This window comes from Ideonella paludis (assembly GCF_018069865.1).
In the GTDB taxonomy this organism is placed as follows: domain Bacteria; phylum Pseudomonadota; class Gammaproteobacteria; order Burkholderiales; family Burkholderiaceae_C; genus Ideonella; species Ideonella paludis.
In genome coordinates, this window is the sequence record NZ_JAGQDG010000004.1 from 340653 (window position 1) to 567174 (window position 226522).

Genomic DNA, 226522 nt, shown 5'->3' on the forward strand with positions numbered 1-226522 from the left:
CGGCTCACACCCAACTCAGCGCCCGCGAGTTCGATGTGATGCGGCTTTTGGTGGAAGGCGAGAGCCTGGATGAGATTGGCCAACGCCTGTGCATCTCCCCCAAGACGGTGGCCAACTTGCAGACCCTGCTGCGCCGCAAGCTGGGCGTGAACAACAACGTGGAGTTGTTGCGCTACGCCCAGATGCACCGGCTGTTTGGCGCCTGACTCACAGCACAAAGTCAGTGGCGACCAAGCTGATGTTGCCGTTGACCTTGATCAGGAAGTCCGCCACGCCATCGCCATTGAGGTCGCCATAAATGGTGGTGCCTGTCGCTGTGGCCACTGAGCGCAGCTCGCCCGCGTGCCGCGTGAAGGCCCCGGCGCCCAGGTAGTTGAAGGCTTGGTCACCGGCCAGCAGGCTGTTGGCATCCAAGGCAGACAGGTCGATGCGGTCGCCTTGGGCCTGCGAGAAGTCGGCAATGGTGTCGGTGGTGGTGCGGGTGTTGCCCAGGTCGCTGAAGAGGTCGAACAAAAAGGTGTCGGCGCCCAAGCCGCCGGTGAGGCTGTCCACACCCGCGCCGCCATGCAGCACATCGGCCCCGGCACCGCCCAGCAAGGTGTCCTTGCCGTCGAGGCCGTGCAGCACATCGTTGCCCCCCGCGCCCGTCAGCACATTGCCCAAGCTGTTGCCACTGCCGTTTAGGCCGCCCAAGCCCGTGGCGGTCAGGTTCTCCACGTTTTGGGTCAGGGTGTAGAGGGCCAAATCCGTCAGCACGACATCCGCACCTTCGCCCAACACCTCAAAGACCAGATCGCCGAGGTTGTCCACCACATACTGGTCATTGCCCGCGCCACCAAGCAAGGCGTCCGCCCCACCCGCACCATTCAGGGTGTCGTTGCCCAGCCCGCCCAGCAGGCGGTCTGCGCCGCCCGCCCCCGTCAGTTGGTCATTGCCCGCTTGGCCTTGCAGGTCAGCCGCCGTGAAGCTGGGCGCAGCGCTCACCACGTTGGCGTTCTTGTTGGTGGTCACCGCACTCAGGTTGACATGGCCCGTGGCCGTCGTGCCGTCGCTGGCGGTGACTTGATAGTCAAAGCCTCCGGTGGCCTTGCTGGCCGTCACCACCAGTTGCCCATCCACCAGGCTGACCGTGGCGTTCACGGCGTTGGAGACGCCGGTCACCGCCAAGGTCTGCGCGTTGGTCACGCTGTCGTTGCCCAGCAATTGCGCAGCCCCCAAGCTGCTGGCCAGGCCCATCGTCAAGAACAGGCTGTCGGCTTGCGGCGTGATGACGGTGGGCAGTGGGTCGGTGGTGCCTTGAATCTCAAAGCTCAGCTCGGAGAGCGACTCCGCACCATGCGCATCCACCACCCGAATGCTGAAGACCTCTTGCACGAGGTCGCCATCATTCAAGGCCTGGGTCGCGGCCAAGGTGTTGTCCAGGCTGTAGGTGTAGCGGCCGTCAGCCTGCACCGTCACGCTGCCATAGCGGCCTTGCACCGAGCCGCCGACGGCCAGCCAAGCTCCAGTGGCCCCCAGGCCGCCGCTGCGCAGGCTGGCGACTTGCAAGGTCTCGCCCAAGCCCACGGTGGCGAGGTTGGCATCGCTGTCATTGGCCAGCACATCGCCTTGGGCGGTGGGCACACCGGGTGCGGTGCTGCTGGCTTCGACCAAGGTGCTGCCGACATCGCTCAAGGCCTCTGGCCCGACGTTCAAGACGCTGGCCAGCGCGAAGCTGCCGTTGTTGAAGGTGATGGTCTCGACCGTGTCGACCTGATCGCTGCCCTGGCCGTCCGCGCGGCGGTCGGTCAGCGTCAGCACATCGGCCGTCATGCTGGCATCAAAGTCGCGCCAATGGCCAGCGAAGACCGCTGTGTCTTGGCCCACACCGCCACTCAAGGTGTCGTTACCGCGCCCGCCTTCCAGCTTGTCGTTGCCCAACATGCCCAACAGCACATCGTTGCCATCGTGGCCCCAGAGATGGTTGTCATCACTGCCACCGCGCAAGGTGTCGTTGCCGTGGCCGCCTTCGGCATCCTCAATGTGGGTGGTGGTGGCTTCCTCCAAGCCCTTGAGGATGGCGTCCACGATATTGCTGCTGTCGGCCGTGAGGGTCACGACTTCGCCACGCCCAAGGTCGGTGGCCAGGTTTCGGTAGATGCCTTCGTAGTTGTTGGCGATGGCAAAGATCGGGATGATGTTGGCCGCCTCCAAGGCCGCTTTGACCTGCTGGATGACAGGGTAGTCTTCCAGGGCCCCATCGCCGGGCGTGAACGCGTCGCCGTTGTTGGGCGTGAAGATCCCCGCCGCCGCACCGTCACCCGCTTGGTGGAAGGGCGCGTCGGTGAACAGCACCACAAAGCGGCCCGCATCCGTTCTGAAGCCCACGTCTTGTGCATGCAAGGCCAGTTGCATCAAGGACTCGATCTGCGCCTCGGGCTCATCGTTGCCATTGCCAATCACCATGGCGTTGTAAGCGGCCGTCAGCAGGTTCTCATTGCTGGTCAGGCCTTGAGGCATGCGGTAGACCCATTCGCCGCCGATGCCAAAGGGAGAGACGGGTTTGTCGATGAAGGTCGATGCACCAAACACGCTGTCCTGCTGCACCGCGCGCAGTGCCGTCACGATGCTGGGCACCAGGCCGCGCACGGTGGCGATGTCGTCCCCAAAAGAGCCCGAAAGGTCTTGCAGGAACTGCACGTCCAGAGGCAGCTCGGTGCCGCCATGGCCGGGGTCGCAGTCGTGGTCGTCGATGTGGCTGAGGTCCACCCCTGAGAGGTCGATGTAGTTATCGTCCCAAGACTCGCTGGCGTCCAGGGTGTCGTGGCCTAAAAAATCTTCCAGGTGCACGGAGCCACCGGAGATGACGTAACGGTCGTCACCCGCGCCCCCGGCCAAGGTGTCAAAACCCGCACGCGACACCAAACGGTCGTTGCCATCGCCGCCCAGCAAGGTGTCGTCGCCAGCGCCGCCGTCCATGTCGTCGTCACCCGTGCCGCCCGCCAAACGGTTGTTGCCGGCGTTGCCGCCCACCTGGTGGGCATCGCCCGTGAGGCGCACCACCTCCACGCCATCGGGCGTGGTGGCCAGGTCCACGCTGGCATAGAGGGTATCCACCCCTTCATCAGCGGCTTCGATCACCACATCGCCGACGTTATCCACAAAGTAGGTGTCATCGCCCAGGCCACCGGCCAGCGTGTCTGCGCCCGCGCCGCCATCCAATGTGTCATGACCCTCGGCCCCATTCAAGCGCTGGCCGCCGGCCGCACCGGTCATGAGGTTGTTCAGGGCATTGCCTGTGCCCACCGTGCCTTCTCCCCAGACTTCCAAGGCTTCGACCTCGGCGCCCAGGGTGTAGTCGCCCAGGGCGCGCACGGTGTCGGTGCCGCCAGCGGCCAGCTCGGTCACCACGTCGCTGGCCACATCCACCACATAGAGGTCATCTCCGGCCCCGCCGATCAAGGTGTCCGCACCCGCCGCGCCATCCAGCGTGTCCTTGCTGGCCGTGCCGGTGATTTCATTGCCCAGGCTGTTACCCGTGCCCAGATGGGCCGTGCCTTGCAGGACCAGCTTTTCGACCTCGGTGGCACTGAGGGTGTAGTCGACGCTGGCCCAGACGGTGTCTACGCCTTCGCCGGCCAGCTCTTCGATTTGATCGGCGGCGTTGTCCACCTTGTAGAGGTCATCGCCCGCACCGCCACGCAGGGAGTCAGCACCCGTCGCACCATCCAAGGTGTCGTTGCTGATATTGCCGATAATCAGATTGGCCAGTGCATTCCCCATGCCGCTGCTGGCTGCCCCCGCCAGGGTCAGGTTCTCGATATTGGCCCCTAGCACGGTGTTGATGTGGGCCACCACGGTGTCGGTGCCGCCACCCACGGCTTCGATGGCCACGTCGCCGATTTGGCTGATCACATAGCGGTCGTCGCCCAGGCCACCGGTCAGGGTGTCGACGCCGCCGGCGCCGTCCAGCACGTCATTGCCGTCCGTGCCAAGCAAGGCGTTGGCCGCCTCATTGCCCGTGCCGCGCCGCGCCCCGCCCCTCAGCACCAGGGTCTCCACATTAGCGCTGAGGGTGTAGTCGATATGGCTTTCAACGGTGTCTTGGCCTGCAGCAAGGCCTTCTGTGACCACATCACCCGTGTCATCGACGATGTAGGTGTCATTGCCAGTACCACCCACCAAGGTGTCAGCGCCTGCCGCACCGTCAAGAAAGTCGTTACCCGTGCCGCCCGTCAGCACATTGGCCAGTGCATTGCCTGTGCCTCGCCAAGCCAAGCCGGTCAGCACCAGGTTCTCTACGTTGGCGGACAAGACGACATTGGTCGATGCCCGCACCGTGTCGGTGCCACCGCCCACGGCTTCATTCACCACATCGCTGAGGCTGTCGACCACATAAACGTCGTCGCCCGCTTCACCATTCAGGGTGTCTGTGCCGGCGCCACCGTCCAGGGTGTCATTGCCCACACCGCCCATCAAGGTGTCGTCGCCACTGCCGCCGTCCACGCTGTCGTGGCCGGCATCTGCCGCCACCACATCATTGCCGCCAAAGGCATAGATCACATCATCGCCCACGCCGACTTTGAAGCGATCCCCGTAGCCTGGGATCATCCAGTCATTGCCGTTGGTGCCGTAGATGTTGGTGTCAGGCTGCCAACTGGCCGGCGTGTACAGCAGGTAGGCGCTCTCGCCGGTGCCCGGTGCACCCATGAGCAAGTCGGCCGTGCCGTCTCCGTTCTTGTCCGAGGTGATGCTGACGGTTGAGCCCAGGGCGCTGCCCGCTGCGCCAACCACCTTGGCCCCGCCCACACCTTGGGCCACCAGGGACAGGTCGATGTTGCGGCTGCCGCCGCCCCACACCACATACACCGCCCCCGCGTTGGCGCCGCCCTCGTTGTCGGCGGGTGTGCCGATGACCCAGTCGGCCACCCCATCGCGGTTCAGGTCGGCGCCGCCGGTGACGCTCATGCGGCTCAAGGCGCCCAGGCTCGCGCCGGTGATGTAGAGACCGCCCACCCCCAAGCGCACATCGGCCAAGTTGACATTGCTGGTGTTGGACTTGCCCCAAACCAGATAGGCGCTGTTGGAGCCCGTTGCACCAATGAGGATGTCCGCCAGGCCATCGCCGTTCACATCACCCACGCTGCTGACCGCGCCGCCCACGGCGTCTCCCGACACACCCGTGATGCGATAGCCGCCGTTGCCCGCTGCGACGGAGGTCAGGTCCAAGGTCGAGGTGGTGGACTTGCCAAAGGCCACATACACCGCCCCGGCGTTCGGTCCGCCGATTTGGCTGCTGGCAGCGCCAATCAACAGTTCTGCCTTGCCATCACCGTTTTGGTCGCTGATGGTGCTGATGATGCTGCCGACGGCGTCACCCGCGTTGTCACCCACGATCTTGTAGCCGCCCGTGCCCGCAGCCACCGCGCTGAGGTTGACCACCGCATTGCTGCTCTTGCCCCACACCACATAGGCGGCGCCGGCGTTGTTGCCCCCGGCATCTTGGCCCGGCGCGCCCACAACGATGTCGACCTTGCCGTCGCCGTTCAGGTCCGCCACCGACAAGATGGCGGTGCCTGCCACATCGCCAGCAGCCTCGCCCTTGATCGCGTAGCCTTTGCCGCCGCCGGTGAACGGATCCTTCAGGTCAATGCCACCGGCCGTGGCTTGGCCCCACAGCACAAAAGCGGCTCCTGCATCCGTGTTGACACCCACTTCCATGCCGGGCGCACCCACCAGGATCTCCGCCCGGCCATCTCCATTCAGGTCGGCAGCACTGCCCACGGCCGCGCCGGCGCGGTCCCCAGCCTTGACGCCGTCGATGATGATTTCGTTCAGGGTGTCGCCCATTTGCACCGCACTGCCGCCGGTGGCTGGGGCCAACTGCACAAACACGCGGCCAGCGTCCACGGCTTTATCGTCATCGCCGGGCGCGCCAAAGATCAGGTCATCAACACCGTCGCCGTTCAAATCCAAGATGCCACTCAACCAAGGGGCACCGGTATAGGCGCTGGCGTTGAGCCCGAAGTCGCCCGCCGCGTTGGGCAAAAAGCGCACGGCCCCGCCTGTGGCATAGGCGTTGCTCAAGTAAATCTTGGTGGGGGGCAGAGCCATGACGTCGTCCTCGTTGATGCTTGTGCGAGGAGGATAGTCTTTAACTGTGCATTATTCACATATCCAACAAGCCTGCTCGACCTTTGGCTGGGTGCCGGATCAGTCGCTCCATCGGACCGCTCTCCTGGGAAAAAGGGGCGTCAGAGCCCCTGGCCCGAACGCCAAAGTTTTTCACCTTGATACCCGCTTAAGCTCCCTTAAGAAAAAAGCCCCCCGGGGTGAGCGGGGGGCTTTTCCACGTCGAACGCTGTGGGCTTACTGCGGTGCGACCGGCGGCAAGCCGGGGATGGGCATGGGCTTGCCATTCAGGGTGGCGGCGCCATTCTTGAAGCTGGCCTTGGCGACGAGGAAGTCCCCTTCACGCACCACAAAACCTTGAGCAATGGCCGGCTCAATCATGGCGTTAATGGCTTCATCGGTCGGCGCCTCGCCGTCGCCCTTGGAGGCATCGGCAATGGCGCGCAGCCACGCAGTGGGCACCTTCACGTGCGCGTTGGCCACCACTTTCTTGATCAGCGCCATCGGGTTCGTCGCACCAGGTTTGACCTCCTCGGCGGTGACACCTTCGGTGCCCAGCGAGTAGCCGAATTCACCTTCCTTGCCTTGGTAGGTGGCCGCCACCTTATCAATGCCGTACTGCGGGTTGTGCGGCAGCAGGGCCATGAGCTTCATGGGCAACTCGGCTGAGACTTGCTGGATCTTTTGCTCCAGCGCAGCTTTGCCGGCATCGCCTTGGCAGATCAGGCCCATGTTCTCTTTGTTGATGAAGGAGAGCGCGATCTCTTCAATGGTGGGCAGGTGAATGCGCTTGGCCGACTCTTGCCACAGGACTTTGTCGACCTTGTAGCCATTGACCTCTATGGAGGTGCTGCCCTCGGCAGCGGTGCTCAGCAAGTCGCCATCCACAGTGACCTTGGAGCTGAATTTCGCGCCTTTCATCAGCAGCTTGACCGCCTCGCCGTCCTCGGGCTTGCCAGCCACCTCAATGCTGGCGATCTCGCCGGTCGCCGTGCCCGGGGAAGCCCACCAGTACTTGCCACTGGTGGCGTCGCCAGTGGACTTGAAGCCCACCATCTTCACCACGGCGCCACTGTCGGCATCCACCATCTCCAGGCTGGGCATGGCCATGTCGTAATGGGTGGCAGCGCCTTTCTGCACGCTGCGTGCCGTCAGACCTTGCCAGGTCAGTTGCGTGCCGTCTGGCAACTTAGCCTTGACGCTGGGCATGGCCATGTCGCTGGTGATGTCGCCGCCGAGGCTCACGACGCTGTGCACCGTCAGCGGTGCGGCATCCAGGCCGATGGCTTCTTTGAGCTTGGCCTTCACCTCGTCACTCAGCACAAACTCCGAGTCAATGACCGCGCCGCCGACCGTGCTGAAGCCCGGCAGCGGGCCGTGCTGGATGCGGTCGCGCCATGTCAGGGGGAAGGAGGTGTCGCCACAGCCCATCTTGAGCGTCAGCGTCCGGGTCGCACTGGTGAAGGTCTTCTCGTACTTCAACTCTTGCACCGTCACCAAGGGAGCGAGCTTGTCCAGCATCTGCCGGGTCTCGGTCGTCATCTTGGCTTCGATCTTGTTGCCGGACATCACGGTGCCCGCCGCGCCCGCAGCCACCACGGCCACAGCGCCACCAGCGACCCATAAACCCACTTTGCTCATGCCAACACTCCCTCTATCGATGCAATGAAGAACCAGGCCCGGGCCCGGCGAATCCGACAGTCTAGCGTTCTCTGCCCCCAGTCTTTGATCTCACGGTTCCGGAGGCCAAATCCTGCACAAGGCTTGCGGGGGCAGCCCAAAGCCTGGCGGAGCTCTAGTGGAAACCCCCAGGTGAATCTGCAGTGCTTTTGTCTTGCGTCAAACTGGGGGGCTCCCTATGATTAACCGACCGGTCGGACTATTAATAAAGGACTCTCCATGTCGGATGCTTTGGTGCTGGTCAGCGACACAGGCGCGGTGCGCACGCTGACGCTGAACCGCCCGCAAGCCTTGAACAGCTTCACGGCCGAGATGCATGCCCAACTGCGCCATGCCTTGGACGAGGCCGCCGCCAGCGCCAGCGTGCGGGCCGTGGTGTTGACGGGTGCAGGCCGCGGCTTTTGCGCCGGGCAAGATTTGAATGACCCGGCCATGGTGCCCGATGTCCAAGGCCAGGTCGACATTGGCGCGGTGATTGAGGCCAACTACCGCCCGCTGGCCCTGCGCATCCAAGCCATGCCGGTGCCGGTGATTGCCATGGTCAATGGCGTGGCCGCCGGCGCAGGCGCCAACTTGGCCCTGGGCTGCGACATCGCCATTGCCGCTCGTTCGGCCAGCTTCATTCAAGCCTTCTCCAAGATCGGCCTGATCCCCGACTGCGGCGGCACCTGGCTGCTGCCTCGCGTGGTGGGCCGTGCTCGCGCGCTGGGCCTGGCCATGACGGGTGACAAGCTCAGCGCCGAGGCTGCAGAGCGGATGGGCATGATCTGGCAATGCGTGGACGATGATCAGCTCAGCGCCACCGTCCAAGCCCTGGCCGCGCGGCTTGCCGCCATGCCCTCTCGGGCCCTGGCCGCCACGCGCCGCACACTCGATGAAGCCTCGCAGATGACCCTGGAGCAGGCCTTGAGCCTGGAAGCGCATTGGCAGCGCGAGCTGGGCCATGCGCATGACTTCCGCGAAGGCGTCGAGGCCTTCCAGCAAAAGCGCGCGCCGCAGTTCAAGGACCGTTGAGATGAGCCAGAGCAAGGACGCACAACGCGTGGCCGAGGCCTGCCGCGATGCCATGTGGGCCAATGACCGCGCCTCCAAAGCCCTGGGCATGCAAATCCAGGCCGTGAGCCCGGGCGGTGCCGTGATGAGCATGACCGTGCGCGAAGACATGCTCAACGGCCATGACACCTGCCACGGCGGGCTGATCACCACCTTGGCGGACTCGGCCTTTGCCTTTGCCTGCAATGCCTATAACGAGATCACCGTGGCCTCGGGCTTCGACGTGAACATCATGGCCCCCGCCCGCTTGGGCGATGTGCTGACGGCCACCGCCGTGGAGCAAAGCAAGTCCGGTCGCACGGGGGTGTACGACATCACCGTGAGCAACCAGGCTGGGGTGCGCGTGGCCATCTTCCGTGGCCGCTCCTACACACTCAAGGGCAAGCCGCTGCTGCCTGCCGCTTAACGCTGAATCTGAGAGAAATCATGACGGTCAAGCACCCTGCCCCCGGCGACCTGGAGCCCATCGAACGCGCCAGCCGCGACGAGATCCAAGCCCTGCAACTCAAGCGCCTGAAGGCCACGCTGCAGCATGTGTATGCCAATGTGCCGCATTACCGGCAGGCCTTTGACGCCAAAGGCGTGCACCCCGATGATTTGAAGACCTTGGCAGACATTGCCAAGTTTCCCTTCACCACCAAGCACGACCTGCGCGCCAACTACCCCTTTGGCATGTTTGCCGTGCCGCGCGAGCGCGTGGTGCGCGTGCATGCCTCGTCGGGCACCACGGGCAAGCCCACGGTGGTCGGCTACACGCAAAACGACATCGACCGATGGGCCGGCTTGGTGGCCCGCTCCATCCGGGCGGCCGGTGGCCGCGCGGGCGACATCATCCACATCGCCTATGGCTACGGCCTGTTCACAGGCGGCTTGGGCGCGCATTACGGCGCCGAGAAGCTGGGCTGTACGGTCATTCCCATGTCGGGGGGGCAAACCGAGAAGCAGGTGCAGCTGATCACCGACTTCCAGCCCGACATCATCATGGTCACGCCCAGCTATATGCAGGTGATCATTGAAGAGTTCCGCCGCCAAGGGCGCGACCCGCGCGAGATGTCCATCAAGGTCGGCATCTTTGGGGCCGAGCCCTGGACAGACGAGATGCGCCGCCAGATCCAGGCCGATGCCGACATCGACGCGGTGGACATTTATGGCCTCTCCGAAGTGATGGGGCCTGGTGTGGCCAGCGAGTGCGTGGAGAGCAAAGACGGCCCGGTGATCTGGGAAGACCATTTCTACCCCGAAATCATCAACCCTGAAACCGGTGAGCCGGTGGCCGACGGCGAAGAAGGCGAGTTGGTCTTCACCACACTCACCAAAGAAGCCTTCCCGGTCATTCGCTACCGCACGCGCGACCTGACCCGGCTCTTGCCCCCCACTTCGCGCAGCATGCGCCGCATCGGCAAGATCGTGGGCCGCTCGGATGACATGCTGATCATCCGCGGCGTCAATATGTTCCCCACCCAGGTCGAAGAGCTGGTGCTGCAAACCGAAGGCTTGAGTGGCCAGTACCAAATCGTGGTGAGCCGCGAAGGGCTGCTCGATGAAGTCGAGGTGCGCTGCGAGGTGCTGCCCACCCATGCCCAGGCCGACCGCAACGCCATCGCCAAAGAATTGCAGCACCGCATCAAGACGCTGGTGGGCGTGTCCACCCGCATCAAGATCGGCGACCCGGAATCGGTGGAGCGCACGCTGGTGGGCAAGGCCCGGCGGGTGATCGACCAGCGGCCCAAGTGAGCCGGGTGATACTCGCGGCTCACTGACTGCCCTGCCCTTTATGGCCCGACCTCGCTCCGCCGGTTACGACGACCAACGCGACCACATCTTGCGGCAAGCCGCCGCCTTGTTCGCCGCCCAGGGCTATGCCGCGACCTCCATGAACCAAGTGGCGGCGGCCTGCGGGGTCTCCAAGGCCGCGCTTTATCACTATGTCCGCGACAAAAACGAGCTGCTGGCCGATGTGGCCGAGGCCCATGTCTTGCGCTTGGAGGCCGTGGTCAGCGACATCAGTGCGCAGGGGCTGGAGCCCGGCGCCCACCTGCGCGCCTTGATCTCGGCTTTTGTGCACGAATATGCCAACGCGCAAAACGAACATCGTGTGCTGACTGAAGACGTCGCCTTATTGGCCGAAGAAGAGCGCGCCCGCGTGCTGGGGGTTCAGCGGCGTGTCGTCGCCGCTTTCTCCTCAGCCGTTGCACGCTACAGGCCGTCCCTTCAAGGGGCTGACTTGCACAAGCCGCTGACGATGTTGCTGTTCGGCATGATCAATTGGATGTTCACCTGGTTCCGCCCTGATGGGCCGCTTTCACACGAACAGATGGCGCCGCTGGTGGCCGACCTGTTCATGGGTGGGTTGCAGGCATTGCAGCCCGAGTCCTTTTCCCCTTCCCCTCACGTCAAGGAGACAACGCAGTGAAGAAGATGATCAAGACCTTGGTGGCCACGGCCACCCTGATGGCCGCTGGCGCCACATTCGCAGACATCAACGTGGGGGTCACCGTGTCCTCCACCGGCCCGGCCGCTTCGCTGGGCATCCCCGAGAAGAACACCATCTCGCTGCTGCCCACCAGCATCGCGGGCCAGAAGATCAACTACATCGTGCTGGATGACGCCTCGGACACCACCAAGGCCGTGGCCAATACCCGCCGCCTGATCACCGACGACAAGGTCGACATCGTGCTGGGCAGCACCACCACGCCCAACTCCCTGGCCATGATCGACGTGGTCGCTGAAGCCCAGGTGCCGATGATCTCCATGGCCGCCTCGGCCCGTATCGTCGAGCCCCAAGACGCCAAGCGCCGCTGGGTCTTCAAGACGCCGCAAAACGACATCATGATGTCGCTGGCCATTGCCACCCACATGGCTGACCAGAAGGTCAAGACCGTGGGCTTCATTGGCTTTGCGGATGCCTATGGTGAAGGCTGGTTCCAAGAGTTCGGCAAGGCCGCAGGCCTGAAAGGCCTGCAAGTGGTGGGCTCGGAGCGCTACAACCGCACCGACGCCTCGGTCACCGCGCAAATCCTGAAGCTGGTCGCCGCCAACCCCGACGCCATCCTCATCGCCGGCTCTGGCACACCGGCCGCGCTGCCCCAAGTCGCCTTGGTGGAACGTGGCTACAAGGGCAAGGTCTACCAGACCCACGGCGTGGCCAATAACGACTTCCTGCGCGTCGGTGGCAAGAACGTGGAAGGCACCTTCCTGCCCTCCGGCCCGGTGCTGGTGGCGGCTCAGTTGCCCGCCAACCACCCGGTGAAGAAGAGCGCCACGGAGTACGTCACCAAGTACGAAGCCGCCTACGGCAAGGGCAGCATCTCCACCTTTGGCGCACATGCCTGGGATGCGGGCCAGTTGATGGCTGCTGCCGTGCCTGTGGCGCTGAAGAAGGCCCAGCCTGGCACCCCGGCCTTCCGCGCCGCCATGCGTGACGCCCTGGAGCAAATCAAGGAAATGCCCGGCGCCCACGGCATCTTCAACATGAGCCCTGGTGACCACCTGGGCCTGGACCAACGCGCCCGCGTGATGGTCAAGATTGAAGGCGGCACCTGGAAGCTGCAGAACTAAAGCTTCTGAGCCGCCCTGAAAAGGCCGCCTCCTGGGCGGCCTTTTTCATGCCCGCATCATGGTGCGCTGATCTGCGCACGCACCCACGCGCCCAAGGTGCCCAAGCGCGCGTAAACGCCTGGGTAGTTGGCCTTGCCGCAGCCATTGCCCCAGCTCACCACACCCACTTGGGTGTCGAAGGCACCGGTGCTGCCCTTGGCAAACAAGGGGCCACCGGAGTCGCCCTGGCAAGTGTCTTTGCCACCCACCCCCATCAGCCCGGCGCAGATCTCCTGCTTGCCGATGTCGCCATCGTAAGAGTCAGGGCCGTTGCACACAGCACGGTCCACGATGGGCATCTCAACCTCCAGCACCACCTTGGACGACTTGCCCAAGAACTTGGTGGTGCCGTAGCCCATGGCCATGGTGGGCGCGCCCGATGGCGCCACCTTCTTCTCAGCCTTGGGCGAATCCACAAACTTGGCTGGGGTGATGTCGTTGACGGCTTCCGCCAGCTCAATCACCGCCACGTCAAAGTCTTGGCTGGTGTACTTGGGGTGAATGGTGATGGCCGATGTGTTGACGCGTCGCCCCCCCTCCAGCAGGCTGAGCGTGCCCACCAGGATCTGGATCTCGCTGGGGCTTGTGCCCTCTACGCAGTGGGCCGCTGTCAGCACATGGCGGGGGCTGATGAGCGAGCCACCGCAGAACTGGGCCTTGGAATTCGTCGCGATGCTGCTGTCCATCAGGGCGACAAAAAACGGCCAACTGCCAGGTGCCGCCGGTGTCCCGCCGACGACTAAGGGCGCAATATCAGCGTTAGGCTTCAAATCCACGCCCAGCTGCTGGGCCCGCTCCTTTTGATGCGCGGCCACTTTGGCACGCAGGGGTGTGACGCCCTGGGCCAAGGCCGAGCTAACGACACAAATGCTGGCCATCGCAAGGCCGAGGGTCTTCCAGTGTGCTGACAGAAACATAGTTCTCTCCAACGTGAGTGAATAGGCGTCGCCTGCAGCGGGCCGCTGCAGGGCTTCGTCATTGAGCAACAGCGCCGCGGCGCTGTCACGCTTCACACAAGGGGGAGCCCCTAGTTTCCGGGGGCGTTCAGCGGCCTGTCTTCTTGCGCGCCGGGCCTGATGAGCGGCCCGCCGGTGCAGCACCCGCGCGCTGCGGCTTGGCCAAGCCGGTACGCCCCGTCGTATTGCGTGGCGGCAGGCCCGTGTGCTGGGTCAACACCTGACCCTTGACCGGCTGCCCACCCGCCTTGAGCGCAGCAGGCGCCGGCGCTGGCGTGGAGTTGGCCCGCCGAGGGCTGACATAAGCGCCATCGGTGGCCGGCTGCCAGGTCGGGATCAGGTGATGCTTGCCGTTACCGATCAGGTCGGCGCGGCCCATCGCTTGCAAGGCCTCGCGCAGCAGGGGCCAGTTGTTGGGGTCGTGGTAGCGCAAAAAGGCCTTGTGCAAGCGGCGGCGCTTGTCGCCCTTGACGATGTCCACCTTCTCGCCCTTGCGCACATCGCGGCTGATGCCCTTGAGCGGGTTCAACCCCGAGTGGTACATGGCCGTGGCGGTGGCCATGGGGCTGGGGTAGAAGGTCTGCACCTGGTCGGCGCGGAAGTTGTTGTGCTTCAACCAAACCGCCAAGTTCATCATGTCTTCATCGCTGGTGCCAGGGTGGGCGGCGATGAAATAAGGAATGAGGAACTGCTTTTTGCCCGCCTCGGCACTGAACTGCTCGAACAGGGCCTTGAAGCGGTCATAAGTGCCAATGCCCGGCTTCATCATCTTGGACAGCGGGCCGCCTTCGGTGTGCTCAGGCGCGATCTTCAGGTAGCCGCCCACATGGTGGGTGACCAGCTCCTTCACGTACTCGGGGGATTCGACCGCCAGGTCGTAACGTAAGCCTGAGCCAATCAAGATCTTCTTGATGCCGGGCAAAGCGCGGGCACGGCGGTACATCTTGATCAGCGGCGCATGGTCGGTCTTGAGGTTGGGGCAAATGCCCGGGTACACGCAAGAGGGCTTGCGGCAGGCGGCCTCGATCTCCGGGGTCTTGCAGCCCAGGCGATACATATTGGCGGTGGGGCCGCCCAGGTCACTGACCACGCCGGTGAAGCCCTTGACCTTGTCACGGATCTCTTCGACCTCGCGGATCACCGAATCCTCGCTGCGGCTCTGGATGATGCGGCCCTCGTGCTCGGTGATGGAGCAGAAGGTGCAGCCGCCAAAGCAGCCGCGCATGATGTTGACGCTGAAGCGGATCATCTCCCAGGCAGGGATCTTGGTCTCGGCGTCATGGCGGCCCGAGGCGTCGGCATAAGCCGGGTGCGGCGAGCGCGCATAGGGCAGGTCAAACACATGGTCCATCTCGGCCATGCTCAGCGGGATGGGCGGCGGGTTGACCCACAGATCACGCTGGGCATGGCCTTCGCCGTGGCTTTGCACCAGGGCGCGGGCATTGCCGGGGTTGGTCTCCAGGTGCAGCACGCGGCTGGCATGGGCGTAGAGCACCGGATCGCTCTTGACCTGCTCATAGGCGGGCAGGCGGATCACCGTGCGCTCGCGCGGCGTCACCAGGGCGCGGCTGTCGCTCTTTTGCAGCGGGCTGCGCACCAGCATCACGGGCTTGGTGGCAGGCTCGGCCTGAGGTGTGGCGGCGGCCTTGGTGCTGGCGCAATCCACGCCTTGCTCGGCCGCGGCTTCTTCGGTGGTTTGATAGGGGCTCAGCAGCGCATCGATGTGGCCCGGGGTGTCGACCTCGGTGGAGTCCACCTCAAACCAGCCGGCCAAGTTCGGGTCGTCTGAGCGGCGCATGAAGGCCGTGCCGCGCACATTGGTGATGGACTCGATCGGCTCTTTGCGCGCCAGCCGGTGGGCCACCTCCACGATGGCGCGCTCGGCATTGCCATAGAGCAGCAGGTCGGCCTTGCTGTCCACCAGCACCGAGCGGCGCACCTTGTCTTGCCAGTAGTCATAGTGCGCAATCCGGCGCAGCGAAGCCTCGATGCCGCCAATGATGACGGGCACGTCTTTGAAGGCCTCGCGGCAGCGCTGGGTGTAGACCAGGGTCGCGCGGTCGGGCCGCTTGCCGGCCACGCCGCCGGGCGTGTAGGCATCGTCCGAGCGGATTTTTCGGTCGGCCGTGTAGTGGTTGATCATCGAATCCATGTTCCCGGCGGCCACGCCAAAGAACAGATTGGGCGCGCCCAGGGCCTTGAAGGCCTCGGCGCTGCTCCAGTCGGGCTGGGCAATGATGCCCACACGAAAGCCTTGCGCCTCCAGCACCCGGCCAATCACGGCCATGCCAAAGCTCGGGTGGTCGACATAAGCGTCGCCGCTGACGATGATGATGTCGCAGCTGTCCCAGCCCAGCTGATCCATCTCTTGGCGGCTCATGGGCAAAAAAGGCGCCGTGCCAAAGCGCTTGGCCCAGTAGGGCCGATAGGCCGTCAGGGCTTTGGGCTTTTCAGGCAAGGTCGCAGCGGGACGGGCCGCAGCAAGAGTGGGGGAAGACATGAGCAAAAAACACCAGCGTTCAGGGGCGGCAGCGGGGCAAACACCCGCGCATCGCAAGGCCGGATTGTCCCTTGTTGGCCGTCTGCGGCCAAACCCTGGGCAGAATGCCCCTCCTCATGGCCCCTGCCTTCAGCCCTCCGCAGCCCCCGCTGGCTGCCCCATGGCCCCCCTTGATCGGGGTGGACTTCTCCAGCAGCCCCACGGCGCGCAAGCCCATTGTGGTGGCGCAGGGCGAGCGTATCGGCGCCGTGGTGCGGCTGGGCGCGCTCTCGGCCCTGCCCACGTTGAGCGACTTTGGCGCTTGGCTGAAGCGGCCGGAGCCCTGGGTCGGCGGCTTTGACCTGCCCTTTGGCCTGCCCCGCGAACTGGTGGCGCACTTGGGCTGGCCGACCGACTGGCCAGCCCTGATGGACCACTACGCCCAGCTCAGCCGGGCGCAGATCCGCGACACCTTTGCCGCTTTTTGTGCCGCCCGCCCGGTGGGGCACAAGTTTGCCCACCGCGCCTGCGACAAGCCCGCGGGCTCGTCCCCCTCGATGAAGTGGGTCAACCCGCCGGTGGCCTACATGCTGCACGCCGGGGTGCCGCTGCTGCGCGAGGCGGGGGTGAGCTTGCCCGGCTTGGCCGCCGGTGACCCGCAGCGCGTGGCCCTGGAAGCCTACCCCGGCCTCTTGGCCCGTGACGTGCTGGGCCAACGCTCCTACAAGGCCGACGACGTGGCCCGCCAGACGCCCGAGCGCCTGATTGCCCGCAAAGACTTGGTCGACGCGTTGGAGCAAGGCCGCACCCGGCTGGGCTTAAGGCTCAAGCTCAGCCATGCCCAGCGCGAAGCCCTGGTGGACGACCCCCAGGGCGACAAGCTCGACGCCGTGCTCTGCCTGATGCAAGCCGCCTGGGCCTGCACCCAGCCCCGCTGGGGCTGGCCCGAAGGGGTGGACCCGTTAGAGGGTTGGATCTTGGCGGCGTGAGTGGCGCCAGAGCTTATTTGACGGAAGCCAGCATGTAGTCCAGCCCAGCCGCCAACTCTTCGTCGGTCAGCTTGGGGTTGCCGGAGCGCGGGGGCATGGCGCCTTTGCCTTTGATGGCGGACTCCAGCAAGGCAGCGCGGCCGGTGGCCACGCGGGGCGCCCAGGCGGCTTTGTCACCCAGCTTGGGGGAGTTGGCCAGGCCAGGGGTGTGGCACATGGCGCAGTTCTGGTTGTAGACGGTCAGGCCATCGGGGGCGGCTTGGGCGCCAACGCTGAGCACCGTCATGGCGGCCACGGTGAACAGGGTGCGAAGGGTCAAAGTCATGAGGGCTCCAGAAAGCGAGTGGGGAAATGGCGAGGGTCTAAAGCCCTGCCAGCCCGCATACGCAAAGCCTGTGCCCGGTGGCCCGCAGACCGCAAAACGGGGTCAAGCCGCGCAAATTGCTTGGGTTAACCCGAGTCCTTCGACACAGTCAGTGCTCCGCACTGCGACACTTGCACCCGCAATTCCGTGTCTAGATCATTCGGGTCTAGGCGCGAAGCCGAAGACAGTGCTACAGCACGGCGAGGCAAAGCAACAACGACACGGATGATTTAGACACGGAATGAGCCGAACACGACGCATCCTCCGATTAGCCAGAAGCGCCCGCCTGACCACGTACTTGATCGCGCTGTGGCGCCTGGCCAAAGACCCCCGAACACCCTGGGCCGCGCGCGCCCTGACCGTGTTTGTGCTGGCCTATGCGCTGAGCCCCATCGACCTGATCCCCGACTTCATTCCGGTGTTGGGCCAACTGGATGACTTGGTGCTGATCCCGCTGGGCATCACCCTGATCGTGCGTTGGGTGCCGGAGGGTTTGTGGCAGGACTGCATGCGGGCTGCCAAAGAACAGGCATTGACTTTGCCCCGCTTGTGGTGGGGTGCGGTGCTGATCGTCGCGCTGTGGCTGGCCTTGCTGGGCTTGTTCGTGTGGTGGCTGGTGGGCACTTTGGCGGAGGGCGCATGACCTGCTGGCTGACACTGGCCCTGAGCGGCGCCTTGGCCGCCGTCACCGGTGGCGCCTGGGCCGCCCCTTACAAACCCACGGCTGAAGCGGCTGTGCGGGTCCAGGTGCTGCGCATCAGCGATGGCGACACCTTGTGGGTCACACCCCTGGACGACAAAGCCCGTCGCACCAAGGTACGCATTCAAGGCATTGATGCGCCGGAGCTGTGCCAAGCGGGCGGCCCGGCCGCGCAAGCCGCGCTGCAGCGTTGGGCACAGGCCGCGCCCTTGAGCATGACGGTGACGGGCCGCGACCAACACGGCCGCGTGCTCGCCCGGCTGCACAGCGGCACAACCGACGTGGGTGAAGCCTTGGTGCGTGAGGGCCAGGCGTGGAGCTACCGCTTCCGCGACGACCCTGGGCCTTACGCAGCTCAGGAGCGGCAGGCGCGGCAAGCCAAGCGCGGCCTTCATGCCGACGTCAGCGCCCTGCATCCACGCGACTTCAGGCGCCGCCACGGGCCGTGTGACGACGACGGCCGCGCAGAGCGCCGCTGATCAGCGCAGCGCCGCCAAGCGCAGCTTGGGCCAGAGGAAGGTTTGGACCGTGGGCCACCAAGCGCCACCGAGGTCGAGGTCCACCGTGTGACCCGTGCCGTGATCGACCACCACGCAACTGTTGCCGCTGGCGTTGATGCGCTGCTGGGTCACCAGCACATTGCCCGTCCAGGTGGCGCCTGTCGTGGGGTCGGTGGGGTTGGCGTGGAAAAGCTGGACCGGCGTGTCCGTGGCGTCATAGCGCAGGATGGGGGTCGTGTCGACCAAGCTGTCGATCAGCGTGGCGCCGGTAGACACCGCAGCCGCCACCTTGGCCGAGACATTGGGATAGTCGGACACGGTGCCGGCCAATTCATCCCCCGAGATCGCATTGGTCAGCGAGAGCGCACCGCCTGCCGAGCCGCCAAAGGTGGCCATGCGAGTGGTGTCGATGAAGTAAGTGGCAGCATTGGCCTTGAGGTAACGCACCGCATTGGCCGTGTCTTCCGCGGCCTGCGTCATGGCGCGCAGGCGGGTGGCCGCATCGACTTCGTTGTTCGGTGTGAGGCGGTAGTTGATGGTGGCCGCCACATAGCCCGCTTGAGCGTAGCTCAGGGCCTTGCCTCGGTTGTCCTCTTTGGAGCCCGCCACAAAGCCGCCACCGTGAATGAAGATCACCATGGGCTGCAGCTTGTTCGCCTTGGCATTGGGGGGCACCCAGATGTCCATCAACAGCGTCAGCGTGGGGTCGTTCTTCTCGCTGGCTTTGGTGCGGTCGGAGGTGTATTGCCCACCGCCGTTGGGCCGGGTGGAGTACTTCACGTCTTTGTACTCGGTGAGCTGAGCCACCGTGTACTGCGTGCTGGCATACAGGCCCGTGCTGGGAATGTCGCCGTTAGGAGGCGGTGTGGGCCCTGGGCTTTCTGTGCCGCCACCGCCACCGCAGGCCGCCAACACGGCCAAGGTCGATGCCGCAGTGAGTGCGTGAATGAATTTCATGGTGATCCTCCATCCCAGATCGAAGTGCGCGAGTGTGCCCGCATTCGGCGCGCAGGGCAGCGAGTTTTACGCCTGCCCCACACACAGCAACACTGAGCAATAAAGCCCGTGCAGGCTGGGCTTAACGACGCATCAAGGTGCTCTTGCCGAACAGGCTCTCGATCAAATCGACGGCCACCATGGCCGTCTTGTTGCGCACATCCAGCGCCGGGTTCAGCTCCACCACGTCCAGGCTGGCCATGCGGCCGGTGTCGGCAATCATCTCCATGCAAAGCTGGGCTTCGCGGTAGGTGGGGCCGCCGGGCACGGTGGTGCCCACACCCGGCGCAATGTCGGGGTCGAGAAAGTCCACGTCAAAGCTCACGTGCAAATGGGTGTTGGCGTCCAAGGTGGCCAGCGCCAGCTCCATGGCCTGGCGCATGCCCATCTCGTCGATGTAGCGCATGTCAAAGACCTCCAGGCCCTGCTCATGCACAAAGCGCTTTTCGCCCGGGTCCACGCTGCGAATGCCGATCTGCCGCACCCACTTGGGGCTGATGGCCGGCACCTTGCCACCGATCTCGATCAGCTCTTGGGGGCCATGCCCGCACAGGCAGGCCACCGGCATGCCGTGCACATTGCCGCTGGGCGTCAAGGCGCTGGTGTTGAAGTCGGCATGGGCGTCCAGCCACAGCACGCGCAGCTTCTTGCCCACATCGCGGCAGTGGCGCGCCACCGCGCTGATGGAGCCCAGGCCCAGGCAGTGGTCACCGCCCAGCAAAATAGGCAAATGGCCTTGGCTCAGCTCGGCGTACACCGCCTCGTGCACCAGGCGGTTCCAGGTGACCACCTCGGGCAGGTGGCGGTAGCCCTCGACGGGCGGCTGCCAAGGGTTGGCGGGGCCAGAGAGATTGCCTCGGTCCAAGACGGTGAGGCCGTGGCTCTCCAAAATGGGGCCGATATTGGCCACGCGCAGGGCTTCTGGCCCCATGCTGGCCCCCCGCGCACCGGCACCGATGTCGGTGGGTGCGCCAATGAGTGAAACGGTTTTCAGCATGGGGTGACATTGTGCGGCCTGCCCCAGGGCTTTGGAGAGGGGCAAAACGCTAAGCCCCTAAGAACGGAGGCGTTCGGCCTACATGTCCTCGGCGTGCTGGCCCTCAGAAGTTTCCGCCTCCAGGCCATAGTCCGTGGCCAAAATCTGCCAGGCCTCTTCGGCGCTCTCGACAAATCGGAACAGATGCACGTCGTCGGGGCTGATCATGCCGGTCTCGACCAGCCAGTCAAAGTTGATGAGCTTGGTCCAGAACTCGCGCCCAAACAGCAAGATGGGCCGGCGGCGGCACTTGCCGGTTTGAATGAGCGTCATGGTCTCGAACAGCTCGTCGAGCGTGCCAAACCCGCCAGGGAAGCACACCAGCGCCACCGAGCGCATCAAGAAGTGCATCTTGCGCAACGCAAAGTAGTGGAACTGAAAGCACAGCTCGGGCGTGATGTAGGGGTTGGGCGCTTGCTCGTGAGGCAGCACGATGTTGAGCCCCAGGCTCTTGCCGCCCTGCTCAAACGCACCGCGGTTGCCCGCCTCCATGATGCCGGGCCCGCCGCCCGTGCACACCACAATGGGCGTGGCCAGCGCGCGAGAGCGCTCGGTAACGATGGCCGCAAAGCGCCGCGCTTCGTCGTAATAGCGGCTCATGGCCAAGCGCTGCTCGGCCTGAGCCACGGCCTGTGCCCTGCCCGCTGCTTGAGCCTGGGCCAAATGCTCGCGCGCGTCTTCAGGGGCCGGAATACGGGCACTGCCAAAGATGACGATGGTGTGCTCAATGCCCTGCTCTTGCTGCACCAGCTCAGGTTTGAGCAGCTCAAGCTGCATGCGCACGGGGCGCAGCTCGGGCCGCAGCAAAAACTCGCTGTCGGTGAAGGCCAGTTGGTAGCTGCTTTCAGGGCCGTCGTAGCGCGGCGGCGCTTTGACAGCCGCAGCCTCTTGGCCAGCGGGGGTGAAGTTGGGGGCGGTCAGCGCAGATTTTTTGCTCATGCGCGTTTATAGCCTGCCGCAGGCCACCCTGTGCCGCGCGGGGGCAGGCAGATCGTCAGTGGGTGTTGCCGCACACCGGGCACTGGGGCTGAGCCGGCAGGCGGATGTCATCCCAGCGCATGTGGCGGCCATCCAGCATTTGCAGCCGCCCGGCCAGTGAGCTGCCCAGGCCGATCAGGAGCTTCAGGGCTTCGGCCGCCTGCATGGTGCCAATGATGCCCACGAGTGGCGCAAACACGCCCATGGTGGCGCAGCGCACTTCTTCAAAGGTGCTCTCGGGCGGGAACACACAGGCATAGCAAGGCTGGCCGGGCGTGCGGGTGTCGTAGACCGAAATCTGGCCGTCAAAGCCAATCGCCGCGCCCGAGACCAAGGGCTTGCGGTGCTTCACACAGGCTGCGTTCACCGCATGGCGGGTTTGGAAGTTGTCGCTGCAGTCCAGCACCACATCAGCCTGCGCCACAGCCCCCTCCAAAAAGGCCGCGTCGGCGCGCTGGCGCACCACCTCGACCTTGGCACCCGGGTTGATGGCCAACATGCTCTCGCGGGCCGAGTCGGCCTTGGGCTGGCCCACGCGCGATTGGGTGTGGGCGATCTGGCGCTGCAGGTTGGTGAGGTCCACCGTGTCGTGGTCCACCAGGGTGATCTGGCCCACCCCGGCCGTGGCCAGGTACAGGGCCACCGGAGAGCCCAAGCCTCCCGCGCCAATGACCAAGGCACGCGCGTCCAGCAAGCGCTGCTGGCCTTCAACGCCAATCTCGTCCAGCAGGATATGGCGCGAATAGCGCAGCAGTTCGTCGTCCGTCACAGCGGGGCGCTTACTCGGTCTTGGCTTCAGCCTTGCGCTCGGTGACGGACTTGCTGACCATCACCGGTTTGCCGCGCAGCTTGTTCAGGGCCTGGGCCAGTTGGAAGTCTTCCGCGCTGCCAAATTCCGGCAGCGGCTTGATCGAGTCTTTGGACTTGGCCAATTGCTCTTCCAGCTTCTTGCGGGCTTCTTCGCGGGCCTTTTCGCGGGCTTCATCCTTCTCTTCGGCACCGTTGTTCAGGTGCTTTTCCAAGTCGGCCTCGCGGGTGCGCAGCGCGGCAAACACATTGCCTTCAGCGGTTTCGTCCAACCAAATGTCGGGCACGATGCCCTTGGCTTGGATGGAGCGGCCGCTGGGCGTGTAGTAGCGCGCAGTGGTGATCTTCAGCGCCGTCTCGGGCGAGAGCGGACGCACGGTTTGCACCGAGCCCTTGCCAAAGGTTTGCGCGCCCATGATGACGGCCCGCTTGTGGTCTTGCAGGGCACCCGCCACGATCTCGCTGGCCGACGCCGAGCCTTCATTGACCAGCACCACCAGAGGCACACTCTTGAGTGCTGCGGGCAGCTTGCGCAGCGGGTCTTGGCCGCCCCGGCGCAGGTAGTCTTCCGGTAAAGCCTTGTACGTGGCCTTGGAGTCAGCCAACTGGCCGTTGGTGCTGACCACCTCCACCCCGGCCGGCAAGAAGGCCGCAGACAAAGCCACAGCGCCCTCCAATAAGCCACCCGGGTCATTGCGCAAATCCAGCACCAAACCCTTCAGGTTGGGCTCTTGCTTGTAGATCTCGTCGAGCTTGCGCACAAAGTCGTTGACCGTCTGGTCTTGGAACTGGCTCACGCGCAGCCAGGCATAGCCGGGCTCCAGCACCTTGGCCCGCACGCTCTGGACCTTGATCTCTTCACGCACGATGGTGACGGGGAAGCTGCGGCTCTCCGACTTGCGGAACACCGTCAGCACCACCTTGGTGGCCGGGTCGCCGCGCATGCGCTTGACGGCCTGGTCCATGCTCAGGCCTTTGACGGCCGTGTCGTCAATCTTGGTGATCAAGTCGCCGCTCTTGAGCCCGGCGCGGAAAGCCGGCGAGCCCTCGATGGGCGAGACGACCTTGACCAGCCCGTCTTCCATGCCGATCTCGATGCCCACGCCCACAAACTTGCCCGAGGTGCCTTCGCGGAATTCTTTGAAGCTCTTTTTGTCAAAGAACTGCGAGTGCGGGTCCAGGCCGGACACCATGCCGCTGATGGCGTCATTGATCAGCTTTTTCTCGTCGACCGGCTCGACATAGTCGTTCTTGACCATGCCAAACACCGCCGCCAACTGCTGCATTTCTTCCAGCGGCAGCGCCGTCTGGGAGCCTCTTGCAATGGCTTGAAACTGGATGGTGGTCAACGCACCGGCCACTGCCCCTAAGGTCAGCAAGCCCGCAACTTTCAGTTTGGCACCCATGTTTTTCCTGCCTTCTCGCCATGTGAACGCGGGCAGATCAACCCGCCACGCGAGTATAGGACTGCGCCGAAGCCCCCACCATCCCGCTAAACCCAAAGCAAGCCCCGAAACACGGGCTTTTGCCGCGAGCGGCCACTTACTGCGGGGGCGCTTTGCGCATCTTTACGGCCTTTGCTCTGGCCACATCACCATTGACGGTGCCCAAGGCCGCCAGAAGACGCAGAACTTTTCAGCTGCGTCCCGACTTCTTTGATGCGTCGCCGCGCTACTTCAGGCTGATCCAACACACTTCGCACTACTACTTGCATCCTGCGGTCATGGCTCAGGTAGTTCAAAGGGGAGCAATGTTGCTCACGCAGCGGCGGCATCCAGCTGCAAGGCTTGGAGTGGTAGGCAACAACCAAGCTATCGTCCCAGTGATAAGCCACACCAAATTCTCTAAGGTAGAGAGGTCGGCTGCCGTTGCTAGTGATGAGAAACGCCTTCCCCGTCGGTGTTTTATAGAAGTCCAGGTCAAACCTTAAACTCACCCATGGATCGACCCCGTCAGGCGACCTATGTTCGATCAATTGCATCGTTTTCTCGGTACTGCACCAAGTCCAATGCGGACCACGTTTGCAACTTGACTCGTGGGGCAAAAAGTCATCACGTAGCTGCCTAAACTCTGGATGCGTGCCATCTGCCAAATACAAGTGAGCAAAGTTCTGCTCGGTATATGGGGATTGACTAAATATCTCCAGCCTTAATAGCCGTAATGGCGCTGCTCGACAAGCTTTTACAGGCAACGTGTCAGCGGCAGTGTTTTCGGTAGTTCTAGGGTCTCTCATCCGCCATAGCTTTGGGTCCACCCGAACGCGATGATTACCGATTTGAAAGTAGCGCGCACCGTCACTCTCGCAGCTCCCGATGTTTTCTGCGCCTGGCCCTGCTGCGATGGCCCTCTGGGCGGTTAGACGCGGCAAAGGTGATGGTTCGGCAGGCGATGGCGCTCGCAACTTCCACCACGCTGCCGCCGCCAGCAAGGCGATCAGCCCAACAGCAATGGAGGCTGTGTTTCTGCGCCGTGTGCGGTTATTAGTTTGCTCAGGTGTCATTTAGTGTTCAGCTTGCCTTGCATAAGAGGAACGAAGACTAGGGCCTTTGCCCCCCCCCCAAAGACACGGACTCTGCCCACCTTTGTAGACCGGACGAGCAGGTTGTTTCAGTCGCGCATTGCCCTGCAGCACGCCAGGGCGACTGGGATCAAGTCGAGGCGAGTTCCCGTCATCGCTCCCTACCCGCCGTCTCGATCTCCTGCCTCAGTGGGCTGATCAGAAAGTCAATCACCCGCCGTTTCCCCTTATGAGTCTCCGCCGTCAGGTTCAGCCCCGGCGCCAGCTTAATCGGCGTGGTGGGGCTGTGGCCTGCTGCAGCCTTATCTGGTGAGTTGATGCGCAGCGTGGCGGGGAAGCGCGCCCGCGTCTTCTCGTCTACCACCGCATCAGCCGCCAGGTGCTGCAGTTGGGCTTGCAGCGTGCCGAATCGGGTGTAGGGGTAGGCTTCGCGCTTGATGGTCGCAGGCTGGCTGGGCTGCCCACAGTCTGTTTGGAGGGTGGCCAAGCGGTCTCTGGCTCGCCAATGCCGCGATGCGGCTCGCTGGTTCTTGACAGGCCGTAGCGGGCGGATTCCAGTGCTTGGCTGCGGCGCTGTGGTGAACCAGAACATGCGGCCTACTGTAGCCGCCAGCGCCTTCTACTGCCGCGCGAACGTCACCACATGGTCCACCTGGGGCCGAATGCCAATCCACTCGCCGACCTGGTGGTCGTGGTGGGAGGGCACATGGGCCAGCACTTGCTCGCCGCTGGCCAGGCGCAGGGTGTAGAGGAACTCAGAGCCTCGGAAGGCTTTGCGCTCGATCTGGGCTTTGACGGTGGAGTCGTCGTCGTGGACGATGTCATCAGCCCGCAGCAGCACGTCGCACTGCCCGCCGGGGTAGGCGCTGGGCAAGGGGCACTCGTCGGCGTCGGTCAGGGGGCCCAGCGGGGTTTCCACATGCGGGGGGGTGCCGGTGATCTGGGCCGGGGTGAAGACGCCGTGGCCGATGAACTGGGCCACAAAGCGGGTGGCCGGGCGGTGGTAGAGCGCATAGGCGTCGCCCCATTGCTCCAGGCGGCCTTGGTGCATCACGCCGATGGCGTCGCCAATGGCAAAGGCTTCGAGCTGGTCGTGGGTGACGAACAAGGCGGTGGCGCCGATCTGCTTCAAGATGGCCCGCACGTCTTGGGCCAGGCGCTCGCGCAGGTCCACGTCCAGGCTGGAAAACGGCTCGTCCAGCAGCAAGAGCTTGGGCTGGCGGGCCAAAGCCCGGGCCAGGGCAATGCGCTGCTGCTGGCCGCCAGAGAGCTGGTGCGGCAGACGCTTAGCGTTGTGGGCCAGGCCCACCAGGTCCAGCATCTCGGCCACACGGGCCGTGCGCTCGGCTTTGGGCAGGTGCTTGATGCCAAAGGCAATGTTGTCGGCCACGCTCATGTGGGGGAACAGCGCGTAGTCTTGAAACACCATGCCAATGCCCCGGTCCTCCGGCGCCACTTGGCGGCCCGAGGCGCCGTCGCTCAGCACATTGCGCTCCATGCGCACTTGGCCGTGGCTGATGGGCTCCAGGCCCGCCACCGCCCGCAGCAGCGAGGTCTTGCCGCAGCCCGAGGGGCCGATCAACACCCCGATTTGCCCCACACTCAGCCCCAAGGAAACGCCGTCGACTGCCAATTTGGCACTCTTGCCCTGCCCGTAGCTGATGCTGACTCGATCCAATTGCAAAAACATCGGCCTATGATAGCGACCCAATGGAAATGAGGATTATTCGTATCTGCGGCAAGAGGGGCCGCGCGTGAGGCTGTTGCTGCTGATCATCACCGCCCTGCTGGCCTTGCCGGTGCTGGGCGTGCTGGGCGCCTGGGGCCTGATGGACGCCCAAGCCTTCAGCCTGCTGGCCCACCAGTGGGAAACCGTGCTGCCCACCTACACCCTTCAGTCGCTGCAATTGGTGGTGGGCGTGGGCCTGGGCGTGGCCCTCTTGGGCGGCGCGGCGGCGGCGGCTGTCACCTTGTTTGAGTTCCCGGGTCGGCGCTTTTTTGAGTGGGCGCTGCTGCTGCCCCTGGCCCTGCCTGCTTATGTGCTGGCCTATGCCTACACCGACGCCCTGCAGTTCTCGGGCCCGATTCAAGCCGGCTTGCGCAGCGCCCTGGGCGCCCAAGGCGCGCTGTGGCCCGATGTGCGCAGCCTGGGCGGCGCCACGCTGCTGTTCATCATCAGCCTCTACCCTTATGTTTACCTGCTCACCCGCACCGCGCTGGCCGACCATGCCGGCCCGGTGATGGAAGCCGCCCGGCTGCTGGGCGCACCGCTGCGCCGCCGCGTGCTGGAAGTGGCCCTGCCCATGGCCCGCCCAGCCCTGGCGGCCAGTGTGGCCCTGGCCCTGATGGAGACCTTGGCCGACTACGGCGTGGGCTCTTACTTTGGGCTCTCCACCTTCACCACCGGCATTTACCGCGCCTGGCTGGTGATGGACGACCGCATTGCAGCGGCGCAGTTGGCCAGCCTGCTGCTCATCGTGGTGGGCGTGCTCTTGGTGCTGGAGCAGCGCGCGCAATCTCGCCTGCGCTTTGCCAGCACCCGCGCCGGTGTGCCCGGCGGCCTGACGGCCCAGCCCACGCCCTTGAGCCTGATGGGCAAGCTGATGGCCTGGGCGGTGTGCGGCCTGCCGGTGCTGCTGGGCTTTGTGGCCCCGGTGCTGTGGCTGCTGCGCCTGCTGTGGCTGGAGGCCCAAGCCAGCGAAACCCCGGTGTTTGTGCCCGACTATTTGGCCCGCTTTGGCGACTGGGCTTGGGCCAGCTTCCGCCTGGCCGGGGGCGCGGCCGTGCTGGCCGTGGTGTTTGCGCTGGCCCTGGCCTTCACCCTGCGCCGCCATGCGGCCAAGCGCGGCGCACCGCTGCTGCGCGGCGCGGCGCGCTTGGTCTCGTTGGGCTATGCCATCCCCGGCGCGGTGGTGGCCGTGGGCATTTTGATGATCACCGGCGTCATCCAGCAATGGGCGCCGCAATGGGGCGTGCCGGTGCTGGTGACGGGCACGGTCTTTGGCCTGATGTACGCCTACTTAGTGCGCTTCTCCGCCGTGGCCTTGCAGTCGGTGCAGGCCGGTTACGCCAAGCTGCCGCCGTCCATGGACGAATCGGCCCTGCTGCTGGGCGCCGATGCCCAGCGCACCTTCATGGAGATTCACCTGCCGCTGCTGGCCCGCTCTGGCCTGGCCGCTGCGCTGCTGGTGTTTGTGGACGCGATGAAAGAGCTGCCCGCCACCCTGGTGCTGCGCCCCTTTGGCAGCGACACATTGGCCGTGGTGGCCTACCAATTCGCCCGCGACGAGCGCCTGGCCGAAGCCGCCCTGCCCTCGCTGGCCATCGTGGCAGTGGGGCTGATTCCGGTGCTGATGCTCTCAAGAGCCTTGCGCAAGGCTTGAGCCCGCGCTTTGGCAGCGCGATGGCTGGCTGGCGTGGTGCCCCCGGCAGGAATCGAACCTGCATCTGAGACTTAGGAGGTCCCCGTTCTATCCATTGAACTACGGCGGCTGAGGGGGCGGATTCTAGTGTGGATTGCCCCCTCCCTCCTGCAGCCAAGAGCACATCGGGCTGTTTTGACTCACCCCACACGCCGACCATGAACATCGTGATAACACCCCTGGCTGCCGCTGACGCCCTGGGCGTCAAGCAACTCCTCATGGCTGGCCTCACAGAGCGCTGGGGCCACTATGTGCCGAGTTTCAACCCAGACATTGAAGCATTCCCTGAAGCGCCACTGGGCGCATTGACGCTGGTGGCCAAAAGGGAGGGGGCACTGGTCGGTACAGGGACTCTGCGGCTCTTGGAAGGGCCTCGCGGCGAGATCGTCCGGATGTCAACAGCTACAGGGAGCAGGCGCATGGGCATCGCTGCGTTGGTCTTGAAGCGGCTGATCGCCCACGCTCAGGCCAGTGGAGTGAAAGAAATCATGCTCGAAACGACGTCATCGTGGGACTCTGCGATAGCCCTTTACACCCAACACGGCTTCGTCAAGACCCATGAGCACGATGGCGACAGCCATTTCGCTCTTCGGCTTGACTGACCGGCCTCTAGCCTTGAGCGAGCGTGTAGAGAGCCTCAGCACGTACCATTGCAGTCTCGTGTCGCCGCCTAGCGCCAAGGCGCTTCTCCTGAAACAACAAGCACCATGACCACCGTCCGCAAATTCATCCCCCAAGGCCAGGGCCTGGCCGCCGTGTTGTTGCGCCGCGCACCTGCGCTGGCGCTGAGCTTTGCGCAGCGCCAGCACCTGCCTGCTGAAGCCACCGATGCCAACGGCCGCACCCTCACACTGGCGCTGCCTGCCGGCAGCACGCTGCAAGCGGGCGACGCCTTGCTGGCAGAGGATGGCTCGCTGGCCGTGGTACAGGCGGCACCGGAGCCACTGTGGCGCGTCAGCCCTTGCCCAGAGCATGGCAGCGCGGCCGACCTGCTGCGCACGGCTTATCGCTTGGGCCAGCAAGGCGTGGCGGTGGCCGTGGAAGCCGACCATTTGCTGGTGCAGCCTGATGCAGCCTTGGGACACACCTTGGGCCATTGGGACATGGTGATGGCGGAGGTGACACAAGGCTTTGCGCCGGATGTGACGCCGGCCGCTTGCGGGCACGACCATGGTCATGACCACGGCCATGTTCATGGGCCGGGCTGTGGGCACGACCATCATGGACACGCGCATCACGGCCACGACCACGGCCATGTTCATGGCCCCGGCTGCGGGCATGACCACAGCCATGCGGACCATGCCCACGCGCCAGCGGCCCCAGCCCCGGCAGCAGTGCCCGTGCAGTTTGTGCGTCAGCGGCCGGCGGCTGCGGCCACACCGCATGTGCATGGGCCAGGTTGCGGCCATGACCATGGGCATGACCATGGCCACGACCACAAACACGAATGAGTGACGCCCCCACGCCCGCCCAGCCGCGCAACCCTTTGCATGGCGTGACGCTGGAGGCCATCGTCACGGCCCTGGCCGGGCATTACGGTTGGGCCGAGCTGGGCCAGCGCATTCCGATTCGTTGCTTTCAAAGCGAGCCCAGCGTGGGCTCCAGCTTGAAGTTCCTGCGCAAGACGCCCTGGGCGCGCGAGAAGGTTGAAGGGCTTTATCTCTTCATGCTGAGAGACCAGAAGCGCCAGCAACCCAAGGGCTGAAAGGGGCGCGAGCCCCTCGCGGCTCAGCGCCGCTCTTGCACCTGCAGGTCTTTGGGCACGCTGATCAAGTACTCCGCCTTGAAGCGCTGCACCTCACCCGGCTTGAGCGTGGTTTGCCACTGGGCAATGCCGGGCTGGGACTGCCAGGCTTGCGCGTCCACCGCAGGCTCGAACTTGGTTTGGACGGTGATCTGCTCGTCGGTGCTGACGGGGAAGGCCTCGATCACCCGCAAGGCGATGGGTGTTTTACGGCGGCTCTCGACCTCGTAATGGCGGGCCTCGCGGCGCACTTGGCGGCTGCTGATGAAGCCGGTGGTGGAGGTGCGCTCATCGGCCGGCAAAGAGCGCACGCTGACCAGTTCATCGCGGCCAAAGGGCAGGCTCAGGCGCTCGGCATTGCCCTGGCGCCATACGCTTTGGCCCACGGCTTGGGTGCCGCGCATCAGGCTCATCGGCCCGTCGGGCCACACCCCAGCCGGGCGCGCCACCTCGGCCACCAACCATGCGCTGGCTTCTTGAACCGGCACGGCTTGCACCACGACGGTGGCGGGCCAGCGGGCTGTCTCTAGGCTGAAGGAGACGCGCTGCTTGCCGCTGGCCACGTCCACTTTGCCGGGCACGGCAAACTCGGTGGCAAATTCGCTTTGGCTGACTTGTACGGCAAAGCTCATGTCTGCCTCAGCCTCGGCCGAGCGGCCAAAGTTGCTGAGCGGCGCTGCTTTGGGGGCCACGGGGGCGGGGGCCGGAGAGGGCATGCCATAGGCGCTTGCCCTCTCTACAAGGGGGGGCCGGGGCGAAATCTGCCAAGGCCGAGGCTGAGGCCCTTGCGTCGCAGCTTGAGGTGAGCCGGTGGACAGGCGCATGGCCACGCCCACCCAGTCTTCGCCGCTGCGCTGGCTGACCTGGGCCATGCGCTCCACATCCACCTGCGCTGCTGCAAGGTCCAGGGTGGCGCGGTAGGCCGGGGCCCAGGTGGCGCCAGGCACTTGGTAGCTCAGGCGCAATTCACCCTCTTGCCCAGCCGCCACTTGCACCGTCAACTGGCGCACATCGCCCGGCGGCTGTTGGCGGGCACGTTGGGCCTTCAGGGGCTTGAGCTCCAGCTCCAGTTTGTCGCGTTCGCGCTGCAGGCGCTGCTGTTGCTGCCCGGCCTCCAAGCCGCTGCGCTGCACCTGGGCCAAGGTGGGGCCCAGCGGGCCGCTCAAGGCAGGCTTGGCGCCTTCGGCCTGGCCCAGGCTCTTCAGCACATTGAGCACCAGCTCATGCGAGGCCTGCTCGTTCTGCAGGGCTTGAATGCGCTCTTCCAGGCTGGTGATGCGGGCCTCCAGCGGGCCGTTCTGGCAGGCCGGTGCTTCATCGCGAGGCAGGGTCAGGGCGCTGACCGCCCCCACCCGGAGGCCCGGCGTGGCTTCTACGCGCAGCGCCGCCATGTCGAACTGCGTGCTTAAGCAGCCCAGCACCACTTCTTTGGCACCGACGGGCACCTTCGCCACCCGCTCGACCACCGCCACGCCAGGGTAGACCGTGACGCTGTGAATCCGCGAGGCCACTTCGGCCGCCTGCGCCAAGGGCGCAAGCGCCAGCACGCCCCACACACTGACGGCCCAAGGCCTGACCACACCCTTTGACATGCGCATGCTCCCCACTGAGTTGATCTATGCCGACGATTGTGACGCTGCTGGGTGTCTGTTCCGTAAAGTGACACACTTGGCGTCACAGCCCGTGTCTCCCCCAGGGCGCAAACGCGGGCTTAACGACTAGGATCAAGCGGAGGCTGGCGCTGTGCCCGCCCTTTTTCATCCTCAGGAGAGCACCGTGGCCGACACCATCAAATACCTGCTCAGTGAAGAGCAGATGCCCAAGGACTGGTACAACTTGGCGGCAGACCTGCCGGTGCCGCTGCCTGCGGTGCTGCACCCCGGCACGATGCAGCCGGTGGGGCCGGATGACTTGGCGCCGCTGTTCCCCATGTCGCTGATCGCGCAAGAGGTGTCGACTGAGCGCTACATCGAGATCCCTGAGCCGGTGCAAGAGGTGTTTCGCCAGTGGCGGCCTTCACCCTTGTTCCGCGCACGGCGGCTGGAGAAGGCCTTGGGCACGCCGGCCCGCATTTATTACAAATATGAGGGGGTGAGCCCCGCCGGCTCGCACAAGCCCAACACCGCGATACCGCAGGCCTTCTACAACCGCGAGGCGGGCATTCGCAAGCTGACCACTGAAACGGGTGCGGGCCAATGGGGCACCTCGCTGTCGTTTGCGGGCTCGCTGTTTGGCATTGAGGTGCAGGTGTTTCAGGTGCGGGTGTCCTACAACCAAAAGCCCTATCGCCGCGCCGTGATGGAAACCTATGGCGCGCAGTGCGTGGCCTCGCCGTCCGAGCTCACTCAGTCTGGCCGCGCCATCTTGGCGCAGAACCCCAACCACCCCGGCAGCCTGGGCATTGCCATCTCCGAAGCGGTGGAGTTGGCAGCACAGCGCGAGGACACCAAGTACGCCTTGGGCTCGGTGCTCAACCATGTGCTGCTGCACCAAACCATCATCGGCCAAGAGGCGATTGCGCAGTTGGCCATGGCAGGCGACGACCCGGATGTGATCGTGGGCTGCACGGGCGGCGGCTCCAACTTTGCGGGCATTGCCTTCCCCTTCCTGGGCCTGCAATTGAGGGGCGGGCGCAAGCGCCGCGTGGTGGCGGTGGAGCCTGCGGCCTGCCCATCCTTGACGCGGGGCAAGTACGCCTATGACTTTGGCGACACGGCCCACCTGACCCCGCTGACCAAGATGCACACGCTGGGCTCCACCTTCACGCCGCCGGGCTTTCATGCGGGAGGCTTGCGCTACCACGGCATGGCGCCCATGGTGTCGCACCTCAAAGAGCTGGGCTTGATCGAGGCCACGGCCTATCACCAGACGGCTTGTTTTGAGGCTGGCGTTGCCTTTGCGCGGGCCGAGGGCATCGTGCCCGCACCCGAGGCCAACCATGCGGTGAAGGGCGCGATTGAAGAGGCGCTGCGCTGCAAGCGCGAGGGCAAGAGCGAGGTGATTTTGTTCAACCTCTGCGGCCACGGCCACTTCGACATGCAGGCCTACACCGACTACTTTGCCGGCAAGCTGCAAGACCTGAACTACGACGAGGCCGAGCTGGCGATGGCGCTGTCCGGCCTGCCCTCCGTGCCGGCCTGAAAGCCACTCAGGGGCGCGCTAGGGCCTGTTAACACTACGGCAAGGGGACGCGTTGTGAGTCAAAAAGGGCGCAGGCAAGGCGCAAACCGCAGCCGGGCTGCCTGCCCGGCGAGGATTTGCAACGCCGCATGCGCCCTTTTTGGCCAAAACCCGAAGGGAAGCGGCGGATTGGGCTGCCCCTCGTCGTTGCAAAGCTTGCCCGCACACGAGTGCGGGCGGCGCAATTCGCCTAGATGGGCAGCCCAATACGCCGCTTCGCGCCCCTTGACGTAGTGTTAACAGGCCCTAGAAGCTGACCGGCGCCATCATGACGCCATAGTTGGCCAAGCGCGCCGCGAGCGCCTCGGCCTCGGCCTGGCTGGGCAGGGGCATCAGCGCCAGCACCTCGCCCTCGGGCAGGCGCAAAATTTCCGCGCGCATGCCGTTGAGGTGGCGGCCCAAGATCTTGGCCAGCTCGCGCTGGGTGGCTTCAATCTCCGCCCGGCGCCAAGTGGGCACGGTCACCAGGGCATGGATGGAGGTGGCGACGGGGTCGGGCTTGGCGTCTTTGGGCGCGGCCGCGGCAGCTTTGGGCTCTGCGGCGGCTGGGCTGGCGTCGGCAGCAGCCGCTTTGGCGGGGGCGTGCTCTGTTGCATGGCCAGCGTCTGCAGCTTTGGCTGGGGCCTCACCGTGCCCGGCCTCGGCCTTATGTTCAGCGTCGTGGCCGGCTGCGGCAGAGGCGGCGTCCGCATGCGCCCCCGATGCGGCGCCAGAGGCGGCCGGGCCGGCCTCGGCGGCAGCATGAGCCGCTGCGGGCTTGGCATGGTCCTCACCGTGGGCAGCGTGCTCATCGCCATGGGCCGCCGCAGAGGCGGCTGATGCAGCCCCCGCCTTGGCTTTGGCCTTGGCCGGCGGGTGGGCCGCTGGTGCGGTCAAGGCCTTGTAGGCCCAAATGCCGCCAAAGGTCAGGGCCACGGCCAAGCTCACGCCACCGGCCAAGATACCGATGCGCTTCAGGCTGAACTGGCGGCGGCCCAGGGCCTGCTTCAGGGCACCCGGTGCCAGCAGCACACGGCGCACCTCGCCCTTGGGCGTCTTGAAGGCCGCGGTCAGCAGATACAGCGGCTGGGGGCTGGCAGCGCCCGCGCGGGTCAGCAGCACGCGGGTGGGCCAACTCGGCTCACCCGTGCGCTGCAAGGCACCGTGGCGCTGCGCGAACTTCACGATGCGCGTGTGCGCCAGGCGGTCGATCAACTGCTCGTCAAAAAAAGCTGGCTTGGGGCCGGTGGGGCCACGGCTGAACCAGCGCTTCCAGCCGGTCGGCTCTTCGGCGCGCACCATCAAGGGCGCTTCAAAGGGGAGTTGCACAAAGCCCAGCCCGCCCACGTCGGCCGCCGTGATGCGGGCAGCCAAGGGGTGGCGGTTGTGCCACTCGACCACGGCCTGGATAAGGCCTTGGGGGCTGACGCCAGCCGCGGCACCCGGTGCATGCACGGCAAAGAAGCCCTCATCTTGGATGACGGCACTGGCGTGCGCGGCAGAGGCGGTAGGCGCTGCGGCGTGCGCTGCCGCGCTGGGGGGGTCGATTCGCTCGGTCAGCTCCGGCGCATCGGCGTGGGCTTCACTCATGGGGCGCGCCTTTGAGCGGCGCGCCGCTCATCAATGAATGGAAGAGGGTTGACGCAGCGCCTTGACCGCGCCCTGACCCACGGCTGCGCCAAAGCGCTTGGCCAGTCGTTCAGCGACGTTGTCTTGGGGCGTGTAGTCAATCACATCCTCCGCTTTCACGACCTCGCGTGCGACGAAGTCGAGGTTGCCGAAATGGTCGGCCAAGCCCAGCTTGACCGCCTCTTCACCATTCCAAAACAGGCCAGAGAAGGTGTCGGGCTGCTCTTTGAGCCGCTCGCCTCGGCCTTCTTTGACCACGGCAATGAACTGGCGGTGGATTTGATCCAGCATGGCTTTGGCATAAGCGTCTTGCTTGGCATTGGGCGGCGAGAACGGGTCCAACATGGCCTTGTTCTCACCCGCCGTCAGCAGCCTGCGCTCGACCCCCAGCTTGCTCATCAAGCCCGAGAAGCCAAAGCCGTCCATCAGCACCCCAATGGAGCCGACGATGCTGGCCTTATCCACGTAGATCTCATCGGCACTTGCGGCGATGTAATAAGCCCCAGAAGCGCAGATTTCCTCAACCACTGCGAAAACTTTCTTGTTATGCAGGGCTTTGAGGCGGCGAATCTCGTCATAGACGATGCCCGCTTGCACGGGGCTGCCGCCCGGTGAGTTGATGCGCAAAACCACCGCCTGCGCGCCTTCGTCTTCAAAGGCCTGGCGCAGCGCACCCACTAAGAGATCGGCACTGGCCTCGCTGTCGGGAGCGATCTCGCCGCGCACTTCGACCAAGGCGGTGTGCGGGGTGCTGGGGGCCGTGCCATGCACCAGGCCTGGGCTGTTCAAGACCCAGAAGCTGGCCAGCACCAGGCCCAAGAGCGCAAAACGCCAGCCGTAGCGCCAGCGCCGCTCGCGCCGCCGCTCGGCCAGCAGCTCCACGCCCAACTCGCGCACCAAGCCCTCCAAGCCGGCCAAGCGTTGAGCTTCAGGGCTGGGCTGGGCTGCAGGCGTTGGCGCGGTGGCCGCCACCCCGGCTGCAAGCGGGCTGGCGGGCGGCGCATCCGGTGCCACCGCAGGCGTTGCGGGTGCCAAGGGCGACTCAGAAGGATCGTTGGAGGACTGCATGGTCGCGACCAGTCTCAAAAAACGACGGGTTGCACGTCGGGGTTGGGTATCCAAAACACTTGGCCGTCGCGCTCGAAGACGTCGACCACCTGCAGGCCATCACCCCGGCAAGGGCCGCCCGTGCAGCGGCCGTTCGAGGGCTCATACACCGCACCGTGGATGGAGCAAATGATCCAGCGCTTGTCCTCATCCAAGAACTTGCCGGGCTGCCAGTCCATCTCAGTGGGCACATGGGCGCAGCGGTTGAGGTAGCACACCACCTTGCCGTCAAAGCGCAGGGCAAAGGCGCGGGCGGGCTCACGCCACAGCATCACGTCAAAGACCACGGCGTCGCCCCGCTCCAGCAGCTCAGCGCTGGCGCACAAGGCTTGGGGCTCGGACATCTTGGGCTCAAGCATGGGTCAGCAGCCATTGGCTGAGTTCTGCCGTGGAGTGCGCCACGAACAGTGGGTTCAGGGGCGCAAACTCGGCTGGGTCGTGCGCGCCATAGCTCACACCGACCGAGGCCACGCCGGCATTGACCGCCATCTGCAAGTCGTGGGTGGTGTCGCCAATCATCAGCACGCGGTGCGGCGGCAAGCCATGGGCGTCCATCAGCTCGTGCAACATGCGCGGGTGGGGCTTGGAGAAGGTCTCATCCGCCGTGCGGCTGTCGTCAAACAGGCCTTGCAGCTCGGTGTGGGCCAGCGCTTCATCCAGGCCACGGCGGCTCTTGCCGGTGGCCACGGTCAGCAGATGGCCGCGCGCTTTGAGCGCATGCAGCATCTCCAGCGTGCCCTTGAACAAGGTGATTTCATGCTGGCGCGCCATGTAGTGATGGCGGTAGCGCTGGCCCAGCTCGGGGTAGCGTTCGGGGGCCAGGCCCGGGGCCGCATGGCGCAAGGCATCTTGCAGGCCTAAGCCAATGACATAGGCGGCTTGCTCGTCGCTGGGCACGGCCACACCCAGGTCAGCACAGGCGCCCTGAATGGCGAGCACGATCAGCGCGGTGGAATCGAACAGGGTGCCGTCCCAATCAAAGGCGATCAGGTCATAGCGTAAATCGGGGGAGGTCGTGCGGTCGGGCATGCAAGGAGCAGCAAAGGATTTCAATGGGGGTCAGACAGCCGGCTCAGCAGTGTCGCGCATTCAGGCGGCAAAGGAGCCTTCAGCTCAATGCGCTCCCCGCTGGCAGGGTGGTCAAAGGCCAGGCGGCGGGCATGCAGGAACATGCGCTCAAAGCGCAAGCCCGCCAGTCCATCGCCACGCGCCAGGGCCTTGTTCAATAAGAAGTCGCCGTATTTATCGTCACCCACGATGACATGGCCGCTGTGGGCTAGGTGGACACGGATCTGGTGGGTGCGGCCGGTCTTGATGGTCACATCCAGCAAGGTGTAGCCCTCAAAAGCCCGCGCCACCCGCACCAGCGAAATGGAGCGCTGGCCGTTGTCGTCCTCCGGCGTGGTGGCGCGCACGCGGCGCTCACCTTCCGGCGTCAAGAACTTGTGCAGCGGCACGTCAATGACCTTGAGCTTGGCCGGCCAGGTGCCCACCACCAGGGCGGCGTAGGTCTTGCCCGTCTCTCGCTGGCGGAACTGGTCTTGCAGCTTGGTCAAGGCGCTGCGCTTTTTGGCGACCAGCAGCAGGCCCGAGGTTTCGCGGTCCAGGCGGTGCACCAACTCCAAGAACTTGGCCTCGGGCCGGGCGCTGCGCAATTGCTCGATCACGCCAAAGCTCACCCCGCTGCCGCCATGCACGGCCACGCCAGAGGGTTTGTCGATCACCAGCAGGTGGTCGTCCTCATAAAGAATGGGGAACTGGCGGGCCGGGGCTGGCGGCGCTGCGGCCTCGCCGCCGGGTGCGGTGGCCGAGACGCGAACCGGTGGCACGCGCACCACATCGTCCAGCGCCAGCCGGGTGTCGGCCTGAGCACGGCCCTTGTTCACCCGTACTTCGCCCGCGCGGATGATGCGATAGACATGGGTTTTGGGCACGCCTTTGAGCTCGCGCAGCAAAAAATTGTCCAGGCGCTGCCCGGCGCTGCCTTCATCAATCGTGACCATGCGCACTTGTGCCGCTGCGGGCGTTGCCGCCACCGCAAGGGCCTTAGGCCTAGGGATTGCCCCTGATTTGGCGCCCTTGTTATCGACGGCAGGACGCCGGGATTTCGCATTTATAATGGGCTGCGCCACGATTGAGCTGTAAGTGCTTGATTATTCTGAGTTTACCCGGGCTCTTACAGGGATATCGTGCGCCGATGCGCCGTAAAGCGCATTGAAAAGGTGATGCAACACCTTTTGGAGAGGCGGAATGGCGGGTCCCGATGTGACCGTCGGCTGCAAATTCAAGGGTGGCAGAAGAACAATGGATGTGCCGTCCCCGGCGCGTGGGCCTTGTGCCATGCCGGGAGACCCAAAGGTTTTTGACGAGCACGATGCGCCCCAGCACTTCGCAAAGTGTCAGGGCACGCCGGGCTCGCGCGCAAAGAAGTTTCGTTTTCATCGCTCCTGCATGAACTCCCTCCACCACCCCCACCCGCCCATGGCAGGCCCCGGCATTGCGCCGACGAGGCCCGAGCCCGAGCGCTGCGGTGGGCCAAGCCGGGCGCTCTACCAGCCCTGCTTGGAGCGAGAGAGCCTGCCAGAGCCTTGGGGCAAACCTTCCGCGCATGCGCCAACGCTGCTTTGCTGAGCTGCCTGCTTTTTAGGCAACCCCGCAATCCAAAAGCAGTCCAGGGCGATTCCTTCCACCGGCCAACGCTTGTTTTTCGTGCATCGGTTGGGGCTTCGCCCGGCAACCCCCGTTGCCGTGTGGGGCCTTCACGTGAGTCGTGCTGACCTGTGAACACTCAGGCCAGCACGCGTGGAAGGAGTGCACATGAAGCGCATGCTGATCAATGCGACGCAACCTGAAGAGCGTCGCCTGGCCATCGTCGATGGCCAGAAGCTGCTGGATTTCGAGACCGAAATCGAAGGCCGCGAACAACGTAAAGGCAATATCTACAAGGCGGTGGTGACCCGCGTCGAGCCCTCGCTCGAAGCCTGCTTTGTCGATTACGGTGAAGACCGCCACGGCTTTTTGCCGTTCAAGGAAATCTCCAAGTCCTATTTCAAAGAAGGCGTCAGTGTCCGCGACGCCAAGATTTCAGACGTCATCAGCAACGGCCAAGAGCTGTTGGTGCAGGTCGAAAAAGAAGAGCGCGGCAACAAGGGCGCAGCCCTGACCACCTTTGTCAGCCTGGCCGGTCGTTATTTGGTGCTGATGCCCAATAACCCGCGCGGCGGTGGCGTCAGCCGCCGTATTGAAGGCGAGCAGCGCGAAGAGCTGAAAGAAAACCTCGACCAGCTCGAATATCCCAAGGGCATGAGCCTGATTGCCCGCACCGCTGGCATCGGCCGCACGGCTGCCGAGCTGCAGTGGGACCTGAACTACCTGCTCAAGCTCTGGGACGCCATTGACGGCGCGGCCAAAGCCGGCAAGGGAGCCTACCTGATCTACCAAGAGTCGTCGCTGGTCATCCGCGCCATCCGCGACTACTTCACCGCCGACATCGGCGAGATCTTGATCGACACCGACGACATCTTCGATCAAGCGCATCAGTTCATGAACCACGTGATGCCGGAGTCGGCCGCACGTGTGAAGCGCTACCGCGACGACGCGCCGCTGTTCAGCCGCTTCCAGATCGAACACCAGATTGAAACGGCCTTCAGCCGCACGGTGAACCTGCCTTCGGGCGGCGCCATCGTGATCGACCACACCGAGGCCTTGGTGGCCGTGGACGTCAACTCGGCCCGTGCCACCCGTGGCAGCGACATCGAAGAGACCGCCACCCGAACCAACCTTGAAGCCGCCGATGAAATCGCCCGCCAGTGCCGCCTGCGCGACCTGGGCGGCCTGATCGTCGTCGACTTCATCGACATGGAAGAGAGCAAGAACCGCCGTGAGGTCGAGCAGCGCCTGAAAGACGCGCTGCGCTTTGACCGCGCCCGCGTGCAGTTCAGCTCCATCTCCAAGTTCGGCCTGTTGGAGCTGAGCCGCCAGCGCCTGCGCCCGGCGCTCTCCGAAGGCAGCCACATCACCTGCCCGCGCTGCAATGGCACCGGCCACATCCGCGACACCGAGTCCTCGGCGCTGCAGATCCTGCGCATCATCCAAGAAGAGGCGCTGAAGGAAAACACCGCCGCCGTGCACGTGCAAGTGCCGGTGGAAGTGACCTCCTTCTTGCTGAACGAGAAGCGCACCGAAATCACCAAGATCGAACTCAAGCAGCGCACCACCGTGCTGCTGGTGCCCAACAAGCACCTGGAGACCCCGAACTACAAGCTGGAGCGCCTGCGCCACGACGACCCGCGTCTGGAAAACCTGCAAGCCAGCTACACCATGATCGAGGAGCCGGACGACGAAGTCGCCATCTCCCGCCGCGAGAAGGCCAAGCCCAAGCAAGAGCCGGTCATCAAGGGCGTGTTGCCCGACCAGCCGGCTCCCATCGTGCCGCCGCCCGCCCCCGTGGCCGCTCCGGCACCCGTGGCTGTGGCCGCCCCAGCAGCGCCCGTGGCGGCCCCCGCCAGCAGCGGTGGCTTCTTCGGCTGGCTCAAGAGCTTGTTCGGTGGCGCGAGCCCCGCACCCGCCCCTGCCCCTGTGGCCGCCCCCAAAGCGCCGGAGGCCGCACCGGCCGCAGGTGGCCGTGACGGCCAGCGCGACAGCAAGTCCCGCAATGGCCGCCGTGACCGCAACGACCGCGGCGGTGAACGCAGCGAGCGTGGCGACCGCAACGAGCGCGGTGACCGCAACAGCAAGCCCAGCCAAGGCCGTGTCGAGAACAAGCCCGAAGGCAGCCGTGACGAGCAACGCAACAGCAGTGGCAACAGCCGCCGCGACAGCGGCCGCCGTGACCAACGTGGCGACCGCCGCCCCGAGCAGCAACGCGGCACGGAAGAGGCAGATGCAGCCCGCCTGAATGCCCCCGCCGCCGAACGCAGCGAAGGCCAAAACCAGCGCCGCAGCCGCCCCACTGAAGCGGACGCCGCACCGGCAGACGCCAACGCCTTGGCCTTGGTGCCCCAGGCTGATGGCAGCACGCCTGAAGCCGGCAGCGACGCTGAGCGCAGCCGCCGCCGCCGCCGCCGTGGCCGTGGTGGCCGCGAAGAAGGCCGCGACGACAACGCCGCACGCGCAGAAGGCGAAGACTTCAACGACACCCAGCCCCAAGCTGAGTTGAGCGTGGCCGACGCCCAGAGCGTGGATGCGGGCAGCCGCCCGGATGCCGCCCCTGCGGCCGAAGCCGGTGAAGACGGTGGCCGCCGCAGCCGTGGCCGTGACCGGGGTGACCGCCCGCGCCGCGAACGCCGCGACGAAGCCGCCCCGGCGCAAGACGCCGCAGTGGCTGCGGATGCTGCGGCCGACGACGCCACGGCTGTGCGCCCCTGGTGGGAAAGCGCGGACGGTGCTGCTGCACCGGCCCCGGCCCCTGCAGCGGCTGCGCCTGCACCCGCCCCGGTGGCGAGCCCTGCGCCCGCCCCTGTCGCTGCAGCACCAGCGCCCGCCCCTGCAGCTCGTCGCGAGCCCGTGCGTGTCGAGCCCTATGTGCTGGCCATGGACGAGTTGCAGCGCATTGCAGAAGGTGCTGGCCTGAGCTGGGTGAACTCGGATGCCGACAAGATCCGCGAGGCCCAAGCCGCCATCGCCGCAGAGCCCAAGCCCGTGCATGTGCCACGCGAGCGGCCCCCTGTGGTGGTGGTCGACGAAGGCCCGCTGGTGTTGGTCGAGACCCGCAAGGACCTCAGCCAGTTGGTGTTGCCGTTTGACCAGCAAGCGCAACAGCAGCAACAACAACAGCAGTAAGCCGTGCGACGGGGCCGATCACCGGCCCTGCCCACTACCCCAACAAAAAGGCCGCTCTGAGAGCGGCCTTTTTCTCTGGGAGAACACATCACCCGCAAAGCTGGTGATCAGCCCTCCATACGCTCCAGAGCTTGCTGATAAGGCACATGGCGCATCAGCTCATCCCAGGGCAGGGGCGCAGTCTGCGGCAACAAGGCGCGACGGCGCACTTCGCTGTGCGGGTTGGTGGCCCATTGGCCGCGCGCAGCGCCCTTGGCCAAGCCTTCCAGCAGTTCATCGACCGCACGCCCGCCGTTGACCTGGCTTTGGTTGCACAGCAGCACCATGTCGCAGCCCGCATTCAGCGCCGCCACACCGGCCTCGACATAGCTGACAGGCTTGCCGTCCAGCATGCGGGCGCCTTCCATGCTCAGGTCGTCGCTGAACACCGCGCCGGTAAAGCCCAGGTCCACGCGCAAGATGTCTTGCAGCCAGGTGCCGGAGAATCCCGCCGGGCGGCTGTCCACCTTGGGGTAGATCACATGGGCGGGCATCACGCTCTTGAGCGAGCTGGACAACCATTCATAAGGCTTGGCATCGTCGCCCAGCACCGCCTTCTTGGCGCGCCTGTCCACCGGGATCTCGGTGTGGCTGTCGGCCTTCACAAAACCATGGCCAGGGAAGTGCTTGCCGCAGTTGGCCATGCCGGCCTGCAACAAGCCCATCATCAGGCTCTTGGCGAGCATCGTCACCACGCGGGCGTCGGCGTGGAAGGCGCGATCACCAATCACCCCGCTGCTGCCCCAGTCCAAGTCCAGCACCGGCGTGAAGCTCAGATCCACCCCGCAGGCACGCAGCTCACTGGCCAGCACAAAGCCGGCAGCCGTCGCCGCATCGGTGGCGGTCAGCGCGTCCTTCATCCACATCTCGCCATAGTGGCGCATGGGTGGAATGTGCGTGAAGCCATCGGTGCGGAAGCGCTGCACGCGGCCGCCCTCGTGGTCCACACACACCAGCAAGTCTTCGCGGATGGCCTTCATCTCGGCCACCAAGTTGGTCAGCTGATGCCGGTCTTGCCAGTGGCGAGCAAACAAAATAACGCCCCCGGTAAAGGGGTGCGCAAGGCGGCGGCGGTCGTCGGCACTGAGTGACGGGCCGGCAATGTCAAGAATGACAGGGGCGTGGCGTGAAGTCATGACGGCATGCTACCAAGGGATGACAGCCGCTTTGTTTACAGTCGCTGCAATCTATGCATTCCCACCCGAGATCGCCATGGTTTTAGCCGCTGAATCCAAACGCCTGATCACCGCCGAGCAATTGTGCTGGTGGCCCGGTGGCCCGGCCCACAGCTTCACCCTGGGGCCCGGCCTGAACTGGGTGTGTGGCGGCGAGCAGCGCGGCAAGAGCAGCCTGCTGCAGGTGCTGGCAGGGCAACGCACGCCGCTGAGTGGGCGCTTGAACAAGCCGCCCATGAGTTGCTGGGCCGAACACACTGTGGACCCGTCCCTGGACCACACCACTGGCCAAGCCTGGCTCGCCGCCCAACAAGCACGATACCCGTCTTGGCAGCGTCCGCTTGCCGCCGCTTTGAGCGAGGCCCTCCATCTGGAAGAACACCTGCCCAAACCCTTTTACATGCTCTCCGCAGGCAGCCGCCGCAAAGTGGGGCTGCTGGCTGCGGCGGCCAGCGGCGCCGATCTCGTCTTGCTGGACACGCCCTACGCCGCCCTGGACCTGCGCTCTTGCCGTTTGCTGGATGAACTGCTGAGTGACGCGGCGGACAGCCGCACCCAAATCTGGGTCATCGCCGATTACGCACTGCCCGCGGGGCTGGCGGGTGTGACCCTGGCAGGGGTGGTGGATCTGGGTGAGTGAGACCGCGATCGCCTCACACCCACCCCATCGCGCCCGCCAAGGCCCCCGCGCCCAGCAGCCACAGCAAGTGGACTTGCGTGCGCCAGACCAGCAAGAGGCTGACGGCGGCCAAGGCCGCCAGTCGGGGCTCGGCCCAGATGCCCGCACTTTGCCCCACCAACCAAGCCGTTGAGAGCATGACGCCCACCACGATGGGCGCCATGCCTTTTTGGAAGGCTTGGACCCCCAGGCGCTGACGGTGACGCTGAACCCACCGGCTGGCGCCATAGGTCAACGCCGCGCTGGGGGCCAAGACGCCGCCCAGCGCCACCAGCACGCCCATGGCCGCCAGACTGGATTGCCAGAGCGGGCCGGCGGCTGCCGGCACCGATGCCCAGCCCACTTGCCAGCCCAAGATGGCAATGAACATCACATTGGGCCCGGGGGCCGCCTGGGCCAAGGTGATGGCCGCACCAAACTGCACCTCACTGATCCAGCCATGCTCGGCCACCAAATAACGATGCAGTTCAGGGGCCAGTGTCATCGCGCCACCCACGGCCAACACCGAGAGCGAGAGCTGAAAGCCCAACCACTGCAGCCAGTCTGCCGGGCTCATGCGGCCCCCTGCTTCAGGCGCCAGCCCGTCCAAACGCACGCCAAGCCGCCCAGGCCAAAGACGCAGGCCACCAGCGGCACGCGCCACCAGGCGATGGCCAACAAGGCCGCGCCCGCCACAGCGGCGCACCACAGCGGGCCCATCGGGTGCTTCAGCAGCGGCCGGGCCAGCTTGAGGCAAGCGCCGGCAATGAGGCCCACCACCACCGCCATCATCCCGCGCAGCGCACCCGCCACCGGCGCCAGGCTGGCCCACTGCTGATAGGCCAGCAGCAGCACCAAAAGCAAGAGCAGCGGCAAAGTCAACAAGCCCAGCAGCGCCGCAGCGGCGCCGCGCCAGCCACAGCAGCGACCACCGAACACCACCGCCAAATTGCAGACATTGGGGCCCGGCAGCACCTGCGCCAGGGCCCAGTCTTCCAAAAACTCTTCATGAGTGAACCAGCCGCGCCGCTCGACCAACTCGCGCTGAGCCACCGTCAACACACCGCCAAAGCCCTGCAAAGCCATCCAAGAAAAAGCCCAAAACAAGGGTGCGGGGTGACGCGGCAAGGCAGGCCGCTCGGGTTGGTTGGTCAGCGTGCTCATGGCAAGGCAGTGGGGCTGGGCATGTCCGTAGTCTCCCTGATTTCTGCATCAGACGAAACGCAGATACTCTAGTCCTCTAGAGGTCTATAGATGTCCACCATTTTGCCATTTCAAGCCGTCACCCACGAGCCTGGGCAAAGCCGTTATGCCGCCCTGGCGGCTGCGCTGAAGGCCCGCATCGTCCGCGGCGAATGGCCGCCGGGCAGCGCCATCCCAGCTGAGCAAAGCCTGGCCGATCAGCATGGTGTGGCCTTGGGCACGATGCGGCGCGCTTTAGAGCTGCTGAGTGAACAAGGCTTTTTGGACCGCCAGCATGGCCGTGGCACGTTTGTGAAGCCAGGCCTCAGCGGCGCGCCCATGTTCCGCTTCTTCCGCTTTGGGGAGGGCGGCGACACCCCACCCCAGTCCAGCATCCTGGCCCGCCAGACTCAGGCCGCCAAGGCCGAGGTGGCTGCCGCACTGGGCCTGGGGCCGGGCGAGCCGGTCTTGCACCTGAAGCGCTTGCGCAGTGTGGCCGGGCAAGCTTGTTTGCTGGAAGACATTTGGCTGCCCCTGCCCTTGTTTGAGCCCTTGCTCTCGCCCGAGCACCCCACCGCCGACTGGGGAGACCTGCTCTATCCGCTGTTTGGGCAGCGCTGCGGCGTGCATGTGCACCGCGCGGTAGACAGCATCAGCTTCGGGCAGCTCAGCGCCAGTGCGGCGCGGGCCCTGAAGCTCCCAGCAGGACACCCCTGCGCCCGTGTCAGCCGCCAAGCCTTTGACATGAGTGGCCGCTGCATTGAATGGCGCCACACCGTGGGCGACGCTCACGCGTTTCACTACACCGTCTCAATTGTTTGAAGGAGCACCCCATGAATGACAAGGCTTGGATGCAACGTCGCCACTGGCTGGCCTTGGCCGCATGGGGCATCGCGCCCATGGTGCGGGCCGCCGACATTGCAGGCGGCAAACCCATCACCTTGCTGGTGAGCTATCCGCCGGGCGGTGGTGCGGATGTGATGGCACGCCTGGTGGCACCGCGCCTGGCCGAAGCGCTGGGCCAGCCTGTCGTGGTCGACAACAAGCCCGGCGCCAGCGGCACCTTGGCCGCCGGGCAAGTGGCCCGCGCCACGGCGGATGGCAGCACCTTGCTGCTGGACGCCTCGTCGTTTGCGGTGAACCCCGCGCTGTTCGACAAGCTGCCCTACGACAGTGCCACGGCCTTCGCACCTTTGGCCGTTCTGGCGCAATACCCCAATGTGCTGGTGTGCACGCCAAGCTTTGAAGCCAAGACGTTGGAGGATGTGCTCAAGATGGCTCGGGCACAGCCCGGTCGGCTGGCCTATGCGTCCTCGGGCAATGGCTCGGCCCAGCACCTAGCGGGCGCTCTGTTTGAAAGCATGGCCAAAGTGGATTTGATCCACGTGCCCTACAAAGGCGGTGGGCCTGCACTGAACGATGTGATGGGCGGACAGGTGCCGCTGTTCTTTGCCAATGTGGCGTCGTCGCTGGGCCATATCCGCTCGGGCCGGCTGCGGGCGCTGGCCGTCACCTCCACGCGCCGCTGCCGGGCCTTGCCCGATGTGCCCACGCTGGACGAGCGGGGGCTGAAGGGCTATGAGGTGCTGGAGTGGAACCCCGTCTTGGCCCCCGCCGGTGTGCCCGCCCCCGTTCGCGCCAAGCTGGCGGCCGGCTTGCGCAAGGCCATGGAAGACCCGGAGGTGCTGGGCCGCGTGCGCAGCTTGGGTGGCGATGTTTTTGCGGGCAAAGAGGCCGAAGCCCAAGCCTTCTTGACGGCGCAGATGGCGCTGTGGGCCAAGGTTGTGCGTGAGCGCAAGATCAGCCGTGAGTGATGCCGCTCTGGAGCGCTGGGACTGCCATGTGCATGTCTTTGAGGCTCAGGCGCCGGTCCAAGCTGGGCACTACCAGCCGGCCGATGCGCCACTCCAAACCTTGCAAAGCACGGCCAGCGCCCTGGGCGTCAACCGCTTGGTCTTGGTGCAACCCAGCGTCTATGGCCACGATCACCAAGTGATGCTGCGCGCCCTGGCGCGAGCGCCGGGCCAGCACCGGGGCGTGGCCGTGCTGCCGCCAGACATCAGCGACACCCCGTGGGACGAGCTGCACGCGGCAGGCGTACGCGGCACACGCTTCAACCTGGTTTCGCCCGTCGGGCATGCCGGGCCGCCCTGGGCAGATTTGGCGCGCTTGGCCCCCGGTTTGCGCGCCCGCGGCTGGCATGTGCAGTGGTACGCGCGGGCCGAGGATTTGCCACGCTTGGCGCAGGCCCAAGAAGAGACCAAGCTGCGTTTTGTGCTGGACCACATGGCCGGCCTGCAGGCCCACCATCTGCATCAAGAACCACTCTGGCAAGCTTTGGCCGCGCTGGCCAGCCGCGGTGCCTGGGTCAAGCTGTCGGGCTGGTATCGCTTGGGCAGTGTGTTCCCTTATACCGATCTGTACCCCGTCGCCCTGCGTGTGCACCAGCTCTTTGGGCGACGCTGCCTCTGGGGCTCTGACTGGCCCCACACCAGCTTTGCGCCGGGCACTGCGCCGACCTATGCTGACCTTGTTCACCCCGTACAGGCCGCCCTGGGCGAGACGGCCATGAGCCCACTCTGGGGAGCCAACGCCCGCTCCCTCTACCTTGATGAAAGCAGCCCCTATGTCTAGCCCTTTGATCGATCGCCGCACCCTGTTGCAAGCCAGCGCCGCCAGTGCTGCTGGCTTGATCCTGCCCGCCGCCCAGGCCCAAGCCTGGCCCAGCAAGCCGGTGCGGCTGGTGGTGCCTTTTGCGCCAGGTGGCAGCTCCGAGATCGTGGCGCGCACCACGGCGCACGAGATGGGCAAACACCTGGGCCAAAGCGTGTTTGTCGAAAACAAGCCCGGTGCCGCGGGCAATGTGGCCATGCAGGAAGTGGCCCGCGCCACCGACGAGCACACGCTGATCCTGGGTCACATCGGCACCCTGGCGGTGAACCCCTATATGTTCGACAAGCTGCCCTATGACCCGAACAAAGACTTCCGGCCGCTGACGCTGCTGGCCAAAGTGCCCAGCCTTTACTTGGTGCACCCAGATCTGCCCGTCAAAAGCCTGAAGGAGCTGATCGCCTATGCCAAGAAGAACCCGGCCAAGCTGAACTATGGCTCGGCCGGCAATGGCAGCGCCGGGCACTTGGCGATGGAGTACCTGAAGATGGTCACCGAGACCTTCATGCTGCATGTGCCCTACCGCGGCACCGGCCCGCAACTGACCGACCTGCTGGCCGGGCGGCTGGACCTGGCCTCGGTCGGCGCGCCTGCGGTGCTGCAGTTCATCAAGACGGGCAAGCTACGTTGCATCGCCACCGGCACCCCACAGCGTATCCCACAGCTCCCTGATGTGCCCACCGTGGCCGAGCAAGGCTGGCCGGGCTTTGAGATGACGCAGTGGTATGGCTTGATGGCCCCCTCGACGCTGAAGCCTGAGATGGCCGACAAGATCGCCAACGCCGCCATCAAGGCGGTGAAGGAGCAAAGCTCGCAAGACAAGCTCACCGCCGATGCGGCCCAGGCCGTGGGCAGCAGCCCCGCAGACTTCGCGGCCTTCATCACCAAGGAGCAGCAGCGCTGGAAGGCCGTGGTGCAACGCGCCAAGATCAAGCCGGACTGAGCGCGTGTCCGCTGAACCATCGGCTGCCTGTCTATTTGCGCACCGGTGCTGAGGCGCACCCTATCGCGTTCATCCCGTCTGCCTGCTGTTCATCCCGCCGTCCTTGCGGCTCATCGCAAGCGCATGGCGGCGGGTGGATGGGCTCTCTACAGTTCAAGCCATCGACAACGTGAACACCGCTTGAAAGGAGCCGATCATGAACGCTCAAGCCCTCGTCCTCAGCAGCGTCTCTGCCCGCATCACCGCCTTCCTCGGCGCCAGCCTGCTGTCGCTGTGTGTGCTGACCGGCATCGACACCCTGGCTGCCCGTGACTACGCCGCTGCCGTGGCCGCCCACAGCGGCAGCAGCAGTACCTGGCAAGTGGCGGAGACTCAGACGGTGGTCGTCACCGCCAAGCGCCTGTCCTCGATCTGATCTGACATCTGGCCCTCTGGGGCAGGTCGTCCCGCAGGGCATTGTGGCGGGGGCTGCGGGCCTTGGGGCCAGTCGGTATGATCGTTGGGATACAGACTGCCCGACCGCCATCATGCCGCACACCATCACCCTGCACCGCGTCCTCAAAGCGCCCGCCGAACGCGTCTATCGTGCCTTTTTGGATGCCGACGCGCTGGCCAAATGGATGTCACCGAATGGCTTTACCGCCAAGGTGCATCACCTCGACGCCAAGGTCGGCGGCGGCTTTCGCATCAGCTTCACCAACTTCAGCAATGGCCAAAGCCATGCTTTTGGGGGCACCTACTTAGAGCTGCTGCCGAACGAGCGTCTGCGCTACACCGACCAGTTCGAAGACCCCAGCTTGCCCGGCACCATCGAGGTCACGATCTCGATCAAGCCCGTCTCACTGGGCACCGATCTGCGGATTGAGCAGGCGGGCATCCCGGATGTGATTCCGGCCGAGGCTTGTTATGTGGGCTGGCAAGAGTCTTTGCTGCTGCTGGGCAAGCTGGTCGAGACCCAAGTCGAGTAAGCCCATCATGAGTGACGCCAACACCTACACGCCACCCGCTGTCTGGACCTGGAACCAAGCCAACGGCGGCACCTTTGCCAGCATCAACCGGCCGATCAGCGGGGCCACGCATGAGCAGCCCTTGCCCGTCGGGCGCCACCCCTTGCAGCTCTATTCGCTGGGCACCCCCAACGGCGTGAAGGTCACCATCATGCTGGAGGAGCTGCTGGCCCTGGGGCACGGCGGGGCCGAATACGACGCCTGGCTGATCCGTATCCATGAGGGCCAACAGTTTGGCAGCGGCTTTGTCGAGGCCAACCCCAACTCCAAGATCCCGGCCCTGGTGGACCACAGCGGCGCCAAGCCGCAGCGGGTGTTTGAGTCGGGTGCCATCCTGATGTACTTGGCCGAGAAGTTTGGCGCCTTCCTGCCCACCGAGCCTGCAGCACGCACCGCGTGTTTGTCGTGGTTGTTCTGGCAGATGGGCAGCGCGCCATTTCTGGGCGGCGGCTTTGGGCATTTCTATGCCTATGCGCCGGTCAAAATCGAGTACGCCATCGACCGCTATGCCATGGAGGTCAAGCGCCAACTCGACGTCTTGGACAAGCACCTGGCCCAACACACCTATCTGGCGGGCGAGGACTACAGCATTGCCGACATGGCCACCTGGCCTTGGTACGGCGCGCTCGTCAAAGGCGTGCTCTACAACGCGGGCGAGTTCTTGCAGGTCCACGACTACACCCATGTCCGGCGCTGGGCTGATCTCATCGCCCAACGCCCGGCGGTGCAGCGGGGCCGCATGGTCAACCGCACCTTTGGCGAGCTCAGCAGCCAACTGCATGAGCGCCACGACGCCAGCGACTTCGACACCCGAACCCAAGACAAGCTGCAGGCCGCGCGGCCATGATCACGCTCTACGACTGCGCCACCGCGCCCAGCCCCCGGCGGGCGCGGATGCTGCTGGCCGAGAAGGGCGTGGCCCATGAGACGGTCCAAATTGACTTGAGGCAGGGGGAGCAGATGGGCGAGGCCTATCGCGCCATCAACCCCCAGTGCACGGTGCCTGCGCTGCGCACCGAAGAAGGCGTGGTGCTGACCGACAACGCCGCGATTGCGGCCTATCTGGAAGCCCGCTTTCCCGAGCCGCCGCTGATGGGCCAAAGCCCCACCGACAAGGCCGAGATTGCCAGTTGGCACTGGCGGGCCGAGTTTGAAGGCCTGATGGCGATTGCCGAGGCGCTGCGCAACAGCAGCCCGGCCATGGCGCGCCGCGCGCTGCCCGGCCCGGTGAACTATGAGCAAATCCCCGCCTTGGCAGAGCGCGGCCTGCACCGCTTGCAGCAGTTCTTCAGTGAGCTGAACGCCCACCTCGAAGGGCGCCGCTTTGTGGCCGCTGAGCAGTTCAGCATCGCTGACATCACCGCCGTGGTGGCAGTGGACTTTGCACGGGTGGTCAAGGTCAAGCCAGATGCCGAGCAACACCCGCATCTGCTGCGCTGGCGCGCCGACATGGCGCAGCGGCCTGCCATGGCACTTTAGCTATCATCTGCGCCCACCAAGATCGAGGAGGAGCGCATGAAAACATTGGCCATTGCCAAGGGAGAGTTGTGGCTGCACGAGGGAACGAACAGCCCACGCCAGATCGTGTCCGCCTTTGCGCGCGAAGTGATCGAGCGCGACGAGCGCAGCCGCCGCACCACCTCGTGGAAGCATGCGCCCCGCGAGCAGCAAAGCGGCGTCATTCCCAGCAGCTCCCTGTGGGGCACCCAGCAAAGCGCCGCGATGGCGCCGCCCAAGTTCTTGCAGGCCTGCTTCGGGGCCAATGATCAGACCATCTACTACGTGCTCAAAGTCGGCGAGGCCACGGGCCTGTTCCGCCAGCATTTGGATGAAGACCGCGAAGTCCGTTTGTTCCATCGCACGGGCTTCAGCATCGACGGTTTGGCCTACAACCCGCAGGACCAGCGCTTGGTGCTGGGGGTCCGCATGCACGACGGCACAGCGCAGCTGGAGGTCTATGACGAAGACGGCAACCTCAAAGGAGCCATCACCGGCGGAGACAGCCAGGACGGCCACCCCGCGCTGGTGCCTGGCAGCGCCAGCACCATCGTGTTCCAAAGCACCGGGGTAGCCCGCCACCCTGAGCATGGCTATGTGGTGGCGGCCAGCCACGCCACCGTCTGCAAGCTGGACTACCGCAGTGGCCAGCTAGAAACCCTGCTGGACGACAAACACTTTGACTTCATCGCGCCAAAGGTGGGTTCGGACGGCACGCTCTATGCCATCCGCCGCCCCATTGAAAAGCCGCCCACCGAGCGCGCGAGCAACGCCCTGCTGGACACGGTGATGATGCCCATCCGGCTCATCAAGGCTGTGTTTGGCTTCCTCAATATCTTCTCGATGCTGTACGGCAAAGAGCCGCTGCGATCGGCCGGTGGCCCACGCACGCCCGAGCTCGATCAAGACCTGGGCCGGCTCTGGCTGCATGGCCGCATGATTGAGCTCAGCAAGGTCCGCAACGACCCTGGGCATGCGGGCCACCTCGTGCCAGCGAGCTGGGAGCTGGTGCGCCAACCGCCGGGGCGTCAGTTGCAGATCGTCGCCAACCATGTGGCGGGCTTTGATGTGTTGAGCAATGGCCAACTGCTCTACACCAACGGCTATGAATTGACCCATTGGCAGGATGGCCGCAAGACCAGCCTGGGGCGCCACGAGCTGATCGAAACGGTGGCGGTGCGCTGAGCGCACCCCGCTGCTGCAGCCGCCACACGATGCACGCCCTGCTTGCCACCATCGCCAGCCTGCCCTTGCCCGCCGAGGCTTGCCGCGTCTTTCATGGGCGCGGCGGCCTGCACCCAGGCTGCGAGCAATGGTCACTCGATTTCTATCCACCCGTTTGGCTGCTGACCAGCTTTGCCCCGGTCACTGACGATGAGTTAGCCCAGATCGGCCAGGCACTGGCCACCCGCTGGGCCGAGCTGGCGCCAGGCCAGCCTTTGAATTGGGTGTTTCAGCATCGGGATGAGTTCCGCGTTCAGAACCGTTTGATGGCCGGCAGCGTGCCCTCGCCACACCTCGTGAGTGAGCACGGTGCACGCTACGAGGTGCACCTGCTGCGCGGCCAGAACCACGGCCTGTTTTTGGACATGGCCGCTGGCCGCCAATGGGTACAGCGCTGGGCGCAAGCCCACCCGCGCGGCCGCGTGCTGAACCTGTTTGCCTACACCTGCGCTTTCTCGGTGGTGGCGCGGCTGGCGGGTGCGGGCTCGGTGTTGAACTTTGACATGGCCAAAGGGCCGCTGGCCCAAGGGCAGCGCAACCATGAGCTCAACGGCGTGCAAGAGGGCACCGCCTTCATGCCGCATGACATCTTCAGCTCTTGGGGCAAGATCACCCGGCGCGGGCCCTATGACCTGGTGATTGCCGACCCGCCCAGCTACCAAAAAGGCAGCTTTGTCGCCACCAAGGACTACGCTCGCCTGGTGCGCCGCCTGCCCGACCTGATCGCCCCCGGCGGCCATGCGCTGCTGGCTTTGAATGCCCCCGAGCTGGGCCCGGCGTTCTTGCTGGACTTGGTCCAGCAGGAGGCCCCGATGTTCAACTTGGTGGAGCGGGTGGCCAATCCCGCATCCTTCGCAGATGCCGATGAGGACCGCGCGCTCAAAGTCTTGGTCTTTGAGCGCGCGACCTCGTCACGCTGACACGAGGCGCTGAGACGAATCGGTGCGGAACTCGCTCACCACGGTCGCCAGTCGAGTCGCTTGTTCGTTCAAGCTGGCCGCAGCGGCGGCGGACTGCTCGACCAAGGCAGCGTTTTGCTGGGTCATTTGATCCAAACGGTTGACGGCCTGGTTCACCTCGGTCAGGCCATCACGCTGCTCACGAGCGCCGGCTGCAATGTCGCCAATCAGGTCGGCCACGCGGCGAACGCCACCCACGATGTCATTCATCACCTCACCGGTTCGCTGGACCTGCGCAGCGCCCGTGTTCACATGCTCCACCGACGTGTCGATCAGGGTCTTGATCTCCCGAGCCGCCACCGCTGAGCGCTGCGCCAAGCTGCGCACCTCGCTGGCCACCACAGCAAAGCCGCGGCCCTGCTCTCCGGCACGGGCAGCTTCAACCGCAGCGTTCAGCGCCAAGATATTGGTTTGAAACGCGATGCCGTCGATCACGCCGATGATTTCAGAGATGCGATTCGAGCTCTCCGTCATCTGATCCATGCTGTCGACCACCTTGCCCACCACCTCACCACCACGGTGGGCGGCCTCTGCCGCCGAGCGGGCCAGCAAGTTGGCCTGATCGGCCACTTCCGCAGAGTGAATCACGCGGTCCGCCATGATGGCCATGGAGCTCGCCGTGTTCTGCAGGCTCGACGCAGTGGTCTCGGTGCGGTTGGAGAGGTCCAGATTGCCTTGCGCGATTTCGGACGCCGCCAATCGCACGGACTCGCTGCTGGATCGAATGTCATTGAGGGTGCTGCAGATCTTGCCCACAAACTGGTTGAAGTCTTGGGCGATCTCCGAGAGCTCATCGCGGCCCGAGTGGCTCAGGCGTCGCGTCAGGTCGCCATCGCCTTGAGCGGCTTCTCGCATCGCATCACGCAAGCGGGACAGGCCCCGCAGTTGCACCGACACCAGGCCGCCGAGCAGCACCACACACAGCACCGACAGCGCCAAGCCCACGATGACGGACTCCCACATCAGCGCTGTGAACTCGGATAAGGATTCATCACGGTGCATGGCCACCACCAGGGTCCAACCCGAGTCACCCACGGTTCTCGCTGACAGCAACATGTCTTGGTCGCCGATCCGAGCCTGCAAGAGTGAACCGTCCGCCGTGCTGAGCCATTCAGGGGTGATCAAGGGACTCAGCTCCAAGGCGGGCTTCATGCGCCGCTCGGCTTCAGGGTGCACCAACACCTGACCGGCCTTAGACACCACAAAGCCATAACTCAAGGGCGTCGGCTTGACCAGCAACACGCTCTTGGCCACCCCCTCCAGCGACATGTCCGCCCCCGCCACGGCGGAGAGCGTTCCAGCGGCGTAAACGGCCTTGGAGAAAGTCACCACCAGCTTGCCCGTCTTGGCGTCCAGCACAGGCTCGGTCAATTCCACGTTCTCGGACTCCAGCGCTTGCTTGTACCAAGCTTTGACCGTGGGATCGACCTTGCTGCCCAGATCCTGCAGCGAAGACGAGGTGAAGCGCTTGTCCACATAGCCAAAGTAGGTGCGTTCAAACCCGCCCGACTGTGCGGCCTGCAGCAGCTTGCCGGTGGGGTCAGGGTGGTCGGCCGCTGGGACCAGAGACTCCAGCACGGCCGCATGGGCTTCAATCCAATCCTCGGTGCCCGCCACCACCGCCTGGCTCAGAGAGCGTGCCTCGTCCCCCAAAGAGTGAAGTGCCGCATCCCGCGCCGCATAGGCGTTGTACGCCGCGAGACTGAGCATGCTCAGCAACATCATGACACCGGTGGCGGCCACCAAGCGACCGCGCAATGTGTGAAGAGCAGAGATCATCGGGACCTACTTCCGTGCTGCAGTTCTGATGTCGGCCCGACTGACATAGTGAGCTACTACGACCCCAAACGCTGGCAGCAAGTGTGTAGAAGTTCCGACCCTAGTAGCGGGCAGAAATCCGTCCTCAATACTTGTCTAATCAAGTGGATTCCGACATATGTCTGGTCAAAGCTGTCAAACGGCTGTCGCTCAAAATCAATGTAGTTAACCTCCATCATCATGGGGCTGGGTGCCCATGCTCTGCATCACCTGCGCCGCGATGCCTAGGGCCCGCCAACGCAGCGCCGGCTCATAGACATCACACACCAGCATCAGCTCGTCCGCCCCAGTGGCTTGCAGCAGCCGGGCAAAGCCCTCGCGCACGGTTTGGGGGCTGCCAATGACGGCGGCGCCCAGAAAGTCGGCAATGCCGGCACGTTCAGCCGGGTTCAACTGGGCCACGTAGTCGGGCACCGGCGGCCCGAGGCGGCGCCGGTCACCCCGCAAGATGCCCAACACCCGCTGATAGATGCTGCTGGCCAGGAACTGCGCTTCGTCGTCTGTGGGCGCGGCCACCAGCGGCACCCCGATCACCACATAAGGCTTGGCCAGCGTGGCCGAGGGCTTGAACGCGCTGCGGTAGACCTCCAAGGCCTGCATCAGCATGCGCGGTGCGAAGTGCGACGCAAAAGCGTAGGGCAAGCCCCGCTCGGCGGCCAACTGTGCGGAGAACAAGCTGGAGCCCAAAAGCCAGATTGGCACCTGCGTGCCCGCGCCCGGCATGGCCACCACGCGCTGGCCCGGCTGCGCGGGGGCGAGAAACTGCTGCAAGGCTTGGACCTCGCGCGGAAAGTCTTCTTCAGTCTCGGGCCTGTCGCGGCGCAGCGCCCGCATGGTTTCGCGGTCGGTGCCGGGGGCGCGGCCCAGGCCCAGATCGATCCGGCCCGGGTAGAGCTCGGCCAAGGTGCCAAAGGCTTCGGCCACCACCAGCGGCGCATGGTTGGGCAACATGACGCCGCCCGAGCCCACGCGAATGCGCTGGGTGGCACCCGCAATATGGCCCACCAACACCGCCGTGGCCGAGCTGGCAATGCCCGCCATATTGTGGTGCTCGGCCAGCCAATAGCGGGTGAAGCCCAGACCCTCCACATGCTGGGCGGTGCGCCGCGCCACGGCCAGCGCATCGGCCACACTGCTGCCCTCTCGAACAGCGACCAGATCCAACATCGAGAGGGGCACAGGGCGAAGGGTGTTCATGGCGTGATGATGCCTGCAATCCGCTGGCCCTGCGGGCAGCGCGAAGAGCAAACCCAAGCGCTATGCGGCCATGCTGGTGTGGTGCTGCGCCGCCAAGGCCGCGCCCAGCACGGCCAAGCCATGCTCGATCTCCTCGGCCGTGCTGTTGAGCCTGGGCATGAAGCGCAGGCAATGCGGGCGCGCCGCGTTGACCAGCAGGCCGCGCGCTCGGCAAGCGCGCACCAAGGCGGGGGCATGGTCCTGGCCCAACTCCAGCGCCCACAGCAGGCCGGCGCCGCGCACTTCACCCAAGCCATGCTCTTCCGAGAGGGCTTGCAAACCGCGTTGCAACTGCAGCCCGATGCGGCGCACCTGGGCCAAGAAAGCGGGCTGGCTGATCTCGGCCAACACGCCCAAAGCGACCGCGCACATCAAGGGGTTGCCCGCATAGGTGCCGCCTTGGTCGCCATGCTCGAACACGCTGCAGTGAGCCTGCGCCAGCACCGCCGAGATGGGCACGCCGCCGCCCAAGCCCTTGCCCAAAGTCAGGATGTCCGGCCGCACGCCAAAGTGGTGAAAGCCGAACAGCTCGCCCAAGCGGCCGCAGCCGGTTTGCACCTCGTCAAAGATCAGCAGCAAGCCTTGCTCATCGCACAGCGCACGCAGCGCCTGCAAGAAGGCTGGCGAGGCCGGCCGCACCCCCGCCTCGCCCTGCACCGGCTCCAGCATGATGGCCACGGTGCGCTGGCTCAAGCGCGCCTTCACACTGTCCAGGTCATTGAGCCGCGCTTTGGCAAAGCCTTCCATGCGCGGCGCAAACATCTCGTCCCAGCCGGGTTTTCCGCTCGCGGCCATGGTCGCCAAGTTGCGCCCGTGAAAGCCGTTCTCAAAGGTGATGATCTCGTGCGCCCCCGCTCGATGCAGCCGCCCCCACTTGCGCGCCAGCTTGATTGCCCCTTCATTGGCCTCTGCCCCCGTGCTGCCAAAGAAGACTTGATCCATGCCGCTGAGCCCACACAAGGCTTGCGCCAATTGCAGGGCAGGCAGGTTGTAGAGCGCGGGGCTGGGCGTCAGCAGCAAGCTACTTTGCGCCTGCAGCGCCTGGCTGATGACCGGCGGGCAGTGGCCCAGCGCATTCACGGCCCAGCCTTGCAGCCAGTCCAGGTAGCGCTGGCCGGCGGCGTCCCACAGCCAGGCGCCCTCGCCGCGCACAAAGACCTGCTCGGGGCGCTCGGTCACGGGCATCAAGGTGTGGACGTTCAAGGAAGGCAGGGGCTGTGGGCAGGTCATGATGGGCCTTTCAATCAAAAGTGGCGAGACAAAGAAAAAGGCCACGGGGTGAACCGTGGCCTTGGGGGGAGAAATGGGAGTCTGGGGCTTAGATCGACTTCGGCTTTCTCTCACGCGCAGCGCACGGCAGCGAGCGACGGGCTCGTGCAGCTCGTGCGGCTCGCGCTTGGGCAGCGCTGGTGAAAGAAAGGGCGATCAAGAACATGAGGGACATCTTAGGCCAACACCGTGTCAACCCGCATCCGCACCGTTGCAAGATGTGGACAATGCACTGGCCCCGACCTCCAACGAGTGCACTGCCCATGTCCCCTGACACCGCTTCGCATCGCCTTGGCCCCTCTGCCGCCCGATGGGCCATCACGGCCTGGTGCACGCTGACCCTGGCCGCAGCCGCCACAGCGAGTGAGCCGCCAGTGGGCAGCGCCAGCGCTGCACCCAGCACCGTCCGGGTGGCCTTCCATGGCCACGAGAATGGCTTCGACCCGGCCCAAATCTCAGACGTGGTCTCGGCGGCCCTGGTGGGCAGCTTGTTTGATGCGCTGCTGACCTACGACCACCTGGCCCGCCCCGCCAAGCTCAAGCCCAACACCGCCGTCAGCTTGCCTGAAGTCAGCGACAACTACACCCGCTTCGTCTTTCGCATCAAGCCGGGCATCACCTTTAGCGAGCACCCGGCCTTCAAGGACAAAGCGGGCCGGCCCACACAGCGCGAGCTGGTGGCGGCCGACTATGTCTACAGCATCAAGCGCTATTACGACCCCGCCGTGCGCAGCCCCACGCTCTTCCATTACCAAGGCGCAGGCCTGTTGGGCCTGGATGAGCTGCGTCAAAAGGCTTTAGACACCAAGACACCCTTCCCCTATGACACGGAGGTCGAAGGCCTCAAGGCGCTGGACCGCTACACCCTGCAGATCCGGGTGGCCAAGCCCGCGCCGCGCCTGCCCTATGTGCTGGCCACACCGGCCTTGAGTGGTGCTGTGGCCCGCGAGGTGATCGAGAGCCTGCCCGACACCAAGGCCGCCATGGCGCACCCGGTGGGCACCGGCCCCTTCAAGCTCGGAGCCTGGCGGCGCGGCTCACGCATCGTGCTGGAGCGCAACCCGGCGCACCAGCACAGCGTGCACGATGAACAGCCCGCGGCTGACGACGCCGAGGGCCAAGCCATCGCCCAGCGCTTCCGGGGCCGCAAGCTGCCCATGGTGGACCGCGTAGAAGTCTCCATCATTGAGGAAGCGCAGCCGCGCTGGCTGGCCTTTTTGAACGGCGAGTTGGACATGGTTTGGGTGCCCGACGAGTTTGTGGGCAGCGCAGCGCCCCAGGGGCAGGTCGCTCCCTATTTGGCCAAGCGCGGCGTGCGCATGACCCGCGTGGTGGCCCCTACCACCCGGCATGTCTACTTCAACTTGGAGAACCCCATTGTGGGCGGCTACACGCCCGAGCGCGTGGCCCTGCGCCGCGCCTTGGCCCTGGCCTATAACGCACCGCGCGAGAGGGCCTTGATGCGGCGCGGCCAGATGAAGCCGGCGCAGAGCGTGATCCCGCCCCAGGTCAGCGGCTACGACCCGGATCTAAAGTCAGAGATGAGTGATTACGACCCGCAGCGCGCCAAAGCGCTGCTGGACTTGGCCGGCTATGTGGACAAAGACGGCGATGGCTGGCGCGACCAGCCCAATGGCCAGCCCTTGCAGCTTGAGCTGCACACCGAACCCACCCAATTGGCCCGCCAATGGCAGGGCCACTGGAAGAGCTCGATGGATGCCATTGGCGTGAAGATGAGCTTCCGCATGGGCGCCTGGCAAGAGAACATCAAGGCCGCCCGGGCGGGCAAGCTGATGATGTGGACCACCGGCTGGAGCGCTGCCATCCCGGACGGCAGCTACTTCTTGGACCTGATGTACGGCCCCAACAAGGGCCAAAGCAACTATGCGCGCTTTGACCTGCCGGCCTTCAACACCCTCAACGAGCAGCAACGCGTGCTACCCGACGGCCCCGAGCGCCAAGCGGTGATCGCCCAAGCCGTGAAGCTGAGCCTGGCCTATATGCCCTATAAGGCCAGCGGGCATGACGTCAACACCTGGTTGTATCAGCCACGTGTGCAGGGCTTCCGCCCGCATCCCTTCATGCGCGACTTTTGGCGTTTTGTGGCGCTTGAGCCCTGAGGGCTAGCGGCGCAGCGGCTTGAGCAGGTCACTCAAGCCGTTGTGGTCGATCTCCTGCATCAGCGCCAGCAAGCGGCCGATCTCGCCCTTGGGAAAGCCCTCGCGCGCAAACCAGTTCAGGTAGTTGCCGGGCAGGTCGGCCAACAGCACGCCCTTGTGCTTGCCAAAGGGCATGGGGGTGCTCACCAGTTTTTGCAGGTCTTCCGGGTGCATGGGTCAATGAGGAGCCAAGGGGGGCCATGGTAGCCGCTAGGAGCGTGGGCGGCAGAAGTTCAGGCTCGCGCCGTGGGGAGTTGCGGTGCATGGCAAGGCGCGCACGAGGCGCATGGCCGACCCCTGCAACGAGTGCGCAACGCCGACAGGCACCGCAAATCGCTACGGCCCTTCGGGTTGGGGCGGCTTGGGGGTCCATTCGTCGTTGCAACGCTTGCTCGAACAGCACGTGCGAGCGGCGCGCTGCGCCTAGACTGCTCCCCCCAAGCCGCCCCAACGCGGGCCTGAATTTCTGCCGCCCACGCTCCTAGGCCCCACTATGATGTGCTGCTCACGGCCCCCCAGCGATAGAAAGCCCCGCTCATGACCTCCCTCTATCAACAGCACCTGGACCGCAACCCCGCCAACCATGCACCGATCACGCCGCTGCTGTTCATTGAGCGCACGGCCGAGGTCTATCCGCAGCGCACGGCCATCATCCACGGCGCACTGCGTCAAACCTGGGGCGAGACCTATGCGCGCTGCCGCCGACTGGCCAGTGCCTTGAGCCAAGCGGGCATCGGCGTGGGCGACACCGTGGCGGTGATGCTGCCCAACACACCGCCCATGGTGGAGGCCCACTTTGGCATTCCCATGGCGGGCGCGGTCTTGAACGCGCTCAACACCCGGCTGGATGCGGAGAGCATTGCCTTCATGCTGGACCACGGCGAGGCCAAAGCCGTGATCGTGGATGTAGAGTTTGCCGCCACCCTGCAGCGCGCGGTGGCCCTGCGCAAAAGCGCGCAGCCGCTGTTGGTGATTGATGCTGAAGATGCGCTTTACACCGGCCAAGCCCAGCGCGTGGGCAGCACCACCTATGAGGCCTTTTTGGCCCAGGGCGACCCCGCCTTTGACTGGGCCTTGCCGGCCGACGAGTGGGACGCTATTGCACTGAACTACACCAGTGGCACCACCGGCAACCCCAAGGGCGTGGTCTATCACCACCGGGGCGCGGCCACCAACGCCACCTCCAATATCTTGGAGTGGGATCTGCCCAAACATGCGGTCTATTTGTGGACCTTGCCCATGTTCCACTGCAATGGCTGGTGCTTCCCTTGGACGCTGGCGGCGCGCGCTGCCGTCAATGTCTGCCTGCGCAAAGTCGAGGCCGCCGCGATGGCGCAGGCCATGGCCGAGCATGGCGTGACCCACTATTGCGGCGCGCCCATCGTGCACAGCCTGCTGGTCAATGCCCCGGCCGAGTTGAAGGCCAAGCTGCCCCGTGGTGTGAAGGCCATGGTGGCCGGTGCGGCACCACCGGCCTCGCTGATCGAAGGCATGGAAGCCCTGGGTTTTGACCTCACCCATGTCTATGGGCTCACCGAGGTTTACGGCCCGGCCACGGCCTGCGCCAAGCATGCCGAGTGGGAGCAGTTGGACATCGGCGAGCGCGCCCGCTTGAACGCCCGCCAGGGCGTGCGCTATCACCTGCAACGTGGTGCCGCCGTGCTGGACCCGGCCACGCTGCAGCCCGTGCCCTGGGACGGTGAGACCATGGGCGAGATCATGTTCCGCGGCAATATCGTGATGAAGGGCTACCTGAAGAACCCCGGCGCCACCGCCGAGGCCTTTGCCGGCGGCTGGTATCACACCGGCGACTTGGCCGTGCAGTACCCAGACGGCTACATCAAGATCAAAGACCGCAGCAAAGACATCATCATCTCGGGCGGCGAGAACGTCTCCTCCATCGAGGTTGAAGACGTGCTCTACCGCCACCCCGACGTGCTGGCCGCCGCCGTCGTCGCCAAGCCGGACCCGAAGTGGGGCGAAACGCCCTGCGCCTTCATCGAGCTCAAGGCCGGCTCACAGCTCAGCGCTGAGGCGGTGATTGCCCACTGCAAACAGCATCTCGCCGGCTTCAAGGTGCCGCGCGCGGTGGTCTTTGGCGAACTGCCCAAGACGTCCACCGGCAAGATCCAAAAGTTTGAGCTGCGCAAGCAGGCCGGGTCCGCGTCCGCCATTGATGTCTAAACCTTGACCCGAGAGTTCCACGCCTCACCATGACCACCGCTGCCGCCCATTTCAACGTCGCCTTGCTGGCCTTTGACAACATGGAGGCGCTGGACTTTGCCGGGCCTTTTGAAGTATTCACCACCGCCGCGCGCGTGGCCCGCAAGCGCTTCTCTGCCCCGGCAATCCAACCCGGTTCGGGCACCGACCCGAAAGACCTTTTCAGTGTGTGTTGCGTGGCCCGCAGCCTCGGCCCGGTCAAAGCCCGTGCGGGCCTGCGCGTGCTGCCGGATGCAGACTTTGCGCAATGCCAGCAGGCCGACCTGCTACTCGTGCCCGGTGGCGTGGTGGACGCCGCGCAAGCCTGCCCGCAGACCTTGGCTTGGGTGCGCCATCTGCACGCCCACAGCCCTTGGACGGCCTCCGTCTGCACCGGCGCCTTCATCTTGGCGGCTGCGGGTGTGCTGACCGATGAGCCCTGCACCACGCATTGGGAAGACCTGGTCGACCTGCGCGCGCAGTTCCCAGCGCTGCAGGTGCAAGCGGGTGTGCGCTGGGTCGAAGCCCAGCAAGGCCGCTTGGTCACCTCCGCCGGCATCAGCGCCGGCATTGACATGAGCCTGCACCTCGTAGCGCGCATGGCGGCTTCAGTGGGCTGGGACGGCACCGCCCTGGCCGAGGCCACGGCGCGGCAGATGGACTATCCCTGGGTGCGGACTTGAGCGCGTTGACAACAAACGTTCAGGATCAACGCCCCCAGTTCATGGCCATGACGACTGCACCTTGCCCCCATCATTCACGCCAAAGCAACTCATGGACTACAACGCACCCCCACCTAGCGATGACCAATTGCCAGCGCTGCTCAGAGCACTCTGCATTCGCGCGGCCGACGCGGATTCTGAGATTCGTACCGCCGCAGTCGAGGACATTTACGAGATAGCCTTCAAAGTCGGAGCCAAGGCATCCAGTGCTATTCCTGTGCTGGTAGAAAGGCTGGCAGACACCGTTCCGAAAGTCAGTGAAAGTGCATCTTGGGCGCTGAAGTACTGTGCGCCGAAAAGTGTTGCAGCGTTGACGGAGTCCTTGGCCCATCAGTTCAGTCAGGTTCGGGAGAAGGCCGCCCAAGCGCTGGGCAACATCGGGCGGGACGCGCGAGATTCGGCACATGCTCTGCGTCCGCTGCTTCAAGACTCAGCGCCGCTTGTCCGTCAAAAAGCTGCTTGGGCTTTAGGCCTGATGCACGACGACCACCCCGACACACTGGAGCAATTGCATCGCCTGACCCGCACCGAACAGCCCGCCGACCTCTCGGCTGCGCTGCATGCCTTGGGTAACCTGGGCAAGAACTCCGAGAACACAGAATTGCTGTTGCCCTTCAAAGAGGTCATCATGGCTGCGACCAGCCACAGCAGCTCAGCGGTGGTGAGGTCCGCGCTCTATGCGTCCAAGTCTTTGGGGTTGACCTCTCAAGAGCAGGCCGACTTGTATGTATCGACGCTATGCGCAGAGTCAACACTCTCGGACACACAGCTGACGTTTCACGCACTGGCTGATCTGGCACCCTCCGTGGATCTGTCAAGGGCACTCCCTGTCTTCATGGCGATCCTGAACACCCGACAGGACACGGCGATCAGCGTGTGCAAGGTGCTTGCAGTGATGAAGCCAAGGCCTTCAAGCGCCATCGAGCAGTTGGTGGCACTGTTGGATGAAGACAGATTCGTACTCCCGGCGGCAGTGGCTCTGTGGGCGATTGAGGGGCGAACCGAATCCTTCATGGCCGCCATTGAACGATCCCACCCCATAGCCGACGAAAGCCTGTGCGACTTCATCTGCGCAATGGGGCCGGCAGCGATTCCCTTGATACCCAATGTCCTGGCTGCACTGGCGGAAGAGGACTGGGACCAGCAGTGGGCCGCTGCAGACGCCTTGTGTGCCATTGCGTGCCCTGATCCGGCAGTGGTGCAGGCCTTGATGGATGCGCTTGGCCACCCCAGCCCTGTCGTGAGGTCCGCTTCAGCGCGAGCCTTGGCATCACTTGGGGCCAGCAGTGTCGAAGCCCTGACGGCTGTTTTGAGCAACAAGGAAGATGCACGTTCGGCATGGGCTGCGCTTTCGCTTGGAAGAATTGGCCTACAGGCCAGCTCGGCTGTTGAGGTTCTGCGCTCCAGAATGCTGGAGGGCACCGAACCGCTGCACAGCAGTTGCGCTATTGCCTTGGCTTACATTGCGCAAGACGAGTCTTCCATCCCCGCGCTCATCGACACCTTGCAGAGCGAAGAGCCATCAGCACCGCGCAAAGCCGCTGCAGAAGCTCTGGGCGCTTTGGGGCCTGCTGCAAAATGTGCCATTCCAGCGCTGAGATCTGCGGCCGAGGATGTGGATTTCGACCTTGCAGATGCAGCCATGGGGGCCCTATCCGTGATCGAAGGATCGCGCCACTGAAGGGCGCAGCATGCTCAAAGCGAACCTTCATGCTCTAGCATCGGCAAACGTCACTCAAGGTCGCGGCGCATACGCCTCATCAAAGGTGGCGCATGGCCGCGTCTGTGGGCTGGGACGGCACTGCCCTGGCCGAGGCCACGGCGCGGCAGATGGACTATGTGTGGACGCAGGTTTGAGCGCTGTGCCACCTTCAGCACAGCCGCTGCGCCCTGTGAGCTAGCTGACCCACTCACGGTCTGATTCAATAGGCACTCCAACACGGAGTGTCCTCATGCGCTTTCCATCTTTCCCAAAGTTCTCTTCAACCCTTCTGGCCGCCTTGCTGATCGGCGCCCCAGCCGCCCAGGCCCAGAGCACCGCACCCATGACGCTGAGCAGCCCGGACTTGGCCAGTGGCCAGTTCAGCCTGCCCTTGGTGGCCAACGGCTTTGGCTGCACCGGCCAGAACGTGTCTCCGGCCTTGAGCTGGAACAACGTGCCTGCGGGCACGCAATCTTTGGCCCTGTTGATGCACGACCCCGACGCGCCGACCGGCAGTGGCTTTTGGCACTGGGTGGTGCTCAACCTGCCCGCCAACACCACCGGCCTGGCCCGTGGCGCTGGCACAGGCGCGGGCCAACTGCCGGCAGGCAGCGTGGCCGGCAACACCGACTTCATGAACACCGGTGTCACCGGCGCCGGCGGCTATGGTGGCCCGTGCCCCCCCGTGGGCCACGGCCCTCACCGCTACAACTTCACGCTCTACGCGCTGGCGGTGCCTGATGTGTTTGCAGCCGCAGGCATCCCACGCAATGGCACGGCCACGCTGGCGGGCTTCGCGCTCAACCATGGCCTGGGCAAGGCGGTTCTAGCCAAGGCCAGCTTCACCGCGACTTACCAGCGCTGATCCGGCGCCGGCTAAGGACAGGTCATGGGCGCGCCCTCAACTGGCTGGGCGGCGCGCCAAAGCGCTGCGCAAAGGCCGCGCTGAAGCGCCCATGCGACGCATAGCCGCAGGCCAAGGCCACTTGGCTGACTGGCCAATCGGTGGTTTGCAACAAGCCCAGGGCCGCATCCATGCGGCCTTGGCGCACGCAGGCTTGCAGCGTGCTGCCCTCTTCCCGCAGACGGCGCTGCAAGCTGCTCGGCCCCACGGCCAAGCGGGCCGCCACCTCAGCCAAAGTCCAAGGCCCATCCGGCTGATGCGCGACCAGCGCCTGCACACGGGCCACCCAGCGCTGCGCCTGCGGTGGGGCAAAAGCCCAGCCCGCTTCGGCCAGCAAGAGCAAAAGCTCCAAGGCTCGGTGCAGGCGCAAGGCCTCGGAGGCCTTGCTAGCGGCCACGGCAGCCACCCGTTCAAACGCATCGGCCAAGTCGCCTATCAACGCTAGCCCCACCGCACCCTTGGGCGCCCGGGCGGCGGCACATTGCGGCGCAAACTGCTGGCCGAAGCGGCTCAGCACCTCGGGTGAGAGCACCAACACCTCTGCCACATACCAGCCGTTATCGCCGGGCGTGTTGGCGATCTCCCAGCGCAAGCCGCCGGGCATCAGCACCAACGTGCCCGCTGTAAAACGCTGCACGCGCCCACCCGCAAACACTTGCTTGACGCCATGCACCACCGCCACTAAGGCCGCATGGTGCGTGGCCACCTCGTGCAGGTGGTGAGGAGTGGCGACGCGCAGGGTGTGGTGGGTCAGCATGGGGCTTAGTTTCTCAAGCATCGGCCCAACACCCCCTCGTCGCCACGTTCAACGCCCTCGAATCATGGCCATGACTTGGCCGGCGTCCAGCGTGGCGGCTTTGTTTTGGATTTGGGGCAGGTATTGGCTCTGCAGTTGCTTGGCCGGCCCCAAAAGGCTTTGGAAGGTCTCGCGCAGCACCTCGGTGCTCATGACCCGGCCGCCGGCGTAATAGCGCTTGGCGACCTGGCCCAGCGCGTAGGTGGTGGCGAATGAGAAGGCCATGCCGGTGGCTGCGCTGCCGATGCTCCCGAGGGTCTTGCCGGCGACCTTGCCCAACAGGCCGCCCAGCAGCTTGCGGCCCATCTGCTCTACATACTGCGAGGTGATGCCCACGCCAGCCGCGGCGATGAACTCTTTGATGTGACCTTGGTCCATCGACACACCATGCGCCTGCCCGATGCTGTAGACCATCTTGACCTGCAAAGGCACGATGGCCATCGAGGCCCAAGATTGCGGCAGCAATTCCAAGGCGCCGTTAAGCAAAGCGTAGTTGAGGATGGAGCGATCCAGCTCTGCCTCGTTGGCGCGCGCAGGCACAGCGCTGGCAGGCGAAGGGGCTGCGGCGGCCACTGCCACCGGCGCCGCCGCCACAGCCGACTCCGCCACGGGGATGAAGGGCTCCACCTCGCGTTGAATGGCTTGTGCTTGCGCCTCGGCCACGCCGAGCTTGGCTTTGAGCTGCTGCAAGAAGCCGCGCTCGATCTCGGTGATCTGGCCGTCGGCCTCGCACACGCACAGCGCCACCTCATAGGCATAGTGGCGCAGGCCCTCATCGGCCAAGCTGGCCACCGCCTGCTCCAGCGTGAAGCGCTTGAGCAGCACGTCTTGATAGAGCGTTCGCAGGTCCGGCGCGTGCGCCTCAGACCCCAAAGACTCTGCGATGCGGCGAATCTCCTCGCGCTCTCGGTCGTGCTTGGCGCCATCCGCAAAGGCGGCATACAGGGCAATAGCGAGCAGGGCTTTTTGATCTTGCGAGGTCATGGCGGGGCTTTCCAAGGGTAAGGACAGAGCCTCTGACTCGGTGCAGGGCCTAGAGTTCCCACCCCCCTCAGACGCGCTCGTCGCGTCAAGGCCGCCGTGCATACGCTGCATCAAAGGCGGCCCGCAGCGCGGGGCTCACCGCCGGCAAGCCTTGCACCACCTGCAGGGCCCAATCGAAGTAATCGCGGCGGCGCTGCAGTGGCCAATCGGCCGGCGGCGAGGTGGCAATGTCCCGCAGATTGCAGGTCTTGTCGGCCAGCTTGACCAGCGCAGCCTGGGGCGACTTGTGCGGCGCATGCTCCACCTGCAAGGCCTTGCGCTGGGCTTTGGGCAGGGCCTTGTCGTCGGTCAACTCGGCCACCACGGCGGCCACTTGCGGGCCGAAGTGCGTGGTCAATTCCTCCAAGCTGGTGTCGGTGTCTTCCACCGTGTCGTGCAGCACCGCCGCCTGCAGCACCACAGGGTCCGTCACGCCGCCTGTGTTGGCCAGCAATTGGGCCAGCGCAATGGGGTGGTTGATGTAGGGCGAGGCCTCGGCATCTTTGCGGCGCTGGTCGCGGTGCTTGGTGGCGGCAAAGGCCAGGGCGTTGAGCAGTTGGGCTTCAGGCGACATGAGCAGACTCCTTCGGGCTGCGCTCATTATCCAAGGGCCTGCCTTCGACTGCGGCAGGGCGCCCCCCTAAGCCGCTGCGTGTGCAAGGCCGCGCCCCCCAAACATCGGCACCCTGCCCCCCTCTGGGCAGTGGATTAGCCCGGCACGGAAGCCCCGCTAACGTGCAGTGCATGCCCACCATGTTGGCGGGCAGCCCACCTTACGGAGATTGCCATGAACACCGAATTCTTCTCGCAACTGCAGGCCATGCAGACCGTCACTCAGAACCGCCTCGACAGCTTGGTACAAGAGCTGAGCAAGCGCGCCCAGGTCGTCAATGAAGCCTCGATCAGCCATTTGATCGAGCGCGGCGTCATTGCCAACATGGCTAAAGACGGCTGCTGCAAGCCCGACGCCGGCACCTGCTGCCCTAACGCCAAGCGCCACCTCGTGGCCAACCCGATCAAGACCCTCTAAGCCTGAAGCACCATGCCTGTACCGCAGATGTTGAGCCCCCAGCTCTTGGACGCACCGATGCTGAACTATCTGCGGTGCAAGTTTCCCCATCTCTCAGCCGATGAGCTGGCCGTGCAAATCGAAGAGACCTTGCGCTTCTTGTTCATTTCGGACGAGTGCAAAGGATCGATCCCGGTGTCGCGCGAGATCGATGAGATCTGGCACGCCTGGATCTTGCAAACCCAGGAGTACATGGCGCTGTGCGAGCGCCTTCCCACTGGGCGCTACATCCATCACAGCTCGAACCAATATCTACGCTACTTCGACGCCTTAGTGGGTGAAGGCGAGGACCTGAGCGAGAGCGTGAGGATGCTGGCCCTCTACGTCGCCAACTTCGGCCCGTTTGAGCCGCAGCGCGCCCAGCATTGGCTGCTGGTGCGCCACATGATGACCCAATGGCATTGGACGCTAGAGGCCGTCAATGAGTGGCTCGACGCCGATCAGGCGCTGGAGGCGCCCCATGGCGGGGCTGAGCGCTACGACCTCCCCCAAACCCCACTGACCGCTGAGGGCGCCAACGACAGGCTACCGCGCGCTGCTGCGCCACACTCATCTCGCTGATTGCTGTATATTTATACAGCTTGCGTACACCACGTCTGCCAATCAGCCGTGTGGCAACGCAGCCCCACCAAGCCCACACCGACCCCAAGCCTTCCGGCCGGCCATGAGCAGCAGCAGTCACCTCCCTCCATCCCCCACACGCGCCCACCTCACGCGGCTGATGAAGATCTGGCGCTCGGCCGGCTGGCCCAGCCGAGACCCGATTGATGTGGACCTGCTGGCTGCCGGCTGGGTGAGCCTGGTGGGCGACCACCCCGCCCAAGAGTGCTTGAAGCTCACCGACGCCGGCTTGGCCCTGCTGGCGCAGCATCGCCAAGGCCAGCGCCGCGCGGCCAGCACCCACGACAAACTGGCCCTGCGCATGGCCGACCAGTTGATGGAATCCGGCCGGCTGGTGTGGCATGAGCTGTCGCTGCGGGCGCAAGTGGCCTGCGATGTGCCAGCCGCCACAAACCCCTCATCCAGCGCGTTAGGCGGCAGCAGCAGCACGCCAGCCCAGTCCTTCATGGGCACACTGCCCAGCTTGTGGGGCGATGAGGATGCAGGCACGCTGCCTACACCAGCCAAGCCGGCTACCCAGTGGCGCTTGGCCAGGCCTGACTTGTTCTCGCTGCGGCGCACCAGCAACCCGGCCTATCTGCAGCCCATGGTGCACGAGATCAAGGTCAGCCGGGCTGATCTGTTTTCAGACCTGCGCAACAAGGCCAAGCGGGCCTCTTACCAATGGCTGTGCAGCGAGTGCTATTACGTCTTTCCGGCCGGTATGGCCGAGCCCAAAGAGCTGCCGGAAGAGCTGGGCGTGTGGGTGATGCACAGCGACGCCGACGGCAGCCGCCTGGAGATGCTGCGCCCTGCCCGACACACGCCCTGCACCCTGCCCTTTGACGTGTGGATGGCCTTGGCACAGGCGACACCGCTGGCAGCGCCCCAGGTGGAGACGGTGCAAGCAGAGTTGTCGGAGGCCGCTGCCTGAGGCCCCGCCCCGTGGAAGCAGGCTTGTTGCTGCCTCAACTCCGCCTGTAGAACTCAGCTTGGGAAGCGCTCGATATGTGTCTCGCCGCTGCGCCCGTAGTAGCTGACATGCTTTCCGGTGATCCACACCGTGTAGCCCGCACAACCCGCGCGCTGGGTGAGCCGCTTGAACTCCGGGTACATCACCCGGCCCTGCTGGGCGCCCAAGATGGCGGCGCGCACACCCGCCGCATTAAAGGCCGGTGCGATGGGCTCTTCGGGCTTGTCAAAGCCCAGGCTCAAGGTGGCGCCATCCGGCAGGTAGTAGGTGGCCACGCCTGCACGGTAGTCCACGTGATAGGACTCCACCTGCACGCTGAGCAATTGGCCAATGACTTCGCCAAAGTGAATGCGGCCTTCATTAGAGGCCTCGAAAGTGTGTTGAATAACGCTGCGGGTGTGTTCGTTCATGGTGCGTTTGTCCTTCAAGCCACCGGCATGTCAAACACCATGCACGTGGTGGTTGCGTGGGCATAGAGCTTGCCGTCCGGCCCCACGATACGGGCCTCGGCCGTGGCCAACTGGCGGCCGCAGTGCAACACCTCACCCAGCGCGCGCAGCGGCCCGGTCTTGGGCGTGGCGCCGCGGACGATGTTCACACTCAACTCAGCCGTGGTGTAGCCCCGGCCAGGCGGCATCAGCGTGTGCACCGCGCAGCCCAGGGCCGAGTCCAGCAAGGTGGCATACCAGCCGCCATGCACCCCGCCCATGGGGTTCAAGTGCTTGAGCTGCGGCGTGCCCTGAAACACCGCCTTGCCTGGCGACACCGACACCAAGCCAAAGTCCATGGTGTCCGAGATGTGCGGGTAAGGCAGCTCGCCCGCCAGCATGGCCTGCAGCACCTCCAACCCACTCTTGCCTGCGGCTTGGGCGGGGGTGACGAAGCCTGCGTTGGGCGCGTTGGCGCGGATGCGGGCCAGCACGGCGTCGTACTCTTGCATCCATTGGGCCAGGGTGTCTGCGGGGGTCATGGTGGGTTGGGCAGGGAGTTGTGGGCTGAGCGATTTTGCATCGTCGCCCTTGAATCCCACCGGCCCACTGCGCGCGATCAGCAAAGGCCGTGCCTTCGGGCACGCTTCACAGGGGCTCGTCAGGCGAGAATCCCCCTCCTCCACCGCCGCCGACACCCCACCCATGACCGACGCCTCCCCCCTCTACACCACCCTGCCCCACTGGCCCAGCGCTTACCCGGCCAGTGGCGCCAGCGGGACGCTCAAAGTCCATAACGAAGACTTCGTCGTCACCGAGCTGCCGCTGCAATTGCCCTCGGGTGCGGGTGAGCATATTTGGGTGGATGTGGAGAAGAACGGTGCCAACACCGTCTACGTGGCCCAGCAGTTGGCCCTGGCGGCTGGGGTGAACGAGTGGGATGTGGGCTATGCGGGCCTCAAAGACCGCTACGCCATCACCCGCCAGTGGTTCAGCATCTACTTGCCCAAGGGCGACACACCCGACCTGACCCAGCTTCAGCACCCCGAATTTAAGGTGCTGAGCCAGAGCCGCCACGTCAAAAAGCTCCGCCCGGGAGACCTGCAGGGCAACCGCTTTCGCATCGTGCTGCGCGAGGTGAGCGGCGAGCGGCAAGCGCTGGAGGCCAACCTGCAGGCCGTGGCGGCGCAAGGCGTGCCCAACTACTTTGGCGCCCAGCGTTTCGGCCACGATGGTGGCAATGTCGAGCAAGGCCGCGCCATGCTGGCGCGCGAGATCCGCGTGCGCAACCCCAAGAAGAAGGGCATCTACTTGTCGGCTGTGCGCTCCTTCGTCTTCAATGAAGTGCTGGCCCAGCGCATCCAGCAAGGGCAGTGGGGACAAACGCTGCCGGGCGATGTGCTGACCGACGCCGGCCAGCCCACCGGGCCACTGTGGGGCCGGGGCCGGGTGAGCACCACCGACGATGCTCAAGCGCTGGAGATGCGTGTGGCCGAGCGCCACGCCGCCCTGTGCAGCGGCATGGAGTTTGCCGGCCTGGAGCAAGAGCGCCGCGCCCTGGTGGCCAAGCCCGCAGACATGAGCTGGGAGTGGCCGCAAGCCGACCAACTGGTGATCACCTTTGCACTGCCCGCCGGCACCTATGCCACGACGGTGCTGGGGGAGATCCTCCAAACCTCAGAGCCGGAGCGGCTGACGGAGGGTGAGCCAGGGGCGGTGGAGTAAGAGGCCCCGTGTCAGACATGCCAGGCTAGCTTGCCCTATGGACAAACTTTTGCTGCAACAGATGGTGCTGGAGCACCTTGCCCAAGACCTGCTGCACACCGAGCAGGCCGCACAGGCCGCCCATGAAACGGCGACGCACGAAGAGAACATCGCCGAAAACAAATACGACACCTTAGGCCTGGAGGCCGCCTATCTGGCCACCGGCCAAGCGCGCCGCGCCGAGGCCATCCGCCAAGCCCTGACCCACTGGCGGCAGTTCCGCCCCCGCCCATATGACGCAGGCAAAGGCATCCAACTCGGCGCGCTGGTGAGCCTCGTGGATGCCGACGGCCAGCCGCAACACGTCTTCCTCGGCCCCGAGGGCGGCAGCATGAAACTGCGCTGCGGCGACCAGCTTGTTCAGGTCATCAGCAGTGAGGCGCCTTTGGGCCGGGCCTTGCTGGGCAAGTGCGAGGGGGATGAGGTGGCGGTGCAGGTGGGGGCCAGCAGGCTTTGGTTTGAGGTGGTGGGGGTGGGGTGAAGGGCACGCCAGCCCGAACTGGCCCATGGCCCACCAAGCTCATTGGCATTCCGACACTCTTCGAGCTTTGAAGTCAATGGTCGGGAATCCACTGATGGCCTTCTCGGTTAAGCCAATCGCAGCGTCTAGGTCCTTCACCAACTTCATTGGGTCGACATCACCGGGTGCCTTGTCCTCAAATTCCTTGAATCCCAATTGGTTCACAGCAAACTTCAAGCTTTCCGACCACACGTCCATGCTCCTGCGCTGACTCGCATGCCATCGGCGATAGTCCCCGACTACCATTGCCTTGGCAACCGCCAAATCGTTCTCGGCATCGACACGCTGCGAATCGTCAGCGATCGTGAGCCGGTGGTCCAACTTCTTCAAGCAACCCAGCGCCGAGTTGACTTGGTCCACATTGAGGAGTGCTGTTTTAGCAATGGTTGCCCGAACTGCTCGTAACCGCTCTGGCCTGCCATCCAACAGGCTCACCAAAGCCTTGACCTTCTCTGCCAATGCTGGCTTGGTCGGGGTGGTCAGCTCCAGCTTCAGGCTACTCACTTGCTTATCCAAAGTGGCCGTCGCGACCTGCACCGCGGTCAATGCCGAAGTGGCCAACTCCTGCGAACTGACAGCCGCAGCTTCAGGACCATCTTGGCTAGCCTGTGCGGGCGCCGTCAGTCCTCTTACACCTCCAGAACCCAGAACAGGACGGACGGCTTGACCCTCAACGCGAAACGATGGAAGCTCCAGATCTTCTGGTTCGAGCTTACCGTCCCGTTGTTTGGCCAAGGTCTTTTGCATGGCATTGGTTTGCAAGACATTGTTGAGCGTCACCGCCATCATGCGCAACCCAGGGTTCTCTACCGTCTGAATGGCCTCCTTAGCCTGCTCCAAGCCCACTACCAAGGTGCACGCACCGTGATAGCGAGCGGCATCTGCCAATGCGGCCTGCAGTGTGTACTCGGTGCTGCTCGACCGGCGAGCTGCAATTTCACCGAGGATGGCTTTGCGGCGAAGCTCGATCCCAGGGATGATCACGTAACTCGCCAAGTTACCCATGAAGCCTTGAGCAATTTCTGCCTGCACACCGCTGCTGATGCCAGCTAGCCCACCCAGAATCTTCGCGTCCTTGATACCGCCCACAATTCCTGCCGCCCCACCCAGCAGCGTGGTGGCAGAGCCGAGCCCGGACTGCAGGTAGGCGTCAAATCGGTTGAGGTAAACCTTGTACGCACCACAGCGCTGATCAGAGGCCCCAATCAAGCGGTCTTGAATTCGGTTGCGTCGGTTCGGAAGATCAACGTAGTTGTAGAACGCCACCTCGGCCAGTGCCAACTCACGCCGCGCCGCGCCGTCCTGCTCCGCCGCCAAGCCCTCTGCTGGACTGATGACGAACAGGCTCGATGCCTGAACCGCTGAAGCCTGAAGAGCCGATCGTTTGTTTTCCGGGTCGATCAGCGTGATCAGATCAACCATCTCGTAACGCTCGTTGTCAAACTGCGGATTGGCTCCGAACGTGGTGACCCTGTCCTTTGAACGCAGCGAATCTTTAGGCCCAATGGCGCAACCCGCCGTGGCCGCACAGAGCCCGATGATGAACAGTCGGCTTAACAAGCCGCCGCAATGAGAAAGAACCGTTTGCATATCAGCACTCCTTAAGGGTGGGGCTGACAGCCCCAGAACTCAAAACTCATATCCTGACCGTTGGCATCACTTGACGCCCTTTGGTTGATCCGGACGGAGCTGCTCTGAGGACTCAGCGGTGGTTAACACCAACTCCTCCACAAAGCAATTGAACTGCGACCTCCAGATATCGCCATGATTGGCAATCAATTGGCGGTCCACCGCAACCACCCAGGCTCGCGGATAGGGCGGAGACTTGCCCAGGTGCTCGAGCCGGGAACCCGAGGCCGGGAAGCTGCGGGACCACCCCTCTGTGGCGGGCTCTTTGCCCCAATGGCTTTTGCTTGCCGCGCACTTACTGTTGCTGACTTCTCTCTCGAGCTTGAGGCGGTGGGTTTGAAAGGGCGCATACAGGCCCACAGCCGTTTTGTCCATGTCGTACTCGCCATAGCGAACGGGTAGGCCCAGGCGGTCTTGCCGCGTCAAGTCGATATGGGTTTCTAGCGGTATCGACAGTGTCCTGCTCAGCGGAAACCAGAAACCAACATCCGAGTCACCTTCAGAGGTCAAGACCACCATGCGGGGTGAGCCAGGCTGGTTGTAGAGCGCCTTCTTTCCCTTGAGCCACACCTGCTGCTGCACATCGTGCACTTCCAGAAAGTGTGTGGCCTCGATGGCAGGGTTCACCAAGACGTAAAGGCTGTCGGCGGCCTTCTCCGAAGCCCCAGCCGCACCGGGCTGGCACGCAGCGCCACAACCGGCTGCGTCCAAGTCTTGGATCACTTCTCCATAGACCTGGTTTCTTACCGCAGACATCAGCACCGACGCCCCCAGGCTATGGCCAATGGCCACCAAGCGGTCCTTGGAGTGTTTAGGGCTGGGCCGCAGGCGCTGCAGCAGCTCGAACACCGCGCCGCGCCCCACTTCCATGCTCACGTTCTTGCGGTCCCAAATGGTGGCCAAATCCAGCGCCTTCAGATTGGTCGAGGCGCCCCGCCAGCCCACGTATACCCCCACCACATGCCGAGAATGGCTGTTCTTGGCGAGGTTTGTAAGCAAAGCTTGAAACTGCTTCACATTCTCGTCTTCTGCCCTGGCGTCATGCCGCCAACCGTGGATGAACACCACCACATCTTGCGGCTTCTCCCGCAAGCCACCACGCTGCCGGATGCTTTGGAGCACGGCATCCAACTGTGCCCGGCTGTGGAAGTGGCCCTGCTCGGTGAACTCCACAAAGTGCATCAGGACATGATCGGGTGGAGGGCTGGCGCTGGCCTCGGCTGACTCAGCTTCCGCCGGAATGCTTGCCTTAATGATCGCTGCGCTGCCGCAAGCCTTGCCAGCCTCAGGCTCCTTCGCACTGTTGACCACGCACACCTCCGCTGTTTGCGGACGGATCATCTCTGTGCTGGTGCAGGCAGACAAAGCAATGGAAACTCCCAACCCAACCCACTTGAACATATCGTCTCCCTTCGCCCGGCGCACACTAGGCTGCTGGGTGTAAGTGTGCTGATGTTCTGTGCGGGCCTCATCCCCCAAATTGCTGAGGATGAGGCAAGCCCGAAGCTGGCGAAGAGTGTCTTGGGGCCCCGGCTGCGGGAATTACAGCAAAGGTCGACTGAAAGAAGACTCCGTAGGCGGTCGGAAGATTCGGTTTGGATGTTCACTGCGTTGATGAGCAAAAGGCGCTCTGGGCAAGTTCAAGCCGCTATCGCACGCTGAATCAGGTGAAATCTGCGTGGTACGCTCATCTGCACTGACCAACTACGAAGTCTGACCTAAGGATGGATGACACCGCGCGGTACTACCAGCAATTTGCTAACGAGTTCTTCGAGAGCACGGTCGGTGTCGATATGTCGCCCATACGCAATCGCTTCGCGAACATGCTTGAAGCAGGCGCAAGGGTCTTGGACGCTGGTTGCGGTTCTGGCCGAGATGCCAGGGCGTTTGCGCAGCAAGGCTTCTGCGTTTCCGCTTTTGACGCATCTTCTGAACTCGCGAAGCGTGCCTCTGACCACTGCGGATTCTCTGTAGAAGTTCGGACATTTCAGGAGGTTGACGAGGTCAACGCCTACGACGGAATCTGGTGCTGTGCCAGCCTATTGCATGTCGCCCCTGAGGAGATGCCCGGTGTGCTCTCGCGACTCTGGACTGCGCTGGCACCCGGAGGCGTCCTGTATGCCAGTTTCAAATGTGGCACGGGCACCAGACTCCACGGCGGCCGGTGCTTCACCGATGCCGACGAGTCCAAGGTAAAAGAGTGGCTTGCCGCCCTCCCCGACCTGGCGCGCTCGGAGATCTGGATCACAGACGACCAGCGGCCAGACCGGGTGGAGAAGTGGACCAATGTCTTGGCCACGAAGGCCTCTGCGTCTCGGCGACGTCTGGTGACTGGGGACAAGGATTACTTTCTCCCCCATTTGTCTGAGGCCATGTCGTCAGCCACAGAGATCGACCTGGCAGTCGCCTTCATCAAGACAACCGGCCTTCGCCTGCTGCTGCCTGATCTCCAGGCGGCGCTCGAAAGTGAATCCGGCCGCAGGGTCCGCGTCCTGACCAGCGACTACTTGGACATCACCGACCCAGAGGCGCTGCGACTGCTCTTGTTGCTTCAAGAGCAAGGTGCTGAAGTCCGCGTCTTTGTGACAGCCGGCAGCAGCTTTCACCTGAAGGCCTACATCTTCACCCGTCTCTCTGAGGGCAATCTGGTGGCGGGTACGGCGTTCGTTGGATCGAGCAATATCAGCCGGCAAGCCCTGCAAGAGGGCTTGGAGTGGAACTACCGCGTCGTTTACCCGGGTGACCGTGGATTTCTGGAGGCCAGAACTCGGTTCGAAGAAATCTTCACGCACAGCAGGACTGTGGCTTTGTCAGACGCGTGGATCGAGTCTTACGAGAATCGGCGTGTGCCGCCGCCTCGATCCGTGGCGCCTGGAAGCCATGAACAGGAAGCGCCGCCTGAGCCGACTGCGGTCCAGAAGGCAGCGCTTGCCGCTCTCACCGAAACCAGGCAGCAGGGATTCCGGCGCGGGGTTGTCGTCCTGGCCACTGGCCTTGGAAAGACCTGGCTCGCTGCATTCGATGCAGCCCAACTGAGCGCGCGTCGGGTTCTCTTCGTGGCCCACCGCGAGGAGATCCTCGCCCAAGCGGCGGCGACGTTCCTACGTATCCGCCCTGCCGCCCGCGTCGGCTACTACATGGGGCGCAGCCGCGACGCTGAAGTCGATGTGCTGTGCGCCTCCGTCCAGACACTCGGTCGCGCTGAACATCTAGAGCGGTTTTCCCCGCAGCACTTCGACTATGTGGTCATCGACGAGTTTCACCATGCGGCGGCCTCGACCTACCGCCGATTGCTCGGGCACTTCGCGCCTGCCTTCCTGCTCGGGCTGACCGCCACACCCGACCGCACAGACCAGTCCGACATCCTGTCCTTGTGTGACGACAACTTGGTCTTCACACGCAATCTCTTTGAGGGCATCCGAGCCAAACTACTGGCTCCCTTCCACTACTACGGCATCCACGATGAGTCGGTCGACTACCGTGAAGTGCCTTGGCGCAATGGGCGGTTCGACGCTGAGGAACTGTCGAACAAGCTGGCAACGCTGGCACGGGCGAGACACGCCGTCCAACAGTGGCAGCTACGTGCCCAGAAGCGAACGCTCGCCTTCTGCGTGTCGACCAAGCACGCCGAGTACATGGCCTCGCAGTTTCAAAAAGCAGGCATCTCGTCGGCTGCGGTGTACGCGGGGTCCACTCTCGGACGGGCTCAGGCGCTGGAGCAACTGCGAGACGGCCAACTCAGCGTTATCTTTTCCGTGGACTTGTTCAATGAAGGCGTCGACGTCCCTGGTATCGACACGGTAATGATGCTGCGGCCCACCGAGTCGAAGATCCTCTTCCTTCAACAGCTCGGACGCGGTCTGCGCCTGAGCGAAGAAAAGGAACACCTCGTGGTTCTGGACTTCATCGGCAACCACCAAAGCTTTTTGCAAAAGCCGCAAGCGCTGTTCGGCGTTGGCGCAACCTACAACGCGCTTGCCGCCTTCGCTCGCAAGGCCGAACAAGGCCGACTTGAGCTGCCCGAAGGCTGCTACGTCAACTACGACCTGAAGATCATTGAGTTCCTGAAGTCGCTGGACAGCGCAGGGACTCAGAAGGACTACGAAGCCTTGCGCGCCAGCCTTGGCCGGCGACCGACACTGTCTGAGTTTTATCGCTCGGGCACCAGCATCCAGGCCATGCGCCAGCAGCATGGATGCTGGTTCGAACTGGTCAACACGATGGGCGACCTCGATCACGACGAGGTAGGTGTTCTCAAGACGTTGGGAGGATTGCTGCGCGAGGTCGAGATCACGCCAATGACCAGAAGCTTCAAGATGGTGTTGCTTGAAGCTTGGCTAGAGTTGGACGGACTGGTCACGCCACCCACGGTTGCTCGACTTTCACAACGATCTTGGGAAGTGCTCCATCGTCGGCCCCGCTTGCTCAGCGATCTTTCAGAACAAGTTACCCGGCTAACCGATGGACTCGACGTACGCTGGATCAAATACTGGCGCGACAACCCAATCAACGCCTGGATCGGCGGCAATCGGGTTGCGACCACGGCTTCATTCTTCCGTGTCGAAGAAGATCGGTTCTCGCTGGCGCAACCTTTGCCACCTGAAGCAGCGGATGCGGCAGCGGCACTTCTCCAAGAACTGGCCGCATATCGCCTCGCCACCTACGAGGCACGTCTCCCAGCAGTGGCAGAGCCGTCGAACGTTATTCCCTTCCCCTCCAAGCAAAGGGCGGAGGTCGAGTTGCCGTACTTTCCGAACCTGAAGATCGCTTGTGGTCACTTTCGGGCAGGTAGAACAGACGCCGAAGAGCATCGCCGTTTGCCAGAGGCCTACGGCAAGCTGGACGCAACGCGCCACTTCATTGCGCGCGCATCGGGCAACTCCATGGATGGCGGAAAAAACCCCATACGCGATGGCGACTACCTGCTGCTGGAACTGGTGAGCTCCGGGAATGCTGGGTCAATCACGGGCACAGTGATGGCAATCGAGAAGCAGGACGAAGCCAGTGGCGACAACCAGTACCTCTTGCGCGTAGTCACCAAAGCCAAGGGCGGTGCCTACATCCTGAAGGCCAATAATCCTGCCTACGAGGATCTCCCCGCAACGGATGAGATGCGAACACTGGCACGGTTGAAGGCGGTGGTCGACCCGCTTGACTTGGCTGTGGGCCAGCCTTTCGCAAGGGAGGACATTCCTGCGCTCTTTGGGGAAACCTTCAATCCAGGCAGTTGGAACGTAGGGCACGTTGTGCTGAATGACAAGAAGGTGCACGTCCTACTGGTGACCTTGAACAAGCAAGGCAAGGCGCAGGAGCATCGTTATCACGACCACTGGATTGACGAGCACACCTTCCATTGGCAAAGCCAGAACGCTACGACGCCTGCGAGCAAGAAAGGTCAGGAAATCATCGGGCACGCGGCGAAGGGCGTTTCCATCCATCTCTTCGTGCGAGAGACTAAGCTCGGAGGCGGCAAAGCTGCGCCCTTCGTGTATCAAGGCCCTGTGACATACCAGTCACACGTCGGCAGCAATCCAATGAGTGTGACCTTTAAGCTGTAGTTGGCGTGCCTGTAGAACTGTGAGGCATCTCAAGGCATTCCTTGCCTCGACACATTGGATCTGCCTTTGTAGCCTTTGCACGGTGGATGTACTCCCACCCGGCTTGTGGCTACGGCCGCCCCTTCGGGGCTTAACTTTGCTGTCGCAAAGTTAGCCTGCGCCGCAAGCCCAGAACCCTGGCGCGCTGCGCGCGGGGCCGCTGATGCGGCCCCCAAGCCAGCCACGGTCATTCGACCGTGACTGACTTGGCCAATACAGGTTGTGCCACTCCCACCCGGCTTGTGGCTTCGGCCGCCCCTGCGGGGCTTAACTTTGCTGGCGCAAAGTGAGCCTGCGCCGCAAGCCACGCCCCCTGCGTGCGCTTGCAGCGCACGGGCGCTGCGCGCCGCCAAGGGCGCGACGGTCATTCGACCGTCACGCTCTTGGCCAGGTTGCGTGGCTTGTCCACATCCGTCCCCCGTGCACACGCCGTGTGATACGCCAGCAACTGCAGCGGCACCACGTGCAAGATGGGGGACAGGGCGCCGTAGTGTTCGGGCATGCGGATGACGTGCAGGCCGGGGCTGGATTCGATCTTGGTGTCGTCGTCTGCGAAGACGAACAGTTCGCCGCCGCGGGCACGCACTTCCTGCAGGTTGCTCTTGAGCTTTTCGAGCAGGGCGTCGTTGGGGGCGACAGTGACGACGGGCATCTCGGCCGTTACCAGGGCCAGGGGGCCGTGCTTCAGCTCACCGGCGGGGTAGGCCTCGGCGTGGATGTAGCTGATCTCTTTGAGCTTGAGCGCGCCTTCCAGGGCGATGGGGTAGTGCAGGCCGCGGCCCAGGAACAGGGCGTTTTCTTTGCGGGCAAAGGCTTCGGCCCAGGCCACCACTTGGGGCTCTAGCGCCAGCACGGCTTGCAGGGCCACGGGCAGGTGGCGCATGGCTTTGAGGTGCTGTGCTTCTTGCTCGTCCGTCAGGTGGCCGCGCACTTGGGCCAAGGCCAGGGTCAAGAGGAACAGGCCGGCCAATTGGGTGCTGAAGGCCTTGGTGCTGGCCACGCCCACTTCCACGCCGGCGCGGGTGATGTAGGCCAGCTTGCACTCGCGCACCATGGCGCTGGTGGCCACGTTGCAGATGGTCAGGGTGTGCTCCATGCCCAGGCTGCGGGCATGCTTGAGCGCAGCCAGGGTATCGGCCGTCTCACCGCTTTGGCTGATGGTGACGACCAGGGTGCGTGGGTCGGGCACGCTGTCGCGGTAGCGGTATTCGCTGGCAATCTCCACGCTGCAGGGGATCTTGGCAATGCTTTCCAGCCAGTACTTGGCCGTCATGCCGGAATAGCTGCTGGTGCCGCAGGCCAAGATGAGCACGCGGTCCACGTTTTTGAAGACGCTGTAGGCGCCGTCGCCAAACAGCTCGGGGGTGATGCCTTCCACGCCTTCCAGGGTGTCGGCCAGGGCTCGGGGCTGCTCGAAGATTTCCTTCTGCATGTAGTGGCGGTAGGGGCCTAGCTCGGCCGCGCCGCTGTGGGCTTGGACGATCTTGACCTCGCGCTCGGTGGGCTTGAAGCGCTCGCCATCTCGCGCCAGCACCCAGTGCTTGCCCAATTGCAGGTCCACCACGTCGCCCTCTTCCAGGTAGACGATGCGGTCGGTCACCCCCGCCAGGGCCATGGCATCTGACGCCAAGTAGCGGGCGGTGGGGTCTGCCTGAGTGCCCGATTCCGTGCCCACACCCAAGATCAGGGGCGAGCCCTCACGGGCGCCCACCACGCGGCCGGGCTCGTCGCGGCAGAACACGGCGATGGCATAGGCCCCGCGCAGGCGCAGCACGGCGCCTTGCACGGCCTCGAGCAGGTCGCCGGCATAGAGGTGGTGCACCAGGTGGGCAATGACCTCGGTGTCGGTTTGGCTCTCGAACACATAGCCCTTGGCCTTGAGTTCGTCGCGCAGCTCGTCGTGGTTTTCAATGATGCCGTTGTGCACCAGGGCGATCTGGCCGCGGCTGAAGTGGGGGTGGGCGTTGTGCACGGCCGGGGCGCCGTGGGTGGCCCAGCGGGTGTGGGCAATGCCGGTGCCGCTGGCCACGCCGTCGTCTTCCGTCATGGTGCGCAGCTCGGCCACGCGCGAGGTAGAGCGGCTGCGGCGCAGCTCGCCACCCTGGTGCACGGCCACGCCGCAGGAGTCATAGCCCCGGTATTCCAGGCGCTGGAGGCCCTGAACGAGGATGGGGACGATGTTGTTTGCGCTGACGGCGCCGACGATGCCACACATGGTTTGGATGCTCCCGAATGCAGCGCTGGGGCTGCGTTTTGCAATGGGCAGATCCTAGCCCTGCACCAAAGATTTAAGCTTTCAAATTGATTGCCATCGTGAACTTTTCAATCACTGAATTGATGTGCGGATGATTTATTTCATTTACGATACTTGGATGGATGAATCACTCATGCTGGACGAGCTGGATTGGCGCCTGTTGGAGCTGCTGCAGGCTGACGCCAGCCTCACCAACCACGCGCTGGCCGCCGCCGCGCTGTGCAGCCCGGCCACGGCGCTGCGGCGGGTCAAGCGGCTGCGCGAGGGCGGCGTCATCGAGCGCATCACCGCGCTGGTGGCGCCCACGGCAGGGGGCCAGGGCCTGAGCGTGATCTGTGAAGTGGCGCTAGACCGGCAAGGTGCCGAGCACCAAGCCGCGTTTGAGGCCCGGGTAGTAGCCCACCCAGCGGTGCAGCAGTGCTGGCAGGTCTCGCCGGGGCCGGACTTTGTGCTGGTGGTCTGGGCGCCCAGCATGGCGGCCTTTGCCAGCCTGACCCAGGTGCTGTTCACCCAAGACGCCAATGTGCGGAACGTCAAAAGCTACTTCGCGCTCAAGCGCTGCAAGTTCGCGCCGGCCATCCCCAAGCCCGACGGCAAGTCTTAAGGCCCTGTCGTTATCCCTAAACTGGTTTTGTTTGGGGCTTTGCCACACTGGCTTTGTGAATAGACTGGCCGCATTGGCCATGAGCAAGAACACCCCCCCTCTCTACGACACCCCGCCGGACACCCAGGCGGTAGAGCAGCAGATTCGCATTGCCCAAGCGGCCATGGTGTTTGCGCGCTCGCGCAACACCACGCTGGCAGGCCTGCCCATCGCGGCGATGTTGTGCTGGATGTTGTGGGACTTGGCCCCCACGCCCATCTTGATGGCCTGGTTCGCGGGCAAGTGTGTCAGCAGCTCCGCGCGGCTGTGGGTCAGTTGGCGCTTCAAGCACGACGACCCCGCCCGAGGCCCTTTTTGGGTGCGCCGCTTCGAGTGGGCCTTGTTTGCCGACGGCGCGATGTTTGGGCTGCTGGGCTCAGCCTTGCAGCCCGCCAACGACCCGGTGCTGGGCGCCACCTTGGTGACCACCGTGGTCGCCATCGGCGGCATCGCGCTGGTGGTCATGGCCATGAGCTTTCGGACGCTGGTGGCCATGGCCCTGCCCTTGATGGTGCCCAGCATCGCCTACCAATTGGCGCTGGGCACACCCGTGGGCCTCTACACCGGCATCGGCTTGACGGTGTTCTTGGTGATCGTGGTCGTCGAGGGCAAACGGGCGGCAGAGCACACCCGCTCCATGCTGCGCCTGCGCTTTCAGATGGACGAGTTGGCTCGCCAGCGCCAGCAAGCGCTGGACCTGGCGCACCGCAACAGCGCCGTCAAAGACCGCTTCTTGGCCACCATGAGCCACGAGCTGCGCACCCCGCTGCACGGCATGCTGGGCTTGGCCCGGCTGATTGAGGCCGACCACCAGCCCGCTGCCAACCCCGAGCAGGTGGGCCACCTGCAGATGCTGCAACGCACCTGTGAGCACCTGCTGGGCGTGATCAACGATGTGCTGGACTACTCCAAGATCGACGGCGGGCACATGCAGCTCGCGCAGCGCCAGTTTGACCTGCGCGCGCTGCTGGAAAGCGTGATGGCCGTCTCCACCGTGCAGGCCGACGACAAAGGCCTGCGGCTGAACCTGATCTGTGAGCCCGCTGGTGAGCATTGGGTGCTGGGCGACCCCACCCGCCTGCGCCAGATCTTGATCAACCTGGTGGGCAATGCGGTGAAGTTCACCGAGCAAGGCGGGGTGTCCTTGCGCAGTCGCCACCAAGCAGACGGCAGCACGGTCATTGAAGTTCAAGACACCGGCGAAGGCATTCCCGCCGACCAATTGGAAGCCGTGTTCAGCCCCTTTCATCAGGTGGACGACACCGACCGCCGCCGCCACGGTGGCACCGGCCTGGGCCTGACCATCTCGCGCGAGATTGCGCGGGCCATGAAGGGCGAGCTGGTTTGCCAGTCCGAGCCCGGCCAAGGCACCACCTTCCGGCTGACGGTGCACCTGCCGCCTTCGGCGCCGTTGGTGCAGCAAGACGCCCACAGCAACCCGTCGGTGCCACTGGACGACCTCAAGGTCTTGCTGGTCGAAGACAACCTGGTCAACGCCCTGGTGGCTGGGGCCATCTTGAAGACACTGGGCATTCAGCATGACCAAGCCGAGGATGGCAGCCAAGCTGTCACCCGCTATGCCGCTGCGCGCTATGACCTGATCTTGATGGACTGCCAAATGCCCGGCATGGACGGCTTCGAGGCCACGCGGCAGATCCGGGCGCTCGAGCAGATCACCGGCCAAACCCATGTGCCCATCGTGGCGCTCACCGCCAATGCGCTAGAGGGCGACCGCGAACGCGCCCTGGACGCCGGCATGGACGACTATCTGGCCAAGCCCTTCACCGACGGTGACTTGGCCAAGGTGATCCGCCGCAACGTGCAGCGCTGAGGCGTTGAGGCGGTGCGCCGTCACGCCAGCACGCACCGGTCTCGGCCCTGGCGCTTGGCCTGATAGAGCGCCGCATCGGCACGGCTGATCAAAGAAGCCGCAGGCTCTCCCGGCGCCGCCTGGGCCAGTCCCATGGAGACGCGGTAGCTCAGCTCGGGGTGGCTGGCCAGCGGCCGAGAGGCCCGCACCGACGCCAGCACCCGCTGCATCACCTGCTCGGCCTCGCTCAGGCTCAAGCCTTCCAGCACGGCCATGAACTCTTCACCGCCCATGCGGCCACACACATCCACCCGCCGAATGCCCTGCTGCAGCAGGCGGGCAAAGTCGCACAACACCGCGTCACCCCCGGCGTGACCCACACTGTCATTGATCTGCTTGAAGTGGTCCAGGTCCGCCATCACCACACACAGGGGCGTGTCTAGGCGCCCGGCCAGACGCTGGCTCAGTTGGGTCATCACAAAGCTGCGGTTGCCCATGCCGGTGAGAGCGTCTACCAGCGAGGCACGTTGAGCCTGGTCACGGGCCACCCGCAGCTCGCGGTGGTCGCGCGCCAAGTCAGACACATCGCTGCCCAGGCACAGCATCCAGCCGCGCTCGTCCACCGTCTCGGTCATCAAGATCCAGCGGCCATCGTGGAGGTCGGTTTCAAACTGGCGGTATGGCAGCTTGCCACGGCGAGAAGCCGCCGAGGCCAACCAGGCCTCGAAGTCGTCGGTGTTGATCACCGTGCCGCGCTGCGTGGCGTGGCAGTGGCGCATCATCTCTGCCCAAGTGGGGTGGCTGCCCGGCACCACGGCCAAGGCCTCGCAAAAGGCCGCATTGGCCCAGACCAAGCGGTCATCGGCATCGAACACACCGGCCAGAACCTGCGCTTGGCTCAACAAGCCGGGCAGCAGCTCGGCCAATGCCTGAAGAGGAAGGGACGGGTTGAGGGCCATCCCGCCATTGTCGGCACTACGGGCGCAAGCCTTGAGCAGATTGGGTGGCCCGCTGCGCATCCACGGAGGTGATACGCCTGGGCGGGTCTGCGGGCAGCGTCTCCACAAAGCTGCGGATGGCCCAAACCTCGTCCCGCGTGAGTACATCCTTCCAGGGCGGCATATGCACCACGCCCGCCCTTACCTTGCCCTCGTTGACCGAGCGCAGAAAGTAACGATCCACGTCGGCGGTGCAATCGGCTTTCAGGCTCGGCTCCTTGAGACGGCGGCAAAAGCCATCCATGCGCCGCAAGTCCGGGGCTTCAGCCTGTGGGGTGGTGGCATTGAGGCCATGGCACTCGGCGCAGTGCTGGTTGTAGAGCGTCAAGCCTGACGCCACAGCCCCAGACTGCCCGCGAAGAGTGTTGGTCTCTTGCGCCAGGAGCGGCCCGGTTGCCACGAGAAGCATCAGCGAGCCCAAGGACAAAATGCGACGCTGTTGACGGAGAAGTGGCTGCATCACCAATCCTTAGGGCAAGCTTTACAGCCTTGCAAGTTGGCATCCGGAAAGATGGTGTAGCGCAGATGTGCACCGTCCATGTCGGCGTTCAATAGATTACTGCCCACAAACTTGGCCTCTTGCAACTCGGCGTTGATGAGTTGGGTGCCCACAAACCACACCAAGTTCAAGCGTGCGGCTTCCAAGCTTGCGCCGGTCAAGTCCGCACCCGACAGGTCGGCACGGAACATCCGAGCCTGGGCCAAGTTGGCGCCCACCAGGCGGGCGTTCTTGAAAGACGCCCCCGGCGCGTTCAAGGCATAGGCCTGCACCGCCGTCAGGTCCGCGCCATCCAGCACCGCACCTGCCAAGTTGGCACTGCGCAAGTTGGCGCGGGCCAGCTTGGCCCCGCTGAAGTTGACACCGCGCAGGTCCTTGCCGACCAGGTCGGCATGCCGCAGGTCTGCACCTGGGCAGTGCGCGTAGGGCCAGAGCTTGCAGCCGTTGATGACCGTCACCTCGGGTGGGCTGGCCGGGCCTGCAGGCTGCGCCCCAGCGGGCGCAAGCCCGCCCAGCGCAGCGCACAGCGCCAACCCACGCCAGGCACCAGCCAGCCCGGTGGGGCGTGCCGGTGCGTGCATCACTTGGACGCGACCTTGGTGGCCTTGGGCAACTTGAAGACCCAGTAGCTACCGCCTTGCGTCACCTGTTTGGTCAAGTCGGCCATGTCGCCGCCCCACAGCGGCACGGCGCCGCCATAGCCCGAGGACAAGCCAATGTACTGCTCACCATCTTGCTCCCAGGTGATGGGCACCGACACCACCCCAGAGCCGGTTTGGAACTTCCACAGCTCCTTGCCGTTCTTGGCGTCAAACACCTTGACGAAGCCATCGGAGGTGCCTGTGACCAACAATCCACCGGCGGTGGTCATGGTGCCGGCCCACAGCGGGAACTTCTCCTTCTGCTCCCAAGCGATCTTGCCGGTCTTGGGGTCGATAGCGCGCAAGATACCGACATGGTCGTCATACAGGCGCTTGATGCGGAATCCTTGACCAAGGTAAGCGGAGCCCGCCTTGTAGGTCAGGTTTTCGGTCCAGTAATCCATGGCCCAGTGGTTGCCAGGGATGTAGAACAGGCCGGTGTCCGGGCTGTAGGACATGGGCATCCAGTTCGTGCCGCCCAAGAATGGCGGCGAGACAAACACTGCCTTGCCCTTGTCTTGCCCGGCTTGCGGCTGGGGTGGGCGGTTGCCGGTTTCAATAGGCCGGCCCGTCTTCAGGTCAAATCCCTTGGCCCAGGTGATGCCGTCCACAAACGGCCAGGCATTGATCAGCGAGGTGGGCTTGTTGGGGTAGCCAGCGCCGGTGGCGAGCTTGCTGCGGTCCGTCACAAAGAAGAAGCCGTTGCGGTCAGCATGGGCGCTGGCCTTGACGGTTTTGCCGTCTTTGTCCTTGTACTCAAACAGCACCACCGAGTTATTGCCGGAGAAGTCCCAAGCATCGTTGGGGGTGTGCTGGTAGAAGCCCTTCAACTCACCCGTGGTGGCGTCCACGTAAGCTTGACCTGAAGTGAACAAGCTGTCCCAGTTTTGGGGGTCGTCACCTTCCTTGGTGCGCTTCCAGGTGTTCCAGGGTGCGGGGTTGCCGGCACCAATCACGATGGTGTTGGTCTCTGCATCGAAAGCGGCAGACTGCCAAGGCGCGCCGCCGCCGTGGCTCCAAGCCTCCACCAGGTTTCCGTCTTTGTCGCGCGGCCAACTCGGCGCCCGGGCATCACCCGTGGTCGTGCCGGGCTTCCCATCCAAGCGGCCGGTGTGGCCTTCCACCAAGGGACGGGCCCAGACTTCGGCGCCAGTGTCCGGGTCGCGCGCAAAGAGCCAACCCACCACACCGAACTCATCACCCGATGAGCCGTGGATCAGCAGCACACGGCCATTCTTCTCTTTGACGATGGTGGGCGCACCGGTCATGGTGTAGCCAATCTTGTGGTCGCCAAACTTTTCGTTCCAGACGACTTTGCCCGTGGCACGGTCAAGCGCCACGATGCGTGCATCCAAAGTGCCAAAGAAGACCTTGTCACCATAAATGGCAGGGCCACGGTTCACTACGTCGCAGCAGGGGCGGATGTCATCAGGCAAGCGGTGCTCGTACATCCAGAGTTGCTTGCCAGTCTTGGCGTCCAGCGCATGGAAGCGAGAGTAGGAGCTGGTCACATAGATCACGCCGTCGTGCACCAGGGCTTGCGCCTCTTGGCCACGCTGCTTTTCGCCGCCGAAGGAGAAGCTCCACGCGGGCACGAGTTGATCCACATTCTTGGTGTTGATTTGGCGCAGCGTGCTGTGGCGTTGGGTCTTGAGGCCCAAGCCATAGTTCAGCACGTCTTTGCCAGTCTTGTCGTCGTTGGCAATGTCTTCCCAGGTGACGTTCTTAACGGCAAAAGCCGAGGTACTGGCAGCACCAAGTGCCACTAGCGCGGCTGCAGCCAAAGCATGAAGGGGGCGAGCGGATGAGGCATTGAAAGGCATGGATGTCTCCTTGTTGTGGGTGCAGGCAGTCTAGAAATTCAGGGGCTTGGCGTCTCGGGATCGAGTCCCCTGCAAGACGGGAAGCATTCCCGCCTTTTTGAGCCGCTTGGGGCGTGCTTCTTGCTTGCCTAAGGCGCGCAACCAAGACGGAGACAGCCTGTGATTCGAGTGCTACTGTTAGACGACTACGCCGTGGTGCGCGCGGGCTACCGCTTGCTCATTGAGGCTGAACCCGACATGCAAGTGGTGGCCGAGGCTGCCAACTCTGCGCAGGCCTGTGAGGCCCTTCGAGAGCAGACCGTGGATGTCGCGGTGATCGACCTTAGCCTCAAGGGCGACAGCGGCTTCGAGGCCATGCGGCGCCTGCGCGAACGCGACCCGCACATCAAGATGCTGGTCTTCACGATGCATGCGCAGGAGAGCTTTGTGCAGCAGGCCCTGCGGGCGGGCGCCACAGGCTACCTCACCAAAGACAGTGACCCCCACGAAATGGTGCATGCCATTCGGGATGTGGCCTTTGGGCGCCGGATCTGCTCTAGCGATGTGGCCGAGATCCTGCTGCACGACGCCGCCAAGCAAGGCCAAAACACGCCGCTGCAAAAGCTCACACCGCGAGAGTTCGATGTGCTTCGCCTGGCCACCGGCGGGCAGGCCACGGACGAGATCGCTAGCGCCCTGCACATCAGCGAGAAAACGGTGTTCAACACCATGTCCCTGGTGCGCCAAAAGTTGGACATGCGCAGTGACTTCAAACTGCTGCGTCTCGCGCTGGAACAGGGTTTGGTACAGATCTGAGGGTTTCCCATGAAAGGTGACTTGCCCTGGGATCTCCCGCGCCTGGTGATGCGCCGATCTTCGCTGGTGGGAGCCATCGCGCTGGCGCTGGCCTTGGCATTAGGCGTGGCACGCACCAATGAGGCCGTGGAAGAGGAAGTCGCTGCGGCCACCACCTTGGCCGAATTGGTAGCGCACTTGGCCAGCCTGGCTCAGTTGGATGAAGACGCTGCCATCAGCACCTTGAAGCGCATAGAGTCTGAGGAGCCGCTGCGCCACCTTCAGGTGAACATCACCACCGCCGAAGGACGCCAGATTTTCGCTTCCGGTGCCGAGACGCCCAAGATCTTGAGACGTCTGGCCCACTGGCATCGAGAGGTCTTCGACCCGCCCGAACACAATGCCGTGAGCTGGCCCATTGCGCGGCAGCAGGGCAGGCCGTGGACGGTGACCGTGCGAGCCAGCACCGAAGGCGAGTTGCACGAGGCCGCGCAAGACATGGCCAGCTCCTGTCTCATCATGCTGGCCTGCATTACAGGCCTTTTGGCCGTCATGCGTTGGAATCTCCTGCTCGCCTTCAAGCCACTGTCTGGCCTTCTAGACGCCATCAGGGCTATCGAGCACGAGAACCTACAGCCTGTTCAAGCCCTGCCCAAGATGCCGGTCCGGGAGCTGGAGTCCATTGCTGCCGCGCTGCGACACCTAGCGCTGGCCTTGGAGAGCGCCGAGGCGGCACGCCGCACCCTGAGCCAAAGGATTCACACCCTCCAAGAGGAAGAGCGCGCTCATCTGGCACGAGAGTTACATGACGAACTTGGGCAGCGCTTGACGACGCTGCGCTTCAACACGGCTTGGCTCAGCAAAGCACTGGTGAATCAGCCCGAAGCTCTGGCGGTGGTGTCTGGCATGGCTGACCGCTGCACAGAGATACAGCTAGATGTCAGGCACTTGTTGGACCGCCTGCGTCCCTTGGGAGAAAAGTCCCATGATGGCGCTGACGCTGCGCTGCGCAGCGAGCAGCTCATGGAGATGCTTAGCGAGCTGATCGGCAGTTGGCAGCGCACGCAGAAGGGTGTGCATTTCAAATTCGATCACATCGGCCTTTCCCCAAGCACCTTGCTGCCTCGTGAGGTGGCACTGGCCGTATACCGACTGAGCCAAGAGGCCCTGACCAACGCCGCCAAGCACGCCCACGCCGGCGAGGTGAGCTTGCGACTGAGCCTGACACCACCCCAGGATGAACGCCAGCGAGACGCGGCGACCCTGCACTGGGTGGTGGAGGACGACGGCCAAGGCCTCGATCAGCCCGATGCCGCCAAGCAGCGCGGTAACGGCTTGGTCGGCATGCAAGAGCGCGTGTGGTCGCTGGCCGGCCAGTGGCTGATGCACCCTGGTTCAAATGGCAAAGGGCTGGTGCTGGAAGCACACCTGCCATTGCCAAGCCGCAGGGACATCCTCACTTCAGGTGCTGGCCCAGAAAACCCAGCACCTTGCTGAGGTTGGCCGCACTGCCAAACTGCGGCCCGCCGTGGCCGGCGCCTTCGAGCTTTTCAACGCTGACCTTGGCCTCGCCCAGCACCGCCTTCAAGGCGGCGTGGAAGTTCAGGCTTTGGGTGTAGGGAATCAGCGGGTCGGCGCTGCCCACTTGGATGAAGAAAGGCGGGTCTTGCGCGTCGATGTAAGTGGCTGGGTTGGAGCGTTGCACCAGCGCCAAGTGGGCGGGGCTGTTGGCGTCCACCCCCAGGTAGGCCGACTCATTGTCAACGTTGTAGTGGGCCGCAAAGCCCAGGGCCCGGCCCTCGCTGACCATGGTGGCGAAGTTGATGGGGCCAAACCAATCCACCACGGCCTGCACCCGAGAGGACACCCCCAGGTGCGCGCCCTCGGTGCCCTCCAGCTCTGCCACGCCGCCTGAGGTGCCTAGCATTGCGGCCAGGTGGCCACCGGCTGACGCGCCCCAAACGCCGATCTTGCTGGGCTGGATGCGGTAGTCGCTGGCCCGGGCCCGCAGAAAGCGCACTGCGGCCTTGGCGTCGTGCACCGCTGCGGGGAAGGTGGCCTCGCCACTCAAGCGGTAGTTGATGGCCACGGCCACATAGCCTTGGGCCACCAAGGCGGCGGCATTGGCGGCGTCCATGGCTTTGTCACCCCGCTTGAAAGCGCCGCCATGGATGAGCACCACCGCCGGAAACGGCCCCGCCCCGGCCGGCATGTAGATGTCCATCTTTTGCGCGGCAGAGCGGCTGGCGTAGGCCACATCGCGCAGCGTTTGTGCTGGCGCATCTGCGGGCACCGCCCCTGCGGCCGACGCCGTGGGGGGGGCCGTGCTGGCGTTGGGGCTGGTGCAGCCTGGCAAAGCCATGCCCAGCCCAAGCACTGCGGCGCAGAGCCCGGCCCATGTAGCAGCGCTGCGCTGCATCGAAGGTGTTGTCATGTCGTGAATCCTTTCCTAGGGCCTGTTAACACTACGGCAAGGGGACGCGTTGTGAGTCAAAAAGAGCGCAGGCAAGGCGCAAACCGCAGCCGGGCTGCCCGCCCGGCGAGGATTTGCAACGCCGCATGCGCCCTTTTTGGTCACAACCCGAAGGGAAGCGGCGGATTGGGACGCCCCTCGTCGTTGCAACGCTTGCCCGCACATGAGTGCGGGCGGCGCATTGCGCCTAGATGGGCGCCCCAATTCGTCGCTTCGCGCCCCTTGCCGTAGTGTTAACAGGCCCTGCCGACATTGTCCGGCCCCCTCAGGCCAGACGCTGCACCAACCACACCAAGGCCATCAGCAAGGTGCCCACTGCCAACACTTGGCGAGCCAGCGTGGCACGCGGGTGGCTGCTGCGGCACAGCAGCAGCGCCACGGGCGCCATCAGCACCAGGGCCAGCACCTGGGCCAGCTCCAGGCCCAAATTGAAGGCCAGGGTGGCCGACAGGACCTGCTGGGTGTCGAGCTGCAATGCCGCCAGCCCTTCTGCAAAGGCGCTGCCATGAATGGCCCCGAACACGGTGACCAAGAGCAGCTCGCGGCCTGGGAACAAGGGCTTGAGGGCGTGCAGGGCACACAGCGCCACCGTGGCGGCAATCAAGGCCTCCACCAGCGGGCCGGCCGGGGGCAGCCAGTGCAGGGCCACGGCCATCAAGGCCAGGCTGTGCCCCAGCGTGAAGGCGCTCACCCGCCACAACATGGCCTGCCACACCGCGCGCTGGGTGGGCGCCGCTTGCCAGTGCCCCGCCTGCACGCTGAGCCCTGCGGTCAGCCACAGCGTGGCCAAGAACAGCAGATGGTCGGCCCCTTCCATCAAATGCCAGAAGCCCTGCTGAGCCAGGCTGATGGCGGCCGCCCAGGGCGTGGGCGGGCTGCGGTGCACGTCCAGCCACAGCGGTGTGTGGGTTAGGCTGCCCAAAAGACGCGGCGCATGCGGCAGGTCCCCGCGCTCCCAGTCTTGCGTCAGGGTGAAGACCGCCACGTGGGTCGCCACCTCGCGGGTGATGAGCTCATAGTGCAGTCGCACGGACTCCGCTGGCCCACCGCCCGCTGGGCGCAGTTGCCAACGCAGCAGCCACTCATTGGTGCCGGGCTCCGGCGGCAAGACCTCGTTGCCCACGATGGCCCAGGGTTGGCCGTCATGCCCCACCGCACGCAGGCGCCCCTCGGCATAGCCACGCACGGCCGCCACCGTCAGGGCCGCGGGCAGCTCGGCCGGGGCTTGCTGCGCGGCCTGCGCCAAGGCCAGCATCAGCCGGTCCTCGGGCACGCGGGCTTGCACCTGCCAGTGCTGCGGCAGCACCTGCACCGACACCTGCGACTGCGGCATGTCATGGGCCTGCACCCCCAGCGCGAGGCACAGCCAGAGCCACACCCCACACCACCCTCTGCGCCACGGCGAGCCCATCGTCAACACCCCGCTTTAGAACGTGAACAAGCCACCATAGTCGAGCTGCTTGTCGCGCCAGACGCTGTGGTAATGGTTTTGTGAGCGGATGACGATGCCACCTTGCACCGAGAACTCGATCCAGGCGCTGGGCCCGTCAATGCGCACATAAGAGCCGCGCGTGGCCAGGTCGGTGTATCCGGCCCAGGCAATGCGGGTGTCGGCCAGGGCGGCGTCGGTGACATAGGCTTCGGGCTGGCCGGTCTTCACATCGGCCGCATAGCTGAGGATGGCGGCCTTGACCAAGGCTTGCTGATCGGCGCTGAGCTGGCTGACCTGCAGGCCCTCACGCACGGTGGGGAACTTGCCGTCTTGCTGCGGGCGCACCAGCAGGTCGTCATAGGCTTGCGCCAGCTTGGCGCTGGCCAGTTGGGTGGCATCCAGGCCACCCAGCATGGCCAGCAGGGCATTGCGGCGGCTGGCCATGGGGGCGTGGTCCACGCCGTTGGCACTCCAGGCGGTGGGCTCCACGGCCACAAACATGGGCGTGGCGCTCAGCACCTTGCCCGACACCGTGATGTGGTGGGTGTAGTGGTGGCCGGTGAACTGCAAGATCCACGACGAGGTGGTGCTGGGCGAGCCCAGGAAGGCGATGTAGTAGAGGTCTTCGCCATAGCCGCTGGTCAAGCCGCCCAGGTAGGCGTCGGCCGCGCGCAGCTCGTCCATGGTGGTTTGGCCTTGGGCCGTCAGGGACGCGCGCAGCAGGGCCAAGGCCGCTGTCTTGGCGGTGGCGTCCAGGCTGCTCAGGGGCAGGCCGCTGCGCGCCACCATGCCCACCGGCAGGTTGGACCAGCGCTGCGTGGCATTGCTGGCCGAGAGCGCCACCACCACACTGCTTTGTTGGGTGGTCGAGAGGGTGGCCAAAAAGTTGTTGGCCAAGCAGGTGAGTTGCGCGGCTTGCTCGGTCTGCACGCTGCAATCGCTGGCCACTGGCGGCGTGGTGGGCGTGGTCGGCGTGGTGGGTGTGGTGCCCGAGGCGTCGGTGCCGCTGCTGGCGTCGCTGCCGCCGCCGCAGGCCACCAACAAGGCCAGGGTGGCGGCGGCCACCGCGCTGAGCAGGGCGGCGCGGCGTGGGATGGATGAATGAAGCATGGGGTTCTCCTTCGGGCTGATCACAAGCCCTGAATGAGGGCCACAGCCGCCATGCTGGGCCCACCCCGTGAAGCCTTGCTGTCTGAATTACATCAAGTTGGACACATGCCGCGCGGCAGCGCCATGCGCACCGTCAAGCCCCCACCCTCGCGGGCATGCAGGCTGAGGTGGCCGCCATGGGCCTGGGCCACTTGGTGCGCAATCGCCAGGCCCAAGCCCCAGCCGCCCTGGGCGGCATCGGGCGCCTGCACATAGGGCTGCAGCACCTGGTCAAGCAGCTCGGCAGCCAAGCCTGGCCCACGGTCGGAGACCTCAATCAAGACCTGGTCGCCCTCCTCTCGCAGCCCCAGCTCGCCCCCGCCGCCGTGGCGCACCGCGTTGTCCAAGAGGTTGGACAGCGCCCGCCGCACCGCCAGCGGGCGGGCCATCAGCGGCGGCACCTTGCCGTGGCAGTGCAGCGGTGCGGGCACTTGCTCATACTGCTCGTTCAAGTCGTCCACCACGCTCTCGGCCAGCGCGCACAAGTCCAGGCGCTGGGGGGCTTCGGCCTCCACGCCGCGGCTCAGCAGCGTCAGCGATTGCTCTAGCAAGGCCGCCATGTCGCGGGCGTCTTTTTGCAGCGCGGCCAGCTCGGGCGTGGCGCGCGGCGCCATCCCATCCAGGCGCAGTTGCATGCGGGTGAGCGGGCCGCGCAGGTCGTGGGCAATGCCGGCCAGCAAGGCTTGGCGCTGGCGCACTTGCTCGGTGATGCGGGTCTGCATGGCATTGAACAGCGTGGTGGCCTGCCGCGCCTCCAGCGGGCCTTCCACGGGCAGCGGCATCAGGGCTTGGTCGGCCTGCATCGCAGCGGCCGCCTGCGCCAAGCGCTGAAAGGGCCGGGCCAGCACACGGCTGCCCACCCACACCGCCAGCGCCGCCGCCAGCACCTGGGCCAGCATGGCCAAGCCCAGCCACTGTGGTGGCGGAGGCGGGCTGCTGGGCTGAGGGCCTAGGCTGATTTGAATGAGCATGAAGGTCAGGCCGTGGCTCAGCAGCAGCAGGCCCAGCATCAGCATCACCAAGCGGCCAAACACCGTTTGCCAGCGGGTCAAAAAGCTCATGGCGCATCCAGTTGATAACCCAGGCCGCGCACGGTGCGAACCACCTGCCCGTCCTCGTCTTGCAGCTTGTGGCGCAGCCGGCTGACCAGCAGGTCGATGCTGCGCTCATGGCCCACCGCACGCGGCTGGGCTTGGGCCTGCAGGTCGGCGCGGCTCAGCACCTGGCCTTTGTGCTGCAGCAGGCACATCAGCAGCCGAAACTCCGCGCCCGACAGCGGCACCACCAGGCCGTCGGCGCGCTGCAGCTCACGCTGGCTCACCTTCAAGGTCCAGCCCGCGAACTGCCAAGCCTCTTGGCGGGCTTCGCCACTCTGGCGCCGCATCAGCACCTTGACGCGGGCCACCAGCTCGGCCGCATCAAAAGGCTTGACGACATAGTCGTCCGCCCCGCCGTACAGCCCCACCACGCGGTCCAGCGGGTCGCCCATCGCGGTCAGCATCAAGATGGGCAGGCTGAAGCGCTGGCGCACCGCGCCGCAGAGGGTGAGGCCGTCGTCGCCGGGCAGCATGCGGTCCAGGACCAGCACGTCCACATCGCCGCGCGCCAGGCGCTTGAGCAAGCCCTCGCCGCTGAGCTGATGCTCTGCCTCTAAACCATGGCGGGCCAGGGCTGCACACAGCAGCGCACCGATCTCGGCATCGTCATCGACGATCAAGACCCGAACCATGGCCGTCAGCGCTTGAGCAGCACCAAGCCCTTGAGGTACTCGCCCTCAGGGAAGCAGATCGTGGTGGGGTGGTCGCTGGAGGCTTCCAAGCGCTGCAGCAAATACGCGTCCACCTCGGCGTCCATGCCGGCACCCGCCACGATCTTGTGGAAGAGCTCCGCGCCAATGCCACCCGAGCAGCTGAAGGTCAGCAACAAGCCGCCCGGTTTGAGCAGCTTCAGGCCCAGGCGGTTGATGTCTTTGTAGGCGCGGCTGGCACGGTCGGCATGCGCGGCGCTGGGCGCAAACTTGGGCGGGTCCAGGATGATGGCGTCAAAGCTGCGGCCGTCTTTGAGCATCTGGCGCAGCGTGCCGTTCACATCGGCATCCAAGGCGGTGTGGTGGGCGGGGTCAAAGCCGTTGAGCGTGACATGCGCCGAGGCGCGGGCCAGGGCCGGGGCGGACGAATCCACGCTCACCACCTCGGTGGCGCCACCGGCCAGAGCGGCCACGCTGAAGCCGCCGGTGTAGCTGTAGCAGTTGAGCACGCTCTTGCAGCCAAACTGGCGCACCATGCGGGCGAACAAGGCGCGGTTCTCGCGCTGGTCCAGGTAGTAGCCGGTCTTGTGGCCCTCTTCCACATCTACGGTCAGTTGGATGCTGTGCTCGCGCAGGGTGATGGTGGTGTCGCCCCCACCACGCAGCCAACCCTTGGCGGGCTCCAGGCCTTCGAGCTGGCGCACGCCCGAATCACTGCGCTCATAAAGCCGGGTGCAACCGGTGGCCGCCAGCAGCGCATCGGCCAGCACGTCCTTCCAGCGCTCGGTGCCCGCAGAGAGGAACTGCGCACTGAGGATGTCGTCATAGCGGTCGACGATCAGGCCCGGCAGGCCGTCGGCCTCGCCATGGATCAGGCGCACGCCATTGCTCTGAATCGCCAGCCGCTCCCGCATGGCCACGGCCGCTTGCACGCGGCGCTGGAAGAAGGCGACGTCAATGCGCTCGGCCTCGTCAAAGCTCCAGGCGCGCACCCGGATCTGCGAGCTGGGGCTGAACGACGCCCAGGCCAAAAACCGGCCGTCGTGGCTCTCCACCCGCACGGTTTCACCGGCATCGGCCTTGCCCTTTTCCACACTGCCCGCAAACACCCAAGGGTGGCGGCGCAAGAGGGAACGCTCTTTTCCTTCACGTAAACGGATCGCTTTCATGGGGCGAGATTGTCGCTGCTGTGGCGCGGGCCGCGGCGGCGGCGCTGGGCAGTGGGCTTGAGCGGCGCATCCCACGGCATCTCGCCCGCGCCAAAGCGGCTGGCGAGATGATCCAGCAAAGCCCGCAGCAGCAGGGGCTGGTGCTGGCGGCTGAGGTAGACGGCATGGATGGCCAAGGGCTCGGGCTCCCACTCGGGCAGCAGCCGCTGCAGGCGGCCCTCGGCCAGGTCCTCACCCACAAAGTAAGTGGGCAACAAGGCCACACCGGCACCCGCCAGGGCCGCCGCCCGGGTGACCGCGGCTTCGTTGCTTTGCAAGGGGCCGTGGACCGGCACCTTGACGGTCTGCCCCGCGCGGTGCAGCGTGAACTCGGTGCGGCCCACAAAGGCGTGGGTCAGGCAGCGGTGATGGCGCAGGTCCAAGGGCTCGGCGGGCGCACCGTAACGCTGCAAATAAGCCGGTGCGGCCACCACCACCGAGCGGCACACGCCCAAGCGCCTTGCCAGCAGGCCTTCATCCAACTGGTTGCCGATGCGCACTGCCAAGTCGATGCGTTCCTCCACCAGGTTGACGGTGCGCTCCACACTCAGCAGTTCGATCTGGGTCTCGGGGTAGAGGCCCAGAAACTCAGCCACCACCTGGGCCAGAAAGGCTTGGGCGAAGGAAGTGCTGGCCGTCATGCGCAACTTGCCCTGCGGCGTGCTGCGGCGCTGGCTGGCCTGGGCTTGCAGCTCGTCCATCTCGGCCAGGATCTGCTTGCAGCGCGGTAGGGCCTCCGCGCCCGCGTCGCTCAAGCTGACCCGGCGGGTCGTGCGGTGCAGCAGGCGCGCGCCCAGGGTCTGCTCCAGGCTCTCTAGGTAGCGCGAGACCATGGCGCGCGACAGGCCCAGCGCTTCGGCGGCCTGGGTCAGGCTGCCACGCTCGGACACCTCGGTGAAGACTTGCAAGGCGGTGATGCGGTCCATGTTGAGGTCGCTTTGATGAGATCGCTTGGATTAGTTCAATTTGGTAGACAAACTATCGCACAAATGGCTGTTTATCTGCAATTCAGTGATCAATACAGTCCAACCCATCGCAACACCTTGGGTTTTGAAAGGACCGCATCACCATGACCCGCTCTCTCATCGCCACCGCCGCCCTCTTGGCCACCACCCTGGGCGCCAGCGCTGCGCCGCTGCAAGTCAAGGTCTATAACGCCGACGCCAACAGCTTTAACGTCAACTCCACGCTGGTCACCGGTGAGAAGGACGCCATGGTCATCGACGCCGGCTTCACCCGTGCGGACGCCTTGCGCATTGCCGCCCAAGTGCTGGACAGCGGCAAGACCCTGAAGACCATCTATGTGAGCCAGGCCGACCCCGACTACTACTTTGGCGTGGAGACCTTGAAAGAAGTGTTCCCCAGCGCCGAGGTGGTGACCACGCCGGCCGTACTGAAGGTGATCGAGAAGAAGCTACAAGCCAAGCTGGGCTTCTGGGGACCCAAGATGGGCGCCAACGCCCCGCGCAAGCCTGTGCTGCCCACCGCGCTGGCCAGCACCACGCTGAACCTGGAAGGCCACACCATCGAGATCAAAGGCACCGAAGGCCTGCTGGCGCATCGGCCCTATGCCTGGATTCCCTCAGCCCAAGCCATCGTCGGCAACGTGGGCGTGTTTGGCCAGATGCATGTGTGGACCGCCGACACCCAAAGCCCCGCCGAGCGCCAAGCCTGGGTGGCCCAGCTCGACGACATGAACGCGCTCAAGCCCCGCATCGTGGTGCCCGGCCACATGAAGGCCGGCACGCCGCTAGACGCCAGCACCATCCGCTTCACCCGCGACTACCTGCAAACCTTTGACCAGGCCGCCGCCAGCAGCGCCAACAGCGCGGAGCTGATCGGACGTATGAAGGCTGCTTACCCCGAAGCGGCGGGTGGCCTCTCATTGGACATCGGGGCCAAGGTGCACACGGGGGAGATGAAGTGGTGAGACAGAAGCGGGCTCACCCCGCTTACAGTCAGCCCCATGCACATCGCCATCCTCACGTTCGACGGCTTCAATGAGTTGGACTCGCTCATCGCCCTGGGCGTGCTCAACCGGGTCAAGACGCCGGGCTGGCGCGTCAGCCTGGCCGGCCCCAGCCCCACAGTCACGTCCATGAACGGCGTGACGCTGCACACCCACTGCGACCTGGCCGAAGCATGCACTGCAGACGCCGTGCTGGTGGGCAGCGGCATCAAAACCCGCGAGATCGCCGCCGACCCCGCCCTGATGGCGCAACTGCACCTGGACCCGACGCGGCAGTTGGTGGGCGCGCAATGCTCCGGCACCCTGATGCTGGCCAAGCTGGGCCTGCTGGGCACCGTGCCAGCCTGCACCGACCTGATCACCAAACCCTGGGTGCAAGACGCCGGTATCAAAGTGCTGAACCAAGCCTTCTTTGCCCAAGGTAATGTGGCGACTGCGGGGGGCTGCTTGGCCTCGCCCTATCTCGCAGCCTGGGTGATCGCCCGGCTGCAAGGCTCGGATGCCGCCCGGGAGGCGCTGCACTATGTGGCACCGGTGGGGGAGAAGGAGAGTTATGTGGAGCGGGCGATGGGCCAGATCAGTCCGTATCTGTAGCGCCCTGCTTTCAAATCCATCAGCTCATCTTCAACGCTAAAAATCTGGCCTTGAACTGAAACCGCCAACCACGGCTTGACTCCCAGGGAGGTGCTTATAGCAGTTGAATACCGCTACTTCGGCTGCCCCAGTTTGTCAGCCCGAAAATAGGTGGTTCCGATGTCGTACCGGTGACGACAGGTTTTGATGAGGGCATCAATGTCTGCACCTCCTCCGTTCAAGTCTCGCAGGTGAGCGATGAACTGATGGCCCGAAGGATCATCCACCAAGTAGACCCGGTACGCATGGTGAAGATCAAGGCTGCCAAGGTAGCCAAACCTGATCTTTGTCTGTTTCTCAACTGGTCCCTTGAGCACCCTTGTCACCGTAGCCAGGTAGGTGTAGCCGCAAAGGATGTCTCCATGTCGGATCTCAGAGGTGTCAGAGACAAGCACCTCTGCGACGATGTCTGCTCGTGCGGCAGAGACCTCAGCTGATGGAGGCACGATGCTTCGGGCTGGTGAGTTCGAAAAACAGACGACCATGCACGTCGCAACAAGCAACTTAAGGGTGCGAGAAGCGGTGGTCATATGTAGGCTACCTCTTTGATTCAGTTAACTTCGTGCGATCTCCTTGGACACCGACTTCCTTGAAATGCGACGGCTGCCGATGGTCGTCAACCAGCTAGCCGTCATGGTGCTTGCGAAGTGCATCAAGCAATTGTTCTCTGTCTTCCGGTAGACCGAGCACCATTGTTTCAACCGTTGGCTTTCGCTGAGGCTCTTGCTCACGGGGAAGGCGTTTGCCTACGTACTCCGCAGCCTCAGCTAGAGCATTGCGACAGTACGAGCTTGAGATGTGCTCCCAAGCGGAGACAAGGGCCAGTGTGACAAACGCCGAGAAGTCTCCCTTCGCACCTGGATTCCCGCCAGTCCATAGCACGACGCTACCTTGCTGAAAGTGCAGCAAATCTGAAGGCATACCGTCGATAACTATGCCCGGCACCGCACCAGGGCGCGTTACCGGAACCATAGAAGAGCGTAGTTGTGCGAAAGTCGCAGCAGGAATAGTGCCTTCAGCGCGATCCGTGAGCGATGGCCTCGGTTCAAACTGGCGCCAGATCTGGAATCGGGCGCAAACCACGGAAACCTTGCCTTCGACAAAGGTAAGACACACCTCTGGATGAAACGACGGCATCAGCAGCAGACGTATCGCTTCCGGCACATTGCAGCACGCTGGATCTGCCTCGAACGAAGGTAACCCCATGCACTTGCAGATGGCTTCCGAGGTGTACTTGTCTGTTCGCATATGACGTCAACGTCAGAATTAATCGGCTGGCGCGGCTTTATTGCGCGGCGCCAGGTGTACCTCAGGTTTGGCATCTTGAGACAGTCCTGCGGCGACGAGAACGCGATGCACATCGGCTGCTACTGCCGTGCGTTCGTGAGCTGCGACTCCGAGTCCTTCAATCTCACCGGCTCGCGCGGGCAGCGCTCTCAACAGGTTCCGCAGGTCATTCATGAAGTCGCTCGCCTCGGATAGCGAGGCTCCGTACGAAATCGCTGTGCGGGCGATAGCCAGCAATGCCAGCGTTGACTCGAGCCGATCGGGTAGCTCTTCAAGCTGAATCTCTTCCATCGTGTAGCACAGCGCCTGTTCGGGACGATAGGCTTGTAGACGAATCGCCTCAGAGAAGTATGAGCTTGCGCGAGCCAAGCAATGTTCGTAGCTCCGCCGGCAATCCATTGGGTAAATCGGCCGGTAATCCATTGCGCGTCCTGGATGCCTCACGGCTTGAAGTTTGGATCATTCTTCCGTCTGGGTACCTCGCCCCCCTCTGACAGCCCTTACCGATACCGCTCCACCGTCAACCCCTCCGTCTCAATCTCCGGCTTGCGCCCCCCCATCCAATCCGCCATCAAGCGTCCCGTGCCGGCTGCCATGGTCCAGCCCAGGGTGCCGTGGCCGGTGGCCAGCCACAGGCCTTGGATGGCGGTGGGGCCGAGGATGGGGGTGCCGTCGGGGGTCATGGGGCGCAGGCCGGTCCAGAAGCTGGCTTGGGCCACGTCGCCGCCCTTGGGGAAAAGGTCAGTCACGACAAACTCAAGCGTTTTGCGGCGGCCAGCGTCGAGCCGTAAGTCAAAGCCGGAGAGTTGGGCGGTGCCGCCCACGCGGATGCGGTCGCCCAGGCGGGTGACGGCGACTTTGTGGGTTTCGTCCATGATGGTGGACTCCGGCGCTTTGGCCGCATTGCTGATGGGCACGGTGATGGAAAAGCCCTTCACCGGATAGACGGGGATGCGCACGCCCACGGCCTGCAACATGGCCGTGCTGTAGCTGCCCAGGGCCAGCAAGGTCACATCGGCCTTGACCAGGCCTTGGCTGGTTTGCACGCCTTGCAGTTGGCCGCCTTCCACCACCAAGCGCTCGATGGCGGTGTTGAAGCGAAACTGCGCGCCCATGCCTTGGGCCAGCTTGGCGATTTCGTTGGTGAAGATGAAGCAGTCGCCGGTTTCATCGCCCGGCAGGCGCAGGGCGCCGACGAATTTGTCTTGCACATCGGCCAGGGCCGGCTCATATTGCAGGTATCCCGCGCGGTCCAGCACTTGGTAGGGCACTTTGTATTGCTGCAAGATCTCGACGTCTTTGCCAATGCCGTCGAGCTGCTTTTGGGTGCGAAAGAGTTGCAGCGTGCCTTGGGTGCGCTCGTCATAGCGGATGCCGGTGTCGGCCCGCAGTTGCACCATGCAGTCGCGGCTGTATTCAGCCAGGCGCACCATGCGCGCTTTGTTCTCGCGGTAGCGGGCTTCGGTGCAGTTGCGCAGCATGGCCATGCCCCAGCGCCACATGGCTGGGTCCAGCATGGGCTTGATGACCAAGGGCGAGTGGTGCATCAGCATCCACTTGATGGCCTTGAGGGGCACGCCAGGCCCGGCCCAAGGGGCCGAGTAGCCGGGCGAGACCTCGCCCGCATTGGCAAAGCTGGTCTCCAGCGCCGGGCCGCTTTGACGCTCGATGACGGTGACCTCATGGCCGGCGCGGCTGAGGTAGTAGGCGGCGGTGGTGCCGATCACACCACTGCCCAGGATGGCGATCTTCATGGGATGCTCCTTTGCGGAGCCCCAAGTATCGCCGTCAAGTTGGACCTTAGAGCGCCAGCACCTTGATCAATCTGGCCTGGTTCAAGGCTTGGCGCAGGCGCATCTGCACCGCCTCTTGCTCGGCGGCCAGGCGGGCATTGCGCACCTGCAGCCAATCCAGCTTGGCAATGCTGCCCACCTCATAGCGCAATTGGGCCAGGCGCTCGGTGCGCTGGGCCTCGGCCAAGCGGGCGGCTTGGGCCTGGGCTTCGGCAGCCAGGGCCTGGCGCTCGGCCGCCACTTGCTCGATCTCGACCTGGGCTTTGTGCAGGGCGTCGCGCAGGCTCAGGGCAGCGGCTTCCACATCGGTGTGGGCCTGGGCTTGCTGCAGCTCCAGGCGCCGCCAGTCCACCAGCGGCACCACGAGGTTGGCGGCCAAGTTGGCCAAGGGTTTGTCAAGCCAGTCGCGCCACTCACTGCCGCCTGTAGACACACCGAGGCTGAAGCTGAGTTGGGGGTAGCGTGCGGCCTGGGCCACGCGCTGCTGGGCCAGGGCCACATCCACGCCCCAGCGGGCACGCTGCACATCGGGGCGGCGGCTCAGCACCTCGCCAGGGCTGCCCAGGGCCAGCGCCGGCAGCGTGGTGCTGGGCATCTGCAAGGTGGCAGGCAGCACCAAGCTGCTGTCGTCCAGCAGGGTCTCTAGGCTCAGTTGCTGCAGCAGGCGGTCTCGGCCCTGTTGCACCTGGCGCACTTGCAAGGCCTGCAGCGCAATCGCAGCTTTGTCGACCTCAATGGGCAAGAGCTTGCCTTCTTGTACGCGCAGGCGGGTCAACGCCAGGATCTCGGCCGCGCCTTGGCGCTGGGCTTCGATCAAAGGGGCCTCTTGCGCCAGGGCCGCCAGGGTCCAGAAAGACTCTGCCACCTGGCTGCGGATCAGGCCTTGGGCGGCCAGCACATCGGTGTGCTGCGCCTCCAACTGCGCGGCCTGGGCCTGGGTGGCGGCAGAGAGCCGGCCCCACAGGTCGGCCTCATAGCTGAGGCCCGCGCTCAAGCTCATGCTGCGGCTCAGGCGGCCTGCCTCCAGTGGGCGGCTGGCCGAGGTCTGCAGGCTCAGGCTGGGCCGGGGCTCTTGGTCTTGCTGGCTGGCTTGCCACGCGAGCTGGGCTTTTTGCACCCGCAACAGCGCTTGGCTCACATCGCGGTTACGCGCCACGGCTTGGGCCTGCAGGCTGCGCAACGCCGGGTCGGCCCACAGGGCCCAGGCGTCGGGCGCGGCGCTGGCGCCCGACGCGGCTGCGTCGGCGGGCACGGCCTTCCAAGGGGCGGGCTCTGGCGGCGCATGGGGGGGCTTGAGCGGCGCACTGCTGCAGGCCGCCAGCAGCAAGGCCAAGGTGGTCAAGGCAAAGGTCTTCATCGCATCATCCTCATTCGCGGGCCAGGGCGTCCACCGGGCTCAGCGCTGCGGCACGGCGTGCCGGCAGGGTGCCAAAGATCAGGCCCACCAGGGTGGACACCCCAAAGGCCACGGCCAAGGCGGTGCCATCCACGTGCACGGTCAGTTTGTCTTGGAAGGCGTTCAAGCCGGTGGCGGCCAGCCAGCTCAAGCCCACCCCCACCAAGCCACCCAGGCAGCACAAGACCACCGCCTCGACCATGAACTGCAGGCGCACATCGGCCTGGCGCGCGCCCACGGCCATGCGGATGCCGATCTCACGGGTGCGCTCACTCACCGACACCAGCATGATGTTCATCACCCCCACGCCCCCCACCAGCAGCGAGATGGCGCCCACACCGGCAAACAGCAGGGCCATGGCGCCGGTGACGCTTTGGATCTTTTTGAACTCTTCGTCGGCATTCCAAGAGTCAAAGTCTTCAACACCGTGAAGCGCTTTAAGGCGGAAGTGAACTTGCTTGCGCACCTCCTCAGGCGGCACGGTGAAGTCCAACAGCACATGGATCTGGTCCGCATCTACCCGCAAGTCCAGCTTGCGGCTGAAGGTACTGACAGGCACCAAAACCTGCCCCAGCCAGGCACCGAACTGCACCGCACCGCCCGTGTCAGGCTCCACCACACCGATGATGGTGACGGGCAAGGACACGCCCACAGGCAACTCCGCGCCCGCCCCCGACGCCAAGGCCTGCGCTTGGGCAGCCTGCGCCTCCATGCCGCCACCGGGCGCGAGCAGCAGGGTCTTGCCCACCGGGTTCTCGCCCGGCTTGAACAGGTTTTTGCGGGCCTTGTCGTCAATCAGCGCGACCTGGGCGCTGCTGCTCAGGTCCAGCGGGCTGAGCATCCGGCCCTCCACCAGCTTGAGCTTGCGCGCCGACAAGATGTTGGCATCGGCCCCCAGCACGCTGACCATGCTGTCGCGCGAGCCATGCCGCGCGGTGAGTTGAACCTCGCGCTCCACCGTCACCCCCTTGACGCCGGGCAAGGCGCGAATGGCTTCGATCTCATTCGGCCGGAAGGGCTGGGGCTGAGTGCCCGGTGGCAGGTTGGGGTTGCCGCGCCAGACCGGAATGCGGCCTGACAAAAAGCTGCCCACGTCTTTCTCGATGCTGCTGCGGGCTGCGGTGGTCAAGGCCATGATGCTGACCACGGCCGCAATGCCGATGCTGATGCCCAGCATGGACAGCGCCGTGCGCAGGCGATTGCCCTTGAGCGACAGGGCCGCCGATTGCAGGGCCTCGCGCCATTGACCTTGGCGCTGTTGCCACCAGCCGCCGGCTTGCAGCGCCGGGCCGTCCTCACCGGCAGCGCTGGCGGCAGGTGGGCGGTGGTCGGGCGGCGTGCCGCTGTCGCGCAGCACCTCGCCGTCGCGCAGCTCGATCACGCGCTTGGCATGGGCCGCCACATGGGCGTCGTGGGTCACCAAAATGATGGTGTGGCCCTGGGCATGCAGCTCGCCCAGCAAGGCCAGCATGTCTTTGCCTGACTGTGAGTCGAGCGCACCGGTGGGCTCGTCGGCCAAGATGATCTGCCCGCCGTTCATCAGCGAGCGCGCTATCGACACCCGCTGCTGCTGGCCGCCCGACAGCTCATTGGGCTTGTGGTGCATGCGCTCGCCCAGGCCCAGGCGCGCCAGCAGGCTCTCGGCGCGCTTGATGCGGGCAGCACCGGGCACGCCGGCATAGACGGCCGGCAGGGCCGCATTGGCCCGCGCATCCAGGTGCGGCAGCAGGTGATAGCGCTGGAAGATGAAGCCAAAGCGTTGGCGGCGCAGCGCGGCCAGCTCATCTGGCCCTAAGCCCGCAGCGTCTTCACCGTCGATCAGGAACTGGCCGCTGCTGGGGGTGTCCAGGCAGCCCAGCACGTTCATCAAGGTGCTCTTGCCCGAGCCCGACTGGCCGATGATGGCCACGTACTCGCCCGCCTCAATGCGCAGGCTGACGCCGCGCAGGGCATGGACCTCGTTGCTGCCCAGCAGATAGCGGCGCGAGACATCGCGCAGGTCGATCATGGCCATGATGTTCAGGATTTGGCCGAAGCCGCCGACGCCGCCGACGCCGCTTCAGAAGGCGGTGCCAGCAACACCTTCTCGCCGGCCTTCAGGCCGTCGAGCACCTGCACCCGCGCGCCATCTTGCAGGCCGGTGCGGATCTTGCGAGATTGGTGGGCGCCCTTGGCATCCACCACCTGCACGGTGAAGCGGCCGTCATCGGCCCGCTCACCCAGGGCCACGGTCGGGATGGTCAGCACACCCTTGGCTTCGCCGGTGGCAATGCTGACCTGCACGGTCATATCGGGCAGCAGCTTGCGAGCTTTGTTGTCCACCTCAAACAGCACGTTATAAAACACGGCATTGCCGGCGCGTTCCGGCACGGGCTGGATCACCCGCACCACGCCTTCGTAGCGCTGGGCCTCGCCCGACAGCGTGATGAAGCGCGCCTTCTGGCCCACCTGCACCGCAGAGACATCGGCCTCGGGCACACGGGTGCGCACGGTGATCTCGTCCATATTGGCCAAGGTCACCATCACCGGGGTGATTTGCACGGCGATCACGGTTTGCCCCTCTTGCACCGGCAGGTTGACGACCACGCCGTCAATGGGCGCGGTGATGGTGGCATAGCCCAGAGCCAGGCGGCGCTTGTCGAGCTGGGCCTGCAGGCTCTTCAGGCTGGCGTTCTGGCCGCGCAGGTCGGCTTGCAGCTTGAGCAGCTCGGCCTCGGCCCGCTCGGCCTCGGTGGCGGCCGTGGCCTCGCCGGCCAGCAGGCGGCGCTGGCGGCTCAGCTCGGCCTGGGCCAGCTTCAGGTCGGCTTGGCGGGCATCGATCAGTGCGGCTTGCTGGGCCAAAGCCGCTTCGGCTTGGGCCACTTCGCTGCGGGCGAGCTCAGGGTCCAGGCTGACCAGCACATCGCCCTTCTTGACCTGCTGGCCGAGCTGCACATGGATCTTGCGCACCTGGCCGCTGACCTGGGCGCCCACATCCACCTTGACCCGCGGCTGCAAGACACCGGCCGCTTGGACGGCCTGCACCACGTCGGTGAGCTTGGCCTCGCCTTGCGGTGGCGGGGCCGGTGCCGGCGGTGGGTTGAGGTGTTGGTAGCCCGCCCAAGCGGCCAAGCCCAGCAGCACCACACCACCTCGAAATGCCCATTTGCGGGTGCGCGCACTGAATGGAGGAAATGCCATGAGTTACTTTCAAACAAACAAGGAACTGCGCCCTGCCTACAGGCCAACCGGACATTGCATCATGCGGGCAGCGGCGCAGACTCAAGGCTGGCTCAACGCCCTTGCTGACGGCGGTAGAGCACGCCCCAGGCACCTGCCGCGGACAAGGCCAGGGCCAGCAGCAACCAGGGGCTGGCGAGGTCGGCCACCCGCTGCTGCAAATCGGCCATCAGCCAAGGCGCTATGCCGTCGAGCTGGCCACTCAGCACCGTCTTCTCCTCCAGATGGAAGCCCGCGTCACCCGCCGCACCGGGGAAGAGTGCGGCACCGACGTTGTCAGCCAAGGCCTTGACGCTGTCCAGCAACCACGCTTGGCCGTAATACTCCTTGAGCACCATGCCGCCCACGCCCACCACAGCCACGAGCACCGGCACACCCCAGCGCTTGAGCCAGGCCGAGGCCGCCATCATCAGCAGCACAAAGGGCAAGGCCCACAGACCCGCCAGCACCAGGCCCGCAAACACTCTCAGCGTCCCGGCCGCGATCACCACCAGCAAGGCGGCCCAGGGCATGGTGGTCAAGCCCGCCAGGCCCAGGCCTTTGATGACGGTAATCGGGCCAATCAACAAGCCGCCCAGCAGCCCGATGGCCACCACCATCATGGGGAACAGCCACACATGCATCAGCAGCATGGCGCCCAAGGTCTGGGGCTGGCCGACAGGCAAAGACAGCCAGAACTCGATCGAGCGATCTTGTTGGTCGCGCCGGGCTAGGCCCGAGGCCTGGAAGGCGGTGGCGGCCACGGCCAAGACCAACAAGATCATCGCCGTGCCGAAGGACACGATCATCATCAGGCCAGCACCCGACATCTCGCCGGGATCATCGCCATAGGCATCCACCGTGCCAAAGACCGTGGCCAGGAACATCAGCGCCACCGGGATCAAGCCCAGCGCCAGCCAGCCCTTGCGGTGCTGCAGCCACTCGCGCAGGAGCAGGGTTTGAAAGACTTTCATCGAGATCATCATGTTCTCCTTCAGGCGCGACGGTTGAGTTCCGGGGCGCGGGTCAGCGCCACGAACAAGTCCACCAAGCTGGGGCGCACGCGCTGGCCCAGGGCCACCACCGCATCGGGCGGGGCGCCGTCAAACAGCGCGGCCGATTGGCCATGCTGGCGATAGCGCAGCAAGGGGTGGGCCGCCGCCACCGCGTCGGCGGCGGCCGCGTCGTGGCTCAGGGCCACAAAGCGCTGGTCCAACTGGTCCAGGCTGATGTTGAGGACCACTTGCCCTTCGTTGAGCATCAGCACATCCGACAGCAGCGACTCCACCTCTTCCACCTGGTGCGTGGAGATGATGACGGTGCGCTCGCCGTCGCACCACTCGTCGATCAGCATCTCGTAAAAGGATTTGCGCGAGAGCACGTCCAGCCCCAGAGTGGGCTCGTCCAGGATCATGACCTTGGCGTCAATGGCCGCCACCAAGGCCAGGTGCGCCTGCACCACCATGCCTTTGGAGAGCTTGCCCACGACATCATCCAAGCCCACGCTGGTGCGTCTGAGCAGGTCTTTGGCGCGTTCGGGCGAAAAGCCCGGGTGCAGGCCGGCCATCAAGGTGATGAGTTGCCCCACCTTGGCCCAGCGCGGCAGCACGGCCACATCGGGGATGTAGCACAGGGACTTCAGCAACTCGGTGCGTTGGGTGCTGGGGTTCAGGCCCAGCACGCTCAAGCTGCCTTCGTGGCGCTGCAGGCCGACCAGGGCCTTCATTAAGGTGGTCTTGCCTGCGCCGTTGTGGCCCAGCAAGCCCACGACCCGGCCTTTGGGAATGCTCAAAGACAGGTCGGTCAGGGCCTGCTTCTTGGCAAAGCGCACGCTCAAGCCTTGGGCGCGAATCAGCGCGTCGGTGTCAGTCATGTGGGGTCTCCCAGTCCAATTGCGCAGGGCTCAAGCCCAGTTGTTTCAGGCGTTGGCGCAGTTGCGGCCATTCGCGCTGCATGAATCGTTCACGTTCGATCTGGCGCAGGCGCTCGCGGGCGCCCGGCCTCACAAACAAGCCCAGGCCACGCCGGTTCTCCAAGAGCCCGTCGTCATCCAAGGCCTGCAGCGCCCGGCCCACGGTCAGCGGGTTGAGCAAGTAGTGACTGGCCAAGGTGCGCACCGAAGGCATGGCTTGGCCTTCGGGCGGGTCGCCGTCCAGCAACTGGCTGGCCAGGCGGTCGGCCAACTGCCGGTAAATCGCTTGTCGGTTGTCCCAATCATTGACAGGGTGTCGCATCACATGTCCTGGGTGTGTTGGTGATGTAGCACACTGTAGAAGGGCGCTAGCCGCACCGCGAGCGACTTGCGACGAACTGCAGATCGGCGCGATAAGCGGGTCAATGCGCTGGGGCTGCTGCCGCAGAGGCTGCAGCCGGGCCTTGCAGCATGTGCTCGCGCCAGCGCATGGCTTGGTGGATGCGGGTGCGGGCACTCGGGTGGTCGAAGAACAGCACTTCCTCGATCGGGCCGGGGTCGGCCTTGCGGTACTCCACCAGCTTGAGCAAGGCCTCGGACATGCCCACCGGCTCGCGGGCGGTATTGAGGCCGAAGTAGTCGGCCTCGATCTCGGCGGTGCGCACGATGGTGTTGATCAAAGGCGAGATCAAGAACATATAGCTGGAAAACACCACCACGAGCAAAGGCAGGCTGGCCACATCACTCAGCCGTGTCACCCGCCACGCGGTGCCAAAGCGCGCCAGCAAGCGGCCCATGAGCCAGTTCGACACCGCAAAGCCGATGATCACCAGCAGCCCCATCTGCAACAGCATCTTGGGCACATGGTTGAGGGTGTAGTGGCCAATCTCGTGGGCCATGACGGCGCGGATCTCGGGCAGGCTGGCCCGCCGCAGGAGGTTGTCGTTGAGCCGAATGGCTGCCGTGCCGAGCAGGCCAGACACATTGGCGCTGACCCGCGTGGTCTGCCGCGAGGCATCAAACTCAAAAATATTGTCTGCAGGGACGCCATTGGCTTGTGCCATGGCCAAGACCTGGGTCTTCACCGGCCCGGCCTCCACGGGCTTGTAGGTGTTGAACAGCGGCTCAATGAACACCGGGCTGACGGCCACCATCACGGTCAACAAGCCACTGACCAGCAAGCCGCCCCACAGCCACCAGCGTGCCCCGCTGCGGCGCAGCACGGCGTACAGCAGGGCCACCAGCACAGCGCTCAGCACCATGCTGACGGCCAAGTTGAGAACATGCTCGCTCAGCCATTCCCCAAAGCTCTGGGTGGCCATGCCGTATTGGTGCTCACGCACAAAGTCTTGGTAAATGCTCAAAGGCAGGCTCAGCACCCAGCCCGCCACGGCATACATCGCTCCATAGCAGGCGTCCACGAAAAAGGTCCGCTTGAGCTTGCGCTCGGCCCACGCCCTCAAGGCGGTGGACGGGCGCGTCCACAGCAGCAGTGCGGCCAGGCCCAAGCCCCACACCCAGTTCCACAAGTCCAGCCAGTAGCCGCCTTCAAAGTAGGCGTCTGATCGCGCCTTGACCTCTGCGGGGATGCGGTCCATCCAAGCCTGTGTGGCAGCGTTGGCTTCCACCGGCAGGGCCGCCACCCAGGCGGCGTCGGCGGGCTTGAGGTAGAAGGCGGAGGAGGCCGCAGCGGCCGGCGCATCAGGGGCGGCCACGGCGGCCGACAGCATCAACACGCACAAGGCCAGCAGGGCGGTGGCCCGGTGCCAAAAGGAGAACGTCATCATGGGCAGCTTTCGGGATGCGAGGACAAGCCTTGGCGAGCAAGCGCAGGGGCGCTTTGCTTGCGCCGCAGTGTGCCAGCTTGCAGGCCCGCCCAAGGCCCGGACACCCCCCCACGAATCGCAGTGACACCGACGACCATTGCGCCCTCCCAAGGCGGGCGACAACACATCGGCAGCAGCGCGAGGTCGACGTGTCTTGGCATTCCTTCATGCGATGAGCGGGTCTCGGTTTGGGCTGCACCTCAATCCATGCAAAATCGGCGCCCAACAGCACGGTGGCTTTCCATCAGCCACTCCACAGCATTCCAACCCGGCCCCCAAGCCGGGATCGTCCGAGGGAGCCCCCTTTGAGAAAAATCGGCAGCGCCATCCTGGTGCGACAACGGACGCGTGAGCCTGCCCGAACGGTCGAGGTGATCGCCTTGGACGAGGCGGGGTCTGAGGCCAATGCCGCAGCGGAGCAGTGTTTGGTGCATGTGCGCAGCGGGCCGCAAGAGTCCACGCTGACCGTGCTGCCCTGCTCCCAGGCTGAAGCCCTGCGGCGGGCGCTGAACTACATCCAGCGGCGTCTGGCGGCTGGCGAACAACTGCTATCGCATGACGGCCTGCCGGGGCTGGAGGCACTGCAAGCGGCTGTGCCTGCGCCGGCCGCACCCGCGCCTTCGACCGCGCCACCGGCGCTGGCGCCCGCCATCGCCGCACTGGTGGCGCGCTTTCAGCCGGATGCTTGGAAGCTGCAGTCGCCGGAGCGCCGCTCGCGCAGTGCCTGGCGGGTGGGCGAGTGCAGCGACGCCACTGCCCCAGACAGCCCCACGCAGCAAGCCTTGCGTGGCCTGGCACCGCGCTTGGTCGCTCTGTTGGGCACCGGGAACGACCTGTTGGATGGGAGCTTGGCCGTGGCCCTCGGTCGCCTGGGCGACCCGGGCGCTGCCGAGGCCCTTCAGCACTTGTCTGTGCAGGCGCGCAGCCCGGCCACGCGCCGCATCGCACGGCAAGCATGGCTGATGTTGCTGAGCCCTGAGGCCCGTGCCGCTCAAGTGGCAGACACGCTGCCCGGCTGGGCCGCCCCGCTCGCGTCCGAGCGAGGCGGCCACGAGCTGGTGGCGGAGGTCCAGGCGGCGCTGCAACAGCATGGCCGCGATTGGGCCTCGCTGCTGCAAGACTGGTACGAGCGGGCCTGGGTGCAGGCTGCGCCGCGCGCTGTGCTGCTGCGGCTGCTGCAAGCGCTACCGTTAGAGGGCGCGTGCTTCCAGGGTGTGCGCTATGTCTATAAGGCGGCAGAGCTGCGGCGCGACGCCGAAGTCCTCGGCCTGCTGCACGCGCGCTTTGAGAATGCAATGGCTGCGCCGCTGCCCGAGGCGCGTTCCGGCGCACCGCGCGCGTTCGGCCCCCGCACCCGGGATTACCTGCGCTTGCGTGGCTGGCGCAGCATTCGGCGCTTGGCCGCGCTTTCGCACCCGCATGCTGCAGACTTAGCGGTGGAGATGCTGCTGGGCCTGGTCGACGATGAGCAGCCGCCACCCCGCGAAGAACAACGTTGGGTGCTTGTGGAGCAGCGCTACCAACGCAGCGTCCGCCTGCATCATCGTGGCGCGGGGTGGATGCTGGTGCCCAAGCTCTTGCTGGCCCGTTGGCCGGCGCTGCAGACGAGTGCACGCGCCAAGCGCTGGTGGACCTTGCAACCCTTGGACACCACGCAAGCCCTGCCAGAGCGCACCGAGGCCTTGCAAGACCTGTGGGACGCCCACCCCAACGCCTTGCTGCGCCTGGCCATGGAGAGCCGCAGCGCCCTGGTGCAGGCCGTGGTGGCGCGCGCCCTGCAAGACCATGTTGACGTGCTGGAGGCACAAGCCCCGGCGGTGCTGAAACGGCTGTTGCAAAGCCCTTACGCGCCCACGGCCGCCCTCGGTTTTGCAACAGCCCGCGCCAAGGTGGAGGGCAGCACGGACATCGCCCAGCAGATCCCGTGGCTCAAGCTGCTTTCAGGCAGCGCCCATGCGCCGGCCCAAGACTTTGCATTGCTGCACCTGGCGGGCAACCCTGCGGCTTTTGCGCAGCACGCCGACCTCGTGCTCGCGCTGCTGTTCTCGGCGCAAGAGCGGGCGCGCCGCCAAGGGCACGGCCTGGCCTTGCTGGCCACGCCCGACGCGCTGCTGGCAGAGCTGCAAGACACCCTGCTGGCCCTGGACCCCGCAGACCCGGGCCTCGCCGAAGGTGCCGCACTGGCTGAACAACTGCTGCAAGGCCCGCTGAAGGCTGCCGCAGCGGCGTGGCCCGGCCTGGCCTCGGTCTTCACCTTGCTGGACCACCCGGCCGTGCCGGTGCTGAACCTGGCCGTGACGTGGGTGCTCTTGCATCCCAACGGCCTGGCCTTGATGCCGCCGCTGCTGCTGACCCGCCTGATGCGGGCCGAGAGCGCTGAACGCCGCGCCTGTGGGGCTCGGCTGCTGGCCGCCCTGCCCGATGCCCTGCTCAGCCAGCAGGTCGAGCTGCTGACGGCCCTGGCCTTGAGTGAACACGCGGCCATACGCGCCGCCATCGCGCCAGCGCTGCTGCGCCTGGCCCGCAAGGACGACACGCTGGGCCGGGCTCTGGCGGCGCGCCTGCATGACAGCCTGTTCCAGACGGAGCGTGGCGACGACTTGCATGAGGACGTGCTGCGCTGGCTCACGGGCGAACTTGCGGCCTTCGCGCCCGCGCGCGAGGCCTCGGGCACCTGGCGCGCCTTGCAGGCCCGCAGCCGAGGCGCACAACGCTATGGCGCCTGGGCCTTGGCCGCTCTGGCGCCGGCCGACTTCAGCCTGCGCCAGATGGCCACGCTGGCGCGGCATGCAGACGCCGAGGTGAGGCAATGGTCTCTTCGCGCCATCGACCACACGCTGGTGGCCCCCATCAGCCCACAGCAAGCGGCCGACCTGCTGCCACTGGCCGACACCGGCTTCGACGACAGCCGCCACTATGCCCAGCAGCTCTTCGGCGAGAGACTGCCCGATGATGCGCTGGAGGTGGACTTGCTGATCGCCTGGGTGGACCACCCTCAAGCCTGGGTGCAGGCCTTGGGCCGCAGCCAGTTGGTGCGCCGCATGAGCGCTGCAGACGCCAGCCTGTGCCTGACCCGCCTGAGCCAGCACCCAAGCACCGAGGTGCAGCTCTTCGTGACGCAATGGCTGCTGGACCTGCCGAGCAGCGATGCGCCAGCCCTCGCGCGACAGTTGCGCACGTTGACGCCGTACCTGCTCACGGTGCTGAGCCAAGTGCATCGCGGCCGGGTGGCCAAGGCGCGCATCACCCGCTTTCTGCGGGCGCACATTGAGGCCCCTGAAACCGCCGTGGTGGTGGCTGAAATTTTTGCGCGTCAGGTGGTCAGCGCCAGCCTCACCGACAAGCCGCAATACATCGCCGGCTTGCGTGACATCGCGGCTCGGCACCCGAGCATCGAGCTGCCCTTCTTGAGCTGGAAGACCCCGGCCCTGCACCGCCCCTGAACCGCCATGCAATTCCGCTACAAGTATTACGGCAGCACCACGGTGGACGACTCGTCCACCGCCCAGGCCTTCAGCTTTGCGCCCGACACGCTACGCCCCCCGACCTTTTTTGAGGGCATGCTGCGGCGCGATGCGTCTTGCAGCCTGGCCCTGCGAGAAGCGCTGTCAGCCCTGCACGCCGTGGTGGTCAGCGACCAACGCTATCGGGGACGCGACCCCCAGGCTTACCAGCAATGGCTGCAGGCCAATGAAAGCAGCTTGCTGGCGCAGTTCATGGCGCAGGCGGCGTCGCTGAAGGCCCGCGCCGAAACCCTCGGTGCCGAGCTGAAAAAAGTGCGTGAGGAGAAGTCAGCGCTGCTCGCCCCCTTTGATGCCGCGCGGCAAAAGTACTTCAACTGGCTGTATGAATCGAACCGCGATGCCTGGTTTGTGCTCGACCCGGTCATCACGGTGCATCCAGAGCGCCTCCTGTTCGAGGCCTTCAGCCAAGATGAGTCCAGCTATTGCGCCGTCAGCGTGAAGCACGATGTGTTTGACCGCGTGGGCGAGATGGCCTGCGGGACCACCAATATCGACTACTCGGCCAGCTTGTTCGACGAGTTCCAAAAGATCCGCGACTACAAGGACACCCGTTTCCGAATCGACCCAACAGGGTTCAATGTCACCACCGGCACGGACCCGAGTTTTCAAGAATCCAAGATCGACCTGCCCGACAGTTGGGTGCGGGGCTTTTTGCAGGTCTCCAGCGCCATGACCTTGCCGGCCACGGTGCTGGAGCTGCACCCCATGGATTTGCACAATGTGTGCAGCCTGCTGCGCCAACGCAAAGAGCGCGCCGGGCCGCGCTCGCTGCGCTTTGAGCTGCAACCGGGCCAGCCCGCCAAGATGGTGCTGGAGCCTTGGCAGATTGAGCTGGTGGCGCGGCGCAGCGCGGTGGTGGGCGCCCCGCTGACCGAGGCCCGCAGCATTCGGCTCTGGGGCCGCCGCCGCTTGCTGACGCTGGAGCGCTTGATCGCCTTGGCCACTCGCGTGCGTGTGCACCTGCTGGGCAGCGGCCTGCCCAGCTTCTGGGTGGTGGAGATGGGGGACATCACGGTCACGCTGGGCCTGTCGGGCTGGACCGCCAACGATTGGTCTCAGGCAGGCCGCTTCGATTTGCTGCAGACCCGGCACGAGGTCAGCGACTTGGCCAAACAGCGGGTGGCGCAAGCGCTGCAGTCAGCGTGGCTGGCCACCCCCGCCGAGCTGGCGGAGCGCACCGGCCTGGCGCAGGCCGACGTGCAGGCCGCGTTGACGCTTTGGGTGCAGGCAGGCCGGGCCGTCTTTGACCTGCCTAGCGGGCGCTTTGCCTGGCGCGAGCTGTCGCGCGAGCCGCTGCCTTTGGACAGCTTGCGCTTTGCCAGCCCCGAAGAAGAACAGGCCCTCGCCCACGTTCACGCCCGCCGCGCGCGCTTGACCGAGGTCACCGAGCACGGCGAGCGCATTCGCCTGCGTGGCAGCGTCAAAGACGGCCGCCACAGCCATGAACCCACGCTCCTGCTGAACACGGATAGACAGATTCAAGAGGGCACTTGCCAGTGCAACTTCTTCACCCAGAACCGGCTGCGGCGTGGCCCCTGCAGCCACATGCTCAGCGTGTTGTTGCTGGCACAAGCCAAGCTCACGGCCGCACCGGCCAAGGAGGTCGCATGAGCGGTGGCTCGCATATACTGAAACCGAGTGCAGTGCGCTGGCTCTTGCAACCCGGGCGGTGTTTCGCCGCCCTTGTTCACCGCCGTTCTATGCGCCACGGGTGCCGTCTTCACTGTGCCGGGCTGCCACCCATCGCGCAATGCCAATCGGGCTCGCTTCGAGCACATTGGCGCGATGGGTGGCGCCCGGCGTCGAGTGGACAGCCCCCGTCCCTCAAGCCTTTCAGGCTCTTCGACGAGAAGCGCACTGCACTCACCTTTTCCCACGCGCCAAGGCGCCCTGCCAATGCCAGATCAAGGCTCAGCACAGCCTGCGGAGGTGCTGCATGACGGAGCGCACCCCCACCCGTGCGGAGTTGCTGGCCCGCATCGCCCTCAGCAGCAAAGACGCCGTCGTCTTGGCCGAGATGCAACGCCTGGGTTTTTGGCCCAAGGATGCCGCGCAACCCACACTGGAATCAGCCCTGATCCAGCGCGAGGCAGAGCTGCAGCAAGCGCTCAACGAGCTACAGGATGAATTGAGGGTCAAGGGCGACCCCCAAGCGGCCTTGCAAGCCATGCGGCAAGCGCGCATGGCGCGCGCACGCGAGCAGCGCGAAGCCCACGCCCAAGTCCGCGAGAAAGCGCGTTACGAGCGCGCCCTGCGCTGGCACCAGGCCCGCGACACCGAGGTGGGCTTTCTGGGCCTGGGAGTCTCGGGCGGGCTGCAGGCGGACGCCGACCCGGCCGGCACCACAGCACGCTTGGTGCGCAGCGGTTTGCCGGCCTTGAGCACACCGCTGGAACTGGCCCAAGCCATGGGCCTGGGTTTGCCGGAGCTGAAGTTTCTGTGCTTTCACCGCGAGGTGGCCCGCACCACGCATTACCGCCGCTTCGATCTGCCCAAGAAGACCGGCGGCGTTCGGACCATCTCGGCGCCCATGCCACGGCTCAAGCGCGCGCAGTACTGGGTGTTGGATCAGATCCTGGTCAAAGTGCCGTGCCACGATGCCGCACACGGCTTCATGCCGGGCCGCAGCATCGTCAGCAATGCGGCGCCGCATTGTGCGCAAGCAGTGGTCATCAACCTCGACCTGAAGGACTTCTTCCCCAGCATTCACTTCCCGCGCATCAAGGGCGTCTTTCAAGGCTTGGGCTATGGCGAGGCCGTGGCCAGCCTGCTGGCCCTGCTGTGCAGCGAGAACGTCTGCGACGAGTTGGAGGTGGATGGCGAGCGCTTTTTTGTGGGCGGCAAGGGCCGTGAGCGCGTGCTGCCACAGGGCGCGCCCACCAGCCCCATGTTGACCAATATCTTGTGCCGCAAGCTGGACCGGCGGCTCCAGGGCTTGGCCGACAAATTGGGCTTCACCTACACCCGCTATGCCGACGACCTGACCTTCTCGGCGTCTGAGGAGGGCGCCACGCGGGTCGGCAGCCTGCTGCGTCAGGTGCACCATGTGCTGCGCAGCGAGGGCTTCACGCCGCACCCCGACAAGCAGCGCGTGATGCGCCAAGGGGCTCGGCAAGAAGTCACGGGGGTGGTGGTCAATGCCAAGCCCTCGGTGTCGCGCACCGAACGCCGCAAGCTGCGCGCGGCCTTGCACCGCGCGAAGACGCAAGGGCTGGCGGCCGCCACCTGGCAGGGGCAAGCCGCCAGCCGGGACGTGCTGGTGGGCTATGCCCGCTTTGTGCGCATGGTCAGCGCCCCCCAAGGCCAAGCCCTGCTGCAACAAGCCCTGGCTTTGCCTGGCACGGCGCCCTCAGCGGCGGCTGCCCGTGCTGACGCCTTCCGCGTGATGGCCGCCAAGGGCCAGGCACCGCAGCGCCGGCAAGGGGCGTGGTGGCAGCCCACGCCGCCGCCGCTGCCGCAGCTCGCCTTGACGGCACAGCAGGTCAAGACGGCTCGCCAAGAGCGGCTGAATGCCGAGCGCGCAGCGCGCCAAGCGGCCAAACGGCCGGCAGCACCCGCACAAGGCCGCGACGCGAACACCCAGGCGCCAGGGATGTCTCACACCCAAGGCCACACCCCAGACGCCCCCACCACCAGCGCCCCACCCGTGTCGTGGTGGCGTTTCTTCCTGCAGTTGTTCATCCTGATCCGCGTCGCCGTGGGCCTCAAGAGTGCGCTGTTCTTGATGTTGGGGGCGCTGTGCTTGGGCCATGCGTTGATGACGCGTCGCCAGGGCTGGATCCGGTTCGCCCTGACCTTGGTGATCCTGGCCGTGTTGAGCAGCTTTACCAAGCTCTAACGAACACGATCAGCAGGGCCGCACAGGGCTGTAGGCGGGTGCCGTCAGCAGCGGTGGCTCATTTGCGCTTGGCGCGCGGATGGGCCGCGTCGTAAACCTTGGCCAGGTGCTGAAAGTCCAGCCGGGTGTAGACCTGGGTGGTGCTGATGTTGGCGTGGCCCAGCAGCTCTTGCACGGCGCGCAAATCGCCACTGGATTGCAGCACATGCGAGGCAAAGCTGTGGCGGAGCATGTGCGGGTGCACCGAGGTGGGCAGGCCGGCATCCAAGGCCAGCGCTTTGAGGCGCAGGCGGATGGCCGCGTCGCTGAGGCGCTGGCCGCGGCGCCCCACAAACAAGGCGGGCTCTTGGGCACCCGCCAGCGTGTCGCGCACGGCGAGCCAGGCTTGCAGGGCCTTCAAGGCGGGGCCGCCCACCGGCACGCTGCGGCGTTTGCTGCCCTTGCCCAGCACATGGGCGGTGGCGTCGGGCACATCGACCCAGCCTTTGGCGCCGGGGCTGGCGTGGGCATCCAATCCGACCAGCTCGCTGATGCGCAGGCCGCTGCTGTAGAGCAGCTCGACGATGGCATGGTCGCGCAGCGCCAGGCGCTCATCGCCATCTTCGCGTTCATGGCTGGCCAAGGCCACGGCCTGATCGACTGACAAGGCCTTGGGTAAAGGCTTGGCCGCTTTGGGGCCGCGCACGCCCTCGACGGGGTTGAGGCTGACGCCGCCCTCTTGGCCCCACCAGCGGTAGAAGCTGCGCCAGGCCGACAGCTCCAGCGCCAAGCTGCGCGGGCCCAGACCCTGGCCATGCAGCAGGGCGCTGAAACGCCGGACATGCGCCGGCTTGAGATTGGCGATCTCCAGCCCGTGCTGCTGCGTCAAGCCCAAGAGGCGTTGCAGTGCAGTTTGGTAGAGCACCAGCGTGCGCGGCGCCAAGCGGCGGCTGACTTGCACGTGCTCCAGGTAGCGGGCCATGGGCGCTGGCCAGGGCAGCAGCGGTGCACCGGCCGGGGCCGAGATCAGCGCGTCAGGCGGGGCTGTCACGCTGCTGTGCTCTGCGCTCAGGGCAGCAAGCGCGCCAGGGCAGCGCTGGCGATGTCGCCAATCTGCTCCAGCAGCTCGACACCCATGTCGGACTGATAACGCAGGGCATCGGGCGAGCCCAGCGCCAGCAGGCCAAAGCACTGCGCGGCGGTCTTGCCCAGGCGCAGCGGCACCAACGCCATGGACTGCACCGGCACCTCGGGCTCAAACCAAGACGCCGCTTCAAAGCCGGAGTTCAGGCCGCAATAGGGCATGGTCAAGCTGGCGGCCAAGGCCTTGGCATCATCGCTGACGGTTTGGCTCAAGTTCAGGGCAGCATGCTCAGGCGCCAAGCCCCAGACGCGCAAGGCCACTTGGGGCACCATGAACTCGTGCTTCAAGCCGTCGATCAAGGCGGCCTCAATGGCTTGGGCTTCGCGGGCCAGCAGCATGGTGCAGGTCCAGCGATGCAGCCGGCCGCTCAAGGCTTCGTTATCCTGACCGGCCCGGATCACGTCCATGAACTTGCGCTCCAGGCCCTTGATGCGGTCACGCAGCAGCTCAATCTGCCGCTCTTGCAGCGACACCGCGCGTGCGCCGTGGGGGCTGACCAACTGCACGGTGGAGAGCAGTTGGGCGTGGCGCTCAAAAAACGCGGGGTTGTTGGCCAGATAGCCCGCGATGTCGTCTTCAGTGATGCCGGACACGCCGGTGGGGGAGGTGCTCACAGCTCAATCTCTCCTTGGTAAACGGTTTGGGCTGGGCCCGTCATCATGACGGGCTGGCCAGGGCCGGCCCATTCAATGCGCAACTGGCCGCCACGGGTTTGGACTTCGACGGCCGCATCGAGCCAGCCTAAGCGGATGCCCGCCACCACCGCAGCGCAAGCACCCGTGCCGCAGGCCAGGGTTTCGCCAGCGTCGCGCTCGTAGACGCGCAGCGCGATCTGGTCGCGTGCCACCACCTGCATAAAGCCCACGTTGACGCGGCGCGGGAACTGAGCATGCGACTCGACGATGGGGCCGATCTCGGCCACCGGTGCGCGCAGCACATCATCCACCCGCATCACCGCATGGGGGTTGCCCATGGAGACCAACGCAATCTCGACTTCACGGCCATCGGGCAGCGGCAGAGACCAGACATCCACGCCATGCTTGGCGCGCGGGCTCAAGGCCTTGGGGTCGAAAGGCAGATCCGCCGGCGCAAAGGCGGGCTCGCCCATATTGACGGTGACACGGCCATCGGGCGCTTGGCGCAACTCCAGCAAGCGGTTCACCGTTTCCACACGGATCACGTCTTTGTCGGTCAGGCCTTGTTCGCGCACATAGCGCACAAAGCAGCGTGCGCCATTGCCGCAGTGCTCGACCTCTTCGCCGGTGGCACCGTTGTAGATGCGGTAGCGGAAGTCGACCTCGGGTTTGGTGGAGGGCTCCACCACCAGGATCTGGTCGGCTCCGACGCCAAAGCGGCGGTCGCCCAGGCGTTGGAGTTGTTCGCGCTGCAGCGTGAGCGGCTGACGGGTGGCGTCCAACACCACGAAGTCATTGCCCGCCCCCTGCATTTTGGTGAATCGAATGTGCATGGGCTGATTATCGACGCAGGGCCTCAGTACAAGCGGGGCTCTCCCGGCGGGCGGGTTTTGAAGCGCCGATGCACCCAGAGGTATTGAGCAGGCATTTGGCGGACTTCGTCCTCGATCCAGGCATTGATGTGGCGGGTATCGGCCAGCTCATCGCCGCTGGGGTAAGCCCTCCACGGGGGCAAGAAGCGCACGCGGTAACCCTGGCCGCCTGGCAAGAACTCCGCCACCACCGGCTGCACCGTCATCTTCAAGCTCTTGGCCATGCGGGCTGGCGCCAGCAAGGTGGCGGCGTCGACGCCAAAGAAGGGCACAAAGGCCGCGTCGCGCAGGCCGAAGTCCATGTCGGGCAGGTTGAAGAACACCGCCCCGCGCTTGATGGAGCGCACCAGGGGCAAGGCGCCTTCGCCATGGCGGGAGAAGACCTCGCCGCCGCCAAAGCGCAAGCGGCCGTGGCGCATGGCAGCGTCCAAGGTGGGGTTGCTTTGGCGCTGGTAGATCGAGGCGACCCAGCGCTTCTGAAACAACTGCGACGCCACGCCCGCCACATCCAGGGCCAGAAAGTGCGGCACCAGCCACATCACGGCGCCAGCATGGTCTTGGGCAAAACTCACTTCGCCCTCGACGTGGATCAGGCGCCTCAAACGTTCGGGTGAAGCCCACCACAGCACACCGCGCTCCAGCAGGCTGCGGCCCAAGAGCGCAAAGTGTTCACGCAGCAGCGCTTCGCGCTCGGCGGGCGGCATGTCGGGCATGCACAGTTGCAAGTTGCGCCGCCCGATGCGCCGCCGCGAGCCCCCCAGGCGGTAGAGCAGCGTGCCGAGGCCCCGCCCCACCGAGGCCAACACCGGCAGCGGCAGCCAATGCAAGCACCACAACACGGCCAGCAAGGCCTTGGCCCCCCATCGGGAGAAAGTCGCCTTCATGGGCTTTCACTCCCCGCCACGTCTTGGCCGCGGGGTTGTTTGTAGCGGTGGTAACCCCATAAGTACTGCTCGGGTTTTTGCATGATGACGCGCTCCATGGCGCGGTTGATGGCGGTGGCCGCCGTGACTTGGGCTGCGGCATCATCAGCCGCTGGCAGGGTCTCACCCAGCGGCTCAAAGTGCATCACAAAGCCTTGGCCTTTCGGCAGGCGTTCGCACCACACAACCACAGCCAGTGCATCGGTCTGAGTGACCAAGCGGGCAGCCAAGGTCACGGTGTAGGCGTCCTGTCCAAAAAATGGGGCCCACACGCCTTGCCCCTGGGGGGGGACTTGGTCTGGCAAGAGCCCCACCATCTCGCCCTTGCGCAGCGCACGCAGCATGTGGCGCACGCCGCTCAACGCCGCCGGCACCGTGGCCAGGCCAGGGCGGGCACGCGCACCCTCTTCAAGCTCACGCAGCAGGGCCGAGCGGGCTGGGCGGTACATCACCGTGAGAGGCCGCAAGTGGCCCCAGCGCTCCACCACAGCGCGGGCCGACACTTCAAAACTGCCCAAATGGGGTGTCAAGAACACCAAGCCTTGCCGAGCCCCCAGCGCTTGATCTACCCACTCAGCCCCTTGCCAGCGCACCCGCGAGCCCAGACGCTGCTCAGCGGGCATCAGCCACAACCACAGCGCCTCGGCGGCCATGCGCCCGGCCTCGGCCACCGAGGCCCGCCGCTGTGCCGGGCTCAAGCCCGCAAGCACAGCGTTTTGGCCCAAGCGGCGGCGGTAGCTGGGCGACAGCGCCCAGGTCAGCCAGCCCAGGCCCGCGCCTAAAGCCTGCAATCGCGGCAGGGGCCATCGGGCCAGCCAGCGCAGGAGTGACATCATCATCTCTATAATTCTTTAATTAATCGCCGAGTTAACAGGACAACTTGCGGGGCGATGCAGGTGGTTTTCAACCGATCCTGCCTGGGTTTTTTCTTGAAAATCCCGGTCCAAATGCCGCTAAAGCGTTCGCCGCTCAATCAGGTTGCAGAGCAGGACGACGCCCTACAGTGACCCGCAACCAGATTGAAAACACATATGGCGAACGATTATCTCTTTACCTCAGAGTCTGTCTCTGAAGGCCACCCCGACAAAGTTGCGGACCAGATCTCCGATGCGATCCTGGACGCCATCTTCCAGCAAGACCCGCGCAGCCGCGTGGCCGCCGAAACCCTGACCAACACCGGCTTGGTCGTGCTGGCCGGTGAGATCACCACCAACGCGCACGTCGACTACATCCAGGTCGCCCGCGACACCATCAAGCGCATCGGCTACGACAACACCGAGTACGGCATCGACTACAAGGGCTGCGCGGTGATGGTCTGCTACGACAAGCAGTCCAACGATATCGCCCAGGGCGTGGACCATGCCTCCGACGACCACCTCAACATCGGCGCCGGTGACCAAGGCCTGATGTTTGGTTACGCCTGCGACGAAACGCCGGAGCTGATGCCCGCGCCCATCTACTACGCCCACCGCTTGGTGGAGCGCCAGGCGCAACTGCGCAAAGACGGCCGCCTGCCCTTCCTGCGCCCCGACGCCAAGAGCCAGGTGACCATGCGCTATGTCGATGGCAAGCCCCACAGCATTGACACCGTGGTGCTGTCCACCCAGCACAGCCCGGACCAAAGCGAGACGGCCACCAAGATGAAGGCCAGCTTCACCGAAGCCATCATCGAAGAGATCATTAAGCCGGTGCTGCCCAAGGAGTGGCTGCAGGACACCAAGTACCTGATCAACCCCACTGGCCGCTTTGTGATTGGCGGCCCGCAGGGCGACTGCGGCCTGACTGGACGCAAGATCATCGTCGACACCTACGGCGGTGCCTGCCCCCACGGTGGCGGCGCATTCAGCGGCAAAGACCCCAGCAAGGTGGACCGCTCGGCCGCCTATGCCGCCCGCTATGTGGCCAAGAACATCGTCGCCGCGGGCCTCGCCAAGCAATGCCAGATCCAGGTCGCCTACGCCATCGGCGTGGCCCGCCCCATGAACGTGACGGTCTACACCGAAGGCACCGGCGTCATCCCCGACGACAAGATCGCTGCATTGGTGCAAGCCCACTTCGACCTGCGCCCCAAGGGCATCATCCAGATGCTGGACCTGCTGCGCCCCATCTACAGCAAGACGGCCGCTTACGGGCACTTTGGGCGCGAAGAGCCTGAATTCACTTGGGAGAGAACTGACAAAGCTCAGGCGCTGCGTGCAGCGGCTGGGCTGTAAAGCACGGCGTTCGCGCCCTCTCTCAATCAAAGGCCTGCTCAGCGCAGGCCTTTTTCATGGTGTTGCGCCCTCGCCCCACTGGCCAAAACCAGCCCCTTACACTTGCGGGTCGCCCTTCAGGGCCCGAATTCGCATCACTTTGGATCTTTTAACGACATGAAAGCAGCAACTCGCTTCCTCGCTCCCGGCCTGATTCTCGCCGTCGCCACCATCGTGGGCGGCTGCGCCACCGAACCCACCGCACCGCCCAAGCCCATGCCCGCCCCCGCGCCTGCACCGGCGCCGGTCGCTCCGCCCGTCGCCAAAGCGCCACCGCCCCCCACCGCGCTGCAACTGTTCGAGTCGGCCATCAGCAAGGCTGCGGCCGAAGACAACGTCTCTCTGAACAAGACCGACAGCGGTGGCTTGGTGCTGCGCGCCGGCGGTGACGGCACGTTTGCCCTGGCCAGCAGCCGCCTGAACCCCAAGTTCGCCGAGTTCTTGGACGAGTTGGCCAAGACCCTGCAAGCCCACCCCAAAGTGACCGTGCTGGTCACCGGCCACACCGACAACGTGGGCAACGCCAAGAACAACGAAACTCTGTCCGCCGCCCGCGCCAAAGCCGTGATGGCTCAGCTCGTCAAGCTGGGCGTGGCGCCTGAGCGCGTTTCAGCCATGGGCAAGGGCGCCAGCGAGCCCATCGCCAGCAATGACAGCGCCCAAGGGCGGGCCGTCAACCGCCGCGTGGATATCTTGGTGAGTGAGGGTGGGCGCTGAGATCGCCATAGCAGCGCCCTGAGCCCTGGCCTGCAAAGCAGCCCAGACTCGACTCAGGGCTGTGACGCCCGCCCGCCTGCTTGCGCTGAAGACACCATGCGTTGAATGTTTTCAGCCGCTTGCTCACCATGCCCGGTGAGCAGGCTGGCGCGCATCCGACGAACCACTTCCACGAACGCCGCAATGGACTCAGGGCTGTCCAAGTCACGGTAGGTGGATAAGAAATCTGCAGCGGGCACCAGCACAGAAGACTCACCATAAAGAGCAAGTCGCGCCGTGATGCTCTGCGAATGACGTTCAGCGCTTGGCCCAGCGACAAAGTAGGTCACAAAGTCTTCATACGCTTTGGCGCGCATCTCTGTTTTCGGGGCTTTCTTTTCAGCGCGGCGCCCCCACCAGTTGTTGAGCAGTGAAGCGACCAACGCACCGCCGGCAGAACTCGCCGCCACGGTGGTCAGCGCCGCCAAGGACAACTCCGAAAAGCTCATTTGAAACTCTCCAAGGGAAGGCTGCCGCCAGCTTCCATCGCCGCAATGGCCGCCCTGGCCTCATCGCCTTGCGGAATGGGCCGACCACTGTCGCGCCACTCCACCGCAGCTTTGAAGCCCTCGGCTTGGGCCAGGCGGCGGAACCACAGGCCTTCGGGGTTGTGGCGGGTGATGCCGTCGAACACGGTGGACAGGGTTTGGGCTTGGTCCAGGCCTTGCAGTTGCATCACTTGGTTGAGCACCAGCTTGTGCATGGCCAGCATGCCGGTGGGCACGCCGGCGATGCGCAAGGCCAGGCGCAGGACCTCGGCTTCCAACGCTTCGGCCGGGTGGGCACTGTTGGCCAGGCCCCAGTCGGCAGCGGTGCGGCCGCTGATGACGTCGCCGGTGAACATCATCTGCCGTGCGCGCACCGGACCCAGCCGGTAGGCCCACATGGCAGTGGTGGGGCAGCCCCAGACCCGAGTGGGCATGTAGCCAATGCGGGCGTCGTCGGCCATCACCAGCAGGTCGCAGCACAGGGCGATGTCGCTGCCCCCGGCCACGGCCGCGCCATGCACTTTGGCAATGGTGGGCTTGCGGCTGTGCCACAGGGTCATGAAGTCCTCGGTGAAGCCGCGCATGACGGGGTAGTCTTGCATCGGGTCCCAGGGCTCTGCTTCTTGCTGGCAGGGGTGATCGACCCGACCTTGGCCAAAGGCCTGCAAGTCGTAGCCGCCGCAAAAGCCTTTGCCCGCGCCATCGACAATGATGACGTGGATGCTGTCTTGGCCTTCCGCCCAGCGCACGGCCTGGCGGATCTCGCCGGGCATCTCGCCGTTGATGGCGTTGAGCCGCTCGGGGCGGTTGAGCCGCAGGCGGGCGATGCGCGGGTGCTGGAGGTCGGGCTCGATGGAAAGCGTGCTGTAGGCGGGCATACGTCAGACTTTAGCGGCTGATTTAGGGCCTGTTAACACTACGGCAAGAGACGCGAAGCGGTGAATTGGAGCACCCATCTAGGCGCAATGCGCCGCCCGCACTGATGTGCGGGCAAGCGTTGCAACGACGAGGGGTGCCCCAATCCGCCGCTTCCCTTCGGCTTGTGGCCAAAAAGGGCGCATGCGGCGTTGCAAATCCTCGCCGGGCGGGCAGCCCGGCTGCGGCTTGCGCCTTGCCTGCGCCCTTTTTGACTCACAACGCGTTCCCTCGCCGTAGTGCTAACAGGCCCTAGGCTCTTTCTCTTGCAGCAGGCGCCACATCACCTTGCCCGCGCCGGACTTGGGCAAGGCTTGCACAAACTGCACGAGGCGCGGGGCTTTATAAGCGGCCATGTGCTCATGGGCCCAGGTGATGATGTCTTGCTCGGTGGTCTTGCCCACAGCCTCGGCGCGCAGCACCACCACGGCTTTGACCGTCTCGCCCCGGTATTCGTCGTGGGCGGCAATGATGCAGGCCTCGGCCACCGCCGGGTGTTTGTAGAGCAGCAACTCCACCTCCGACGGCCAGACCTTGAAGCCGCTGGCATTGATCATGCGCTTCAAGCGGTCGGTGATGAAGAAGTAGCCGTCTTCGTCCATGCGGCCCAGGTCGCCGGTGCGGAAGAAGGCCTTGCCGTCGATCTGCACAAAGGCCGCTTGGGTGGCGGCGGGCTGCTGCCAATAGCCCTTGAAGACCATGGGGCCGTGGGTGACGATCTCGCCCACCTCGCCCACCGGCATTTCTTGCAGCGTGTCGGGGTCGACCACGCGCGCATCAACGCCAAAGATAGGCATGCCCAAGCACTGCAGCTTGGCCCGCTCGGGCGGGTTGGCGTGGCTGGGGGCCGCCGTCTCTGTCAGGCCATAGCCTTCGGCAAAGGTCAGGCCAAATTGATCGCGCAGGCGCTCGGCAATGGCTTGAGGCATGGCCGCGCCGCCGCCGCTCAGGTAGGTCAGCGAAGACAGATCGAACTCGGCCAGCTTGGGGCTGGCCAGCAGGTCGATGATCATGGTGGGGATGCAGGTCCAGTGCGTCACGCCGTAAGTGGCAATCAGGCGGGCGGCCAGCTCGCGGTCCCAGCGCGGCAGGATGACCACGGTGGAGGCTGTCAGCACCGGGCTGAGCACGCCATAGAGCATGCCGGTGATGTGAAACATGGGGACCACGCCCAGGCTCACGGTCTCGGCGCTGGCATGGCTCCAGAGCGCGCCGCCGATGGCGTTGGGCATCAGCGTGCGGTGGGTGTGCATGCAGCCCTTGGGCAGGCCGGTGGTGCCCGAGGTGTAGGGCAGCAAAGCCAGGTCGTCCGCCTGGGCCTGTGGCGGGCCGGCGGGGGCCAGGCCTTGGGCCAGGGCGTCGGGCCAGCGGGTCACCGGCACACCACCGGTCAAGGCGGGCGCATCGGCCCGCAGCCAGGCTTCCAAGGTGGGGCCGGGCGACAACTCAGGCGGCGTGACCTCGGGCATGGCGTCGGCATAGCGGGTCACCAGCAAGGCCTTGAGTTGGCGCTCGGGCGGCAGCGCGGCATTGGCGCCATGCACCACGGCCGCGCCATCGGCGCCGCAGATCACCACCTTGGTGGCCGGGTCGGTGATGTAGTGGCCAAACTCATCGACCTTGTTCATCGGGTTGACGGGCACCACCACGGCGTCGCAGCGCATCACCGCATAAAAGGCCACCACGTACTGCGGGCAGTTCTGCAAGAACAGCGCCACCCGGTCGCCCTGGCCCACGCCCTGGGCTTGCAGCCAGCCGGCCAGGCTTTCAGCCTGCGCCTTGAGCTGGCCAAAGCTGAGCGGCTGGCCAAAGAACACATAGGCCGCCTTGGCGGGGTAGCGCGCCGCCGAGACCTCCAGGTTGAACCACAGCGTGGTCTCGGGCAGCACCAGTTGGCGCGGCAGGCGGCGTGGCCAATGGGCCAGATGGGGGCGATCAGCAGGCACCATGAGGTCTCCCGGTCAGTAGTGGCCCTAGGCTACCCGCTGCAGCACCTGCCAGCCACCGGGGCCAGCCCGGGGGTGGGCTGTCGCCAGAGTGACGCCCACGCCGCCTTGTGTGGGTCGCTGGCCTAGAATGAAATCTTCCTCGCCATAGAGCTGTCTTGCCATGGGCTTCCCCACTCGTCGCGCCGCTTTGCTTGCCTTGTGCATGGGTCTGGCCGGGCCCGCGTCGGCGCTGGACAAACCCACCGGGCCGGTCGTGCTGAGTGTTGGCGGTGACATCGTCTACCGCAATGCAGGGGATAGGGCCGACTTCGACATGGAGATGCTGGCGGCTCTTCCGCAGCACACCTTGATCACAACCAGCCCCTGGCACCGCCAGCCCACCCGTTTCACCGGGCCGCTGCTGCGGGATGTCTTGGCCAGTGTGGGCGCGACGGGGCGCAAGGTGCAAGCCACCGCACTCAATAACTATCAAATTGAGATTCCCACTGAGGATTTCGAGAAGCACAGCGTGGTGCTGGCGCGTTGGGTCAATGGCCAACCTGTGCGTATCCGTGACAAAGGCCCCTTGCTGATCATGTACCCCTTTGATCAGACCCCCGCCTTGCGCACCCAGGTTCATTACGGCCGCGCCATCTGGCAACTGCGCCGCTTGGACGTGCTGTGAAACCCGCCAAGCCAGGCCGTTGGCGCTGGAGTCCGACGCCCTCGGGGCGGTTCACGCTGCTGATCGGCGTGGTGCTGATCGGCGCCTTTGCGGCAGTGGCCTGGGTACAGTCGCGCCAGTTTTCGCTCTTGCATGGCACGCAGCAACTGACCGACGACAACGTGGTCTGGGCCTTTCAGCAGCTGGAAACTGAGTCGCTGCTGCTGAACGAAGCCTTGCGAGATGCCACGGAAGCGCCCCCTCAGCTGAGCCAGACAGCGCTGCTGGAGCGCTACGAGATTTTCGTCAGCCGGGTCAAGATGATCGCGCCGGCCACCTCCCAGCACATCATTGCGCCAACGACGCAACACACCGCCACCTACGCGCAGCTGGAAGACTTCATCGCCACCTGGGACCCGGTGCTGGGCGAAGACACCGTGGGCATGGTGCCGGTGGCCTCTTTGAAGGCCATGAGGCGTGCGCTGCACGAGCTGCGCGAACCCCTGCATCGGCTCACGCAACTGGCCACGCGCTTGAACTCCGAACGCCACGCCCTGCGCAACGGGGCCATTCGCGAGCAGATCCATCTGGGCATTGGCCTGACCATTTTTCTGAGCTTGGCCATGCTGGCCTTTGCCATCATCGTGGTGCGCCAGTTGCGTGCTGCGGAGCAACGCGGGCGCGAGCTGGAGGCCTTGGCCCAAGGCCTGCGTGAGGCCAGCGAGGCCGCCGATGGCGCCAACCGGGCCAAGTCCGCGTTCTTGGCCAATATGAGCCACGAGCTACGCACGCCTTTCAACGGCCTGCTGGGCATGTTGGCCCTGTTGGACGACACGCCGCTGAACGGCGAGCAAAGCCGCTTTGTGCACACGGCCCGAGAGGCCGCCGAACACCTGTTGGCGGTGCTGAACGACATCCTGGACATCTCGCGCTTAGAGGCTGGGCGCATGACCTTGCAGTCCGAGGTGATGGACTTGCATCGGCTCTTGAGCGATGTAGAGACGGTGATGGCCCCTTCTGCGCAAAGCAAGGGGCTGATGCTGAACTTGAGCCTGGACCCCAAGCTGCCCAAGTGGGTGCGAGGTGATCCGACCCGCATCAAGCAGATCCTCTTCAACTTGCTCAGCAATGCCATCAAGTTCACCGACCAAGGGCAAGTCTCTCTGGAGGCCCTGCAAGAAGCCCCCGGGGACGAGCACAGCCCCGCGCGCATCAGCCTGACTGTCAAGGACTCCGGCATTGGCATGGACGAGGTGACCCAGCAGCGGCTGTTTCAGCGCTTCAGCCAAGGCGACCACAGCATCTCGCGCAAGTATGGCGGCACGGGGCTGGGGCTGGAGATCTCCCGCAGCCTGGCCCGCCTGATGCATGGCGACATCACCGTCACCAGCAGCCCCCAGGCGGGCAGCGCCTTCAGGCTGGTCCTCCCGCTGAGCCTGAGCGAGAGCAGTGCAGCCAGTGCGCCGGTCATGCCGCTGGCTTGGTCCACCTTGCCAGCGCTCGATATCTTGGTGGCCGAAGACCATGAAACCAACCGCATGTATGTCGGCACCTTGCTGACGCGCTTGGGCCACAGCGTGCGCTTTGCCTTGAATGGTGAACAGGCCTTGCGCGAGGCCGAGCGCCGCTTGCCAGACCTGATCTTGATGGACATTCACATGCCCGGCATGGATGGCCTGCAAGCCACACGGGCGCTGCGTGCAAGGCCGCAGCCGCTGGGGCGCGTGCCCATCATTGCGCTGACGGCTGACACCCACCCCGACACGCGCGAACAAGTGCGCTTGGTGGGCATGAACGACTTTTTGAGCAAACCCTTTCGCTGGCCTGAGCTGGAGGCGGCCCTACGCCGCCTGCCGGGCTTGCGCCCGCTGAGCCCGCCTGGCCAGCAGCCCTTGGCGACAACACTGCCGCCCCCTGCGCTGGCCCCTCGGCCCGACGCCGTGCCGCCGGCCCCAGCCGCGCCGTCAACGCCCGCGCCAAGCCAGCCGGCCGAGCGCCCCGCCCCGCCCCGCAGTGCTCGCCTGCCCCCCGGCGCCATGCGCCAGCATCTTCAAGCCGACACCTTGTTGGAGTTGTGCGCCTTGCTGAAGGTCGAGGGCTTGCGGCCCTTGCTGAAGTCCTTTTTTGAGGACGATAACGCCAGCTACGCCCGGCTGTGCGAGGCCGTTCGCCAGGGCCGGGTGAGCGAGGTACCCGGCCTGGCACATCAAATCAAGGGCGCGGCTCAACTGCTGGGCTTGGCCCTGGTGGCTCAGCACGCCAAAGCGCTCGAGCTGGCCGCCAAAGCCGGTGAGCCCCTGCCCGACACCCAAGCGCTGGAAGAGGCCTGGGCCACCAGCGAGCAGCTCTGCCGAGCCATGGGTTTCTTGCCATAGGGATAGCGGGGATGGGCCTGCAGCGCGGATTGGCAGACACTGCGCAGCACCTCACCACGGCCCTACCAAGGCCTTGCTGCGGCGCACAGCGCGCTGCAGCCCCCGGCAACCATCCCTGCTGAGAAAGACCTGCCATGCGCTTTACGCTCCGTCATGCCACACGCTGTGTCCTCCCTGCCCTGCTCTTGCTGGGCCTGGGCGCCGAGGTGGCGGCCAGCACCTTGAACCAGAACGTGTCCTGGACGATCAACCGTGCGGGCACCAGCACCAAGTACCGTGTCGTGGCCTACGGGGATTCCATTTATGCGGGCTACAACGGCTCCACCATCAGCGTGGCCAAGTATTCAGCGCCCACGGTGGATGCCGAGTATCTGTCCGCCACCTGGAATGCCGACATCGAAAGCGTGCGGCGCACCAAGTCGGGCGCGGTGGCCCAAGATGTCTACAAAAACAAGATCGTGGCCGAGCGCTCCTACATGCAGCACAGCAGCACTCGGGTCGTGACCTTTGAGATGTGCGGCAACGACGGCCTGCAGGCCCGTACCGCCTTCAAGAACCAAAACGGCACCTGCAACTACAAGGTGCTGACGGATGCCGAAGCCACCTGCAAGACCTATGTCGGCCAGGCCATGGACTACATCAATGCCAATGCCTACCCCGGTACCAAGCTGAAGATCATTGGCAACCTCTACTACCCCGGCTACGACGCCGACAACACGCAAAGCACCTGCAAAGACGCCAGCACCGGCGCCACAGTGAAGATGCAAGACCGCTTCTTGCCCTCCCTCGCCCGCATGAACTACTGGATGTGCGAGTTGGCCCGCACCAAGGGCTTCCAATGTGCCGATAACTTTGCCGAGTTCATGGGTGCTGACATCGACACCAATGGCGACGGCTTGGCCGATGTAGATGGCCTGCGCTACATCCCTGGCGAGACCGAGCAGAACTATGTGCTGCGCATCACCTCCACGCTACGCAGCACCATCCGTGATGCCAGCCAGCACTTCACCTCGGCCAGCAGCAGCTTTGACTACATCCAGTCGGATGACGTCCATCCCACCTACACCGGCACCACGGTGACCTCCGGCTTGCTGGGCGACACCAAGGGCTCGGGTGCTCCGCGCGCCACCAGCTTCCCGAACGGCAAAAGCCCCCTGTGGAACCAGTACGGCCACGAGCGCATGGGCTGGCGCCTGTCCACGTCCAATCCCCCTGCGCCTTGACGGGTGGTGACGCAGGTCCACTATGCCCCCGAATGAGGCTGTACAGCGGGGCTCAGGGCTGAGCCGCTTGGGGACCATGGTGGCTGTCGCTGCCGCAGGCTTGGCCGTCGCCGTGGGGTGGCAGGCTGCTGAGGACCAAGCACCGGAAGCGCAAGACCCCACCCCGTCAATCGCGGAAGCGGCCAGCGGCACTGCAGCCTCAGGCGTCCCGGCCTCTGGGCCCACCACGGGCCGGGCGGCAGTGCCGGCCTCATCCCCGCCATCGGGCAAAGGCCAGGGCCAGGGTCAGGGCGCTGCTCCAGCCGCGCAAGACCTGGCCGCCCATGTGCCCCCCGGTCAAGCGCCGGCCATGGCCGAGGTGATCCAGCGCCTGAATCAAGCCGGCGTGCACAGTGGCCTGGGCGCCTTCAACCCGCCCGGCACCCGGCCGCCCTTGATCGGCCTGGCCGTGCCCGAAGACTTTGAACTGCCCGCGGGCTTTATGCGCCACCACCAAGCCACGGACGACGGCCAACGCATTGAGGCCGTGCTGATGTTCACGCCCGACCACCCTTATGTGCTGGCCCACCCCGACCTGCGCCACCGGGTGGTGCCGCCCGAGATGGCACCCGAGGGCCTGCCCCTGCGCACCATCACGCTGCCGCCACCCCGGAGCCGCCAGCCTTGAAGCCAGCGCTGGCGTTTTGTCTGCGCAGCGGGCTCGGGCCGGTGGTGCTCAGTGGCTTGCTTTTGGCACTCTACGCCCAAGGGCCTGGCCTGTGGGCGCTGGGCTTCTTCGCGCTGCTGCCTTGGCTCATTCACTTGAACCGCAGCCGCAGCCTGCGCGGTGCGCTGCTGCAAGGCTGGCTGTTCAGCGTGCTGCTGTGTGGCGCCTGCCTGAGTTGGTTCGGTGTGGCCATCGGCCACTACACGCAATGGGGCAGCGCAGGGGGCTTGTGTGCGCTGCTGCTGGCTGCGCCACTGTTGCAGCCGCAGGTGATGGTGTTTGCGCTGGTGCGCCACAGCGTGCGCCTGCGCTATGGGGCCACGCTGGGCGCCTGGGCGGGGGCGGCCGCCTGGGTGGGCACCGAATGGGTCTGGCCCAAGCTTCTGGGCGACACCTTGGGCCACGGCCTGGCCCCCGCCCTGCTGCTGCGGCAAGCGGCCGACTTGGGCGGCGCGGCGGGGCTGACCTTGATGCTGCTGCTCTGCAATGAGGCCCTGGCTGCCGCCTGGGCTCAGCGCAAAGCCGGCGCAGCGCAGTGGCTCAAGCCCTTGGGCTGGGCAGCGCTGGGGCCAGTGGTGCTCTCAGCCTATGGTGCCGTGGTGGTGATGACCTGGGCCCCGGCCCCTGGCGCGCCGCTGCGCATGGCGCTGGTACAGACCAATATCACGGACTACGAAGCGCTGCGAGAACAGCAAGGCAGCTATGCCGTGGTGCGCCAAGTGCTGGAGACCCACTTTGCGATGAGCTATGACGCCGTCGAGCGCCAAGGCGCCCAAGCGGTGATGTGGACCGAGACCGCCTACCCCACCACCCTGGGCCAGGCCAAGAGCGAGCTGGGCGCAGAGCTGGACCAGGAAATCTTGGCCACCATTGCGGCGGCGGGCGTGCCCTTTGTGTTCGGCACGTATGAGCGCGACGAAGGCGGTGAGTACAACGCGGCTGCCTTTGTGAACCCGGGCACCGGCTTGCTGGGTTTTTATCGCAAGACACGGCTGTTCTTCTTAACGGAAACTGTGCCGGCGTGGGCCGACGGCCCGCTGCTGCAACGCTGGCTGCCCTGGGTGGGGCGTTGGCAGGCCGGCAACGGTGCGCGGGTGTTTCCGCTGCGGCTCCAAGGCGGCCGAGAGGTGCCGGTGCTGCCGATGATCTGCCTGGACGATGTGGACACGAGCTTGGCCTTGCAGGGCGCACGCCAAGGGGCGCAAGCCTTGCTGACCTTGTCCAACGACAGTTGGTTCAGGCACGCGCCGCAAGGCGCCCGGCTGCACCAGGCCGTCGCCCTCTTCCGCAGCATCGAGACACGACTGCCGCAGTTTCGTGTCACGCCCAGCGGCTACAGCGCGGTGTTCGACCCGCTGGGCCGCGTGGTGGCCAGCGCTGGCCTCGGCGAGCGCGCCTTGGTGGTGGGCGAGGTGCCTGTTGGCCCCGCACCGCCCACCTTGATGCTGGCCTGGGGCGATTGGGTGGGCGGGGTGTGCTGGGCCTTTTTGGCGCTGCTGGGGCTGAAGACTTGGGGCCGCTGGGCCTGGCCTGCGGCCAGCGCGCAGCCCCAAGCGGAGTCCATGCCCGCCCCCACCATGGCCGCGGCGCCACGGACCGTGCGCGGCTTGCAGGCACTGGCCGGCCTCAGCGCCCTGGTGCTTGCGCTGGCCTGGCTGTTGTGGCCCGCGTGGCGGCCGCAGGCCGGCTTGCAGCTCAAGCTCTTTGCGGCCCTGGTGCTGCTGCCTCAGTTGTGCGCTTGGGCCTGGGCCGCCCGGCGCAGGCTGCGGGCCGCATCCTCAGACCTGCCACCTCAGGCTCGGCCCACGCTGTGGGCCCACCCCGCCTGCAAATTCGGCCTGCTGCCTTTGGCGTTGGCGGTGGTGGCCTTCCGCCTGCATCAGCACATTGTGTTTGGCGGCACCTGGGGCGAGTGGCAGAGCCTGGGGGCCGGGGCGTTTCTCAGTGGCTTTGCACTGTGGTGGGCCATGTGGCTGATGGGCGTGGTGCTGTGTGCTGCGGTGCTGCGCGCTGCCCTTGAAGGCGTGTGCTGGCTGGTGCAGCGCGCACGGCCCGACACGGCCGCGGCGCTGCGCCCGCTGCTTGAGCGGCTGAGTTTGGCCCTGCTGTATGCAGGCCTGCCGCTGTGGCTGTGGTTCAGGACCTGGTGATCAGACGATCACACGATCACCGGTTCAGGCTCCAGCCGAATGCCAAAGCGGCCGTACACGCTTTCTTGAATGGCGCGGGCCAAGGTTTGGACCTCCGAGCCCACGGCATCGCCGCGATTGACCAGCACCAAGGCTTGCTTCTCGTAGACACCGGCATGGCCGATGGTTTTGCCCTTCCAGCCACAGGCGTCGATCATCCAGCCCGCTGCCAGCTTGAAGCTGCCGTCAGGCATGGGGTAGTGCACGATGTGAGGGTCGCGCGCGATGATGTCTTTGCACTGCTCGGGGCTGACCACCGGGTTCTTGAAGAAGCTGCCCACATTGCCAATGACGGCCGGGTCCGGCAGCTTGGCGCGGCGGATCTCGCAAACCCAATTGAAGATGGTGCGGGCATCCGGGCTGGCGTTGCCGGTCTCGGCCATCTTGCGCTCTAGGTCGAGGTAGCTGAGCATGGGCTGCCAGGGCTTGGGCAAGGTCAAGCGCACGCGGGTGATGACGCTCTTTCCTGCCAGGCCTTGCTTAAAGACGCTGTCACGGTAGCCAAAGTGGCATTGGTCCGGATAGAGCGTGACGGTGCGGCCGGTGGTCAGGTCCACCGTGTCCAGCGAGTGAAAGCGGTCTTTGAGCTCCAGGCCGTAAGCGCCAATGTTTTGCACGGGCGCTGCGCCCACGGTGCCCGGGATCAAGGCCATGTTTTCCAGGCCGCCCAAGCCTTGGTCCAGGCTCCAGGCCACCAGGTCGTGCCAGCGCTCGCCGGCACCGGCCTCTATCACCACCGCCTCGGGGCCGTCTTCCAGCACCTTCAGGCCCGGAACTTCGATCTTCAGCACCAATTCGGGCATGTCCCGGGTGAGAATCACGTTGCTGCCGCCGCCCAGAATGAATTTGGGCGCGCGGCCCATGTCCGGTGAATCGACGACGCGGCGGACATCGGCCTCTGAGGTGATGCGCACCAGGCGGCCTGCCAAGGCAGGCAGGCCAAAGGTGTTGTAGGGCTTGAGGCTGACGCCGGTTTCGATCTGCATGGCAGAATTTTCCGCTTTTTTCCCGCGCCGGCCCCGGCCCCTCCAGCAAGAGAGACATCATGCCCAGTTTTGACGTAGTGCTTGAACCCGATATGGTCGCCATCAAGAACTCGGTGGCCAACGCCGAGAAGGAAATCGGCACCCGCTTTGACTTCAAAGGCACCAGCGCCAGCGTCGAGCTCAAAGAGAAAGAAAAAGAGCTGGTGCTGATTGGCGACAGCGACTTCCAGATCGAGCAGGTCAGCACCGTGTTGATCGGCAAGCTCACCAAGCAGAACGTGACGGTGAACTACCTGGACATGAGCGCCAAGATCGAGAAGATCGGTGGCGACAAGGTCAAGCAGGTCTACAAGATCAAGGCGGGCATCGAGGCGGAGCTGGCCAAGAAGATCACCGGCGCCATCAAGAACAGCAAGCTCAAGGTGCAGGCCAGCATCCAAGGCGATGAAGTGCGCATCACCGGCAAGAATCGCGACGACCTGCAACTGGCCATTGCCCTGCTGCGCAAAGACTTTGCCGACCAGCCCCTGAAGCAGCAAAACTTCCGCGACTGATGCAAGTCACGCCCCTGCCGCTGGTGGCCCTCAGCGCCGCGCAGCCCGTGCTGCAGACGGCACGCCTGCGGCTGGTGGGCGATGACCCGCACCTGGGGCCTGCGGTGGCCGACTATGTGGTGCGCAACCGCGCCCACTTTGCGCCCTGGGACCCACCCGCGCCGCCTGAGTTTTTCAGCGCCGACGGCCAAGCCGAGCGCGTGTTGCAAGGCGTGGCCGCTTTCGCCCGCGGTGAAGCCTTTCGCTATTGGTTGCTGCCTGCCGACGCGCCCGAGCGGGTCATCGGCTCCCTCCACTTCAGCCAAATGGCACGCGGCGCTTTTCAGAATGCCATGCTGGGCTATGCGCTGGACCAGGCTGCCCAGGGCCAGGGCTTGATGCACGAGGCCCTGCAAGCTGGCTTGGCGGAGATGTTCTCGCCTCGCGTCAACCTGCACCGCATCCAAGCGGCTTGGCAGCCCAGCAACCTGCGCAGCGGCGCGGTGCTGCAGCGCCTGGGCTTTGTGCAAGAAGGCCTGTGCCGCGACTACCTCTTCATCAACGGCGCGTGGCGCGACCACTGCATCAGCGCGCTGCTGAACCCCGCCTTCCAAAAACCACCCGGCTGGTCAGCTTGAAGAGGCCGAAGAGGGGCTGTGCCAGCCCGCCTTGCCATCATGGCGGGCTTGGCGCTCTTGATCGGCTTGCATCTCGCGCTCGAACTGCTCGCGGGCCTGGCGCACGCGCACGATGAGGTCTTCTTCGTTGTGGCGCTCGGCCTGGGCTTTGCGCAAGAAGTCGAGGGAGTAGCGCCTGAAGTTGTCGGCCATTTGCTTGGCTTGGGCGCGGTCCATGCCCAAGGCTTCGAGGGTGGAGCGGCCGCTGCGCAGCGAGGACTCAAACACCTCGCGCTCCACATGGGGCACGTTCAGTTCAGCCAGCTCCATGGCGTGCAGCGCGTCCCGCGCGCGGGCCACGATCTGCACATGGGCAAACTCATGCTGCAGCACCTCTACCAAGCGGTTGCACTGGGCCGAGTCATCGACCGCGACGACCATGGCTTTGGCGTGGTGGATGCCCGCCGCATGCAGCAAGTCGGGCTGCGTGGCGTCACCAAAGTAGACCTTGAAGCCAAAGCGCCGAGCGCTGTCCACGGTATCGGCGTCGTGGTCGATCACCGTGGGCTTCACGCCTGCGGCCAGCAGCAAGCGGCACACGGTTTGCCCATAGCGGCCAAAGCCCGCCACGATGACGGGCGGGTGCTCGTCTTCGATGGCATCGGCCTCGCGCTCTTGGGTGCTTTGTCGGCACCAGCGGTCAAACACCATCAGCAGCAAGGGCGTGCTGACCATGGAGAGCGCGGCGATCAAGGTCAGCAAATTGGCTTGGGCCTCGGGCAGCGCGCCAGAGACCTTGGCGGCCGACAAGACCACGAAGGCGAACTCGCCCACTTGCGAGAGCAAGACGGCCAGCAAGGCTTTGTCCCGACCGCGCAAGCCCACCCAGGGCGCCAAGCCCCACAGGGCTACCAGCTTCAAGCCGACCACGGCCACGAGGCCCAGCACCACCTGCACGGGGCTGCTGGCCAGCAGGCCTAAGTCCATGCTCATGCCCACCGCGATGAAGAACAGGCCCAGCAGCAGGCCCTTGAAAGGCAGGATGTCGGTTTCCAAGGCGTGGCGGTATTCCGAGCTGGCCAAGAGCACGCCGGCCAAGAACGCCCCCAGGCCCATGGACAAGCCCACGTGCTCCATCAAGGCGGCGACGCCCAAGACCAGCAGCAAGGCAAAACCGGTGAACAGCTCTCGCACCTGCATGCGGGCCACAAAGCGCATCACCGGGTAGGCCACATAGCGGCCCAGCACCACCACCGCGGCCACCGCCGCCACTTGCCAGAGCGGCCCCTGGTGCGCGTGGCCTGCAGTCTCGGCAGCCGGTGCAGCGGTGCCCAACACGGCCGCCAAGGCCAAGAGCGGAATGGCCGCAATGTCTTGGTAGAGCAGCATGGAAAAGCCGCTGCGGCCCACGGGTGCCGCCATCAGGTTGCGCTCTTGCATCAGGGCCACCACGATGGCGGTGGACGACAAGGCCAAGGCCAATGCGCCGATCAAGCTGGCCTGCCAGGTCCAACCCACCAGCAAGCCCACTGGGAACAGTGCGGCCGCACAGGCCAGCATCTGCAGCGTGCCACCGCCAAACACGGCACCGCGCATCTCCCAAAGCCGCTTGGGCTCCAACTCCAGGCCGATGACAAACAGCATCAGCACCACGCCCAGCTCCGAGACATGCAGCAAGGCTTGCGGGTCATTGACCAGCCCTAAGCCGACCGGCCCAATCGCCACGCCGGCCACCAGATAGCCCAGCACCGAACCCAGCCCCAGGCGCACGGCCAGGGGCACAAAGATCAAGGCCGCGGCCAAGAACAAGATCGCTTGCATCATGGGGCAGTCCCTCCTTGCACACCCACGCTCTCGAAGGCCTCACATTGCGATTTGAGCGACGCACACCAACGGCTCAGCTCCTCCGGTGCGGTGGAGTGGCCGCCATGCACCACAAAGGGCGCAAACCACTGCATGCCGCAAAAGCGGGCCGTGTGTTCAACCGGGGCCACATAGTCGGCAAAGGGCCGCTTGTGCATGCCGTCTGGCGTATAGGCCTCTTGCGAGCCGCCTGCGCTGGCCACCCACCAGCAGGCCTTGCCCTTCAGCGCCTCACCGCCGTGGCCATAGGCCCAGCCGTGGGACAGCACTTGGTCGATCCAGTGCTTCATCAAGGCGGGCACGCTGTACCAGTACACCGGCGCCAGCCAGACAATGTGCTGGGCACGCAGCAAGGCTTGCTGCTCGGCTTCCACATCTATGTCGAAATCAGGATAGAGCTGGTAGAGCGAACGCACTTCAGCGCCGGGCCGCGATTGCAGCACCGACAAAAGGTCTTTGACCACGCGGGACTGCGAGGGCCGGGGGTGTGCATGAATAATCAGCATGGGTCTCAAAGCATCAAGAGCTGGCGTGATCAGCCATCATAGACAGGCCCACCTCGCACCCTGATCCTCGTTCACTCTTATTCACGGTTCATGTCAATTTCTCGTCGTCACTGGTGGCAAATGGCACTGGCGCCCTGTTTGGGCTGGGCACTGCCGCAAGGCTTATGGGCGCAAGCGCCCCTCGAAGCCAACCCCTTCACCCTGGGCGTGGCCAGCGGCGCCCCCAGTGAGAGCAGCGTGGTGCTGTGGACGCGGCTGATGCCCCCCAACCCCTATCGCAACCCCTGGGCCGATCTGCCGCTGGAGGTGCGCTGGGAGTTGGCCCTGGACGAAGGCTTCAAGCAGTTGGTTCAAAGCGGCTCCCATACCGCGCTGCCCGCCTTGGCCCACAGCGTGCATGTGGAGGTGACAGGCCTGGCTGCCGCGCAGCGCCTGTTCTACCGCTTCAGCGTGGCGGGCTTCACCAGCCCCACGGGGCAGACCCGCACGCTGCCGCGGCCGCAGGATGAGCTCACCAGCCTGCGCCTGGCGTTTGCCTCCTGCCAGCGCTATCACGCCGGGCACTTTGGGGCCTACCGCGCCATGCTGGCCGACCAGCCCGATCTGGTGCTGTTCTTGGGCGACTACATCTATGAATCCGGCGGTCGGCTGGGCGAGTTCCGTGGCCCGGTGTCTGCGGCCGCCACCGCGCTGAATGATTACCGCGAGCTCTACGCCTTGGCCCACAGCGACCCTGCCCTGCAAGCCATGCACGCGGCCTGCCCGTGGCTGGTGACCTGGGACGACCATGAGGTCTTCAACGACTACGCCGGCGGCCCGCTCCAGGGCGAAGGCCGCTTTGGCAGCACGGGCCGCAGGCGCTCAGCTTACCAAGCTTGGTATGAACACATGCCCGTCTCACCCCGCACCTTGATCGGTGGCTTGCAAGGCCTGCTGAGTGGCCCGGCTGCGCTGCAGGTTTATCAGCGGGTGGCCGTGGGGCGATTGGCGATGATCCACCTGCTCGACACGCGGCAATACCGCGACGACGCCGTGCGCTGCGGCATCGGCGGCCTCTTCAAGCCCGAGGACTGCGAGGAGGCCAACAACCCCGGCCGTAGCTTGCTGGGCTCGGCCCAAGAAGCCTGGCTGCAGCAAGGCCTGCAGCAGCAAAGCCCAGCGCATGCCGCCACCCGGCAGCGTTGGAACCTGATCGCCCAGCCCACCACCGTGTCACGCCGCCTGCTGCCAGCCCTGGGCGAGCGCAGCTTCAGCGACGGCTGGGACGGCTATGTCGCCACGCGCGACCGCCTGATCAAGAGCTTGCAAGACCAGCAAGTCAGCGGCCCGGTCATCCTGGGCGGCGACATCCACGAGCACTGGGCCGCCCACCTGCACGCCGGCCCCGGCGCCACGCAAGGCCCCATCGTCGCGCCGGAGTTCTGCTGCACCAGCATCACCTCCCGCGCCTTCGGCGGCCTGACCAGTGCCGAGATCATGGCCCTGAACCCCCATGTGCAGTTCAGCGCCCGCCAACAGCGCGGCTATGGCCTGGCCACCCTCAGCCCTGAGCGCCTGCAGGTGCAGATGAGGGTGATTGACGATGTGTTCAAAGAATGGCCCAGCGTGAGTACGGCAGCGCAGTTTGAGGTGGCAGCCAGCAGCCCGCGCATGAAGAGGCTTTAGCGCCCCTTAGCCCGACACCACTGCCCGGCCCCCTTCAAGGCAGAGGCCACTGCAACACCAGTTCTTCGCCCAGCATGTCGATGATCTTCAGGGCCACGGTGCTGCCCGCCGGCGGGGCGGGCAGCTCGTAGCGGCCTTGCACCAGGTCTTGCTTGCGCTCGGGCACGTCGGCCAAGGCGACGTTGAAAACTTGGCCGTCGTGCTGCGGGTCGATCAACACCGTGTCCACCACCGCGCGCCAGTCGCTGATCTGAGCGCGGAACACGCCTTGCTCCAGATTCAGGCGCTGCAAAATGGTGGGCGACACCACGTCTTGAATCTCCACCACCAGCCGCTCGCCCTGGCGCTGCACGGTGGCTGCGGCCCACAGCGGCTCGTGGCGGATGAAGCCACCAAATTTGCGGTCGGTGCGCAGCTCTATCAGGTGCAGCTTGTTGATGGGGCGGTTGCGGTTATAGGCCTCCACCCAGGCGCGGGCGTCGTGCTGTAGGCCTAAGCTCACCACCAATACATCGCGCTCTTCGCTGGGGCGGGCGGCCAGCTCGGTGCGCACGGCCTCCAGGTCCAGCGGCGTGAGCGGGTGGTTAAAGGGCACGATCTTGACCAAGCGCCCGCCCTGCGTGCCATCAAAAAAGCTGTCGGTGCGGGTGCGCGCCACGCCCAGGTGCTGGCAGGCCAGCTCTACCGCTTCGTTGTGCTGAATCTGCAGGTCATAGTCGTTGACCCGGTAGGTGGCAAAGCTGAGTTGCGCCGGGCCGGGCGCGGCCTCTGGCCCGCCATCATCAGCCGCCAACAAGCTGCTTTGGGTTTGTGCGGCCAGCGCGGCGGCTTGCTCGCGCATCAGCGCTTGCACGCGCTTGGCGGTGGTTTGCAGCGCGCCCTTGTTGATGTCGCAGCCAATCCAGCGGCGGCCCAGACGCTGGGCGACGGTGGCGGTGGTGCCCGAGCCGATGAAGCAGTCGAGGACGATGTCGCCGGGGTTGCTGGAAGAAGCGATGACGCGTTCAAGCAATGCTTCCGGCTTTTGAGTTGGGTAGCCCAATAATTCCTGCGACTGATTGTGAATTGGACGAATGTCCGTCCAGATATCCTGCGCCACGCCGCCCTGCTGTACGGCGTCCTCAAGATACCGCTTTAGGCGCGGAACGCCGTTCGACTTTGGCCAGTGAATGCGCCCTTCTTTGTCCCATTGATCGAGCGTTGAGACACCGACCTTCCAATGGTTCCCGCGCTCAGCCGGGTTGATCCCGCGCCATGGCTTGCCTGTCTCACCGTTTCGCAGCCCGGATGCCATCAAGTCGCCACGCGCATAGCGCTTACCAGTTCCGGGCTCGACTTGGTCAAAGAACTGCTCAAGGTACTTCTCCCCAAGCTCGATCTTCTGCGAGTTCCACACTCTCTCCGCTGGGCCGTAGTAGTAGATCGTGTCGTGGATGGTTCCAAATCGCGCGGAGTCGTTATGTGCGCTGACTCGCTGCCATACCAACTCATTCACAAATTGGTCGGGGCCAAAGACCTCGTCCATAAGAAGCCGGAGGTAGGAGTTTCTCGATGGGTCGCAATGCAAGTAAATCGCCCCATCCTCCGCCAACAACTCCCGCAGCATCAGCAGCCGCTCATACATGAACTGCAGGTAGTTGTCGTTGGCCCAGATGTCGCTGTACTGGATCTGCTCGCCCAGGGTGTAGTCCTCGCCGTCGATCTTGACGGTGCCCTTAGCGCCGCGCAGTTGCACCTTGCGCACATAGTCGGCGCCACTGTCAAAGGGCGGGTCGATGTAGATCAGCTTGACCTGGCCTCTAAAGCCCGTGGCCAGCAGGTGGGCCAGCACGTCTTTGTTGTCGCCGTGGTAGAGCAGCCCGGCCTGGGGCAGCCCGGCCGGCCAGCCGGCCCAGCGGGCGCTGCTGGAGCCAGGGCCAACGCCCGCTGGCGTGGGCGCGTCAAAGCGCTCGATGGCCTGGGCCGGGTAGGCCGTCAGGCGGGCCAGGGGCTTTTTGCCCACCCAGGTCAGCATGGGCCGGCCTTTGGCCTTGGCCACGGTGACGGTGCGGGGTTTGGTGGGGGTCTTGTCGCTCATGGTGGGCTGTAGTTGGGTATCCGGGCGGGGCTCAGCGGCCTTGGATGAAGTGGCGCACAGCGGCCTTGCCTTCGTCGGCCAGCTCATGGCTGGCAAACAGCACTTGGTAGCGCAGCAACTCCGGGTTCAGGGCCTCCCAGCGCTTCAGGGCCACGGCTTTGCGGCCTTCGGCGGTTTGCGGGGCTTGGCCTTGCTCAAATCGGGCGAAGTCGGCCTTGATGTCGGGGCTGAAGATGTCTTTTTTGATCTCGACCACCAAGTGCTTGCCATCGGCGCGGCGCAGCACAAAGTCGGGGGTATAGCGGTGCCAGCGGCCATCGTCGCCCAGGTACTCGGCCGAGAGGTCGGTTTTGCTGGGGTCGGTCAGGCCGCCGGTGAACCACAGGCCTTCGATCTGGTGCGGCTGGGCCTGCAACTGGGCCAACACCCAATCCAAAAACTCAATCTCCGCGCCGGAGTCGAAGTTATAGCCTTCGTAGTGGAAGCTGTGCGCCAGGGCGTGGGCGCTGTCGGCCGTGTCGGCCGCCGTTTTGTAGAGCTTTTCGCGCTCTTTGGCAAAGCTGATGCGGGCGGTGTAGACGGTGGGGCTCTGTGGGTCTTGCGGGTTGGCGGGGCGGGCGTCAAAGCCTTCGGGCTTGACCAGGGCCACGGCCACGTCGATCTCTTCGGTGTGGGCCTCGTAGTGGGCGCGTTGGGCTTCGATTTGCGCGCCCAGGGCGGGCAGGTGGTAGGCGGGCACGTCGCCCTCGGGGCCATAGGCGGTGCGCAGCGCGGCCAGCAGCTCGGGCGTGGGCAGGTGGTAGTGGGCGGCCAGCTCGGCGGCGGCGGCATAGGTGTTCAGCTCGGGCGGGGCGCTGGGCAGGGCATCGTCGCCCGCGTCCACGCGCTGCAGCAGCGTGTTGCCGCCGCCGGTGTGCACAATGTCCAAGGTCTGCATCAGCACGGCACGTGGTGGCTCCACCTGCGGCACGCTGAAGGCCAAGGGCTGTTCGCCCTGCGGGGCCGCCGCGCGGCGGTAGCGCAGCACACGCTTTTTGATGAGCAAGGGCGGCAGTTGCGGCTGGCGCAGCACGATCTCTTTTTCCACCCGCTCGACCTGCTGTTGGTTCAGGTCTTTGAGGCTGGTGCCGTAGGTTTCGGCCAGTTGCGCTTCCAGTGTCTTCTTGTTGGCGCTCGTCAAATAAACCCGCGCCGGGTGGGTGTTGCCGGGCACTTGGCGCAGGCAGCGGGTGGCGGCTTGCAGCACAAAGTTATTGCTGTTTTTGAGCTTGCGCACCAGGCCGCAGGCAAACAGGCTGGGGCAGTTCCAGCCCTCGGTGCCCATGTTCACCAAGAGCAGCACGCGGTGGGGCGCTTGGGGTTGGTGGGCCAGAGCTTCAAACTGGCGGCGCACGGCGTCGCTAGAGCCGCCGTCCACGGCCAGCACTACATGAGGCCCAATGCCGTGCAGTGCCAGCGCAGATTCGACCGCGCCGCGCAGCTCATCACGCGCTTCAATGTTCGGGAAGTACAGCGCCAAGCGGGCTGGCGCACCAGGCTGGCTGCCCTGCGGGGGCAGGCTCACGGCCCAGTAGTCGCGCACAAAGTCGTCGATGATGGCGGCGACCAGCGCATCGCCCTGGGTGTCGTCCAGCTCCAGCACTTTGATGTTGCGGGCCAGGGGTTTGAGCACGCCGTCGTTGATGCCTTCACCCAGGCCGTACCACACCACCACGTCGCGCAGGGGTTGGCGCTCAAAGTAGGGCGTGCCGGTGGCGTTGATGACGACGATGAGGTTAGTCTCTTGCGCCAAGTAGTCGATGGTGCGACGCACTTTTTTAATGCCATCGTCTTTGAACACCAGCTCACCGCTGTCTTTGTCCTTTTCCCACTTGCCCAGCAGCTTTTGGCCGTAGGTGTGGTGAGCCTCGTCGGAGAACACCGCCAAGTGCGGCAGCGAGGCGATGGCCTGCAAGCGCAGGTTGGCCAGCTCGGTGGCTTCTTCCAGCTTGTGGTGGGTGATCAGCGAGATTTGGTTGGCCGGGCCGCGCTGGCTGGGCTTTTGGATGCGGATTTTCTCGGTGTTGGTGACGATGACGTTGAAGGCGCTGCCCCAGGTGATGGGGATTTGTTTGTCGCCGTCTCGGGTGAAGGTGAGCTTGAAGCTGGCCGCAAAGGGCTTGTGCAGGCGGGCGGGCAGCAGGCGCTCGTAGGGCACGTCGGCCAGCTCGCGCAGCGCGCTCAAAATGGTTTTGCCCGGCGCAAAGATCAGCGCGTTCTGCACAAAGGGGCCGTCGGGGTGCTCCAGCGCCATGGCGAACTCGGTGGCCACGATGGAACCCATCAAGATGGTTTTGCCCGCGCCCATGGCCAGGGCCAAGATGTAGCTGGCGTAGTCCAGCGTCAAGGACTCGCGCAGGCTTTCCAACTGGTGTTGGCGCACAAAGGCGTCGTCGCTGCGCACCCGCGCAATCAGCGCGGCGTAGTCATAGCCCGCTTCTTCAAACAGCTTGGCGTTGACGCCCATTGCGCCCAGGCGCTCGGGCAGCTTGGGAAACAGGGCTTCATACAGCTCGGGTGTGGTGGGCGTGCCCAGCACCAAGCGCAGGTACCAATAGGTTTCTAGGGCGCGCAGTTGGGCACGGCGCAGGTAACGGAGCTGGCCCGTCGCCGCGTCTTCCGTGGCAAAGGCCAGGATCTCGCGAATGGTGGGGTAGGCGTCACAGGCGTAGTGACTGGCCCGCCAGGCGTCCACCCGGCTGGCCAAGGCTTGGTAGAGATAGCTCATGGGTGCGCAACTGTCGCATGAAATGGGCATGGTTCTGCGCTTTGGTGCGCGTCCACAAACAAACCGGTTTCGCGTCTATCTGCTCCTCAAAAGTCCATGTCACGGCGCCACTACGATCCCTTGGGTATGTCTAGGCTGACTCTTCACCAATGCCTCGGCTCGAGCAATTCGGACGCCTGCTCTGAGCGCCAAAAAGCCCAACGGAAAGAAGACCAAAGCAGTGAAGGCAAACGTGATGATTGCCTGGGTGGGCGATAGCGACTTGAAGACCGGAAACGCTACGGGGGCAGAGGCCGCAAGGCAGCAAATTAGATACAACACGAAAAAAAACACCTTTCGAACACGTCTTGGCCAGGGTGATTCATACCTCTGTTTGAACACGATTTGTCTGCTGGTAGCAGTTGTCAGATGCTCCAAATATGGTTTGCCCAGTACGTAATCCTTTAAGGCTCGGGCCGAATCGTGCAAAGAGAGGATGTATTCAATTTCTCCAGCTGAAAGACTTGTGTCACCTGCAATGGCTTGGTAGCCCTTCTGCTTGAGGAAAGGGTGCATCTTGGGGTTGTCATCGACTTCCTTGAGGAAATCTCGGGCGAACTTGTACTCTTCTCGAAGGTGACTGCGCCTGCCGCGCAGAAGCTCCTCCATAACCTTCCAGGTTGCTACTGGGCCACCGAACAGGGTAACGAGCTTTATCAGATCATCGAAATTCATACTTCTAGATGCTAGTGATACGTTAACGTGATGAGGATCCTTCGTGTCGGCATGATCGGCCACGACGCAACCATCTCAGCCCAACGGGTTGATGCAGCACAACCGTGCTTACCCTTTTCAGCACTCAGCCCGGTTTGGTCCCATTGACCACCTCAACACCTATTGCGAGCACTTCCTCCAGCTTGCGCCGCCACCCCGCCTTCGTCGCCTCGTCCACAAAGCTGGCCTCAAAGCTATTGAGCGCCAGCTTGCGGGCTTCGGCCAGGCCCAGCTGGGGCAAGGCCTCGAAGGTGGCGAGCCAGTTGGCGTTCATGGTGCCGCCGAAGTAGGCAGGGTCGTCAGAGTTGATGGTGCAGGCCAGGCCTGCCGCCAAGAGCGCGGGAAGCTGGTGTTGGCTCATGTGCGGGTAGACACAGAGCTTCACGTTGGACAGTGGGCAGACGGTGAGCGGCACGCGCTCTGCGGCTAAGCGCTGCATCAAGGCCGCGTCTTCAATGGCGCGCACGCCGTGGTCGATGCGCTCGACCTTGAGCACCTCTAACGCACTCCAGATGTAGGCGGGGGGGCCTTCCTCGCCGGCGTGGGCCACGACGTGCAAGCCCAGCTCGCGACAGCGGGCAAACACCTCGGCGAATTTCTCGGGGGGGTGGCCCAGCTCGGAGCTATCGAGGCCCACGCCGATGAAGTGATCGCGCCAGGGCAAGGCGGCCTCTAAGGTCTCAAAGGCGGAGGCCTGGCTGAGGTGGCGCAGGAAGCACAGGATCAAGGCGCTGCTGATTCCCCAGCGGGCTTGAGCCTCCCGGCGGGCACGGGTCAGGCCCTCAATGACCACGCCGATGGGCACGCCGCGCTCGGTGTGGGTTTGCGGGTCGAAGAACAGCTCCGCATGAACGACGTTATCCTGGGCGGCTCGCTCGAAGTAGGCCATGGCCATGTCAAAGAAATCTTGCTCTTTGAGCAGCACACTGGCCCCGGCGTAGTAGATGTCGAGAAAGCTCTGCAGGTCGGTGAAGGCATAGGCCGCCCGCAAAGCCTCGACGCTGTCATAGGGCAGCGCGACCCCATTGCGCTGGGCCAAGGCAAAGATCAGCTCGGGCTCTAATGAGCCTTCGATGTGAATGTGCAACTCGGCTTTGGGCAAGGCGCACAGCAGCGCAGGGGATACGGTGGTCATGTGACAGTCCTCGTGAACAGATGAGATGAAAAAGGCCGCCCGGGGGCGGCCTTTCTTGGCGTGGCATCTCTGGCCATGCCGCGAGGGCTTACTTGCCTTCGCCAGGCACCTTGCCTTCAACACCCTTGACGTAGAACTTCACACCCCCCAGGAACTTGTCGTCAGCGACGGCGTCCTTGGCGATCTGTTCCTTGCCGGTGTTGTCGACGATGGGGCCCTTCCAGATGGAGAAGCTGCCGTCCTTCAAGCCAGCCTTGATCTTCTCGACCTTGTCCTTGACGTCAGCGGGCACGTCTTCAGCGATACCGACCATGTCGATCGCGCCTTCCTTGACACCCCACCACACGGACTCGCCACCCTTCCAGGTGCCTTCCAGTGCGTCGCGGGTGGCCTTGACGTAGTAGGGACCCCAGTTGATGACAGCCGAGCCCAGGTGAGCCTTGGGGCCGTAGGCGGTCATGTCGCTGTCCCAGCCAAAGGCGCGCTTGCCCTTTTCTTGGGCTGTCTTCAGCACGGCGGGCGAGTCGGTGTTTTGCATCAGCACGTCAGCGCCACCATTGATCAGGGCAGTGGCCGCTTCGGTTTCTTTGGGCGGGTTGAACCACTCGTTGACCCAGACCACCTTGGTCTTGATCTTGGGGTTCACGCTTTGCGCACCCAAGGTGAAGCTGTTGATGTTGCGGATCACTTCAGGAATGGGGATGGAGCCGACCACGCCCAGGGTGTTGGACTTGGTCATCGCACCCGCGATCACACCGGCCATGTATGCACCTTCGTAGGTGCGGCTGTCGTAGGTGCGCATGTTCTCGGCGGTCTTGTAGCCGGTGGCGTGCTCGAACTTGACGTCCTTGGCATCCGGCGCGACCTTGAGCATGGGCTCCATATAGCCGAAGGTGGTGCCGAAAATCAGCTTGTTGCCTTGACCGACCAGGTCACGGAACACACGCTCAGCGTCAGCGGCTTCAGGCACTTTTTCGACGAAGGTGGTGACGACCTTGTCGCCGAATTCCTTCTCGATGGCCTTGCGGCCGTTGTCGTGGGCAAAGGTCCAGCCACCGTCGCCCACCGGGCCGACATAGGCAAAAGCAATCTTCAGCGGCTCAGCCTTGGCGGCGGCAGACGCAGGTGCCGAGGCAGCCGGTGCGGCGGCAGGTTCTGCGGCCTTGGGGGCCTCAGCGGGCTTGCCGCAACCGACCAGCGCTGCCGTGGCAGCCAGGGTCGAGAAGCCAGCGAGCTTCAACAAAGTACGCTTGGAGTGAAGTGTCATGAAGTCTCCTCAAGAGGGGGGTGGGTTGCGGCAGCCATTATCCGCCGGGTGTGAAAGGCTTGCCCAAAGAAGCGGGCATGTTCATCTTGATCCAAGTGGGGTTGCGCGAGATCAGCACCAGCACCACGATGGTGGCCACATAAGGCAGCATGGTCAGGAACTGGCTGGGGATGTCCACGCCCTCGCTTTGCAGGTGGAACTGCAGCATGGTGACACCGCCAAACAGATAGGCCCCCAACAGCACGCGCGCCGGGCGCCAAGTGGCAAAAGTGGTCAAGGCCAGTGCGATCCAGCCGCGGCCAGACACCATGCCCTCGACCCACAGCGGCGTGTAGATGACCGACAAATAGGCACCCGCCAAGCCGCAGAGCGCACCGCCCACCACCACGGCCAACAAGCGGATGCGGCGCACCGGATAACCCAGCGCATGGGCCGACTCGGGCGACTCGCCCACCGCCCGCAGCACCAAGCCTGCCCGCGTGCGGTAGAGGAACCACGCCAGCGCGACGGCCAGCAGCATGGCCCCGTACACCATGGGATGCTGCTTGAACAAGGCGGGGCCCAGCAGCGGAATGTCCACCAGGCCTGGGATTTCGAACTTGAAGCGGTCGCCCAATTTCTCTTGGGTGAAGGGGGCCCCCACAAAGGCCGAGAAGCCGGTGCCAAACAAGCTCAAGGCCAAACCCGTGGCGTATTGATTGGTGTTGAGCCAGATCACCAGCCAGCCAAACACCAGCGCCAGCACGGCGCCGGCCCCCATGCCGGCCATGAAGGCCAAGCCGTCAGAGCCCGTGCGGACCGCCACAGCAAACCCGGCGATGGCAGCCACCAGCATCATGCCCTCGGCCCCGAGGTTGACGATGCCCGCGCGCTCATTGATCAGCAGCCCCAAGCCCGCGATGGCCAAGACCGTGCCCGCACTCAGCGTGGCGGCGATCAGCAATGCAATTTCATTCATGCGCTCTGCTCCCGGCCCCAGCGAATGCGGTAGTGGATCAAGGTGTCACAGGCCAGCAGCGAGAACAGCAGCAGCCCCTGGAACACACCGGTCAAGGCTTTGGGCAGGCCTAAGCGCGATTGCGCCAACTCGCCGCCGATGTAGAACATGCTCATCAACAGCGCCGAGAACACCATGCCCACCGGATGCAAGCGCCCCACAAAGGCCACGATGATGGCGGCGAAGCCATAGCCTGCCGGCACATAGGGCGTCAACTGCCCCAGTGGCCCGGCGGCTTCTAGGCCGCCGGCCAAACCGGCCAAAGCGCCAGAGATCAACAAAGCTGTCCACAGCGCCGTGCGCGAAGAGAACCCGGCATAGCGCGCCGCCGCCGGGGCCAAGCCGCCCACCTGCATCGCAAAGCCGCGATAGGTGCGGAACATGAACACCCACAACAAGCCCACCGCCGCCAGCGCGATCAAGCTGCCTGCATTCGCCCGCAGGCCGTCAAACAGGCGCGGGATCTTGGTGACCGCATCGAAGGTGATGGTCTGTGGGAAGTTGTAGCCGTTCGGGTCTTTCCAAGGCCCATAGACCAGCCAAGACAAAAGCATGTCGGCCACATAGACCAACATCAGGCTGACCAAAATCTCGTTGGCGTTGAAGCGGTCGCGCAGCAGCGCCACGATGCCGCTCCAGACCATGCCGCCCAGCATGCCGGCCACGAGCACCGCCACCACAATCCAGCGGCCCGTGCCAGGCCCGGCCTGCATGGCCACCCAACCGGCCGCCAGCGCGCCCACCACAAACTGGCCCTCGGCGCCGATGTTCCAAACATTGGACCGGAAGCACACCGCCAAGCCCAGGGCGATCAAGATCAGCGGCGTGGCCTTGACGCTCAGCTCCGACCAGGCATAGGCGTTCTTGATGGGCTCATAGAAGAACACCTGCAAGCCCTTGACCGGGTCTTTGCCCAGGAGCGCAAACATGATGATGCCGATCACCACGGTGATGACCAAGGCAATGAGCGGTGAGGCCAGCGCAAAGGCCCGCGAGGGCTGGGGCCTCACCTCCAACTTAATGAACGACATGCTGGCCCTCCTTATTCGCTGCGGCTGCGGCAGCCGTAGCTGAGGGCGCGTCCCACAAGCCGGACATCCAAGCGCCGATGCGCTCGATCGTGGCCTCGGCGGTGGGCAGTGAGGGGCTGAGGCGCCCTTGAGCCATCACGACCATGCGGTCGGAGATTTCAAACAACTCGTCCAACTCCTCACTCACGACCAGCAAGGCGCAACCTGCATCTCGCAGGGCGAGCAACGCGCCCCGGATCTGCGCGGCCGCGCCCACATCCACCCCCCAGGTGGGTTGGGAGACGATGAGCAACTTCGGCTTGGCGTCGATCTCTCGGCCCACCAAAAATTTCTGCAGATTGCCGCCCGACAGCGAGCGCGCCGCTGCATCTGGCCCACCGGCCTTCACGTTGTAGCGGGCGATGAGATCCGCCGCCAACTGCCGCGTCTGGGCCAGGTTCAGCCAGCCCCCGGCCTTCACGGCCCCGGTGCGGGTCAACAAGGTGTTTTGCGCCAACGACAGCGTGGGCACCGCACCGCGGCCCAGGCGCTCTTCAGGCACAAAGTGCAGGCCCAGGGCGCGGCGCTTGCGCGGCGAGGCGCGGGCAATGTCGCTGCCAAACAGCTGCACGCTGCCCGGGAGCGCACGCGGGTCTTCACCCGAGAGGGCGGCCATCAGCTCTTGCTGGCCGTTGCCCGACACCCCGGCCACGCCCACGATCTCACCCGCCCGAACTTGCAAGCTGATGCCTTTGAGGGTGACCCCAAACGGATCTTGCTGGGCCAGCGACAGGTTTTGGACCTCCAGCACCGGCGCACCCGCCGCACTGCTTTGGCGGTGCAAGGTGGGCGGCTCGGCGCCAATCATCAGGCGCGAGAGGCTGGCATTGCTTTCTTGCGTGGGGTCGACCTCGCCCGTGACCTTACCGCCGCGCAGCACGGTGCAGTGGTGACACAGGGCGCGGATCTCATCCAGCTTGTGGCTGATGTAGAGGATGGAGCAGCCCTCGGCGCTGAGCTGGCGCAGGGTGATGAAGAGCTTCTCGACCGCCTGGGGTGTCAGCACCGAGGTGGGCTCGTCCAGGATCAGCAATTGCGGCTTGGTCAGCAGCGAGCGCACGATCTCCACGCGCTGGCGCTCGCCCACGCTCAGGGTGTGCACCGGGCGCAGCGGGTCCACCGGCAGGCCATAGCCTTCAGAGACCTCGCGGATGCGGGCCACCACCTCGGGCAAGGGCATGGCTTTATCCAGGCCCAGCCACACGTTCTCAGCCGCGGTCAGGGTGTCGAACAGCGAGAAATGCTGGTAGACCATGCTGATGCCCAAGGCCCGCGCCGCCGCCGGGCTGGCCACTTGCACGGCCTGGCCGTTCCAGAGGATCTGGCCTTGGTCGGGCTTGACCGCGCCGTAGATGATTTTCATCATCGTGGACTTGCCGGCCCCGTTCTCGCCCAGCACCGCGTGGATCTGGCCGGGCGCCACGCGCAGGCTGACCGCGTCATTGGCCCGCACCGCCGGGTATTGCTTGGTGATGCCGCGCAGCTCCAGCCTCAGCGGCGCGGTGGAATTCGGGGGAGCGGTCATGCAAGCATCCTCAACGTTGTTCTTGGCGGGTCAAGCCTCTGATTGTCGCCCGGGCGAAGGCGCACGCCGATAGCGCAATCCCCCAGCCACCCAGGTCGCCACCACATGGCGGTCGTCGCCCTGGGTGATCCAGGCAAATACAGCGTCATGCACATCCTGTGCCACGGCCTGGCGGCGGGCCTCCAGCGGGGTGCAGGCCTTGTCCCACACCACCACATCGGCCATCAGGCCAGGCTCCAGCGCACCGATCTCCTGCGCCAGGCCCAAGGCCTGGGCCGCGCCGCGCGTGGCGGCATGCAACAAGGCCCAAGCCGAGACATGCCGCCCTGCCATGGCCTGCACCTTGTAGCCATCGGCCAGCGTGCGCAGCATCGAGAGGCTCGTGCCCCCACCCACGTCCGAGGCCATGCTCACGGCGGTGCCCGTCGCCTCAGCCGCCGCCCAGTCGAACAAGCCGCTGCCCAAAAACAGATTGGACGAGGGGCAGAACGCCAAGGCCGCCCCACTGTGGCGCAGCAGGGCCCGGTCTTCATCGTCCAGCCAAATGCCATGGGCCAGCATGGCCCTGGGGCCCAGCAGGCCAAAGCGTTCGTAGACATCGAGGTAGCTGCGCGCCTCGGGGAACAACTCGGCCACCCAGCGCACCTCGTCGCGGTTCTCGGCCACATGGGTTTGCATATAGAGGCCGGGGTGGGCTTTCATCAAGCCGCCGGCCATGGCCAACTGCGCGGGGGTGGAGGTGGGCGCGAAGCGCGGCGTCACCGCATAGGCCAGGCGGTCTTGGCCATGCCAGCGCTCGATCAGCGCGGTGCAGTCGCGTTCGGCCTGCGCCACATCGTCGCGCAAAAAATCAGGCGCATGGCGATCCATCAGCACCTTGCCGGTGATCAGCCGCATCTGCCGCGCCTGGGCCGCTGCAAACAGCGCATCGACCGAGTGCTTGTGCACCGTGGGAAAGACCATGGCGCTGGTGGTGCCCTGGGCCAGCAGGCTGTCGAGGAACAGGGCCGACAGGGCTTGCGCATGGGCCTCGTCGGCCATGCGGGCTTCTGCGGGGAAGGTGTGGGTGTTGAGCCAATCCAGCAATTGCGTGCCCCAGGCGCCGATCACGTCGATCTGCGCGCTGTGCACATGAGTGTCGATGAAGCCCGGCAAGATCCAGCGGCCCCGATGGTCTTCTTGGGGCCAGTCCGGCCCCGGGGCTTCGGCCTGAACAGCGACGATGCGCTGTCCGTCGATCAGCAACCAATGGTCGGGCCGCACCCGCACGCCGGTGGACTGCGGGTCCTCCAAAGCGGGTTGGGCGCTGAAGTCGATCAGGTCGCCGCGCAAGGCGACACGAGAGAAAGGCTTTGAATTCATGACACTACCCGGGTCGCACCACCCAGGGCCTGCAGTTCACGTGTGACCTCGCGCACCTGCTCGCGCAGCCAGCGCTGGGCGGGCGCGCTGTGGTTGCGCTCATGCCAAAGTTGGTAATAGGCCAGCGGCGGGCAAGCCACTGGGCAGCGCACCACCCGCACCGGCAAGGTGTGGATGTGACGCTGGCAAAACAGGCGCCCGGTGGTGAGCACCAAATGGCTGCGCGCCACCATCATGGGTGCCAAGCTGAAGTGCGCCGTGCGCACCGTGATGCGGCGGCTCATGCCTTGCTCGGCCAAGAATTCATCAATCACGCCCAGTGCACCAGGGTGCAGGGGCGTGGGGGCGATGTGGTCGCTGGCGAGATAGCGCTCGGGCCCCCAGGCGCGGGGGTTCTTCACCGCCGGGTGGTCGGCCGCCACCAGGCACACCACCTCGTCGCTCAGCAGCTTGCCCAGGTGCAGCTCTCCGGGCGGCGAGAGCCAGTTGCCGATGACCAGATCGACCTCGCCCAGCGCCAGCTTGCGTTGGTAGTTGGAGTCGGCCGACAGCGGGTGCATCTCCAGCGTCACACCCGGCGCTTCGCGCTGCAGGCGCGCCACCACGCCGGGCAAGAACCAGGGGTCCAGGTAGTCGGCCGCCGCCACCTTGAAGGTGAGCTGGGCACGGGCCGGCTCAAACGCCGCCGTCTTGCGCTGGGCACCAAAAAGCTGGGCCGCTTCTTGCAAGAGGCGCTCAGCCGGGGCCAGCAGGTCCAGCGCAGCATCGGTGGGCACCAAGCCTGTGCCTGAGCGCACCAAGAGCGCATCACCCGTCAGCCCCCGCAAGCGCTTGAGCTGCGCGCTGACCTGCGGCTGGGTGCTGCCCAGGCGCAACGCGGCACGCGACACACTGCGTTCACTGATCACGGTATGCAAGACCCTCACAAGATGAAGGTCGATGTTCGCCAAATCCGGCTGTTGCGTCATATCGTTGATCGTATTCCAATCATGCTTCAAACCCTATACACAATCACCCCGACTGGGTTTACCGTCTGGGTTCTGCACCACGCTGCTCACCCCTTCCCTTCAGCCTTTTCCCCTCGACCACCATGGCCCCACACGACACCCCGCGCCCTTTGCGATTCGTCTTCCGAGGCCAGGTGGTGGAGATCCCCCGAGGAAACCCGCAGCAAACCGTGTTGCAGTGGTTGCGCGAAGACCAGCACGCCTGTGGCACCAAAGAAGGCTGCGCCGAGGGCGACTGTGGCGCTTGCACCGTGATCGTGGCGGAATTGGCCGACGATGCAGAAGGCTCTGCGGCCGTGCACGCCGATGGCCTGGCCCTGCGCACCGTGAACGCCTGCATCCGCTTTTTGCCCACCTTGGACGGCAAAGCCTTGCTGACCGTGGAAGACCTTTCCCCGCCCGATGGGCCGCTGCACCCCGCACAAGAGGCTCTGGTGCGCTGCCACGGCAGCCAATGCGGCTTTTGTACCCCCGGCTTCACCATGACCCTAGCGGCCTTGCACGAGCATCATGCCCGCGCGGGCACCCAGCCCAGCCGTGCTGCAGTGAGTGAGGCGCTCTCTGGCAACCTCTGCCGCTGCACCGGCTACAGGCCCATCGTCGACGCCGGCCTGCAGATGTTGCCGGCGGGCGGCAGCGCCCCGGCCTTGCCCTTGCAGGGCGTGCGCGAACAATTGCAGAGCCTGCACAAGCTGCACAGTGGCCACACCCTGCACTGGCCGCACAGCGACACCCCGTTTTGGGCCCCGCGCAGCGAAGACGACTTGGCCGCACTGCGCCTGGCCCACCCCGACGCCCGCCTGGTGGCCGGCGCCACCGATGTGGGCCTGTGGGTGACCAAACAGATGCGCACCCTGCCCGGCATGATCTGGCTGGGCGATGTGGCCAGCCTGCGCCAGATGCAGGAGCGCGAAGGCAGCTTGCTGATCGGCGCTGGCGTGCCCTTGGAAGACGCTTGGCAAGCCCTGGCCCGCCATTGGCCCACGCTGGCAGAGATGGGCCAGCGTTTTGCCGGGCCGCCTGTGCGGCATGCCGGCACCCTGGTGGGTAACCTGGCCAATGGCTCGCCCATTGGGGACGCTGCGCCGGTCTTGATCGCCCTGGGCGCTCGCCTGCATTTGCGGCGCGGCGAAGAGCAGCGCAGCCTGCTGCTGCAAGACTTCTACCTCGACTACATGAAGAACCAGTTGCAGCGCGGCGAGTTCATCACCGGCGTCAGCGTGCCGCTGGACACCCGCGCCAGCGCCCCGCCCGGACAGCCAGGCTGGCAGGTGCAGGCACACAAGCTCTCCAAGCGCTGGGACTGCGACATCAGCGCGGTGAGCGCGAGCTTTGCACTGCGGCTGGACGGCAGCGGCGACGAGGCCCGCATTGCCGACGTGCGCTTGGCTTTTGGCGGCATGGCCGGCGTCGTCAAGCGCGCGGCGCACACCGAGGCCGCGCTGCGCGGCCAAGCCTGGACCGAGGCCACGCTGAAGGCCGCCCAAGCCGCCCTGACCCAAGACTTCAGCCCCCTGACCGACCTGCGCGCCAGCCGCGACTACCGCCAGCAAGGCTGCGCCGCGCTGCTGCAACGCCTGTGGCTGGCAACCCGGCCGACGAACCCGCTGCCTGCGTCCGCGTGGCGCATCAACGCCGTGACAGCCCATCGCACCGAGGAGGCCCTGTGATGGGCGCGGTTCACACCACAGGCCCGGTGGGCCAGTCCCTGCCGCACGAATCGGCCCTGGGCCATGTCACCGGGCGCTCGGCCTATGTCGATGACTTGCCCGAGCTGCAAGGCACGCTGCATGCCGCCTTAGGCCTCTCGCCCGTGGCGCATGGCCGCTTGCTGGGCATTGATGTGGCCGCGCTCAAAGCCCAGCCGGGCGTGGTGGCGGTGTTCACCGCTGAGGACATCCCCGGCCCCAACGACTGTGGCCCCATCGTGCATGACGACCCCATCTTGGCCCAGGGCGAGCTGCGCTACCTGGGCCAGCCGGTGTTTGCGGTGGTGGCGCAGACGCGCGACGCTGCCCGCCGCGCGGCGGCCCTCGCCGCCAAAGTCATCCAGCACGAGCCCTTGCCTGCGCGCTTCTCACTGCGCGAGGCCCATGCATCCGGCGAGCATGTGGTGCCGCCCATGCGCTTGGCCCGCAGTGCGTCGGGCGCCGGTGTGGCCAGCGCGATGGCGCAGGCGCCGCACCGGCTCAGCGGCCAGTTCAGCCTGGGCGGGCAAGAGCAGTTTTATCTGGAAGGGCAGATCTCCTATGCCGCACCGCAAGACGACGGCGGCCTGAAGATTTGGTGCTCCACCCAGCACCCCAGCGAGATGCAGGCCCTGGTGGCCCATGCCCTGGCCTGGCCGCAGCACCAAGTGCAGGTGGAGTGCCGCCGCATGGGCGGTGGCTTTGGCGGCAAAGAGTCTCAGTCGGCCTTGTTTGCCTGCGTGGCCGGCCTGGCCGCTGCGCGGCTGCGCCGGCCGGTGAAGCTGCGCCCAGACCGCGATGACGACATGCTCATCACCGGCCGCCGCCACGGCTTTGAGTTTGATTGGGCCGTGGGCTTTGACGACGCAGGCCGCCTCTTGGCCCTGGACGTGACCCTGCTGGGCCATGCCGGGCATTCGGCCGACCTCTCGCCGCCCGTGATGACCCGCGCGCTGTGCCACATCGACAACGCGTACTGGCTGCCCGAGGTCTCGCTGCTGGGCGCCCTGCCCCGCACCCACACCCAAAGCAACACGGCCTTCCGCGGCTTTGGTGGGCCGCAAGGCGCGCTGATCACCGAAGTCATCATCGACCACATCGCCCGCCACTTGCAGATAGACCCGCTGGCCGTGCGCCAAGCCAATTGGTATGGCCAAGATGGCGACGGCGAGCGCAACACCACGCCCTATGGCCAGAAGGTGGTGGACAACGTCATGCCGGCCCTGGCGGCGGAGCTGGTGGAGCAGGCCCGCTATACCCAGCGCCGCGCTGACATCGCCACCTTCAATGCGCACAGCCCGGTGCTCAAGAAAGGCCTGGCGCTGACCCCGGTGAAGTTCGGCATCTCGTTCAACGTCAACCACTTCAACCAAGCGGGCGCGCTGGTGCATGTCTACACCGACGGCACGGTGCTGGTGAACCACGGCGGCTGCGAAATGGGCCAAGGCCTGCACACCAAGGTGGCGCAGGTGGTGGCGCATGAGCTGGGGCTGGAGCTGACCCAGGTGCGCATCACCGCCACTGACACCAGCAAAGTGGCCAACACCTCGGCCACCGCTGCCTCCACAGGGGCCGACCTGAACGGCAAGGCGGCTCAAGACGCAGCGCGCAAGATCCGTGAGCGACTGGCCGCTTTGGTGGCCACCGGCTGGGGCTGTGCGGCGGCTGATATTGCCTTTAGACAAGGCCAGCTCCACGGCCCCCGGGGCCAAAGCCTGAGCTTCAAAGACGCCGTGGGCCAGGCCTATCTGGCGCGCGTGCAGTTGTGGGCCGATGGCTTCTACGCCACGCCCGGCCTGCACTGGGACCGCCAAACCTTGAACGGCCGGCCCTTCTATTACTTTGCCTATGGCGCAGCGGTCAGCGAAGTGCTGCTCGACACCCTGACCGGCGAGTGGAAGCTGCTGCGTGCCGACCTGCTGCACGATGTGGGCCAGTCGCTCAACCCGGCTTTGGACATCGGGCAAATTGAGGGCGCCTTTGTGCAAGGCATGGGCTGGCTGACCACGGAAGAGCTGGTCTGGCACCCGCAGACGGGCAAGCTGCTGACGCATGCGCCCTCAACCTACAAAATCCCCACAGCCAATGATGTGCCCGAGGCCTTGCACACCCGCTTGTTTGCCAACCGCAATGTGGAGGACACCATCCACCGCAGCAAAGCCGTGGGTGAACCCCCGCTGCTCTTGGCCTTCAGCGTGTTCTTGGCCCTACGCGACGCCGTGGCGGCCTGTGGTGCGCCCGGCTGCCAGCCACCGCTCTCGGCCCCGGCCACGCCCGAGGCCTTGCTGCGGGCGATCCATGCCGTCCAAGCCTGAAGGGCACGTTCAACGCCATGATTGCGGCTCCTGAGCTGTCCCTGGCCACCGCCGAAGCCTGGTTAGCCCGTGGGGAGGCCGCCCTGCTGCTGCGGGTGGGCGCGACCCGAGGCTCAGTGCCGCGCGAACAAGGCACCACCATGCTGGTGAGCGCCAGCGAGGTGGCCGGGACCATTGGCGGCGGCCACCTGGAATGGCAGGCGATTGCCCGCGCCCGCGAGGCATTGGCCCAAGGGCGGGCCGAGCCCGAGGTCTGGAGCGTCAGCTTAGGGCCCAGCTTGGGCCAATGCTGTGGCGGCGCCTTGAGCCTGCACTTTGAGCCCCTCAGCACCCAGAGCCTGGCGGCCTGGGCCAGCCCACCGCCGCGCTTCAGGCTGCAGCTCTATGGCGCGGGCCATGTGGGCCGGGCCATTGTGCAGGCCTGCGCCACCCTGCCCTGCACAGTGCGCTGGCTGGATGAGCGCGACGCTGAGTTCCCAGCCGCCCCCCTGCCCGCCCACATCCACACCGTGGCCGCCCAGCCTCTAGAGGACGAAGTGGCCGATGCGCAGCCCGGCGACTTCCACCTCATCCTGACCCACAGCCATGCCTTAGATTTGGCGTTAGCCCATGCGGTGCTGCAACGCGGTGACGCCGGCTGGCTGGGCCTGATTGGCTCTGCCACCAAGCGCGCGCGCTTCGAGCACCGCCTGGCCGAGCGGGGGCACAGCCCTGAGGCACTGGCCCAGATGGTGTGCCCCATTGGCCTGCCCGGCATCAGCGGCAAAGAGCCGGGCGTGATTGCGGCCTCAGTGGTGGCGCAGATGCTCCTGCACCGCGGCACCTAAGCCCGCGCGTACAGCCCGCTCTGTATCAAAAGCCCGAGCCCGGCAGCGCCAGAAACGCCTCCTCTTCAGGCATAGAGGGCCGCCCCAAGATCGCGTTGCGGTGCGGATAGCGGCCAAAGCGGTCGACGATGGCTTTGTGGCGCAGCTCAAATTCATGGCTAGACGCGGAGGCATGCGCCTTGAACAAAGGCTCGGCCACCGCATGAACAGCGGCTGATTCGCTGTGCATATAGGGCAGCAGCAAGAAGTTGCGCTGACGCTCTTCCAGCGCTTGCAGCGCACCGGCAGCCACGGCCTCTTGGGCCAGGGCCAGCGCCATCGCATCTTGCGCAAAGGCCTGCGGGGTTTGGCGATAGACATTGCGCGAGAACTGGTCGAGCACAATGATCTCGGCCAAGCGCCCCTGCGCCGTGGCCCGCCAGGCCCACAGCTCGCCCGCCGCAGCCTGCTTCATCACGCCCTCAAAGCGCTGACGGATCAGCGCATCAAAAGCGCTGTCGGTGGCAAACCAAAGGCGGGGCTCAATCTCTTCAAACCAAAACGAAAGAACGGTGGTGTGCATGGGCTTCCCAAAAACAGGTGTGGCTGCATTTCACCTCTTTGGTGCACTGAACTGTGGCCGCGAGCCTTGAAAAGACCCCTCAAGCGTGGGGGATCCAGCCCCCTGGCGCGCGGAAAGCCCGCCTTGCCCCCGCAGTGGCAGACAGAATGCGCCCTGTTTGGCCTCTCCGGGGCTGAGTAGAGGAAGGCGAACGTGGCACTGGATTGGATGAACTCCCTGGCAGGCTTGCTGGTGGGCTTGGTGGTGGGTGTGACCGGCGTGGGCGGCGGCGCCCTGATGACGCCGATCTTGGTGCTGGTGTTTGGCGTGTCGCCGCAGACGGCTGTCGGCACTGACCTGCTTTATGCCTCGATCACCAAAATGTTTGGGGTGGGCGTGCACCACAACCATGGCACCGTGGACTGGGAGGTGGTCAAGCGCCTGGCTTGGGGCAGCCTGCCTGCGGCCGCACTGACCTTGGCCTGGATGAGCTTCTCGGGGGCCAACCGCGTCAAGAGCGGCCTCATCATCGACATGGTGGGCGTGATGCTCATCGTCACCGCCCTGGGCATTGTGTTCAAAGACCAGTTGCAGGGCCTGGGGCGCAAGATACGCGTCACCAACTCCGAGCAGTTCAAGCATGTGCAGCCGGTGCTGACGGTCTTGGGCGGTGTGGTGCTGGGCGTGCTGGTCACCCTGACCTCGATTGGGGCCGGCGCCCTGGGCACGGTGATGCTGGTCTACCTCTACCCGCTGCGCCTGACCCCCTCCAAGCTGGTGGGCACCGACCTGGCCCACGCCATCCCCCTGGCCATGATCGCGGGCCTGGGCCATCTGACCATGGGCAATGTGGACTACGCCCTCTTGCTCAGCCTGCTGGTCGGCTCCATCCCCGGCGTGCTGATCGGCGCGCTCATCAGCACCCGCGCCCCCTTGGCGCTGATCCGCTATGCGATCGCCATCGTGCTGGGGGCGGTGGCGGTGAAGATGCTGATGCTGTGAGGCTCAGGTGGAGCTGCTGCTGTCGGGCTTGACCCTTTATCTGCCCGTTCTGCTCGCAACGGGCTTGGCCTTCAGACCTGGGCATCGACTTGAGCGACCCTGGACCTTCGTGCTGGTCGCCCCTGCGATTGGCTATGGCCTGGCGGTGATGACCGTACTGGGTGTGGAGGCGCCCTTGAGCGTGCTCCACATGCTGCTGATCCCGACCTTGGAAACACAGGGACTGGACTTGGCTTGGTGGAACCACAGCGTGCGGTGGTTCAATGACCACACGGTCCTCTTGCACGTCATTGGCGGAGTGGGCTTGAGCGTGGGCTCCACCGTGCTACTCCTTCGACGCTGGCCTCAGATACTCAAGGCCGTTGGACCCTGAGCTAGGTTCATGATCCCGAATCTCAGGCACCAAGTGCGCGGCTCTATCTACCGCAGACCCGCTGCCATCATCTGCAGCTGAGCTGCGTACTCGAAGAGATGCGCAGCTCAGCGACGCGTCCACAAATCACCTTCACACCGTCAAGATGGTGCACCCCGTGGTCTTGCGGGCTTCCAGGTCGCGGTGGGCTTGGGCCACGTCTTCGAGTTTGTAGCGTTGGTCGATGCGGATCTTGACTTGGCCGCTGGTGACCATGGCGAACAAATCGTCGGCCATGGCTTGGGTGCGTTCGCGGGTGGCGATGTGGGTGAAGAGGGTTGGGCGGGTCACATAGAGCGAGCCCTTGGCGGCCAGCACGCCGATGTCCAGCGGTGGCACTTTGCCCGAGGCATTGCCGTAGGTGGCCAAGAGGCCAAAGGGCTGGAGGCAATCCAGGCTCTTCATAAAGGTGTCGGCGCCCACCGAGTCGTAAACCGCCTTCACGCCCTGGCCGCCGGTGATGGCTTTGACCCGCGCGACAAAATCTTCGCTGCGGTAGTTGATGGTGTGGCTGGCACCCAGCTCACGCGCCAGCGCGCATTTGTCGTCGCTGCCGGCCGTGCCAATCATCTGCAGGCCCATGGCTTTGGCCCATTGGCAGGCGATCAGGCCCACACCGCCCGCAGCGGCGTGGAAGAGGATGAAGTCACCCGCCTTGAGGCCGCCTTGGGGTTGGGTTTGGCGCAGCAGGTATTGGGTGGTCAGGCCCTTGAGCATCATGGCCGCGCCTTCGTCAAAGCTGATGGCGTCGGGCAGCTTGCAGACGCATTTGGCAGGCATCACGCGGCGCTCGCAATAGCTGCCGGGGGGCTGGCTGGCATAGGCGGCGCGGTCGCCCACCTGCAGGTGGCTCACGCCCTCGCCCACGGCTTCGACCACGCCTGCGCCCTCCATGCCCAGGGCCAGCGGCAGCGGGTTGCCGTAAAGGCCGGTGCGCTGATACACATCGATGTAGTTCAGGCCCACCGCGTGGTGGCGGATGCGGATCTCGCCGGGGCCGGGCTCGCCCACCTCGGTGTGCACCAGTTCAAGCTGTTCGGGGCCACCATAGGCTTGGATGCGGATGGCGCGGCTGGAGTGGGTCATGGGGATCTCCTGATGTCTGATCGGCTCACAAAACTCAGCGCAGCGGTTCTGGCTAGGCGGATCCGGCGCAGACAGTACACGGAGTACGGCAAGCCGGGCCAACGACGCCAGAAGAGTTTTGTGAGCCGATCTTATCGTGTGGGCCAGGTGCGGGTTTCGCCGAGGCGCAGGGTGGTAAAGGCATTGTCAGGCACACCAAAGGCTTGGCGGGCCTGGGCCAGGTCTTTGGGGGCTTGGTCTAGCGGCTCGTCGCACAGGCCCTCAAAGGTGCCCCAGTGCACGCCGACACTTTGCTTGGCGCCCAGGTCGAGATGGATCTGCGCCGCTTCAGCCGGGTTGATGTGCTGGTTCTTCATGAACCAGCGTGGCTCATAGCAGCCGATAGGCACCAGGGCCAGATCGAACCCTCCTTGCGCTTGCTCAGGCTTGAAGTGCGCGCGGATGTCGGCAAAGTCGGGGCTGTAGGCGGTGTCGCCGGTGTAGATCAGATGAAAGTCGGGCGCCAGGGCTGCAAAGCCGCCCCACAGCGTGGCGCGGCGGTCAAAAGGCGTGCGGCTGGACCAATGCTGGGCGGGGGTGAGGACAAACTCCACCGCGCCCACGCGGTGGCGGTCCCACCAGTCCAGCTCCACCACATTCTGAATGCCTTGGTCTTCAAACCACGCCTTCACGCCCAACGGCACGATGAACAGCGGCGCGCCACCGGCCTGGGCCGCCAGGGCCTGCACAGAGGCCACATCCAGGTGGTCATAGTGGTTGTGGGAGATCAGCACCACGTCGAGCTTGGGCAAGGCCGCCACGTCAACCGGCAGTGGCGCCACGCGACGCGGCCCGGCCCACTGCACCGGTGAGGCGCGCTCGGAGAACTGCGGGTCGGTGATGAAGCGCAGGCCGCCCATCTGCACCAGCATGGTGGAGTGGCCAAGCCAGGTGGTGCTGGGGCCGGGGGCGTTGAAGTCGGGCGTGGCGGTGGGCAGGGGCGGGTCGGGCAGCGGCGGGTTGCTGCGAGTCGCCTGCCACTTGATGACCTCCCACTGGCTCTTCATCTCATTGCCGCCGTAGCGGTTCTGAAAGCCGGTGGGGGTGTGGTGGGACTTGGCCGGGTTGTAGGCGGCGTTGTCGGCGGGTTGCGCGGCGGCCCACAAACCGCCACCGGCCAACGCCAAGACCAGCAGCGCCCAGCGCCATTGATTGAATTTCAAAGCCATGGCGGGACTGTAGCGGCTGGCCGCTATGCTTGCAGCCCATGACGAACAAGCCCCTCAGCCCTCGCATTGCCCTGCTCCTGACCCTGGCCCCGCTGATGTGGGCGGCCAACGCGGTGGTGGGCCGCATGGCGGTGGGCAGCATTCCGCCGGTGGCCATGAACTTGGCGCGCTGGGTCATTGCCTTTGTGCTGCTGCTGCCGCTGGCCGGGGCCGTGCTGCGCCAGCGCGAGGCCATTGCCCAGCGCTGGCGCTATCTCTCGATGCTGGGCCTGCTGGGCATGGGCTGCTACAACGCGCTGCAGTACATGGCCCTGCACACCAGCACGCCCTTGAACGTGACGCTGATTGCGGCCAGCTCGCCGATCTGGATGCTCTCCATTGGGGCGGTCTTTTATGGTGTGCGGCCGCGCGCGGCGGACCTGATTGGCGCGGCGCTGTCGATGTTAGGCGTGGTCCTGGTGATTGCCCGTGGCAAGCCCAGCAACCTGCTGAGCCTGCAGTTTGTGCCGGGCGACTTGCTGATGCTGCTGGCCATCTTCACCTGGTGCCTCTACAGCTGGCAATTGGCGCGGCCACCGGCGCATATGCAAGGTGAGCAGCGCCCGGCCTGGGACTGGGCCGCGTTTTTGATGGTGCAAATGGTGTTTGGCCTATGCTGGAGCGCCTTGGCCACGGGCATTGAAGCCAGCGTCAGCCCCGAGCAGTGGCGCTGGAGCTGGCAGGTCGGCGCCATCTTGCTGTTCGTGGCGGTGGGGCCCAGCCTGATCGCCTATCGCAGTTGGGGCATCGGCGTGGGTGCCGTGGGGCCAGCCATTGCGGGCTTCTTTGGCAACCTCACGCCGGTGTTTGCGGGGATTTTTTCAGCCGCGCTGCTGGGCCAGTGGCCGCAGTGGTTTCACCTGGCGGCTTTCGGCTTGATTGTGCTGGGCATTGTGGTGTCGGCCAAGCGATAAGCTCCACATGCGGGCCCCCCGCCTGCACGTTCAGCCAAGTCACTTCAAGTGGCTGCGGAAGAAGTCGGTAAAGCCCTTGTAGTCTTCAGATTTGGGGATGTTGTCGATGGCCTGGCAGAGGGAGCCGATACGGGCCTTTTGATAGGCTTCGCAGATCTTCAGGCCCGCATCGGGGTGATGTGTTTTGGCTTCGCCACGAGTCACCAAGCGCCTGAAAAATGGGGCCTCGAACTTCAGCATGATCGGTGGCGACAGGCGATGCACGCTGCTGGCGGCCGAGCCGAAGTTGGCGTATTGGGGGTGGTCCTTTCGGAAGTCCTTGATGTAGGCCTTGCGGTCTTCGGGCACCAGGAACCACTTGGCGTTCTCGGTCTCCCTGTAGGTGGCCTGCGCGTTATAGGCATACACCGCGTTGACCAGCGAACTCTGGCCCGCTGCCCCTTGGGCGCCCTCCACTTTCAGGTCGGTTTGCTGAGCCTGCCAGACATTCAGCGTGCCTTGCGAGCCCCCGATCAAAAAGATGTTGTTCGGGTCAATGCCCAACTCATCAGCCATGTTGCGCAGGCTTTGGACAGCCAGCCCGATGTCCCAGTGTGGCGGCGGGACGATGTAGTCGTTATGAACCGGGTGGCGATACTCGATGGACGCCACCGCAAAGCCCGCCGCCTTGGCGGGCAGAATGATTTTGTCGTAGAGCGTCGGGTTGTTGGGGTCGCTTTGGACGGGAATGTGTTTCACACCACCGCCCGGATGCGTCCAGATGACCAAAGGCTGCTTGGTGGCGCCGCGGCTGACCGGCCAGAAGTCGAAGTCTTGTTTAAAGGTGTCCGGATAGGTCGGGTCGAACCAAGATTCAGTGCCCCAGTCGATGCGCCGATAGCACCCGCAATCTGGGCGCCAATGATCTTCAATGTTTTGCGTTTGTTGGGCCTGTGCGGCGGGCGCTTGCAGGCACAAGGCCGCCAGAAAGCTCGTCCATAAAGTCTTCATCTTCTACCTCCCTGAGTTCCACTTGAGTGCCGCCCGGTGCTTTGCTTTGGTGAGCGGCTTGACTGAGGCTTTCGCCCTTCATGCTTTGGAGCGCAGCTCTGAGTCAATGCGCCAGCAGCTCTACAGCCCCCTGCTGGGCTGGCACATCAAGTAGACGATTTTTGCGCACGAAAGGTGACATGCGCCTCCCTCTTGCTGGGGAACTAACCAAAAATCTACACAGATTGTTGGCGTCTCAGCGCCATTTGGCCAACAGCCATACGCCAGTGAGCACCAAGCTGGTTCCCACCAGCACCAGGGGGGTGAAGGGCTCACCCAAGATCCAGACCCCCAGCAGAATCGTGGCCATGGGACCGACCATGCCAGCCTGCGAGGCCAAGGGCGCGCCCAAGCGCTCGATGGCCATCATCACCATCAGCACCGGCGCCACAGTGCACAAGGTGGCATTGAGCACCGACAGCCACACCACTGGCATGGGCACCAGGGCCGCTGACAGTGGCTTGACCCACAAAAAGTGAGCGATGCAAAACACTGAGGCTGCGCTGGACGCCAAGCCCACCAGGCGCAGCGAGCCCAAGCGCGCCACCATGGCGCCGCTGGCCACCATGTAGATGGCATAGCTGACGGCACTGCCAAACACCAAGGCCGCGCCCAACAGCACATGCGAGCCCTGCAAGTGCAGCTCTTGCCCAAACACCAGCACCGTGCCGCCATAGCTGATGGCCAGCGCTAAGCCATGACGCCAAGTGACTTTGTAGCCCTGAAACACCACGGACAAGGCCAACACGATGGTGGGACCTAAATACAAGATGAGCCGCTCAAGGGAGGCCGTGATGTAGGCCAAACCCATAAAGTCCAACAAACTGGCGAGGTAATAGCCGCTGAAGCCCAAACCCCAAATGGCCAGCTTGTCTCGCCGGGTCAGCGGCGGCTTGCCGCGCCCAGCATGCCAAGCCAGCAGCAAGAACAGCGGCAGCGCCAGCATCATGCGCCAGAGGATGAGCACCACGGCGTCCACGCCAGGGTAGCGGTAGGCCAGCTTGATGATGATGGCTTTGCCTGAAAAGCCGAGCGCACCACCAAAGGCCAGCAGCAGGCCAGGGCCTATAGCGCGAAAGGTCTTGCTGACCTGATCGACGCGCATCAGAACCCCAGGGCAGCACCGTCACGGCGCGGGTCGCTGGCGGCGATGTAGCCACCATGCGCGTCATCACGCCAAATGAATTGCCCGGCGCCAAACTGGCCGGGGTCGGTGATGTCGGTGAGCTGGTGGCCCAGCGCCGCCAAGCCTGCGCGCAAAGCCTCAGGCGCGCCCTGCTCCAGCGAGAGGCTCAGGCCTTGCTCAAAGCGCCAGCGCGGCGCGTCGCAGGCCACTTGCGGGTTTTGGCGGTGGCAGAGCATGCGCACCAAGGTTTGCACATGGCCTTGCGGCTGCATGTGCCCGCCCATCACGCCAAAGCTCATTTGCGGCTGGCCATTGCGGCTCAAAAAGCCGGGGATGATGGTGTGGAAAGGCCGCTTGCCCGGCGCCACCACATTCGGATGCGCCGCATCCAAGCTGAAACCATGGCCGCGGTTCTGCAGCGATAAGCCCCAGTCGGGCAAGACCACGCCCGAGCCAAAGCCCATGTAGTTGCTCTGGATGAAGCTCACCATCATGCCGCTGGCATCGGCCGTACTCAGATAGATGGTGCCGCCCTTGGGCGGCGTGCCGGGGCCGAAGTGCTGGGCGCGGTGGGGGTCGATGAGGCGTGCGCGCTGCGCCAAGTAGTCGCGGTCCAGCAGGCTGCTGACGGGCAGGTGCATGTGCCGGGCCTCGGCGACATGCGCATGCAGGTCGGCGAAGGCCAGCTTGATGGCCTCAATCTGCAGGTGTTGGCAGGCGGCACTGTCAATGGGCAGGGCGGCCAGGTCAAACTGCTGCAACATGCCCAGCGCCATTTGCGCCGCAATGCCTTGGCCGTTGGGCGGGATCTCATGCAGGGTATGGCCTTCAAAGCCCTGCGCCAAGGGCGTGACCCACTCCGCTTGATAGGCGGCCAGGTCGGCTTCGGTCAAGGCACCGCCTTGCTCTTTGGCCGCCCGGGCCATTGCACTGGCAATCTCGCCCCGGTAGAACGCTTCACCGCGGCTGCTGGCCACTGCCCGCAGCAAGCGGGCTGCGCCCTGGGCGCGAAAGCGCTCACCCACCTCAGGCGGCCGCCCACGGGGCAAGAACATCTCGGTGAAGCCCGGCTGGCGGGTCAGCTCAGTGACTTGCGCGGCCCGGGCCCAGGCACGCTGCACCAGCACCGGCACGGCCTCGCCGCGTTCCGCCATCTCGATGGCCGGCGCCAACACATCGGCAAAGGGCAGTCGGCCCAAGCGCTCGTGCAGTGCGACCCAGCCGCCCACCGCGCCTGGCACGGTCACGGCGTCCCAACCCCGCATCGGCGGGCTGGTGGCCTCGGCACCGTAGCGTTGCTTGAAGTACTCGGGCGTCCACGCCTGCGGTGCGGCACCCGAGGCATTCAGGCCGTGCAGGCGCTGGCCATCCCAGACGATGGCGAAGGCATCGGAGCCCAGGCCATTGGCACAGGGCTCCAGAAAGGTCATGGCCGCTGCTGTGGCAATGGCCGCATCCACCGCATTGCCGCCCTGCCCCAGGATGCGCAAACCGGCCTGCGCCGCCAGAGGGTGGGAGGTGGCCACGACATTGCGGGCCAACAGCGGCTGGCGATGACTGGGGTAGCCGGGGTGTTGGTGATCAAAGACGAGCATGGGCCCAAGTGTCGCCCATGTCGGTCAGGTCGGTGGGCACAGGCCTGCAATGGCCCGCATCCAGCCCAGCCCAAGGTGAGAGGCGCGCTCTTTTCTCAGGCCCCTCGCCAACCGCCGACCTAAGTGGCCCTTGGCGCGCTCACAGGGCCATGCGCGTGGTGCCGCCTTCAGGCGTTGTCATGTCCACCGTCGCTTGCCGAGCCTGCAGGTCCACGTGCAAGTGGACCCATTGATCCTTGTTCACCCACCGCAAGCTCAAGGCGTCCTCAGCGCTGTCCGCGCATTCAAACTGGCCGCCAAATGCAGGGTGTTGATTGCGCAGGCGAATCAGTTCGCACAGTCGCTCAACCACGGGTTGCTTCAATTGGGCGTGAACTTCGCCCTCGGTGTAGTGGTGGCGGTTGATGTCGCGCCCAACCCGGGTGCGCTCGAGCAGGCTCATGTCATTGCGCCCCGCCAACAAGCCCACATAGTAGACCTGAGGGACGCCGGGCATGAAGAACTGGATCGCGCGAGCTGCCAAGTAGGCCGAGTCATCGGCGCCCAAGGCGTCGAAGAAGGTGCAGTTGACTTGGTAGAGGTCCAGGTTGGAAGCGGCAGCACCCGTGGCTTGGCGGCTTTGACCCCCACTGTTGGCATGGATGCGCTCGACCAAAGCATCGAGCTCTTCAGGCGGCACCAGCCCCGGCGAGCCTTGGCGGTCCGCGGCGTCAGCACCAATGTCGATGATGCCAATACCGTCATGGGTGTCCAGCACCGTCAAAGCGTTGTTGGGGCGAATCGCGATCCAGCGCTTGAGCGGGCCGCTCTGCCCGAAAAACAGGGCGTGCAGCACCAGGGGCGGCAGGGCGAAGTCATACACCCAATCCACCTTGGCTGCGATCTCGATCTGCCGCTGATAGTAGGCATGCACCTCGACCAGCACTTCGATCTTTCTCGCCCGAGCCTGCTGTGCAAACTCGGCAATGAAGTCAAAGGTCTCGGGCATCATGAAGCAGTTGGCACCCGCCTTTTTGATGGCGTAGCCCACGGCGTCCAGGCGCACCATGCCAATGCCGTTGGCCGCAAAGGTGTCGAGGATGCTGTGCAGATACGCCTGCCCTTGGGGGTGGCTCACATCGATGTCCAACTGCTGTGGCGTGAAGGTCGTCCACAGCAATTCCTTCTCACCCGTGGCCAGCGTGGTCACCGTGAAAGGCAGGCCTGGGCGTGGCCTGTAGATGCTCAACAAGTCTTGCTGCGTGGCCCCCTGCGGGAACACCGAGGCATGTGTCAAGAACAGGCCCGCATAGGCCGAGGCCGCGCCCTTGGCGGCATAGTCCTTGAACTGCGGAGACTCCGAGGACACATGGTTGACGATCACGTCCCCCATGATGTCCACCGTCTCGGACAAGGCGCGCACATCAGACCAATCACCCAGGCGCGGGTCGACCTGCGTGTGATCGATCGGGTCAAAGCCGGCGTCTGAGCCGTCAATGGGATAGAAGAAAGGCAGCAGGTGCGCCCCACCAAACAAGCCCTTCAGCGGCCCTTCCAGCAAGGCCTTGAGTTCGCGCATGCCACCACCACTCAAGCGGTCGACATAGGTAATGAGTTGAACTTGGTTCTTCATCAAAGTGTCACTTGGAAGCAGCCGTTGGGACGCGCAGCACTGCCACTGCCGCACAGGCCAGCAGCACGCCGGCCAGGCGAATCACGTTGTCAGGCTGGCCACCGAGCACGCTGTGATAGATCAGCGGCAAGGTGACCATCTGGATCAGCATGGGAATCACGATGAACATATTGAAGATGCCCATGTAGACCCCGGCCCGCTCTGGGGGAATGCTGCCGGCCAGCAGCACATAGGGGTTGCCCATGATGGAAGCCCAAGCCAAACCGATGCCGATCATGGGCAAGAACAGCAAGGCTTTGTCTTGGATGGTGGGCAGCATCCACATGCCCAAGGCAGCGGCCAGCAGGCAGGTGGCGTGCACGGCCTTCGGGCCCCAGCGCCGCACAAAGGGCAGCATCGCAAAGGCCGCCAAGAAGGCCACGAAGTTGTAGAAGCCGCCGATCTGGCCGTTGAGCAAACTGGCGTCTCTGAAGCCCGCAGACTGAGCGTCTGTGGTGGCAAACATGGTCTTGGCCAAGGCCGGGACGATGTAGATCCAGTAGCACATCATGCCGTACCACTGGAACAGCTTCATCCACCACAGCTTACGCATGGTGGGCGGCATGTGCTTGATCGCATCGACGATCTCCGCCAGAGTGGCGCCAACGCCTTTCGGGGCTGCAGCAATGCGCTGTCGCTCCTCATCGGTCAGCGGCAGCTCGGGCACCTTTTTGACGGACCACCACACCGTGGTGAAGGACAGCAAGGCGCCAATCAAAAAGGCGGTCAGCGTGGCTTGGGGGATGTGGTTATCGCCGACCGCATCTTTGTTCATGCCCATCCACACCAAGAGACTGGGCGTGAGGTAGGCCAGCGTTTGCGCCAAGCCGGTGAAGGCGCTTTGGGTCAAGAAGCCGCGGGCATGCTGGTCTTGATTGAGCCGATCGGACACATAGGCCCGGTAGGGCTCCATGGTGACGTTGTTGGCGGCATCCAAGATCCATAGCAGACCTGCTGCAAACCACAGCGTCGGGCTGTAGGGCATGGCCAAGAGGCCCAGGCTGCACAGAATGGCACCAATCAAAAAGTAGGGCGTTCGACGGCCCCAGCGGCTCTGGGTTCGGTCGCTCATGGCGCCCACAATCGGCTGCACCAACAGGCCCGTGACCGGCCCCGCCAACCACAGCAGCGGCAGCTTGGATTCGTCAGCACCGAGGTACTGATAAATGGGACTCATATTGGCCTGTTGCAGACCAAAGCTGAACTGAATGCCGAAGAATCCGACATTCATATTGATGATCTGCGACAGCGAGAGGTGGGGCTTGAGTGCGCTCATGATCTGGCGATGCCTGGAGTGAAAAGGGCGCCACCGTCGGCGGCGCCCTTCTTGACCTGTGAAGAGCGAGCAGGGCAGGCCTGCTCTGGCAAGGCGCTTAGAAGCTGTACTTCAAGGACACGCGTGCGCTGCGACCGTTGATGGCGCGGGCAATGTACAGCGGGTTGTTGGTCAAGTTGCCTTGGCCTTCGGCTTCGGTGTAGCCCAAGGTGTTGAACAGGTTGTTCACACCCAGGGAAGCGGTCAGGTTGCGGGCCACCTCGTAGTTGGCGAACAGATTGACCGTGGCATAGCCAGGCAAGACCACCACGTTGTCATCCTGGGCGTAGGACTTGGTGGTGCCGATCAAGCTGCCACCGACTTCCACCGGGCCAAAGACATAGCTGGGCGAGACTTGGTAGACCAAGTTGGCTTGGCGACGCGGGGTCTTGCCGGTGTTGGCACCCGAGGTGATTTCAGCATTGGTCAGCGTGAAGCCGCCGGTCAGGCGCAGGTCGCCAAAGCTGGCTGCCAATTCAGCTTCAATGCCTTGCGACTTGTAGGCGTTTTCTTTGACGGTCTGGGTGGTCAACTCAAAGCCTGCACCTTCCTTGGTCTTGGCCAAGAAGGCCGTGACAAAGGCGCTGTAGCCCTGGGTGCGGTACTTCACACCGGCTTCAAACTGGTCAATCTTGCTGACGGGATAGGGCGCACGGCCGCTGTCCACATCGGCATCCCACACCACGCGGTCCGGTGACTTCCAGGTCACACCGTGGCTGAAGCGGGCAAAGGTGGCCATGCCCTTGTTCAGCTCATAGTTGCCGCCCAAGGAATAAGAGGTGCCGCTGGTGCTCCAGCCAATGGTGTTGGTCTTGGCGGGGTTCCAGGTGTTGCCGCTGGCCGCATCACCAAACTTCTGGGTGCCGGTGCCGCGCTGCTTGTCAAAGCGGATGCTGCCGTCCACGCTCAATGGGCCGTTGTCATAAGTCACCGCTGCATAGGGCGCCATCGCCGTCACGCGCACATCGAGGTTGCGGAAGCAGCAGCCGCCCCAGGTGGTGGTGGCATCACCCACGGGCTGGGTGGTGACCTTGCCGGTGTTGTCGTAGAGAGCCGCACCGTCGCCGGTCAGGCCAATGTTGTAGCGGTTCCAGTACCAGGTCTGGCCGATGTTCTGGATGCCCGAGAACAAGCCACCGGTAGCGGTCAGCTTGGCGTTGCCATCGAGCTTGAATTCCTTTTGCAGGCGGGCGTCATTGAAAACGTTGCCCATGTCGTCCAACGAGGTGTTGAAGATGTGGGCCGAGAACACCGGCGTTGTGCCGGTGTATTGGTTGGCGCCGTTGGCGGCATCCGTGGCCGCGCCGCCAGCCGGGAAGACACCGATGAAGCGGCCCGTGATGTCGCTCTTGCGGAAGCGGTTGCTGAAGCTCAGACCGTTGCCCAGGTTGAATTGGCCTTCGATGCCAATCGAGTTGACCTGCACTGCCAAACCATCTTGTGGGTTGGTGTTGACGGTGTTGCCGTTTTTGTCGACCACGGTGTCGTTGGCGAACCGCGAATTCACGAAGAAGGCCGTGCGCGGATCAATGCCTTGGATGGTGTTGATCTTGCTGCCCGAGGTGGTGACGGGCACTGGCAAGTAGGTGGGTGTGCGGTCATTCAGGCTCTTGAGGTTCAGGCGCAGATAGCTGCCCTGCCCCAGATCCTTGGTCAAAGCGGCGCGGAACTGACCGCCGTTCTCGACCGTCGCGTCGGTGTTGCGTGTGCCTTCGCCGATGCGATAGAAGCCACCAAACTGCAGGTTCAGGCCATCAGCCACCTTGGTGCCGTAGGCGAAATCCAAGCGCTGCTGACGATGATCCAAGCCGAGGCCGAGGCCCACAGCGCCGCCGTTGGTCTTGCCGGTCTTGCTGCGGAAGTTGACGATGGCGCCAGTGCCGTTGGTGGTCATGGTGGCCGAGGAGCCGCCACGAATGGCTTCAACGGTGTCGGTCATGTAGTCGGCGCGGACAAACTGGTCGGCCGTGGCGAAGGAGATGTCACCGAACAAGATCACGGGCAGGCCGTCTTCTTGCAACTGGACATAGCGACCGCCGCCATCGGACATGGGCAGGCCACGCACGCCCAAGTTGGCATTGCCTTCGCCGCCACTGGCCTCAGCACGCACGCCAGGGACATTACGCAGCACATCAGCGGCACTGGAGGCCACCGCGTTTTGCAACTGCTCCGCATCCAAGGTCGAGACCGACACCGACTGCTTCATCTTCGAGCGGGCGGTGGACGTACCCGTCACCACCACACGTTCAAGTTGCAAGGTGTCAGCTTTGGCCTCTGCCTTGTCATCAGCAGCGGCGGTCTGGGCATGTGCGCCCGTGGCCGCAAAGCCCATCAGGATGGCCAGGGACACTGGGGTCAAGGTTGCAAACGTCTTCATGAAATGCGTCTCCGAGGGTGGAAAAGAGTGCCGAGCGCAGCGGTCTTGGGTGTTTTTGGGGGAAATTCTTCGATGGCAACCACACGTAGCGCACGGAAGCCCTTGAAGACGTTGTGATGTTCCCAGCTTATTGCAATCGGTTGCATTAGTGCAAACCCCGAATGACTCAGCGGCGCCACAGCCCCCCGCATCGAAGCCAAAAGACCGCCGACACGGGGGTGAAGTGGGGGTGGAGCGCGTGCCACCCCGGCCAAGAAGTCAGCGGAGCAAGCGGCGCTCAGCACGCCTCCACAAACCCCGGGCCCTTGAACACCCGGATCGCATTGCCGCGTTCCACCCCGTGGTGCTGGATCCAGCGCTGCTGACGCGCGGCTCGATCTGCGGCACTGGCCCTGTCGGCCAGCTTGTGGCTCAACAAGGCGCGGGCCAAGCGTTTGTTGGCATGCTGGCTGCGCTCGGTTTGGACCTTGACGCTCAGACCCGTCGGCAGATGGGTCAGGCGCACCGCCGAATCGGTTTTGTTGACATGCTGACCGCCAGGGCCACTCGCGCGCAAGGTTTCAAAGCACAAGTCTTGTTCACGCAGCGCCTGATCCTGGCCATCGGTGGCTTCGTCCTCAAAGGCCTCAGCGCCAATGAACCAGTTCTTCCGCTTGTGCGCTGGCCGGTAAGGGCTCACGTTGATCCATTGAAGACTGCCGCTCCACTGCGCTGCCAGCGTGCGCGCCTGCGCGCCTTCCAGCGCCACGAGCACCGAGCGAAGGTTGCCCTCCATTGCGCTGGCTACTTGCTCTAGCAGCTCGGTGCGAACGCCTTGTTGATGCGCCTCTTCAAGCAAGCGAGCCAGTGCTTTGCGAACGCCCAAGCAGCATTCCTCTGGGCCTGTGTTGGCCGTCAGTTGCAGCATGATCATTCGCAGCACTCCCCGCGGGTCTTGTAGGTCAGCACGGGCTTAAGCCGTGCGAGCAGCTCAATCAGGCCCGCCCCCACCAAGGCCTGCACCACGCTGTCGATGCCTTTGTAGGCCTGCGGTGCTTCCTCATAGATGAGTTGGCGGTCGTTGCAGATCACGCGGCTGCCCAGCGCCGTCCGGCCCATTTGGCTGGGGGTCGTCAGCTTGAACAAGCGGTCTTTGCAGGCCGAGCGAATCCACTTGCGACCTGCCCCATGCGCCAACGACAACAGGGTGTCGTGGCACAGGCGACGTGGCCTGACCAAGTAGCTGTAGTCCCCGCGGGAGCCAGGGATCATCACTGGCCCTTGGTCGGAAGGCGTCGCACCTTTGCGATGCAACCAACCCTGCTGTCCGCCCACACTCGCAGCGGCCACAAAGTTGTGGTGCACATCGAGCACGCACTCGCCTTGTGCACGCACATTGTTCAGCAGCCGCTGTGCGACCAAGCCACGGTTGCAGCGCGCAAACAGTAGGGCGGCATCATGCTCTCGGAGATAGGCCACGGCCGCGTCTTCCCCGGCCTTCAGGCCCCGATGACCGAAGGCCTCGACATGCCGGCGCAGGATGCGCTCGCCCAAACCGCGCGAGCCACTGTGCACCAGCAAGAGCAGATGGCGCGGGCTCAGACCGAGATCGGACACCGCCTGTTCAACATAGACCGTGTCCACCTGCTGAAACTCAGCAAAGTGATTGCCGCCGCCGATGGTTCCCAGTGATGCCAGGTGCTCGCCAGGCGCCAGACCCTGCGCCTGCGCGGCTTGATCGCGCAGTTCAAGATCCTCCAGCGGGCCATCAATATTGCCAACGCGTTTGTCCAACTTGTCGAGGCGCACGGCGCTGGCCAACAGGTCGGTTTGCCACAGCGCCATGCCGCAGCCAATATCGTTCCCCACCAGCGTGGGGTAGATGATGTCCTTTGAGAAAAAGGCCGCACCCACAGGGTTGCCGCGACCAGGATGAAGATCCGGCATGCCCGCCACGCGTTGCATGCCCTCTAATTGCGCGGTGGTCAGCAGCTGTGCAATCGCTGCATCTTCCATCCACGTCGAGTCCGTCGCGACCACGCAGGCGCGGTCCGACAAGACCTTGACAAAATTGCCCATAAAAATCCAGATTCAAAGTGATGAAACCGGACTGGGACAGACGCGCGCAAGCCACCGCACCGCGCAAAGCGGTGCTCAGTGGGGCGCGAAAAGAAGTGCGGTGAGGCTGCTCAGTGCAACAACTCAGCCACCGTCGACCCAGCCCACAGGGAGGTCGTGTTCTTTTGCATATTGTTCTCCTTGTGAAGTCGATGGATGGGGGTGCGCCGCCCTTGCGGGGGCCGTGCAAGCCGTGGCGCGCGAAGAGGGCCGCACTGTAGGGGCAAGTGGGTGTTCAGGTCCAGCCTGGCCTGTGCGGTGCGACGTGTTTATGCGACAGCACCATGAAAAAGGGCTGACCAAAGTCAGCCCTTGCGAGGTGTCAGGCGCCAGGCGTCAATCGTCTTGGAACGCCTCTTCCCGCTTGGAGCGGATCGAGGGCAGCAGCACCACCACGATCATGGCCAGGGACGCCAGCAGCAAGCCTGCGGACAGTGGCCGGGTGGCAAAGGTACTCCAGTCACCACGCGAGAGCAGCAGAGCGCGGCGCAGGTTTTCTTCCATCATGGGGCCCAAGATGAAGCCCAGCAGCAATGGCGCAGGCTCGCAGCTCAGCTTGTAGAAGACATAGCCCACAAAGCCGAACAGCACCGCCATGTAGATGTCGAAGTTGTTGTTGTTCAGCGTGTACAGGCCGATGCAGCAGAAGGTGAGGATGGCCGGGTAGAGCACGCGGTAAGGCACGGTCAGCAGCTTGATCCAGATGCCGATCAAGGGCAGGTTCAAGATCACCAGCAGCAGGTTGCCGATCCACATCGAGGCGATCAGGCCCCAGAACAGCTCGGGGTTGGCCGTCATCACTTGAGGACCGGGCTGGATGCCCTTGATGGTCATCGCGCCCACCATCAGCGCCATCACCGGGTTGGGCGGAATGCCCAAGGTCAGCATGGGGATGAAGCTGGTTTGTGCGCCGGCATTGTTGGCCGACTCGGGGCCCGCCACGCCGCGGATATTGCCCTGGCCGAAAGGCACCTCGTTGGCACCCATGCGCATCTTCTTCTCGACCGTGTAGGCCGCGAAGGACGCCAGCAAGGCACCGCCGCCGGGCAGCACGCCCAGGATGGAGCCCAGGGCCGTGCCCCGCAGCACGGCCGGGAAGCCCTCTTTGAAGTCTTGGGCCGTGGGCCACAAGCCCTTCACGTCTTTGGTGAAGACCTCGCGGTGTTCGGCGGGACGGCCGAGGTTGGCAATGATTTCGCCAAAGCCGAACACGCCCATGGCGATGGTCACAAAGCCGATGCCGTCGGTCAGCTCAGGGATGTCAAAGCTGTAGCGTGGCACACCCGAAATAACGTCGGTGTTGATCTGCCCCAGCAGCAGGCCCAGCACAATCATGCCGATGGCCTTGACCAAGGAGCCTGAGGCCAGCACCACGGCGCCGATCAAGCCCAGGGTCATCAGGCTGAAGTATTCGGCCGGGCCGAACTTGAAGGCCAGCTCGGTCAGCGGCGGCGCGAAGGCCGCGATGATCAAAGTGCCCACGCAGCCAGCGAAGAAGGAGCCCAAACCGGCCGCCGCGAGCGCAGCACCAGCGCGGCCGCGACGGGCCATGGCATAGCCGTCGATGGCGGTGACCACCGAGCTGGATTCACCGGGGACGTTGATCAAAATGGCGGTGGTCGATCCACCATACTGAGCGCCGTAGTAAATGCCGGCCAGCATGATCAGCGCAGGCGTCGCGTCCAGGGCATAGATGGACGGCAGCAGCATGGCGATGGTGGCCACCGGCCCCAAGCCCGGCAGCACACCGATCAGGGTGCCCAGAATGGCACCGCCCAAAGCGTAGAGAAGGTTGGTGACGGTGAAGGCCGTCTGCAGGCCCAGGCCCAGATTGGATAAGAGATCCATGGTCAGCTACTCCTTAGGCACCGAACATGGTGGGCCACAACGGAATGGTGAGCTTCAAGCCCGCCACAAACACGGCATACGACAAAGCGATCAGCACGGCAGCATTGATGAGCGACGCCTTCCAAGTGAACTCGTCACTGGCCACGCTGGAGGCAATGACCAGCAGAGGCAGGCAGATCACCATGCCCAAACGCGGCAGCAAGAAACCGAACAAGGCCACCGAGGCCAAGATGATCAACAGGGGCCGCCACGCAAAGGCACCGACCGGGTCGCCATCGGCGGTCTCAATGGTCAGCGCCGTGAAGATCACCAGCGCGCCCAGGACCGCCAAGATCAGCCCCAGGCCGAAGGGGAAGTAGCCGGGGCCTGGGTTGGCCGAGCTGCCAAAGCTGTAGTTGGTGGCACCCCAGGCGAACGACAGTCCGATGGCAATGAACATCAGGCCGGACCAGAAGTTCCTTTGACTTTTAATTTTCAACGCAGTCTCCTCACGGTTGCAGTGACTGCGTGAATTCTATGAACGGCTCACCCTGCCGGCGCTGTGGAATACACGTAAGGCGATGCAGGGGCGGACTGCCGGGTAATCCCTATCAGCAGCCCCCAATAATCGACATGCAAAGCGCGGCTGCGAGCGCCGCCTGCGCGCGACCTCAGGCCTTGCCCGCTTCCCAGCGCGGTGTGCCACGCAGCACTTCATCCAGCGTGGTCACGCCTTCAGCCACCTTGGCCAGGCCGGCAATGCGCAGCGGCATCAGCCCTTCAGACACCGCATGCTTGCGCAGCGCGGCCATGTCGAGTTCGGGATGCAGTGCATCGCGGCAAGCATCGTCGATCTGCATCAGCTCATAGAGCGCCGCACGGCCACGGTAGCCAGTGTTGCGGCAGGCCTCACAGCCCACCGCCTTGTAGGCGCGCACCGCACCGCCCAAGGCCCAGGGCTTGGCCAGAGCATTCAAGGACTCTCGGGTCACCGTCGGGTCCGGCTTCTTGCACGAGGGGCACAGTGAGCGGGCCAAGCGTTGAGCCAACACGCCAATCACCGTGGCGGAAATCAGGTAAGGCGGCACGCCCAGGTCGATCAGGCGGGTGATGGCCGAAGGCGAGTCATTGGTGTGCAGGGTGCTGAACACCAGGTGGCCGGTCAGCGCGGCTTGGATGGCCATCTCCGCGGTTTCAAGGTCGCGGATTTCGCCGACCATGATGATGTCCGGATCCTGCCGCATCAGGGCGCGCAGGCCCTCGGCAAAACCCAGCTCAACGGCCGGCTGCACCTGGGTTTGGTTGAAGGCCGGCTCGATCATTTCGATCGGGTCTTCCACCGTGCAGACGTTGACCTCTTCGGTGGCCAGCTTCTTGAGCGTGGAGTAGAGCGTGGTGGTCTTGCCCGAGCCCGTGGGGCCGGTGACCAAGATGATGCCGTGGGGCCGGGTGATCAGCTCACCCCAGCGTTTGGCTTCATCGGGGGAAAAGCCCAGGGCGTCGAAGTTTTTGTCAGCCGCACCGGGGTCGAAGATCCGCATCACCAGCTTTTCGCCAAAGGCGGTGGGCAAGGAGGACAGCCGCATTTCGACCTCAGCCCCCCCATTGGGGCCGCCATCAGGGCGGCGTGTTTTGATGCGGCCGTCTTGCGGCCTGCGGCGCTCGATCACGTCCATGCGGCCCAGCAGCTTGATTCGCGCCGTCATGGCCAGCATCACGGCCTGTGGCACCTGGTGCACGGTGTGCAAGACACCATCAATGCGAAAGCGCACCGCGCCCATGTCGCGGCGAGGCTCCAGGTGGATATCGCTGGCGCGCTGGTCAAAGGCGTACTGCCACAGCCAATCCACCAGTTGCACCACACCCTGGTCGTTGGCGTCCAGGTTGTCGCGGCTTTTCAGGTCCACCAGTTGTTCAAAGCTGGCGGCCGCCGAGGCGCTCTCGTTGCTCTTGCGTGCCACGCGGACATTGGTGGCCAACTGGTAGAACTCTGCGGTGTAACGCGCAATGTCATCGGGCGCCACCACCACCAGCTTCACCGGCCGCTTGGCATGAGCCTCAATCTCGTGCACCCAGTCGGTGTCAAACGGCTCGCACGTACCGATGGTGACGTGCTTGGGCGTGAGCTGCAGAGGCAACGAGCGGCGGCTCTCGGCATAAGCCTGGGACATGACCTCGGTGACCCGGCTCGCGTCCACCCGCAGCGGGTCGATCTTCATCAGCGGCAGGTTGAAGCGGTCTGCCAACCAGGCGGTGAGGCTGGTGGTGCTCAAGGCCTGGCCGTTGCGCGCGTCGCTCAAGCCGGCGCCGCCCAGGCGCATCAGCGGATGCAGGCTGGAGCCGGTTTGGGCATAGCGCTTGGCCAAGCGCTCGGCCTCGGGGCCAGGCAGCACGCCGTCTTCCTTCATCCAGGCCAGGAGCTGACGCAGCTCCAAACGGCCTTTGGGCAGAGAGCGGGTCGGGGCAGTCTTGGTGTTCATGGCGCCAGGGTCAACAAAGAAGGTCAGGCCAGCACCGCAGGGTCCAGCGGGCGCACCATGCGCAGCCACTTGCGGGCAGGCAACTCGTAACGGGCTTCAATATGCTCAGCCCGAGCGGTCAAGGTGGCCCGGTCAGGCACCTGCACACCGCGCGCCGCCACGATGACGGTATTGCCCTCTTTGGTGGGCCGCAGGCTCCAGACTTGGTCGAGGCCAAACACCCGCGCAATGCGCCCCGCACTGCGGGCAAAGCTGGCGTCGCGGCCGAAGAGGTTGACGGTCATCAGGCCGCCTTCGTCCAGCGCGTCTCGGCAAGCCGCATAAAAGTCTTCGTCGTCCAACACCGGGCCTGCGGCCTCGTGGTCGTAGAGGTCCACATTCAAGACCTGGGCTTCATGTCGGTTGGCGGGGTCGCGCACCCAGCGCGCAGCATCGGTGTTGACGACGCTGAGCTTGGCGTCGTCATCGCCCAGGCGAAACCACAGCTTGCAGGCGCTGATGACGGTGGGATTGATCTCCACCACCGTGGTGCGCATGCGCAGCACCTTGTGGCTGAAGCGGGTGATGGCCGCCGCCCCCAAGCCCAGCTGCACACTGTGGCCGGTGGTCAGCTCCTCGGTGGGGCGCCAGAGCATCCAGGCCATCATGCGTTGGATGTATTCCAGCTCCAGCGCGTTGGGCTTGGCAATGCGCATCGCGCCTTGGATCCAGATGGAGTCCAGGTGCAGGTAGCGCACACCATTGTGTTCAGAGAGGGTGGCACCCACCAGGTCTTGGGCGGAGGACTTCATCGCGTCTGGGCAAAGCGTATGGGCAAAGGCGCACGATACCGCAGTGCGACGCTCAGGGCAGACCTTAACCCGCGTTAGACAGCAACTTGGACGCGGCTTGTTCTTGCTTTTCAGAGGTTTGCATCAGCTTCATCTGCTGTTCAAACTGACGCGCGGCGGTGATCATGGCGACCATGGTCTCCACAGGGCTGACATTCGATCCCTCCAACACCCCGTCTTGAATACGGGCGGTGGCATCGGCGTCCAAATCGCCATCGGGCCCACGGAAGAGGCCATCGTTACCCCGGGTCAATGGCTGCTCGGGCGTCACCAGCTTGAGCCGTCCAATGGTCTGAGGCCTGGCCCCCGCCACGGTCGCACTGACCGTGCCATCCGAGGCAATCTGCACTTCGGCATTCGGCGGCACGGTGATGGGCCCGCCATCGCCCACCACTTGCAGGCCGCTGCGCGTCACCAGCAGACCTTCGGCGTTCATGTCCAGGCCCCCAGCGCGGGTATAGGCCTCGGTGCCGTCCAGGGCTTGCACGGCCAGCCAGGCATTGCCCTTCATGGCCACATCGAGGTTGCGGCCTGTGTGCTGCACCGCACCGGGCTCGGGGTTGTAGCCCACCGTCGTCTCCAGGGCAAAGACACGGGTGGACGCGCCATCGCCCCGCACCGGCACCGCCCGAAAGGCCGCCATCTCTTCGCGAAAGCCGTTGGTCGACACATTGGCCAGGTTGTGCGAGAGCACCTCTTGGCGGTGCATCGCGGCCTTGGCGCCGGTCATCGACAGATAGATCATGCGGTCCATGGCAGGCTCCGGCGGGTGAACAACAACTCAGTCACGATCAGCGCAGATTGACCAAGGTTTGCATGACCTGGTCCATGGTCTTGATGGTCTGCGCATTGGCTTGGTAGTTGCGCTGGGCGGTGATCATATTGACCAACTCACCCGTCAAGTCCGTTCTGGAATCTTCCAGTGCGCCGGCTTGCAGCACGCCCATATTGCCCACACCGGGTGTGCCCACAATCGGGTCACCCGACGTGAAAGTGCGCTGCCAGCCATTGCCACCAATCGGCTGCAGGCCTTGCAAATTGCGGAAGGTGGCCAACTCCACCTGCCCCGCCGGCTTGGACTGGCCATTCGAGTAACGCGCCATCACGACGCCGGAAGACTCCACCACGATGCTGGCCAATTTGCCCGGCGCATAGCCGTTTTGAGCCAGGTTGGTGACGCCAAACTCGGCACCAAACTGGGTGCTGCCGCGGAAGCTCAGGTCCACTGCGGGGATGGCCAGGGTTTCAGCGCCAGCGGCATTGGTGGAGGACGGAATGTCCAGGGTGATGTTGACCGGTGTGGGATTGGCGCCGCCGGGCTCAAAAGCCAAGGTGGTCAATGGCTGGGGGTCCGCCGCACTGCCGCCCAAGGTGGTGCCGTTGGCCGTGATGTAGACGTTCCATTGGTCGGTCGCCGCCTTTTGGAAGTAATAGGTCAAGGCCACCGGCTGGCCTTTGGTGTCATAGACCGTCAGGGAGGTGGCTTTGTTGTAGGTGGTGGCGTCGGAGAAGTCCACCCGCGGTATCACGGCCGGACCCGGGTCGGTCACGCCCAAGCGGGAGTCCAGGTTGAACTCCATGTCAATTTCATCGGTACGCGCGGGCGCAATGCCGGCGGTCGGCAACTGCAGCGGCACAGCCAACCCCGGCTGGATCACGCCTTCCAGGTCGGCGGTATAGCCCACCAGCTTCAGGCCCCCGTTGTTGGTGATGAAGCCATCTTTGTCAACCTTGAACTGCCCATTGCGCGAGTAGGTCATGGGGTTAAAGCCATCGGTCAGCTGGAAGAAGCCCCCGCCATTGATGGCCATGTCCATGGGGTTGTCGGTCGACGTGATGTTGCCTTGCAAGAACTGCTGGGACACCGCCGCCACTGTCACGCCAATACCCACGCTTTGCCCGCCGTTGCCGCTCAAGGCATTGGCATACATGTCGGCAAACTCGGCGCGCGAGGCCTTGAAGCCGAAGGTGTTGGCATTGGCAATGTTGTTGCCAATGACTTCGAGGTTCTTGGACATGGCATTGAGTCCAGACAAACCTTGTTGAAAGCTCATGGGGTGCTCCTGACTGAAAGCGTTACTGCGGGGAAAGCGAAGAGAGGGCGGGGATCAGAGATAGGTCCAAACAGCGTCATGGGCCAGGCGCTCGCCATTGGCCAACTCAAACGCCACCGTGCCTGCAAAGTTGCTGACAGCGGTGACCCGTTGATGCTCCAGCGCCAAGGACTCCACCGGCTTGCCATTGGCGGTGGCGGTGACCTTGAAGTTCAGGGCCGTGCCCGTCCACGCGGAAGGCACCTCCCAGTTGATGTCGTGGCGGCCCGCATCCAGCGCGCTCATCTCGATGCGGTCGACGGTTGTGCCGCCTGGCGTGGTGATGTCAATCACAACCTTGTCGGCCTTGCTCTTCAGCTCAAAGCCGGCGTCGGCCTTGGTGCCCTGCACGCGCAGGGAGTTGCCTTCAAAGGCCACGTCATGCCCCACCAAAGCTGCTGCCTGCAGGGCCTGAAGCTGGCCGAACTGAGTGGACAGGCCGCCCAAGCTGGTGTTGAGGTTCTCTAGGCCACTGACGGTGCTGATCTGCGCCATCTGGCTGGTGACTTGGGCGTTGTCCAAGGGGTTGAGCGGGTCTTGGTTCTGCATTTGCGTGACCAAGAGCTTCAAGAAGCGGTCAGACTGCTCCGTCGCACTGGGGCTGCCGCCCGCGAGGGCGTTGGTCTGAGTGCTGCTGGTGCCTGTGGTGGAGGTGACGGAGGTCATGGGGAGCCCTGATGGAGAGGTGAAGCGGAGTGGCTAGGCGGCGCTGACGCGTCAGCCTTGGCCCATTTGCAAGGTCTTGAGCAACAGGCTCTTGGCCGTGTTCATGACTTCAATGTTGTTCTGGTAGGAGCGCGAGGCGGAGATCATGTTGACCATCTCCTCCACGGCGTTGACGTTGCTGAAGGTCACATAACCCTCCGCATCTGCGGCTGGGTGCGAAGGGTCGCGCACCTTGCGGCCCGGCGTGGCGTCTTCGGTGACGTTGGACACCCGCACGCCCGCCGACGCGGTGACAGGGCTCTCGGCCTGACCTTTGGCGGCTGCGCCCGAGGCGTTCATCAGCACGGTTTGGAACACGACTTGCCGCGCCTTGTAGGCTTGGCCGTCCGGACCGGCCACGGTGTCCACATTGGCCAAGTTGGAGGCCACCACATTGAGCCGCTGGCTTTGCGCACTGACGGCGCTGCCAGAGATATCAAAGACCTTGAACATGCTCATGATCGACTCCTGTCATCAGCCCTGGCTCGGGCTCTTCATGGCATCGAGCATGGTGCGCACGCTGCCGTTGATGAAGCGCAAGGTGGCTTCGTACTTCACCGAGTTCTCGGCAAAGGTGGCGCGCTCGCGGTCCATGTCCACCGAGTTGTTGTCGAGGTTGGTTTGGCTGCCTGCGGCATAGCGCAGGCCCGACTCGCTGCGCGCCCCAATCTGCAATTGCATGTGGCCGCGGCTGGTGGCTGCCAACTGGCTGGGCGGCGGCAGGCCTTGAGTGGCTTCACGCAAGGCTTGCGCAAAGTCCATGTCGCGGGCCACATAGCCGGGCGTGTCCGCATTGGCGATATTGCTGGAGATCAGGCGCTGGCGCTCCGCGCGCAATGACAGGGCCGTGGCCTGGAAGTCCAGCGCTTGGGTCAGTCGATTGAGCATGGAGGGCTCCTGCAAAAGGGCTCAAGAAAGAGATGCAAAGGGCCGACATTCGAAACAAGAGTCCCGGCCTTGCGCCGATTGTGAGAAGCCATGGCGCACGCTGTAGATCCGAAAAGCGCCCGACTCGCCATGCATTTCCCGGCTCAGCCATTCGGCGCAGCCTGTCACCATGGGGGCCTCTGAATAGCCTCTAAGCTGCCCCTATGCCGACACCCTTTGCCCTGCCCTGGACCACGCTTTGCCGAGGCCTTGCCTGCGGCATGGTGGCGGCTGGCGCGGTGGCGGTGCAAGCGCAGGCAGTGGTGCCCGCTCCAACCAGCCCCGCCCCCGCCAAGCCGGGCGATGCGCTGGTGACGCTGATGGCCCCCCAACTGGAAAAGTTGGCGCGCGAGGGCGCGGCACAAGTCTTGAGCCAGCCGGCCCGCATTGAAGTGCAAGTCGGGCAGTTGGACCCGCGCTTGAAGCTCGCGCCTTGCGACAAGATCGAGCCCTACCTGCCCGCTCATCAAGCGGCCTGGGGGCGCACGCGCATCGGCCTGCGCTGTGTTCAGGGCACTCGTCTTTGGAACGTCAGCTTGCCCATGACGGTGCAAGTCTGGATGAAAGCCGTGGTCACCACCGCAGCCCTGCCCATGGGCACCACCTTAGAGGCCAGACACCTGACCTTGGCGGAGGTGGACATCGCGGCCGAGCCCGGCGTGGCGTTGTTGAAACCCAGCCAGGCATTGGGCCGTAGCTTGGCAAGGGCCCTTCCGGCAGGGGATACTCTGCGTCAATCTGACTTCAAAGCCCGCCAGTGGTTTGCGGCGGGCGAGAACGTCAAGGTCATTGCCAGCGGCCCAGGCTGGCGCGTCGTCACAGAAGGCCAAGCGCTTTCAGCGGGCATTGAAGGGATGCCCGTGAAGGTCAAAGTCGAGAGTGGCCGTTTGTTGCAAGGCCGGGCTGTCGCCGACCGCGAGGTCGAGGTGATGTTGTGATTCTTCTGCGAAACTTTGGGGCACCCCCCATAAATGAATCTAAAGTTCCGCCCGGAGGCTCCGAAAGCCAAGACATGTCGATCGGGCCGACGCTTTCCAAGGCCCGTTGGAGCAAACCATGAAAATCGGATCTGTTGAAAACAAGGCCTCTCTCACCCCTGTGCAAACCGAGCGCAAGCCCGGTAGCGACAAAGGTGTGAGCCGAGCGGAGGGAGAGCCGAGCGCCAAGGTGGCCATCTCCTCAGCGGCCAGCCTCTTGAGCCAAGCGGCTGACGACCCCAGCTTTGACGCCGCCAAGGTCGAGCGCATTGCCCAAGCCATCAAGGACGGCAAGTTCGAGATCAACGCGGACAAGATTGCCGACAAGTTGATTGCCAACGCCCGCGAGTTGTTGGAGCGGCCGCGCAACTGAACCCCTGGGGGCTCACACCCCTGATGTGATGTCCCTGCCCGCCACCCGCCCGAGCCACTGCCATGCCTCAGCCTTCTGTGGACCCTTCCGTGCAGCACGATGCCGACCAGCTTGAAGCCAGTTTGGGCCATGTCGAGGCGCATCTGGGTGCTTTGGGCGATGCGCTCAAGCTGCAAGACGCCGTGGCCACCGAGGCCGCAGCCAGCAATCTGCACCGCGCTCTGGGCCATGCCATGGAGTGCTTTGCGCGGGCCGCACGCCGCGGCGCCGTCCCCCCTGCCCTGCGTCGCCGCTTGGCCGTGACCGGCGGTCAAGTCGCTGCCCAACGCGAGGCCGTGGCGCGTGCCACGTCGGCGCTGGACCGCGCCATCGACATCCTCATCCCCGACATGGCCGCAGCCCGCCAAGGGCCGATGTACAGCGCTCAAGGCCTGTCAATGCGGGCCAATTCCGGCGGTTTGGCCCAGGCCTGAGCCGTCTTCTCCCCTGCCGCAACGCCCACTTCGGTGGGCGTTTTTGCGTCTGGCTCAAGCCAATTCGATCAAATGGCGCAAATCCCACTCTTGACGCGGGTTGGCGGTGGCGCTGCGCTCGGCGTGTTCATGACGCTTCAAGGCCAGAAACAGCGCCCAGAGCGGGTCACCCAACAGCTCGCGCAGCGCTTGGCTGCGCGTCAAGGCGTCTAAGGCCTCGGGCAAGCTGCGCGGCAGCGCCAGGGACTCGGCCGCGCCACTCTGTGGAGGCTGGGCCTGCGTCAGACCCCGCAGCCCCAAGCTCAGCGTGGCAGCCAAGGTCAGATAGGGGTTGGCATCGCCGCCGGGCAGGCGGTTTTCAACACGGCGGCTGCTGGCGCCCGAGGCAGGAATGCGGAATGCCAAAGAGCGCGCATCGTGGCCCCAACTGGCGTGAGACGGCGAGGCGTCGCTGAGGCGAATGCGGTCAAAAGACATGTCGTAAGGCGCAAACAAGGCCATGGCCGCAGCCGCCTCGCACTGCAAGCCCCCGATGAAGTGCAGCAAGGCTGCGCTGTCCTCGCCCTCGGGCGTGGCGAACACATGCGGCCAGCCCCTGCGGTCACGCCGCTGCAGGCTCACATGCCAGTGCGTGCCCACGCCCGGCTGGTCCAAAAAGGGCTTGGCAGCAAAGCAGGCCAGAAAGCCGTGGCGCGCCGCGACCTCACGCGCCAAGCGCTTGAAGCGGAACACCGCATCGGCCTGCGACAGCGGCTCACCGGGGTGGAAGTTGACCTCGAACTGCGACAGCGCCGACTCGTGCGCATGGCCGCTCCAAGGAATCTCCAGCGCCTGGCACTGTGTGCGCAGCTCATCAAAGTAAGGCTCGAAATGGCTCAGGCGCTCCAGTGAATAGGCTTCACAGGCTCGCTCTTGCACTGGCGCGTGCGGCGAGGGGAGCGCCGCCTCAAGACCCGGCGCTTGTGCACTGCGGCTCAATAAGAACAGCTCCAACTCCGGGGCCACCAAGGCTGCCATCCCCGCGCGCTCATAGCCCGCAATCACCCGCCGCAGCGCGGCGCGCGGCGACAGCGCACTGGCATCAAACTCGCCCCCGGCATGGCGCAGCCGGCCCGTGGGCTCGCAGATGACGGTGCACTCCTGCGCTCGGCCCGGCCGCTTGGCCAACGTGGTGAGGTCGGGCACCAGATGCACATCGTCGTAGGTTTTGGGCAGCAAGGGGCCAAACACCTCGGCGGACTCACCGGCCGACACGGTCAGCCCCCAGACCACCGAGGGCAGGCGACAGCCCGCTGCCGACACAAAGTCATCCGCATGGACCTGCTTGCCGCGGGCCACTGAGCCGAGGTCTGAGGTGGCGCATTCCACCCAGGTGCTGCCGGCATGGGCCAGGGCGTGGATCAGGTCTTGGCGGGAAGGGGGGGCAAGAGGCAACAACATGAGTCTGGTGGGGAAATGGGCCATAGCCGCACCACAGCGGCGAAGTTCTTGGCACTATAGGCGCCTTCGCTCGTGACTCTCCTCGCACACCATCACCATGACCACTCTTGTCTCCAAACGCCAGCTCCTCATAGTGTGTGCAGCTCTGGCCGCCCTGCCCGGCTGCGGCGGCACCGCGCCCTCCAGCCCTGCGCCCGAGCCGCCAGCCGCCGGCTTGCGCGTGACCTCGCTGAACACCTCCTTGACCCAACCGTGGTCCTTGGCGCACCTGCCCGGTGGCGGGATGCTGGTGACGGAGAAGGCCGGCACTTTGCGCCGTCTCAGTGCCGATGGGCGCCAAGCGCTGGCCAATATCAGTGGCGTGCCCATGGTTCATGCCCAAGGTCAAGGAGGCCTGCTGGATGTGCTGCTGGCCCCCGACTTTGCCAGCTCAGGATGGCTGTACCTGAGCTACTCCGAACCCGGCGCAGGCAGCGAAGCCGGCTTGAGCGGCACGGCGATCTTCAGGGCTCGGCTGCAGGGCGACGCGCTGGTGGAGGGCCAGGTGATCTATCGCCAGAGCCCCAAGGTCTCGGGCAACGGCCACTACGGCTCGCGCATGCTGTTTGGCCCGGACGGGCAGCTGTGGGTCTCCTTGGGGGAGCGGCAAAAGGAAGCACCCGCCCAGGACTTGACGGGCACGCTGGGCAAGATCATCCGCCTGCGGCCTGACGGCCAGCCTGCCAGTGACAACCCCGCGTGGCCCAGTGGCAGCCGCCCTGAGATTTGGAGCCTGGGCCACCGCAATCCGCAGGGCTTGGCCTTCCACCCCAGCACCGGTGAGCTGTGGGCCACCGAACACGGCCCGCAAGGCGGTGATGAGCTGAACCGAATTCGCAAGGGGGCCAACTATGGCTGGCCCACGCGCAGCTATGGCTGCCCTTATGGCTCGCCCGTCGGCGAGGCCTGCCGCATCGGCGGCGGCAAGCATGCGCCCGAGTTCGTCGAGCCCATCTCCACCTGGGTGCCCACCTCCATTGCCCCCAGCGGCCTGCTGTTCTACAGCGGCGAGCGCTTTGCCGAGTGGAAGGGCCAGGCCTTTGTGCCGGGCTTGGCCGGCAGCAGCGTCTGGCGCATCGTGTTGCAGGGCGACACCGAAGTCAGCCGCGACGAGCCCTTTGGCCGCCTGGGCGAACGCATTCGCCACATCAGCCAGGGGCCAGATGGCTGGATCTACTTGTTGAGCGACAGCGGCAAGTTGCTGCGGGTGGAGCGCTAAGCGGCAGAAATCCTGGCTCCAAAGCAAAGCGCCTCCGAAGAGGCGCTTTGCAGGCTGGGCACTTAACGCTCAGCGTCAGGCCTTACGGCTGCGCTGCTCCACACGCCGCATCAAGTCGGGCATTTGGCGCTGCATGGCCTCATAGCCGGCTTGGATCATTTCCTTGCGGACATTGAAGTCGCTGCTGGCGTATTGGCCGGTGTCGGGGCGCACGATCACATCGGCACCCGCGCCTTCTTGGTCAGCCAGCGCACGGCCCATGATCTCGAAGGACTGCAGAATCACTTCGTACAGGCCCGAAAAATCGGAGCGGCGCGGCCGCGTGGCCACATCCACTGCCAGCACCAGGTCGCAGCCCATTTGGCGCGTCACCTTCACCGGCAGGGGCGAAACCAAACCGCCATCCACCAGCTCACGCCCACCCATCTCACGCGGCACAAACACACCCGGGATGCTGCAGGAGGCCCGCACCGCATCCGCCACCGGGCCTTGCCGCAGCACTTGCAGCTCGCCGGTTTTGAGGTCGGTGGTGACCGCGGCATAGCGGGTCTTGAAGCTTTCGATGCGCGCGCCCTTGAGGTAGTCGTTCACGACCCGCCACAGCGCATCGCCTGCCAACATGCCGCGCTTGCTGGCACTGGAGAAATCCGCCACATCCACTTCGCGGATGCGCAGGGCGACTTCTTCAATCTGCCAGGGCGTGAAGCCTGCGGCATAGAAAGCGCCGACCAAAGAGCCGGCACTGGTGCCGACCACGACCTCAGGCTTCAAGCCTGCTTGATCCAGTGCCTTGAGCACACCAATGTGGGCAAAGCCCCGCGCCGAGCCACCGCCCAGCGCCACGCCGATCCGCGGCTTGCTGCCATCTGCGTTGGCCGCACCAGCGGCTGCGGGCGCGGGCTTGCGGCTTTGGGCCACCGCTGCTTGTGCTGCGGCCAGCATGGCCCCACCCGCCACACTGCCTTGCAGTGCGTGGGCCAGCCATCGGCGGCGCTCCATAGGCTGGCCGCTGGACTGCTCGTCGCGGCTCATCGAGCGCCACCTTCAACCGGCTTGACCAGGCCCTTGTCGATCAGGTCCTTGAGCTTGCTCCAGGCTGCTTCGAAGGAGCCTGGATGCTCGCCCTCGGTCAGCTTCTCCACCTTTTCGTCCAGGATGATCAGCTCCACACGACGATTCAGGCGCTTGCCTTCCTCGGTGCTATTGGCCGCCGCCGGGCGGTTGAAGGAGTAACCCAGCGCGTCCATGCGCGCGGCCTCCACGCCACGAGCTGCCAGCGCATCGCTCACGGCCTTGGCGCGGGCCTTGGAAAGCGCATCATTCAGGGCTGCAGAGCCGTCCGCATCGGTGTGGCCTTCCACGGAGACACGCTTGTCGGTCTTGGTGGTCAGCAACTTGGCCACGCGGTCCAGGAAGGGACCGGCCTCAGCCGCGTTGAAGCTGGACTTGCCCACTTCGAACAAGACGGTGCTCGGCAGCACGATCTGCACACCGCGTTCAATCTGGGCGATCTGCAGCACCGGCCCCTTGTAAGGTGGCGGCGGGGGCGGTGGGGGGGGAGGCTCTGGCGTGGCACAGGCAGCCAAGAGCGCGGGGATGGCGACGCACAGCAGGCGGCGCTTCAGATCAGTCATGCTTGTCATTAGGTGTTCCTCCTCATCAGCCAAAACATCTGGCTGCAACGAGTGAAGCATATTGTCTCGCCGACAGCATGCCCATTGAAGAGCGGCGAAGCGGTGACTAAATTTGCACGCTGCACAAGTGGTGTGGTGAAAGCGATGTGGGATTGGGCACAGCGCCACACCAGAGAGGCACCTCTCTCTACAATGCTGCGGTGCACGATCTCAACGCAGACCTCCATTGCCATTCCACTTTTTCAGACGGCAGCTTGCCGCCTGAAGTGCTGGCGCAGCGCGCTGCAGAACGCGGCGTTGAATTGTGGGCACTCACTGACCATGATGAAGTCAGCGGTATTTCCGCAGCCCGGGCGGCCTGCCAAGCTCATGGTGTGAGCTTCATCACGGGGGTCGAGGTCTCGGTCACCTTCGCCGGTGAGACCGTGCATATTTTGGGTTTTGGTTTTGACGAGCACCACCCCGACCTGGTGGCGGGCCTGGCCCAAGTGCGCAGCGGCCGTCTGGCCCGCGCCCGCGCCATGGGCGACAGCCTGGCCCAAGTGGGCATCAAGGGGGCCTATGACGCGGCCTGCGCCCTGGCCCCCAACCCCGAGCTGGTGTCGCGCACCCACTTTGGCCGCTTCTTGGTAGAGCAAGGGCATTGCGCCGACATGGGCGAAGTCTTCAGGCGCTATCTCAAACCCGGCAAGCCCGGCTATGTGCCCCACCAATGGGCCGGCTTGGGCGAGGCGCTGCGCTGGCTGCATGGTGCGGGTGGCGTGACCGCCATTGCCCACCCGGCCCGCTACCCCTTCAACCCCACGGTCGAATACGCCCTGTTCTCGGAGTTCCAAGGCCACGGCGGCCAAGGCGTGGAGGTGGTGTGCGGCAGCCACACGGCAGCCGATGTAGAGCGCATCAGCGGCCTAGCTCTGGAGTTTGGCCTGCTGGCCACGCGGGGCAGTGATTTCCACTCCCCCACCGAAAGCCGGGTCGATCTCGGTGAGTTACCTCTCTTGCCGGGCCGCCTCACGCCCATCTGGACGCTTTGGCCCGCACTGGCCCAGGCCGCCGCGCGCGCACAATGACACCATGTCCCAGTACTTTGAACTCCACCCCGACAACCCGCAGGTGCGCCTGCTGAAGCAAGCCGCGCAAATCTTGCACAGCGGCGGCATTGCGGCCGTGCCCACCGACTCCAGCTACGCGCTGGTCTGCCACTTGGACGACAAAACCGCCGCCGAGCGCCTGCGCAAGATCCGCCAGGTGGACGACAAGCACCACCTGACCTTGCTGTGCCGCGATCTCTCAGAACTGGCCAACTACGCCAAGGTCGACAACCGCCAGTTCCGCCTGCTGAAGGCCGCGACGCCTGGCCCCTTCACTTTCATTCTGGAAGCCACCAAGGAAGTGCCGCGCCGGCTGTCTCACCCCTCACGCCGCACCATCGGCCTGCGGGTGCCTGAGCACAAGGTCTTGGAGGCGCTGCTGGCCGAGTTTGGCCAGCCGCTCCTGGCCACCACCTTGATTCCGCCCGGCGAAGACCTGCCCTTGAACGACGCCCAAGAGATCCGCGAACGCTTTGAAAAGCAGCTTCAGTTGGTGATCGATGCCGGGGCTTGCGCGATGGAGCCCACCACCGTCATTGACCTCAGCGGCGACGAGCCGGAGGTGGTGCGGCGCGGACAGGGAGATCCGGCGAAGCTGGGCTTGGAATGAGGGCTCGGCCCTTGGGTTTGAACTATGGTGGACCGCGCCTGAGGTAAACCCTCTCGATACCAAACTGCAGGTCCGCACTCACAAACTGATCCGCACTCAGTTTGACCAGGCGCCTGAGCTCACTCCGAATAGAAGCCTCAGTGGCGCCCGGCTTCTGGACTTGAGTCTTCATCTCCAACGCACCACCGATCACCGACCAAGTTCCTCGCTCAGGTACGTGTTCAACCGTCCCTAGCGAGGTCTGCGTCCAGCCAGTCCGCACGAAGCGGCCATCCTCAGACAGAACGAGCTGGCTGGTCTTGCGCTCGCCCATCACCGCCACGCTGTGCTCCCAATGGCCAACGAGCAGTTGGCGAGGGTCGGTGGCTTGGGGAGAGGCACATCCGGACAGCCCCGCTACAAGGGCCAAAACCATCCAGAAGAGGGCGTGGCGCACGGGTGATAGGTAGCTTAGGCCGCCGCCGTCACCACTACTTCAATCTTCCACTCGGGCCGCGCCAGGGCGGCTTGCACGGTGGCGCGCGGCGGGGTGTGGCCGGGCACGACCCACTGTTCCCACACGGCGTTCATGGCGGCGAAGTCAGCCAGGTCGACCAGGAAGATTTGCGCGCGCAGGATCTTGCTCTTGTCGCTGCCAGCGCGGGCCAGCAGGGCATCCACGGCAGCCAGCACTTGCTGGGTTTGGCCGGTGATGTCTTGCGAGCCGTCTTCGGCCACTTGGCCGGCCAGATAAACCACGCCGTTGTGGACGGCCATCTCCGACATGCGGGGGCCGACGTCGAAGCGTTGGATGGAGGCAGCAGTCATTCAGTGTTTTCCTTTGCGCTTGGCATGATGATGAGAATGGGAATGTGAAGAGGCCTGGGCCGCTGGGGCCGGTGCTGCGCCGGCCGCCTTTTGGCCGATGCGGCTTTCAGTGCCGGCCATCAGCTTGCGGATATTGGCCTCGTGGCGCCACACCAGCAGCAAGCTCATGATGGCGATGGGCAGCACCATCAAGGAAGGGCCCCAGATCAGCAGTTGATAAAACGGCGCGAACAGTGCCGCGACGATGGCCGCCAGCGACGAGTAACGGGTGAAGAAAGCCACGATCAGCCAGGTACCCAAAGTGGCTGCGCCCAGGATAGGGTTGATGGCCAGCAACACACCGGCCGCGGTGGCCACGCCTTTGCCGCCTTGGAAGCTGAAAAACACCGGCCAGAGGTGGCCCAAGAACGCGGCCAAACCGACAAAGGCCACGGTGCTCTCGCCCCAGCCAAAACGTGGCATCAGCCACAGCGCGGCCAGCACCGGCACATAGCCCTTGAGGGCATCGAACACCAGGGTCAGGATGGCGGCTTTGCGGTTGCCCGAGCGCAGCACATTGGTGGCGCCGGGGTTGCCCGAGCCATAGGAGCGCGGGTCATTCAAGCCCATGAGCCGCGAGACGATCACGGCAAAAGAGAGCGACCCGATGGCATAGCCCACCAGCACCGCGACCAAAGAATTCACAACATCCATGCTGAGCACCCAGGGGCACGTGGAGGCCCCGAAAAACGGTCGTCAGTGTAAGGGAGGTCAGTAACGCCCCGACAAGCCCGCCATGCGCAGGTACCAGTGGGCCAACCAGGCCACCAGTGCACGGCCCAACACGGCCGCCGGGCCGGGGGCATAGCTGCCGGGCAAGACCTGGCGCGAGGCGGCACGCGCTTGCGCCAGCTCAGTGCACACCTCCCGCGCAAACGCAGCGTCTTGCACCACCACATTGGCCTCCAGGTTCAGCAGCAGAGACAAGGGGTCGATGTTGGAGCTGCCCACCGTGGCCCAGTTGTCGTCCACCACTGCCACCTTGGCATGCAAGAAGGCAGGCATGTATTCGTAGATCTCCACCCCCTCGGCCAGCAGCTCGTTGTAGAGCACGCGGGCGGCCATGCCGGCGATGCGGTAGTCCACCTTGCCCTGCAAAATCAGCCGCACCTGCGCGCCGCGCCGCGCCGCTGCAATCAGCGCACGCCGAAAGTTCTGCCCGGGGTAGAAGTAGGGCGTGACCAAGTCCACCCGGCTGCGCGCGCCTTGAATCGCTTCGATGTAAGCCCGCTCAATGCTGCGGCGTTGGCGCAGGTTGTCGCGCACCACCAGGGCGGCCCGCATGGGCTGCTCAGCCTCTGCGGCCAGGGGCGCTGGGCGTTGGCGGCTGCTGCGCCGCCATTCCCGCCACAGCTCGCGCGCGGCCTTCACGGGCTCTGCCCCCCGCCACACCGCCTGCACCTCTTGCCGCCATTGTTGGCCCATGGCCGCACGTGTCCAGACACTGCGGGTGGCCTGGCTGATGTCGGCCACCAAGGGCCCGCGCACCGCCACGGCAAAGTCCAAGCGCGGCTCCTCGGTGGGGCCGTGGTTCATGTCCAGGCGGTCACCAATGACATTGATGCCGCCCACAAAGCCCAGCACGTCATCCACCACACACAGCTTTTGGTGCAGCCGGCGCAACTGCCCAGGCTGCAGCCAGTTCCACCACCGCGTCAACGGGCGAAACACCGTCAAGCTCACGCCGGCCGGCAACAACCACGTCTGCACCTGCTCCAGCGAGCGGTTGGAGCCAAAGCCATCCACCACCACCTTCACGGCCACGCCGCGCTGGGCTGCTGCGGCCAAGGCCTGCGCCAGCGCTTCCGCCTGAGGGTCATCGTGAAAGATATAGGTGGCCAGCCACACGCTGTCGCGCGCCTGGGCGATGGCCTCGATCATGGCGGGGAACAAGGCGTCTCCACCGCGCAGCAAACGCACTTGGTTGCCGCCCAGCCAGCGCAGGGGCTCACCGCTGCGCCAGGCCTTGAGCTTGGCCGCGGTGCCAGCAAACGCCAAGGGCGGCGGCGCAGCCATTCAGCTCAGCTCCAGCTCAACAATCAAGGGCAGGTGGTCCGACATGCGCGCCCAGGCGCTGCCTCGGGGCACCTGCGTGCTGAGGCAGCGAAAGCCGCGCATATAGACCCGATCCAGCGCGAATACTGGCACCAAGGACGGAAACGTCACCCGCTGATTGGGCCGCCCGGCCGGTGCCACCGCGCGGGTCAGACCCAGCGCCTCCATGGGACCGCCAAGCCGCTCACTCCAGTCGTTAAAGTCTCCCGCCACCAGCAGGGGTGCTCCGGGCGGTACCTCGCGCTGCAAGAATTCTTGCAAGCGCTGCACCTGGCGCACCCGGCTGGCATGGATCAGGCCAAAGTGAGCCACCACCACATGCACCTCGGTGCCTTGCCAGCGCACAGGCACATGCAGCAAGCCGCGCTGTTCAAAACGGTGGTCAGAGACATCGTGGTGCCCCACCTCGCCCAAAGGCCAGCGCGAGAGCAAGGCATTACCATGCTCGCCGTGCCGCGTCACCGCATTGGTGCGGTAGGCCGAGGCATAGCCCTCCGGCGCCAAGAAATCAGCCTGACCTTCTTCGGGCCAGCCAAACCAGGTGCGGTCGAAGTGCTTGGCTTCGCGGGCATGGAAGAGCCGCACTTCTTGCAGGCAAATGATGTCGGCGTCCAAGGCCTCGACGCCCAAGCCCAGGTTATGGATCTCTAAGCGCTTGCGCGGGCCAATGCCGCGCACGCCTTTGTGGATGTTGTAGGTGGCGACCCGCAAGACTTGGCTGGTGAACAGCGTGCTGGGGGCGTGGGTGGTCGAGCGAAACACACGCGGCATGATTCATCAGCCCTCGGTGGCCGCCGCCGCCCAGCGCTGCAGGTGCAGCACGGCTTCTGCATTGGAGGGCGAGAAGCAGCGGTCCGCGGCCTCGCGCCAAGGCAGCCACTGGTAGGCGGTGTGCTCGCGCGGCGCCAAGCGCACGGGCGTGCCACTCGGCACGCACAGGCCAAACACGCGTTCGGTGTTGTGCGTCACCCCCGGCGCATAGCGGTGGCGCCAACGCGGGTAGATCTCATAGACATTGGCCAGCGCCCAGTCCTGCAAGGCCGACAGCGGCACCTCGGGGCTGCCCACCACGATGCCGGTTTCTTCCTGCACCTCGCGCACGCAGGTGTCCCGCCAATCTTCGTCCAAGCGGTCTTTGGAGCCGGTGACGCTTTGCCAAAAGCCCGGCGCATCAGCCCGCTCGATGAGCAACACCTCCAAGTCAGGCGTGTGGATCACCACCAGCACGGACTCGGGGATCTTGGGTGGGCGCGGAGGCTCAGGCGGCGTTGCAGCAGGGGTCAGCATGTCGCCATGCTATCTCGGCCAGCCCGTCCCTCAACGCAATCGGGCAATGGCCACAAAGGCGGTGGTCATCAATGCGCCGTGCAGCACGGCCGCCGCCACTGTGCATTGCAAGGCCCATCGCAGCCGCTGAGGTTGACGGCGGTGGCGCCATAACTGCGCAGCCGCCCATAGAGACAGTGGCGCAGAGCCCAGCGCCCACCAAGCCGTACTGGGCAGCCAATCCACCCACCACCAAGCAGCCACCCACAGATGGGCGCTGAAGACGCCCCCCGTGTAGACCACAGCGCCCACCTCAGGCCCCCAACGCACCACCAGGGTGTGCTTGCCGACTTGGGCATCAGCTTCAGCGTCCGGGAACTCGGCCACCCACAGCACCGCCGCCACCAAGAGCCCGATGCTGACGCCCGAGATCGCCGCCAGGGCGCTGAACTGATGCCGCTGCACCAAGTCGGCCCCCCAGACCACAGCCCACCACGCCAGGGCCACGGAGAGCTCGCCCCATCCCCGGTTCATCAGGCCTACTTTGGGGCTGGAGTAGGCCCACCCCAAGGCCAAACCAGCCAAGCCCAGGAACAGGAGTGCGGGCCCCACCCGCGCCGCTAACAAGATGCCGCCCACCACCACCACACCGGCCAGCACCTTGACGGCATCTTGCACTTCAGAGAGGCTGAAAACGCCGTCTTGAATGGCCCGCGAGCCACCGGTGAACGGGCCGATACGGCCATGGTTGACGGCGTCGGAGCCGCCCAGGGCATCGCCCACATCGTTGTGCAGATTGATGGCCGCATGGGCCAGCAGCGCCAGCAGCACGGTGACCACGGCGGCGGCCGGGTCCCAGCCGCAGCCGCAGGCTTGTGACTGGGCGATGCCGGTGGTAGCGGCAAACAATGTCACCAGTAAAAAGCCGGGGCGGCTGGCGCGCCACCAAGCAAAAGCGCGTGAAGTTGAGTGAGCAGACATTCGCTGAGCATGGCCGATCTGGGCGCACTGCGCAGTGACCTGCATCACACAAGAAAAAGGGGCTCCGAAGAGCCCCTTTGACGGTCAGCCTAGTACCGCAGATCAGGCGGCGGGCTGAGCGTTGCGCAGGCGGATGTGCAGCTCGCGCAGTTGCTTCTCGTCGACCATGGACGGGGCGCCCGTCAGCAAGCACTGGGCGCGCTGGGTCTTGGGGAAGGCGATCACGTCGCGGATGGACTCGGCCTTGGTCATCAAGGTGATCAAGCGGTCCAGGCCAAAGGCCAGGCCACCGTGCGGGGGCGCGCCGTACTGCAGTGCATCCAACAGGAAGCCGAACTTGACCTTGGCGTCCTCCGGCGTGATCTTGAGCGCGCTGAAGACCTTGCTCTGTACGTCGGCACGATGGATACGGATGGAGCCGCCACCCAGCTCCCAGCCGTTCAGCACCATGTCATAGGCCTTGGCGATGCAGGCACCGGGGTCGGTGTCCATCAGGTTCTCGTGGCCGTCCTTGGGCGCGGTGAAGGGGTGGTGCACGGCCGCCCAGCGGTCGTTCTCTTCGTCGTGCTCGAACATGGGGAAGTCCACCACCCACAGCGGGGCCCACACGTCGTCGAACAAGCCCTTGGACTTGCCGAACTCGGAGTGGCCGACCTTGATGCGCAGCGCGCCAATGGCGTCGTTGACGATCTTGGCCTTGTCGGCGCCGAAGAACAGCAGGTCGCCGTCTTGCGCCCCCGTGCGCTTGAGGATCTCGGCAATCGCGGCATCGTGCAGGTTCTTGACCACCGGCGACTGCAGGCCTTCACGGCCCTTGGCCATGTCGTTGACCTTGATCCAGGCCAGGCCCTTGGCGCCGTAGATCTTGACGAACTCGGTGTAGCCGTCGATCTCGCCACGGCTCATCTCCGCACCACCGGGGATGCGCAGGGCGACCACGCGGCCACCGGGGGTGGTGGCCGGGCCGGAGAAGACCTTGAAGTCCACGTCCTTCATCACCTCGGTCAGCTCGGTGAACTCCAGCTTGACGCGCAGGTCCGGCTTGTCCGAGCCGTACTTGAACATGGCGTCGGCGTAGCTCATCACCGGGTAGGCCGGCAGGTCGACGTTGATCGCGTTCTTGAAGACGGTGCGGATCATGCCCTCGAACATCGCACGGATCTCTTCTTCGGTGAGGAAGGAGGTCTCGATATCGATCTGGGTGAATTCGGGCTGGCGGTCCGCACGCAGGTCTTCGTCGCGGAAGCACTTGGTGATTTGGTAGTAACGGTCAAAGCCCGACACCATCAGCAGCTGCTTGAACAACTGGGGCGACTGCGGCAGCGCGAAGAACTGGCCGTCGTGCACGCGGCTGGGCACCAGGTAGTCGCGCGCGCCTTCGGGCGTGCTCTTGGTGAGCATCGGGGTTTCGATGTCCACAAAGCCTTGGGCGTCCAAGAACTTGCGCACTTCCATCGCCACTCGGTAGCGCAGCATCAGGTTCTTCTGCATTTGCGGGCGGCGCAGGTCCAGCACGCGGTGCGTCAGGCGCACCGTTTCACTGAGGTTGTCGTCGTCCAACTGGAAGGGGGGCGTCACCGAGGGGTTCAGCACTTCCAGCTCGTGGCACAGCACTTCGATCTTGCCCGACACCAGGTTGGCGTTTTCAGTGCCGGCCGGCCGCGCGCGGACCTTGCCGATGACCTTCAGGCAGAACTCATTGCGCACGCCTTCGGCGGTCTTGAACATGTCGGCGCGGTCGGGGTCGCAGACGATCTGAACCAGGCCTTCGCGGTCCCGCAGGTCGATGAAGATCACACCGCCGTGGTCACGGCGGCGATGGGCCCAGCCCATCAAGGTCACGGTTTGGTCCATCAGCGCTTCGCTGACCAGGCCGCAGTAGGTTGTTCTCATGGGGGCACTCCTGTGCATTGAATTCGGTGAAGTGCGCGGCTCAAGGGCCGGGCACGAAGTGAGTCGTCGTCAGGCGGGTGGTGCGCGTGGTGTGCACTCAGGGCTGAGGGCCTGCCGGGCAGCCTTCAGCCCCGTCGATTGGGGTCGGCCTCCTCCGGCTGCGCCACCGCGCTCGCCGGGGGCGCCACCACGCCCATAGAGATGATGTACTTGAGCGCTTCATCGACGCTCATGGCCAGCGGCTTGATGCTGCTCTTGGGCATCATCAAAAAAAATCCAGAGGTGGGGTTGGGCGTGGTCGGCACATACAGGCTGACATGCTCACCCACCAAATGCGCGGCCACCTCGCCGCTCGGGCGGCCCGTGACAAAGGCAATGGTCCAGGAGCCTTCACGCGGGTACTGCACCAAGACCGCCTCGCGAAAGGCATTGCCGCTGCTGGAAAACAGCGTGTCAGAAACCTGCTTGACCGAGCTGTAAATGGACTTGACGATAGGGATGCGGTTGAGCAGCCGGTCCCACTGCTGCACCCACCATTGACCAAAGATATTGGTCACGAACACGCCGGTGAGCAGCATCAACGCCAGCGTCACCAAGACCCCCAGGCCGGGAATGTCTTTGAGCTTGACCAGGCCCGGCACCAGCGTGTCGAACAGACCGAGCACCCCGTTGAACATGCCGTCCATGAGGCCGACCACCCACAGCATCACCCAGATGGTGATGGCCAAGGGCATCCAAGTCAGCAGGCCAGCAATGAGGTACTTTTTCACAGAGGGTCAAACTCGCGGCAAGAGGGCAAGGGCATCAGGGACAGGCCAGGGAACACAGAGCGCGGCCCTGAGCCCCGCACTCAATGGCAGGCGCAGGAGCCACCGCAGGGCGTGCCACCCGAGGGCGCCGCCGCAGCAGAGGACTCCGACGCGGAGCTGGCAGCAGCGGCACCAGCGGCCGCGGTGCTCGCAGCGGCCGTGGCCGGCGCGGACGTGCCGCCACCGCCCTTGAAGTCGGTGGCATACCAGCCCGAGCCTTTGAGCTGGAAGCCCGCAGCGGTCAACTGCTTTTGGAATTGCTCAGCACCGCAATGGGGACACACGGTCAGCGGTGCATCGGACATCTTCTGCAGCACATCCTGCTGATGGCCACAGGCTCCGCACTTGTAGGCGTAAATTGGCATGGCAGTCTTGATAGTTCAAAAGGCCGAGAAAACCCTCGATTATAGAGGGTGGCCCTTTTTCAGTCAGGCGCTCAGTGTTTGGCCGCCGCCGCCTTGGCCATGTGCAGGGCCGTTTCAATGGAGTGGCCCTTGTGCTTCACCAGCTCCGGCGTCAGGCTGCCCAGCACCATACCCAGTGCCGACGCGGCCAAGCCCAACAAGTTAGAAGGGATCATGGTGGAGGCCCCCATCCAGTCCAGGCTGAGCCAGGTGCCAATGCCCAAAATCACCGACAGCAAGGCGCCCTGGGTGTTGGCGCGCTTCCAGAAGGCCCCCGCCACCAGCGGCACAAAAGCGCCGGTCAAGGTGACGTTGTAGGCGCTTTGCACCATCTCATACATGGTGCTCTGGCTGTTCAAGGCAAACAGCAGCGCAAAGGAGGTGAAGGTCACCAAGATGATGCGCAAGGTCAGCAGGAACTGGCGGTCACCCATGTTCGGCACAAAAGGCCGCAGGATGTTCTCGGTGAAAGTGGCCGTCGGTGCCAGCAATGCGCCACTGGCCGTGGACAAGATGGCCGACAGCAAAGCCCCAAAGAACATCACCTGTGCCCAAATCGGCATCTTGCCCAGCACCAGGTCGGGCAGGATGCGTTGAATCTCGCGGGCGTCTTCAGAGCCGAACAGTGCCTTCAACTCGGGGTGAGCGACCAAGGCAGCATAGGCGATATAGATGGGCACAAAGGCCATGAAGAAGTAGAAGACACCGCCCAGGATGGTGCCGCGCACAGCAGTCTTCTCGTCTTTGGCGCTGGTCATGCGCTGGAACACGTCCTGCTGCGGAATCGACCCAAAAGCAAATGCGAAGAACGCCCCCGCCATGGCCCACCACCCCGCCGCATCCATGTCCGAGGGGAACATCACGAACTTGCCATCTGCCACGGCCTGCGAGATGACTTTGTCCATCCCGCCGGCCTGGCCGCCCACCAAACCGGCCACCAAGAGCAAGCCCAAGACGATGATCACCGTCTGGAACAAGTCGGTGAAGGCCACTGACCACATGCCGCCGAACACGGTGTACACCAACACGACCACCGCGCCCAGCATGATGGCGTGATTGAGTTCAATGGCACCACTCGACAACACGTGAATGACCAAACCCAAGGCCGTCAATTGGGCCGAGGTCCAGCCCAGATAAGACAGCACGATGGCGATGCTGGTCAACACCTCCACGCTCTTGCCGTAGCGGACCTTGTAGAAGTCGCCGATGGTCAACAGATTCAGGCGGTAGAACAGGCGGGCGAACAGCAATGCCGCCAGCACCAGGCACACGGTGGCACCAAATGGATCGCCGGGAATACCGTGCAAACCATCTCTGGCAAAAGTGGCCGACACCGACAGTACGGTCTCCGCCCCAAACCAGGTGGCAAACACCGTGGCCACATTCATGTAGAGAGGCAGGCTGCGACCAGCCACCAAAAAGTCTGTACTGCCGTGCACCCGCCGAGCGGCCAACAGACCAATGCCAATGGTGACGGCGAGATAAACAGCGACAAAGGTGATCAACACAACACGACTCCTCGTCCAACGATGCTCATTGATGGTGTGAAAACAAACCCGCAGTGTAGCCAGAGGCCTGCACGGCCAAGGCTCCTGCCTGGCGCAGCAGGCTCCGTCAGTGCATCAGCGCCAACCACCAGCGCGCAGCCAAGGCACCGGCGACAAAGCCCAGCACGCCGATGATGACTCCGCGTATCAGGCGATTGGTGCGGCGCTGCTCTTGCAGCAGGTCTTGTAGCAACACGGTGTGGTCAGGCGCCCGCGCCTGGAGATTGGCATGCAGCAGCCGAGGCAATTCGGGCAGCAATTGGGCATAGCGTGGGGCTTCGGCCTGCAGTTGGCGCAGCAGTGCGCGCCAGCCCACTTGCTCGTTCATCCAGCGCTCTAGAAATGGCTTGGCCGTGGCCCAGAGATCAAGCTCGGGGTCCAACTCGCGGCCCAGGCCTTCGACGTTCAACAAGGTCTTTTGCAGCAACACCAGTTGCGGCTGGATCTCGACATTGAAGCGGCGCGAGGTTTGGAACAAGCGCATCAGCACCTGGCCCAGCGAAATCTCTTTGAGCGGCCTATCGAAATGCGGCTCACAAACGGCGCGCACGGCTTGCTCGAGCGCGTCCACCCGGGTGTCAGGCGGCACCCAGCCGCTTTCCACATGCAGCTCTGCCACGCGCTTGTAATCGCGGCGGAAGAAGGCGATGAAGTTCTGCGCCAGGTACTGCTTGTCGTTCTCGGTCAGCGTGCCGATGATGCCGAAATCCAGCGCGATGTAGCGGCCGAAGGTCTCGGGCGCCACGCTGACCTGGATGTTGCCCGGGTGCATGTCGGCATGGAAAAACCCATCGCGGAACACCTGGGTGAAAAAGATGGTGACGCCATCGCGCGCCAGCTTGGGGATGTCCACCCCGGCATCACGCAGGCGCTGCACCTGGCTGATGGGCACGCCGTGCATGCGCTGCATCACCATCACCGTCTCGGTGCACAGGTTCCAGTGCATCTCGGGCACCATGATCAGCGGCAGGTCCGCCATATTGCGGCGCAACTGGGCTGCGTTAGAGGCCTCGCGCACCAGGTCCAGCTCGTCATGCAGATAGCCATCAAACTCGGCCACCACCTCGCGCGGGCGCAGCCGCCGGCCATCGGCACTCAGGCGCTCGACCCAGCGCGCCAGGATGTGCAGCAGCGACAGGTCGTCGTCAATCACCGACAACATGCCCGGCCGCAGCACCTTAACGGCCACCTCGCGGCCATCGTGCAAGGTGGCAAAGTGAACCTGGGCGATGGAGGCACTGGCCACCGGCTCGGGCTCGATGTGGGCAAACACCTCGTCCAGTGGGCGGCCCAAGCCCTGGCGGATCAGCGCCAGCGCCTGCTCAGAGGCAATCGGCGGCACCTTGTCTTGCAGGCGCGCCAGCTCGTCGGCAATGTCCAGCGGCACCAGGTCGCGCCTCGTAGAGAGCACCTGCCCGAACTTGATGAAGATCGGCCCCAAGGCCTCCAAGGCCAGGCGCAGGCGCTCACCGCGCGGGGCCTCAAAGCGGCGGCCCCGGGTGACACACCAGCGCACGGCTTTGAGCCAAGGCTGGGGCGCATTGGCCAGGACGAGGTCGTCCACGCCGTAGCGCATCAGGGTGATGATGATGCGGCCCAGCCGCGCCCAGGATCTCATCGGGGGCTCAGGGCTTGCGGCCCAGGCCAGCCACCACGCTGGCGACACCTTGGGCCAGCGACTGCGCCACCCCACCCAGTTGCGCCGCCACGCGGCTCGCGCCTTCGGCCACCACGGGGCCGGCCACGCGCTCTAAATCGGCCGCAATGTCCCAGCGCACATTGGCCAAGACCCAGTTGATGTCCGCCGCCAAGGCCACATCGCCTTCGATGCGGACATTGGGAATCTGCCCTGATGCCAGTTGCTTGGCCGCGGCCAGCGGGTCAGATGCATCCACCGTCAAGCGCAGGTCCACGGCCTCGGGCACCGCCTCCCCAGGCTCAGGCGCCTCAAACAAACCAGCCGGGGTCAGGCGCAGGCTCAAAGGGGGCGGCGGCGGCAAGGGCAGGCGCCAACCTTCCACCTCCACCCGCAGCCAGCGGCCGCTGTGCGCCTTGAGCCGCGCCATGGCCGGCGGTGCTGCCATCAACACATGATTGGCCAGCAAAACAAAGCGTGCGGTGGCCGCGGGCGCCAGGGTGTCGATGAGCAGATTGGGCATGGTGGTGAGGAGGTGGAGCGGGCGTCAAGCCCACCCGAAAAATCTAGAACTTGGGCTTATCAACCTTGGCGCATTGCAGATCACGGTACTGAAACTTGGACCGATCATCTTTGGAGCTGATGGCGCCTGTGCCCGACAGCGTTCCAGCCACCCGATCCAGCAACCAAGACTCCGAGTTACCCGTACTGCTGCTGCCATAGGTGGCTCGAATGGTGCGATCCGACCACACGGCTTTGAACCCATCGTTGTCCGTGCAGAAGTTGCTCTCAAACTGAAAGCCGCCAGGCGTGGTGCCAGAAATCACAATGCACTGCCTGCTCGCCGAGATCGACCTCAGTTGAACCGACACGGTGGAAGACGCATTCTTGAGTGCGGATGATCGGTCGTAATCGGTGCAGACCAAGTCAATGGGATCTGTCCGGCCCTGAGCTTGAGCCAGGCCGCCCACCAACGCCCACATCACCATCAGTCCTCGCATCTTCATCTCCAAGCCCCTTTCGTACACACCGCATTGGCAGCAGACCACCGCCCCGCGACCGCGCGGTCAGTTGGACGGCAAGCCGACATCGTTGGGCTAGGCATTTTAGGAGCCGCGTAGGCCGGGCTGAGTGGATGTCGGCCCACCGCCTCAGCCCTCAAAGCCTTGCGGATTGGCCTGTTGCCAGCGCCAACTGTCGGCGCACATTTGGTCGAGGCTGCGGCTGGCCTGCCAGCCCAAGCGCTCGCGAGCCAGGGTGGCGTCGGCCCAGAAGGCGGGCAGGTCGCCGGGGCGGCGGGGGGCGATGTCGTAGGGGATGGGGCGGCCGGAAGCCCGCTCGAAGGCCTTGACCAGATCCAGCACGCTGATGCCTTGGCCGGTGCCCAGGTTGACGGTGAGCGACTGCTGCTCGCGCAGCAGGTAGGACACGGCGGCCACATGGCCTTCGGCCAGGTCCATCACGTGCAGATAGTCGCGCACGCCGGTGCCGTCATGGGTGTCGTAATCGCCGCCGAACACGCCCAGGCGCTCGCGGCGGCCCACCGCGACTTGGGTGACGTAGGGCATGAGGTTGTTGGGCACGCCGCGCGGGTCTTCGCCGATGCGGCCGCTCTCATGCGCGCCCACGGGGTTGAAGTAGCGCAGGTAGGCCACCTTCAGCGCGGGGTCGGCGGCTTCAGCGTCACGCAGAATTTGCTCGCCCATCAGCTTGGTGCGGCCATAGACGTTCATCGCGGCCAGCGGGTGGGCCTCGGTGTAGGGCAGGAACTGCGGCTCGCCATACACGGTGGCGCTGGAGCTGAACACAAAGTGCTTGACCCCAGCCCGGGCCATGGCCTGGTGCACGGTGACCAAGCCGCCAATATTGTTGGCGTAGTACTTGAGCGGCTGGGCGGTGGATTCACCCACCGCCTTGAAGGCGGCAAAGTGCACCACCGCGTCGATGGCGTGGGCCGCAAACAGCGCGTCCAGGGCCGCGCCGTCGTTGACATCGCCTTGCACAAAGACAGGGGTCTCCCCCATCAACTCGGCCAGCCGGCCCAGCACTTGGGGCGAGCTGTTGGAGAAATCGTCCAGGCCCACGACCTCAAAACCTGCGGCCTTGAGCGCCACCCAGGTGTGGGAGCCGATATAGCCAGTCGCCCCGGTCAACAACACACGCTTCACAGCTCTTTCCTCCATCTTGTCTTCGTTTGTCTTTGCGCTGTGGCGCTCTGGGCCGCAGCGCCTGTCAGGCGGCGCTCAAGCCCAGCTCAGCACTTGATACCCACGTGCAGCGCGACCACTCCGCCGGTCAGGTTGTGTACGTCCACATGGCCAAAGCCGGCTGTCTTCATCATGGCTTTGAGCGTGGCCTGGTCGGGGTGCATGCGGATGGACTCGGCCAAGTAACGGTAGCTTTCAGCATCGCCGGCCACCATCTGGCCCAAGCGCGGCAGCACCTTGAAGGAGTACCAGTCATAAGGCTTTTGCAGCGCAGGCGCCACCTTGGAGAACTCCAACACCAGCAGCCGGCCGCCTGGTTTGAGCACGCGGCACATCTCGGCCAGGGCCACGTCTTTGTGGGTCATGTTGCGCAGGCCGAAGGCCACGCTCACCAAGTCAAACGTGGCTTCTGGGTAAGGCAGCTTTTCGGCGTCGCACAGATTGGTGGGCAAGGCCAGGCCTTTGTCCAGCAGCCGGTCGCGGCCGGTGCGCAGCATGGCCTCGTTGATGTCGGTGTGCACCACCATGCCCGTGGGGCCGACCTTTTTGGCAAAAGCCATGGACAGATCCCCAGTACCGCCCGCAATGTCCAGCGCCTTTTGCCCAGGCTGCAGGTTGGCCACGGCCACGGTGTAGACCTTCCAGGCGCGGTGCATACCCATGGACATCAGGTCGTTCATCACGTCGTACTTGGACGCGACGGAGTCGAACACCCCTTTGACCTTGCTGGCCTTGACGGCCTCGTCCACGGTCTCAAAACCGAAATGCGTTTGCGACATGCGGCGCTCCTTGGTTCTCAGTGCGACGCGCAGCCGGACGCAGCCTTGGGCGCCATGGGCGCGTCGCGGTCCACGCCGGCAGCCTGCAAGCGCTCTTCGTACTGGGCCCACAGCGCCTCTTGCTGGCTGCCCAGCTTGTAAAGCGTCTCCCAGGTGAAGATGCCCGACTCATGGCCGTCGTCAAAGGTGGGCTGGATGCCGTAATTGCCGACCGGCGCTACACCGCTGATGCCGACATGGCGCTTACCCGTCTGCAGCACTTCCTGGCCGGGGCCGTGGCCTTGCACCTCGGCCGACGGGCTGTAGACGCGCATCAGCTCAAAGGGGATCTTGAACGAACGGCCATCGGAGAAAGCGATCTCCAGCACGCGGGTGGCTTGGTGCACGGTCAGCGCGGTGGGATGGGGGGCGTTGCTCATGAGGCTTGTCCTGTGGTGAAGGCGGTCAGCGCAGTGTGCACCGCCTGTTGAACCTGTGTGTCAAGGGTAGGCCAATCGCAGGCTAGGCGCTCGGCCGCCGAAGGCTCAGGCGTGCGCTGGCGCGGGCCCCAGATGGGCTGAGGAAACTGGGCGTCCCAGTCAAAGCGGGCGATCACATGCCAGTGCAGATGCGGCACCACATTGCCCAAGGCCGCGAGGTTGATCTTGGTGGGCTGCAAGGCTGCGCGCAACACCCGCTCGACGGCCACCACGGCCGCCATGCAGCGTGCGCGCTCGGCATCCGTCAGGTCACTCAGCTCGGCCACATGGTCGTTCCAGATCACGCGGTAGAAGGCGGGGAACTCGGGGGCGTCCAGCACGCGGATGACGCGCAGGTCCGCCTCGCAGTGCACCAGCACCGAGGCGGTAGATTGAATGCCCTCGCAGAGTTCGCAGCCAGGATGCTTTGCCATCAGACGAGGACTCTTTCAATACCGCCGTTATTGGCGCGTTGCACATACTCAGGCATCCACTGCTCACCCAAGATCTGCTTGGCCATCTCGACGACGATGTAGTCGGCTTCCAGCAGGCCGTTCTGCAGGTCATCGCCATAGCGCGACAGGCCTTGCAGGCAGCTCGGGCAAGAGGTGAGGATCTTCACCGGGCCTTGCGCGGGCACGGCACCGGTGGCGCGCAGCTCGGCTTCGGCCTTGCGCATCTCCTCTTCTTTGCGGAAGCGGACTTGGGTGGAGATGTCGGGGCGGCTGACGCCCAGTGTGCCGGACTCCCCGCAGCAGCGTGCGGACTGCACCACCGCCTCGCCCACCAAGGCCTTGACCGTCTTCATGGGGTCTTGCTGCTTCATGGGGCTGTGGCAGGGGTCGTGATAGAGATAGCCGCCCGCGCCCGGCTGACTGGCCTGCGGCAAGGTGATGCCCTTCTCCAGCAGGAACTCGTGGATGTCGACGATGCGGCAGCCGGGGAAGATCTCCTCAAACTTGTAGCCCTGCAGTTGGTCAAAGCAGGTGCCGCATGAGACCACCACGGTCTTGATGTCCAGGTAGTTCAGGGTGTTGGCCACGCGGTGAAAGAGCACCCGGTTGTCGGTGATCATCTTCTCGGCTACATCAAATTGGCCCGAGCCGCGTTGTGGGTAGCCGCAGCAGAGGTAGCCCGGCGGCAGCACCGTCTGCACTCCGGCATGCCAGAGCATGGCCTGCGTGGCCAAACCCACCTGGCTGAACAAGCGCTCGGAGCCGCAGCCGGGGAAGTAGAACACCGCCTCCGAATCCACCGTGGTGGCTGCGGGGTTGCGGATGATGGGCACGTAGTCTTTGTCTTCAATGTCCAACAAGGCGCGGGCAGTCTTCTTGGGCAGGCCGCCGGGCATCTTTTTGTTGATGAAGTGAATGACCTGCTCTTTGATGGGCGCGGTGCCCACCGTGGCCGGCGGCGCACTGGTTTGCTTGCGCGCGGCCAGCTTGAGCACATCGTGCGCCAAACGCTGGGCCTTCATGCCCACGCCCACCATGGCCGCGCGGGCCATCTTGATGGTCTGCGGGTTGGTGGCGTTGAGCATCAGCATGGCCGCCGCATTGCCAGGGCGGAAGCTCTTTTGCCCCATCTTGCGCAGCAGGTTGCGCATGTTCATGGAGACATCGCCAAAGTCGATCTTCACCGGGCAGGGGTTGAAGCACTTGTGGCAGACCGTGCAGTGGTCGGCCACGTCTTCAAACTCTTCCCAGTGCTTGATGGACACGCCGCGGCGGGTTTGCTCCTCGTACAAAAAGGCTTCAACCAAGAGCGAAGTGGCCAGGATCTTGTTGCGCGGGCTGTAGAGCAGGTTGGCACGCGGCACATGGGTGGCGCAGACCGGCTTGCACTTGCCGCAGCGCAGGCAGTCTTTGACGGAGTTGGCAATGTCGCCAATGTCACTCTGCTGCATGATCAGCGACTCATGCCCCATCAGCCCAAAGCTGGGCGTGTAGGCATGGCTCAAGTCGGCCGCATGCACATCCGGCCCCAGGCCGGTGAGCGCTGCACCGCGCAGCAGCTTGCCCTTGTTGAAGCGGCCTTCCGGGTCGACCTTGGCCTTGTAGGCGGTGAAGTTGGCCAACTCCTCGTCGCTCAAAAACTCCAGCTTGGTGATGCCAATGCCATGCTCGCCCGAGATCACACCGTTCAAGCTGCGGGCCAACACCATGATGCGGCCCACCGCCTCATGGGCGGTTTGCAGCATCTCGTAGTTGTCGGAGTTGACGGGGATGTTGGTGTGCACATTGCCGTCACCGGCATGCATGTGCAGCGCCACCCACACGCGGCCGCGCAACACCTCTTTGTGCAGGGCCTTGCAGGCCTCCAGCACGGGCGCAAACACCGCGCCGGCAAACACGGTTTGCAGGGGCTTCAAGATCTGGCGCTTCCAAGAGGCGCGCAGGCTTTGGTCTTGGATTTGGTCAAAGAAGCTGCGGCCGGCTTGGCCGTCCACCCCGGGCTGCACCACGTCCAGCCCGTCCATCCACTGCTGCCACTGCTGGCGGGCTTCAGCAATGAGCGCCAGAGCGCGTTGGCAGCGCTCGTCCAGCACCTCGGCGCTGGGCACATCGCTGGGGTCATCAGTATTGCCCAGGGGCAAATGGCCGCTGCCAAAGAAGGCGCTGAGCTTGTCGGCCAGCGCGATCTTGTTGCGCAAGCTCAGCTCGATATTGATCCGCTCAATGCCCAGGGTGTATTCGCCCATGCGCTCCAGCGGGATCACCACGTCCTCATTCACCTTGAAGGCGTTGGTGTGCTTGGAGATGGCCGCCGTGCGCTTGCGGTCGAGCCAGAATTTTTTGCGGGCTTCGGCCGAGACGGCCACAAAGCCCTCGCCCGAGCGGCCATTGGCCAGGCGGATCACTTCGCTGGTGGCACGGGCCACGGCGTCTTCGTCGTCGCCCACGATGTCGCCGATCAGCACCATCTTGGGCAGCCCACCGCGCTTGCTCTTGGTGGCATAGCCCACGGCCTTGAGGTAGCGGTCGTCCAGATGCTCCAGGCCGGCGAGGATGGCCCCTGCTGGCCTTTTCATCTCCTCGAACATGAAGTTCTTGATCTCGACAATGGACGGCACGCATTCCTTGGGGTTGCCAAAGAACTCTAAACAGACCGTGCGGGTTTGCTTGGGCATGCGGTGCACCACCCAACGCGCGCTGGTGATCAGGCCGTCACAGCCTTCTTTCTGAATGCCGGGCAGGCCGGCCAAAAACTTGTCGGTGACGTCCTTGCCCAGGCCTTCTTTGCGGAAGACGCGGCCCGGGATGTCCAGGCGCTCGGTGCGCTGCGGCACTTTGCCGCTGGCGTCATAGTGGCGCAGCTCAAAGCTGGCCACCGCTACATCGTGGATCTTGCCCAGGTTGTGGTCCAGGCGCACCACTTCCAGCCAAGTGGCTTGCGGGGTGACCATCTTCCACGAGGCCAGGTTGTCCAGCGCCGTGCCCCAAAGCACCGCCTTCTTGCCCCCGGCATTCATCGCGATATTGCCGCCCACGCAGGAGGCTTCGGCACTGGTCGGGTCCACCGCAAACACAAAACCGGCGCGCTCGGCGGCGTCCGACACCCGCTGGGTCACCACGCCGGCACCCGTCCAAATGGTGGGCACGGGCTGGGCCACACCGGGCAGCTCGATCAGCTCGACCTCGGTCATCTGCTCGAGCTTTTCGGTGTTGATGACCGCGCTCTTCCAGGTCAGCGGCACCGCGCCGCCGGTGTAGCCGGTGCCACCGCCGCGCGGGATGATGGTCAGGCCGAGCTCCACACAGGCCGCCACCAGATGGGCCATTTCGGCCTCGGTGTCGGGGGTCAGCACCACAAAGGGGTATTCGACGCGCCAGTCGGTGGCGTCGGTCACGTGTGACACGCGCGACAGCCCATCGAACTTGATGTTGTCTTTGGCGGTGTGCCGGCCCAAGAGCTTGCGGCAGCGGCCGCGCAGCAGCAGTACATCGACAAAGCGGTCGGCAAAGCGCTGCACCGCGCCCTGGGCGAGCGCCAGCAACTCGCCCACATAGGCGTCACGCACGGCATCGGCCTCGGGCTTGCGGCGCTTTTGCACCTCGCCCAGACGGTGTTGCAGGGCCTCGATCAGCAGGTCGCGCCGCTTGGGGTTGTCCAGCAGGTCGTCTTCCAGATACGGGTTGCGCTGCACCACCCAGATATCGCCCAAGACCTCGTAGAGCATGCGGGCCGAGCGGCCCGTGCGGCGCTCTTCGCGCAGCAGGTTCAGCAAGTCCCAGGCCCGAGAGCCCAACAGCCGCAGCACGATCTCGCGATCGGACAGCGAGGTGTAGTTGTAGGGGATCTCGCGCAGGCGTGGCGCCTCGGCGTCATGGGCGCCAGCGGCGGCTTGGAGGGCGGTGAGGGACTGCGGTGCGTTCATGGCGGGCAGGCGGCCTGGCCTCCGCCACCCAGCGGGCTTGGGAGGGAGCCAACCTGTCAGAGAGCACGGGCTAAGGTGCAAAGGAGGAAGCGGCGAGGGTGAATCCTACCGCAGTGCAGCAAACCACCCTGTGGGCAAGGACACACCGGCCCCTCTTTTGGCGCCAGTGGTGTGGCCGGGAAATCCCTGGGCGGCTGGGGCCTCAAGTCATGCGACAACACCGTTCTGTCACCAACATTGGCGACACTGCCGCGGTCAACCGTCTTGGGCGGTGCTACTTTTTACGGAGATTCCATGCAAAAACGTCTTCTCGCCCTGGCGGCCGTGGCCGCAGCCGGCTTGGCCCAGCCCGCCTTTGCCCAAGTGGAGGTGCAATGGTGGCACTCCATGGGCGGCGCCCTGGGGGAATGGGTGAACGACCTGGCCAAGGACTTCAATGCCAGCCAGAAGGACGTCAAGATCGTGCCGACCTTCAAAGGCAGCTATGACGAGTCCATGACCGCCGCGATTGCCGCTTTCCGCGCCGGCAATGCACCGCACATCCTGCAGGTGTTTGAGGTGGGCACCGCCACCATGATGGCCTCCAAGGGCGCCATCAAGCCGGTGGCCGAGGTGATGAAGGAAGCCGGGCAGAAGTTTGACCCCGCTGCCTATGTGCCGGCCGTGGCGGGCTACTACACCGCTCCCAATGGGCAGATGCTGAGCTTCCCCTTCAACAGCTCCACCCCCGTCTTCCACTACAACAAAGACGCCTTCAAGGCCGCCGGCCTGAACCCGAACAAGCCACCCACCACCTGGCCTGAGGTGGCCCTGGCCGCGGCCAAGCTCAAGGCCAGCGGCCACAAGTGCCCGTACACCACGTCCTGGATCAGCTGGACACAACTGGAGAGCTTCTCGGCGTGGCACAACACCCTGTTTGCCACCAAGAACAACGGCTTTGGCGGCTTGGACGCCCGGCTGGCCTTCAACACCCCGCTGCATGTGCGCCACATCGAGAACCTGGGCAATATGGCCAAGCAAGGCCTGTTCGTCTACAAAGGCCGGGGCAATGCCGCTGATGGCACTTTTGTCTCGGGCGAATGCGCCATGATGACGGGCTCCTCGGCGCTCTACGGCAATGTCAAGCGCAATGCCAAGTTTGCAGCCGGCATTGGCACCCTGCCCTACTACCCCGATGTGCCGGGCGCGCCCCAAAACACCGTGATCGGCGGCGCCAGCCTGTGGGTGATGAGCGGCAAGAAGGCCCCCGAGTACAAGGGCGTGGCCGCTTTCTTTGCTTATCTGTCGCAAACCGATGTGGCGGCCAAGAGCCACCAGCGCACCGGCTACCTGCCGGTGACCAAGGCCTCGTTTGAGATGACCGACAAGTCCGGCTTCTACAAAGAGAACCCCGGCACAGATGTCTCGGTGACGCAGATGATCCGCAAGACCACCGACAAGTCGCGCGGCGTGCGCTTGGGCAACTTTGTGCAGATCCGCACCCTCATCGACGAAGAGTTGGAAGGCGTGTGGGCCGGCAAGAAGGGCGCCAAAGAGGCCCTGGATGCCGCCATCACCCGCGGCAACGAGCAACTTGAGCGGTTTGAGAAGACTGCAAAAATGTAAGATTGCTCAAGGGGCTGACCAGTCTCTGAGGCCGTGACCCACGGGGCGCCTAAGGAAAGGCGCCCCGTTGACTTTGAAGCGTATGGAAAAACGAGTCCTGTTCCGCTCGCGCTGGCTGCCCTGGGTGCTGATCGCGCCGCAGATGGCCATCGTGCTGGTGTTCTTCTTTTGGCCTGCGGGCCAGGCCTTGTGGCAAAGCGTGCTGCAGCAAGACGCCTTTGGCACCAGCACCGAGTTTGTCGGCCTAGAGAACTTCAAGCGCCTGTGGGCCGATGCCAGCTACTTGGCCTCCTTCAAAACCACCGCGGTGTTTTCGCTGCTGGTGGCGGTGTGTGGCTTGTCTCTCTCGCTGCTGCTGGCGGTGATGGCCGACCGCGTGGTCAAGGGCGCGCGGCTCTATAAGACCCTGCTGGTCTGGCCCTATGCCGTGGCCCCCGTGGTGGCCGGCGTGCTGTGGATGTTCATGTTTGCGCCAGGCATGGGCGTGGTCAGCCATGCCTTGGGCCTGATGGGCGTGGACTGGAACCACCTGCTCAATAGCGGGCAGGCCATGACGCTGATCGTGCTGGCCGCCGTGTGGAAGCAAATCTCCTACAACTTCCTCTTCTTTCTGGCCGGCTTGCAAGCCATTCCCAAATCGCTGATCGAGGCTGCCGCCATGGACGGCGCCGGGCCTTGGAAGCGCTTTTGGACGGTGCAGTTCCCGCTGCTCTCCCCCACCGCGTTCTTCCTGCTGGTGATCAACATCGTCTACGCGTTTTTCGACACCTTTGCCATTGTGGATGCCGCCACGCAGGGCGGGCCGGGCAAGGACACGGCGATCTTGGTCTACAAGGTTTACTACGACGGCTTCAAGGCCCTAGACATGGGCGGCTCGGCCGCGCAGTCGGTGGTGTTGATGGTCATCGTGGTGGCGCTGACGGTGGTGCAGTTCCGCTTTGTCGAGCGTAAGGTTCAGTATTGAAGGCTGCCCATGATTGAACGTCGCCCCATCGCCACCTTGATGGCGCACCTCGTGCTCATCTTGGGGGTGCTCATCGTCGCCTTTCCCATCTACCTGACCTTTGTGGCCTCGACCCAAACCGCTGAGGTCATTGCGCAGAGCCGCCCGCTGTCACTGATCCCTGGTGGGCATGGGCTTGAGACCTACCAACGCGCGCTGTTTGGCGGCAAGAACGACTTTGGCAGCGAGCTGCCGGCGGCTGCGCCCATGATGCTCACCAGCCTGATCAGCGCCTTGGTCATTGCCGTCGGCAAGATCATCATCTCGCTGCTGTCGGCGTTTGCCATCGTCTACTTCCGCTTTCCGCTGCGCGGCCTGGTGTTCTGGATGATTTTTGTGACGCTGATGCTGCCGGTCGAGGTGCGCATTGGCCCGACCTACGAGGTGGTGTCGCAGTTGGGCATGCTCAACAGCTACGCGGGACTGACGGTGCCGCTCATCGCCTCGGCCACCGCCACCTTTCTCTTCCGGCAGTTCTTTTTGACCGTGCCTGATGAGTTGGTGGAGGCCGCGCGCATCGACGGCGCAGGCCCGCCGCGCTTTTTCAAAGACGTGCTGCTGCCGCTCTCCACCACCAGCATCGCCGCGCTCTTCGTGATCCAGTTCATTTACGGCTGGAACCAATACCTCTGGCCGCTGCTGGTGACCACCAACGAGGGCATGTATCCCGTGGTGATGGGCATCAAGCGCCTGATCGCCGGTGAGTCCTACACCGAGTGGAATGTGGTGATGGCCACGGCCATGTTGGCCATGTTGCCGCCAGCGGCGGTGGTGATCCTGATGCAAAAGTGGTTCGTCAAGGGCCTGGTGGATACCGAGAAATAAGATGGCAAGCATTTCCCTTCGTGCAGTCGAGAAGACTTACGGCCGTGGCGCGGGCGCCAACAAGGTCATCCATGGCGTTAACGCTGAAATCACCGACGGCGAGTTCATCGTCATCGTCGGCCCCTCGGGCTGCGGCAAGAGCACGCTGCTGCGCATGGTGGCGGGCTTGGAGGAAATCACCGGCGGCGAGATCGCGATTGGCCCCCGCGTGGTCAACACCCTGGAGCCTGCCGAGCGCGACATCGCCATGGTGTTTCAGAACTATGCGCTCTACCCGCACATGAGCGTGTACGACAACATGGCCTATGGCCTGAAGATTGCCGGCAAACCCAAGGCTGAGATCGAGCAGCGCGTCCAAAAGGCCGCCAAGATTTTGGAGCTGGGCGCTCTGCTCGACCGCAAGCCGCGCCAGCTCTCTGGCGGCCAGCGCCAGCGTGTGGCCATGGGCCGAGCCATTGTGCGCCAGCCCCAGGTGTTTTTGTTTGACGAGCCGCTCTCTAACCTCGACGCCAAGCTGCGCGCTCAGACCCGGCTGGAGATCCAGAAGCTGCATGCCGAACTGGGCGTGACCAGCCTCTTCGTGACCCACGACCAGGTCGAGGCCATGACCCTGGCCCAACGCATGATCGTGATGAACGGCGGCCGTATGGAGCAGATCGGCACCCCCGAAGAGGTCTATGCCCGCCCAGCCACCACCTTTGTGGCCAGTTTCATCGGCTCACCACCCATGAACCTGCTGCGCGGCAGCGCGTTGCACGAAGCCTTCCAAGTCAACGGCACCCACCTGCCCTTGCCGGCGGCAGCACCGCGCATCGGTGACCTGATCCTGGGCCTGCGGCCCGAGCATGCCCAGATCCAGCCCGCCAGCACCGACGGCACAGGCTGGCCCCTGCAGGTTCACTTGGTAGAGATGCTGGGCGCCGAGCGATTGGTGCATGGCACCATCGGCCACAGCACGGGCGCCAGCAGCACCTTCACCGTGCGCATTGACAGCACCGACCCGGCGCCCAAAGCCGGCGACACCGTGCACCTGCATGCCGCCGCGCACCATGTGCATTGGTTTGACGCCAGCACCCAGCAGCGTGTGGAGGCCAGCGTCTCATGACGAGCTTTAAAGTTGCCCCGGCTGATTGGCCGCTGCCGCTGTGGATCGCCCACCGCGGTGCAGGCAAGCTGGCCCCCGAGAACACGCTGGCGGCCTTTCGCGAAGGCGCCCGATACGGCTACAGCGCCTTTGAGTGCGACGTCAAACTCTCGGCGGACGACGTGCCCTTTTTGCTGCACGACGCCACCTTGGACCGCACCACACCCCAGCGCGGCTTGGCCAAACAGCACGCCTGGCACCACTTGTCGCAGGTCGATGCCGGCGGCTGGCACAGCCGCGCCTATGCGGGCGAGCCCCTGCCCTCGCTGCAGGCGGTTGCTGCTTTCCTGCGCCGCAATGGCTTCGGGCTGGATTTGGAGATCAAGCCGACGCCGGGCGACGAGGCCCACACCGGCCGTCTTGTGGCGCAAGCAGTGGCTCAGCTCTGGGCAGGCGCCACACCCGCCCAAACACCGGTGCTCAGCTCATTCAGGCCCGAAGCCCTGCAGGCCGCTCAAGCCACCGCGCCCCACCTGCCCCGGGCCTTGCTGGTCGACACCCTCTGGGACGGCTGGTGGCCCGCCGCCCAGGCGCTGGACTGCGCAGCCGTGATCACCAACTACGCCTTAATGGATCAGACGCTGATCAAGAAACTCCACACTGCCGGCATGCGAGCCCTGGTCTACACCGTCAACGATGAAGCTGAGGCACAGCGCCTGCTGAAGCTGGGCATTGACGGGATCATCACGGATGCGGTGGACAAGTTTTCGCCGGGATGAGCAGCTCGCTCACGTCGTCGCCTCATCCACCACCTGCGTGCCCGGCACCGTGTCTTGCGGCTTGGGCAGCACTTTGACGCCGCGGATCACCGGCCAGTGCCAGGCCACTGCGCACATCAGCAAGCAAGTGCAGCCGGCAAAGGCCAGTGAGGCGCGCAGGTCCACGTGCTCTCCCAACCAGCCACCGATCAGGGCGCCCGGGCCAGCAGGCAACAGGATGAGCCAGCGCACGGTGCTGGTCATGCGGCCCAGCATGGGCTCGGGCGTCACGGCTTGGCGCAGTGAGATGAAGTTGATGAAGATCAGCACCGCGCCCACGCCGAAGAGCGAGAGCATCAGCCCGAACATCCACACGCCCAGGGTGCCTACTGGCGCCACCGCCAGCAGCAGCCAGCCCAAAGCGGTGATGAACCAGCCCAGGATCAGGCAAGGCCCAGGCCCGATGCGCGCGCTGATGCGGTGGCCCAGCACACTGGCCGACACGGTGCCCACGCCCAAAGCGATGTAAGACAAGCCGATGGCTTGCTCGCTCATATTGAGCGTACGAGTCGCGAAGAGGATTTGCACCACCAGGGCCGCCTGATGGCACATCTGCCACACGCCCACGCAGGTGGCCATGGCGATCAGCAGCGGTTGTTGACGCACAAAGCGCAGGCCTTCCATCAGGTCAGCCCGAAAGCGCCGCCAGCCTTCGCCTTTTGGCACCTCTTTGCGCTGCTCGTGGACCTTCACGCCGCGCAAGATCCACGCCGAGATGGCCAGCATCACTGCGTCCACCAGCAAGGCCACCGGGGCGCCGAGAAAGCGGATCAAAGCGCCGGCAACGCCCGGGCCCGCCACCTCGGCCCCCGAGCTGGCCAGTGCGTTCTTGGCATGAGCCTCGACCAGCCGCTCGCGGGGCACCACTTGTGTCAGCACGATTTGCGCGGCCGAGCCTGCGGTGGTGTGCACCGCGCCAATGGCGAAGCCAACGGCATACAACCAGCCCATATTGAGCCAACCCAGCCACCACGCCAGCGGCACGGTGGCCAGGGCCACACCGAGCAAGGCTTCGCCAAAGATGTAGACGGGCAGCTTGAGCACACGGTCCAGCCACACCCCTGCGGGCAGAGAAAAAAGCACAAAGGGCAGCAGTTCAGCGGCCAGCAACCAGCCCATTTGGGTGGGCGTGGCCTGCAGCAGCACGGCCGCCGTCAGCGGCAGGGCCAGCATGCTGACTTGGCCGCCGAAGGAGCTGATGAGGATGGAAGTCCACAGGCGGCGATAGACCGCGTCTCGCAGTAAGTCGGTGGGCGACAGGGTCAGGGCGGCCCGGGCCTTGGCCCCGAGCGCGACGACGGCCCCATTCAAAACATTCAACACAAGGTTCTCCCTCAACTCGAACTCAAGCCTTGTGGGCTTGGAAAGGGCATGGGCTCCGGTGCGGCGCCTCTGCAAGATGGGCCACGGGGTGAGCGCTGCGGAAGAAGGGGGCCTCTGGTCCTACTTGCCGCCGTGGTGACCGGGGCCTGGACTCAGAAGCAAAACAACAGAGTCAGGGTCCGGATCGCCGGGAGCGAATGCGGGGTACCACACCGGTGCCCGCCATCGCACCACGCGCACACGCCGCCCACAGCGAAAACGCTGGGTGCAGTGCGGTGGGGTGGAAGGGGGTGTTCATGGTGGGTCCAAGAATGTGAGATGTGCGTGGCATCCTAACAGCGGCCCCCCACGGCAGGCAAGCACCAATGGTGGGAGAGCGCGTGTCTCCGTGATAATCCGTGGCATGGATTCCACCGACCCCATGGACCTCTACTTCACCGAACATGTGGTGGGCCCCACCGCCGTGGTGCAGTTGGGGCGTTCGGCCACTGTGCGGCGGCAGCCCAAACGCGGCGTGATGCTGGACATGCTCAAGGACAAGCCCATGCTGGTGGGCATCGCCGCCCAAAGCTTGTTGGCCAAAGACCCCGCCCGGGCCATTGCCGGCAAGCCGGTGTCGCTGCCCGGCCTGCGCAATTGGCGGCGTGCGCTGGTGGTGGGCGGCCTGCTGGCTTGGTCTGCCCTGCTGGTGGTGGCCACTCGCTGGTGGCCTCTCTGAACTCCTCACCTTTCTGGCTGACCCGGGACACATACTTTGGATGCATCGCAGGACACACTGGTCATTGACCCAGTGAAGCTCAACATCGTCAACCGAGTCGCCGCGGGCTCCTCGGTCTCAGGCGAGCAATTGCATTTCAAAGGTGGCTTGCTGCTGCAGGGCTCTTTGAGCGGCCGCGGTGAAGTGGCCGGCCGACTGGTGGTCTGGCCGACCGGCCAGCTCATTGGCAAGTACAAAGTTTTTGGCGATGTTTACCTGCTGGGCCACCTGGGCGGGGTGACGGACGAGATCGATCCGCACACCACCTTGGAGTGCCACGGCACGGTCTATGTCTCCAGCACCGGTGTCTCCACCGGCACCATCATGGCGCATCGACTGCGTATGTATGATGGTGCGACCCTGCAAGGGCCTTTCCGCACCTTGCGCTCCAATCAATCCTTGCCGGTTCTGAACCGGCCTTGAACGGGCACCCAGACGTGAACGATTTGCCCCAAGACTCAGAAGACACCGCAGCCGGTGGCCTTTCAGACGACCACCAACGCACCCAACCTGGCGAGCTGCAAGACGGCCCGCCCAAGGTCGCGCTGGGCCACACCATGCCTGAAGTCGGCCGCGTGCCCGTGTTGGCGCCCTCGCTGCAAGGCTTGGCCTCGCAAGGGGGGGCGCTGCGCCACTCCACACTGGCGCGGGGCATGGAGTTCTCCGGCTCTGCCGTGGTGGTGGGCTCTTTGACGGTGGCCGGTGAGGTCACGGGCCAGCTCAGCTTGCCGGCCCCAGCCAACGGCCATGTCACCGTCACCGAAACCGGTGTGGTGGAAGGCGACATCTCGGCCCGCAATATCTCGGTGCTGGGCCGCACCAACGGCTTGTTGGACGCGCCCGGCGGCAAGGTGTCCTTGCACGGCACGGCCAGCGTGACCGGGCGCATTCGCTATACGCACCTGCAGGTCAATGGCGCCGATCTGAACGCGCAGCTGGAACGAGTGCGCGCGGACGCGGATGGCAGCGCGGGCTGAACGCCCTCCCATCCAACCCCTGGCGGCTGAAGAGCTGCGCCGCGCGGCACTGGCTCGCTCCACCAAGCGAGGCAAGCGCGTGGCCATGCGTCGGCTGGCTTGGCGCTGGACGGTCTGGGGCTTGGGCCGTGCCTGGGAGAAGGCGTGGCCGGTGTGGCTCGCGCTGGCGGCGGTCTTGATTTGGTTCTTCTGGCCCAGCCAAGAAAAGCCTGAACTGAGCAAGCCCGACAGTGCTGCCGTGCGGGCCGCCGCAGCCAGCGTGCTGGGCAAGGCACCGGTGGAAGAGCCTGTAGCCAAGCCCGCACCAGCGCCTAGCGTGGCCGAAGCACCCTCAGCGCCAACCGCCGTGGTGGCCCCTGTGGTCGCTCCGACACCAGCCCCAGTGGCCAGCGCGCCTGCGGCCTCCCCTTTGGATTTCCCGCCCGGCCCCCCTCTGATCTTGCGTTTGGATGACCGTGTCGAAACACCGAGACCACGCCCAACTCGGGCAAAATCAAAACCGCCCCAACCGGCGGAATTCAGCGTCGATAACAGGAGAGACTCCAGTGAGTAACCATGACAACCATCGGCCCCCTGCACGCCTGGTGCCGGCCGAGCAGCTGAACAACATCTCCAGCCTGATCGCCGAAGGCGCAGTCTTTGAGGGCAACTTCAGTTCGCGCGAAGACCTCGGCCTCAAAATTGACGGCGTGCTCAAAGGCAATATCAGCTTTGCCAACGGCGGCACCGTGCACATCGGCCCCACCGGCCTGATCGACAACACCACCATCGAAGCCGATCACATCCTGCTCGAAGGCCAGGTGCGCGGCACGCTGATGGCGCGCAAAACCCTGGAGATCACCGGCACCGCCACCTTGCTGGGCGACGCGCTCTACGACGCGCTGCTGGACATCCACCCGCGCGCCAAGCTGCGCGGCAAGGTCGAGTTCCGGGGCGACCTGGAGCTGCGCACCGCCGAAGGCACCGGCTCACGCTGAAACGCAAACCGCCCCTGAGGGGGCGGCTTGTGGTGGGCGAAGCCCGCTGCAGGCTCAGCTTGGCATCAAGAGCGGTAGTCCGCGTTGATGCGCACGTAGTCGTACGAGAAATCGCAGGTCCACACCGTCGCCTGGGCTGAACCACGGTTCAGGTTCACCCGCACGGTGATCTCGGCCTGCTTCATCACCCGCGCGCCATCTTCCTCGCGGTACTCGGGGCGGCGCCCGCCTCGGGTGACGACATGCACGTCGTCGAGATACAGGTCGATCAGGCCTTGGTCCAGGTCGTCAAAGCCCGCATAGCCTACCGCCGCCAAGATGCGGCCCAGGTTGGGGTCGCTGGCAAAGAAGGCGGTCTTCACCAAGGGTGAGTGGGCCACGGCATAAGCGGCTTGCAGGCACTCGGCCTCGGTCTTGCCGCCTTCAATCTTCACACTGATGAACTTGGTGGCGCCTTCGCCGTCGCGCACGATGGCCTGGGCCAGCTCTGCCGCCACCGCCGACACCGCCGCCTGCAAGGCTTGGCCCTCGGCGCTGTCGAGCGAGCTGATGCGCGCATGCCCGGCTTGGCCTGTGGCCATCAAGATGAAAGAGTCGTTGGTGGACGTGTCGCCATCAATGGTGATGCGGTTGAACGATGCATTGGCAGCGTTTGTCACCAAAGGCTGCAGCAGCTCAGGCGCCAGCACCGCATCCGTGGCCACAAAGCCCAGCATGGTGGCCATGTTGGGGCGGATCATGCCGGCCCCCTTGGAGATGCCGGTGATGGTGACCGTCTTGCCGCCAATCTGCACTTGGCGCGAGGCGGCCTTGGGGCAAGTGTCGGTGGTCATGATGCCCTCGGCGGCCCGCGCCCAATGCGCAGGCGCCAAGTCTGCCAGCGCAGCGGGCAGGCCGGCGGCAATGCGGTCCACCGGCAGGGTTTCCATGATCACGCCGGTGGAAAAGGGCAGCACTTGCGTGGGCTTCAGGCTCATCTGGGTGGCCAAAGCCTCGCAGGTGCTGCGAGCGCGGGCCAGGCCATCGGCGCCGGTGCCGGCATTGGCATTGCCGGTGTTGATGACGATGGCCCGAATGGCTGTGGCGCCCGTCGCCAAGTGCTCCCGGCAGACCTGCACGGGTGCCGCGCAAAAACGGTTGCTTGTGAAGACCCCGGCCACCGCCGTGCCCTCGTCCAACGCCATCACCACCAAGTCTTTGCGGTTGGCCTTGCGCACCCCCGCCTCGGCCACGCCCAGGCGCACGCCTGGCACGGGCAAGAGTTGTTCAGGGGCAGGAGTGGTGTAGTTGACGGGCATGGTGAGCAGCAAATACGCAGCAAGAGTGAAGCGACGATTGTACGAAGCTACACCTGTCTCAACGACTTGGCGTCAAGAGGCCCAAACGACTTCTTGCTGTGCTGATGCTGCACCGGGCCGAAGGCGATGCCAGGCCTGCTGAAGCAGCGTGCGCTCAAGCCCCCAACCAAGGCCAGGCGCTGCCCAGCACCAGCACGCCCACGCCCAACAGCAACACGCGCCGCACCAGGCCCATGCTGCCAGCCTCCAGGCGCTCCAAGGCACCGTCAGCATCGTCGGTTTCGCCAGGGTGCCAAACGGCCATTTCGCTGTGGCCACGCGGCCAGGTGCTGGGGTCTTGGGTATCGATCGTGACTTTCATGTTCTTGTCCTCCACTGCAATGGACCCAACGGGTCAAGCGACGCGTTGCGTCCAGGTAAAAAACTGCTCCCTCATCGGCGCCACCTGCCAGGCTGGCTGGGCCACCTGCCACACCGGCGCTGCGGGTGGGCGAAAGCCACTGAAGCGGCGGGGGGCCGCTCCGTGGCGGGGTTGGTCGGGCACCACCGGCTGAAACCGGCGCAGGCTCTCTAGCGACTTGTTCATCGCCTCGGGGTTGCCCAGGTGCAGTGCGCTGTCGGCGGCGCGTACGGCCTCCGAGATCAAGGCACGGGCAAACGCGCCGGCGGTCCCAATGTCGTCAAAGTCTTGCATCAGACGAATGCAACGCGCTTGTTCGGCGCGGAGTTGTTCAGGCAATGTGGCCATGGTGTTGACATCCTCTCCAGTTTGATCAGGCACTGCGCTTGGCGCACCGTGTTGCTTGGTGTGAAGAGCTGGGGCCAAAGGGCCGTGAACTCGTCACGGATGGCATTGAACCGCTGATCCCCTCGCAACAAAACGCGTGCAAAACTGCCTGAACAACCCTGGTGAGATTCGATCATCAGACGATTCCCTCTGCCCCACAAGAACCTCCCCCCATTCGGGTGTGACGGTAGGCCGACATCCCCCCTCGCACCTCCTCATTTCATAGGAGACCTGTCATCAAAATGACTCAGCAGCTCGGCCAACAGTCTGTGGTTCGGGCCTCGCACCGTCTGTGCGGCTGCTCACCCAAGACACCTCAGCAGGCCCAATAAAAAACCCCATCAGGTATGCCCTGTGGGGTTTTCGTAGGGCTGCTCTGAAAGCTAAAGCACTTTCATGAACAGCGTGTGACAGCGTCGGTGTGTGGATTCCATGCCGGGCCTGGCCCCCGGCGAATCTTGTCGCTGGATTTACTTCGTGAGCTTGGCGGCCTGCTCGCGCACCGTGGCCAGCATTTCTTTGGCCACACGGGTCAGCGGCCAGGGGCGGCGTGGCATGCGGCAGGTGGGCCGGTCTTCACCTTTGGCCACGGGGGCCTGGTACTCCGCTTGATGCACCGGCAACTGCGGGATCTTGCCCACGAAGAAGGCCTTGAACTTGGTCTCGCGGTGGTACTCCTTCAAGAACTCGATCCAGTTATTGCCCTTCAAGAAGTCGATGACCCCGGTCTGGGCCGGCGGCAGCATGATCACTTGGCCGTTGGCATCCTTTTGCGGCTCCCCTTGGGCGTTCAGCAGCGGGAACGGCTGGGGGTCGGTGTCGATGTAGTAGTTGGAGCGCCAGTCCCACTGGCCCTCGCGCAGCGGGTCGGGCAAGAAGATGTTCATGGCCAGGGTTTCTTCGGTGAAGTCCCACTCATACTGGCCCTCGTGCGGTTCGTCGGCCATCCAGGGCATGCCCTTGTCGCCATAGCGCTTGATGTCTTTGAGCAGGCTGGCCAGCATGGCCGCCGCATCTTGCACGGCAGGGTAGCCCGCCATCAGCGGCCCTGCCATTTGCGCGGCCAGGCTGTAGAGGTCGGTCAACTGGTCTGGCGCTTCCAGCTCCATGGGGAATAGGGTGTCGTACTGCTGGGCCTCAAAAATCGCCTTCTGGATGGCCGCCACCGTGCCCGCCCGGTTGGAGCTGCTGGCCATGGCGTCCAGCAACTTGCCGGCCAGCACATGCACGCCTTCTTTGATGTCTGCCATGCGCGACAGCGCCAGCGCCCCGCCCACCGTGGGGTGGCCACCCTTGGCCGCCAGCACCGCATGGTTGGCGTCCGTCAGCCACTGCGCCAGCTCCAGCGGCGTGGCCCGGCCCACATCGGCCAGCTTTTGGAAGGCCAGGGCATAGGCTTGGCCGGCGGTGAAGAAGTTGTAGTTGCAAAACCCCCCCGCCGCCTCGGCATATGGCGCCACCGTGTGCAGCAGCTCCGCCGACATGTTGAAGCAGTTGTCGAAGTAGATGGCCGCCAACTTGGGGCAGCCCTGGTGCTGCGCCGACTTCAGCGCCTGGCCCAGGGTGTGGGTGGGCATGGGCTGGTGGTTGATGGGGGTGAGGGGGTTGCCGCCGGGGATTGTGGGGAAGGCCTCCCAGAGCACGGGGGCACCATCCTCGCCGGACGAAGAAGCTGTCCTGGGTTGGGCACTTTGTGACCCAATGTTCCATTGGCGAACTTGCCCTTGGCACACTGCCTGCCATGTCAGGCGAGTGAGATCCAACTCCGGCAAATACCCTGCACCATGCCCTTCTATACCGAGCACAACCTGAGCTTTGGGATAAGCCTCATGCACCTGCAGCAAAAAATTGCTCAGGGTTCGGTCATTGCGCATGTCCAGCTTCCAAAGACTGCGCAGAGTCATTCCCTCTGGCCCCTCAACGGGGATATGAATCAAGTAACTGTCTGCTCCCGCGCGATCCATAAGAACCATGACCGGTGTACCTGCCTTGGCCACACGGCGCAAGGCGTCCATCAGAGGGTGGTCTTCCAATGCCTTGGTGGTGCCATCAGGAAAACTGCTCAAGGTTTCGTCCGAGCCAAAGGGCACATAGACCGCCAAAACACCGTTTCGGGCTTGGATGAGGGGGGTAGGGGTGATAGACGATTGCATCGGTTACTGCTCCTGTCAAGATGTAGAGGTAACGTATGCTAGATCGCGAACCCTCGCAAGCAAACTCACTGTTTCTTGCTGGTGATCCGGCATACCGAGACGAAAGCCAGACGATTGAACCTACCTAACCTCTGAATCTTTTGAAACTCTTTGTGACCGCAATCAGAAATGCCATCTAGCCATCGTCTGTCACACGCCGCCTGGTCCGTGCTGCTGGATCAAGCGTTGGACGGCTTGCGGCAAGGGGGGGTTCGGCCTTGGCCCGCAAGCCGCTGGCCTCGTTTGAAGCACCATTTGGAGAAGGAGTGGCTAGGGCCAGTCTGGGGTACCTGGGGTGAT

Annotated in this window: 201 protein-coding genes, 1 tRNA gene and 1 pseudogene (1 of these 203 running past the window's edge); 79 read left to right on the forward strand and 124 right to left on the reverse strand. The window is 64.7% G+C overall.

Annotated features, from left to right (window positions below):
- Window positions 1-206 carry the 3' end of a response regulator transcription factor gene (locus KAK11_RS11990; protein ID WP_210809360.1) on the forward strand. The gene continues 451 nt to the left of window position 1, outside the view, so only the last 206 of its 657 coding nucleotides appear in the window; its start codon lies off the left edge, out of view; its stop codon occupies window positions 204-206.
- A 1-nt stretch (window position 207) separates the two neighbouring features.
- Here KAK11_RS11990 and KAK11_RS11995 read toward each other — a convergent pair whose 3' ends face one another.
- Window positions 208-6093: a VCBS domain-containing protein gene (locus KAK11_RS11995; RefSeq protein WP_210809361.1), complete on the reverse strand. Its 5886-nt coding sequence runs from the start codon at window positions 6091-6093 to the stop codon at window positions 208-210.
- 255 nt (window positions 6094-6348) lie between these two features.
- Window positions 6349-7752 carry a YdgA family protein gene (locus KAK11_RS12000; protein ID WP_210809362.1) on the reverse strand — a complete coding sequence of 468 codons (1404 nt, stop codon included), beginning with the start codon at window positions 7750-7752 and terminating at the stop codon, window positions 6349-6351.
- A gap of 258 nt (window positions 7753-8010) precedes the next feature.
- Between KAK11_RS12000 and paaG the strand changes: the two genes are divergently transcribed.
- From paaG to KAK11_RS12025, 5 genes are read left to right on the forward strand one after another with little or no spacing between them, the layout of a single operon-like run.
- Entirely contained in the window at window positions 8011-8805 is a 795-nt protein-coding gene (gene paaG, locus KAK11_RS12005; RefSeq protein ID WP_210809363.1) for a 2-(1,2-epoxy-1,2-dihydrophenyl)acetyl-CoA isomerase PaaG, read from the forward strand.
- A gap of 1 nt (window position 8806) precedes the next feature.
- Window positions 8807-9250, forward strand: coding sequence for a hydroxyphenylacetyl-CoA thioesterase PaaI (gene paaI / locus KAK11_RS12010; RefSeq protein WP_210809364.1), 444 nt, complete (start codon window positions 8807-8809; stop codon window positions 9248-9250).
- Between the two features lie 20 nt (window positions 9251-9270).
- Complete coding sequence (gene paaK, locus KAK11_RS12015) at window positions 9271-10578, forward strand: phenylacetate--CoA ligase PaaK (RefSeq protein ID WP_210809365.1); 1308 nt, start codon at window positions 9271-9273, stop codon at window positions 10576-10578.
- Window positions 10579-10618: 40 nt separating this feature from the next.
- Complete coding sequence (locus tag KAK11_RS12020; protein ID WP_210809366.1) at window positions 10619-11257, forward strand: TetR/AcrR family transcriptional regulator; 639 nt, start codon at window positions 10619-10621, stop codon at window positions 11255-11257.
- A gap of 5 nt (window positions 11258-11262) precedes the next feature.
- Window positions 11263-12402 carry an ABC transporter substrate-binding protein gene (locus KAK11_RS12025; protein ID WP_210809628.1) on the forward strand — a complete coding sequence of 380 codons (1140 nt, stop codon included), beginning with the start codon at window positions 11263-11265 and terminating at the stop codon, window positions 12400-12402.
- Window positions 12403-12458: 56 nt separating this feature from the next.
- Here KAK11_RS12025 and KAK11_RS12030 read toward each other — a convergent pair whose 3' ends face one another.
- Window positions 12459-13358, reverse strand: a complete 900-nt coding sequence (locus KAK11_RS12030) for a S1 family peptidase (RefSeq protein ID WP_210809367.1) — start codon at window positions 13356-13358, stop codon at window positions 12459-12461.
- A gap of 127 nt (window positions 13359-13485) precedes the next feature.
- Window positions 13486-15897 carry a YgiQ family radical SAM protein gene (locus tag KAK11_RS12035; protein WP_210809368.1) on the reverse strand — a complete coding sequence of 804 codons (2412 nt, stop codon included), beginning with the start codon at window positions 15895-15897 and terminating at the stop codon, window positions 13486-13488.
- Window positions 15898-16013: 116 nt separating this feature from the next.
- On the opposite strand from KAK11_RS12035, the gene KAK11_RS12040 reads away from it, so the two are divergent.
- Window positions 16014-16865: a DUF429 domain-containing protein gene (locus KAK11_RS12040; RefSeq protein WP_210809369.1), complete on the forward strand. Its 852-nt coding sequence runs from the start codon at window positions 16014-16016 to the stop codon at window positions 16863-16865.
- A gap of 13 nt (window positions 16866-16878) precedes the next feature.
- On the opposite strand, the gene KAK11_RS12045 is transcribed toward KAK11_RS12040, so the two are convergent.
- Window positions 16879-17190: a c-type cytochrome gene (locus KAK11_RS12045; protein ID WP_210809371.1), complete on the reverse strand. Its 312-nt coding sequence runs from the start codon at window positions 17188-17190 to the stop codon at window positions 16879-16881.
- A gap of 280 nt (window positions 17191-17470) precedes the next feature.
- Here KAK11_RS12045 and KAK11_RS12050 point away from each other — a divergent pair, with 280 nt between their 5' ends.
- A complete protein-coding gene (locus KAK11_RS12050) occupies window positions 17471-17872 on the forward strand; it encodes a YkvA family protein (RefSeq protein ID WP_210809372.1) in 402 nt (133 codons plus the stop codon).
- Window positions 17869-18408, forward strand: coding sequence for a thermonuclease family protein (locus KAK11_RS12055; RefSeq protein WP_210809373.1), 540 nt, complete (start codon window positions 17869-17871; stop codon window positions 18406-18408). Before KAK11_RS12050 ends, KAK11_RS12055 begins: the two co-directional genes overlap by 4 nt.
- On the opposite strand, the gene KAK11_RS12060 is transcribed toward KAK11_RS12055, so the two are convergent.
- From KAK11_RS12060 to KAK11_RS12095, 8 genes are all read right to left on the reverse strand, one after another.
- Window positions 18409-19386 (reverse strand): alpha/beta hydrolase, encoded by a 978-nt coding sequence (locus KAK11_RS12060; RefSeq protein ID WP_210809374.1) that lies wholly within the window; start codon window positions 19384-19386, stop codon window positions 18409-18411.
- A 121-nt stretch (window positions 19387-19507) separates the two neighbouring features.
- Complete coding sequence (gene rocF, locus KAK11_RS12065; RefSeq protein WP_210809375.1) at window positions 19508-20422, reverse strand: arginase; 915 nt, start codon at window positions 20420-20422, stop codon at window positions 19508-19510.
- A gap of 78 nt (window positions 20423-20500) precedes the next feature.
- Complete coding sequence (locus KAK11_RS12070) at window positions 20501-21400, reverse strand: LOG family protein (protein ID WP_210809376.1); 900 nt, start codon at window positions 21398-21400, stop codon at window positions 20501-20503.
- A gap of 55 nt (window positions 21401-21455) precedes the next feature.
- Window positions 21456-22208, reverse strand: coding sequence for a HesA/MoeB/ThiF family protein (locus KAK11_RS12075; protein ID WP_210809377.1), 753 nt, complete (start codon window positions 22206-22208; stop codon window positions 21456-21458).
- Between the two features lie 10 nt (window positions 22209-22218).
- Window positions 22219-23652, reverse strand: coding sequence for a S41 family peptidase (locus KAK11_RS12080; RefSeq protein ID WP_210809378.1), 1434 nt, complete (start codon window positions 23650-23652; stop codon window positions 22219-22221).
- 185 nt (window positions 23653-23837) lie between these two features.
- Window positions 23838-24227 carry a hypothetical protein gene (locus KAK11_RS12085; RefSeq protein ID WP_210809379.1) on the reverse strand — a complete coding sequence of 130 codons (390 nt, stop codon included), beginning with the start codon at window positions 24225-24227 and terminating at the stop codon, window positions 23838-23840.
- A 688-nt stretch (window positions 24228-24915) separates the two neighbouring features.
- Window positions 24916-25251, reverse strand: a complete 336-nt coding sequence (locus KAK11_RS12090) for a beta-barrel domain-containing protein (protein WP_210809380.1) — start codon at window positions 25249-25251, stop codon at window positions 24916-24918.
- Window positions 25252-25383: 132 nt separating this feature from the next.
- On the reverse strand, window positions 25384-26454 hold the full coding sequence (locus KAK11_RS12095; protein ID WP_210809382.1) for an ABC transporter ATP-binding protein: 1071 nt from the start codon (window positions 26452-26454) through the stop codon (window positions 25384-25386).
- A 64-nt stretch (window positions 26455-26518) separates the two neighbouring features.
- On the opposite strand from KAK11_RS12095, the gene KAK11_RS12100 reads away from it, so the two are divergent.
- Window positions 26519-28147: an ABC transporter permease gene (locus KAK11_RS12100; RefSeq protein ID WP_310737796.1), complete on the forward strand. Its 1629-nt coding sequence runs from the start codon at window positions 26519-26521 to the stop codon at window positions 28145-28147.
- Between the two features lie 34 nt (window positions 28148-28181).
- On the opposite strand, the gene KAK11_RS12105 is transcribed toward KAK11_RS12100, so the two are convergent.
- Window positions 28182-28256: transfer RNA gene (locus tag KAK11_RS12105), tRNA-Arg, on the reverse strand.
- Window positions 28257-28344: 88 nt separating this feature from the next.
- Here KAK11_RS12105 and KAK11_RS12110 point away from each other — a divergent pair.
- From KAK11_RS12110 to KAK11_RS12120, 3 genes are all read left to right on the forward strand, one after another.
- Window positions 28345-28788 carry a GNAT family N-acetyltransferase gene (locus KAK11_RS12110; RefSeq protein WP_210809383.1) on the forward strand — a complete coding sequence of 148 codons (444 nt, stop codon included), beginning with the start codon at window positions 28345-28347 and terminating at the stop codon, window positions 28786-28788.
- A 105-nt stretch (window positions 28789-28893) separates the two neighbouring features.
- Window positions 28894-29637, forward strand: coding sequence for an urease accessory protein UreE (locus KAK11_RS12115; protein ID WP_210809384.1), 744 nt, complete (start codon window positions 28894-28896; stop codon window positions 29635-29637).
- Entirely contained in the window at window positions 29634-29891 is a 258-nt protein-coding gene (locus tag KAK11_RS12120; protein WP_210809385.1) for a VF530 family protein, read from the forward strand. The genes KAK11_RS12115 and KAK11_RS12120 overlap by 4 nt, the downstream gene beginning before the upstream one ends.
- Window positions 29892-29914: 23 nt before the next feature.
- Here KAK11_RS12120 and KAK11_RS12125 read toward each other — a convergent pair whose 3' ends face one another.
- Window positions 29915-31528: a DUF4139 domain-containing protein gene (locus KAK11_RS12125; RefSeq protein ID WP_210809386.1), complete on the reverse strand. Its 1614-nt coding sequence runs from the start codon at window positions 31526-31528 to the stop codon at window positions 29915-29917.
- A gap of 178 nt (window positions 31529-31706) precedes the next feature.
- Here KAK11_RS12125 and KAK11_RS12130 point away from each other — a divergent pair, with 178 nt between their 5' ends.
- Window positions 31707-33071, forward strand: coding sequence for a TrpB-like pyridoxal phosphate-dependent enzyme (locus tag KAK11_RS12130; protein WP_210809387.1), 1365 nt, complete (start codon window positions 31707-31709; stop codon window positions 33069-33071).
- Between the two features lie 285 nt (window positions 33072-33356).
- Here the strand turns inward: KAK11_RS12130 and KAK11_RS12135 are convergent, their stop codons facing one another.
- The 5 genes from KAK11_RS12135 to KAK11_RS12155 are packed head-to-tail and all read right to left on the reverse strand — an operon-like array spanning window position 33357 to window position 37828.
- Window positions 33357-34679, reverse strand: a complete 1323-nt coding sequence (locus KAK11_RS12135; protein WP_210809388.1) for a hypothetical protein — start codon at window positions 34677-34679, stop codon at window positions 33357-33359.
- 30 nt (window positions 34680-34709) lie between these two features.
- Window positions 34710-35786, reverse strand: a complete 1077-nt coding sequence (locus tag KAK11_RS12140; RefSeq protein WP_210809389.1) for a S49 family peptidase — start codon at window positions 35784-35786, stop codon at window positions 34710-34712.
- A gap of 14 nt (window positions 35787-35800) precedes the next feature.
- Window positions 35801-36169, reverse strand: coding sequence for a Rieske (2Fe-2S) protein (locus tag KAK11_RS12145; RefSeq protein WP_210809390.1), 369 nt, complete (start codon window positions 36167-36169; stop codon window positions 35801-35803).
- A gap of 7 nt (window positions 36170-36176) precedes the next feature.
- Window positions 36177-36854, reverse strand: a complete 678-nt coding sequence (locus KAK11_RS12150; protein WP_210809392.1) for an HAD family hydrolase — start codon at window positions 36852-36854, stop codon at window positions 36177-36179.
- A gap of 20 nt (window positions 36855-36874) precedes the next feature.
- Complete coding sequence (locus tag KAK11_RS12155) at window positions 36875-37828, reverse strand: RluA family pseudouridine synthase (protein WP_210809393.1); 954 nt, start codon at window positions 37826-37828, stop codon at window positions 36875-36877.
- Window positions 37829-38642: 814 nt separating this feature from the next.
- On the opposite strand from KAK11_RS12155, the gene KAK11_RS12160 reads away from it, so the two are divergent.
- Window positions 38643-41606 (forward strand): Rne/Rng family ribonuclease, encoded by a 2964-nt coding sequence (locus KAK11_RS12160; RefSeq protein ID WP_210809394.1) that lies wholly within the window; start codon window positions 38643-38645, stop codon window positions 41604-41606.
- Window positions 41607-41713: 107 nt separating this feature from the next.
- Here KAK11_RS12160 and nagZ read toward each other — a convergent pair whose 3' ends face one another.
- Entirely contained in the window at window positions 41714-42781 is a 1068-nt protein-coding gene (gene nagZ / locus KAK11_RS12165) for a beta-N-acetylhexosaminidase (RefSeq protein ID WP_210809395.1), read from the reverse strand.
- A gap of 76 nt (window positions 42782-42857) precedes the next feature.
- On the opposite strand from nagZ, the gene KAK11_RS12170 reads away from it, so the two are divergent.
- Window positions 42858-43460 (forward strand): ATP-binding cassette domain-containing protein, encoded by a 603-nt coding sequence (locus KAK11_RS12170; protein ID WP_210809396.1) that lies wholly within the window; start codon window positions 42858-42860, stop codon window positions 43458-43460.
- Between the two features lie 13 nt (window positions 43461-43473).
- On the opposite strand, the gene KAK11_RS12175 is transcribed toward KAK11_RS12170, so the two are convergent.
- Window positions 43474-44055 carry a chromate transporter gene (locus KAK11_RS12175; protein WP_210809397.1) on the reverse strand — a complete coding sequence of 194 codons (582 nt, stop codon included), beginning with the start codon at window positions 44053-44055 and terminating at the stop codon, window positions 43474-43476.
- Window positions 44052-44642, reverse strand: coding sequence for a chromate transporter (locus KAK11_RS12180; protein WP_210809398.1), 591 nt, complete (start codon window positions 44640-44642; stop codon window positions 44052-44054). The genes KAK11_RS12175 and KAK11_RS12180 overlap by 4 nt, the downstream gene beginning before the upstream one ends.
- 90 nt (window positions 44643-44732) lie before the next feature.
- On the opposite strand from KAK11_RS12180, the gene KAK11_RS12185 reads away from it, so the two are divergent.
- The 10 genes from KAK11_RS12185 to KAK11_RS12230 all read left to right on the forward strand — a co-directional run bounded on the left by KAK11_RS12185 (window position 44733) and on the right by KAK11_RS12230 (window position 52921).
- Entirely contained in the window at window positions 44733-45482 is a 750-nt protein-coding gene (locus KAK11_RS12185; protein ID WP_210809399.1) for a GntR family transcriptional regulator, read from the forward strand.
- Between the two features lie 11 nt (window positions 45483-45493).
- Window positions 45494-46474, forward strand: a complete 981-nt coding sequence (locus tag KAK11_RS12190) for a tripartite tricarboxylate transporter substrate binding protein (RefSeq protein WP_210809400.1) — start codon at window positions 45494-45496, stop codon at window positions 46472-46474.
- On the forward strand, window positions 46467-47294 hold the full coding sequence (locus KAK11_RS12195; protein ID WP_310737797.1) for an amidohydrolase family protein: 828 nt from the start codon (window positions 46467-46469) through the stop codon (window positions 47292-47294). The genes KAK11_RS12190 and KAK11_RS12195 overlap by 8 nt, the downstream gene beginning before the upstream one ends.
- Window positions 47287-48273, forward strand: a complete 987-nt coding sequence (locus KAK11_RS12200) for a Bug family tripartite tricarboxylate transporter substrate binding protein (protein ID WP_210809403.1) — start codon at window positions 47287-47289, stop codon at window positions 48271-48273. The genes KAK11_RS12195 and KAK11_RS12200 overlap by 8 nt, the downstream gene beginning before the upstream one ends.
- A gap of 196 nt (window positions 48274-48469) precedes the next feature.
- Window positions 48470-48688 carry a hypothetical protein gene (locus KAK11_RS12205; protein ID WP_210809404.1) on the forward strand — a complete coding sequence of 73 codons (219 nt, stop codon included), beginning with the start codon at window positions 48470-48472 and terminating at the stop codon, window positions 48686-48688.
- 112 nt (window positions 48689-48800) lie between these two features.
- Window positions 48801-49241, forward strand: a complete 441-nt coding sequence (locus KAK11_RS12210) for an SRPBCC family protein (RefSeq protein WP_210809405.1) — start codon at window positions 48801-48803, stop codon at window positions 49239-49241.
- Between the two features lie 7 nt (window positions 49242-49248).
- Window positions 49249-50127, forward strand: a complete 879-nt coding sequence (gene yghU / locus KAK11_RS12215; RefSeq protein ID WP_210809406.1) for a glutathione-dependent disulfide-bond oxidoreductase — start codon at window positions 49249-49251, stop codon at window positions 50125-50127.
- Complete coding sequence (locus KAK11_RS12220; protein ID WP_210809407.1) at window positions 50124-50759, forward strand: glutathione S-transferase family protein; 636 nt, start codon at window positions 50124-50126, stop codon at window positions 50757-50759. Before yghU ends, KAK11_RS12220 begins: the two co-directional genes overlap by 4 nt.
- Window positions 50760-50795: 36 nt before the next feature.
- Window positions 50796-51962 (forward strand): hypothetical protein, encoded by a 1167-nt coding sequence (locus KAK11_RS12225; protein ID WP_210809408.1) that lies wholly within the window; start codon window positions 50796-50798, stop codon window positions 51960-51962.
- Window positions 51963-51991: 29 nt separating this feature from the next.
- Entirely contained in the window at window positions 51992-52921 is a 930-nt protein-coding gene (locus KAK11_RS12230; protein WP_210809409.1) for a class I SAM-dependent methyltransferase, read from the forward strand.
- On the opposite strand, the gene KAK11_RS12235 is transcribed toward KAK11_RS12230, so the two are convergent.
- The 3 genes from KAK11_RS12235 to KAK11_RS12245 form a co-directional block, all read right to left on the reverse strand.
- Window positions 52913-54739 (reverse strand): methyl-accepting chemotaxis protein, encoded by a 1827-nt coding sequence (locus KAK11_RS12235; RefSeq protein ID WP_210809410.1) that lies wholly within the window; start codon window positions 54737-54739, stop codon window positions 52913-52915. The two genes, KAK11_RS12230 and KAK11_RS12235, sit on opposite strands and share 9 nt — an antisense overlap.
- Window positions 54740-54943: 204 nt before the next feature.
- A complete protein-coding gene (locus KAK11_RS12240) occupies window positions 54944-55975 on the reverse strand; it encodes an LLM class flavin-dependent oxidoreductase (RefSeq protein WP_210809411.1) in 1032 nt (343 codons plus the stop codon).
- 60 nt (window positions 55976-56035) lie between these two features.
- The gene (locus KAK11_RS12245) at window positions 56036-57244 is read right to left on the reverse strand and encodes an acetylornithine transaminase (RefSeq protein WP_210809413.1); all 1209 of its coding nucleotides are present in this window, start codon (window positions 57242-57244) and stop codon (window positions 56036-56038) included.
- Window positions 57245-57546: 302 nt separating this feature from the next.
- Between KAK11_RS12245 and KAK11_RS12250 the strand changes: the two genes are divergently transcribed.
- Window positions 57547-59403 (forward strand): ABC transporter substrate-binding protein, encoded by a 1857-nt coding sequence (locus KAK11_RS12250; protein WP_210809414.1) that lies wholly within the window; start codon window positions 57547-57549, stop codon window positions 59401-59403.
- A gap of 3 nt (window positions 59404-59406) precedes the next feature.
- Here the strand turns inward: KAK11_RS12250 and KAK11_RS12255 are convergent, their stop codons facing one another.
- The gene (locus KAK11_RS12255) at window positions 59407-59616 is read right to left on the reverse strand and encodes a DUF3820 family protein (protein ID WP_210809415.1); all 210 of its coding nucleotides are present in this window, start codon (window positions 59614-59616) and stop codon (window positions 59407-59409) included.
- 363 nt (window positions 59617-59979) lie between these two features.
- Between KAK11_RS12255 and KAK11_RS12260 the strand changes: the two genes are divergently transcribed.
- From KAK11_RS12260 to KAK11_RS12275, 4 genes are all read left to right on the forward strand, one after another.
- Entirely contained in the window at window positions 59980-61626 is a 1647-nt protein-coding gene (locus KAK11_RS12260) for an acyl-CoA synthetase (RefSeq protein WP_210809416.1), read from the forward strand.
- 29 nt (window positions 61627-61655) lie between these two features.
- Complete coding sequence (locus tag KAK11_RS12265) at window positions 61656-62327, forward strand: DJ-1/PfpI family protein (protein ID WP_210809417.1); 672 nt, start codon at window positions 61656-61658, stop codon at window positions 62325-62327.
- A 127-nt stretch (window positions 62328-62454) separates the two neighbouring features.
- The gene (locus KAK11_RS12270) at window positions 62455-64047 is read left to right on the forward strand and encodes a HEAT repeat domain-containing protein (protein ID WP_210809418.1); all 1593 of its coding nucleotides are present in this window, start codon (window positions 62455-62457) and stop codon (window positions 64045-64047) included.
- A gap of 271 nt (window positions 64048-64318) precedes the next feature.
- Complete coding sequence (locus KAK11_RS12275; RefSeq protein WP_210809419.1) at window positions 64319-64933, forward strand: YbhB/YbcL family Raf kinase inhibitor-like protein; 615 nt, start codon at window positions 64319-64321, stop codon at window positions 64931-64933.
- A 22-nt stretch (window positions 64934-64955) separates the two neighbouring features.
- On the opposite strand, the gene KAK11_RS12280 is transcribed toward KAK11_RS12275, so the two are convergent.
- The 3 genes from KAK11_RS12280 to KAK11_RS12290 all read right to left on the reverse strand — a co-directional run bounded on the left by KAK11_RS12280 (window position 64956) and on the right by KAK11_RS12290 (window position 67365).
- Window positions 64956-65729 (reverse strand): helix-turn-helix transcriptional regulator, encoded by a 774-nt coding sequence (locus KAK11_RS12280; RefSeq protein ID WP_210809420.1) that lies wholly within the window; start codon window positions 65727-65729, stop codon window positions 64956-64958.
- A 48-nt stretch (window positions 65730-65777) separates the two neighbouring features.
- Window positions 65778-66752, reverse strand: coding sequence for a YcjF family protein (locus KAK11_RS12285; RefSeq protein ID WP_210809421.1), 975 nt, complete (start codon window positions 66750-66752; stop codon window positions 65778-65780).
- 85 nt (window positions 66753-66837) lie between these two features.
- A complete protein-coding gene (locus tag KAK11_RS12290; protein ID WP_210809422.1) occupies window positions 66838-67365 on the reverse strand; it encodes an HD domain-containing protein in 528 nt (175 codons plus the stop codon).
- A 213-nt stretch (window positions 67366-67578) separates the two neighbouring features.
- On the opposite strand from KAK11_RS12290, the gene KAK11_RS12295 reads away from it, so the two are divergent.
- The 3 genes from KAK11_RS12295 to KAK11_RS12305 all read left to right on the forward strand — a co-directional run bounded on the left by KAK11_RS12295 (window position 67579) and on the right by KAK11_RS12305 (window position 69394).
- Window positions 67579-67821: a hypothetical protein gene (locus KAK11_RS12295; RefSeq protein ID WP_210809423.1), complete on the forward strand. Its 243-nt coding sequence runs from the start codon at window positions 67579-67581 to the stop codon at window positions 67819-67821.
- Window positions 67822-67833: 12 nt separating this feature from the next.
- A complete protein-coding gene (locus tag KAK11_RS12300) occupies window positions 67834-68421 on the forward strand; it encodes a UCP032817 domain-containing protein (RefSeq protein ID WP_210809424.1) in 588 nt (195 codons plus the stop codon).
- Window positions 68422-68581: 160 nt separating this feature from the next.
- Window positions 68582-69394, forward strand: a complete 813-nt coding sequence (locus KAK11_RS12305; RefSeq protein ID WP_246498845.1) for a hypothetical protein — start codon at window positions 68582-68584, stop codon at window positions 69392-69394.
- Between the two features lie 53 nt (window positions 69395-69447).
- On the opposite strand, the gene KAK11_RS12310 is transcribed toward KAK11_RS12305, so the two are convergent.
- Window positions 69448-69843 carry a DUF1398 domain-containing protein gene (locus tag KAK11_RS12310; protein WP_210809427.1) on the reverse strand — a complete coding sequence of 132 codons (396 nt, stop codon included), beginning with the start codon at window positions 69841-69843 and terminating at the stop codon, window positions 69448-69450.
- Window positions 69844-69857: 14 nt separating this feature from the next.
- Window positions 69858-70403 carry a PaaI family thioesterase gene (locus tag KAK11_RS12315; protein WP_210809428.1) on the reverse strand — a complete coding sequence of 182 codons (546 nt, stop codon included), beginning with the start codon at window positions 70401-70403 and terminating at the stop codon, window positions 69858-69860.
- A gap of 163 nt (window positions 70404-70566) precedes the next feature.
- Between KAK11_RS12315 and truD the strand changes: the two genes are divergently transcribed.
- Both truD and KAK11_RS12325 read left to right on the forward strand, forming a co-directional pair.
- Complete coding sequence (gene truD, locus KAK11_RS12320) at window positions 70567-71586, forward strand: tRNA pseudouridine(13) synthase TruD (protein WP_210809429.1); 1020 nt, start codon at window positions 70567-70569, stop codon at window positions 71584-71586.
- 37 nt (window positions 71587-71623) lie between these two features.
- Entirely contained in the window at window positions 71624-72106 is a 483-nt protein-coding gene (locus KAK11_RS12325; protein ID WP_210809430.1) for a GreA/GreB family elongation factor, read from the forward strand.
- Window positions 72107-72145: 39 nt separating this feature from the next.
- On the opposite strand, the gene KAK11_RS12330 is transcribed toward KAK11_RS12325, so the two are convergent.
- Complete coding sequence (locus KAK11_RS12330) at window positions 72146-73735, reverse strand: hypothetical protein (protein ID WP_210809431.1); 1590 nt, start codon at window positions 73733-73735, stop codon at window positions 72146-72148.
- A gap of 66 nt (window positions 73736-73801) precedes the next feature.
- On the reverse strand, window positions 73802-75115 hold the full coding sequence (locus KAK11_RS12335; protein ID WP_210809432.1) for an alpha/beta hydrolase: 1314 nt from the start codon (window positions 75113-75115) through the stop codon (window positions 73802-73804).
- A 383-nt stretch (window positions 75116-75498) separates the two neighbouring features.
- Between KAK11_RS12335 and KAK11_RS12340 the strand changes: the two genes are divergently transcribed.
- Window positions 75499-79332: a DUF3427 domain-containing protein gene (locus KAK11_RS12340; protein WP_210809433.1), complete on the forward strand. Its 3834-nt coding sequence runs from the start codon at window positions 75499-75501 to the stop codon at window positions 79330-79332.
- Window positions 79333-79735: 403 nt separating this feature from the next.
- On the opposite strand, the gene glmS is transcribed toward KAK11_RS12340, so the two are convergent.
- Window positions 79736-81586 carry a glutamine--fructose-6-phosphate transaminase (isomerizing) gene (gene glmS, locus KAK11_RS12345; protein ID WP_210809434.1) on the reverse strand — a complete coding sequence of 617 codons (1851 nt, stop codon included), beginning with the start codon at window positions 81584-81586 and terminating at the stop codon, window positions 79736-79738.
- 157 nt (window positions 81587-81743) lie between these two features.
- On the opposite strand from glmS, the gene KAK11_RS12350 reads away from it, so the two are divergent.
- Window positions 81744-82229, forward strand: a complete 486-nt coding sequence (locus KAK11_RS12350) for an Lrp/AsnC family transcriptional regulator (protein WP_210809436.1) — start codon at window positions 81744-81746, stop codon at window positions 82227-82229.
- A gap of 79 nt (window positions 82230-82308) precedes the next feature.
- Window positions 82309-84099 carry an ATP-binding protein gene (locus KAK11_RS12355; RefSeq protein ID WP_210809437.1) on the forward strand — a complete coding sequence of 597 codons (1791 nt, stop codon included), beginning with the start codon at window positions 82309-82311 and terminating at the stop codon, window positions 84097-84099.
- A gap of 20 nt (window positions 84100-84119) precedes the next feature.
- Here KAK11_RS12355 and KAK11_RS12360 read toward each other — a convergent pair whose 3' ends face one another.
- From KAK11_RS12360 to KAK11_RS12375, 4 genes are read right to left on the reverse strand one after another with little or no spacing between them, the layout of a single operon-like run.
- Window positions 84120-85037 (reverse strand): sensor domain-containing diguanylate cyclase, encoded by a 918-nt coding sequence (locus tag KAK11_RS12360; RefSeq protein WP_210809438.1) that lies wholly within the window; start codon window positions 85035-85037, stop codon window positions 84120-84122.
- Window positions 85038-85053: 16 nt separating this feature from the next.
- Window positions 85054-85536 carry a c-type cytochrome gene (locus KAK11_RS12365; RefSeq protein ID WP_210809439.1) on the reverse strand — a complete coding sequence of 161 codons (483 nt, stop codon included), beginning with the start codon at window positions 85534-85536 and terminating at the stop codon, window positions 85054-85056.
- Window positions 85536-86156 carry a pentapeptide repeat-containing protein gene (locus tag KAK11_RS12370; RefSeq protein ID WP_246498848.1) on the reverse strand — a complete coding sequence of 207 codons (621 nt, stop codon included), beginning with the start codon at window positions 86154-86156 and terminating at the stop codon, window positions 85536-85538. Before KAK11_RS12370 ends, KAK11_RS12365 begins: the two co-directional genes overlap by 1 nt.
- Complete coding sequence (locus KAK11_RS12375; RefSeq protein ID WP_210809440.1) at window positions 86156-88039, reverse strand: methanol/ethanol family PQQ-dependent dehydrogenase; 1884 nt, start codon at window positions 88037-88039, stop codon at window positions 86156-86158. The genes KAK11_RS12370 and KAK11_RS12375 overlap by 1 nt, the downstream gene beginning before the upstream one ends.
- A 159-nt stretch (window positions 88040-88198) precedes the next feature.
- Here KAK11_RS12375 and KAK11_RS12380 point away from each other — a divergent pair, with 159 nt between their 5' ends.
- Both KAK11_RS12380 and KAK11_RS12385 read left to right on the forward strand, forming a co-directional pair.
- A complete protein-coding gene (locus KAK11_RS12380) occupies window positions 88199-88834 on the forward strand; it encodes a response regulator (RefSeq protein ID WP_210809441.1) in 636 nt (211 codons plus the stop codon).
- Between the two features lie 21 nt (window positions 88835-88855).
- Window positions 88856-90310, forward strand: a complete 1455-nt coding sequence (locus KAK11_RS12385) for a sensor histidine kinase (protein ID WP_210809442.1) — start codon at window positions 88856-88858, stop codon at window positions 90308-90310.
- Here KAK11_RS12385 and KAK11_RS12390 read toward each other — a convergent pair.
- From KAK11_RS12390 to KAK11_RS12420, 7 genes are all read right to left on the reverse strand, one after another.
- The gene (locus KAK11_RS12390) at window positions 90270-91247 is read right to left on the reverse strand and encodes an alpha/beta hydrolase (RefSeq protein ID WP_210809443.1); all 978 of its coding nucleotides are present in this window, start codon (window positions 91245-91247) and stop codon (window positions 90270-90272) included. The genes KAK11_RS12385 and KAK11_RS12390 overlap by 41 nt on opposite strands.
- A 304-nt stretch (window positions 91248-91551) precedes the next feature.
- Window positions 91552-92619: a HupE/UreJ family protein gene (locus tag KAK11_RS12395; RefSeq protein ID WP_210809444.1), complete on the reverse strand. Its 1068-nt coding sequence runs from the start codon at window positions 92617-92619 to the stop codon at window positions 91552-91554.
- Window positions 92620-92712: 93 nt separating this feature from the next.
- Complete coding sequence (locus tag KAK11_RS12400) at window positions 92713-93828, reverse strand: DUF3500 domain-containing protein (protein ID WP_210809445.1); 1116 nt, start codon at window positions 93826-93828, stop codon at window positions 92713-92715.
- 92 nt (window positions 93829-93920) lie between these two features.
- Window positions 93921-94928: a sensor histidine kinase gene (locus tag KAK11_RS12405; protein ID WP_210809446.1), complete on the reverse strand. Its 1008-nt coding sequence runs from the start codon at window positions 94926-94928 to the stop codon at window positions 93921-93923.
- Window positions 94925-95596: a response regulator transcription factor gene (locus KAK11_RS12410; protein ID WP_210809447.1), complete on the reverse strand. Its 672-nt coding sequence runs from the start codon at window positions 95594-95596 to the stop codon at window positions 94925-94927. Before KAK11_RS12410 ends, KAK11_RS12405 begins: the two co-directional genes overlap by 4 nt.
- 5 nt (window positions 95597-95601) lie before the next feature.
- On the reverse strand, window positions 95602-96783 hold the full coding sequence (locus KAK11_RS12415) for a class I SAM-dependent rRNA methyltransferase (protein ID WP_210809448.1): 1182 nt from the start codon (window positions 96781-96783) through the stop codon (window positions 95602-95604).
- Window positions 96780-97748, reverse strand: a complete 969-nt coding sequence (locus KAK11_RS12420; protein ID WP_210809449.1) for a LysR family transcriptional regulator — start codon at window positions 97746-97748, stop codon at window positions 96780-96782. The genes KAK11_RS12415 and KAK11_RS12420 overlap by 4 nt, the downstream gene beginning before the upstream one ends.
- A gap of 143 nt (window positions 97749-97891) precedes the next feature.
- Here KAK11_RS12420 and KAK11_RS12425 point away from each other — a divergent pair, with 143 nt between their 5' ends.
- Window positions 97892-98752, forward strand: a complete 861-nt coding sequence (locus KAK11_RS12425) for an MBL fold metallo-hydrolase (protein WP_210809450.1) — start codon at window positions 97892-97894, stop codon at window positions 98750-98752.
- 36 nt (window positions 98753-98788) lie between these two features.
- On the forward strand, window positions 98789-99385 hold the full coding sequence (locus tag KAK11_RS12430; protein ID WP_210809451.1) for a DJ-1/PfpI family protein: 597 nt from the start codon (window positions 98789-98791) through the stop codon (window positions 99383-99385).
- Window positions 99386-99498: 113 nt separating this feature from the next.
- On the opposite strand, the gene KAK11_RS12435 is transcribed toward KAK11_RS12430, so the two are convergent.
- From KAK11_RS12435 to KAK11_RS12485, 11 genes are all read right to left on the reverse strand, one after another.
- Window positions 99499-99954 carry a hypothetical protein gene (locus KAK11_RS12435; RefSeq protein WP_210809452.1) on the reverse strand — a complete coding sequence of 152 codons (456 nt, stop codon included), beginning with the start codon at window positions 99952-99954 and terminating at the stop codon, window positions 99499-99501.
- 94 nt (window positions 99955-100048) lie between these two features.
- Window positions 100049-100672, reverse strand: a complete 624-nt coding sequence (locus tag KAK11_RS12440) for a hypothetical protein (protein WP_210809453.1) — start codon at window positions 100670-100672, stop codon at window positions 100049-100051.
- An 18-nt stretch (window positions 100673-100690) separates the two neighbouring features.
- Window positions 100691-101134 carry a hypothetical protein gene (locus KAK11_RS12445; protein ID WP_210809454.1) on the reverse strand — a complete coding sequence of 148 codons (444 nt, stop codon included), beginning with the start codon at window positions 101132-101134 and terminating at the stop codon, window positions 100691-100693.
- A gap of 77 nt (window positions 101135-101211) precedes the next feature.
- Window positions 101212-102465 carry a D-amino acid dehydrogenase gene (locus KAK11_RS12450; protein WP_210809455.1) on the reverse strand — a complete coding sequence of 418 codons (1254 nt, stop codon included), beginning with the start codon at window positions 102463-102465 and terminating at the stop codon, window positions 101212-101214.
- Between the two features lie 46 nt (window positions 102466-102511).
- Window positions 102512-103861 carry a TolC family protein gene (locus tag KAK11_RS12455; RefSeq protein ID WP_210809456.1) on the reverse strand — a complete coding sequence of 450 codons (1350 nt, stop codon included), beginning with the start codon at window positions 103859-103861 and terminating at the stop codon, window positions 102512-102514.
- A 10-nt stretch (window positions 103862-103871) separates the two neighbouring features.
- Window positions 103872-105914 (reverse strand): ABC transporter permease, encoded by a 2043-nt coding sequence (locus KAK11_RS12460; RefSeq protein WP_210809457.1) that lies wholly within the window; start codon window positions 105912-105914, stop codon window positions 103872-103874.
- Between the two features lie 5 nt (window positions 105915-105919).
- Complete coding sequence (locus tag KAK11_RS12465) at window positions 105920-107080, reverse strand: efflux RND transporter periplasmic adaptor subunit (protein WP_210809458.1); 1161 nt, start codon at window positions 107078-107080, stop codon at window positions 105920-105922.
- A 92-nt stretch (window positions 107081-107172) separates the two neighbouring features.
- Window positions 107173-108072, reverse strand: a complete 900-nt coding sequence (locus tag KAK11_RS12470; RefSeq protein WP_210809459.1) for a hypothetical protein — start codon at window positions 108070-108072, stop codon at window positions 107173-107175.
- A gap of 20 nt (window positions 108073-108092) precedes the next feature.
- The gene (locus KAK11_RS12475) at window positions 108093-108971 is read right to left on the reverse strand and encodes an ABC transporter ATP-binding protein (protein ID WP_210809460.1); all 879 of its coding nucleotides are present in this window, start codon (window positions 108969-108971) and stop codon (window positions 108093-108095) included.
- Window positions 108964-109332, reverse strand: a complete 369-nt coding sequence (locus KAK11_RS12480; RefSeq protein WP_210809461.1) for a GntR family transcriptional regulator — start codon at window positions 109330-109332, stop codon at window positions 108964-108966. The genes KAK11_RS12475 and KAK11_RS12480 overlap by 8 nt, the downstream gene beginning before the upstream one ends.
- Before the next feature lie 100 nt (window positions 109333-109432).
- Window positions 109433-110797, reverse strand: coding sequence for a M48 family metallopeptidase (locus KAK11_RS12485; RefSeq protein ID WP_210809462.1), 1365 nt, complete (start codon window positions 110795-110797; stop codon window positions 109433-109435).
- A gap of 344 nt (window positions 110798-111141) precedes the next feature.
- Between KAK11_RS12485 and KAK11_RS12490 the strand changes: the two genes are divergently transcribed.
- The 3 genes from KAK11_RS12490 (at window position 111142) to KAK11_RS12500 (ending at window position 118198) form a co-directional block, all read left to right on the forward strand.
- Window positions 111142-114279 (forward strand): amino acid adenylation domain-containing protein, encoded by a 3138-nt coding sequence (locus KAK11_RS12490; RefSeq protein WP_210809463.1) that lies wholly within the window; start codon window positions 111142-111144, stop codon window positions 114277-114279.
- Between the two features lie 6 nt (window positions 114280-114285).
- Window positions 114286-115971, forward strand: coding sequence for an SWIM zinc finger family protein (locus KAK11_RS12495; RefSeq protein WP_210809464.1), 1686 nt, complete (start codon window positions 114286-114288; stop codon window positions 115969-115971).
- Between the two features lie 325 nt (window positions 115972-116296).
- Window positions 116297-118198: a reverse transcriptase family protein gene (locus KAK11_RS12500; protein ID WP_210809465.1), complete on the forward strand. Its 1902-nt coding sequence runs from the start codon at window positions 116297-116299 to the stop codon at window positions 118196-118198.
- 58 nt (window positions 118199-118256) lie between these two features.
- Here KAK11_RS12500 and xerC read toward each other — a convergent pair whose 3' ends face one another.
- The 5 genes from xerC to KAK11_RS12525 all read right to left on the reverse strand — a co-directional run bounded on the left by xerC (window position 118257) and on the right by KAK11_RS12525 (window position 122587).
- Entirely contained in the window at window positions 118257-119159 is a 903-nt protein-coding gene (gene xerC, locus KAK11_RS12505) for a tyrosine recombinase XerC (RefSeq protein ID WP_210809631.1), read from the reverse strand.
- 86 nt (window positions 119160-119245) lie between these two features.
- Window positions 119246-119935 carry a DUF484 family protein gene (locus tag KAK11_RS12510; RefSeq protein ID WP_210809466.1) on the reverse strand — a complete coding sequence of 230 codons (690 nt, stop codon included), beginning with the start codon at window positions 119933-119935 and terminating at the stop codon, window positions 119246-119248.
- Window positions 119932-120789, reverse strand: a complete 858-nt coding sequence (dapF, locus tag KAK11_RS12515; RefSeq protein WP_210809467.1) for a diaminopimelate epimerase — start codon at window positions 120787-120789, stop codon at window positions 119932-119934. Before dapF ends, KAK11_RS12510 begins: the two co-directional genes overlap by 4 nt.
- 23 nt (window positions 120790-120812) lie before the next feature.
- Window positions 120813-121712: an LpxL/LpxP family acyltransferase gene (locus KAK11_RS12520; protein ID WP_210809468.1), complete on the reverse strand. Its 900-nt coding sequence runs from the start codon at window positions 121710-121712 to the stop codon at window positions 120813-120815.
- Entirely contained in the window at window positions 121709-122587 is an 879-nt protein-coding gene (locus KAK11_RS12525; RefSeq protein ID WP_210809632.1) for a lysophospholipid acyltransferase family protein, read from the reverse strand. The genes KAK11_RS12520 and KAK11_RS12525 overlap by 4 nt, the downstream gene beginning before the upstream one ends.
- Before the next feature lie 195 nt (window positions 122588-122782).
- On the opposite strand from KAK11_RS12525, the gene metK reads away from it, so the two are divergent.
- Both metK and KAK11_RS12535 read left to right on the forward strand, forming a co-directional pair.
- Window positions 122783-123964, forward strand: a complete 1182-nt coding sequence (gene metK / locus KAK11_RS12530) for a methionine adenosyltransferase (protein ID WP_210809469.1) — start codon at window positions 122783-122785, stop codon at window positions 123962-123964.
- 156 nt (window positions 123965-124120) lie between these two features.
- The gene (locus tag KAK11_RS12535; RefSeq protein WP_210809470.1) at window positions 124121-124720 is read left to right on the forward strand and encodes an OmpA family protein; all 600 of its coding nucleotides are present in this window, start codon (window positions 124121-124123) and stop codon (window positions 124718-124720) included.
- A gap of 53 nt (window positions 124721-124773) precedes the next feature.
- Here the strand turns inward: KAK11_RS12535 and KAK11_RS12540 are convergent, their stop codons facing one another.
- The 3 genes from KAK11_RS12540 to KAK11_RS12550 all read right to left on the reverse strand — a co-directional run bounded on the left by KAK11_RS12540 (window position 124774) and on the right by KAK11_RS12550 (window position 128111).
- Window positions 124774-125208 carry a hypothetical protein gene (locus KAK11_RS12540; protein ID WP_210809471.1) on the reverse strand — a complete coding sequence of 145 codons (435 nt, stop codon included), beginning with the start codon at window positions 125206-125208 and terminating at the stop codon, window positions 124774-124776.
- A complete protein-coding gene (locus KAK11_RS12545; protein WP_210809472.1) occupies window positions 125205-126125 on the reverse strand; it encodes a crotonase/enoyl-CoA hydratase family protein in 921 nt (306 codons plus the stop codon). The genes KAK11_RS12540 and KAK11_RS12545 overlap by 4 nt, the downstream gene beginning before the upstream one ends.
- 279 nt (window positions 126126-126404) lie before the next feature.
- On the reverse strand, window positions 126405-128111 hold the full coding sequence (locus tag KAK11_RS12550) for a long-chain fatty acid--CoA ligase (protein ID WP_210809473.1): 1707 nt from the start codon (window positions 128109-128111) through the stop codon (window positions 126405-126407).
- Between the two features lie 160 nt (window positions 128112-128271).
- On the opposite strand from KAK11_RS12550, the gene KAK11_RS12555 reads away from it, so the two are divergent.
- The 5 genes from KAK11_RS12555 to lnt all read left to right on the forward strand — a co-directional run bounded on the left by KAK11_RS12555 (window position 128272) and on the right by lnt (window position 135208).
- On the forward strand, window positions 128272-128775 hold the full coding sequence (locus KAK11_RS12555) for a putative pterin-binding protein (protein ID WP_246498850.1): 504 nt from the start codon (window positions 128272-128274) through the stop codon (window positions 128773-128775).
- Window positions 128772-131129, forward strand: a complete 2358-nt coding sequence (locus KAK11_RS12560; RefSeq protein WP_210809474.1) for an ATP-binding protein — start codon at window positions 128772-128774, stop codon at window positions 131127-131129. Before KAK11_RS12555 ends, KAK11_RS12560 begins: the two co-directional genes overlap by 4 nt.
- Before the next feature lie 134 nt (window positions 131130-131263).
- On the forward strand, window positions 131264-132352 hold the full coding sequence (locus tag KAK11_RS12565) for an SGNH/GDSL hydrolase family protein (protein ID WP_210809475.1): 1089 nt from the start codon (window positions 131264-131266) through the stop codon (window positions 132350-132352).
- A 76-nt stretch (window positions 132353-132428) separates the two neighbouring features.
- Window positions 132429-133019 (forward strand): hypothetical protein, encoded by a 591-nt coding sequence (locus KAK11_RS12570; protein WP_210809476.1) that lies wholly within the window; start codon window positions 132429-132431, stop codon window positions 133017-133019.
- Window positions 133016-135208: an apolipoprotein N-acyltransferase gene (lnt, locus tag KAK11_RS12575; protein ID WP_246498852.1), complete on the forward strand. Its 2193-nt coding sequence runs from the start codon at window positions 133016-133018 to the stop codon at window positions 135206-135208. The genes KAK11_RS12570 and lnt overlap by 4 nt, the downstream gene beginning before the upstream one ends.
- An 8-nt stretch (window positions 135209-135216) precedes the next feature.
- Here the strand turns inward: lnt and murB are convergent.
- Window positions 135217-136239, reverse strand: a pseudogene (murB, locus tag KAK11_RS12580) (UDP-N-acetylmuramate dehydrogenase); the annotation flags it as partial.
- 53 nt (window positions 136240-136292) lie between these two features.
- On the opposite strand from murB, the gene KAK11_RS12585 reads away from it, so the two are divergent.
- Both KAK11_RS12585 and KAK11_RS12590 read left to right on the forward strand, forming a co-directional pair.
- Complete coding sequence (locus tag KAK11_RS12585) at window positions 136293-136787, forward strand: YajQ family cyclic di-GMP-binding protein (RefSeq protein WP_210809478.1); 495 nt, start codon at window positions 136293-136295, stop codon at window positions 136785-136787.
- Complete coding sequence (locus KAK11_RS12590) at window positions 136787-137404, forward strand: GNAT family N-acetyltransferase (protein WP_210809479.1); 618 nt, start codon at window positions 136787-136789, stop codon at window positions 137402-137404. Before KAK11_RS12585 ends, KAK11_RS12590 begins: the two co-directional genes overlap by 1 nt.
- Here KAK11_RS12590 and kefC read toward each other — a convergent pair.
- Window positions 137396-139207, reverse strand: coding sequence for a glutathione-regulated potassium-efflux system protein KefC (gene kefC / locus KAK11_RS12595; RefSeq protein ID WP_210809480.1), 1812 nt, complete (start codon window positions 139205-139207; stop codon window positions 137396-137398). The genes KAK11_RS12590 and kefC overlap by 9 nt on opposite strands.
- Window positions 139204-139752: a glutathione-regulated potassium-efflux system oxidoreductase KefF gene (gene kefF / locus KAK11_RS12600; RefSeq protein ID WP_210809481.1), complete on the reverse strand. Its 549-nt coding sequence runs from the start codon at window positions 139750-139752 to the stop codon at window positions 139204-139206. Before kefF ends, kefC begins: the two co-directional genes overlap by 4 nt.
- A 90-nt stretch (window positions 139753-139842) precedes the next feature.
- On the opposite strand from kefF, the gene KAK11_RS12605 reads away from it, so the two are divergent.
- Complete coding sequence (locus KAK11_RS12605; protein ID WP_210809482.1) at window positions 139843-141417, forward strand: alkaline phosphatase D family protein; 1575 nt, start codon at window positions 139843-139845, stop codon at window positions 141415-141417.
- 34 nt (window positions 141418-141451) lie between these two features.
- Here KAK11_RS12605 and KAK11_RS22050 read toward each other — a convergent pair whose 3' ends face one another.
- The 10 genes from KAK11_RS22050 to KAK11_RS12655 all read right to left on the reverse strand — a co-directional run bounded on the left by KAK11_RS22050 (window position 141452) and on the right by KAK11_RS12655 (window position 155338).
- The gene (locus tag KAK11_RS22050) at window positions 141452-143494 is read right to left on the reverse strand and encodes a site-specific DNA-methyltransferase (protein WP_210809483.1); all 2043 of its coding nucleotides are present in this window, start codon (window positions 143492-143494) and stop codon (window positions 141452-141454) included.
- Window positions 143495-143525: 31 nt separating this feature from the next.
- Entirely contained in the window at window positions 143526-146291 is a 2766-nt protein-coding gene (locus tag KAK11_RS12615; RefSeq protein WP_210809484.1) for a DEAD/DEAH box helicase family protein, read from the reverse strand.
- A 69-nt stretch (window positions 146292-146360) separates the two neighbouring features.
- Window positions 146361-146975 (reverse strand): hypothetical protein, encoded by a 615-nt coding sequence (locus tag KAK11_RS12620; protein WP_210809485.1) that lies wholly within the window; start codon window positions 146973-146975, stop codon window positions 146361-146363.
- 124 nt (window positions 146976-147099) lie between these two features.
- Window positions 147100-148149, reverse strand: coding sequence for an adenosine deaminase (locus KAK11_RS12625; protein WP_210809486.1), 1050 nt, complete (start codon window positions 148147-148149; stop codon window positions 147100-147102).
- Window positions 148150-148237: 88 nt separating this feature from the next.
- On the reverse strand, window positions 148238-149416 hold the full coding sequence (locus tag KAK11_RS12630; protein WP_210809487.1) for a BMP family ABC transporter substrate-binding protein: 1179 nt from the start codon (window positions 149414-149416) through the stop codon (window positions 148238-148240).
- A gap of 37 nt (window positions 149417-149453) precedes the next feature.
- Window positions 149454-150374: an ABC transporter permease gene (locus tag KAK11_RS12635; protein WP_210809488.1), complete on the reverse strand. Its 921-nt coding sequence runs from the start codon at window positions 150372-150374 to the stop codon at window positions 149454-149456.
- Window positions 150371-151444 carry an ABC transporter permease gene (locus KAK11_RS12640; protein WP_210809489.1) on the reverse strand — a complete coding sequence of 358 codons (1074 nt, stop codon included), beginning with the start codon at window positions 151442-151444 and terminating at the stop codon, window positions 150371-150373. The genes KAK11_RS12635 and KAK11_RS12640 overlap by 4 nt, the downstream gene beginning before the upstream one ends.
- Complete coding sequence (locus tag KAK11_RS12645) at window positions 151431-153008, reverse strand: ABC transporter ATP-binding protein (RefSeq protein WP_210809490.1); 1578 nt, start codon at window positions 153006-153008, stop codon at window positions 151431-151433. The genes KAK11_RS12640 and KAK11_RS12645 overlap by 14 nt, the downstream gene beginning before the upstream one ends.
- A 30-nt stretch (window positions 153009-153038) precedes the next feature.
- The gene (guaD, locus tag KAK11_RS12650; RefSeq protein WP_210809491.1) at window positions 153039-154370 is read right to left on the reverse strand and encodes a guanine deaminase; all 1332 of its coding nucleotides are present in this window, start codon (window positions 154368-154370) and stop codon (window positions 153039-153041) included.
- Window positions 154367-155338, reverse strand: coding sequence for a LysR family transcriptional regulator (locus KAK11_RS12655; protein ID WP_210809492.1), 972 nt, complete (start codon window positions 155336-155338; stop codon window positions 154367-154369). The genes guaD and KAK11_RS12655 overlap by 4 nt, the downstream gene beginning before the upstream one ends.
- A gap of 122 nt (window positions 155339-155460) precedes the next feature.
- On the opposite strand from KAK11_RS12655, the gene xdhA reads away from it, so the two are divergent.
- From xdhA to xdhC, 3 genes are read left to right on the forward strand one after another with little or no spacing between them, the layout of a single operon-like run.
- Complete coding sequence (gene xdhA / locus KAK11_RS12660; RefSeq protein WP_210809493.1) at window positions 155461-157047, forward strand: xanthine dehydrogenase small subunit; 1587 nt, start codon at window positions 155461-155463, stop codon at window positions 157045-157047.
- Window positions 157047-159380, forward strand: coding sequence for a xanthine dehydrogenase molybdopterin binding subunit (gene xdhB / locus KAK11_RS12665; protein ID WP_210809494.1), 2334 nt, complete (start codon window positions 157047-157049; stop codon window positions 159378-159380). The genes xdhA and xdhB overlap by 1 nt, the downstream gene beginning before the upstream one ends.
- 17 nt (window positions 159381-159397) lie before the next feature.
- Window positions 159398-160207, forward strand: coding sequence for a xanthine dehydrogenase accessory protein XdhC (xdhC, locus tag KAK11_RS12670; RefSeq protein WP_210809495.1), 810 nt, complete (start codon window positions 159398-159400; stop codon window positions 160205-160207).
- A 25-nt stretch (window positions 160208-160232) separates the two neighbouring features.
- Here the strand turns inward: xdhC and KAK11_RS12675 are convergent, their stop codons facing one another.
- The gene (locus tag KAK11_RS12675; protein WP_210809496.1) at window positions 160233-160769 is read right to left on the reverse strand and encodes a DUF924 family protein; all 537 of its coding nucleotides are present in this window, start codon (window positions 160767-160769) and stop codon (window positions 160233-160235) included.
- Window positions 160770-160976: 207 nt separating this feature from the next.
- Here KAK11_RS12675 and KAK11_RS12680 point away from each other — a divergent pair, with 207 nt between their 5' ends.
- Window positions 160977-161750 (forward strand): sulfite exporter TauE/SafE family protein, encoded by a 774-nt coding sequence (locus KAK11_RS12680; protein WP_210809635.1) that lies wholly within the window; start codon window positions 160977-160979, stop codon window positions 161748-161750.
- A gap of 7 nt (window positions 161751-161757) precedes the next feature.
- Window positions 161758-162123, forward strand: coding sequence for a hypothetical protein (locus tag KAK11_RS12685; protein WP_210809497.1), 366 nt, complete (start codon window positions 161758-161760; stop codon window positions 162121-162123).
- Window positions 162124-162255: 132 nt separating this feature from the next.
- Here KAK11_RS12685 and KAK11_RS12690 read toward each other — a convergent pair whose 3' ends face one another.
- Entirely contained in the window at window positions 162256-163248 is a 993-nt protein-coding gene (locus KAK11_RS12690; protein ID WP_210809498.1) for a quinone oxidoreductase family protein, read from the reverse strand.
- Between the two features lie 131 nt (window positions 163249-163379).
- Window positions 163380-164456, reverse strand: coding sequence for an MBL fold metallo-hydrolase (locus tag KAK11_RS12695; protein ID WP_210809499.1), 1077 nt, complete (start codon window positions 164454-164456; stop codon window positions 163380-163382).
- Window positions 164457-164494: 38 nt separating this feature from the next.
- Here KAK11_RS12695 and KAK11_RS12700 point away from each other — a divergent pair, with 38 nt between their 5' ends.
- A complete protein-coding gene (locus KAK11_RS12700) occupies window positions 164495-165409 on the forward strand; it encodes a DMT family transporter (protein WP_210809500.1) in 915 nt (304 codons plus the stop codon).
- 39 nt (window positions 165410-165448) lie between these two features.
- Here KAK11_RS12700 and KAK11_RS12705 read toward each other — a convergent pair whose 3' ends face one another.
- The 17 genes from KAK11_RS12705 to flgB all read right to left on the reverse strand — a co-directional run bounded on the left by KAK11_RS12705 (window position 165449) and on the right by flgB (window position 185422).
- Window positions 165449-166399, reverse strand: coding sequence for an alpha/beta hydrolase (locus KAK11_RS12705; protein WP_210809501.1), 951 nt, complete (start codon window positions 166397-166399; stop codon window positions 165449-165451).
- 235 nt (window positions 166400-166634) lie between these two features.
- Window positions 166635-167543, reverse strand: a complete 909-nt coding sequence (locus KAK11_RS12710; RefSeq protein ID WP_210809502.1) for a DMT family transporter — start codon at window positions 167541-167543, stop codon at window positions 166635-166637.
- Window positions 167543-169159 carry a gamma-glutamyltransferase family protein gene (locus KAK11_RS12715; RefSeq protein WP_210809503.1) on the reverse strand — a complete coding sequence of 539 codons (1617 nt, stop codon included), beginning with the start codon at window positions 169157-169159 and terminating at the stop codon, window positions 167543-167545. Before KAK11_RS12715 ends, KAK11_RS12710 begins: the two co-directional genes overlap by 1 nt.
- Window positions 169160-169298: 139 nt before the next feature.
- Window positions 169299-170771, reverse strand: a complete 1473-nt coding sequence (gene gtfA / locus KAK11_RS12720) for a sucrose phosphorylase (RefSeq protein WP_210809504.1) — start codon at window positions 170769-170771, stop codon at window positions 169299-169301.
- Window positions 170772-170778: 7 nt separating this feature from the next.
- The gene (locus KAK11_RS12725; RefSeq protein WP_210809505.1) at window positions 170779-172086 is read right to left on the reverse strand and encodes an MFS transporter; all 1308 of its coding nucleotides are present in this window, start codon (window positions 172084-172086) and stop codon (window positions 170779-170781) included.
- A gap of 97 nt (window positions 172087-172183) precedes the next feature.
- Window positions 172184-174502, reverse strand: coding sequence for a TonB-dependent receptor domain-containing protein (locus KAK11_RS12730; protein WP_210809506.1), 2319 nt, complete (start codon window positions 174500-174502; stop codon window positions 172184-172186).
- A gap of 277 nt (window positions 174503-174779) precedes the next feature.
- The gene (gene prfH / locus KAK11_RS12735; protein ID WP_210809507.1) at window positions 174780-175415 is read right to left on the reverse strand and encodes a peptide chain release factor H; all 636 of its coding nucleotides are present in this window, start codon (window positions 175413-175415) and stop codon (window positions 174780-174782) included.
- Window positions 175412-176560, reverse strand: a complete 1149-nt coding sequence (locus tag KAK11_RS12740) for an RNA ligase RtcB family protein (protein ID WP_210809508.1) — start codon at window positions 176558-176560, stop codon at window positions 175412-175414. The genes prfH and KAK11_RS12740 overlap by 4 nt, the downstream gene beginning before the upstream one ends.
- A 375-nt stretch (window positions 176561-176935) precedes the next feature.
- Entirely contained in the window at window positions 176936-178447 is a 1512-nt protein-coding gene (locus KAK11_RS12745) for a tripartite tricarboxylate transporter permease (protein ID WP_210809509.1), read from the reverse strand.
- 13 nt (window positions 178448-178460) lie between these two features.
- A complete protein-coding gene (locus tag KAK11_RS12750) occupies window positions 178461-178925 on the reverse strand; it encodes a tripartite tricarboxylate transporter TctB family protein (RefSeq protein WP_210809510.1) in 465 nt (154 codons plus the stop codon).
- 172 nt (window positions 178926-179097) lie between these two features.
- Complete coding sequence (locus KAK11_RS12755) at window positions 179098-180906, reverse strand: GspE/PulE family protein (RefSeq protein ID WP_210809511.1); 1809 nt, start codon at window positions 180904-180906, stop codon at window positions 179098-179100.
- Between the two features lie 23 nt (window positions 180907-180929).
- Complete coding sequence (locus KAK11_RS12760) at window positions 180930-181697, reverse strand: spermine/spermidine synthase domain-containing protein (RefSeq protein WP_210809512.1); 768 nt, start codon at window positions 181695-181697, stop codon at window positions 180930-180932.
- A 64-nt stretch (window positions 181698-181761) separates the two neighbouring features.
- Window positions 181762-182490: a flagellar basal-body rod protein FlgF gene (gene flgF, locus KAK11_RS12765; protein ID WP_210809513.1), complete on the reverse strand. Its 729-nt coding sequence runs from the start codon at window positions 182488-182490 to the stop codon at window positions 181762-181764.
- Window positions 182491-182527: 37 nt separating this feature from the next.
- Complete coding sequence (gene flgE, locus KAK11_RS12770) at window positions 182528-183790, reverse strand: flagellar hook protein FlgE (RefSeq protein WP_210809514.1); 1263 nt, start codon at window positions 183788-183790, stop codon at window positions 182528-182530.
- 54 nt (window positions 183791-183844) lie between these two features.
- Window positions 183845-184495 (reverse strand): flagellar hook assembly protein FlgD, encoded by a 651-nt coding sequence (locus tag KAK11_RS12775; protein ID WP_210809515.1) that lies wholly within the window; start codon window positions 184493-184495, stop codon window positions 183845-183847.
- Between the two features lie 51 nt (window positions 184496-184546).
- Window positions 184547-184993 carry a flagellar basal body rod protein FlgC gene (flgC, locus tag KAK11_RS12780; RefSeq protein WP_210809516.1) on the reverse strand — a complete coding sequence of 149 codons (447 nt, stop codon included), beginning with the start codon at window positions 184991-184993 and terminating at the stop codon, window positions 184547-184549.
- Between the two features lie 15 nt (window positions 184994-185008).
- A complete protein-coding gene (flgB, locus tag KAK11_RS12785; protein WP_210809517.1) occupies window positions 185009-185422 on the reverse strand; it encodes a flagellar basal body rod protein FlgB in 414 nt (137 codons plus the stop codon).
- A 203-nt stretch (window positions 185423-185625) separates the two neighbouring features.
- Between flgB and flgA the strand changes: the two genes are divergently transcribed.
- From flgA to KAK11_RS12800, 3 genes are all read left to right on the forward strand, one after another.
- Window positions 185626-186399 carry a flagellar basal body P-ring formation chaperone FlgA gene (gene flgA, locus KAK11_RS12790; protein WP_246498854.1) on the forward strand — a complete coding sequence of 258 codons (774 nt, stop codon included), beginning with the start codon at window positions 185626-185628 and terminating at the stop codon, window positions 186397-186399.
- Window positions 186400-186517: 118 nt separating this feature from the next.
- Window positions 186518-186811, forward strand: a complete 294-nt coding sequence (gene flgM / locus KAK11_RS12795; RefSeq protein ID WP_210809518.1) for a flagellar biosynthesis anti-sigma factor FlgM — start codon at window positions 186518-186520, stop codon at window positions 186809-186811.
- A gap of 62 nt (window positions 186812-186873) precedes the next feature.
- Complete coding sequence (locus KAK11_RS12800) at window positions 186874-187284, forward strand: hypothetical protein (RefSeq protein ID WP_210809519.1); 411 nt, start codon at window positions 186874-186876, stop codon at window positions 187282-187284.
- A gap of 54 nt (window positions 187285-187338) precedes the next feature.
- On the opposite strand, the gene KAK11_RS12805 is transcribed toward KAK11_RS12800, so the two are convergent.
- Window positions 187339-188724 (reverse strand): glutamine synthetase family protein, encoded by a 1386-nt coding sequence (locus KAK11_RS12805; protein ID WP_210809520.1) that lies wholly within the window; start codon window positions 188722-188724, stop codon window positions 187339-187341.
- A 97-nt stretch (window positions 188725-188821) separates the two neighbouring features.
- On the opposite strand from KAK11_RS12805, the gene KAK11_RS12810 reads away from it, so the two are divergent.
- Window positions 188822-189982 (forward strand): PQQ-dependent sugar dehydrogenase, encoded by a 1161-nt coding sequence (locus KAK11_RS12810; RefSeq protein ID WP_210809521.1) that lies wholly within the window; start codon window positions 188822-188824, stop codon window positions 189980-189982.
- Window positions 189983-190057: 75 nt separating this feature from the next.
- Here the strand turns inward: KAK11_RS12810 and KAK11_RS12815 are convergent, their stop codons facing one another.
- Window positions 190058-191014, reverse strand: a complete 957-nt coding sequence (locus KAK11_RS12815; RefSeq protein WP_210809522.1) for a patatin-like phospholipase family protein — start codon at window positions 191012-191014, stop codon at window positions 190058-190060.
- On the reverse strand, window positions 191011-191616 hold the full coding sequence (locus KAK11_RS12820) for an OmpA family protein (RefSeq protein WP_210809523.1): 606 nt from the start codon (window positions 191614-191616) through the stop codon (window positions 191011-191013). The genes KAK11_RS12815 and KAK11_RS12820 overlap by 4 nt, the downstream gene beginning before the upstream one ends.
- Before the next feature lie 12 nt (window positions 191617-191628).
- On the opposite strand from KAK11_RS12820, the gene KAK11_RS22210 reads away from it, so the two are divergent.
- Genes KAK11_RS22210 through KAK11_RS12830 form a run of 3 tightly spaced genes read left to right on the forward strand, consistent with a single transcriptional unit; the run spans window position 191629 to window position 193317 of the window.
- On the forward strand, window positions 191629-191994 hold the full coding sequence (locus tag KAK11_RS22210) for a hypothetical protein (RefSeq protein WP_310737804.1): 366 nt from the start codon (window positions 191629-191631) through the stop codon (window positions 191992-191994).
- Complete coding sequence (locus KAK11_RS12825; RefSeq protein WP_310737803.1) at window positions 191883-192686, forward strand: PHP domain-containing protein; 804 nt, start codon at window positions 191883-191885, stop codon at window positions 192684-192686. Before KAK11_RS22210 ends, KAK11_RS12825 begins: the two co-directional genes overlap by 112 nt.
- Window positions 192687-192690: 4 nt before the next feature.
- The gene (locus KAK11_RS12830; RefSeq protein WP_210809525.1) at window positions 192691-193317 is read left to right on the forward strand and encodes an L-threonylcarbamoyladenylate synthase; all 627 of its coding nucleotides are present in this window, start codon (window positions 192691-192693) and stop codon (window positions 193315-193317) included.
- A gap of 450 nt (window positions 193318-193767) precedes the next feature.
- Here the strand turns inward: KAK11_RS12830 and KAK11_RS12835 are convergent, their stop codons facing one another.
- The 18 genes from KAK11_RS12835 to KAK11_RS12920 form a co-directional block, all read right to left on the reverse strand.
- A complete protein-coding gene (locus tag KAK11_RS12835; RefSeq protein WP_210809526.1) occupies window positions 193768-194124 on the reverse strand; it encodes a RidA family protein in 357 nt (118 codons plus the stop codon).
- Window positions 194125-194808 (reverse strand): glycerol-3-phosphate 1-O-acyltransferase PlsY, encoded by a 684-nt coding sequence (gene plsY / locus KAK11_RS12840; protein ID WP_210809637.1) that lies wholly within the window; start codon window positions 194806-194808, stop codon window positions 194125-194127.
- A gap of 66 nt (window positions 194809-194874) precedes the next feature.
- Window positions 194875-196179 carry a cardiolipin synthase ClsB gene (gene clsB, locus KAK11_RS12845; RefSeq protein WP_210809527.1) on the reverse strand — a complete coding sequence of 435 codons (1305 nt, stop codon included), beginning with the start codon at window positions 196177-196179 and terminating at the stop codon, window positions 194875-194877.
- Window positions 196180-196989: an endonuclease/exonuclease/phosphatase family protein gene (locus tag KAK11_RS12850; RefSeq protein ID WP_210809528.1), complete on the reverse strand. Its 810-nt coding sequence runs from the start codon at window positions 196987-196989 to the stop codon at window positions 196180-196182.
- Window positions 196990-196995: 6 nt separating this feature from the next.
- Entirely contained in the window at window positions 196996-197505 is a 510-nt protein-coding gene (gene nudB, locus KAK11_RS12855; RefSeq protein ID WP_210809529.1) for a dihydroneopterin triphosphate diphosphatase, read from the reverse strand.
- A 30-nt stretch (window positions 197506-197535) separates the two neighbouring features.
- Window positions 197536-198465 (reverse strand): prenyltransferase, encoded by a 930-nt coding sequence (locus KAK11_RS12860; RefSeq protein WP_210809530.1) that lies wholly within the window; start codon window positions 198463-198465, stop codon window positions 197536-197538.
- Window positions 198466-198567: 102 nt separating this feature from the next.
- The gene (gene aspS / locus KAK11_RS12865) at window positions 198568-200358 is read right to left on the reverse strand and encodes an aspartate--tRNA ligase (RefSeq protein WP_210809531.1); all 1791 of its coding nucleotides are present in this window, start codon (window positions 200356-200358) and stop codon (window positions 198568-198570) included.
- Window positions 200359-200483: 125 nt separating this feature from the next.
- Window positions 200484-201128 carry a DUF502 domain-containing protein gene (locus tag KAK11_RS12870; RefSeq protein ID WP_210809532.1) on the reverse strand — a complete coding sequence of 215 codons (645 nt, stop codon included), beginning with the start codon at window positions 201126-201128 and terminating at the stop codon, window positions 200484-200486.
- Between the two features lie 80 nt (window positions 201129-201208).
- Window positions 201209-201532, reverse strand: coding sequence for an FmdB family zinc ribbon protein (locus KAK11_RS12875; RefSeq protein ID WP_210809533.1), 324 nt, complete (start codon window positions 201530-201532; stop codon window positions 201209-201211).
- 71 nt (window positions 201533-201603) lie between these two features.
- Window positions 201604-203079, reverse strand: coding sequence for a high affinity choline transporter 1 (locus KAK11_RS12880; RefSeq protein WP_210809534.1), 1476 nt, complete (start codon window positions 203077-203079; stop codon window positions 201604-201606).
- Window positions 203080-203185: 106 nt separating this feature from the next.
- Window positions 203186-204736 (reverse strand): ubiquinone biosynthesis regulatory protein kinase UbiB, encoded by a 1551-nt coding sequence (ubiB, locus tag KAK11_RS12885; RefSeq protein WP_210809535.1) that lies wholly within the window; start codon window positions 204734-204736, stop codon window positions 203186-203188.
- A 7-nt stretch (window positions 204737-204743) separates the two neighbouring features.
- Entirely contained in the window at window positions 204744-205277 is a 534-nt protein-coding gene (locus tag KAK11_RS12890) for a hypothetical protein (protein WP_210809536.1), read from the reverse strand.
- A 43-nt stretch (window positions 205278-205320) separates the two neighbouring features.
- Window positions 205321-205761: a hypothetical protein gene (locus KAK11_RS12895; RefSeq protein ID WP_210809537.1), complete on the reverse strand. Its 441-nt coding sequence runs from the start codon at window positions 205759-205761 to the stop codon at window positions 205321-205323.
- 144 nt (window positions 205762-205905) lie between these two features.
- Window positions 205906-206922 carry a UDP-glucose 4-epimerase GalE gene (galE, locus tag KAK11_RS12900; protein WP_310737798.1) on the reverse strand — a complete coding sequence of 339 codons (1017 nt, stop codon included), beginning with the start codon at window positions 206920-206922 and terminating at the stop codon, window positions 205906-205908.
- 86 nt (window positions 206923-207008) lie between these two features.
- Window positions 207009-207740, reverse strand: a complete 732-nt coding sequence (gene ubiE, locus KAK11_RS12905; protein ID WP_210809540.1) for a bifunctional demethylmenaquinone methyltransferase/2-methoxy-6-polyprenyl-1,4-benzoquinol methylase UbiE — start codon at window positions 207738-207740, stop codon at window positions 207009-207011.
- 17 nt (window positions 207741-207757) lie between these two features.
- Window positions 207758-208159 carry a gamma-butyrobetaine hydroxylase family protein gene (locus KAK11_RS12910; RefSeq protein WP_210809541.1) on the reverse strand — a complete coding sequence of 134 codons (402 nt, stop codon included), beginning with the start codon at window positions 208157-208159 and terminating at the stop codon, window positions 207758-207760.
- The gene (locus KAK11_RS12915) at window positions 208156-208632 is read right to left on the reverse strand and encodes an HIT family protein (RefSeq protein WP_210809542.1); all 477 of its coding nucleotides are present in this window, start codon (window positions 208630-208632) and stop codon (window positions 208156-208158) included. The genes KAK11_RS12910 and KAK11_RS12915 overlap by 4 nt, the downstream gene beginning before the upstream one ends.
- Window positions 208632-212576 (reverse strand): DUF3683 domain-containing protein, encoded by a 3945-nt coding sequence (locus KAK11_RS12920; RefSeq protein ID WP_210809543.1) that lies wholly within the window; start codon window positions 212574-212576, stop codon window positions 208632-208634. The genes KAK11_RS12915 and KAK11_RS12920 overlap by 1 nt, the downstream gene beginning before the upstream one ends.
- 294 nt (window positions 212577-212870) lie before the next feature.
- Here KAK11_RS12920 and ugpB point away from each other — a divergent pair, with 294 nt between their 5' ends.
- The 5 genes from ugpB (at window position 212871) to ugpQ (ending at window position 217872) form a co-directional block, all read left to right on the forward strand.
- Entirely contained in the window at window positions 212871-214181 is a 1311-nt protein-coding gene (gene ugpB / locus KAK11_RS12925; RefSeq protein WP_210809544.1) for a sn-glycerol-3-phosphate ABC transporter substrate-binding protein UgpB, read from the forward strand.
- Between the two features lie 82 nt (window positions 214182-214263).
- A complete protein-coding gene (gene ugpA / locus KAK11_RS12930; protein WP_210809545.1) occupies window positions 214264-215145 on the forward strand; it encodes a sn-glycerol-3-phosphate ABC transporter permease UgpA in 882 nt (293 codons plus the stop codon).
- Between the two features lie 9 nt (window positions 215146-215154).
- Window positions 215155-216009, forward strand: a complete 855-nt coding sequence (gene ugpE / locus KAK11_RS12935; RefSeq protein ID WP_210809546.1) for a sn-glycerol-3-phosphate ABC transporter permease UgpE — start codon at window positions 215155-215157, stop codon at window positions 216007-216009.
- Between the two features lies 1 nt (window position 216010).
- The gene (locus KAK11_RS12940; RefSeq protein WP_210809547.1) at window positions 216011-217114 is read left to right on the forward strand and encodes a sn-glycerol-3-phosphate import ATP-binding protein UgpC; all 1104 of its coding nucleotides are present in this window, start codon (window positions 216011-216013) and stop codon (window positions 217112-217114) included.
- Window positions 217111-217872, forward strand: coding sequence for a glycerophosphodiester phosphodiesterase (ugpQ, locus tag KAK11_RS12945; RefSeq protein WP_210809548.1), 762 nt, complete (start codon window positions 217111-217113; stop codon window positions 217870-217872). The genes KAK11_RS12940 and ugpQ overlap by 4 nt, the downstream gene beginning before the upstream one ends.
- Before the next feature lie 9 nt (window positions 217873-217881).
- Here the strand turns inward: ugpQ and KAK11_RS12950 are convergent, their stop codons facing one another.
- Window positions 217882-219231 carry an MFS transporter gene (locus tag KAK11_RS12950; protein WP_246498859.1) on the reverse strand — a complete coding sequence of 450 codons (1350 nt, stop codon included), beginning with the start codon at window positions 219229-219231 and terminating at the stop codon, window positions 217882-217884.
- Between the two features lie 406 nt (window positions 219232-219637).
- Between KAK11_RS12950 and KAK11_RS12955 the strand changes: the two genes are divergently transcribed.
- The 5 genes from KAK11_RS12955 to KAK11_RS12975 are packed head-to-tail and all read left to right on the forward strand — an operon-like array spanning window position 219638 to window position 221945.
- Window positions 219638-219952, forward strand: a complete 315-nt coding sequence (locus tag KAK11_RS12955) for a hypothetical protein (RefSeq protein ID WP_210809549.1) — start codon at window positions 219638-219640, stop codon at window positions 219950-219952.
- Window positions 219953-219988: 36 nt separating this feature from the next.
- Window positions 219989-220414 carry a bactofilin family protein gene (locus tag KAK11_RS12960; protein ID WP_210809550.1) on the forward strand — a complete coding sequence of 142 codons (426 nt, stop codon included), beginning with the start codon at window positions 219989-219991 and terminating at the stop codon, window positions 220412-220414.
- Window positions 220415-220428: 14 nt separating this feature from the next.
- Entirely contained in the window at window positions 220429-220968 is a 540-nt protein-coding gene (locus KAK11_RS12965) for a bactofilin family protein (protein WP_210809551.1), read from the forward strand.
- Window positions 220952-221521: a hypothetical protein gene (locus KAK11_RS12970; protein ID WP_210809552.1), complete on the forward strand. Its 570-nt coding sequence runs from the start codon at window positions 220952-220954 to the stop codon at window positions 221519-221521. The genes KAK11_RS12965 and KAK11_RS12970 overlap by 17 nt, the downstream gene beginning before the upstream one ends.
- Entirely contained in the window at window positions 221514-221945 is a 432-nt protein-coding gene (locus KAK11_RS12975; protein ID WP_210809553.1) for a bactofilin family protein, read from the forward strand. Before KAK11_RS12970 ends, KAK11_RS12975 begins: the two co-directional genes overlap by 8 nt.
- A 65-nt stretch (window positions 221946-222010) precedes the next feature.
- Here the strand turns inward: KAK11_RS12975 and argJ are convergent, their stop codons facing one another.
- From argJ to KAK11_RS12995, 4 genes are all read right to left on the reverse strand, one after another.
- A complete protein-coding gene (gene argJ / locus KAK11_RS12980) occupies window positions 222011-223243 on the reverse strand; it encodes a bifunctional glutamate N-acetyltransferase/amino-acid acetyltransferase ArgJ (protein WP_210809554.1) in 1233 nt (410 codons plus the stop codon).
- A 154-nt stretch (window positions 223244-223397) separates the two neighbouring features.
- A complete protein-coding gene (locus KAK11_RS12985) occupies window positions 223398-223604 on the reverse strand; it encodes a hypothetical protein (protein WP_210809555.1) in 207 nt (68 codons plus the stop codon).
- Window positions 223605-223637: 33 nt separating this feature from the next.
- Window positions 223638-223991 (reverse strand): hypothetical protein, encoded by a 354-nt coding sequence (locus tag KAK11_RS12990; protein ID WP_210809556.1) that lies wholly within the window; start codon window positions 223989-223991, stop codon window positions 223638-223640.
- Between the two features lie 509 nt (window positions 223992-224500).
- Window positions 224501-226183 carry a hypothetical protein gene (locus tag KAK11_RS12995; protein ID WP_210809557.1) on the reverse strand — a complete coding sequence of 561 codons (1683 nt, stop codon included), beginning with the start codon at window positions 226181-226183 and terminating at the stop codon, window positions 224501-224503.
- Between the last annotated feature and the right edge of the window lie 339 nt (window positions 226184-226522).

Excerpts from the sequence above, each read along its gene's own strand:
- KAK11_RS11995 (WP_210809361.1), bottom strand. The coding sequence starts at position 6,093 with ATGGCTCTGCCCCCCACCAAGATTTACTTGAGCAACGCCTATGCCACA.
- KAK11_RS12000 (WP_210809362.1), bottom strand. The coding sequence starts at position 7,752 with ATGAGCAAAGTGGGTTTATGGGTCGCTGGTGGCGCTGTGGCCGTGGTG.
- paaG (WP_210809363.1), top strand. The coding sequence starts at position 8,011 with ATGTCGGATGCTTTGGTGCTGGTCAGCGACACAGGCGCGGTGCGCACG.
- paaI (WP_210809364.1), top strand. The coding sequence starts at position 8,807 with ATGAGCCAGAGCAAGGACGCACAACGCGTGGCCGAGGCCTGCCGCGAT.
- paaK (WP_210809365.1), top strand. The coding sequence starts at position 9,271 with ATGACGGTCAAGCACCCTGCCCCCGGCGACCTGGAGCCCATCGAACGC.
- KAK11_RS12020 (WP_210809366.1), top strand. The coding sequence starts at position 10,619 with ATGGCCCGACCTCGCTCCGCCGGTTACGACGACCAACGCGACCACATC.
- KAK11_RS12025 (WP_210809628.1), top strand. The coding sequence starts at position 11,263 with ATGATCAAGACCTTGGTGGCCACGGCCACCCTGATGGCCGCTGGCGCC.
- KAK11_RS12030 (WP_210809367.1), bottom strand. The coding sequence starts at position 13,358 with ATGTTTCTGTCAGCACACTGGAAGACCCTCGGCCTTGCGATGGCCAGC.
- KAK11_RS12035 (WP_210809368.1), bottom strand. The coding sequence starts at position 15,897 with ATGTCTTCCCCCACTCTTGCTGCGGCCCGTCCCGCTGCGACCTTGCCT.
- KAK11_RS12040 (WP_210809369.1), top strand. The coding sequence starts at position 16,014 with ATGGCCCCTGCCTTCAGCCCTCCGCAGCCCCCGCTGGCTGCCCCATGG.
- KAK11_RS12045 (WP_210809371.1), bottom strand. The coding sequence starts at position 17,190 with ATGACTTTGACCCTTCGCACCCTGTTCACCGTGGCCGCCATGACGGTG.
- KAK11_RS12050 (WP_210809372.1), top strand. The coding sequence starts at position 17,471 with ATGAGCCGAACACGACGCATCCTCCGATTAGCCAGAAGCGCCCGCCTG.
- KAK11_RS12055 (WP_210809373.1), top strand. The coding sequence starts at position 17,869 with ATGACCTGCTGGCTGACACTGGCCCTGAGCGGCGCCTTGGCCGCCGTC.
- KAK11_RS12060 (WP_210809374.1), bottom strand. The coding sequence starts at position 19,386 with ATGAAATTCATTCACGCACTCACTGCGGCATCGACCTTGGCCGTGTTG.
- rocF (WP_210809375.1), bottom strand. The coding sequence starts at position 20,422 with ATGCTGAAAACCGTTTCACTCATTGGCGCACCCACCGACATCGGTGCC.
- KAK11_RS12070 (WP_210809376.1), bottom strand. The coding sequence starts at position 21,400 with ATGAGCAAAAAATCTGCGCTGACCGCCCCCAACTTCACCCCCGCTGGC.
- KAK11_RS12080 (WP_210809378.1), bottom strand. The coding sequence starts at position 23,652 with ATGGGTGCCAAACTGAAAGTTGCGGGCTTGCTGACCTTAGGGGCAGTG.
- KAK11_RS12085 (WP_210809379.1), bottom strand. The coding sequence starts at position 24,227 with ATGCAATTGATCGAACATAGGTCGCCTGACGGGGTCGATCCATGGGTG.
- KAK11_RS12095 (WP_210809382.1), bottom strand. The coding sequence starts at position 26,454 with ATGTTTTTGCAATTGGATCGAGTCAGCATCAGCTACGGGCAGGGCAAG.
- KAK11_RS12110 (WP_210809383.1), top strand. The coding sequence starts at position 28,345 with ATGAACATCGTGATAACACCCCTGGCTGCCGCTGACGCCCTGGGCGTC.
- KAK11_RS12115 (WP_210809384.1), top strand. The coding sequence starts at position 28,894 with ATGACCACCGTCCGCAAATTCATCCCCCAAGGCCAGGGCCTGGCCGCC.
- KAK11_RS12120 (WP_210809385.1), top strand. The coding sequence starts at position 29,634 with ATGAGTGACGCCCCCACGCCCGCCCAGCCGCGCAACCCTTTGCATGGC.
- KAK11_RS12125 (WP_210809386.1), bottom strand. The coding sequence starts at position 31,528 with ATGCGCATGTCAAAGGGTGTGGTCAGGCCTTGGGCCGTCAGTGTGTGG.
- KAK11_RS12135 (WP_210809388.1), bottom strand. The coding sequence starts at position 34,679 with ATGAGTGAAGCCCACGCCGATGCGCCGGAGCTGACCGAGCGAATCGAC.
- KAK11_RS12140 (WP_210809389.1), bottom strand. The coding sequence starts at position 35,786 with ATGCAGTCCTCCAACGATCCTTCTGAGTCGCCCTTGGCACCCGCAACG.
- KAK11_RS12145 (WP_210809390.1), bottom strand. The coding sequence starts at position 36,169 with ATGTCCGAGCCCCAAGCCTTGTGCGCCAGCGCTGAGCTGCTGGAGCGG.
- KAK11_RS12150 (WP_210809392.1), bottom strand. The coding sequence starts at position 36,854 with ATGCCCGACCGCACGACCTCCCCCGATTTACGCTATGACCTGATCGCC.
- KAK11_RS12155 (WP_210809393.1), bottom strand. The coding sequence starts at position 37,828 with ATGGTCACGATTGATGAAGGCAGCGCCGGGCAGCGCCTGGACAATTTT.
- KAK11_RS12160 (WP_210809394.1), top strand. The coding sequence starts at position 38,643 with ATGAAGCGCATGCTGATCAATGCGACGCAACCTGAAGAGCGTCGCCTG.
- nagZ (WP_210809395.1), bottom strand. The coding sequence starts at position 42,781 with ATGACTTCACGCCACGCCCCTGTCATTCTTGACATTGCCGGCCCGTCA.
- KAK11_RS12170 (WP_210809396.1), top strand. The coding sequence starts at position 42,858 with ATGGTTTTAGCCGCTGAATCCAAACGCCTGATCACCGCCGAGCAATTG.
- KAK11_RS12175 (WP_210809397.1), bottom strand. The coding sequence starts at position 44,055 with ATGAGCCCGGCAGACTGGCTGCAGTGGTTGGGCTTTCAGCTCTCGCTC.
- KAK11_RS12180 (WP_210809398.1), bottom strand. The coding sequence starts at position 44,642 with ATGAGCACGCTGACCAACCAACCCGAGCGGCCTGCCTTGCCGCGTCAC.
- KAK11_RS12185 (WP_210809399.1), top strand. The coding sequence starts at position 44,733 with ATGTCCACCATTTTGCCATTTCAAGCCGTCACCCACGAGCCTGGGCAA.
- KAK11_RS12190 (WP_210809400.1), top strand. The coding sequence starts at position 45,494 with ATGAATGACAAGGCTTGGATGCAACGTCGCCACTGGCTGGCCTTGGCC.
- KAK11_RS12200 (WP_210809403.1), top strand. The coding sequence starts at position 47,287 with ATGTCTAGCCCTTTGATCGATCGCCGCACCCTGTTGCAAGCCAGCGCC.
- KAK11_RS12205 (WP_210809404.1), top strand. The coding sequence starts at position 48,470 with ATGAACGCTCAAGCCCTCGTCCTCAGCAGCGTCTCTGCCCGCATCACC.
- KAK11_RS12210 (WP_210809405.1), top strand. The coding sequence starts at position 48,801 with ATGCCGCACACCATCACCCTGCACCGCGTCCTCAAAGCGCCCGCCGAA.
- yghU (WP_210809406.1), top strand. The coding sequence starts at position 49,249 with ATGAGTGACGCCAACACCTACACGCCACCCGCTGTCTGGACCTGGAAC.
- KAK11_RS12220 (WP_210809407.1), top strand. The coding sequence starts at position 50,124 with ATGATCACGCTCTACGACTGCGCCACCGCGCCCAGCCCCCGGCGGGCG.
- KAK11_RS12225 (WP_210809408.1), top strand. The coding sequence starts at position 50,796 with ATGAAAACATTGGCCATTGCCAAGGGAGAGTTGTGGCTGCACGAGGGA.
- KAK11_RS12230 (WP_210809409.1), top strand. The coding sequence starts at position 51,992 with ATGCACGCCCTGCTTGCCACCATCGCCAGCCTGCCCTTGCCCGCCGAG.
- KAK11_RS12235 (WP_210809410.1), bottom strand. The coding sequence starts at position 54,739 with ATGATCTCTGCTCTTCACACATTGCGCGGTCGCTTGGTGGCCGCCACC.
- KAK11_RS12240 (WP_210809411.1), bottom strand. The coding sequence starts at position 55,975 with ATGAACACCCTTCGCCCTGTGCCCCTCTCGATGTTGGATCTGGTCGCT.
- KAK11_RS12245 (WP_210809413.1), bottom strand. The coding sequence starts at position 57,244 with ATGACCTGCCCACAGCCCCTGCCTTCCTTGAACGTCCACACCTTGATG.
- KAK11_RS12250 (WP_210809414.1), top strand. The coding sequence starts at position 57,547 with ATGTCCCCTGACACCGCTTCGCATCGCCTTGGCCCCTCTGCCGCCCGA.
- KAK11_RS12255 (WP_210809415.1), bottom strand. The coding sequence starts at position 59,616 with ATGCACCCGGAAGACCTGCAAAAACTGGTGAGCACCCCCATGCCCTTT.
- KAK11_RS12260 (WP_210809416.1), top strand. The coding sequence starts at position 59,980 with ATGACCTCCCTCTATCAACAGCACCTGGACCGCAACCCCGCCAACCAT.
- KAK11_RS12265 (WP_210809417.1), top strand. The coding sequence starts at position 61,656 with ATGACCACCGCTGCCGCCCATTTCAACGTCGCCTTGCTGGCCTTTGAC.
- KAK11_RS12275 (WP_210809419.1), top strand. The coding sequence starts at position 64,319 with ATGCGCTTTCCATCTTTCCCAAAGTTCTCTTCAACCCTTCTGGCCGCC.
- KAK11_RS12280 (WP_210809420.1), bottom strand. The coding sequence starts at position 65,729 with ATGCTGACCCACCACACCCTGCGCGTCGCCACTCCTCACCACCTGCAC.
- KAK11_RS12285 (WP_210809421.1), bottom strand. The coding sequence starts at position 66,752 with ATGACCTCGCAAGATCAAAAAGCCCTGCTCGCTATTGCCCTGTATGCC.
- KAK11_RS12290 (WP_210809422.1), bottom strand. The coding sequence starts at position 67,365 with ATGTCGCCTGAAGCCCAACTGCTCAACGCCCTGGCCTTTGCCGCCACC.
- KAK11_RS12295 (WP_210809423.1), top strand. The coding sequence starts at position 67,579 with ATGAACACCGAATTCTTCTCGCAACTGCAGGCCATGCAGACCGTCACT.
- KAK11_RS12300 (WP_210809424.1), top strand. The coding sequence starts at position 67,834 with ATGCCTGTACCGCAGATGTTGAGCCCCCAGCTCTTGGACGCACCGATG.
- KAK11_RS12305 (WP_246498845.1), top strand. The coding sequence starts at position 68,582 with ATGAAGATCTGGCGCTCGGCCGGCTGGCCCAGCCGAGACCCGATTGAT.
- KAK11_RS12310 (WP_210809427.1), bottom strand. The coding sequence starts at position 69,843 with ATGAACGAACACACCCGCAGCGTTATTCAACACACTTTCGAGGCCTCT.
- KAK11_RS12315 (WP_210809428.1), bottom strand. The coding sequence starts at position 70,403 with ATGACCCCCGCAGACACCCTGGCCCAATGGATGCAAGAGTACGACGCC.
- truD (WP_210809429.1), top strand. The coding sequence starts at position 70,567 with ATGACCGACGCCTCCCCCCTCTACACCACCCTGCCCCACTGGCCCAGC.
- KAK11_RS12325 (WP_210809430.1), top strand. The coding sequence starts at position 71,624 with ATGGACAAACTTTTGCTGCAACAGATGGTGCTGGAGCACCTTGCCCAA.
- KAK11_RS12330 (WP_210809431.1), bottom strand. The coding sequence starts at position 73,735 with ATGCAAACGGTTCTTTCTCATTGCGGCGGCTTGTTAAGCCGACTGTTC.
- KAK11_RS12335 (WP_210809432.1), bottom strand. The coding sequence starts at position 75,115 with ATGATCCGTCCGCAAACAGCGGAGGTGTGCGTGGTCAACAGTGCGAAG.
- KAK11_RS12340 (WP_210809433.1), top strand. The coding sequence starts at position 75,499 with ATGGATGACACCGCGCGGTACTACCAGCAATTTGCTAACGAGTTCTTC.
- glmS (WP_210809434.1), bottom strand. The coding sequence starts at position 81,586 with ATGTGTGGCATCGTCGGCGCCGTCAGCGCAAACAACATCGTCCCCATC.
- KAK11_RS12350 (WP_210809436.1), top strand. The coding sequence starts at position 81,744 with ATGGATGAATCACTCATGCTGGACGAGCTGGATTGGCGCCTGTTGGAG.
- KAK11_RS12355 (WP_210809437.1), top strand. The coding sequence starts at position 82,309 with ATGAGCAAGAACACCCCCCCTCTCTACGACACCCCGCCGGACACCCAG.
- KAK11_RS12360 (WP_210809438.1), bottom strand. The coding sequence starts at position 85,037 with ATGGCCCTCAACCCGTCCCTTCCTCTTCAGGCATTGGCCGAGCTGCTG.
- KAK11_RS12365 (WP_210809439.1), bottom strand. The coding sequence starts at position 85,536 with ATGCAGCCACTTCTCCGTCAACAGCGTCGCATTTTGTCCTTGGGCTCG.
- KAK11_RS12370 (WP_246498848.1), bottom strand. The coding sequence starts at position 86,156 with ATGCACGCACCGGCACGCCCCACCGGGCTGGCTGGTGCCTGGCGTGGG.
- KAK11_RS12375 (WP_210809440.1), bottom strand. The coding sequence starts at position 88,039 with ATGCCTTTCAATGCCTCATCCGCTCGCCCCCTTCATGCTTTGGCTGCA.
- KAK11_RS12390 (WP_210809443.1), bottom strand. The coding sequence starts at position 91,247 with ATGACAACACCTTCGATGCAGCGCAGCGCTGCTACATGGGCCGGGCTC.
- KAK11_RS12395 (WP_210809444.1), bottom strand. The coding sequence starts at position 92,619 with ATGCCGCAGTCGCAGGTGTCGGTGCAGGTGCTGCCGCAGCACTGGCAG.
- KAK11_RS12400 (WP_210809445.1), bottom strand. The coding sequence starts at position 93,828 with ATGCTTCATTCATCCATCCCACGCCGCGCCGCCCTGCTCAGCGCGGTG.
- KAK11_RS12405 (WP_210809446.1), bottom strand. The coding sequence starts at position 94,928 with ATGAGCTTTTTGACCCGCTGGCAAACGGTGTTTGGCCGCTTGGTGATG.
- KAK11_RS12410 (WP_210809447.1), bottom strand. The coding sequence starts at position 95,596 with ATGGTTCGGGTCTTGATCGTCGATGACGATGCCGAGATCGGTGCGCTG.
- KAK11_RS12415 (WP_210809448.1), bottom strand. The coding sequence starts at position 96,783 with ATGAAAGCGATCCGTTTACGTGAAGGAAAAGAGCGTTCCCTCTTGCGC.
- KAK11_RS12420 (WP_210809449.1), bottom strand. The coding sequence starts at position 97,748 with ATGGACCGCATCACCGCCTTGCAAGTCTTCACCGAGGTGTCCGAGCGT.
- KAK11_RS12425 (WP_210809450.1), top strand. The coding sequence starts at position 97,892 with ATGACCCGCTCTCTCATCGCCACCGCCGCCCTCTTGGCCACCACCCTG.
- KAK11_RS12430 (WP_210809451.1), top strand. The coding sequence starts at position 98,789 with ATGCACATCGCCATCCTCACGTTCGACGGCTTCAATGAGTTGGACTCG.
- KAK11_RS12435 (WP_210809452.1), bottom strand. The coding sequence starts at position 99,954 with ATGACCACCGCTTCTCGCACCCTTAAGTTGCTTGTTGCGACGTGCATG.
- KAK11_RS12440 (WP_210809453.1), bottom strand. The coding sequence starts at position 100,672 with ATGCGAACAGACAAGTACACCTCGGAAGCCATCTGCAAGTGCATGGGG.
- KAK11_RS12445 (WP_210809454.1), bottom strand. The coding sequence starts at position 101,134 with ATGGATTACCGGCCGATTTACCCAATGGATTGCCGGCGGAGCTACGAA.
- KAK11_RS12450 (WP_210809455.1), bottom strand. The coding sequence starts at position 102,465 with ATGAAGATCGCCATCCTGGGCAGTGGTGTGATCGGCACCACCGCCGCC.
- KAK11_RS12455 (WP_210809456.1), bottom strand. The coding sequence starts at position 103,861 with ATGAAGACCTTTGCCTTGACCACCTTGGCCTTGCTGCTGGCGGCCTGC.
- KAK11_RS12460 (WP_210809457.1), bottom strand. The coding sequence starts at position 105,914 with ATGGCCATGATCGACCTGCGCGATGTCTCGCGCCGCTATCTGCTGGGC.
- KAK11_RS12465 (WP_210809458.1), bottom strand. The coding sequence starts at position 107,080 with ATGGCATTTCCTCCATTCAGTGCGCGCACCCGCAAATGGGCATTTCGA.
- KAK11_RS12470 (WP_210809459.1), bottom strand. The coding sequence starts at position 108,072 with ATGAAAGTCTTTCAAACCCTGCTCCTGCGCGAGTGGCTGCAGCACCGC.
- KAK11_RS12475 (WP_210809460.1), bottom strand. The coding sequence starts at position 108,971 with ATGACTGACACCGACGCGCTGATTCGCGCCCAAGGCTTGAGCGTGCGC.
- KAK11_RS12480 (WP_210809461.1), bottom strand. The coding sequence starts at position 109,332 with ATGCGACACCCTGTCAATGATTGGGACAACCGACAAGCGATTTACCGG.
- KAK11_RS12485 (WP_210809462.1), bottom strand. The coding sequence starts at position 110,797 with ATGATGACGTTCTCCTTTTGGCACCGGGCCACCGCCCTGCTGGCCTTG.
- KAK11_RS12495 (WP_210809464.1), top strand. The coding sequence starts at position 114,286 with ATGCAATTCCGCTACAAGTATTACGGCAGCACCACGGTGGACGACTCG.
- KAK11_RS12500 (WP_210809465.1), top strand. The coding sequence starts at position 116,297 with ATGACGGAGCGCACCCCCACCCGTGCGGAGTTGCTGGCCCGCATCGCC.
- xerC (WP_210809631.1), bottom strand. The coding sequence starts at position 119,159 with ATGGCCCGCTACCTGGAGCACGTGCAAGTCAGCCGCCGCTTGGCGCCG.
- dapF (WP_210809467.1), bottom strand. The coding sequence starts at position 120,789 with ATGCACATTCGATTCACCAAAATGCAGGGGGCGGGCAATGACTTCGTG.
- KAK11_RS12520 (WP_210809468.1), bottom strand. The coding sequence starts at position 121,712 with ATGAAGGCGACTTTCTCCCGATGGGGGGCCAAGGCCTTGCTGGCCGTG.
- KAK11_RS12525 (WP_210809632.1), bottom strand. The coding sequence starts at position 122,587 with ATGATGTCACTCCTGCGCTGGCTGGCCCGATGGCCCCTGCCGCGATTG.
- metK (WP_210809469.1), top strand. The coding sequence starts at position 122,783 with ATGGCGAACGATTATCTCTTTACCTCAGAGTCTGTCTCTGAAGGCCAC.
- KAK11_RS12535 (WP_210809470.1), top strand. The coding sequence starts at position 124,121 with ATGAAAGCAGCAACTCGCTTCCTCGCTCCCGGCCTGATTCTCGCCGTC.
- KAK11_RS12540 (WP_210809471.1), bottom strand. The coding sequence starts at position 125,208 with ATGAGCTTTTCGGAGTTGTCCTTGGCGGCGCTGACCACCGTGGCGGCG.
- KAK11_RS12545 (WP_210809472.1), bottom strand. The coding sequence starts at position 126,125 with ATGCCCGCCTACAGCACGCTTTCCATCGAGCCCGACCTCCAGCACCCG.
- KAK11_RS12550 (WP_210809473.1), bottom strand. The coding sequence starts at position 128,111 with ATGGTGCCTGCTGATCGCCCCCATCTGGCCCATTGGCCACGCCGCCTG.
- KAK11_RS12555 (WP_246498850.1), top strand. The coding sequence starts at position 128,272 with ATGGGCTTCCCCACTCGTCGCGCCGCTTTGCTTGCCTTGTGCATGGGT.
- KAK11_RS12565 (WP_210809475.1), top strand. The coding sequence starts at position 131,264 with ATGCGCTTTACGCTCCGTCATGCCACACGCTGTGTCCTCCCTGCCCTG.
- KAK11_RS12570 (WP_210809476.1), top strand. The coding sequence starts at position 132,429 with ATGGTGGCTGTCGCTGCCGCAGGCTTGGCCGTCGCCGTGGGGTGGCAG.
- KAK11_RS12585 (WP_210809478.1), top strand. The coding sequence starts at position 136,293 with ATGCCCAGTTTTGACGTAGTGCTTGAACCCGATATGGTCGCCATCAAG.
- KAK11_RS12590 (WP_210809479.1), top strand. The coding sequence starts at position 136,787 with ATGCAAGTCACGCCCCTGCCGCTGGTGGCCCTCAGCGCCGCGCAGCCC.
- kefC (WP_210809480.1), bottom strand. The coding sequence starts at position 139,207 with ATGATGCAAGCGATCTTGTTCTTGGCCGCGGCCTTGATCTTTGTGCCC.
- kefF (WP_210809481.1), bottom strand. The coding sequence starts at position 139,752 with ATGCTGATTATTCATGCACACCCCCGGCCCTCGCAGTCCCGCGTGGTC.
- KAK11_RS12605 (WP_210809482.1), top strand. The coding sequence starts at position 139,843 with ATGTCAATTTCTCGTCGTCACTGGTGGCAAATGGCACTGGCGCCCTGT.
- KAK11_RS22050 (WP_210809483.1), bottom strand. The coding sequence starts at position 143,494 with ATGAGCGACAAGACCCCCACCAAACCCCGCACCGTCACCGTGGCCAAG.
- KAK11_RS12615 (WP_210809484.1), bottom strand. The coding sequence starts at position 146,291 with ATGCCCATTTCATGCGACAGTTGCGCACCCATGAGCTATCTCTACCAA.
- KAK11_RS12620 (WP_210809485.1), bottom strand. The coding sequence starts at position 146,975 with ATGAATTTCGATGATCTGATAAAGCTCGTTACCCTGTTCGGTGGCCCA.
- KAK11_RS12625 (WP_210809486.1), bottom strand. The coding sequence starts at position 148,149 with ATGACCACCGTATCCCCTGCGCTGCTGTGCGCCTTGCCCAAAGCCGAG.
- KAK11_RS12630 (WP_210809487.1), bottom strand. The coding sequence starts at position 149,416 with ATGACACTTCACTCCAAGCGTACTTTGTTGAAGCTCGCTGGCTTCTCG.
- KAK11_RS12635 (WP_210809488.1), bottom strand. The coding sequence starts at position 150,374 with ATGAATGAAATTGCATTGCTGATCGCCGCCACGCTGAGTGCGGGCACG.
- KAK11_RS12640 (WP_210809489.1), bottom strand. The coding sequence starts at position 151,444 with ATGTCGTTCATTAAGTTGGAGGTGAGGCCCCAGCCCTCGCGGGCCTTT.
- KAK11_RS12645 (WP_210809490.1), bottom strand. The coding sequence starts at position 153,008 with ATGACCGCTCCCCCGAATTCCACCGCGCCGCTGAGGCTGGAGCTGCGC.
- guaD (WP_210809491.1), bottom strand. The coding sequence starts at position 154,370 with ATGAATTCAAAGCCTTTCTCTCGTGTCGCCTTGCGCGGCGACCTGATC.
- KAK11_RS12655 (WP_210809492.1), bottom strand. The coding sequence starts at position 155,338 with ATGACGCAACAGCCGGATTTGGCGAACATCGACCTTCATCTTGTGAGG.
- xdhA (WP_210809493.1), top strand. The coding sequence starts at position 155,461 with ATGGCCCCACACGACACCCCGCGCCCTTTGCGATTCGTCTTCCGAGGC.
- xdhB (WP_210809494.1), top strand. The coding sequence starts at position 157,047 with ATGGGCGCGGTTCACACCACAGGCCCGGTGGGCCAGTCCCTGCCGCAC.
- xdhC (WP_210809495.1), top strand. The coding sequence starts at position 159,398 with ATGATTGCGGCTCCTGAGCTGTCCCTGGCCACCGCCGAAGCCTGGTTA.
- KAK11_RS12675 (WP_210809496.1), bottom strand. The coding sequence starts at position 160,769 with ATGCACACCACCGTTCTTTCGTTTTGGTTTGAAGAGATTGAGCCCCGC.
- KAK11_RS12680 (WP_210809635.1), top strand. The coding sequence starts at position 160,977 with ATGAACTCCCTGGCAGGCTTGCTGGTGGGCTTGGTGGTGGGTGTGACC.
- KAK11_RS12690 (WP_210809498.1), bottom strand. The coding sequence starts at position 163,248 with ATGACCCACTCCAGCCGCGCCATCCGCATCCAAGCCTATGGTGGCCCC.
- KAK11_RS12695 (WP_210809499.1), bottom strand. The coding sequence starts at position 164,456 with ATGGCTTTGAAATTCAATCAATGGCGCTGGGCGCTGCTGGTCTTGGCG.
- KAK11_RS12700 (WP_210809500.1), top strand. The coding sequence starts at position 164,495 with ATGACGAACAAGCCCCTCAGCCCTCGCATTGCCCTGCTCCTGACCCTG.
- KAK11_RS12705 (WP_210809501.1), bottom strand. The coding sequence starts at position 166,399 with ATGAAGACTTTATGGACGAGCTTTCTGGCGGCCTTGTGCCTGCAAGCG.
- KAK11_RS12710 (WP_210809502.1), bottom strand. The coding sequence starts at position 167,543 with ATGCGCGTCGATCAGGTCAGCAAGACCTTTCGCGCTATAGGCCCTGGC.
- KAK11_RS12715 (WP_210809503.1), bottom strand. The coding sequence starts at position 169,159 with ATGCTCGTCTTTGATCACCAACACCCCGGCTACCCCAGTCATCGCCAG.
- gtfA (WP_210809504.1), bottom strand. The coding sequence starts at position 170,771 with ATGAAGAACCAAGTTCAACTCATTACCTATGTCGACCGCTTGAGTGGT.
- KAK11_RS12725 (WP_210809505.1), bottom strand. The coding sequence starts at position 172,086 with ATGAGCGCACTCAAGCCCCACCTCTCGCTGTCGCAGATCATCAATATG.
- KAK11_RS12730 (WP_210809506.1), bottom strand. The coding sequence starts at position 174,502 with ATGAAGACGTTTGCAACCTTGACCCCAGTGTCCCTGGCCATCCTGATG.
- prfH (WP_210809507.1), bottom strand. The coding sequence starts at position 175,415 with ATGATCATGCTGCAACTGACGGCCAACACAGGCCCAGAGGAATGCTGC.
- KAK11_RS12740 (WP_210809508.1), bottom strand. The coding sequence starts at position 176,560 with ATGGGCAATTTTGTCAAGGTCTTGTCGGACCGCGCCTGCGTGGTCGCG.
- KAK11_RS12745 (WP_210809509.1), bottom strand. The coding sequence starts at position 178,447 with ATGGATCTCTTATCCAATCTGGGCCTGGGCCTGCAGACGGCCTTCACC.
- KAK11_RS12755 (WP_210809511.1), bottom strand. The coding sequence starts at position 180,906 with ATGAACACCAAGACTGCCCCGACCCGCTCTCTGCCCAAAGGCCGTTTG.
- KAK11_RS12760 (WP_210809512.1), bottom strand. The coding sequence starts at position 181,697 with ATGAAGTCCTCCGCCCAAGACCTGGTGGGTGCCACCCTCTCTGAACAC.
- flgF (WP_210809513.1), bottom strand. The coding sequence starts at position 182,490 with ATGGACCGCATGATCTATCTGTCGATGACCGGCGCCAAGGCCGCGATG.
- flgE (WP_210809514.1), bottom strand. The coding sequence starts at position 183,790 with ATGAGCTTTCAACAAGGTTTGTCTGGACTCAATGCCATGTCCAAGAAC.
- KAK11_RS12775 (WP_210809515.1), bottom strand. The coding sequence starts at position 184,495 with ATGACCTCCGTCACCTCCACCACAGGCACCAGCAGCACTCAGACCAAC.
- flgC (WP_210809516.1), bottom strand. The coding sequence starts at position 184,993 with ATGAGCATGTTCAAGGTCTTTGATATCTCTGGCAGCGCCGTCAGTGCG.
- flgB (WP_210809517.1), bottom strand. The coding sequence starts at position 185,422 with ATGCTCAATCGACTGACCCAAGCGCTGGACTTCCAGGCCACGGCCCTG.
- flgA (WP_246498854.1), top strand. The coding sequence starts at position 185,626 with ATGCCGACACCCTTTGCCCTGCCCTGGACCACGCTTTGCCGAGGCCTT.
- flgM (WP_210809518.1), top strand. The coding sequence starts at position 186,518 with ATGAAAATCGGATCTGTTGAAAACAAGGCCTCTCTCACCCCTGTGCAA.
- KAK11_RS12800 (WP_210809519.1), top strand. The coding sequence starts at position 186,874 with ATGCCTCAGCCTTCTGTGGACCCTTCCGTGCAGCACGATGCCGACCAG.
- KAK11_RS12805 (WP_210809520.1), bottom strand. The coding sequence starts at position 188,724 with ATGTTGTTGCCTCTTGCCCCCCCTTCCCGCCAAGACCTGATCCACGCC.
- KAK11_RS12810 (WP_210809521.1), top strand. The coding sequence starts at position 188,822 with ATGACCACTCTTGTCTCCAAACGCCAGCTCCTCATAGTGTGTGCAGCT.
- KAK11_RS12815 (WP_210809522.1), bottom strand. The coding sequence starts at position 191,014 with ATGAGCCGCGACGAGCAGTCCAGCGGCCAGCCTATGGAGCGCCGCCGA.
- KAK11_RS12820 (WP_210809523.1), bottom strand. The coding sequence starts at position 191,616 with ATGACTGATCTGAAGCGCCGCCTGCTGTGCGTCGCCATCCCCGCGCTC.
- KAK11_RS12830 (WP_210809525.1), top strand. The coding sequence starts at position 192,691 with ATGTCCCAGTACTTTGAACTCCACCCCGACAACCCGCAGGTGCGCCTG.
- KAK11_RS12835 (WP_210809526.1), bottom strand. The coding sequence starts at position 194,124 with ATGACTGCTGCCTCCATCCAACGCTTCGACGTCGGCCCCCGCATGTCG.
- clsB (WP_210809527.1), bottom strand. The coding sequence starts at position 196,179 with ATGGCTGCGCCGCCGCCCTTGGCGTTTGCTGGCACCGCGGCCAAGCTC.
- KAK11_RS12850 (WP_210809528.1), bottom strand. The coding sequence starts at position 196,989 with ATGCCGCGTGTGTTTCGCTCGACCACCCACGCCCCCAGCACGCTGTTC.
- nudB (WP_210809529.1), bottom strand. The coding sequence starts at position 197,505 with ATGCTGACCCCTGCTGCAACGCCGCCTGAGCCTCCGCGCCCACCCAAG.
- KAK11_RS12860 (WP_210809530.1), bottom strand. The coding sequence starts at position 198,465 with ATGTCTGCTCACTCAACTTCACGCGCTTTTGCTTGGTGGCGCGCCAGC.
- aspS (WP_210809531.1), bottom strand. The coding sequence starts at position 200,358 with ATGAGAACAACCTACTGCGGCCTGGTCAGCGAAGCGCTGATGGACCAA.
- KAK11_RS12875 (WP_210809533.1), bottom strand. The coding sequence starts at position 201,532 with ATGCCAATTTACGCCTACAAGTGCGGAGCCTGTGGCCATCAGCAGGAT.
- ubiB (WP_210809535.1), bottom strand. The coding sequence starts at position 204,736 with ATGAGATCCTGGGCGCGGCTGGGCCGCATCATCATCACCCTGATGCGC.
- KAK11_RS12890 (WP_210809536.1), bottom strand. The coding sequence starts at position 205,277 with ATGCCCAATCTGCTCATCGACACCCTGGCGCCCGCGGCCACCGCACGC.
- KAK11_RS12895 (WP_210809537.1), bottom strand. The coding sequence starts at position 205,761 with ATGAAGATGCGAGGACTGATGGTGATGTGGGCGTTGGTGGGCGGCCTG.
- ubiE (WP_210809540.1), bottom strand. The coding sequence starts at position 207,740 with ATGTCGCAAACGCATTTCGGTTTTGAGACCGTGGACGAGGCCGTCAAG.
- KAK11_RS12910 (WP_210809541.1), bottom strand. The coding sequence starts at position 208,159 with ATGAGCAACGCCCCCCATCCCACCGCGCTGACCGTGCACCAAGCCACC.
- KAK11_RS12915 (WP_210809542.1), bottom strand. The coding sequence starts at position 208,632 with ATGGCAAAGCATCCTGGCTGCGAACTCTGCGAGGGCATTCAATCTACC.
- KAK11_RS12920 (WP_210809543.1), bottom strand. The coding sequence starts at position 212,576 with ATGAACGCACCGCAGTCCCTCACCGCCCTCCAAGCCGCCGCTGGCGCC.
- ugpB (WP_210809544.1), top strand. The coding sequence starts at position 212,871 with ATGCAAAAACGTCTTCTCGCCCTGGCGGCCGTGGCCGCAGCCGGCTTG.
- ugpA (WP_210809545.1), top strand. The coding sequence starts at position 214,264 with ATGGAAAAACGAGTCCTGTTCCGCTCGCGCTGGCTGCCCTGGGTGCTG.
- ugpE (WP_210809546.1), top strand. The coding sequence starts at position 215,155 with ATGATTGAACGTCGCCCCATCGCCACCTTGATGGCGCACCTCGTGCTC.
- KAK11_RS12940 (WP_210809547.1), top strand. The coding sequence starts at position 216,011 with ATGGCAAGCATTTCCCTTCGTGCAGTCGAGAAGACTTACGGCCGTGGC.
- ugpQ (WP_210809548.1), top strand. The coding sequence starts at position 217,111 with ATGACGAGCTTTAAAGTTGCCCCGGCTGATTGGCCGCTGCCGCTGTGG.
- KAK11_RS12955 (WP_210809549.1), top strand. The coding sequence starts at position 219,638 with ATGGATTCCACCGACCCCATGGACCTCTACTTCACCGAACATGTGGTG.
- KAK11_RS12970 (WP_210809552.1), top strand. The coding sequence starts at position 220,952 with ATGGCAGCGCGGGCTGAACGCCCTCCCATCCAACCCCTGGCGGCTGAA.
- argJ (WP_210809554.1), bottom strand. The coding sequence starts at position 223,243 with ATGCCCGTCAACTACACCACTCCTGCCCCTGAACAACTCTTGCCCGTG.
- KAK11_RS12985 (WP_210809555.1), bottom strand. The coding sequence starts at position 223,604 with ATGAAAGTCACGATCGATACCCAAGACCCCAGCACCTGGCCGCGTGGC.
- KAK11_RS12990 (WP_210809556.1), bottom strand. The coding sequence starts at position 223,991 with ATGGCCACATTGCCTGAACAACTCCGCGCCGAACAAGCGCGTTGCATT.
- KAK11_RS12995 (WP_210809557.1), bottom strand. The coding sequence starts at position 226,183 with ATGCAATCGTCTATCACCCCTACCCCCCTCATCCAAGCCCGAAACGGT.